Here is a 228,300-nt window from a genome sequence, read left to right as displayed (position 1 = left end):
CGAAGCCCTGGGTCATCAACCAGCCCGTCTTTAACGAGACTAGCCCCTTCGGTCGCGCTCTCAGCTCTTTCTGAACCTTGGCACGGAATTCCATCGGTTGAGCTTTTTCTTATCTCGCCAGCAGTTCCCGGTGAGGTCAGGCCATCCGGTCATGTCGAACGTCAGCTTCGCCAGGTTCTTTTTGGTGTCGCTAATGCCGTCCTTTTCATGCCGACCATTTCGATAAGCAGCCAACGCTCCGAGGGTACAGTCGAGCAGCTGCAACATGGGCTCACGCTCTGAAGACCTTGGTTGTACCAGCTTCACGATATCCCGAACCCCACACTTCCTCCTCCCGACGAAATTCAAAGCGCCAATCTGGTTTACTAGCTCGCTCGTGCAGTCACCATCATCAGGGTGGATGTGAAGGTCAGCCTCGGCACCGTAAAACGCGACCGGGCGGTGAAGCAGAAGCATGAAGAACGCTTTGCTTACGGTGTCGATCTTACGCCTAGGCCCCGAGAGCTTATGGTCGTATTCATCCATTCGACTGAAGCGAATATGGAAATGGAGCCGACCTTCATCTACTAATGCGAACAGAAGCCTGATATAGGCCTCATGGACGACACCTGAGCGGCTCTTCGCGTTCTTCCATTTGACTTCGCCCTGTTTCCCAAATTTCTCTCGGATTTCCGTCATCTGGCTCACGATCACGGGGATTGCCTCTTTCGCCACGGCAATGCCTGCCACGGCCATGAACGTGTCACCGTCCTGGCTGCTCTCGTCACAGAAATACAGGATTTGTTTTCGCGGCTTGTCGTCTGCGGCGGGCTCAACGGCCGTGGGATTTGGCGAGGGCAGGAAAATGGACATGAACTCCGATTCATCGAAGCCCTGATAATATCACGGGTTGTGGCGCGTTTGTCGGCCCCTCCACAGGTGATTCAGAGGTTTCTTACAAATTTGTTCATCTAACGTTCTTGCGGCCTGCCGATTTTCGTCAATGCCTATCTCGCGTTCACGGACCACTGTCGAAAAACGATACCATGAGCATGCCTGAGAGCCCGCCACCGGCATGCACGCGCTGAACGCTGAAATTCTTCGGAGTGGCGAAGCCAAGCAACTCAGCGCGGTACGCCGTGATGGTCGAGTTTCCCTGCTGTTGATCAGCAATCTTCCGGACTGGGTATTTGGTCTGGATAAAGGTCTGGACTGCATCGGCAGCTTCATCGCCAGCCTCCGTGGCGACCGAGCAACTGGCGCTTGAGTAGCCATCAACCGTCTTGCGCGCGAATGCGATGACGAATGATTGCTTTTGATCTGAAATTGCCCACCCAGACGTTGCATCCGGATTGACTGTCGCGAGCATGTCCGGCGTCAGCTTGGTGACGTTCATTTTGAAAAATTCGGCGGTCTGCTGGACATATGGCTCCAAGAGGTTTTCGTCGAGCCTACCACCAATACAGACGTTTTCGAGCAGTCCCTCTGCTGTAGGTGCCGCACCTTCTTGCGCCATCAACGCCGTCCCACTCAGCATGCACACAGTCGTCGCGACGATTACTGCTATATTCTTCACACAAATCCCCTGTCGCACCTGCGGCCTAGCAGGATTCTGCGTTGCCAACCATTCAGGTTGTAGCATCATGCACTCAACGATGAGGAGCATTATTATGGATGTCATCGACAGTCCTTGGACACGTCTACTGAAGCAGATTCTGACGCCGCAAGAACAGGCAGACGGGGCATATGAAAATCCTGATGTCACGCCAGGGGGCGGGAAATGGTCAGAGCCAGGGGTGCCTCACAGGGGGTGGCATGTCGTCGACTATTACAAGTCGGGTGAGCAAGACCATGTCTGTGAGATGTGCGAGAAGCAGCGCGTCATGTTCGTCCACGTCATGCGACACGAGGATTATCCGGACGACCTCAAGGTAGGCTGCGTTTGTGCCGGTCACATGGAAGAGGACCTGGACCGGGCTCGTCAGCGTGAAGTGCGATATCGGAACAAGGCCAAAAGGCGCGATAAATGGCTTTCCAGACGGTGGCGGTCGTCCTTTACCTATGGCGGAGAATATCTCCGAACGGATGGCCTTTCGATCAGCGTCTATCCCAATGACTCCTTTTGGAGTGCAACGATCAGGCATAGAGCGACGGAATATAAAAGGGATTCCGAGCGTCGGTATAAGACGTCCGATGAGGCCAAATATGCAGCTTTCGAAGTCATGATGGACTGGCTGGAAAAGAAGCCGTGGGAGAAAAACAGGAGAAGTCGGACAAGGTAGCCGGTTAAACCTTATCGCAACTCCGACCGCGATGTAGGGCGTGTCCTGATTTTCCTTCAAATCCTCCATATATCCGCCGTCAAACGTGATCTGGATGCGGTTCATTTGAAGGTTGACGCGATACGTGGTGCCGAAGTAGTTGCATTCCAGTCGCCCTTCGATCACCGGCACCTCATCACTGAACGTGGCGCTGGGATAGTTGCTCACACAGTTCTGTGCGTTGCCTGTCGATCCAAAATCTTTGAAAGCCACGGAATATTCGCCGAATTCAGAGTAGATTTTCGAGCTGCTTATTTTGTCGGTGTTGGTGATTTTCATCAGCAACGAGCTGTCTCGGACATCGAAGATCACACCATTCCAGGTCTGCAATTCCTTATTCAGCCGCAGCCCAGCACTCGCGGTCAGCTTGCACAGGTAGCTTCCGCTCTAGTCCTGCAGCTTCGTCTGTGCCGAAGCCACACTCGCGCATGCTACAATCATGCACCCTGTGGTCAGTATCGTATTCATGCTGGCTCCGAATTCGAGCAGCTCTCAATCTGTTCGACGCGGTTAAATGCCAAGCCCAGGGCAGCCCTCAGCCATCGCCAGGGTCGCCGTCGTAAAGCCTTCTGACATGACAGCTTTAAATCCCTTATCGTCGCCCAGCTCTGGATGTACGACAGCTACATCGAGACGATAACCTCGACCGATGGAGTCCGCTATTGCCGCCGATTGCTCTGGCGTCAGATTAGCGCGGATGGAAAGCGCCCCTCCTGCTGAGACGACAGGTTCGGCATCGACACCCAATTCCTTCTGTCGACCTTTGACCTTGTAACCGAAAAGTATCTTGGTTCCTTCGAAGTAGGTCAGCTCGTCCGGTTTAGCGTTCATCACGGTCAGAACCTCGATATCGAGACGGTTGCCATTGCACGTTAGATAAATGGCTGTGCTGGTCGCGTCGGGATTGGTGGCAACACCTGTGACCACCAGCTTCCCCGCGCTGTCGAGCCGCGCAAACCAGGCGGCCGAGGTCTCTGACGAAATCAAAGTGGTGATGATGGTAGCTGCTAAAGCGATGCGTCGCATCCGTGTTTCTCCGGTTGTTTGGCAACTTCTAGCCGTAAATGGTTAGAGGTCCCTTGTGATAGACAAGCCACCTTACCCCCCGGTTACGGTTTGAGCCGATTCCAACTTTTTCTCGACCAGATCAACTTTTCAGAGTAAAATCTTAGTATTCGGAAACTAGGAGATGTGTATGAAATACAAAGCGAAATGCGTGACGTTTAACCCTGAGACAGATGTAAAACATCCATCTAATTTTACAGTTGAAGCACCGACCGATAGCGTGATGGTCTGCGGCCAGTGCGGAGCCGAAATCATCAAAGGCATCAGCCAAAAGTCCGCGCAAATCTATTTTTATGGGCAGGACAACAAGAATGTCGTTTGTGACTGCCATAAATGCGGTGCCACAAACATGCTGTCCGAAGCCGCTGCGCGGGATGTTCCGCAAAACTGAGTTACAAGTCAACTATTTAAAGTGTCGGTCGAGCACAGGCCGCCGACAATCTGTCGGCCAATCATGGGTATTGAAACGCGTTTAGGAGACGCGGTATGACCAATGCAGAAGCGCTCCTCGCTCATTTCTGCCAAGACCTCACCGACAAGCTCGATGACGTCGGATATCTCCCTTACAACGGCACAATTGAAGGCAATGCGCATCTGGTGGAATTCATCAACGCCTTTACTGCAACATGTATCGGGTGTTAGCGCCAGGCTCTATCAGGGCTGCAACAAGTTGCCGAGGCCCGCAACGTTAACCGGCGAAGGACGATCCGTCCGCTGTGCGGTGGCAGAGATAGCAAGTGGATAAACGGACGAGCAGCCGATGGCAATGAGGGCGTAGCCAACAAGCGCGATAATTGGGTGGGCGGCGTATCGCCACCGTTAAGAGCCCAAAGGAGGCAATCCCAGGAAGCGCGACAGCGAGAGGTCGTTGGCGCATACCCAGTTGGTCAGCGTGCCAACACACAGATCGCCGCGCCCTCACCCGAGATGTTATCCAGGATTTCGGGTCTGCCTGTTCCGATACCGACCCAGTTCACAGTTCGTCGGGGCCGCTTACGACGGCTTGGCAGTAATGTGGACCATGACCATCTTTCAGTGAATTATAGGCCATGGGACACGACAAAGTCGCAGCCACTTTGAAAGGCTCCAGATGCGGTTACAGGACAGTACCCTTGGAGAGTTGCTCGCGGATATCGGCCGAAACTCCCACGCATAAGCGGCAGTACCGCTGCTCTGGTGGCAGCACAGCTTGGAGCGGCGATGGCTAAAAGTTGGAATTTTGGTACTGTGCCCGCCCAGTTGCATTACCGTCTACGAAAAAACCCGGCTGTTTGGCCGGGTTTTTCTGGTCGATGCGCAGTGGCTTTAGTGCGTCGCCCGACTGATGAGAGCATCGATCAATTCTATCTGCGAGCGATTGCCGCGCTTGTATTCGCTGATCAATATTTTGGCTTCCGCCGTTGCGTCACGGCGTAATATGCGTTGCTGCCTGCACCAAGCATCCAGAACCGTCTGCAGCATGGTTAGGTCTTTTGGCGGTATTGCGGTATCGGAAATATGCATCATTTTCCTCCCAAGGAACTGACACTCTTGGCGAAACGCCGCCTCCTCGCGACCTCCGCAAAAGCATTCTCAGCGAAAACTAACAGCCGCACAAGACGGATTCGTGACGGATTTCGTGAGGTACGTACCCGATTTTCGCGGGCACGAGACCGGCAAGTAATGGCCTGTTTGAAGGGCATTGTCGCATGCTGGAACTAACCACATCGCCTCCGAGTTCTGAGCGAAATGGAGGATTTCCCATGATGAAAACACCAAACAAAAATCCGAAAGATGACAATTTGGAATGTCAGGAGGCGCTGGAGCCGTCGTTTCTGGCCATGATTGACGAGGCCATGGAAGCCGGGTGGTCCCGCCAGCAGGTGATCGAGTCTCTCGGTGACCTGGTCGACAATCTCTGGTTCGAAGACCAAGCGTTCCCCGATGATCTCGGCGTACAGAAAAAGGCGGAGTTACCGGCTGGGGATCATTCAATTAAGCCCTTCCCTCGCAAGGCGGCTCGTCATCCTGAACATCATGTCCGTCGTCGGGCGGTTCAGCGCTACCGGTCTCGCTCAACGTTTTTAAGCCCTCAACATACTTCGCCGGGTCGAGCCCAGTCGCCTCGGCTTGGCCAAGGTTGTCCTTCAGATCGGCTTCCTTCACGGGTCTAGCAAGACGATTTGACCCCGCGCGGCGCACAAATGCTTGATCACTCTCGCCCTCGCGCTTCGTGAGGGCGTCGACAGCCGAGACGATTACGTCAGAGAAACCCTCCGCCTTGAGTCGCTCAATCGACCAATCGTCGGTTTTTTCCACGGCATCATGCAAATAGGCTACCGTCTTCTCAGCAATTGTGGAAACCGCCGCTGCTACGCGGTTGCAATGGAGATAATAGGGCTCTCCTGTTTTATCGGTCTGCCCCGCATGCGCCTCCATTGCGATTTCAATGGCCCGGTCGAGTTCGTGCATCATAGCCTTTCCCGTTCTTCTGCGTTGGCTAGAAGAATATCAGCCAGATGGGGTTTGCCTTCAAGACTGAGGCGATTTGCCGGGTGTCTTGACACGATATCGGAATGGCAGTCTCATTTAAATAAGATCACCGAAATAGACCAAACATGACCGAAGTCGAAATTGACCTGATCCAGCATTTGACGGAATTTGTGCATGGCCTTGCCGAGGCTGAGAGGGTATTTGGTCCCAGCCAAGCACTCCGGCGGCTCGGTATCAATTTCCTGTCGGCTGACGTTGCGCAACCTGGACTAAGATTCGGGCAGGCCAAAAATTGTTACGCAAATGCAACTGCCTACGCTCTGACCAATAGCGATCTGATGTATGCAGAAGGCTACGCAATTGAGCCTGAGCTTCCAATTCCCATCCAGCACGCTTGGCTTGTAGACCGTTCTGGCACAGTCATCGATCCGACATGGCGTGACGCCAACCACCACGTTTATTTTGGTATCGCATTTAAAACCGAGTTTTTGGCGGAGATGCTGGAGAAAACCGATGGCGACTGTGGAATTCTGGTGAATTTCCCCCTGATCAGACGGCACTTCACCCTCGCAGCATTACAGCGCGGGGCTGCAAACCCCAGCATCCTAGGAGTGCTGCCGACGGAAGTATTGAGCGTGCGCCGCAAGAGTCTTTGTATCCGGCCAACGATATAGCTGGTCCTTTGCCGGAACGCGACCAAGTGAATGCACCACATTATGGTCGAGTCCCCGACAATTCGCAAAAAGGGCCGTCTTCGGCGGCTGAAGACGGCCCAATAGCGGATCAGCGATCCGCGCGGCTCGGCGCAGGGGAAACGCCGAGTTCATCGCAGTTGCCCGGGAGGAGATCGTGGGCAACGAGACCAACTTAATGGCGCTGGCTCTGGAAGATAGGTGCACTTAAGTATGCTAACGCCGCCGGATGCTCTGAGATATCGTCCATTTCAGTATAGCTCCGGGATTAGAAGATGTTTCAGGTTAGTTGTTTTCAGAGATTGCTGACCATCCTAAGTAGAGCGCGTACCGATCTCCAGTGTTTCAATACCAACGAAAATTTCGAAGAAGATTATGCTCGACGGGAACAATTTTCCGCACGCGCGTTCGACGGTATTACCGTAAGTGATACCAGCGCACCGAATGCAGAGGAGCAGTCCAAGCTTATTTGGTGTGCACTCCAGGCAGTCGCTGAAGAATTCTCTCTTGCCGCTGCCAAACTTGGCTTGCCAGAAGACGTCGTTCAAAACTGGTCATATAATGATTTGGAATTGGCGTCGTCCCCGACAGGCGACTTCCTGGTTTTGCGACCAAGCTACTACCGGCATGCGCAGTCAATTGATGATCTGACGATTTCTCAGGCCCTCGGGGACCCCCTGATCCGGTTATTAAATAGCGCAGATGGCATTGAGACTTCCAGCTTTGCAAACCTTCTTGAGACCGCGTCAAATGCGCTGGCAGATCGGGATAATCCGCACGCCAATCGAAGCGGCAAGGACCAAATTGTCCAACCGGCGGCACTGCAACGCGCAGAGCACGCGAAGTCTTCGATTTTGGAGGCACCATCATGCCGATAACCGCTTACAATGATTACATCCAACAACTTCAGACGACTATTCGCTGCAAACGACGTGATCGAGAAGCAAAAGCGCGCATCCAAATCGCTATCTGTCGGAATGGCTATGGTTATCGAAGCGTCGGATTTTTTGGCGACCCACCTTCAGAAAAGGCCTGGAGCGGTCCTATATCGTCGACCGACTGGCAGCCGGACACCGACGACCGGGTGACAAAGGAAGTTGACCGGTTCTTCGGCCTTCCTCAGATATTCGCTTACTCAGAACGAGCACTCGGTCGCGGTCGCAACCCAGCTTTGATTGCACACTGGGATGCTACGGTCGCGATGTTTGAGATATCCTTCCTGAGCGGGTCTGACATATTTGAGCAGCGCATGATGTTCGCGGGCTTCGAAGACCCAGTCCATGCAGAATTCTCGGTTGAAGTCGATGGCGATATATTAGTCCACGATCACGGAACTGGAAGCCATTTTTATGAATGGCGGAAAATTCCGTCACGCACGGAATCTGCCGTTGAACCTGCGATGGTCACGGACTGACTTTAGTCTGGGATTGCCGCTCCAACTTCCCACGCACCTTGCCGTAAAGACGCCGCGCTGATTTCGAGCGTCGAAACGAACAATACCGGAGGATGGAATGCACATGGCTCGGGATCATATTTCAACTTTTTCTCAATCCCTCGAAAAAGAGGCGATCAATTTATTGAGTGCCCTGAATCCAGAAGTCCAATTTTGGCCAGGACCTACCATCACGATATCGGTGCTGCTTTTCGCGTCCGTCATCTGTTGCGCCCTGGTACTTGGAGGGGTCGTTATCAACACGATCAGCGTACGCAAAGCACGAATACAGCACGAACGTTACGAGAAACGGCTTTCCCTCGCCCATGAGGTCATCAGCCAATACGAAGAGGCGCTCAATCACAGGGAAAAGGGTAGGAGGAACTTAAAATCGGCCAAAATCCTTCCATTTAAATGAAAGTGGAAAAGGGGCTTCATTGTAATGCGGCGGCTTGTAGGAATGTCGCTGACTCATCAATGCAGTAGCCATTCAATGCCGAAGCCGCGTCTCAGTCTGTTGAGTACGTCGTCCAGGGGAAACGCCGAAAACGCGTTTGAAAGCGGCACCGAAGGCTGCCTCAGAGCTATATCCGACTTGGTCCGCGACCCTTGATATTGATGCATTAGGAACTTGCAATGCGTGTCTCGCCAAGTTCATCCTCCACCGGAGCAGATAGTCGAGGGGCGACAGGCCAACCGCGCGTTTGAACCTTGCCGAGAATTGTGACCGCGAGAGATGGCATTTCAGAGCGAGTTCCTCAAGTCGCCATTGTTTTTTTGCGTCTGAGTGTATCATGTGAAGCGCAGGTCCAATTCTCGGATCGCTTAATGCCTTGAGCCATCCTGTACCGCGGTTGTCTTGCGCAATGCATATCCTGATCATCTCTACGAAAATCATATGCATGATTTGTTCGCACATGACCTGCTTCCCTGGAGCGTCCTCGTTGACTTCGCTCTCCAACTGCTTGAGCAACCAATGAACAGTCGACGCGCCTTTGTTGCCTGACTTCAGCACCAAAAAATTCGGCAATGAGGTTGTGAGTAAATCCATCCCTTCGACGGAGTTCATTCTTCCGCCGATGAACGTCACTCTCGGCATACCGCCATTGTCCAGAACGGCAAAACCATCGGTCGTATCGGCGAATACGTCGGCCGCAGGAATGACGCTGCTATCAAGATCGTTTGTCAAAACGAAACTGAGCGGCCCCCTGATCAAAAAGCAATCGCCCTTTTCCAGGACCATAGGCGGCGCATCCCCTATGAGGATCAAACACTGCCCCTCACTGACTGCGTTGAATTTGAGATCGTCGGCCACTTCGACGGATATTGCCCACCTCCCCGACGCCCTTAGACCCGTTGACATAACGCCTCGCGCCCTGGTGAGGACCAGAACGTCAGACAGGGGATCAGCGTGGGTCATAGGACTATCTCTATAAAAATTCGGCCAATTGAACATAGATGTTCTTATCCTAGACGGTAATATTTGGAATATCAAATTAAGGAGTTTAGAGTCATGACGCACGATCAAATTCCCCTTGAAACGGGTTGGGGGCCGGAAACGACAGCATCGGATGTTGCTAAGAACATCGATTTGACTGGGAAATCGGTGGTTGTCACGGGTGGGGCATCCGGATTGGGGCTTGAGACCACGAGGGTCCTTTCTTCAATCGGTGCCAACGTAATCGTAGCAACCCGCGACGTAGACAGTGCTCGTACGGCAGTAGCAAATATTCCACGAGTCGAATTGTTCGAACTTGATCTCATCAACCCGGACTCCATCGACCGGTTTGCAACGGAGTTTATGGGGTCTGGACGATCACTTTCAGCCCTGATCCTGAACGCGGGCGTCATGGCCACCCCCTTGTTTCGTGACGGAGAAGGGAACGAGGGGCAATTTGCAACAAATCACCTTGGCCACTTTCGACTAACAATCCGGCTCTGGCCCGCGCTGGTTGCTGCCGAGCAATCACGCATTGTAGTTCTGTCTTCGCGAGGTCACATGATCCCAGGTTTCGACCTTCAAGACCTTTCGTTTTTATCTCGAACGTACGACAAGTGGGTTGCATACGGGCAGGCGAAAACGGCGAACGCTTTATTCGCTGTAGCAGCGGATCGCCGAGGAAAAAACCTGGGAATACGGGCATATTCGGTTCATCCCGGATCAATAGTGGGCCCGCTCGCCCGACATCTTTCCGCAGAGGAGATTGCGAGTTTTAAAGCCCTTGACGCGGATGGAAACCCTATCATTGATCCTGTGTCTGATCGGAAAAACTTCGCTCAGGGAGCAGCGACAACAGTCTGGTGCGCTACCAGTCCCCTGCTGGCGAGCTTGGGAGGAGTGTACTGCGAAAATTGCAACATCGCTTCGGTTGAGGAAGAAAACTCATTCGGCGTCCGACCCTATGCGATGGACATTGAAACCTCTGAAGCGCTTTGGGCAGAGAGCCTTCGTTTAACTCGTTTGACCGAGGTCTAGTTACAGCGCTGCGGTTCAGTTCACGAGACAGGATCGCAGCACACCTTTGTATAGTTTATGTACCAGTCACAAAAGGTTAGGCTTTCTTCGCTGCGCAAGAAGCTGCTGACCAATCTTGCCGCACGTTCAACATTTGAATAGGTACGGCACGACTTTGTGGGGGGTATTATGACATCGTCATTATCGAATGCAAAATGCACCGGAATGGAAATTACGCTCCCCCGGATGCCAAAAGCCGGACCCGAGTTTTTCGCCACCAATTCGGTGTCTCAATTGAATGCTTGGCCCCAGACCTCTCTCTCAGAGCTTGGGGTTTTACCATTTCCAATGCAGTATGACCAAACAACCGACCGCTATACCGTTTCAGGGTGGAGTGCAGTCCTAGCGGAAGTGGCGCACGCCCTTTTAGAGGCGGATGAAGTCGTGATTACCGGCAATCACGAATTCGCCGAGGAGCTAGACTCGTTACAGATCATCCTGTCGAACTGTATAAGAGCCTCTGTAAAGCTTCATACACCCACACCAATCGCCGATCCCCTGGTCACGGAGACCAGGGCACGAAGAGTATCAATAGTTATCGGTGTCAGCTTACCGGTTCCCGCCACGACAAGCCTCAGTGGTTATGAGCTGGTGGTATGCATGTGTGACACCCCTTCCGTTGCGATGTTCAGCTCGCCGAGCCAAGCAATCGCGCTACCCGTCACATCCGATGGCTGGAGATTGTCTCATGTCGCGTTCCACCGGCTGCTCGACATCGAGTCAGAGCAGAGTGCCTCATATCATTACGAAGAGCTTTTCGAGGATACATCCCTGTTGTCGCGCCCACTGTGTTCGGTTATCGCCCGTCTTCTGCGACAAGTGAAAATCCAAAGGGAATCAAACTCGCTGCGAGCCCTGACACGTTGACATCGCTCGTGCTTTCGCCGGTTCTGACAAGAGGTTGACCTGCCCCCAATCGATCATGGTGGCAGAGCAGTGCAAACTTTTCGATTGTTTGTGCAAGGGATGCCGCAACCCCGTCAGCAGCGGCAAAGGCATAATGTGTGCGTCTTTAATCACCAACAAAACAGACGCTATACCCCCAAGATGGCTCAGCATCGCAAATTCCCGAGGGCGTCCTTCCATCTGAAAGTCCGCCAAGATGCAATCGACCTAAGCTAGCCGCCAGTTTGGAAAAATTCGTCCCTGATACGGAGCCGCTCGCCCCTATCGTAAATGGCCACAGGCCGATACGGATCAACGAGTTGCTGCCGTGGGCATCTAAAAAGGACCGTCAAGCAAGCCGCTTGACGGGTTCAGCTCCATTGGCATATTCGTCGTCGTGATACAGAAGCTGGACGTGCTAAATGATCGAAGACGACGAACCCAATCTGGTGACCTCTGGCAAAAGTAAGAGGATCGTCGTTGATGGCTTTCCCTTCTCCATCGACATCTTCCGACTGGAAACCGATACGACATGGACGCTTGAGGTGGTCGACCACAACAACACAAGTCACGTCTGGGATGAGCAATTCCAATCCGACGCAGAGGCGCGGGACGTAGCGGTGAAAGCCATTGAGGCAGAGGGTGCCCTTGCATTTATGCGGGGCAACAACGTGATTCCATTCCGTCACGCGTAAACCGACATGCTCTCAAACGGCGCTTAAGCTGATATTTAGGCCTGAGCCTCAAAGTTGGCGGTCTCTCTTTGGCTTCAACGGCGGTCGGCGACGGTTCATCTGCGCCGACCAAAAATCAGTCAAAATTGTCTCAGACACCACCGAGGTTGCGGGCTAGGTGGTGACTCCAACCCCCGACGCGCTCAAAAAATCATATTTACGGACAATATCAACAATCGATGTAGCCTGCATTTTTCGCATCATTCGGCCTCGGTGAAGCTTCACCATGATCTCGCTAATACTCATCTCATGTGCGATCTGCTTGTTCATGAGACCCTGGCTAACGTACTTGAGCACCTCGGTCTCCCGGGGAGTGAGTTTATCGCTGCAATCTTGAATCTTCTGACGAAAAGCACCTTTAACTCGATTTTTTTCGTCATACTCAATGGCCTTGTCTGTAGCCTGAATTACCGCGTTGCTGCTGAAGGGCTTGAGAAGGAAATCAAATGCGCCAGCCTTCATCGCTGTCACGCTAACTGAAACATTGCCGTTTCCTGTCATGAAGATAATAGGGAGCTGGCTACCAATTTCGGCAAGCCTCTCCTGCATTTCTAACCCTGTCATGCCGGGCATCTGGACATCAAGTAGGATACAGCCTCGATCACGAGCATCAACGTTTGCTAAAAAGTCTGCTGCGCTTTTAAAGGTCACTGCTTTACGCTGCATCGATTCAAACAAATTGACCAGAGATGAGCCTAAATGCTCCTCATCATCAACAATATAGATTGTGGGCGCTCGCTCCAAAGATTGGCTGGAATTTGGCATGATAACCTCCAAGATTGTCTGCTGGCAAAGCTCGCCCGCGTATTGGCCCCAAGGGCTCAGGATCAGGCGGCACGGCAAGATAACGGCAGAACTATTGAGTACCAGGTGATGGGTTCAGTTTGAATTCGGTTCAAGATGCCACCATGTGCGGCGACGATGGCATCACAGGACTGAAGACAGGCTTTCTCTTCGAGCTGCTGTCCAGTGCCGAACAGTTCTACCTTTGGGTCTCCCGTTCCGTAGATTGACTGCCTACGCGGATTTCTCGCTGCGACGGTGATAAAGACATGGCCGTCCCTGCGGCAAGTTTCGATTCTAAGTTCACACGGGTGCAGTGTGGACGTGTTTAGTTTTCTTATGACAACAACTAACAGCGTCACCAAAAGCTGTTGGAGCAACGCCCTGTCCCCAAATACCAGCAATCCAGGCTCGCTAGACGAGAACGAGACCTTCACTCCGTTGGAAATGCTTTCGCAGCCCACAACTTGAATGGAGGTTGCTATAACTTCGTTGATATCTTGATCAGCCGGAAAAGGTGTCCTTTGGGGATCAGATTGGTCGATCTTGGAGACCACCTCGTTTGCCCAGTGGACGCATTCTAATATTCGGTCGAGCAGAAGCCGAATCTTCGGTGCGTCTGCATGAGGCTGAGCGAGCAGATGACGGCCAGTTGCACAGTCTGTCGCGATAACTGCAAGCGGTTGACGAAGATCAAGGGTAATGGATGAGGCTATCTGGCTCAGCGTTACGAGGCTCGCCGTCCGCGTTGTCTCTCTTTTAAGCGTCGCCAACGCAGAGATTATATTGGTTTTTTGCCGCTTAACATAGCCTGTCGCGTCCATCACCCTCTCCATGATAACCACTAAGCCGACTTAAGAACGGTCGAACTTCGATTTTTCGTAAAGAGATTACAGCCTTCACTCGGAGCGTCTAGCTGGCTCGGAGAACAGTCTACCTGTGCTTTGGTCTAGTCGTTTGCTTCTGTGTAGAGACGAAGGCCTCCAACCGAAACCGGTCGAAGGCCCAGAGTTTTACCGTATAGGCTTGCTGAAGTGACCCACAGATACGCTCACAACAGAGGAGAACCCTTCTTTAAATTCCTCCTTGGAGAGACGGCCTTTTCCCTCCTTGTCAAATTCGCTCCATCTCCGCTCCACGTCCGCCTGGTCCGGCACGTAACCGTCTGAGCGCGGCTTCAAACTGTTGTCGATGTACTCCTGCTTATCAACAAAGCCATCACCATTAGAATCATTACGGTCGAAGGCACTTTGCGCCAACTTAGCCTGTAACGCGGCTGCGATTGAATTATCGGAAGCGCTGCCACCGATGCCTCGGATAGAAGGCCCAGATGGCCGCTGCCCACCCCCATCAGGTAGGTTGTCGTTCTTCGTTCGTGGCAGAAAGAGTTGATATACTGAGTCAGAGCCAGACCCGATCCTCATGGAACACTCCAATGTTAACGGAAATAATTGCAACCCACGAATGCATCCTTAGGCTTGCGTCAAGCTGTCCTAGAATCTGGATGATTGGAACCTATTCGCCCGGACCATTTACCCGTTGGGTCTGTCACCCAGTGAAACACCTGACCCGCAAGAATACGGTAAAAACCCACGAATGGAGCCAAATTCCCGTGGCATAGTCTTCAAACCGGAGAGGATTTATTGTACTATTTTTCGATTACGGGTTCTCAAGGAAAGGCAGTCGTCGGATCAATGGGGGGACACATGACTCTCATGGGAGAGATGAAGGTCAAAAATCCAATTGCGATATTGGTCGATGATGACGTTGCTGTATGCGAGTCACTTGGAAACCTTTTGAATTCTGTCGGCATCGATGCCGTTACGTATTCTTCGGGGCACGCATTTCTCAGCGAACCACTTCCGGATCGGCCAGCATGCCTCATTCTTGACGTGAGGATGCCAGGGCTTAGCGGCCTCGATTTGCAGACCCATTTAGCGCGAAATGGTGTCTCCACCCCTATCGTGTTTTTGACTGCCCATGGCGACATCGCAATGAGCGTTCAAGCGATGAAAGCTGGCGCGCAAGATTTTTTGACTAAACCAGTTCGAGAACAAACTTTTCTGGACGCTGTATCGAAGGCAATCGCCATCGACATTAGTCAGCGCGAGCTGGCCAACACATTCAACAAGTATGTTGCGTTGTTTGAAACCCTGTCGTCCCGAGAGCGGGAAGTCCTCCGAATGGTGGTAGCAGGGGAATTGAATAAGCAGATTTCTCACGCTCTGAAGATACAAGAAGTCACGGTCAAGCTTCATAGAAGTAATGGCATGAAAAAAATGCAAGTTACCTCGTTTGCTCAGCTCTTTAGTGCCTGGCAGTCGCTGCCGTCAGAACTTCGCGGTCAGTTGTAGCACCTTCCGCCTTTTAGCCTCCCTCCCCTCTAAGTCGCCTATCTATCCTTTGGGATAGTCGATTTTGTGCGATCTTAATGTAAACTCGGAAAAAATGTTCGGGACATTTGAGTGGGGACTACCGTGGCCGTTTCCTGGGCTTTCAACCACATCGCAACGTCGAAAGGTCGGCGCTGTTTAGTATACGTTATCGGGTTCTCAGGAACCGTTTTGACATTCGTGCTGTCTGATCCGACTGCAATGTTGGTCACGGTCGCTGCGACGTGCTTGCTAGCGAAATGTCGCCACGCGATCCCTACCCTCTTGGCAATTTTCTTTGCGACGGCGTGCTTTTTAAATTCTCCGTTTTATGACGGCGTGGAGCCGACCGAGCGCCTTTTTGGGTTTGGTGCCAGCGCCATTTGCCTGGCAATGCTAATGAAGCTTGCGAACGCGAAGACTCTGTTCGACCGGGTCTATGAAACGGTTCAGCCGAATATCGAGGACATACCTGGCTTTGGATGGTCGGCCTACGCTGACGGTCGCCTTAGGTTTCTAAATCCAAAGGCTCTAAACTATGTCGGCGTCACCGCCGCCGAAATGAGTGCGATATCCAAGATAGACAATCACTCTTGGTGGAGCAAATTTGTGCATCCCGAGGATCGCGACGGTTGCATAGACCGCTGGGATCACAGCCTACGCACTGGCGAACCAATCTTCGAGGAACAGCGCGTCAGACGACATGACGGCACTTACCGCTGGATGCGAGACGCCGCGATAGCATCTCGCGATGAAAATGGGCACATTGTGGCTTGGTTCGGAACAACGGTTGATATCGATGATCAACGCAAAGCTGAAGCGGCGTTGCTGGACAGCCAAACTCAGCTTCAACAGATGATCGACACGGTTCCAGCGTTGATTTGGTGCGCAACTGCAGAAGGGCAACCTTCCTATATAAACACTCCCCTCAGAATCTGGACTGGTATTCCACTAGAGTCGACGAAACCAGGCGACTCGGCCCAGTTTGCTAAGGCAATAATGGCAACGATACATCCTGAGGATCGCGCCATCTGGAAGCAATCCCTTGAGCAGGCGCTGAATAGTGGGCAAGCGTTCGCTCTTCGATACCGTCAACGTCGCCATGATGGTGTTTACCGCTGGATCGATGGGAAGGCGGAGGCTCTCCGTGGTCACGATGGTAGCATCATCCAGTGGTATGGTGTCTGCCTCGATATAAATGATCAAGTCGAAGCAACGGAAGCCGTTCGCAAGAGCGAAAACGAGCTTCGGTTGCTAATTGACACCGTTCCCTCGTTAATCTGGCTTATGACGCCCGAGGGAATGCCGTACTACTTCAACAAGCGGTTTGTGGATTGGTCAGGGCTGTCGGTCGCCTCCGCTCTTCTGGACGGCGATAAGCTGAAAATGGTCGAATTTATACATCCCGAAGATCGAGTTGCAGTCGATAGTGCGATCAAGCAGACGATTGCTGCGGGAAAACCCTTTAGTCACAAGGGACGACTGCGCCGGAAAGACGGCCAATACAGGTGGATGCAGTCCCGAATAGAACCACTCCTCAACGAAGATGGCGAAATAATAAGATGGTACGGAGTGAACCTGGACATTGACGACGAGGTCCGTGCCCAGGAAGCACTCCGACGGTCCGATGAACGTTTGGCACGCGCCCTCAGAGCGGCGAGCCTTTCGGAACTATCGGTCTCAATTGCGCATGAACTAAATCAACCGCTGCAAGCATTAGTCGCGAACTCTCATGCCTTTAAACGTTGGCTCGACGCTGTTCCACCCAATCTCGACAGAGCGAACAGGACCGCTGAATGGATCGTTCGAGATGCCGATGCAGCTGCGCAAGTCGTCAGCCGTATAAGAGCCCTCTTTGGAAAGGCCGTGTTCCCCAAGCACAAAGTAGACGTAAACGCACTGATCACCGACTTGAGAGATTTAATTACTGACAGACTTATTGCTCAAGCCGTGAAGATTGAAATCGACTTGGACCCGCACGTACCAGCCACAAGCGCGGATCGCGTCCAGCTTGAACAGGTTTTGCTCAACCTTATCAGGAACGCATCTGAAGCCATGCAGGAAAAAACAATTGAGAGACAACTGGTCACGATCTCCTCCCGTGTAAGAGGCGAAATGATTGAGATTGAAGTTCGTGATCGTGGCACGGGTATCATCGACCCAGACAAAATCTTCGAACCGTTCTTCACTACGAAGCAAGATGGGATGGGAATGGGTCTAGCTATTTGCCATTCGATTATTGAGGCTCATCAAGGACAACTGCGAGCAGAAACGCTTCCCGGTGGCGGCGCAGCGGTGACCTTCAGCCTGCCGATCAGGCCGATTGAGGCAAACGATTCCGGCAATCCGGACCCTTGGCCCGAACGGGTCGCTGCATCGGCCTGACTAGACTTAAGTTCGATTCTAACGATGACTCACGCCATTGGCTTGGTGTCGTCCCGCTGAACCTCTTGAAAAGACGGCTCAGGTGAGCGTGATCCGATAGGCCACAAGCTAGAGCGACCTCAACTATCTCCATATCCAGCGTGAGCAATAGTTCGCGCGCACGCTCTACTCGCTGCTGCATCACGAATGCGTGCGGCGACATACCAGTTCTAATGGAGAAAGCACGCGTGAAATGCCTAGGGCTAAGCCTCACACTGGTTGCCATATCAGCAACACGTATTGGCCCATGCAAATTGTTGTTTACCAGAGCGGCGACCCGCTCCAGCTGCCATTCGCACAAACCCGATCTCATCGCCCTGTCTTCGGTCGGCGGCAATGGCTGCAATACCTGTCCGTCTGTCTTACCGAGCGTTAACTGGTTCAACCCGCTACGCGGTGTTTGAAAGCTGCACCCCATATCTTAAGCCTTCTTGCTCCCCATCATAACGACACCATCTGCGACGTTGATGCCCAAAATCTAGTGGGCGCAAGAATAGGTAGGCTATGCTTGAGGATAGGTGCTCAAAGCTCGATCCGAGGATCGGCCCACGTTTGGAGGACCTCCGTAAGCAGGCTTACTGCGAGATAGAAGATTCCCAGAACTATCGTTACCCCCAGAACCGCCGGGCTGTCGGCCGTCGCTAAAGACTGAACCATGTAGAAACCGAGGCCCGGCCAACCAAAAACCAGTTCCACGACTAGCAAATTTCCAAATAGTAGTCTGAATTGTAGTGCGATCATGGCCAGAACGACGGGCGACGAGTTCCTCACAGCGTGGCGAAGAACGACGCGACTTTCGCTAAGCCCCTTCCCTCTCGCAGTTCCAATGTAAGGTTGCCGCATTACGTCAACCAAGGAGCTGCTCATTGTTCGTCCCACTGCGATTGCAATCGGTAGTGCTAAGGCCAACGCCGGAAGTAAAATGTGAGCCAATGCGTCAAGGCTTGCGGCTGGTTCCCCTTTGAGAAGCCCATCCAATATGTTCAAACCCGTTGGGCCAGAAAAATATCGGTCACCCATTCTCCCTGATCCTGGGAGCCAGCCCAATTGGAACCAGAATGTATAGGCCAGTAGCAGAGCAGTTGCGAAGATAGGAATTGAAGCGGCAACTGTCAGCAAATACTGAAGTGGCCGTGCGTTTTCAAAAATCAGTGGGAGAATTCCGGCCAACGTGGCGAACCCCAAACCGAGTGCGAACGCGGCTCCCGACAGCTCAAGCGAGGCCGGAAGCCTTTCTCGAATATCCGCAATGACCGGTTGACGGGTTCGAATCGACGTACCAAGATCACCGTGAACGAGACGAGCCAGAAATCGGCCATACTGCTTGGCAATCGAGTCGTTCAAACCAAGCTCCTGACGCAGTTCGTCCACTCTGGAAAGCGGTGCCATAGGTCCAGCCAACGAGCGCGCAGGGTCTGAGGGAAGAACATTTTGCAGAAAAAAGACAGAAAAGGTCATCGCAACTAACACGAGGGTTAGTCCCAACAAACGTCGCAAGAGATAAGCGAACATCCGTTATCGTCCCTGCATTATGGCTCGCAAACCGTCCCCGGACAAATTCGAAAGCAAGCAGATCATGAAAATGGCCACTGCTGGCAGGACCGGAAGCCACCAGAAAACCGTCAGACTGTCGAGAGCGCGGGATGTCATGGCACCGAGTTCAGGAGCTGGTGCGGGCTGCCCCAACCCAAGAAATGAGATCAGTGACAATGTCATGATGACGTTCGACACATCCAGCGTGGCTGCAACGATTAACGCAGGAATTGCTCCAGGAAGAACGTATCGGAACGTCAGGCGGGCGCGACCCACACCGGCAACGCGCGCAGCTTCAATATAGGGTCGAGCATTAACCCGGCGGAATTCGTCGCGGGAAATTCGGGCATACCAAGGCCACCAGGCTACGCTCATCGCGATCATTGTATTGATTAATCCTGGGCCAATCGTTGCTATCACGGCGAGTGCGACAAGCGTCGAAGGAAGAACGAGGAAGAAATCGACAATGCGCTGAATGACTGTGTCGAGGCTTCTGCTAACGAGACTTGGAAGCAGACCTATCAACGTTCCGAAAATGAGACAAATGATGACAAAGGCGACCGATGGAAGCCAAGTGTATTGCAAGCCCAGCAGCACGCGGGAAAACAAGTCGCGTCCAATCTCGTCTGTACCGAACCAATGCTCATCTGAAGGGGAAAGATAGGCAGCCGCAACGCGTGCCTGCGGGTCGAACGGCGTCAGTTGACCAGCAAACAGTGCCGTGGCCGTAACCAATATAATTCCAATCAAACCCACCTGTTCTGGGTAACCAACCGATCTGAATCTCTTGGTAATCGTTCGAAGGCCCAACGCTCTTCCGCAAGACAGCTTCGCCATATCTACCTTCCATACCATGACATGTGTCACTCACCGACGTTAGAGGCTGGTCGGAGGGTCGCACTTTTGGTCAAAGACGATGCCGGATGGTCGATCTCCGCAGTCAATTCACCGTCCCGCAAGGTAATCACACGATCAGAGACACTGTGCGCAATAACCATATCATGCGTGACAAAAAGTACCGCCATCCCGAGACGGGCACGAAGTTCAGCGATGATGTTGAGGGTAGCTACGACATGGGTGGTATCCAACGCGCTCGTCGGCTCATCGCAGAGGAGTAGTTCTGGGGGGACGATTACAGCTCTTGCCAAGGAGACGCGCTGGCACTGTCCCACCGACAGTTCCGACGGGATTGAAGCGAGGACCGTCCGATCAAGACCCACTGACTCCATCGCTGCATCCAGGAAAAAATTACGCCGGTCGGGATCAAGGCGAAGCGGACGAAGGCGCTCTGAAATCTGCTCCCCTACAGTTAGCCACGGAGTCAGAGAGGTAACAGGGTCTTGAAATACGACTTGCGGGTTTCGACCGTCGTGACGAATTACCTGACCAGCCGTAGGAGCGAGGAGACCTGCGGCCAATCGCACGAGAGTTGTCTTACCCGATCCGCTGCCCCCAACAAGAGCGACGCTTTCGCCCTTGTCTATGGTCAAATTGATGGAACGCAAGACAGAAGTCTCTTTATAGGTATTGCGCGTCAGTAGCCCTTTCGCAAATGTGAACCAGACGTGCTCGATCTGAAGCACAGCGAACGGAGCAGGTGTCCGCCGCGCTCTCACTGTGGTCAAACCTCCAACGTTAATCGCAGATTGCGCCGCTACCAACTGTTTCGTATGGGGATGTTGAGGGTCTAGCAGTACGTCGTTGCAGTTGCCGATTTCCACGATCTTCCCTCCGCAGAGGACGAGGAGTCGGTCAGCTATCTTCGCTGCCGCACCTAAATTATGAGTAATGAACAGAACTGCGGTGTTACAGTTTTTCGCCAGCTGCCGAATGAGGTCTAAAATTTGAACCTGAAGCGGCGAGTCTAAAGCCGTAGTCGGCTCGTCTGCGATGAGGAGTTTCGGGTGCGCCATCATCGCCATAGCGATACAGGTTCGTTGCCGCTGCCCCCCCGATAGGCGGTGAGGAAGCCTTGCTGCAATGTCCTCCACGTCTCCCAAGCCAACCGCGCGAAGCCACTCAGCGACAAATGTGTCGTCGCATACGACTGACTCTTTAAGTTGCCGTCCTATAGGCATGGTTGGATTTAACGCGCTCAAGGGGTCTTGCGAGATCGAACGGACGATACTTCGGCGGGCTGTTCGAAGATGAGAGGTTTTTGCACCGACAACTTCCAGTCCGTCCAGTCTGGCAGAACCGCTAATTTTGGGATTGGCCGCGAATGGGATAAGTCCCTGAATGGTAGCTCCAAGTGTTGATTTCCCGGAACCGCTCTCGCCTACAATCGCTAATATCTCGCCTGGCATCACGTCAAAAGTCAGATTGTCGAGGACACGTCTGGAAAATCCGTCCCGGCTCAACGAGACAGATAGGTTTCTCACGGAGAGTATCGGTTCGGCAATCACGTCGGTGTTACCCGCTTTTCAGCCATTGTGACCGTCATCTTCGCACGGTGGCGAAATCAATGGTTCCCCTAGGGAAAACAGCCCTTAACCCCAGGTCCTTTAACCCCTTCGCGTGAACTATGACATCATCAACGTCGACCAATGGGATCACAACTCCCTGGTCGAAGTATAACTGACCTGCTCGCTCGAAGAGCTGGTTTCGCTCTGCGACGTTGGTCACGGCACTAGCTTTGTCCACAATAGCATCTGCTCCAGGTACAATCCTCCCGTAGAGGTTGAGAGGAGCATCTTTTGTGAAAAACGCCTTTGCTTGGCTTTCTAAATTGGCTGCATCAGGTGAGGCAATGATAAGCAACATGTCTGGAGCTGCATCGTTGCCTTTCATAGCATAGGCAGCACCAGGTGGCATAATGCTTGATGTTGCCTGAATGCCAATCGTGGCTAACTGCGCGATTAATAGATCAGCAATTCGACCGTAGCTTGGATTTGCACTGAAGAGACCGATTGTCAGGGAGGTTGGAGTTTTCCCAACCGATGCTTTGGCAACATGGATGTCGGTCGGAAACACAATTGGATGCTGCGGAACGAACAGCGCTTTGGGATAAATAGACGTCGATACGCTGGCGTGATCGCCAAATGCGTCCTTAGCCCACAGGCTTGGGTTAATGACGGTAAGTACGGCGCTGCGGAAACTGGCGTCATCTAGAAGGGACCCGGGTTTCAGGAATGCGTCGAACTGTGTCATGCTCGGGGCCGTTGATACCTCAAGCGAATCCGGAAGACTGTTCAACTGAGCGAACGGGTAGTTCGTGGGAACAGCGTCAATTTTACCGGCTTTCAGCATCAGAATCTGTTGCCCTAGGTCTGGTACCACCGGCAGCTCGATCACGGAAAAGAATGCCCTCTTACCCCAGTAGTCGTCATTTCTCCGGAGTGTGTAGAGTTCGCCGCGCTTAAATTCTTCCAGTTTGAATGGTCCGGTTCCAACTGCATGATTAGTAAGCCATCCCGTCGCGGCATCGTCGGAATCATGTTCCTTCAACGCCTCCGGACTCAAGATTTTCGGGCCCCATGGACTGGCAAGGCTGTCGAGAAAAGACGGCTGAGGCTTATAAAGTTTGATGCGGACCATCGACCCGCTGACCGCATCCAGGGATTCGACATTTGCGAGTGTATAATTTTGGACGAGTTTTCCGGTTCGACGCCTATCCAAAGACGTCACGACCGCTGCCGCGTTAAGAGCGTTGCCGTCGTGGAACTTCACTCCGCCCCTTATTTTAAAGGTGTATGTCAGGCCGTCATTGGAGACTTCCCAGCGGTCTGCCAACTGCCCCACTATGGCCGTCGAACCGGGCTCGTACTCCACAAGCCCCTCATAGATACTGTTGAGTGCGGCCAATCCGGCGACCTCGAATCCATTGTCGGGATCGAGGGTACTTATATCCGCAGAAAGCGGAACTCTCAGCACTTCCTCAGCGCTGGCAACAGTAGACGGGAGCAGCAAAACTAGCGCCAGGATCAGTCCGGCAAGCCTAAGGGGAACCGACTTGCGGTAAGCACATGGAAAAATTCCGAACTGCAGCATTCTAAAATCTATGGCCCCGATGTGTCTATCGTCGGTCCTTATAGCCAAGATTTACTAGTCAGCACTTGAAGATTTCGGCCCAAATCAGTCGGTTGCAGCGGAAACCAACTGATCCCGTTCCGTAGTAAACCTCCGTATACGGCGTACAGCCCCGAGCTTTTGCTAAGATAGGTCCACAGAACACTTAAAGGGGGCAACACATGAGCGATGAACAGCCACAGTGGGTAAACGACCGGGCATACGCAATATGGGACGCGATGGGTCGGCCACATGGTCAAGACGAAGCGCATTGGTTCCAGGCCTCTTCAGAATACGAGGTGATGATAAATTCTACCGCCCCGGAAAGTGGCACCGAAGATAGAAAGCTGGATTGCACCACCGTTGCCAATGCACCCCGCCGCAAGAAGCGCTAATCAGACTAATCTTCTTGAGCACTGTCGAAACAAGGATCGGCGCATCGGCCTATCCGTTGGGCAGACGCAATGATCTGCCCCCCATTTTCTTTTCATTCTGTTCAAGGCAAATGTCGGTCGCTGCTTTAATGCGTGTATGGGCAGGTGGACAATTGCTGAGCGGTACCTGTCTCGCGGATCGATTGTTGGGCAAGAGTACGCAGCAAGGCGAAGCCGAGCTGCGTATGAGGGTGACCATGAATATGACCATCTGCGGTTCGAACCTGGTGCTGCGTTAGCGAATAGTTGTTGCAAGAACGGCAATTCGCCCACGCTGAAAAGCGACTCTGTCGATAAAAAAAGCGGACCCGTAGGCCCGCATCCTAGATCGAAACTTGGTCCAACATGTCACCAGGTCAGGATTTGATGAAGTCCAGCAAGTCAGCGTTGATGACGTCGGCATGTGTCGTGCACATTCCGTGGGGGAAACCGTCGTAGACCTTCAGCGAGCCGTTCTTCAAAAGCTTTACGGAAAGCTTGGCCGAATCCTCGATGGGCACCACCTGGTCATCCGAGCCGTGCATCACCAGCGTAGGCACCTCAATCATTTTCAGGTCTTCGGTGAAATCAGTTTCTGAAAACGCCTTAACGCCGTCGTAGTGTGCCTTAGCGCTACCGGCCATACCCTGCCGCCACCAATTATCGATGCTTCCTTGGGAGATTTTGGCGTTGGGGCGATTAAACCCATAGAATGGGCCTGTCGGGATGTCGATGTAAAACTGAGCACGGTTCGCCGCAATGCCGTTTCTAAAAACGTCGAAGACTTCCATCGGCAGCCCCCCAGGGTTGCTGGCTGTTTTGAGCATGATTGGTGGTACTGCGCCGATTAGAACAAGCTTAGCCGTGCGCTTTTTGCCGTGACGGGCGACGTACCGAGTAGCTTCTCCGCCACCTGTGGAGTGGCCAATATGGACGGCGTCAGATAGGTCAAGATGTTCCACTACCGCAGCGGCATCTGCGGCGTAGTGATCCATATCATGACCTTCAGAGACCTGCGCAGAGCGGCCGTGCCCTCGGCGGTCATGCGCGACAACACGGAACCCTTTCTCAACGAAGAAGATCATCTGAGCGTCCCAATCATCACTGCTCAAGGGCCAGCCGTGGTGAAAAACAATTGGCTGGCCCGTGCCCCAGTCCTTATAAAATATTTCAACGCCATCTTTGGTCTTCACTGTTCCCATGTTCAAATTCCCTTTTTGGCTTGTGGGCTGCTTTGAAGCAGCGAGTGCGTGAAGTGGTAGGGCGGTCGCAGCCGTGGCCCCGACCCCAAGAGCCAGCACGTCTCGTCGCAACAATCCTGGCCTGTTAAAGGCATTGTTCTCTGACATTGATTTTCTCCTTGGCCACGCCGGAGGCGTCTTGGTCGTCACCCGAGAAGCCGGGTTGTCTACGTGGACCCTGATCGGGCACGGGGAGATTGAGACAAAAAAACAAGAGATTTCAGATATACATTAGTATATTGCAGTGCACCCTAATGGAGACCGAATAGTGTTTTGATCCGGGCTGAAAAGGAGACTGGCAGGGTGATGGAGAACCCGCTAACTGCTTGCAGCAGGTCTTTTTCAATTTCAATCCGATGCGCAAGGACAGAGCCGACCTCTTCAGCAATGATCGGGCGGTCTCTTAATAACCCAGCAAATCGGTCTTTTGGAATTTCAAAGCATTTCACCGCAGTTAGGGCAGTGATGTCGCCAGGCTCAACGACGCCCATCAATACTCCACGCTCCCCAAAGAACTCTCCAGGCGATAGCCGAGTTATCTCAGTTCGGTGCCCTTCGTTAATATGCTCGACCACGATCACGCCCTTCTGAATGAGGATCAGCGAAGTCAAAGATGTGCCTTGCCTTGCAATCATCCTCCCTTTTGCGAACTCCAATGGGATCATTGATTGTGACAAAGCTGATTTCTCCTCCAGGCTTAACCCTTGGAAGAGCGAAACTGAAAGAAGGCATTTAAGAGGATCATTGGTCTGTGGACTGCTGAACGGCTCGGCCGCTGTCGCGCCACGTGTGACGGATGGGCTCATGAGCAAACCATATGATCGGGCATGCCGGTAGATTAAGTCGTAAATTTCGTTTCTGGCTTCGGCAATCTTCGAGACGCTTCTGACGCGACATGTCAACTCCACGCCAATGCCGTCGCTGTCCATCCCTGTTACTGATACAGACGGGGACAAGGGCCGCATGATTTTGGTGCAACCCAGCAAGACAACTTTCATAGCTTCGACGACTAATTCAGGTCGCTCGGTTGGCAGAAAACGGACCGCCACCGACATTCCGTGGCTCTCATCAGGACTGCTAAAATTCGTAAGTCTCGATTTGGCGAGGGTAGAGTTTGGAACGATAACCACGTCGTTCGTCGAGTTTAACAAATGTGTAGAACGCCAATTTGTCTCTATCACCTTGCCTTGGACGTTATCATCCAACACGATCCAGTCCCCAACGAGATAGGGGCGTCCCAAATTCAGCGCGATGCCCGAGAACACATCATTCAAGGTACTCTGCAACGCCAAACCGATTACAATTGCAAAAACACCTGATGTGGCGATCAAGGTGCCCACCGGCACATTGAAGACGTAGGCGATCAAAGATAGTGCGGTTCCTATGTATACAACGCCTGAGAGCAGGTCTCGGACGAGGCGTCCTTCCCTTGGTCTGTGTTCGAAAACAACAAAATGTCGGATGATATTAACCAGAAGCAGTGCGAGACTGATCCACCAGGCTGCCTTTGCTGCGCCAAGCGAAATACCCTGGAAGAGCCCTCCACGGTAACCTGCCGCAAATGGCTCAATCCCGCGAGAAATAAACATCGCTGAAAGCATAGCAAATACGAAAACATCGAGCCCAAGCTTAACACGCGTGTGGTGTCGCACTGCAAATCTTAGCGGTATCGTACCCGCTAAAAGCAAGCCAACTTGAACGACAAACAGATCGAGCGTCGATGATCCCATGAGGGGCAACGTACCCAGCACGAACCCTCGGCAACACTATACGCATGTTTACTAACCTGAGCGAGGGCCCGCGTGTGCACTACGCAAGCCCCCGTCCACCGGTCACTTGTCGGGCGACGCGCCATGCTGGTCGCGAGACTGCTGTCCATGGGCAGGTTCGGTTTTTCCATGTGGATGTTCGGGATCAAAGGAGTGCGTTGTCTTCGATCCCTCGTCGACCCTGACTTCACCATCATAGCCGTAGAAGGCAACATGCAGCCCCCAGTAACTTGTGCAAAAAACAATTAACGCGGCTGAGAGGCCCACAGGTATGGCTGAGACCCGACGTTTGAATACTGTCATAAGATCGACACCACTGCGTTGGTCTGCTGCAACAGCTAGAAGAATGGCCATGATTAGGCCGTGTCCAATCAGATCAACACGCCCAAAGGGCCAAACGGCGGCTGTGAAAATTGCCAAAAGTGCTATCGCAGACAGGCGTCTGATCAACGGTGTCCACAAGAGTCCAAAACCCAGTGTAAACTCAGTTACACCAGCCATTGGGATAAAGACGTCACGTGGCATTCCAAACGTGAGAAATGGCTTCTCTATCACAAGGGGATAGAACCAACTTGGAAAGGCAAACTTCTCAAGGCTTGACCACATTAATGCGATTGCAAGTCCCCATCGCAGAGCCTCAAAACGACGGTCGCGCACGGTCTCATTCTTTGACGGTTCAAGAAGTAGGTAAGCAGCGACACCTAACCCAAGAGCCAGATAATCGAAGAGGTGGAAGAGGTCATAGTCGCGCAATGCCAAAAGCCAAAGTGCGACTATGCCAATACCCGCTAAAGGCATAGTTCGCCGTGAGAAAATACAACACGCAATTACCAGCTGTATCCAGGAAACCCACTCCGCCGGTGTTTTTAGATCGGGGGTTAAGTACACACCCCCTACGGCAAAAATGGCTACGAAAAATGCCGCGATAATCGCGCGAATGTACTCGTCCTGTCTCCGCCACAGCGGCGACGTCACCGTGTTGAGGCCCTCAATTACTGTTTGCCCATACCGACTTTTCTCGATCATTCGCGTCGCAACGAAGAAAATCAGGACAAGTGCGATACCGGTCCAGAACCATTGGTTCACTAATGTTTCGACAACTGGCTCAGGGCGGGCACCCACAATATAAGGAGCAAACCACTTGACGTGCGCGAAGGCCGATCCAGGTGTAAAAGCGATTGCTGTTGCGAATAAGGTTATTGGTCCGCAAAATCTTTGAAGCGTGCTCATGTTTTTACTTCGCTAGGTTAAATGCATGGGGAATGACCCCTGACGGGTTCAGGCTGCAATCAGTTCATCTGCAGGTCCAAAAAACTCATAATGGATACGGTCGCTGGGAACGCCAGCGCGAGTCAGCCCGCTTACGAGCGACCTGAGAAAAGGTTTGGGCCCGCAAAGATAGAACTCGGAGGTCTGCAAAGACGTCTTTTGGCTGAGCCAATCGACGGTGATATATCCATCTTGGTCATGGGAGAGCCCAACAGCATCGCTCACTGAGGGAGCGCTGTAGAACGTCGTGACTGAAACACGCCCGTGCGCTGAGGCAATGGACCTCACGTGCCGATCCATCGCATGGGTGGAGCTATTCAGAGCACCATGGACGAAGTGTGCTTCCAGCTCGGGATAATCGCTGCCAATTGCTTCAAGCATACTCAGCATTGGGGTGAACCCGACACCTCCAGACAGAAGGACAACAGGCCGAGATGGCTCGTCAGGGAGGAAAAAATCGCCAGCGGGTGGAGTAACCTCCAAAATCGTACCAATCTCGGCGTCATCGTGGAGATATCTTGAGCCCCCCTGCCCGTCTTCTTCCCGCTTTACCGAAATGCGATAATATTCGTCGTTAGGCCCGCATGATATTGAATAATTCCGTTTCACCTCGTGACCATCGAGAACGAGCCTAAATGTCAAATACTGACCGGGGCGATGTCGGAGAACACGGCCTCCATCAGCTGGTCGCAGAACGAAAGAAGTGACGACATCACTTTCTGGAACCTTGTCGCTGATGACAAATTTCCGCCATCCAGTCCAACCGCCACTTTTGTTCTCGATGGCTTGGCGCAGCTCTTGCTCACGCTCCGTCAAAATATCTGCAAGAAACCAGTAAGCTTCTCCCCATGCTTCGAGCAACTGGGGTGTGGCGGCTTCTCCCAATACATCGCTGATGGCTGCCAATAATGCGCGCGCAACGAATGGGTAGTGTTCCGGAAGGATGTGATAGCCGATGTGCTTGTGAGCAATACGCTCAACGACTGGCGCAAGGACAGAAAGGTTGTCTATGTTTCGAGCGTAGCCAAGGATTGCCGCTGCGAGAGCGTGTACCTGCGAACCACCCTCGCCCTGGTTGGCGTGGTTAAACAAGCTTTTGATATGATCATCTTCAAATAGCTTGGCGTACATGCGTTTGGTAATTTCAGCGCCGTGAACCGCTAAAGCGGGGACGCTTTGCTTTACCAATTCGATTGTTTGTGGAGTTAACGGACGGGGCATAACAATTCCTCACTGATTGGCGTTTAGGGTTGGGAGGGCGTCGTAAAATTCGATCCTGAATTTGACAGGCCCCGACAGTTCAAGGTGATGTGGTACATTTGGTTGGATGACCTGCGCTATCTCAGGAGATAAGATGGTTTTCACGCTGTCCTCGAAGTAGTGCACACAGCCCTCCTCCACGCGGACGACCCCCCATGTGCCAGGCTTCAAAGAATGCGAATGAAGCAAGCCAAGCGGTACAGTGTGCTCATCGAAGTATCTGCTCACCTTGTATGGGCGGGGATTGTCTGGTTTCACGACAACTGCGACAGGCGAAACCTCGCCAAACAATGATTGGACAAATCGTGAGGCTATCCTGGTCGCCTTAGCCTGCATCTGCTCGGCAGTTTGAGGCTCCAAAAGTTCGTTCGTGGTGAGCTTCCAAAGCTCTAGCCAGCGTTGAAACATCTCTGGTCGAATGAGATCAGAGTGGATAGCGTGCATGGAAAGTGGGTTACCCTTATACCGGCCCGTCCTCAGCATGAGTGACGACCAAAAATCGGACAACCGCTCCATGTGCTCATCCCAGTCCTCGACGACCGAGAACGGAACTGACAGCGACGGGTCGGCTCTTACCCTTGCGTAGAAAGCGACCAGGATTTCTTTGATTTTGTCTTCATTCAGCTCGGTGCTCATAACCGCCTCATAAATATGTATATGAGATGCATCTATTCCGTTTTGTGTAAACATGCTACTGTAATACATGTTATCCGATTGAGCATTTTGACGCAGGCTAACCATGAGATTGACACGCTACACCGACTACGCAGTCCGAGTATTGATATACCTTGGTTCACGCGATGCGGGTTTAGGCTCGATACGGGAGGTTGCGAAGGCCTTCGATATATCGCAAAACCATTTGATGAAGGTCGTCCAAGACCTAGCCGCAGCGGGCTTTATCCAGTCTGTCAGAGGCCGAAATGGCGGTATTCGCCTTGCTGTAGAAGCAAGTGATATCAATCTGGGAAAAGTGCTTCGTCATACAGAAGGTCTCGATGACCTTCTCGATTGCTCGGTTTGCCTCATTGCTCCTGCGTGCGGGTTACCGCCCATATTGTCGGAGGCGACACAAGCGTTCGTGGCAGTGTTTGATAAATATACGGTAGCTGACCTGGTGCGCCAGCGTACTCTCATTCGTACGCTTCTGGAGAGAGCATAAATTTTGGGTGGACCGCAGCTCAAGAGCCTCCGATAGAAGCGCGGACCCTTTAGCGCGTGAAGACTGGGCTTGGGCGTCCCGGCGAAAACCCTTATTGCAGCTAAGAACATGAAATCACCGCTCGGCCAGGCTCCACCCAATGCATGGCACCGCCTTCACAAGCAGTTCAGCTTCGTCGAGGAGATTTTCAGCTGCCGAACCAGAATGCGTGGGAAAACCCTCCAGCACTCTCACCTTCTTCAGTGATCCGAAATCACCGGCGCAAGCCTTGAGGCCCCGAACATCGCAAAGCGCAGCATTATCGCCACAGGAGACGCTAAACCTTCGTATACTTAAAATACATTAGAATTCTCTTTAAACATATATCCTGTTTTAATCGGATCAAAAACAATGCATAAAGAAAAATATCATCAGCTACACTCCGATTCTCAATGGCAAATTTTCTTTATTATTATAGTGTCAATTATGATCATTTCATCATACCTTTTTATATATGTACCGGTGACAAAACCTCACAAAGCCATTCAGGTTATTATTCCCGATCAGAATTCTTTTCGAATTCAAATCAACGCTAAGACATAGTCGTAACAACACAAATACCGCCCGCCGGTCTCACCAAGACGCGTCACGTAGTTATGTCTTGAGACCTTCGGGCCATGTGTGTGCAGACAACGCATCAACCGCGCCAAGTCCACTTTGACTGAACTTGACGCGGCAGATGGACTAGTCGGTAATTGGCCCCCTGCTTCATCAGCAGCAGACGTGCCCCCAATTTCACGTTGCCCGACCTCACGTCGGGATTTTCACCCACTCACTTAAACTCGTCGCTCCCTTATGATATTCACCAACAGGAACTAGAGAAGTCGGTTCAAGCTTTGCTCCAAAATATTCAGCCTCCGGATCGCCCACGACGTTCCGTGCATCGCCTTTAGACGATAGAAAGGCTCTAATGATAACATCCGTTTGATCACGTTCCGGGCCTGCGATCTCGACAATTCCATTTTTTGGAGCACTCAATGCGGTCGTGGCGATAAATGTCGATACGTCATCGCTTGCAACGGGCTGGAGGAAAGCCGTTGAGACACGCACGACATCCTCAGCGCCCGGCGTATATGCGATGGCACTAAGAAACTCGAAAAACTGCGTCGCTCGAACGATGGTGTACGGAACCGTCGAATTTTTGACGATCTCTTCCTGGGCAACCTTTGCGCGGAAATATGCGTTGGTATGCAGATCATCCACCCCGACAATAGACAGGGCAATGTAGTGCCCGACACCCGCATTTTTTGCGCAGCGCGTGGCGTTCGACGACGACTTCGTGAAGAACTCAAAGACATCCTTTTCTTCAAACGATGGCGAATTTGAAACGTCGATCACGACGTCCGCATCTTTCATCGCTTCCGCTACGCCCGTGCCGGTTACTGCGTCGATGCCACTTCGTCTGGAAGCGGCGACGACTTTGTGGCCTGCATCTTTCAAAAATTTGGCAACCTTTGATCCGATGAAGCCACTTCCACCGATAATTACGGCTTTCATTTGCTTTTCCTTATCTTCTTAGTCGTGTTGATGGGGACTTGTGCATTGGTCTCACCCGCCGAGGCCAGGATAGTAGTTCGCTGTTGAAGCGCTAGTATACTCGCGGGCCGGGATCACCTTCATAAGTGCATTCGCTTCAGAGCGCTTGAGTAGGAAACAGGCAGCTATGATTGTGAAACCGCGCTGTATGCGGCAGCGACGCCAAGGCCAGAGAACGCTAATATAATTCCTGGTATGATTGCCTGCTTACGTAGGCCCGCCCTCAAAAGCGTACCAGTTGCCGCCACCATTACGCAGGATGCCAGCGCCGCACCAAAAATCCTTGTGCTAGGTACGATGAGAAGGATGGCAGCGATAAATTCTAGGGCTGCTGTCACGTAGTGAAATCCGTCAGGATACCCCCAGTTGCGGTAGGTCTCGCGGAGGTTGCCGCGAGCCAGGAAGTTGTTAAGGGCTCCATAAAGGAAAAAAATGGCGAGAGCCCAGAAGAGCACTTCAGAAACTATGTACATCGAGATACCTTTCTACTGAGATTGACTAAATCTTCAGTCATGGTCACGCCAGGCTAGGGTAATCAGTGTAACCGCGTGCGCTGCCACCAAAGAAGGTTGCCTTGTCCACCTCATTCAAAGGTGCCTTAGTCTGTGTGCGGCGCGCGAAGTCTGGATTGGCCAGTGTCATCGAGCCATAGGATTCGATGTCGGCTAGACCGGCGGCTACGTCAGCGCCAATCAGTTCGCGCGGACGACCAGGACGGTTCAGGATCAACGTCTGGTGCCAGAGATTGCGTATATCTTTGAGTAGCTCCTCGTTGCCCCAATGCATTACATCAAGGAAGGCAAGCCCAAGTTTGTCTAATTCGCCTACGAGGTAGCGATAAAGGGCTGGGCCTTCGCTGCCCTCGTCGAGATCGCCCAATGGACCACCGGGAGAGACGCGGAAGCCTGTGCGCTCCGCGCCGATTTCCTCAACAACCGCACTTACCACCTCGATAGCAAAGCGCGCACGATTCGGTATTGAGCCCCCATATTCGTCGGTGCGTACGTTCGCATTGGGAGCAAGGAATTGCTGAATGAGGTAGCCGTTCGCGCCGTGGACCTCGACACCATCTGCACCGGCTTCGATGGCAGATCGAGCCGCATGGCGGAAATCTGCGACAGTTTGCTTAATGTCCTGCAGAGTCATTTCTCGCGGTACTGGCACTTCCTTCATTCCGGACGGGGTGTGGAGCTGTAAGTTAGGTGCGAGAGCGGACGGCGCGACAGCTTGCAGGTTACCGACTACATTTTCGGGGTGCGACATGCGGCCAACGTGCATAATCTGGATGAACACACGACCACCCTTGGCGTGGATCGCCGACGTGACCTGCTCCCAGCCCTTCACGTGCGCTGCTGTGTAGATGCCGGGGGTATTTACATTGCCTTGCCCTATGTCTGAGGGTTGGGTGGCTTCTGTCAAAATCAGGCCCAGGCTGGCGCGCTGGGCGTAATACTCGGCCATCAGTGGCGTAGGCGTCCCGTCGGTGTTGGCTCGACTGCGGGTCATCGGAGCCATCGCCAGACGGTTTGCCAGAGAGTAAGGTCCTACTCGGACGGAAGTGAATAGGTCAGACATTTCGAATAAATCCTCGGTTGTCGGGTCAGAATGTTGGGACTGTTGCGACATCGATAATCTTGACGTCGAGATAAATATGTTGTCGCATTATCTCTATGTCAAGATGTTCGACGTCAAAATAAATGGCCTCTTTTATCTTGACGTCAAGACGTATTAGGTTTATCGGGGTACCATGGATCAAGTAGATAAAGTCATTGAGCAGTGGCGCGTGGCACGTCCCGATCTGGATGTGACCACAATGGGGCCGATAGGACGCTTATCGCGAGCAACCAAGCATATGCATACCGTGGCGGAGCAGACATTCGCGTCTCACGGGTTGAACATGGCCGGGTTCGATGTGTTGTCCGCTCTGCGAAGGTCTGGACCGCCCTACTCTCTCTCTGCTGGCGATCTTTTGGCATCAATGATGATCACGTCCGGCACCATGACGAACCGGATCGATCAGTTAGAAAAATCGGGGCTCGTCCTAAGAACAGCCGACCCGGATGACGCTCGCAAAGCTATTGTGTGCCTGACAACCGAAGGCCTGGAGCGTATTGAACAAGCAATCGTTGATCACGTTGTCACGCAACGTGAGCTTCTGACCGGGCTGACCGCACGCGAGATTGTTCAGTTAGACGGACTGCTTCGCAAACTAACTCAGTCACTGGGCGTTTAAAACAAATCACGCCATCTTGTCGCGGCGGGCTCAACGCCCTCGCTTGATACCCTGTAATCTCGGATTTCCAAGGCGATATCCGCCTTGGTTGATCCTCGATGAAGCCCGCTATCGTTCGCAGTCGTGTCCTGCGGTCTCTCCACCGATTTCGGGCAGCAATCAGAGGGCCCGGTCGTTTACCCCAATGTCAAGGATCAGGGGTTGTGAGTTCTGTTTCAGTCGTATCGACGACGAAAACAGCGAGAATTTTCGCAGGCTTTGTGGTGCTCGCGTTGGCACTCACTTGATGGTGGTCACCGGGCACCTCGATCCAGTTTTCCCCGGTCTTGAATACCTTTTCGTCCCCGCCATTTACCTTGCTTTTAACTTCACCTTCAATGACAGTAGCCGATATGAAGGCGCTTTTCGCATGAGTGTGGGAAGGATTGTAGCCGCCTGGTCCGTATTCGACCAAGACGCCTCGCAAGCTTTTTCCCGGAAGATCAGGCAGCTTGTGGTCGAAGATCACCGAAATTTTTGCCTTATGCGCTTTTTGCGCTGCCCATGTCGGCGTCGTCAAAGTGGCGATCATTAAAGTCGTGGCTGTGAGTAGTTTTAACATCGTTATCAGCTCCGTTGAGTACCTTTATGCAGCGGCACAGACCGAACTTACGGTCGAATGCCACAGAAGATGAGATATACGATGGTTTGCTTTCGGCATTTTAGTTGGCCAATTTTTTTTAAAGGGAAGCCACTTCGATCACGGCGTCGATGAACGCGGCGGGTGCCTCCTGTGGAAGATTGTGCCCGACACCAGGAATAACTCGGTGTACTCTCTTGCCACCAAACTTAGCAGCGGTGGCCGTACCGTCAGTGGCTGAAACCACACCATCGGCAGCTCCATCCAGGGTCACGGAAGGAACTTGAATGACTGGCTGTATAGCGAGTTTCTCTTCAATCTCGATGTAATCCGGGTAACCCTTCGCGCCACCAAGACGGTGGCGGTATGAGTGGACTACAACGTCCACGTAGTCCGGGTTCTCAAATGATCGAGCACTGCGTTCGAAGGTTTCGTTGTCAAAGCGCCATGTCGGGGAATTTTCGTGCCACATGATCCTCGCTATTTCCGTCCGGTTTCGAGCGAGACCTTTTCTCCCTCTCTCGGTTTGGAAATAGAACTGATACCAAAATCCGCGCTCGACATGAGCGGGAGCAGGCTGGTTCGATTTAGCAATATCTTGAATAAGATAACTGTTGACCGAAACCAAACCGTTGCACCTTTCTGGCCAAAGTGCCGCGCCAACGCACGCTGCGCGACCGCCCCAGTCGTACCCTGCGAAGATCGCGTTTTCGATCTCCAGGGCATCTAACAATTCAATTAAGTCTCGGCCGATTGCCGCCTGTTGACCGGATCGCGGGGTTTTCGGATCAAGGAAGTTGGTTGTCCCGTGGCCTCTTAGGTATGGGACGATTACCCTGTAACCCTTTTTTACGAGGCTCGGCCCAACCTCGACAAAGCTCAGCACGTCGTATGGAAAGCCGTGTAATAACACGACTACTGGGGCACCCTTAAGACCAGCTTCAAAGTACCCCACGCTCAACACACCTGCATTAATTTGCTTTACCGTCGTGAACAAACCCGCCTCCTCTTTCAGGTTCGCGCGCTCAGCGCGTGGCTCGGTGATCGTGCCGATTAAAACTGCTGTTGCTGTCCCGAAGAGAAGGGTTCGTCGTTGCACGCAAAAACTCCTGATATTTACCCTCAGGCATTAGAACAAGGCGATCAATCCAGCACCAGCTATACGGTAGTTGGTAACCAGGACCAGGACGATGCAATTTCACCACCTATTGCTGCCTTGAAGGGTTGGACATAAAGAGTTGCGCCACGAGGTGCTGGCACGACTGCCAAGTATGAAGCGTAAGGAGCAATAGTTCACTGACGAGCTAGAAAGCGGCTTGCTATCACAGTCGCCCTTATTGAAATGTTCAAATGCTCGCCGCTGGTGTCTCATCGCGTTAGGCATTTGACAAAATTTTTCCAGTATCGCGCAACCTGGCTATCGCCTGTTCGAGCCACGCGACTTTCGGGTGCACTCCTTCAGTCTGCAGTTGATGTCATCCGCAGTTTCGATATTGCGTACGGAGATTCCAAAATCACTGTCGCATTTGAATTCAGAACGGACATACCGAGTGTAAAGGGTCAGGCCAGGCACATTCTTAGAAGGGAACCTCAAGATTACGGCACCATCTCGCGCGATGATGCCTTGAACCTGCTGGCAGCTAGCACGTGCCGCGTACATACGCTCAATGGCTCCGGCCGGAAGTGTAAAAAGTATAAGCCATACAATGGTGAAAGAAATCTTTGACATGTTTTCATCCTAGCAATGTGATTGCTCGGAGAATCGACGGAATGTCGTCATTTGAAAAGTATACAAAGATATAGCCACGGGCTCGACCTCAGTTTAAGTGGAGCCGTTCATAGAGACTGCCACTGCCCGAAGCTCGCCGATGATCGGAAGCCAACAAATGCGTGGCGGCCATTACTAGCCGCCACAAGCCGAAGCCTAGTCTTGATCAATCAAGCTTGGGCATCATTCGGCTGCGCATAAAGGTCATATACTCCGATTCTGAGCTTCCGCGCCTTTTCTCGATGAGCGGCTTGATATCCTCAGTCGCGATATAACGTAGCTGATCGGTTCCGTCGGTTGCAGCGCTGAAAATGACTTCAGCTACCTCTTCGCTAGTTGCCAAACCGCGCGACTTGCGCAAACCCTCGAAGATCGCGCCAGCTCCAGCGACGAATTCATCGTAGTCTGCAGGTGTTGAGGTCGAGGTAAATTCTTGACCGCTGCGCTCACCGAACTTGGTTTCGAGAACGCCCCCTGGTTCGACAATTTTGACACCGATCCCGAGCGCACTCAGCTCATAGGACAGCGATTCCGAGAAGCCTTCTAAGGCAAACTTGGACGCGTTATACAGCGAGATCATCGGCAGCCCGAAAACACCGGCTCCCGAACTCACGTTAATGAAGAGACCAGAACGATGTGCACGGAAATGGGGAAGCGTTTCGCGAACCACGTCCATCACGCCAAAAACGTTGACCTCAAACTGGTCCAAAACTTTCTCTCGGGGTGTACCCTCAAAAACACCAGACAGTCCGTACCCAGCGTTGTTAATTACAACGTCAATCCGACCGAATTTTTCGATCCCGGCATCCAATGCGCTCCGGATCGAAGCCCGATCTTGCACATCAAGCTTGGTTACAAAAACGTTTGGCAGTGTTTCGCAGAGATCACTGGGATTGCGCATCGTTGCGACAACATTCCACCCCCTCTCTGCAAAGAGGCATGCACTCGCTTCGCCAAAGCCTGACGAGCAGCCGGTAATCAGAACTGTTTTTGTCATAGTTTCACTCCTTGATACCCACCCTATCTAGCAACGCTTGATCCACTATATAACCGGGACAATGCTGGACGCCTCGTTGAAGGAAATTGGACAATGTCGGGAATGACGCTTGCGGACCTGCGGGCAATTGCTACAGTTGAAGCTGCTGGAAGCTTCCGTGGAGCCGCGAGGGAGCTGGAGGTTTCAGTATCGTCGCTCAGCCATCAGGTTGCGACTGTGGAGAAGCGTTTAGGAATTCGATTGTTCAATCGAACCACCAGAAGTGTTTCCATCACTGAGGCTGGCGAGGCGCTACTGAAACGGGTTCGTCCAGCGCTAAACGATATCGATGCCGCACTTGCTGCGGTCGACCATCTGCGCAGCACTCCGTCGGGGACGTTAAGGCTGAACACGTCAGAAGGTGGAGCTGAAAGAATACTCCCACTCGTCATCGACTTCTTGGCGAACCATCCAGACATGAAAGTTGACCTCGTTACAGAAGGGCGACTAGTCGACATCGTTGCCCAGGGATTTGATGCCGGTATCCGGCTTCAAGACGTGATACCAAAGGACATGATTTCGGTCTCGCTCGGCCAAACAGAGTCTTTTGTCATAGTTGCCTCGCCTGTTTATCTTGAGCGGAAAAACATTCCAACGTCGCCGGGAGACCTACTGCAGCATGAGTGCATAAGGGCGCGGTTGCCAAGCGGCAGTCTGGTGAATTGGGAGCTTGAGCGCAACGGTGACACGATATCGGTCGATGTTCGAGGGCGACTAGTCGCGGGCAGCACCGAACTTAGTGTTTTGGCGGCACGTCAACATGCAGGCATCGCTTATGTGGCCCTTCGTGCGGTGGAACACGATATTTCCAGCGGAAAACTTGTCCAGCTTCTGCCGGAGTGGACGCCCCCATACCCTGGTGTCTGCCTCTATTATCCAAGCAGACGGCTTCCCTCTGCTGGGCTGCGAGCGTTCATAGATCACGCTTTTGAATGGCGGCGACAAAATTTAAGGGGTGCTACTTAAGCTTCCAACTCGGCCACTTTAACTGACCTTGATGGCCGCGACCACAGCTATAGCACAAACGCGATCCCACTGTTGGACAACGCTCTGACCTATAAAACGACCGGTTACGCCAGGTAGACGGCATACATCCGTATAGCTTGCCTGATTCCCGACTTGAGTTGACCCTATCGGAAGGAAAATAGGGAAGCGAAAAATGAAATATGTTGTAGTAGGCGGAACAGGGTTCATCGGCACGAAGGTCGTCGCCAGATTAAGGTCGGCTGGTCATGAAGTAATTGCTGCAGCGCCGGAGACCGGTGTGAACAGCATCACTGGTGAAGGCCTGGAACAGGCCATGGCTAACGCTCACGCGGTCCTGGACGTAACCAACTCGCCAACGTTCGACCAGCAAGGCATACTGGATTTTTTCGGGGTTTCTACATCAAATCTCATCAATGCCGAAAAGAAGGCAAACGTTCGTCACCACGTTCTGTTGTCCATTGTTGGCACCGACCGACTCCCCGACAATGCTTATTTCCAAGGAAAAATTCTCCAAGAGAAGTTGGTGAAAGATTCCGGCGTGCCGTTCACAATTGTGCATTCAACACAATTTATGGAATTCCTGGGGGCGATTGCAGACCTTGGCGGGACCAACGAGGAAACGCGCATCTCGACTGGTCATGTCCAAGTGATCGCGGCGAACGATCTAGCCGATGCCCTTAGCGATGTCCTAATGGGAGACCCAACTGGAGGCATCGTCGAAGTGGCTGGGCCAAACCGTGAGCCAATGAGTGATGCGGTGAGTCGTTATTTGACGGCGAAAGGCGACGCTCGCCGTGTGGTAGCCGACCCTGACGCGTTGTACTTTGGTGCCCGACTTGAGCCTGATACACTTGTGCCCGTAGGAGAAGCGCGTATCGGCAAAACAAACTTCAGCCAGTGGCTGACTTCTTTGGCCCAGTGAACCAAAGTACGGGCAGATCGCCTCACTCGCTGCGGAAACTGTGCCCCAAGCGCTATGTAGCTGATACATCGCACACACGGGACTAACAAAGATGGCCCGCGACGGAAGCCGCGTCGACCTTGTCGCGGGCCAACGCTCATTTAGAAGCCGCAGCTTCTTCAACTAGCTCGGCGACCTTGTCCGCATTCGATACCATTACAACATGTGAAGCGCCTTTTACGACGACAGTCTTCTTTGACTTCGCACGCTCAGCCATCCAGCCGAGTGCAGCTTCCGGAATATTTTTGTCAGCGTCGCCATAGATGAACCAAGACGGAATGTCTTTCCAGGCCGCTTTTGTGGCGGTTTCAGCTAGTGCAGACGCCGCGATTGGGCGTTGAGTTGCAGCCATCAACTCACCAGCCTGTGCAGGAACGTCTGCAGCAAACTGATCGTGAAACTTGGCTTGCTGTATATACAAATCGCTACCGCCACCGGGAATACCGACCGGATTTTGAAGTGCATCGCCGAGCGTACCGCCAGGAAACTTTCCGGAAAGTCCCGCAGCATTTTCACCAACCTCCGGTGCAAAAGCAGCCACGTATACGAGCGCCTTGACGTTTGACGGCTGTGCGGCCTCGCTGATCACGGAGCCCCCGTAGGAATGGCCAACTAGAACAACCGACGTTTTCAAGCTTGCAACGAAGCTGCGGACATATTCAGCGTCAGATTTAACGCGCGAAGTGGGTTAGCGATTGCTGTTACGCTGTAGCCGTCCTTTTCGAGCCTTTCGATAACGCCGTTCCAACTCGAAGAATCAGCGAATGCCCCATGAACCAAAACTATTGGAGGCTTATCGCTAGCGAATGCTGCCAGAGCAGGCGTTGCGATAACTGCTGTCACCAGCGCGAGTTTCAAAAAGCTATACATGAGAGTTCCTTTCGTTTTCCCGCAAATTAATTAGCGCACAATTTAATTGCGCACAATGTTAATTTTGACGGACTTGTTCACTCATTCGTGAGTGTGCTCCTGGGGGCGAGCGAAGAGGTTTTCAGTTAGTTGGTAGTTAGGTCGTGGAATCCGGTTACATGCTTATCCCATCGCTACAAGCCGATGGAGATTGGTTGAAGACCGTCTTGAATCTAAATCGTCAAGAATTAGTATTCATACGCTGAAGAGAGAATGCTACACGGGCTCCTTCGCCAGTGTTCTCAGCCCAGATCGTTCCGCCGTGTAAACTAATCATTGATCTGCTGATAGCGAGACCGACGCCCATTCCGCTGTCTTTTGTGGTGTAGAAGGGCTCGAAAATCTTTGTAAGTTCAGAGATGCCAGTTCCCCGGTCTTCAACGGAAACCAATACTTGCTGCCCTCTTGTGGAGGTCTGGACATCTATCGAACGTGCTCTGTCGTCGTTGAGCGCCGTTGCCTCTGATGCGTTCCTCAGCAGGTTCATCAAAACCTGTCGGATTTGCAAGGGATCGACCACGACAAGCGGCTCTTCGGCATCTAGACGTTTCGAAACCACAACGCCTCGGGCTCCTTCCCCGTGCGAAAAAATAGAGCAAACATCACTGACAATCGTGTTTATTGAGCATGTTTGCTTGTGCCCCTCGCCCAGCTGAAACATAGCCCGGACTCGGCTTACAATCTCAGCCGCCAACTCGGTATCACGATGGACACCCGCTGCGCTCAGTCTTGCTTTTTGAATATTTGGAGGTTCAGCAGACAGCCACCTGACACAGGCATCCGCGCCAACCGCTGCGGAAGCTAGGGGCTGGCTTATTTCATGAGCAATCGAAGCAGACAATTCGGCCAAGCTTGCTATCTGGGTCACCCTCTCAAGGTCTTCTTGCGCAAGTCGATATTGCTCTCTAGCTCGCACTTCGTCCTCAACGTCGATTCCAATGCCATACCAACGAACTAGATTGCCTTTGTCGTCTAACAACGGTGTCGTGCGACCTTCAAGCCAGCGGTATCCGCTGTCTGACCGTCGGCGGTATCTCGCCTGCCACCCGTCTCCAGTCTGATAACTCCTCTCCATCGCCTCTTGCAGTTGCGCTTGATCATCAGGGTGGATCACAGACCTCATTGCGGTAAAAAGCGCTTCTTTCGGATCGCCTGTCGCCGGTAACACAATGTCCGGAAAGTCACCTGGTCGACGGTTGAAGAAAGTTGTTTTACCGTTAGGCTCGGTCTCCCAGACTACGGCGGGAATCGTGCCAACGACGAGACGAAGCTGTTCCTCCCGGTCTTTTAGGGCCTTTTGAGAGGCGGCAGTTTCATCAATGCCTTTCGCATAGCTGCTATAGCCCCCCACCTGCTCCGCCTTAAGAGCGCTGTCAATTTCCAAGGCAGTGCCAATCCAGAACGAGGCGGGCAAATCGGTGCGCGACAAAAGCTTGCCGCTAAACCGGAAGCTAATGCTGGCGAACCTCGTCCGGTGGATCGCGTCGAATTGCTCCCCACTCTTAATGGACGTCAACCATTTACGGGCGAAGACAGCGACATTGTCGGGGTCCAAATGTCTTAGGATGGAAGAAGGTATCATCAGTTGGTGATGCGGCAACCCCAGTTGGGCCGCCATAGATTGGCTGAGCACAATTTGGCTGCCATCGACCAGACACGCCCACCCATTGCCTGGGACCAATTCTACCTGGTCGGCAAGATAAATTAGAAAGTTCTTGTCACTCAGCGCCAACGTATTCACCAGCCGAAGCATTTTTCACCGCACCCATCACAATAAAAGCGTAAACCTTTCACTTTGGGCAAGGGGCGAGATTGAGCTTAGGCAACGTTTCATGCTTTTCACACGCATACCGTCTGCCCAATGGCAGATGCACCGGTTGAAACTCCGTCAAACAATGCCGGGACAGACCACGGCCAGAGCCTACGCTGATATCGGGCCCCCTGCTAGCTAGAACCGTGACAGAAAGCGAAAGATCAGCATCCGTCGCGCCGCGCGCTCCAGCCTATCAAGGTATACGATCAGATGACTATTTTCCCGAACCATTATGGGCTTTGATCCTCACATTGGCCGTGTGGAGACAAGCGATCTCATTGCGGCAGACCGGATTTAGCGAGGATCGACCAGATGGGCACCGTCAGCACTGCTAGCAACCGAGATATGGCCGCAAACTACACCGCGCTTGCTGCCCTGGTGGGCCGCCTTCTTATCAGCCCGATATTCATAACGTCCGGAATTGGGAAGATCACCAACTCCGAATCATATCTGGGTTACATCGCGGCATCCGGGCTTCCGTTTCCGGTAATAGCGCTGGTCGGAGCGATTGTGCTGGAAATTGGCGGGGGTGCGGCCATTGCCTTGGGATATCAAACTCGTTTCGTGGGCTTGATCCTTGCACTTTTCAGCCTTTTAACAGCCTTGGTGTTCCACAGTGACTTTTCGGACCAAAACCAATTTCTCCACTTTTGGAAAAATGCGGCGATGGCAGGCGGCCTGCTCCAACTAGCTGCATTTGGAGCCGGTGTTGCCAGCTTGGACGGTCGTCGTTCCAGACAGAGGTGGATGGTTTCCTAACGCGTCGAGCACCGGAAATCAGGGACCTAAATCAGTGAACCATTAACATCGTGACTGCGTTTGAAGGCCAAGCTATCCTAGGTGAAGGAAGCCCCTAGGAAGCGTTAATGCCGACACATATTCTACTGACCGTAATTTGCGCCGTTATTGTCGGATTCGCATCTGGGTATGTCTGGCGGGTTTGGTCTACCCGCCATGAGCGCCTCGTAGACAAGTATGCTCGCGCGATAGTTGAAGGCATGCCAGGCCACGGGTGGTCCAACGACCCTGATGGCCGGTTCACTTATGTAAGCCCCCCTGCGCTTAGATATTACGGCTTGGATGACAGTTTTATCAAGATGAACGGGTTTAAGCGCGGACAATTCCATGAAGCTTACGCAAATATGCTGGCCCAAATTATTCACCCGGAGGACCTGCAGGGGACGTTGGACCATTGGGCAAAGACCTTGAAATCAGGGGAACCTGCAACCTATGAATACAGGTTGCGACGCTGGGATGGTGTTTACCTCTGGCACCGGCTGGCGGTGCACCCTGCCCGTGATGACGCGGGATCAATAACCGCATGGTATGGCACCCAAATCGACATCGAAGTCGAAAAGGTTGCCGAGCTTGCCTTGCGAAAGAGAGAACAGGAACTGCAGAGGCTGATAGACGCTTTGCCTGTAAGTATATGGTGCTGCGACCTCGATGGCTACGTTACGCATTTTAGCAAGCGTTTGCAGACGTTTTTCGGCTGTGAACTTGATGATATCCCGCATAGCCAACGACGGGTGAGCCGCTCAAACCCTGGCCTGATTCATCCTGACGATGCAGGCCTCGCAGAAGACTTGCTAAAACACAGCCTGGAAACGGGAGAGCCTTTATCGGCTCGTTACCGGATGAGGCGGGCCGATGGGATTTATCGTTGGACCGAACAGCGAGGTGAATTGTTGCGGGACGCTGATGGGAAACCCCTGCAATGGTACGGGGTCGCAATCGATATTGACGCACTGAAGCGAGAAGAAGATGCACTCCGCTACCGCGAACAGGAGCTTCGACAACTTATCGATGTCATCCCGATGATGATTTGGACTGTCGGTGACGAACGAGGTAACACGTATTTTAACAAGCCCCTGCTTACTTTCACAGGGATTACACCTGAAGACGATACGGGGACAGACGGCCTCGATGCAGGTCGTGCGATGGCAGAACTGGTCCACCCTGATGATCTGCCAGCACTAGTCACACTTTACAATAGCAATCCTGGAGACAACGCTGTCGTCACGATGCGTTACCGTTTGCGTCGGGCCGACGGGGTATATCGTTGGGTGGAAGGACGATATGCAGGCCTCAGAGACGCCTCTTCGGGCAAACTGCGGCAATACGGCTTCCTAATCGACGTCGAAGAAGAGGTTCAGTCGCAGGCCGCACTGCGAAGCATGCAGGAGAAACTAGGGGATGCTGCAAGGGCTGCCAGCCTGGCAGAACTGGCCGCCTCAATCGCGCACGAAGTCAACCAGCCATTAACGGCGATTATCTCGAACGCAGAAGCGTGCCACCGATGGCTCACCCTCGCCTCACCCAACGTGGATCGCGCGATTGCGTCTGCGGAAGCCATGATAAACAATGCCACAGACGCGGCGGAGATTGTCAGCAGTATTCGCTCGCTCTTTCGCCGAAGCTCTCGGGCCCGGGTCATTGAAAACGTCAACACAGTCATCCAAGAGGTCACGCGGATTATTGGCGTCAGCGATATCGGTGTGAAAGTTGGAATACGCACCGAACTCGCTTCAAATATCCCTACCGTCATGATGGATCGCGTACAAATCCAACAAATCCTCGTGAACCTAATTCGCAACGGACTAGAGGCGTTAGATGGAAGCGAAGGAACTGTTTCACCCATCATCGTGCGAAGTCGTTACGACGAGACGCACGTCATCGTAGAGGTCATCGATGATGGCGTCGGCTTGCCGACAGAGGCAGGTATCGGGCAAGCGTTTTTCACGACAAAAGACGATGGAATGGGGATGGGCTTAGTAATATGCCGGTCCATCGTAGAAGCGCACAATGGCGATCTATGGCACACAAAAAATTCACCGCAAGGAACAATCTTCGCGTTTTCCCTGCCGATTTCAGGGACAGAGGAAGACGGTGCTCAACCTAGTCATGACGACGCTGCCGATATCTCGAAATTTGCTTCTTAAACCTGCTATGGGCTGTCAAAGAGCACTGCAGCCATGACACTTTCACTGAAGGAAACAAGGTAGATGTCTGACAAGCGTCAACTCATCGCTATAGTTGATGACGACAACCGCGTTAGGCAAGCATTACGGGAATTGTTGGAGTCGGCAGAATATGATGCCCTTTCCTTCGATGGTGCTGAAACACTTTTGGCCAGCCTAGACCTTGCCCGTATTACTTGTGTCGTAACTGATATTGGCATGCCTGGACTGGATGGGTTCCGGCTCCGAGAAATCCTTCACCGGGACCATCCGCAACTCCCCGTCATATTGATTACGGGTCGCTACGAGTTGGTTGAAAAACTCTCAGCCGAAGACGCCTCCTCAGTTTTAAGGAAGCCCTTCAGCGGTAAAGCTTTTCTATCAGTGATCAGTCAGAGGCTAGGCCTACAGTAGAATCTAAAGAGCGAAGCCGTCGGGCTCCGGTATACCCGGTTCAAAAAGCTTAGCTGAGGCATTTAGATCGACATTAGGTCGTGGGCACTGCCATCCGATGATCCGGTGGCATAGTCCCTCGACCTCACGATTCATGCAAGCAACAGGAGATTAGTTATTGGCTGCCCCGTACAGGCCAATTTCATCAGGCGCTAGGGATGATGGGGGCAAAGCGTCGCGTTCCTTTTCCGCCTTCTCGGCTTCTTCCTTGTTTTTCGCGCCCTCTCGCTCTTTCAGAGCCTGCGTCACAGCGTCATCGAGATCGGGGTTTCGTGCGCTGGAGACAACGTCCAGCAAGGAGATGCCGAGTTTGTCGAGGCCGAGTTCCTTCTCGATTTCGGCGATCTTCTGATCGGCCCCGGAAGCATGCATGGTTATGACCTGCTTCCTCATCTGGCGAGCGAAATCGGCCTCGCTGTCAAAATCGCTTTTATCAAAACCGAGTTTCTGACCGGCACGTTCGATCAGTTCCAGCTTCATCTTGTTGATGTTGACGTTGTCTACGCTAAACATCGCCTCGGAAATTCGGGACTGCGCCTGTCCTGGCTGTGCAGACATTCCGATCTTTTCACCGACGCCATTGGCGACGGCTACCAAATTATCTGAGGCAGATTTGTCGTCCTTTATCGAACTTGTGGAATTGGTCTGTTGCAATATGAGAAGTGCAGCGGAGTTCACGCCTGAAATAGCTGACATAGTAAGTCCTCAATCCGCCTACCATCCATCATAGCGGCAGGGAGGAAGTGCTAAGGCTTCATGCGATAGCTAAAATCGTGTGGTTGCATTCGTAATCAGAAATGGTTGTAAAAGCAATAATGATTGATCACGGTGTGTGCGCTCAGTCACCAAGACTGGTTGCGCTTCTGCGCGCTGCGTTGCACCTTATAGACGGTGTGAAATTCGGAGGAAGTCGATGACTTTGGGAACCGTCAAATTTTACAATGCTGACAAGGGCTTTGGCTTCATTACGCCTGACGACGGCGGCAAGGACATTTTTATCCACATTTCCGCCCTGCAAGCCTCGGGCATTCAATCTTTGCGCGATGGCCAGAAAATATCGTTCGATGCCGAGCCAGATCGTACTGGCAAAGGCCCCAAAGCCGTAAATATTCACCTCCAATCAGCGTGACCAGTAGGCTTACCACGCTTGCGATGTCGGGGCGCTGTCCCAGGCATGGTCTATATTCAACTAACACTATTGTCGTCGGACCGCGTCAATCATCGCCTGCGTCACGTCCTGTGGGTAGCAGATCGGCGCGTAACCGCCCGGCTTCGAATAGGCGCTCCTTTTCCCACAGCGCCGACCACCACGGTCGGTGTTATAGGGACACGCGCAAGAGCTGGGATAGCTCGCGAGAGACTCAGCGATGATGCGCTGAACTATCGTCGAGTCCGGAATTGTCGGAATCGACTTCTCGCGCTCTGGCTGCTTTGACGCCTTCTTCGAGGGCTTTTCCCCATACGGCGTTTGCTTTTCGGTCAGAAATCGTGAGGCGACCCAACCATCGCGCTGGGTCAGTTGGTCTCTTACCCGAGACCATTCGCCGGACTGCTTCATCAGAAGGATTTGCCGTCCGCTGTCCAGGCGATCAATGAGTTCATCCCCAGTGGATGGCCCCTTTCGAAACGCTACGCGTTTGCCGGTGACAAACCGAGCCGGAAAACTCTCAGCTTGTTCCTCTGGATCAAAATTTCGCGCGTCTGCATCCGTTGCTTCGGACAGGGCGGTCTCGGAAGACGATTTCGATGTTTCGGTGCTGACCGAGGGGCGGCGTTTTAGCTGTTCAGAAGCAGAGGGAACGTTCGCGACACCGGCATCGTCCCCACCGGGGTCACTACTCGTCAGGCGACTGACGGCATAAATAACAATCGCTCCTACCAGCCAATATCGCTTCCGCATTGCCAAGTTCCCCCCGGGAACGAAATTTGGCCCACAATACGCGCCCAGACAAGTATAAGGTGTAATAATAAGGCGTTTCCCGTTGCTATCACGCTTTCCAGCGATCAGAATCGCAGATGAAATCAACAAGCTGACCCCGGTACAAGTCTGGACTTCTGACGCAGGCCAAGTCGACGCGCGTTCTTCGAACGGATGCGAATTCGCCACAATCCAACGCGGCAAAACATTTACTTTCAGATTGACTTTTAACGCGGACTTATGTAGGTGGCGTTATAGTTTTAACGCGGATGAAAACAGGTGGCGTTTGACCCAGGAAGACGTAGACGCGATTGGCGACCTTGGTCGGGCCTTGGCAGACAGCGAAGGCTCGGGCCACCGCAAAGGCGTCAGCTTGTTCGGAGTCTCAATTGAGTACGGGCTACATACCCTTCTTTGGCTTGTCGCCGAACATCCTAAACGCGCCAGCAGCCGCGACCTGGCGGAGATGCAGGGCCTACCGGCGGCGATGGTGGCAAAGATCATGCCGAAGCTGGAAAAAGCGGGCATCGTCAACTCCGCCGACGGGATCAGTGGCGGCTATGAGTTGGCTAAATCCCCTGCGGACGTGTCGGTTCGGGATGTTGTCGACGCCATCGAAGGTGATCGTAAGCTGTTTGACTGCAAGGAAGTGCGTCGCGGTTGTGTGTTGTTCGGTGGCACTCCGCCCCCTTGGTCGATAAACGGTGTCTGTCGTATCCATGCGGTGATGCTCAGGGCTGAAAAACGCATGCGCTCGGAGTTGGCAAGGACAAGCTTGGCCGATCTGGCTCAAGGGGGGCGGCCTGAAGCCTTCGAGAGCTTGGTTGCCGACTGGTTTCGCGACCGCACGGCGGCACGTGAGACCGCACGCGTGACGGCGCTGAAGGCAGCGCGCCCGCCCCGGTAAGTGAAGAATAATTCGAGAATACCTAACGCCGACACTGCGTGTCGGCGGCGGGAAAACTGCAACCATCAGAAATTGAAAGGATCAATTCGATGACACGCATGAACTGGTACGAAGTCGCCCCGGACGGCGCAAAAGCTCTGCTCGGAGTCCACAATTATGTGATGAAGAACACCAATCTGCCTGAAGAGCTAATCCACCTCGTCTTTCTCAGGGTCTCCCAGATCAACGGTTGCGCCCACTGCATTGACATGCACGGTCGTGATCTCCGCAAGACCATGTCAGTTGACAAAGTCGCGCTGGTACCGGTCTGGGACGAGGTGCCTCACATTTTCACCGACCAACAACGTGCGGCTCTCGCTTGGGCCGAAGAAGTGACGCGGGTAAGCGAAACACACGCATCGGATGAAGCTTATGCGGCTGCTTCCTCGGCATTCGAACCGAAGGACCTGGTCGATCTCACGATCACCATCGCCGCCATGAATGCCTTCAATAGATTGGGTGCGCCTTTCCGGCTTCCGGTGTCGGTTAAAGCCGCCTGATATTTGTGTAAGTTCGCGGGGCGGTGATACCGCCCTGCAGTCACCTGATGAGCGAAAGCGTCAAGCGGCTCGCCAAGCAGTGTGCAAAGATGCCGAGCATCGAAAGCGCCTTCATATGTATTTTCGGAAATCCATTAGGCGAGTTTCTGGGATGTAGAAGTGAAAAGACGAGCCTGGCCTGGCTGAGAAGTTTAACATCTTGAGACTTCTTCAGCCAGGTTAGGGAAACCGATTGATGACCGAACTTCATCCGAGCACATCGCCAAATGTTAAGAGCATTATAATGAGCCCCATAATCTGGGCCGCGAACTCTTGTCGTTGCAAATAAGTTTGATCGCTGAACAGTTGTATAGCTGTATAGGTTCGGCAGATAGCGCGCCATCGATTCACGACTGAGAGCGACCAACCGCTCAAACAGCCCGTCTATCTTGATGCCGCCGTTGACCGACTCAGTGGACGCTCCGCCTTGGCTCTCGCCAACAAGGCCGCTTTGTCGGACACAACTTGCAATTCCTCCCATCCCGGCGAGCAGTATCTTTGCTTCCGCCATCGCATCCTTACCAAACATGCGCTGCTGTGTGCACCAAGAAGCCAACTCCTTGCAACCTCAAGCACATGCATCACCGGTTCCGGCCACTGTATTGTTCCCCCGCTCCCGACTTGCTGCCCTTGTACCATTTAAACCAGTTGGTGCCATTTCCCCTTTCCCTAGGGTCGAACCATTCCCCGCCAAACTGCATCATGAAGGCTGCAGCATCGTCGCGGATCGAAAAACAGTGGACGATGTAGCCGACATCTTCAAATCGGACACTATGACCCCGCACACACCGAGATAGGCACCTGCAGAATTCATCATGCGCCGCACTTTGTTTGCCAGTGCAAAGGTGAGCAGCGAGCGCGACTTGATGAGGCCAACCTCGGTCTATCCCCGCTGCAGTGAGTTCACCCTTACGGCTCGACATAGGAATATCCTCCAAAAACGAAAGGCATATGTTCCTATTTTGTTCACGGATGTCAAGGCTTGGTTTCAAACCAATGGCCGATTTTCACACAGACAAAGAGCGATTTTGTTCTTATTTTGTTCCGTAGCAGTGGCTCTCATGTCGTTCGGGTTTGCAAAAAATGACAGCTTGTTTGCCTGGCACCGGACTTGTTCCGTTCTTAAAGCCATGGGTAGTATCGCAGCAACTCTGTGTTGATCGAGTCGGGGGCAATCGGTGGGCGGTTACTGGGATAAAAGGCAAGGTGCGGCAGAAAATCTGCGCCTTCTTACACGGGAGGGACAATGGCTGGCCTGGCATGATCAGGAAGCTAATCCTGAAGACCCAGGCAGTAGGAGGATCGCAGGGGCCAAGGCGCGGGTTGAGGAGGCGCTTCTCCAATCGCTCCACTCTACGAATGTGCTGTCTCTCCTTGGGTCGGGAGCATCGTTCTGCGCAAACAACCCAGACGAAGCCAAAGGCCAAGCGCCTGGCATGAGCGATCTTTGGCATGCCGCTCGGGCAAAGGTCAGCGAACTCGACCTCGACTACGAAACGTTCGATAATATGGTCATCGAATTAGTCGGTGCCATCCCCCTAGACGACAAGGGAAAGCCCAGGGCTGGGGACATCGAGACCCTACTCAGCCTTTGCAAAATGAAACTGGAACTGACCGAAATCCGTGCGACGACAGCCGAAAAGATTGACCCAAAGGGCGAAGTTCAAAGACTGCGAACTTTCATCGCTGCGGCTGAGAGTGCTATTCTCACCAAGGTAAACTTCGTCGACCAGGACACTGATTTGCCTGCACATAAAGCCTTCGTGCAAAAGCTCGCGAAGCGTACCGTCGACAAGCCACGGGTGAAGGTATTCACGACAAATTACGACCTTTGCATTGAGGAATCGGCCTCACGATTAGGTGTCGTCCTTGTCGATGGCTTCTCTCACAGCGCAGAGCAGCGGTTCAATCGCGATTATTTCCAGCACGATATCGTGCGGCGGCAAACGTCGGGCACCAAGGCTGACTACATCGAAGCCGTTTTCCACCTGTACAAACTGCATGGATCGGTCGACTGGCGGAGAAAATCTGACGGCGTGGTCGTCAGATCGATGGCGGTCAACCAGCCGGGCCATGAGCCGGTTCTAATCTATCCGCGCTCGACCAAGTACCAGCAGGCGTTCGAGGTTCCCTACTTGGATGCGTTCGCGGCATTTCAAGCAGCGCTCCGGGAGCCTGATACTGCGCTTTTCGTCGCGGGTTTTGGTTTCGCAGATGACCATATCAGCGCACCAATCTGGTCAGCATTGGAGTCGAACCTCTCACTCCGGCTGGTGCTCGTTGATCCCTCTTTCATAAACCCGATAAAGCTCGACGGATATCAGCCGGATCACCTGCTTGATCTGGAGATTGATAAGCAGAAAAAATTCCAGAAGAAGATAATGCGTCTCGTCCAGGAGGGTGATCCTCGGATCACCGTGTTAAACGGTAGGTTTGAGGATTTGGTCGATGCCATCCCTGCAATCGCTGGCGAAACAGACCGGCAGCGTTTGCAAATGCGGCTCGATCAGATCAGGGATTTCCCCCAATGAACCAACCCTCATCCGCCCTCGTCGATTCAGATAAACGGGTGGGAACCGTCACGCGGGTCGGTGCCTCCTACATCGAACTTACCATCCCCAAAGCACTGGCGGCCAGCGGCCAACGGGGTTTGGCCAGGGGAACAACGGGTGATTTTATTTTCGTCGACTGCGATCAAGAGTGCATTCTGGGCCGGATAACCGACGTAGCGGTGCCAGAGCGGCAACGCTCGGGCCTTGAGAGGCAAATGGAGGCCGACGCTTCAGCCGAACCACAAGGCCGCGCCCAACTGCTTGCGACAATCAGTAAGGCAACTCACAAGGTAACACGCGGCATCAACGTCAAACCGCGTGTTGGCGATGGAATTTACCTGGCGGATGGTAACGCTCTAGCATCTGCCATTCGCGAGGCGCTCCAAGGCGAAGTTGGAGAGGGAAAAGACGAGCGACTACTTGTGAACCTTGGTCGATTATCTGGAATTGCTGGTGCGGACATCGCCATGCCGCCAGAGAAGCTCTTTGGGCGACACTGCGGGATTTTCGGTGCGACCGGCGGCGGTAAGAGCTGGACCCTTTCTAAGCTGCTCAACGAGATCGTTCGCCTTGGTGGAAAGTGTATCCTGTTCGATCCCACTGGAGAGTTTGCCGGAAAAATCGCCGGGGCGAAGGAGTTTTCCTTTTCGAAAGGCACTGAGCAACAGCCCCTAGCCCGGTTTCCATACGGCGAAATGTCTGAAATCGATCTTTATGCGTTACTTACGCCGTCTGCGCAGATGCAGGGACCGAATCTGCGAAATGCGATTAAAAGTCTTCGCCTCGCAGGAGCGTTGCGAGGGAACGAGCACGCTTTCCATCGCGCTGTCGAAGAAGGCGAAACCGAGATTTACACGCTCGGAAATCGAAAAGGTTTCATTGAGGTGAGTAAACGTGGCACAGTTAGGAAGCGTGAAAACAGCCGTACCGCCCATGCACTTGCTCTCATCGACTTGGCATCTCAGCTCGAATCGCACGTTTGCGACTTCGACATCAGTCTACTTCCAGATCAGATCAAGGAAGAGTGCGTAAAACAGTATACGAAGAACAACCTTGGCCAATTTGGCGATTGGGATGACTTTGCCCTCAGCGCCTGTAACTCTTTGATCGTCCGCGTTGAAACCTATCTGTCTTCGTCAGAAATGCGTTGCTTGTTCTCCCACGAAGGCGTCGATATTTGCAAGGAAATCCAGGATTTCATCAACGACCCAAGCCAGAACGCTCTGGTGCTCTCATTCGAGCACGTGAGTTTCAAATACCACACCAGAGAGTTGCTTCTGAATACGTTGGGCCGTCATCTACTCGGCCTTGCTCGAAAAAACGTATTTCAACAAGTGCCGTTGGTTTGCTTCCTTGATGAAGCTCATCAATTCATCGGCCGCTCAATCGGCGACGAAACCAATCACGTCACCCTGGACGCATTTGGCCTGATTGCCAAGGAAGGGCGCAAGTACGGATTGACAACGGGAATTGCGACCCAACGCCCTCGGGACGTACCAACCGACGTGTTGAGCCAGTTGGGTACGCTGTTCGTTCATCGCCTCACAAATGAGCGGGACCGCGAAACAATCGAGCGCGCTTGCGGCGATCTCGACCGTGACGCTGCGGCCTTCATCCCATCGCTTGGTCAAGGGGAAGCAATTATTGTCGGTCCAGAGCTGCCCGCCCCCTTGCCCATTCTTATCGACCGCCCAGAGAAGGGGCAGCAACCGCAATCTCATGGGCCACGATACCAAACCTATTGGGGTTGGAGCAAAGCTCCTGAGGACAACGAGTAAGCAGACGATTAGGTTCGTCGCGAAAGGCTGCAACCCTCAGCCCGGTCCAGATGGTCATTGGGGCATCTGCTTCACGGTACTCTTATCTAATTCTCACCTTTGGAAAGCCGCGCAATAGCATCATGGACCTGTTTACGCCCCTTGTTACTCCGAACCGCCAGCACCCAAATTTCAAGCGACTGATGTCAGAAAGCGACTGGGACGTCCGTGAAGTCTTGGCGGACTGGGCCAAGGGCTTCATTGACCGAGACAACAAGTTCGTTCGAGAATTTCAGACGACCTTCAACAGCTGTTGGTGGGAGCTTTACCTCTATGCGGTCTTCAAAAGCTTGGACATCAACGTCGATTTTTCGTTCGACGCCCCAGATTTTGTGGCTCGCGACCTCCCAATGGTCGTCGAAGCAGTAATCTCCAGCCACGCTGAAAACGCGACCCCGGAGTGGAAGAAATCCATCAGCGACCTCACCGGGGGCAGACATATTGAACAACGCTATACGGAAACCCTGGCGCGGCTATACAACAGTCTCGACGCGAAACGTCGTCTCTATGATCGCCGGTACTCTGGCCTGCCCCATGTCCAGGGCAAATCCTTTGTTATCGCTTTGCACAACTTTGGGACGCCCGACAGCTTCCAACTGGGCGATGTCGCGATGCAGCGGCTGTTGTACGACCTTGAAGAGCGAAAGAAGTTTTCAAAAAATGAGAACATCTCCCTCCCGCTTGGAATTTTCAACCATCCGGAGTTCGCGTGTGTCAGTGCCGTGATCTACAGCAGCGTTGCGACTTACGGCAAAGTGCGAGCCCTCGGCCGAAGCACCGAGCAATTTGTTTTTCAGGCGACCCGGATACGAAACAATTCGGAGCTGATTTCCATCGCTGCGAATAAAGGCGATTATATCGAGAGCCTCCGGGACGGCTTGCGCGTTTTTCACAACCCCAATGCCAAGATACCGCTCCCGTTCGAACTCTTTGACCCGCTGGATGTCCGAGAATTTCGGATGATTAATGGAGAGATGCTTACCACCTGCCATCCCGATGGCGATTTGTGCATGCGGCAGGTCATGCGCCTATCGCAGCACGACTGACAACCCCTGGACACGAAGCACAGCGGCGGTCCTTGAGGAAATAGACTGATAGGGTAACACGATGACCATTGTCCCTCGCATTGAGATCGCGACGGGCGCAGTCGTAGCGAGCGCTGTCCTCTGGAATAATCCTGTTGACGACGCCCGACTGCAACTCTACCGATCCCTGAGCGATTGTGGGAGAGAACGCGCCAGCCAGGAAGCCTGCAAGAATCGCACACCTTGACCCGCAGGACTTCTATGTCTGTTGAACACGTCACTAAAGCCATCGAAACATTCCTGTCTACCGATAGGCCCGAAGTCCTATGCATTCGTGGGCGCTGGGGCACCGGGAAGACCTATAATTGGCACCAGCAAACAAAGAGGCTTCGGGGAAAGCAAGACGCAATCGCACTCGGCCAGTATGCTTACGTTTCCCTATTCGGGATCAATTCGGTTGCCGAGATCAAGACCGCTATTTTGCAGGCGACTTCGCCACGGAACGAAATCGGTGACTACATATCGAATGAAAAGCTGAGGACGCGGCTGAACGATGGGGAAAAAATTCTCCGAAAGGTAGCTGCGTCCTTTATGCCTGCGATTTTTGGCGAGGGCTTCGGACAGGCTGTTGTTTCCGCTCTCTCCATGATGATCGGCAAGCAGATCGTGTGCTTTGACGACCTGGAACGCAAAGGGGCAGGCCTCGATATCGGTGACGTGCTTGGTTACATATCCCACTTGAAAGAGGACCGGCTCTGCAAGGTCGTCATCTTACTGAACGAGGAAGCGTTCCAGAGCAACGACGACAAGCAGTTCCGTAGCTACCTTGAAAAGGTCGTCGATAGGAGCTTGCTCTTCGAGCCGACACCGGAAGAGTGTGCGGCGATTGCGATCACTGACAAGACCGAGGCGGCCAACTATGTACGCGAACGCGTCACGAAGCTCGGCGTAGATAACGTCCGGGTCATAAGGAAAATATACGACCTTGTGAAAGCGATTGAGCCGCTGCTTTCGAGGTTCGCGCCTTCGGTGTTCATGAATACCGCGAGCAGCATCGCGCTTCTGGCCTGGTCACACTTGCAGCCTGACATCGCTCCATCGTGGGAGTACCTGCGGAAGCGTTCGGAATGGTCTGGCATAAACCAGAAGGACGAACCTACGGAGCAAGAGAATGCTTGGGATCAGCAACTGACCGAGTACGGCTTTACCACCACCAGCATATTCGATTCGGCGGTGATGAGTAGCATCCAGGCTGGATATTTTGACCCGAAAATCATTGATGAACACGCTGGATTGCTTCACGCGCAAGCCGTCCAGCTCGCGGCTGCGGCGCAATTGCGAGAAGCTTGGGACCAACACATCTTTTCGTTCTCTACCGAAGAAGAGGAGGTTATTGAACGGCTTGTAAGATGCTTCATCAAGCACGTGACTCACCACGAGCTAGCCGACCTGAACGCTCTTGCGAACCTACTGAAAGAATTTGGCAAAGAGGACCAGTTCAAGGCCATTACGGCGGCGTACGTGACAGCAAAGAAAGGCACCCCCCGATCTTTCGATGTGACTGAAGCTTACCTGCGCGAAGAAGTACATCCCGATCTGGCCGCGATCTTGGAAGCTGAACTCAAAGGCCATCAGACAACGACAACTTTTGAAGAGGCACTGGACGAACTTTACAATTCGAGCATGAGTCCGCGCCTAATTGGCATCCTCGCCAAGGCGACTGTCGATGACTACTTCAAGGCGTTTAAGACCCTTCAGGGACCGAGACTACAGAATGCTCTCTCCGGGCTCCGGGAGATTATGAAGATCACCAACCCAACACCAGACGGCGTGACGGCGTTAAACCTTGCGGGGACGGCAATGGAAAAAATCGGAGCCGAGTCTGAATATAACAGAGGCCGCGTGCGCGGGTGGGGCTTTGTAGAAAGGATGGAGAAGCTGACGAGCGAGGCTGCGAAACCTTCCGTGGCAGTGGGCGAAGAAGCTCTATAATCGTGACTCGACTCGGACTTGTCAGGGAGAGTTCAACGGCGATGAGGCTCATCGTCACAACTGGTCCTTCGCCCTGTCAGCTGGTGTCCGATAATGATGATTATTGGACACCAGACATGGGGAATGGCGCATATGAGGCGCTGGAACCGAAGGCAAGTTAAGTTCCTTTGAAACGGCAAAGGCCACTATTTTCGGGGCGATCAACGGAGCTTGAATAGGCTGACGATTATTGAGTTTGCGATTAGTCAGGCGATTGAAGACGCGTTCTGCTCGGCCATCCAGACGGCCAACAACAACGCCGCCGCCGCCAAGGAAATCGAGGCCGCCTATAAGATTCAGATCGGCGCACTGGAAGTTTTTGTTGTAGAAACCGCTGCTTCAGAAGCCCTATCGAGGCAGTCGCCGACGACATAGCCACGGTCGAAGAAATCGAAATTCCGGATGCGCTGGCGAAGCCGTTTATCAGGAGATTCGGACGTAGCCCTGAGAGACGTTTTCGGAAGAGCTGTGACGGTGGTTTCGTTTGTCATTTTCGTAACGATCCTGGCTGGCTGTCAACACCAGGAGCCGAGGATCATCACGCAGGTCCAGCTCCAGAAGATCGAGGTGCCGAGGAGCCTGCTGACGTGCTCGGCCGAACCGGTCTATGGAAACATAACTGTGACGGTGAAGGAAGGCAAAGGCCGGTGCCGATTGCCGGTCAAAACTGGATGCTGTTAAAAGGATTATAGAGGCACAATAACGGCAAAAGCCCGGGTCTTACTCCGGGCTTTTGAGGGGTAATCAAACATTGATCAGGCCGCTTCGACTTCTACTTCTTTAAGTTTGGCGGCCCTAATCTCTCCGGCAATCGTCAAAGCCAAGCCGTTACACGTCCATTCATGATCATTTGCAACGGATTCTGCGTTGAACGCGGCGTATTCAAGGTCCTCGTCAGTGCTTTCGGCAGTAATCCTGTCATTAAAATCTTCCCATACGATTTCAATGACCGACGACCTAGACAGAGGTGCATATTTTCCGGGCTTGTACACGGCCGCAATATTGACGGATGGGTCTCTGCCGTCGTGATCTATCTCGCGGACATCGCCCCACAAAGCAAAAATTTTTGCTTCCGCTTCTTCAAGCGTCGCAGCCACGCCATCCGCCGAGGTGCTCCATCCGTTGTATTCACCGGCCCAGCCATCCAAGATGTCTGCGCCCATGCCATTTATCTTGACCGGGCTCTTGAGGACTTGGATTTCCGTTGAGTCAACGTAGCGATCATCGTCCTGATTTGGTCCGACGTATTCAACCGATGCTAAGTAAAACATATTTCTCTTCCTTCTTTCAGTGTTTCCCGGCCTGATTTTTTTGCTTACCGGTCACCAGCGCCTTGGTGATAATTAAATTCTTGGCCATCGGCGAAAACTACACAAGCAATAAAACGTTGATAAAACAAATGCTTAGGAAAACGCTCACACTGTCAACGAATTATTTTGAAAATTACACAAACGTTTCCGCCGATGGGATTTTGTCGGCCGCTACTTGTCGCGGACGAGAGCCTTGCGCGCCGGGCGGCTAGCTACGATTGACGCAGCTAGGCCGCTCAGGACTGGACTCAAACGCTGTTCGATTTCTCTGAACATCGCTTGCCGGGCGGCGTGTGCCTGAGCTGGGGTGAGCTTTTTGGCCTTCGTCTTGGTCGGGGTCGGGGTCGGGGTCGTCTTACTCATGTTACACCGTTGTACGCGTTACTAACTCACATTACGTAGCGGTCCGCCCGAGCATTACAAATCGCGGGCTGATTTTTTTGCATTTTTCGCACGACCATTGAAAAAGGCCCCGTTTCCGGGACCTTTTGGTTACGTTCTAAATGCGGATGGCCGCTTGAATGCTGGTCTTGGCGGTGGCGCTCGTCGCGGTTCGGGACCTCTTATAACCGGTACTGGTTTCGGCTCGGGTGCAGGTTTAGGCTGCTGATACCCAGTCGGCGACGCGCCCATTCGACCGTCGTACATCTGTTGGAAAAGGGCCCTTGTACGAGGATGCGAGTGCGTCTGCGCAACTTTTAGGATTTGACGATAGAGCGGCGCAAGGGGCCCATCCGGCCTGAGATCGGCGGCGAGATTGGATGATGAGCCCGTAAGCGGGATTGCTTTTTTCATGCGGCATACTCCCCTGACTGACCCCAAACGTAGCCCTCCAGGATTTCGATGCCGGTCCGATCCGGCATCCTCCCAAATCTCGCGCGTCTGAGTTCGGACTGCATGTCGATAAGCGCATATTCATCGCAGCCGAGTGTTCGGCAAATCTGACGCTTTTCGATTTCGCCTGACGTCACAATTTTTCGGAGTCGTGACCTCAGGATTTGCTCTTCCGACATGATGAGTTCCGGCGTCGCCCAGCCGCCTCCTCGCGGTCTCATAGCGATCCTTCTGCAATGTGTATCGGCCAAAAATGACGCGTCCGCCGCACGATTGGTGCTGCCGATCAGGTCGTCACAGTCGTCGTAAATGTCGATGATTTTAGAATAATTGATGACGTACAGCTCGCGAAAGTGCGCCTCGATCACGAGCTGCATCAGCTTGTCGGCTGGGATCACGCGGGGGTCTGACGGAGCGCACCATGCATCAATCGATCTCAGCGACACCCCCAAAATGCGAGCTGCAATAGCACGTCGGCCGCTGCGCTCTCCGAGGCTGTCAACATAGTATACCGTTCGCTGTTCAATTTCTTTTTTGGACAATGTCAACAATTTCTCCATGTTTATCTCCGGTCTGGCGTGAACATGAGAGAAGTCTTTGGCGAGATTTTTATGGGCGCAAGTGAATTGTGTTATTGCAAATTAGGTCAGCCTTGATGAAAGCTAGGATTGTCAACGAAATATATTTTTAGTGTTGTGTGATTGTATGATTTGTGTTTGTCGAATGCTTGGCTCCGGCGAACGATGTCCTCAGTTACTCATTGAAATAGGGAGATAAAGAAAATGAGAGCATTTTTCATGGCAATTTTGATGGCGATGGCAAACCTCGCTAAGGGCGGGCTGACCGCAATGGATTGGTGCTGGCGGCAATTCTGCGGATTGCTTCCTGGAGGAGGTGGCGGCGGAAGCGCGACGCCGGGACCGCTCGATCTACCGAGCAAAGACCTTTACGAGATTGACCGTAGCATTGAAGAAGGCCACCAGAGAGCGGCCGATACACTGTCCAACGCGAGCGCAGCCATGCAGATAAAGCTGTTTGCTGCAGCAAAGCCGGACGAACGTTTTTCGATTGACCTATCGCAGCTGGAACCGTCGCACCAGGAATGGCTGTCGGGTCTTTCAACGAATGACAAAGCGATGCGATCTCTGTCTGAGGCTCCACAGAGCAAGATTTCGATGCTTTTGAGCGGTCACGATGGAATCATACCCGGTCTTGAAGCGCCCAAAAATGAAAAGGCCAGGGAGACTATCCCCGGCCTGGTCACTCGCATGGATGGTTTCCGCCTTAGATTAGCGGCTCGGGAAAGCGACCACGTTCTCGCGGCCTGAACGACCCTTGCGACGAGCATTAAACTGCGCTGCCGCCTTCATTTCCAGGCGGCGGCGATTTTCCGTGATGGCTTTCAAAATGTCCGGCAGCCGCTCAGGGTCCTCTCGCAAGATATCTCCGTACGAGTCATATGCCTGAGCCAGGATATCTTCCGCTTCACGCTCTGCCGGTGTCATCAACTTGTCCTCCTGCGCCATTCGCTCGTTTTCGATCATCTCAACATGCGCGTCAGCGAGCTGCGCCGCCGAACGCAGGCCTGTCAGGCGAAAGACATCCACTTCCGAAATCTCCCGACGACGCCATTTTCCGAGCGCGATATCTACGCTCATTTCAAGATCATCCGTCATCAGGCAGCCTTCTTTGCTAAGCGCTGCGCCAACTCGAAATTTTGCTTAGCGACCTTAGTCAAACGAAAGTTTTCAGCCTTCAGGCGCTCGATCTCAATAGCCTGGGCACGAGCCAGATCAGCCCAGTCATGAGCCGCAACAGAAGCTTCGTGGGCTTGATGTGCCAGGATGTGGCAGTTGTGATCTTCGCGAGCTTGGCGTGCTGCCGCGACGCCGGACATATGAGCATTGACGGCACCTGCAGCGAGCACCGAAAAAATCGCGCCCGTCTGAACTGCAACAGCCTGGGCTGGGCAAGGGACGCTGCGATGCTGAGCCATGTCATTTCTCCTGGTTCGAAATTCGTGAAGACAACTTCCGGTACGAGTTCCTAACAAGCACTTTCTGTCAACACTCAAAATTTAACGACGTGCGAAAAAAGGTACCGTTTCAATGAGTTGTGTAACTATTCAGGGGCAAATTTCCGATTTTGCCCCTGATTTGTTACAATCTAGCGATGTGGCTTGCCCAGAATCCAACGATTGCTGCCTTTTGCACCGCACTTCCGGCATCTCAGCAGCGGTGCCAGGTTGATGATAATGGCATTTGGAAATTTTCCTTCAAGCCAATCGCGGTCAATCCAGCCTTCGCTTTCGCACCAAGCGCACCGGCCACCAATCAGAGCCCATCCGGACAAGTCTTGAAAGCGATTGGCGACGTCGTACAGGTCGCCGACCTCCTGTAGTCGCTCAACATGAGGCGGGTCCGGCTGGCGTGTAAGATCGACGCCTCGGCGATGGCGCATAGTTCTTGTTTTGTTCTTATAGGCAGGTAGAGTCAAGATCGGATCAGCCGCATCACTCGCTCGATTTCGAAATCCTCAGAAATCAGATGCTCGGTAGTGATCGGACATTTCTCGGGCCCATTGACATCCACCGCTCGCCTCGCGAGCCGCCACACCCTGTCGAGATCGATATGCCGCCAGACGCCCCCATCAGCACTAATAATCACGTCCGCCTGTGCCGAATAGATATCCTCTAGACTGATCGAGTCGGGATCGATTGACCGACGGACGAGACCTTCCAAGACCTGCCTGATCGCCGACGACAGATCAGCAATGGCAGACCGGCCGAGACCTTCGATTTCCTCGACTAGGTGCTCGATATCGAGGCCATGATCGGGCATCGAGCGCAGCAGAGTGGCCTGTTGCCGAGTCCAGGCGACGAAATCGTCGTCGTACCGTGTCATGTCCGCATCATCGCCCTGAAGGTCTCGATCTCTCGCTGGATTTGCTCATCCGACGGCATTGGCATCGGCAAATCGGCATCGCCGAGGAGCACGAGCAGCGTGGCATAATCAAGGATTTGCAGCTTTTCGATTGCGACTTGGCGGCTGATCTGGCCGCGTGAATACAGAACAAGCGGATGCGCGTCAGGCAGGGATGTCATTTGTAGCGCTCCGGATGTGCGGCGACCTTGGCCTCCGTGATGGAGCCCGGATCGCGGTCGGCTGGGTCCTTGTAAAGAGCCTGTGCGGTCACAAGGCTGATCAAAACCTCCGCCCGCTCATTAAAACTGATTTCTAGTTCATGAGCCTGTTCGGCGTCCGACATCGCGATGAAAGCTTCAGCTTCGGCAATTGCCTCGGGCGTCGGATCGAAGGGTAAATATTTTAGCTTGAGCCTGTCGCGAAGGCCCTGATTGTCCGGCATGTCAACACTAACTCCGGCTTGGTTTCACCCGCTTAAGTCAACGATTTCGGGAGTCTAGCGCAACCTAAAATGATTTGAAATAGGTTACTGGGAAGGCATCATAGGTTGCGTTAATTTATGTCTTATATGTCATATTTGTTGCTGGATATGTCTCAAAAGTCATATTTCGGCGGCGGTTTCGTGCCGATGGCGATTGATGAATTATAGCCAGGTACATTAGCTTCGACGGGACAGCCAGCGACCGGGGCTCGAAATGGTCGAACCTGCCCAAGAGGCGCGCTTGTCCAGGTTTGAAAACGGCAAGCAACTTTGGTGTGCCAGCGTTAGCTCAGTGGCAGAGCGGTCTCTGAAAAGAGAAAGGTCAAGGAATCGTTTGACGTACGCTGGCACATCACAATCATCCTCCTTCGACTTGAAACTCATCTCCACCGGCCTCTATATAATGAGGCGGTCCAACAAAATGGAGATGACCGCATGTCCTTAGAGTCAATGCCCGACCTGTCCGACGACACCATTCAAAACTTGTTTGCATTACATCTTGCACTCAATGACGCTCATCGACGGGCATTCGACGGAGCGCTTGGCGAGGTAAACATTGGTGGATCAGCAGCTGATTTGTCCGATGAAAACGTTTCAAAAGTGCGACAAGCGATCAGAGACACTGAAAATTTTGACGATGATATTCACGGCAGAGGGCACGTGTTTGTCGATGATCGTCAGTATCGTTGGGTCATCACTCGGTATACGAGCAAAGCGAAAGTAAAGCGGTGTGATGGCCGGTTGCTGGGATACCGCGAGTTGATGATCGCGTATCCGGAAGACTTCATTTTGCCAATGGACTGATCGTCAAGATGTTCGGTGGTAGAGCGATGGTAATGCGAGCCCGCGTGTGCGGCGCGGCAGCAGGGGAGGATTTTTTATGCAATGGTTTCCGGTACTTTCAAAATTTGAATTCCGGACCTTCATACGCGAGACGGACGAAGCGTCGTCGGGCAAGTGGATGGTGCCGATCCCGGTGCCAGATATCGGAAAATTTTGGGAAGAGCTTGAAGACGCGGCCGTAGACGGCAGGGTGGCCGCAGTCAAAAAGTCAACGATCCAGCTCCGCCAGAAAATCGGCCATGACCTGGTATGCGTCTATTGCGCGACATCTGATCGAGAGACCGTTGCCGAGACCCTCCAGACGATTCGTGAAATCGGCGTCGAGGGTGAACTGCGGTATAAATCAGACTTGGCGACAACAGAACGGCGTGACGAATATCTTTACCGCTCGTCCGATTTCGAGGGTCCGATATTCAAGCCGTCTTGAAATCGTTCGTAAGTCTGGTCACCCACAGACCTGTTATCGAGCCATAGCTGCGGATAGCACTGGATTATCCACAGTTTTCAGGCCTCCGTAGGCGGAGGTAAAAAGCTTAAACAAACAATCTAAAAACGACGTCTTTTTAAGGCGTGATATGACTGTGATACATGGCGGCTGTCGTGGTATATAATCTAAGTTAAAGATTAGCCGTAATTGCTTGATCTCAAAGGAGAAAATGGTGGGTGATGTAGGGTTCGAACCTACGACCCGCTGATTAAGAGTCAGCTGCTCTACCAACTGAGCTAATCACCCGCCAGAACCGCTTCGTTTGCGGCCTCTAGAACCACATTGCTGTGGTGTGATGCGGCGTATAATGGGGTTCGCCGGGCTTGTCTAGTTCCTCCGGTGATTTTCTTTCGGATTTCTTCAAAAAATCTGTATGGGCTGTTTAGAGGCTGTTTTTCAAAGATAAAGTTCACCGGCCGCGATCTTCACCGCCTGTCCGCCGATCCGGGCCGTGCTGATTTCGCCGCCGGAGACGTCGATATGAAGGTGCAGCAGCGACGGGCGCCCCATCTCCACGCCCTGCTCCACCAGGAACGGATGATGGCCGTCGATCAGCCGGTCGAAACTGTGGATGGCGCCGGAAAAGGCGGCAAGCGCGGAGCCCGTCGCCGGGTCCTCTGAAATGCCCATGGCGGGAGAAAACATCCGCGTATGGAAGCGGGCGGCATGGTTGACGCCGCCGCGGCAATAGAGATAGGCGGCGGCGAGCCGGCCCTCGGCGATCGGGGTGATCTGCTCCCACTGTGCTGCGTCGAACTCCACGGCAGCGGCCGCGCTCACATCGTGAACCGGGATCGTCACGAAAGGGACCCCGGCGCTCCAGAACGAGGGCACATGGTTTTCAAAGCCGATCTGCGTCGCCTTCAGGCTGAAGGCATCGGCGATCGCCTGCCGGTCGAATTTGGCATCGAGCCGCACCGATTTGCGCGGCACGTCGAATTCGGCAAAGGTCGCCTCGCCTGAGCGGCCGCGCACGGCGCAGCGCACGGGGCCGACATTTTCCTCCAGCATCTGCACGAGGTCATAGTCTTTATCGTCAAACGAGCGCCCATCTTCCGCTAACGCAACAGCGGCGCCCACCGTCGGGTGGCCGGCAAACGGCAGTTCATAGGCAGGCGTGAAAATCCGCAGTTTTGCGGCATGCCCGGTTTTTTGCGGCGGCTGCAGAAACACCGTTTCCGACAGGTTGAACTCGCCGGCAATCGCCTGCATCGCAGCATCGCTGAGGCCATCGCCGTCAAAGACAACGGCGAGCGGATTTCCCTCCAGCCTGTTGGCGGTGAAAACGTCGTAGATTGCATAGCGACGCGCCACGATGGTCTCCCTTTGCTGTTTTCAGGTATCAGACCTTGCATGGCAGGTCGCTCCCGGCAAGCGCAAAAGCGTCACTTTACGGTGCCGAAAACCCATTGCAGAACCGGCGGCATGAAGGGCGGATACGGATGCTGCCCGGGATCGGCGGTGCGGATGGCAAGGGCGGCGTCGATTTCCGGCTCCGGATCGGCAGCGATATGAGCGAGAATCCTGTCGATCAACTCGGCCGCAGTCTCTTCAAAATGATAGGCACGAAACAGGGTCACGGCGTCCTGATGGCGCAGACCATGGAAACCGGAGACGCTTTTGGCGTCCGATAGCGCAAGACCCGTTTCCTCCATCACCTCGCGCGCCATGTTGCCGTCGATATCGCAATATCCGCCGCTGATGTCACCCGGATCGAGCGAGCCCGCAGCGCAATAGACACGGCCCGGATTGGCGGTGTGCTGGCCCATGCGAATGGCGATCACCGCACCGTCCGAAGATACGATCACCGGCAGGCCGAACAGATGCAGCGCTGCCCCGGCCGGGCGGGTCTTGCGCCAGAGCAGAAACGCCGAGAAGGGAACGATATGGCAGGTTCCAGACAAGGCGCCGCCGCCAAGCTCCAGTGCCCGCATCAACAGCATGCGGCCGTCAAACAAGGCAGGATTGGCCGCCACCTCCCGGTCCCAGTTGGCAGTGATTTCCGCCTCATGCGCAAGGCAGAAGGGATGCGGCGCGTCCGACACTTCGACTTGGATGCGATCGACCGGAAAGATCAGCCGGTCGCCGGGCCATGTGGATAACGTGCTTGTCATGGGTTCACAAAATCCGCTCTGAAAGGTTCATATGTCCAGCGAAATGACCACCGGGCAGTGATCGGAGGCTTTCGGCCGGTCCCATCCGGTTCTCGGATAGCGTTCGACCTCCTGCCCCTTCGGAAAGATCGTCCGGTAGGGCTGGCCGCCGCGGATGATCTCGGGCACGCTCGCGGGATTGCGCTCGGCAAGCGCCCTGGAGAGCCAGATATAGTCGAGCTGGCAAAGATGCCGCTCCTGCGGCCCGCGGCTGTGAAACAGCGTCCAGCGGTCGAGTTCCGGGCGCCGGCGCATGACGTTTTCCACAAAGCCGTCATGGCTGAACACATCCAGCGCGCTTTCGGTCTCCTGGCGCGGCTCGAAACGATAGCCGGTGCGCCGGTCGCCGAGCACATCGACACGCTCTTGATAATCGTTCATGTCGCCGCAGATCGCGAACATCTTGCCGTTCAGATGATCGGCGCCAAACCTGTTTTCGACGATGCGGCGGACCGCAGCCACCTCGGCAGCGCGCACCGGCATGGTGGCCGTGCGTCCATCCAGCCCGTCGCGCGCCGGGCCCATCGACTTGAAATGCACGACAAACAGCGTGAACGGCCGGCCGCCGATGCGAAAATCCAGCTCCAGGCAATCGCGCTTGAAAATGCGGTCGCCGGGCACATTGGTGAGTGCCAGGGCATCGTTGAACAGGTTGAAATCGGCGTAAGTGACACCGGCATGCGATTTGACATCGACGCATTCGATCTTCTGGCCGTCGCGGGTCTCCTCGCGCACGAGAACCGCGACATCGATCCCCCGGCTGTCATTGCCCTCGATCAGATATTTCTGGCGGTAGCCATTGCCGACCATGCGGAAGAGATAGCCGTATTCGAAAGCCTGCAACGCCGCCATATTGTCGGCTTCCTGCAGGCAGAGGATATCGGCGTCGCAATCGGCAATGGCGAGCGCCGACATCTGCCGCGTGTCATCGGTATAAGCGATGGTGCGGGCTTCCTCCAGCCGCTGGTATTCCGCCTCGTTCTTGACGTCGAAGAGCCTGAGAACGCGATCCTGCTTGAGGTTGTTGCGAAAGCCGGAAAAATCGAACCGGCTCATCAGGTTCTCGATATTGAAGGTGGCAAGGCGAAGGGTCATCAGCAGTTTCCGGATGCAATCGCGGCGACTTTAGCCAATCAACCGCAAAAGGCGAAGGCCTTTCTCCGTCTGCCAATCCGGCCGGATGATGGGCTGCACCGGGGCCATTTTTGGGGTGATCCGCAGGGAGCGAATAATTGATCCTGACAGGCCGTTTCCCACTTGCAAGATGGGCCGGCGGGATGCACGGCCCCATGAGAGGAATGGACATGTCAAACTGGAAACGCACGGCCACGGCGGTGATATCGGCCCTGGCCTTCCTTGGCCTTGGCGCGGCAACGGCCCACGCCGACAGTTTCGGCGCGATCTCGCTTTCGCCGAAAACAGGCGCAACCGGCTGGTCGTATGACTATTCCTCGCGCTTGGAGGCCGAAGAGGTGGCGCAGTCGCATTGCGACCGGAATGCCCGCGATTGCCGGGTTGCGATCTGGTTCAAGAATGGCTGCGGAGCGGTGGCGCGCGGGGCAGACGGTGGCTGGGGTTCCGACTGGGCGCCGGGAAGCCGGCGGGCGCAACGCGCAGCACTTGCCGCCTGCTCCAATCATTCCGACAGCTGCCGGGTGATCCGCTGGCAATGTTCCGGCGCCAACTGATTGATCACAAAAGCCATGCCTGCCGGATCACGAATGGCTGCAGGACGCCGCAATCCATCGGATGCGTGGCATAGGCCCTGAGGCCCTGCCCGCCGGCCGTGCGAAGCGACAGGGCAAAGCGCTCGCCCTCGAAGACGCAGGCTATCACCTGCAGCAAAATCCCGGCCGGGTCCGCTACCACATGTTCGGGGCGCACCAGCACGGCGCGGCCTGGGGCCGACGTCTGGCGGAAAGCTGTTTCGATCGTTGGCCATGACAGGAGACGCGGGCCGTGCTCCGGCAGTGCGAGATCCAGAATGGCACCCTGCCCGACCAGCCCGCCGACCACCCGGCCTTCCGGCCGGGCATAGATCTCCTGCGGCGAGGCAACTTGTATCAACCGCCCTTCGGACATGATGGCAATGTCGGTCGCCAGCGCCATCGCCTCGCCCTGGTCGTGGGTCACGTAGATCATCGTCGCGCCGGACCGGGCATGGAACTCGCGAAAGGTTTCTTCCATTGCAGCCTTCAGGTGGCGGTCGAGATTGGCCAGTGGTTCGTCGAGCAGCACCACGTCCGGCGCGGTAACAAGGCAGCGGGCAAGCGCCACGCGCTGTCTTTGACCGCCGGACAGATCGGCCGGACGCCGCCCGGCGAAATCCTCCAGCCGCACAACCGACAGTGCCTCCTTGACGCGCGCCTGCCATGCGGCGCCGGTGATGCCACGCACTTTCAGCGGATAACCGACATTCTCAGCCACGGTCATATGCGGCCACAGCGCATAGGATTGAAACACCATCGCCATGTTGCGTTTTTCCGGCGGCAGCGCGCCGCTGGCATCGGCCAGGGTCCGCTCGCCCAGCACGATCGACCCGTCGCTCGGCTGTTCGAAACCGGCGATCATGCGCAGCACCGTCGTCTTGCCGCAACCGGAAGGGCCAAGCAGAGCCAGAAAGCCGCCTTCGCGCACGGTGAGCGACACATCGGAGACCGCAGCCCGGCCGGTGCCGAAATCCTTGCTGAGGTGATTGAGGATCAGTTGCGCCATGGCAGTACGCCTCTTGGAAGGTGTTTCGCCAGCATTTCCAGAGCGAGCATCAGGATGACCACCATGATGACGACGAGAACGGAGAGCGCCGAGGCCAGATCGGAACTGCCGCTGTCGTCGAGATTAAAGATCGCCACGCCGAGCGTTTGCGTCCCCGCCGACCAGAGCAGCGCCGACACCGTCAACTCGCTGCAGGCAATAAGAAAGACGAGAATGACGGAAGCGCCCGCCGCAGGGGCAATGAGCGGAACGAGAATGTCGCGCATGCGCCGGCCAAAGCCTGCGCCGGAAAGCCGGGCGGCCTCTTCGAGTGACGGATCGAGCTGCAGGAAGGCGCTGGCCACGGGCTTGAGGCTGACGGCAAAGAAGCTGGAGAAATAAGCAATCAGGATGATCCAGATCGTGCCGTAGATCGAGACGTTGACGAGCGGCAACGGCGCAGCAAACATCAGGATGAACGCCACGGCCAGCACGATGCCGGGAAGCGCATAGGGAATTTCGATCAGGCCGGTCATAAGATCGGCCAGTTTTCCGGGGCGGCGGGCAAGCAGATAGGCGGTGAGCACCGTGACCAGCAACAGCCCGCAGGCCGTGGTCCCGGCCAGAAACAGCGAATTGGCAAACGCCGTCAGCGTCACGGACTGGCGAAACAGGATCTCGCTATAGGCATGCAGCGACATGGTCTGGATATTGAGCGGCACGCCATAGGCGGGGACCAGCGAGCTGGCGACGAGAGCGGCGAGCGGTGCGGCAAGGACGAAGAACAGCACCAGTGAAAACCCAGCCTCCGCGATTGAACGCAACGGACCGAGCGCGAAGGCCGCACTCTGGCCCGACAGTCCGATGATTCGGTAATCCCTGCCCCGCAAGGCCCGCTGCTGGATCACCAGACCGAGCGCGGCAATGACGGCGATCACCATCGAAAGCTGCGCCATCTCGGCAAATGTGCCCGCGCCAAAACTCGAAAGGCGGCTGTAGACCAGCGTCGGGAGTACGAAGATCGATGCAGGAATTCCAAGGATCGCGGGAATGCCGAAATTGCCGACGCACGATACGAAGGCAATCGCCGCCCCGGCGATCAGGCCGGGCACGGCCAGCGGAAAGATGATGTCGCGAAATACCCGCATCGGCGCGGCACCGGAAAGACGCGCAGCCTCGACACCGTCGCGCGGCAAGGCTGCAAGCCCTGCCTTGAGCGCCAGAAACACCAGTGGCGCATGCTGCACGCCCAGGAGCAGCATGATCCCGCCCAGCGAATAGAGCGGCTGTGGACTGCCCAGCGGCGGCGCAATGCCGAGCGTCTTCAACAGCGGGCTGGCCGGCCCGGACATCTGCACCCAGGCCAGCGCCGTCACCTGCGGCGGGATCATCATCGGCAGCACGAAGGCGAAGCTGAAAAAGCCTTTTGCGCGGATATCGGTGAGTGTCACGACGAAGGCAAAACTCGCGCCGAGCACAACGGAAATCACCATGCCGCCAGTCGCAGTCATCAGCGTGTTGCGGATGGCAAACCAAGCGGAGGGTTCCGAAAACAGGCCGGTGGCTTTCCCCTCAAGGGAGAAACGCAATCCGGCATAGAGCAGCCGTGCCAGCGGCAGTCCGCTCAGCAGGCACACGGTGATAACAACGAAAGGAAGCAGCCAGGAGGGCTGGCTGCTTCGATTGGCAGATCGTCTGGGCATGGGAACCGATCAGTTGGTGCCGAAGATGCCGGAGAAGGTCTTCAGGTCGCCTTCCGAGTTCTTCACGGCTGCGGCGGCATCGATTGGCAGAACCTTGATACTGTCGCGCGCCGGAAAGCCTTCCGGAAGAGCGGCGCCATTGCGGGCCGGAATATAGCCGAGCTTGACGGAAACCTGCTGGCCCGGTTCGGACAGGAGGAAATCGACGAACTTCTTGGCCGTATCGACATTCCTGGCGGTCTTGAGGATTGCCACCGGCTCGGTCACGGCACTGACGCCTTCCGCCGGAAACACGAACTCGACCGGTGCGCCCTTGGCTTTTTCGCGGACCGCCATGAAATCGACCACCATGCCATAGGCCTTCTCGCCGGTGGCAACAGCCTTCAGCACGCCGCCATTGCCGCCTGCGGCCGTGGCGCCGTTTTCGGCCAGTGCCTTGTAGTAGTCCCAGCCAAAACCGTCGATGCCGGTCAGCGTCTGGGCATGGATCAGCGCAGCGCCAGAGGTCAGCGGGCTCGGCATCGTCACCAGACCCTTGGCTTCCGGCTCGGTCAGATCCTTCCAGCCGGCCGGCTTCAGCGATGCCGCCGTATTGTAGATGATGCCGGTGGTGATCATCTTGGTCGAGTAATAGGCGCCATCAACATCATAGAGCGCCGCATCGTAGTTGGCAGCCTCCGGCGACGTGTAGTTCAGGAGCTGGCCTGCTTCCTTCATCCGCTGCAGCGTCACGGTATCGGCAATCAAAAGCACGTCGGCAACCGGGTTCCCCGCCTCGATCTCGGCCATCAGCTTGGCCATGATCTTGGTCGTGCCATCGCGTACCCACTCAACATCCACGCCCGGATTGGCGGCCTTGAAGGCATCGACGGTGGCCTGCGCGTCCTCGTTAGGCTGGCTGGTGTAGAGCACCAGGTTTTCGGCATGCGCCGAAACGGCGATCAGGCTGGCGGCAACAAGTGCGGTGAACGCACCAAGCAACGTCTTCATCGGTCTTCATCCCAAGTGAACAGATGGAGTGATGGATAGTGGCGGCACTTGACAGGCATGTGACACTGCCTGCGCAACCGGCGGCGAATAAACAGCCCGCCACAAGCGTCTTATGGATAGATAGCCGGATAATCCGATGAACATTACTGGGTGGATTGCCGCTCAGCCGCCTAAACCTGTTGAATATATTAGAAATATCTGCAATCCGGTCCGGGCGCATGTGGCGGGGCCAAGGGGACATCGATGAGCAAGACAACGTCATGGGGCGCGCGGCTGCGCTATGAGTTCGACAAGAGCATGGCGGCGGGATCGATCGCGCTGATCGGCTGGCTGGCGATCATCTCGCTGATCGTCATCATCATCGCCGGCGCGTTCCTGGCACTGACCCAGATCGCCCCGGAGGGCGGCCAGCCGGTGAGCTTCATCGAAGGCGCCTGGGAATCGCTGATGCGCACCATGGATGCCGGAACGATGGGCGGCGATCTCGGCTGGAGCTTTCGCGGCGTTTCGCTATTCGTCACGATTGCCGGCATCTTCGTCTTCTCGGCCCTGATCGGCGTCTTGAGCTCAGGCCTTGAAAACAAGCTGGACGAGTTGCGCAAGGGCCGTTCGCAGGTCTTGGAAAACGACCACACGATCATTCTCAACTGGTCGCCCTCGATCTTCGACGTGATTTCGGAACTGGTGATCGCCAATAGCAGCCGCAAGAAGCCGCGCATCGTCATCATGGCGAGCAAGGACAAGGTGGAGATGGAGGACGAGATCGCCACCAAGGTGGCTGACCTCAAGAATACCAGGATCATCTGCCGCAGCGGCGATCCGACCGACCTCTACGACCTCAATATCGTCAATCCGGAAACCTCGCGCTCCGTCATCGTTCTGTCGCCCGAAGGCGACGATCCGGATTCGCAGGTGATCAAGAGCGTGCTGGCACTGGTCAACGCCCCCGGCCGCCGCGCCAAGCCCTACCAGATCGCCGCAGAAATCCGAAACAGCAAGAACGCCGAAGTGGCCCGCATCGTCGGCGGCAACGAGCTTCAGCTCATTTTGGCCGACGACCTGATTTCCCGCATCGTCGTGCATTCCAGCCGCCAGTCCGGCTTGAGCGCCGTCTATTCCGAGCTGCTCGATTTCGACGGCTGCGAAATCTATACGTTGGAACAGCCCTACATCACCGGCAAGAGCTTTGCCGCCGCCGTCATGGCCTATGAGACATCGACGCTGATCGGCCTCTGCGATGCGGACGGCAAGGTTCATCTCAACCCGCCGCCCGGCCGCATCTTCAAGCCGGGCGAACGCGCCGTCATCATCGCCGAGGACGATGCCGCCATCAATTCCGGCGGCAGCGACATCCATATCGAGAAAGACGCCATCCTGGCACCGGAAGCACGAAAGCAAGGGCCGGAGCGCACTCTCCTGCTCGGCTGGAACCGGCGCGGGCCGATCATCACCTTCGAACTGTCGCGATACGTCGCACCGGGCTCCCTGCTGACGATTGCAGCCGATACGCCCGAACTCGAAGACGATATCGCGGCCCTGAAGGTCGCCAACGGCAATATGGCTGTCGATTACCGCATCGTCGATACCAGCAACCGCGCCGAACTCAATGCGCTGGATATCCCCAGCTACGACCACGTCCTGGTGCTGGGCTATAGCGACCATATGACCCCGCAGCCGGCCGACACCCGAACGCTGGTCACCCTCCTGCAGCTGCGCAAGATCGCAGAACATGCCGGCCGCCACATCAGCGTCGTCAGCGAGATGACGGATGTGCGCAACCGCGAGCTGGCCGAGGTCACCCGCGCCGACGATTTCGTCGTCAGCAACAAGCTGGTCAGCCTGATGCTGGCGCAGGCGTCGGAAAACGAGCGCATGGCCGCGATCTTCGACGAGTTGCTCGATGAGGACGGATCGGAAATCTACATGCGTCCGGTCAGCGATTACGTCACGATCAGCGAACCCGTCACCTTCTACACGATCTGCCTCGCAGCCCTGCGGCGCGGCGAAGTGGCGATCGGCTACCGCCGCCAGCGGGACGAGGACGCCGACCAGCGCCGCCTCGGCGGCGTCACGGTCAATCCGGCAAAGTCGGCAAAGCTGCAATACAACGCCGCCGACCGCGTGATCGTGCTGGCGAAGGACTGAACAGCGACGGGGAAATCAGGGGGTGGTCAACAGCCCACCTCTTCCATTTCGCAGGACTGCGACTAGCTTAGCCTGGGCTTTGCATGTCAAACAGATCGGGACATCATCATGGACTATCGTCTTCTCGGCCGCTCCGGCCTCAAGGTTTCGGCACTGACCGTCGGCACCATGACCTTTGGCGGCAAGGGCTGGGCCAAGACCGTCGGCGACCTCGGCGTTGCGGAAGCCCGCAAGCTCGTCGATATGTCTCTGGATGCCGGAGTCAACCTGATCGATACGGCGGATGTCTATTCGCAGGGTGTCTCCGAAGAGATCGTCGGTGAGATCATCGGCAAGCGCCGTGATGGCGTGCTGCTTGCAACCAAGGCCCGTTTCCCGATGGGCGAAGGGCCAAACGATGCCGGATCGTCGCGCCATCATCTGGTGCGCGCCTGCGAGGCGAGCCTGAAGCGGCTGAAGACCGATGTCATCGACCTTTACCAGTTGCACGAATGGGATGGTCTCACACCGCTGGAAGAAACCATGGAAGCGCTTGATATGCTCGTGCGCCAGGGCAAGGTGCGCTATATCGGCTGCTCCAATTTTTCCGGCTGGCATATCATGAAGGCGCTCGGCGTCAGCGCGGCTGACCATCGCCAGCGTTTCGTCAGCCAGCAGATCCATTACACGCTCGAAGCCCGAGAAGCCGAATACGAGCTTTTGCCGGTCTCCATCGATCAGGGGCTCGGTGTGCTCGTGTGGAGCCCGCTTGCCGGCGGCCTGCTCTCCGGCAAGCACCGCCGCAACAAGACGGCGGAAGGCTCGCGGCAGCTGGCCGGATGGGACGAACCGCCGATCCGCGACGAGGACCGGTTGTGGAATATCGTCGATGTCCTCGTCGAGATCGCCGAAAGCCGCAATGTTTCCGGCGCGCAGGTTGCGCTCGCCTGGCTGATCGGCCGCAAGGCCGTCACCTCCGTCATCATCGGCGGCCGTACGGAAGCCCAGTTCCAGGACAATCTCGCCAGCGCCGAGCTGATCCTCACCGAAGACGAACGCCAGCGCCTCGACGATGTCAGCGCCCCGCCGATCCTCTACCCCTACTGGCACCAGGTCCGCACGGCCAAGGACCGGCTTGGAGAGGCTGATCTGTCCCTGCTTGGACCGCATGTATAGGCACAGGCCTTCTCAAATCGTTGTCAGCAACAGGCTGGTCTCCGATTTGGAGACCCCGTCCAGAGCCCGGACATGACGCAGGACACGGTCGAATTCGGACAGATTTTCGGTTTCGATTTCGGCCACCAGATCCCAGGCGCCGTTGGTCGTGTGCAGCGCCCGGATTTCCGGGATGCCGCGCAGCACCTTGACCACCGATATGGTTTTCTGACCGGTAATCTCGATCAGCATGACGGCGCGGACGGCGTGCGGGTCTTCGGCCGCTGCAATGCGCACGGTAAAGCCGGCAATGACCCCATCGGCGGTGAGCCGGTCGATCCGGTTTTGCACCGTACCGCGCGATATTTTCAACAGTTCCGCCAGTTTCGAGATCGAGGCGCGGCCATCGGTTCTCAAGATTGCCAGCAGGCGGCGGTCGGTATTGTCCATGACGTCATGCCTTAGATTGTACGCCTCGTGTCATTATGCCAGCATACCCTGTCATTTCGCCAAAAATATCAAGCATATTTCCATAAAATTGCCATTTCGCTTCAAGAAGCCGCTCGGTAGAGTTCATAGGCCTGATCCCATGAGGCCATTCGAAAAGTTAGAGGATAGACCGAAATGCCGTCTGCCGACCGACCATCCCTTCGCAACTCCCTGTCCCGTGCCGGCGCGCTTTCGATTGAAATGACGCGCTGGCCGAGTGTCACGGAAAGCGATGGCGAAGCCGCATTTTCAAGCTGCCTGATGGACCTGCTCGGCGCTAGACCCTATTTCCAGAAGCATCCGGAAAACCTTCTGGCCATCGACAGCCACGGAACGCCGGCCCGGCAGAATGTGCTGGCGCTGGTGCGCGGCAAGGGCCGCCGGTGTCTGGTTCTCGCCGGGCATTTCGACACGGTGTCGATTGCCAATTACAGCTCCCTGGTCTCGCTTGCCTGCGAACCGGAAGCCCTCACCGCAGCCCTGATCGACGAGCTCACGGCGAAGACCCGCAATCCGGCCGAAGACAAGGCGCTGGCCGATTTGCTGACCGGCAATTTCCTGGCCGGCCGGGGCCTGCTCGATATGAAGAGCGGCCTGGCCGCCGGCATTGCTGCCTTGGAGCGCTTTGCCGGGCTGGACGAACCGCCCGGCAATCTGCTGTTCGTCGCAACGCCGGATGAGGAAAACCGGTCGCGCGGCATGCGGTCCCTGCGCGACGCCCTGCCCGCGATTGCGCAAAAATTCGATCTCGACATCATCGGCGGCATCAATCTCGACGCCAGCGGCGATGATGGCGACGGCGAAGAAGGCCGCGCCGTCTATCTCGGATCGGTCGGCAAGTTTTCGCCGTTTGCCTTCGTCGCCGGCCGTCCCACCCATGCCGGCTATGCCTTCGACGGCGTCAGCGCTCATCTGATCGGTGCCGAAATCATGCGAGCGATGGAGACGAACAGCGCCCTCTGCGACGAAGCCCATGGCGAGATCTCCCCCGCCCCGGTCTGCCTCGAAGCCAAAGACGTCCGCCACGGCTACGAGGTGACGACCCCAGCGCATGTCTGGCTGTCGTTCAACTGGCTGACGCATCAGCGCACGCCGGACGATGTTCTGACCGCGTTCCACGCCCTTGCCACCGCAGCCTTGCGCACGGCGCTCGACGCGCAGGCACGCAACGCAAAAGCCTTCTTCGAGCGCCAGGGCTCGGGCCGCGCAGAATCCCATGAGGGACAGGTCCTCACCTATGCCGAGCTCTACCAACTTGCCCTATCGCATGGCGGAGAGGCGGCAGTTGCCCGCCTGAAGGCGCTCGATCAATCCCTGGCAAACGGCGAAGACCCGCTATCGATCACCCGCCAGATCGTTGCGGCAACGCTCGCCGAAGCCGGCCTCGAAGGCCCGCTGGTGATCATCGGTTTCTCGACGCTGCACTATCCGCGCGTGCATCTGGACAGCGCCGCAGAACACGGCAGAACATTCGAAAACGCCATCATGGGGGCCGCCACGGCATGCGCGAAACGGCACAAGACAAGCATCAAGCCCAAACAGTTCTTCGCCGGCATTTCCGACATGAGCTTCTTCGGACATAGGCCAGCCGCCGGACAGACACAGCTTCTTTCAGACAACACCCCCTGCTCGGCCTTCGTCGACCAGGCACCGGACGGACTTCTGTCCTATCCCGTTGTCAATATCGGCCCTTGGGGCCGCGACTACCACCAGAAATGGGAGCGCCTCCACATGCCCTACACATTCGAAATCCTGCCCGACATCATCTACGAGGCTGCTCTCGCCTGCCTTTCAGAGGAAGATTAAGCGGCTGGCTGACTTTACCGGCGGCTTGCGCTGCCACGGCAACAATTCACTTGCATCAGACCAATGGAACCGCAGGGACATTCGATTGAGTTTTTTCAATGCGTTTCGTGAAAGCAATCGTCCCGGTTGAGATTTCAACCTGCCGTTAGTACTTCATCCGTAAATTCCCGCAACACTATCACTACGATAGATTGCGGAAAACTACAAAATGTGGAAATTTTGGAAGGCCGACCGGTCGGAACCGACACGTCCTTATTGGATGATCTGGGCGGCGATATTCACAATCGCGGTCCTTAACATTGCCGTGAAAACAATGGACGAGGACAAAAAACTGATCCTTTATGGATTTCCGCTTCTGTTCCTCATCCTGATCGCCGCCGGTTTTGGCAGGAAGCTGTCCAACGGACGCCCAACCAGCGGCTGGTGGCTTCCTTTGATCCCGCTATCGATGCTGATGATCTGGTATGTCTTCGTGCGGATTTTCGGCTATTTCTCCCTTGCTCCGATCCTGTTCCATTTTCAATACGACATGGAATCAAACGGTGTTGTGAGTTCTGTGGCGTTTCAGATAGCGCTGGAATTGCTGCCGTTCATCTTGGTGTTTGTATGCTGGCGGCAGGCCGCGCGTGGTCATCACAGGATGCAGACCCTCGGCAGTTGGCTGACCGTTCCTTGCCTCTTGCTTAATCCGTTTACGCTCGGAATTGGCGATCATGTCATGCGCGCCAATGCTTCCGATCAAGCCAACCTCATGGACCATTTCAGCGATGCTTCCTTGGCAACAACGCCGCAAGGCCAGCAACCCAATCTGATCCAAATCTATCTCGAAAGCACAGAGCGGACCCTTTGGGACGAAAGCCTGTTTGGAAAAGCGGCATCGCCTTTGAAACGTCTGGAAAACCGGGGTTTCTCGGCAACCGGCATCGCCGAATCGGAAATGACCAATTGGACACTCGCGGGCCACGTTGCCAGCAACTGCGGAACACCATTGCTGGGCTTGGGCGCGATCGACCGCAATGACTTTGGCAACGTCGATGCCCTGCTTCCAAAAGCAGTGTGCCTCAGCGATATTCTGGTCCGTGACGGCTATAATCTGACGTTTATGAAAGGCGCAAAGCTGGAATTTGCCGGAACTGACGGATTCGTAAGCGCGCATAGCTATCAAAAGGGAATTGGCTACGAACAGATCGGTGCAAACTACCCTACACGTGTCAACGCACTGGGAGTGCCCATCAATCCGTGGGGTATCGACGACGAGGATCTGTTCGATGCCGCCTTCAAGGAAATCACCGCCCTGTCCGGCTTGAAAAAACCCTTTGGTGTGACGATGACCACCATTGGCGGACATAGCCCTGCGGGTTACATCTCGCGCAGCTGTCTTGCCGATCCCGATGTCATGGCGCTGCCAAACAAAACGTTGCAAGCCTACTATTGCACCAACAAACTTGCTGAGGCCTTCATCGACAAATTGGGCAAGACAGGTCTTCTGAAGAACACAGTCGTCGTTGTTCAGAGTGATCATCTCGCCATGCGCAACGAAATCTACCGGCAATTGAAAAGCAAAGACCGGAAAAACACATTCATCCTCCTGAAGGATGGGCTTGCGCCCCAGCTCAACGCAACCGCAGCAACCATGGTCGATACCTATCCAACGCTGCTGGAGGCGCTCGGCTACACCCTTCCTGGCCGAAAAGCGGCCCTTGGCGTTTCTCTTTTGTCCGGTCAAACGACACTGGCCGGGCAAATGGGGCTGAACCTGCTGAATGATGCAATTTTGTCCGATTATGCGGTGCGCGACCGACTGTGGGGGATCGAACCCAGCATGTAGAAGCGAGCCGCTTCCAGAAGCAGCTCAAATACCAAATATTGGGGCAACGTGCTCAGCGATGCCCCAATATCAACGCTCTGATTGAGCGGGACTATGCAGCAATCGCTGCCGCCTCTTCGCCGATCAGGCGGCCGAGGCGGGAGATGCCCTCTTCGATCATGGCCTCGTCGGCGCAGGAAAAGCTGACGCGCAGCGTGTTGGCGCCGGAGCCGTCGGCGAAGAAGGCCTTGCCGGGAACGAAGGCGACCTTGGCCGTGACCAGCGATTTGGCGAGAAGGTCGGCGCCGTCCATGCCCGCCGGTAGGGTCAGCCAGACGAACATGCCGCCTTCGGGCACCGTCCAGCTGACGCCATTCGGCATGTATTTTCCGAGTGCGGCCAGCATGGCGTCGCGCCGCTTGCTGTAGACGGCGCGGATCTTGTTGACCTGCGCGTCAAAACCACGCTCGGCCACATGGCAGATGGCCATCTGGTTGATGGTCGAGGAATGCAGGTCGGCCGCCTGCTTCATCAGCACCAGCTTGCGGATGATCGGCATGGCCGCAACCACGAAACCGACGCGAAGCCCTGGTGCCAGAGTCTTGGAGAAACTGCCGCAATAGATCGTCCTTGTGTCGTTGATCGACCCCTTGCGGGCGATCTCAAGCGCCAGCATCGGTGGAACGGCCTCGCCGTCGTAGCGCAGCGACTGATAGGCGGCATCCTCGATCACGGCGATATCGAGTTCCTCGGCAAGATCGAGGACCTTTTCGCGCGCGGCCAGATCCAGCGTTTCGCCGGTCGGATTGGCAAACTCGGCCGACATATAGGCAAATTTCACCCGCCCGCCGGCTTCCGCTGCCACATCGCGATAGGTCTGCGGCGTGCGGTTGCCGCCAGGCGACAGCTGATCATAGGACGGCTCATAGGCATTGAAGGCCTGCAGCGCGCCAAGATAGGTCGGCCAGGTGACCAGTGCCGTGTCGTTGGGCGAGAGGAACAGCTTGCCAAGATAATCGAGTGCCTGCTGCGATCCGGATGTGATCAGGATGTTCTCCGGCTCGCACGGGATGCCGATCGCGGCCATCCGGCCGGCCAGCCATTGGCGCAGCGGCAGATAGCCTTCGCTGACCGAATATTGCAGCGCGGCGCTCACCGTCGGTCCACCGAAAACATCGGCATAGGCAGTCTTGAACTCTTCGTCCGGAAACAGCGCCGGATCCGGAATGCCGCCGGCAAACGAGATGATGTCGGGACGGTCCAACAGTTTCAGCAATTCGCGGATTTCCGAGGCGCGCATCCGTGAAGACCGCGTCGCGAAGATATTTTCCCAATCGAGCATGGAAGTTTCCTCAGATTATGCTTTTTGCGGAGCACATCACGCCGCGCCTATTAAGTCAATAATGCTGACCTATGCTGAGGCGTGAAGATGCATTTTCTGCGATCAGCCGGCCACCGGCAGCGCCTTCAGGCGCTCGACAGCGGCGGTGCCCAGACTATTCTGCGTGTAGCATGTCAGCAACTGCTTGCCCTGCGACAGGCTGATATCCTCTTCCGAATGTCCGCGCCGCAGCCATATGCCATCCAGCATGGCGGCAAAACCGAGCACGAACGGATCGATTGCAGCCCGCTCCACCGCAGGCACCAGCGCAGATGCCAGATTGGAATGAAGCCGCCGGTAAAACAGCCTTTGCAGCCGGGCATAGCGCGCATTATGCCCAGCTGCCGCGTAAAACGAAACCCAGGCATTGGCCGTGGTGCGCTCGAACCGGCTTTCCGGAAAATTACCGTCGATCACCGCAATGATCCGGTCCCAGCGGGTAACTGCACCGCGCAGCCGCACGACCACATCGTCCATCAGGATGCGGTTTGCATGGCGGACCATCTCGAACAGGACCTCGTCCTTGTCCTTGAAATAATAGGTCAGAATCCCCTGCGACATGCCAGCCTCCTGGCATATGCGCGTGGTCGTCAGTCCTTTAAGCCCATCCTTGATAAAAATCCGGTAGGCCGCCTCGATCAGCTCGATGCGGCGGATTTCCTCGATGCGTTTCTTCTGCTTTTTCGGTTGTGCGCTCATGCGTTTTCAATATCTGAAAGATTTTTTGTACGCTCTAACAAATTTTTATTTTGACAAAAAATATTGTTGACCTATCGTTTCGAGCAATAGCTAAAAAAAGGGGAATGGATATGAACGCATGCAAGCTTGCTCTCGCCGCGCTCGGCGCAACCCTGTTGCCGCTTTCGGCCCATGCCGCAGAGGCGGAATCCTGCCGCGCCGTGCGCATGTCGGATCTGGGCTGGACGGATATCTCGCTGACCAACACCACAGCGGCCGTCATGCTGACGGCGCTCGGCTACCAGCCCACCCAGACGCTTCTTGGCCTCAACGTGACCTATGAAATGCTCAAGGGCAAGCAGCTCGATATTTTCCTCGGCAATTGGCGGCCGGTCCAGGACGAGCAGTTCAAGGCCTATTTCGACGACAAGTCGGTGGAGCCGCTGGCCACCAATCTCGAAGGCGCCAAATTCACCCTTGCGGTCCCGACCTATGTCGCTGCGGCCGGCGTCAAATCCTATGACGATCTCGCCGCCCATGCCGATAAGTTCAACCGGAAAATCTATGGGATCGAACCGGGATCGAACCAGCCGCTGCTCGACATGATCACCGCCGGAAACCACCAGCTCGCCGGTTGGGAAGTGGTCGAATCCAGCGAAGCGGCCATGCTGATGCAAGTTGCCAAGACGGCAAAGACCAAGGATTGGGTCGTGTTCCTCGGCTGGGAACCCCACCCGATGAACCTGATGTATGACCTCACCTACCTCTCCGGCGGCGACAAGGAATATGGTCCGAATTTCGGCGGCGCGACGGTGCGCACCATTGCCCGTGGCGGTTATGCGGCGGAATGCCCGAATGCGGCCAAGCTGTTTGCCAATCTGGTGTTCGACCTCACTTATGAAAATGTCGGCATGGACCTGATTTCGAACAAGGGTTTGTCTGCCGAAGACGCTGCCAAGCAGATGATCAAGGACCATCCGGAGAAGCTTAACGGCTGGCTTGCCGGCGTCACCACCTTCGACGGCGCGCCCGCCCTTGCCGCAGTGCAGGCTGCTCTGGGGCTTCAGCCGTGAGCGTTATCCAGGATTTCATGAACGCGGCGGTGCTTGAAGCTTATGACGCGCCGCTGCAGCAGCGCAAAGTCCCCGTCCCGAGACCCGGCCCCGGCCAGATCCTCGTCAAGCTGAAGGCCTGCGGCGTCTGCCACTCGGATGTGCATATCTGGAAAGGGCATGTCCGCCCGCCATCCGATCCCGTTCCCTTCATCCTCGGCCATGAGGGTGTCGGCACCGTCCTTGCCACCGGGCCGGGCGTCGCCGGCTGGCAGATCGGCGCCAGCGCCGGCGTGCCCTGGCTGCATGATACCTGCTGCCATTGCGACGAATGCGCGGATGGCATGGAATCCTTTTGCCAGAACCAGCGGGCGCATGGCCTGAATGTGCCGGGCGCCTTTGCCGAATATGTGATCGCCGATGCCGCCTATGCGGTCCCGCTGCCGGATGGCCTCGATCCGGTGGCGCTGGCACCGATCATGTGCGCCGGGGTGACCGCCTATGGCGCGGTGAAACGCTCAGGCCTTCGCTCTGGCGAAACCTGTGCCATCTTTGGCTGCGGCGGCCTTGGCCTCTACGCGGTTCAGATTGCTGCCAGGCTTGGCGCACGCGTCATCGCCATCGACCGGGATCCGGCCAAGCTTGAGCTTGCAAGCCGCTACGGTGCAGCCCTCACCCTGCTCGCCGACGCTGCGCTGACGGAAACGCTGGGTACGCCACAGTATAAAAGCCATGTCTGCATCAACTTCGCCCCCACCGCCGCAACCTGGGCGCCGATGATAGCAGCGATCCGGCCACGCGGCCGTATCGTCGCGGCAGCATTGGTGCCGGACCCTGTCCCGGTCAGCCAGGAATGGCTGACGGCAACCGGCGTCGTCATCACGGGAACGAGCGTGGGAACACGCGAAGAGATGCGCGCGGTCGTCGACCTTCACGCTGCGAAACCGCTGGAGAATGACATCGTGCCGATCGCTCTCGACGGCGTTTCACGCGCGCTGAGCGAACTCGACCAAGGCAAGGCCGCCGGCCGCTTCGTCATCACCTATTAGGACCGTCCCTTAGAGACGGACAAAGGCGATAAGGTTTTCAGGCTTCGTGATGCCCGACCATGCTCAATCCGATCAGGAGCACGATGGCACCCACGATGAAAGCGTCGAACATGGCGAAATGATAGAAGAACGTTGTCATAGCAGTATCCTCCTGGCGAATAGAATACTCCTAAACTGGCAATTTTCCAAATATTACTTGTAAAAACGAAAGAGGCCGGGAGATAGCCCCGGCCTCTTCAGTATTACGCAAGTGCAATACACTAATTTTGCTTTGCAGCAATATTAGTTCTTGGCCTTGTCGACCAGCTGGTTCTTGGCGATCCACGGCATCATGCCGCGCAGCTTGGCGCCGACTTCTTCGATCTGGTGGTTGTCGTTCATGCGGCGGATACCCTTGAAGCGGGCTGCACCCGAACGGTATTCCTGCATCCAGTCGGAGGTGAACTTGCCGGTCTGGATGTCGGTGAGAACGCGCTTCATTTCAGCCTTCGTTTCCGCCGTGATGATGCGCGGGCCTGAGACATATTCGCCCCACTCTGCCGTGTTGGAGATCGAGTAGTTCATGTTGGCGATGCCGCCTTCATAGATCAGATCGACGATCAGCTTGACTTCGTGCAGGCACTCGAAATAGGCCATTTCCGGCGCATAACCGCCTTCGACCAGCGTTTCGAAACCGGCGCGGATCAGCTCGACGAGACCGCCGCACAGAACGACCTGTTCACCGAAGAGGTCGGTTTCGCACTCTTCCTTGAAGTTGGTTTCGATGATGCCCGAACGGCCGCCGCCGACGCCGCAGGCGTAGGAGAGAGCGAGATCAAGCGCGTTGCCCGAAGCGTTCTTTTCGACGGCAACGAGGCAGGGAACGCCGCCGCCCTTCTGGTATTCGCCGCGAACCGTGTGGCCGGGGCCCTTCGGTGCGATCATGACGACGTCGAGCGTGTCCTTCGGCTCGATGAGGCCGAAATGAACGTTGAGGCCGTGAGCAAAGGCGATGGCAGCACCATCACGGATGTTGCCGGCGATGTCGGCCTTGTAGATGTCGGCCTGGAGTTCGTCCGGGGTCGCCATCATCAACAGGTCGCCCCACTTGGCGGCTTCGGCAACGGTCATGACCTTGAAGCCATCGGCTTCGGCCTTCTTGATGGTGGCCGAACCGGCCTTGAGCGCGATGACCACGTTGGTCGCGCCCGAATCCTTCAGGTTCAGCGCGTGTGCGCGGCCCTGGCTGCCGTAACCGACGATAACGACGTTCTTGGACTTGATGAGGTTGAGATCAGCATCACGATCGTAATAGACGCGCATTGTAATTTCCTTCCCTTTGCTTGTCTCTTTTAAACTCTTCCGGCCGCCCTCAGGACTGTGCCGAACTTTTTTCACTGCCGTAGAGGCGCAGAAAGGCGGATACCGCCTTTTGCGCCCTGCGGCCGAAATCCTTGGCCAAGCGGCCGCTATCCTCACCGAGCAGCATGCGCAGATGCAGGTCGGAAACGATCAGGCCGTAGAGCGTATCATAGGCGTCGTCCCGATCGCCGAACACCAGCAGTCCGGCGTCGCGTCCCGCTTCGAGCAGCGCCCCTGCCCGTTTGCCGATCTGCCGGCGGCCGCGCTCCTGCAGCATGGATCCAAGCTTGGAACCATCGCGGCTCGCCTGCCCGATCGCCAGCCGGTTGAGCGCCAGCGAGACATCGCCGGCCAAAACCTCCAACAGGTCGCGCGCAAACAGCACCAGATGCTCCTGCAAGGTCACTGATGTCAGCGTTTCGGCGGTATCGTCGAAGGTCCGGACCTTGCTGGCCTGAAAGCCGATCATCGCCGACAGGAGACCGTCGCGATCGCCGAACCATTTATACAGGCTTTCCTTCGAGCAGTTGGCCGCCCGCGCCACGCTCGCCGTCGTCAGAGCCTTCTCGCCGCCATCGACCAGCAGACGCAGCGCGCTGTCCAGAACATCGTTCTGGCGCGGCGAATAGTCCGGCTGGTGCGGGTGGGCGGCAAGCTGCAAGAAATCGTCCTCATTTACAGTACCGTACGGTACGGTTCGCCGCTTATGCCGCAAAGAACTGGACCGGTCAACCCCGTTTACAAGGGAATTTGAGGAAGCAGAGAAAGCGCAAACAAACCCTCCACACCGCAAACAGAAGCAACCCCCTCAAGGTCGAAAGAATAATCACCGCCAGCCCCAAAAATGGACACCTCAGCGCCATCAGGTCCCGTTCCGTTTCGGGGTATGCTCGGCTAGTGTGCGGCCTCAGACACACCATAGCCCGGAGTTTTCATGCCCCGCCTGCCCATATCAGCCCTGCTCCTGTCGGCGACGCTTGCCTTCTTCCCCGTAGCCGCCACCGCTCAATCCGATGAGGAGGTCTATAACCGAATCGAATCCCTGCATGGCAATGCCGGAGATCTCAGCGAACCGCTGCTGAGCCTCGTGGAAGCGATGGGCAATGATGATGCGGCAACGATCGCCGGGCTTGCCGAATATCCGCTGCGGGTGGCGGCCAATGGCGAAAGCTACGAGATCCAGAACGCCGATGATTTCATCGAGAATTTCGACTCGCTGGTGACGCAGGATACCCGCGATGCGGTCGCCGGCCAGAGCTTCGCCCAACTCTTCGTCAACAGCGACGGCGTGATGCTGGCCGATGGTGCCGTGTGGATGAGCAATGTCTGCGACACCGGTGATTGCAGTTCGTCCCACTGGGCCGTGATCAGCATCAACAATTGAACGCTTGGGGGAAAACCATGCGCCTTGATATGATCGCGTCGATAGCCGTCATTGCCCTTGCCACCACGACGCCGGTGCTTGCCGCCGGAGACGCGCCCTATGCCGGACGCTGGGATTGCGGCGTCGCGACCTTCAGCTTCACGGCGGATAGCTACGATGCCGGCGAAGGGCCGATGCCGATCCGCAAGGTCGAAAAGCAGGACGGCAACTATATCCTCTCCTTCGACGGCAACTACCAGATCGGCCTTTCAAGCGTCACGCCAACGTCGATGCAATGGCTGTCGATGGCCAGCGGCGACATGTTCGACTGCAAACGCCTGAAGCCTTGATGAGCAGGGCGACCTCATCCAACCCGGCAGCGTTCGGCTAGGAAATCGAGAAACACCCGCACCCGCGCCGGCATATGGCCGCCCTGCCCGAGAAAGATCGCGTGCACCTCTTCGCTGTCTGATGCCGTAAACACCTGCAGAACAGGGACCAGCCGGCCTTCCGCGAAATCGCGCCGCACCTGAAAATCCGCAAGCCGCGCTAACCCGGCGCCCGACAGCGCCAATTCCCGCAACGCCTCGCCATCGCTCGCCTGGATGCTGCCCACCGGCTTGATCACCCGGTCCACGCCATCGATGCAGAATGGCCAGCCGCCGCTTGCGCGGACATAGTTCGGACCGAGCAGATTGTGATCAGCCAGATCGCCGGGATGCCGGGGCATGCCCTTGCGTTCGAGATAGGCGGGTGCGGCAGTGATATGCATCTTCACGGCACCAAGCCTGCGCGCCATCAGCGCCGAACTCTTAAGCGGCCCCGCCCGCACGGCGACATCAGTGCGATCGTCAAGTAGATCGACGACGTGATCGGTGAGCGACAGGTCGAGCGAGACCTCGGGAAACTGCGCCAGGAATTCGGGAAGCACCGGCAAAAGCATGTGGCGGGCAAATGGCACATTGGTGCTGACGCGAATGCGGCCGCTCGGGCTGTCGGGGGTAGCAGCCGCCCGCTCCGCCTCATCGAGATTGGCCAGAACCTGCACGCCATGTTCGTAGTAGCGGCAGCCTTCCGGCGTCAGCTGCAGCTTGCGCGTCGAGCGGTTGACCAGGCGCGCGTTCAGCCGGGTTTCCAGCCGCGTCACCAGTTTGCTGACCGCAGACGGCGTCATGGCAAAATCACGGGCGGCGGCCGAGAAGCCGCCGAGATCGACCACCCGCACGAACACTTCCATCTCGCCGGAACGATTGATATCCAGCCGCGCCATTGTGCCGTCACCTCACAAATCCTATGCCTTACCGTTGTCTAGTTCTCAAATCGGCGCGCGTCCATATCTGATCCATCGACACATAGGAGACTGTCATGGACCTGCACAAAACCGCCCTCATCGTCGGCGCCAACGGCGTCATCGGCGGCAATCTCGCCCGGCATCTCGAAACATTGGACGATTGGTCGGTAATCGGCCTGTCGCGGCGCGGCGGGCAATCGACCGGGAAGATCCGGCATATTTCCGTCGATCTGCTCGATCCCACAGATTGCTTGAACAAACTCGCCGATCTCATGGGCGTGACTCATGTTTTCTACACTGCCTACCAGGAGCGCCCGACCTTCGCGGCGCTGGTCGCGCCCAATCTCGCCATGCTGGTCAATGCCGTCACCGCCATCGAACAGGTGGCGTCGAACCTCGCCCATGTCAGCCTGATGCAGGGTTACAAGGTCTACGGCGCCCATCTCGGCCCCTTCAAGACGCCGGCCCGCGAAGACGAAGACAATCACATGCCCCCGGAATTCAACATGGACCAGCAGGCGTTTTTGCAAAAGCAGCAACAGGGCAAGTCCTGGACCTGGTCGGCGCTGCGCCCCTCCGTCGTCATCGGCACCGCCACCGGCAATCCAATGAACCTGGCGATGGTGATCGGGCTCTATGCGGCGATGTCAAAGGAGCTCGGCCTGCCCCTGCGCTTCCCCGGCAAGCCCGGCGCCTACGATACGCTGCTCGAAATGACCGATGCCGGCCTTCTGGCGAGGGCAACCGTCTGGGCCGCCACCCATCCACAATGCGCCAACCAGGCCTTCAACATCACCAATGGCGACCTGTTCCGCTGGAACGAGATGTGGCCGAAGATCGCCCGCTTCTTCGACATGGAAACGGCGGCACCGCTGCCGATGTCGCTCCATGGGGTGATGGCGGACAAAGCCGCACTCTGGCAGGCAATGAAGGAAAAATACCGGCTTGCCGATCACCCCTATGAAGCCGTCTCGTCCTGGGGTTTCGGCGATGCGGTGTTCAGCTGGAACTACGATTTCTTTGCCGATGGCAGCAAGGCACGGCGGCTGGGCTTTCACGACTACGTGCAGACCGACGAGATGTTCCTGTCGGTATTTCGCGAGATGCGTGCCCAGCGGATCATTCCGTAATCCAACGATGCTTCGGCCATCCGGCATCCGGATGGCCGCAACCCGCAATATCTCATCTGTGTCGCGGCTATCTGCCCTGATCATTCCCGGCTGGCGGCGCCGGCAGCGTTTCCTTCTGCGTGATCAGCCGGGCGGTATGCTGGCCGCTGAGATAGATCCACAGCCAGCTCCACGCGACGACGAAGCGGCTGCGGGTGCCAATCAGGAAGTAGATATGGGCAAGGCCCCAGATCCACCAGGCGAGCGCGCCCTTCAGCTTGAACCGGCCGAAATCGATGATCGCCGAGCGCCGCCCGATCGTTGCAAGACTGCCCTGATGGCGGTAGCGGAAGGGGGGGAAATTGGGCTTCCCCGCCAGCCGCGCCTTGATGACCCCGGCCACATAGGCGCCCTGCTGCTTGGCGGCCGGCGCAATCCCCGGCACCGGCTTGCCGTCGTCTTGAATGACGGAGGCGGTATCGCCGACCACAAAAACATCGGCAAGACCAGGTGCGCCAAGGTTCTTTTCGACGATGACGCGGCCCGCCTTGTCGGCCGCAACATTGAGCCACTTGGCTGCAGGTGAAGCCTGGACGCCGGCTGCCCAGACGATCGTCCGGCTGCCGAGGAACCGCTCGCCGATCATCACGCCCTGCGCGCTGCAGTCCGTCACCCGCTCGCCGGTATGCACCTCGACACCGAGCTTTTCGAGCGCACCCTGCGCGTAAACGGACAATTCCTCGGCAAAGCTCGCCAGGACCCTCGGCCCCGCCTCGACAAGGATCACCCGCGTCTTGCGCGTATCGATATTGCGGAACTCCTGCGGCAGGGTGACGTGCGCAAGCTCTGCAATAATCCCCGCAAGCTCGACGCCGGTTGGCCCGGCACCGACAATGGTGAAGGTCAGGAGCGCGGCCTGCGCCTCGGCATCTGTCTCCAGCTCGGCCTGCTCGAAGGCAAGCAGCAGACGGCGACGGATGGTGGTCGCATCCTCAAGCGTCTTCAAACCCGGCGCCACGGGCTCCCATTCGTCATGGCCGAAATAGGCATGCGTCGCCCCTGTCGCCAGAACAAGCGTGTCGTAAGCGATGGTCTCGCCGCCATCCAGTGCCAGGGTCCTGGCCACCGGATCGACGCTTTCCACCGCAGCCAGAAGCGTCGTCACCTCCGGCCTGTCGCGGAACAGCCGCCGGATCGGCCAGGCGATCTCGGATGTGGCCAGCAGCGTCGTCGCGACCTGATAGAGCAGCGGCTGGAAAAGGTGATGATTGCGCCGGTCGATCAGGGTGATCCTGACGGGCGCACCCTTGAGATCCTTGACCAGCTGCAATCCGCCGAACCCGCCACCGATGACGACGACATGGTGAAGACTATCCTGCGGCATGATCCGATCTCCTGTTTTTTCAGTCTAATCTCTAAGCTTGCACGGGAGATATACAACTGCACTTTCGGCATGACACCCCTGCTCCGTCCGGCCGGGTAACTCTATCGGCATCTATCGCGCATATTCGACCGGCACCGACATGCCACTCTTGAGGATTTCCATCGAAATCGAGGCCGAGACATCGAACAGTTCGACCTTGCGGACGATCTGCTTGTAGATGACATCGTAATGTTCGACGCGCGGCAGGACGACCTTGAGGATATAATCGTAATTGCCGGTCAGCCGGTGCGCTTCGACGATCTCGGGAATATCGGCGATCACCTTGCGAAAGATGTCGATCCAGTCGTCGGAATGGTGCGCGGTCTTGATGAGCGCAAATACCGTGGTTGGGACACCCATCCGGTCGCGATCGAGAACCGCGATCCGGCGGGCGACATAACCGGTCTCCTCCAGCCGCTGGATGCGGCGGGAACAGGCGGAGATCGACAGGCTGACCCTGTCGGCGAGGTCGCCAACCGACAGGCTCGCATCCTCCTGCAGCAATGACAGAATCTTCCGGTCTCTTTCGTCCAGCACGCCCTGCTCTCCCCGGCATGTCCGCGCATGCAAGAATTATTTGCGCCACGAATTAAAATCGCGCAAAAAATACGCGCAAACGCCGCCGATGTCACGCAACAAAGCGAACTCTTTCCGTCTGGTATCAGTGACAATCTGCGCATAAACAAACACAGCGGAACAGGAACAGCATCATGCGCAAGATCGGCCTCATCGGTGGAATGAGCTTTGAAAGCTCGGCAGTCTATTACCGGATGATCAACGAGGCCGTGCGCGAACGGCTGGGTGCCTTGCATTCCGCCGAAGTCATGCTGCATTCCGTCGATTTCCAGACCATCGTCGAGATGCAGAAGGCCGGGCGCTGGGATGACGCCGCCCGGCGTTTGTCCGAGGTCGCACAAGGATTGGAAGCCGCCGGCGCCTCCTGCGTCCTGATCTGCACCAACACGATGCACCTGATCGCCGACGAGGTTCAGGCCGCAATCGCCGTGCCACTGATCAACATCATCGATGAAACGGCCGCCTCGATGAAGGCCGCCGGTATCAAGCGTCCGCTGCTTTTGGCCACGCGCTACACGATGGAGCATGGCTTCTACACCAACCGCATGGCTGCCGACGGCGTCGATGTCATGGTGCCGAATGCCGAGGACCGCACCCTCGTGCACGACATCATTTTCAGCGAACTCTGCGCCGGCATCATCCGCGACAGTTCCCGCCAGGCTTTGATGGCAGTCATCGAGCGGGCGAAAAATCAGGGCGCCGACGCCATCATTCTCGGCTGCACCGAGATCTGCCTGATTCTGGACCCGAAAAACCTGCCATTGCCCGGCTTTGATTCCACCGCCATCCACGCGGATGCCGCAGTCGCCTTCGCGCTTGAAGGCGTGTCGCAGGGCGGCAAAAAAGCGGCTTGAAGCCAGCACCATAATACTTGACTCAGTCAAATAAATTGCGATCATGGCGTTCGAAGGAGAATGCCATGCCGCAACACAGCCAGCCCGCTGCGTCCCATCAGGCCTTTACTGACATTAGCGACGACGAGGTCGAAGCGATCCGCGCCTTCAACCGGTTCTACACCAACCGGATCGGCGTGCTCGACCGCGCCTTCATGGACACCCCCTATACGCTGACCGAAGCGCGCGTGATCTATGAGCTTGCAGCTAAGGGCACCACCTCGGCGTCCCGGCTGACGGAGGAGCTGTCGCTCGACCCCGCCTATCTCAGCCGCATGCTCAAATCCTTCAGCGATGCCGGTCTTCTCGAAACCACCAAGGACCCGGCCGACGGCCGTGGCCGCCTGCTGCGTCTGACGCTGCGCGGCTGCGGGGTCGCAACCGACCTTGCGCAACGGTCGCGCCAACGCATCGTTGCGCTTTTGCAGCCGATCGCAGAAGAAGGCCGCCGCGATCTCGCTGCCGCCATGGCTTTGGTGCAAACATTGCTTTCCGGCGCCAGCAGCACCGAGGCTCCCATCACCATCCGGCCGCACCGGATCGGCGATATGGGCATGGTGATTTCCAGCCAGGCGAAGGCGTATACCGAGACCTATGGCTGGAACGGCGAATATGAGGCGCTGGTCGCGGAGATCTGCGCTGCCTTCATCCGCAATTTCGATCCCGCCTGCGAACGTTGCTGGATCGCGGAACGCAACGGCGCATTTCTCGGCAGCATTTTCCTGGTCAAGGGCGCCAGCGAAGGGATGGCCAAGCTGCGCCTTCTCAGCGTCGAAGCCGCTGCGCGCGGCCAAGGTCTCGGCACGAGACTGGTCGATGAATGCATCGCCTTTGCCAGGGACGCCGGCTACCGGCGGCTGGAACTGTGGACCAATGATATTCTCGTGTCCGCACGAAAAATCTATGTCGCCGCCGGGTTCACGCTGGGGCGGCAAGAGCCGCACCATTCCTTCGGCAAGGACCTCAACGGTCAGATCTGGGCGCTGGACCTGACGGCCCCAGATTCCGGCACAGCTCCATCCGCCTGATAGGACGTCGAAAGCCAGTCATGCTCCGTCAGCCCGGCGGATTTGAACGGTTCGATCACGGTGCCGGCCACGATTGCGGCCAAGAGGCCCGGCATGGGCGGCACCTTGGCAATGGTCGAGACCAGCCGGTCGCGTATCCATGCAATCGCAGTGGAATCCGACTGGTAGAACGGCGTGAAGGCGAGCGACAACAGCTGGAACAGCCGCACATGATTGCGCCGGGCCCGGGCATAGGCAGCCAGCGCCGAGGGGATATCGCCGGACATTTCAAGCGCATGGCTAAGCGCTGCTGCATCAAGCAGCGCCATATTGGCGCCCTGCCCCAACTGCGGGCTGGTCGAATGGGCGCTGTCGCCGATGAAAACCAGATTGCCGCTATAGGGCGGAAGCACAGTGCGATGCGCGTAGCGCGCCAGCGTCAGCTGCTCCCAATCGCCGATCTGATCGAGAAACGGCTCACAGTCCGGCCAGTAAGTGCGGATGACCGATTTCCACCGCGACAGACCGGCCGCCTTGACCGCTTCGACATCGGCAATCTTCAGGCTCCAGAAAAACGCCACCCTATCGCGATCACCGGGGCTGGCGCGGCCGGCCGGCAACAGGCCGATCATCACCTTGGCCTTGTCATAGCGCTGCGACAGCGCGGTTGGATCATAGCGCGCACCCGCACCGTCCAGCGTCGCCCAGAAGGCGCCATAGGCCAGGTCGCGAATGCGCGGCGCACGCTCCGATCCCGCCGCCAGTAGCGAGCGCGCGCCGCTGGCATCGATGACCAGACCATAATCACCAACCACCCGTGCCGCCTGATCCCGCAATTCGGCGCGCCCTCCATGCTGCACAGTCGAAGCCAGATTGAGCCCGGTACGGATCGGAATGCCGTCCGCAACCGCGGCATCGTGCAGGGCGTTGAACAGTGCCGCGCGCTGCACCGCCAGCCCGTAGCGCCCGCCGGGTGCCGCGTCGTAGCGCACGTCGAGAACCGTGCGGCCGCTGACGGCGTCGGCGCCGTGCAGCCGGTCGATGCGATTGCCGAGCGCGTGGATCGTGTCGAACAGACCAAGGGCTGCCAGCACCGTCAGACCGGTCGGCTGCATCAACAGGCCTGAGCCAACCGGCGCCGGGGTCTCGAACCGTTCGAGGATTTCAACGCGGTGACCGGCCCGCGACAGAAAAAGCGCAACCGCCAGTCCCGCAGGCCCCGCCCCCACCACGCCAATATCGATCTGTTTCATCCATGCCTATCCGGATAGCGCCCCGGCCGCATCTCTAACAGCCGGCGCAACGCACCGTCCAGCCGGGAAAGACACATGCTTTCACGCAGCGGCATCATATTCGGTGCGGGCCGAACGGATCGCCTGATGATGCTCCACCGACCAATCGACCAGCCCCTTCACCAGCACGAGAAAGGACTGGCCAAGCGGGGTCAGGCTATATTCGACGCTGGGCGGCTGCGTCGGAAAGACCTGACGGCCGATATAGCCGTCGCGCTGCAGGTCGCGCAGCGTCTGGGTCAGCATGCGCTGGGAAATATCCGGAATGAGACGGCGCAGTGCGGAAAACCGCATGGGGCCGTCAGCCAAAGCCAGGATCATCAGCGTATTCCACTTGCCGCCGATATTGTCGATGACGTCACGGACCGGGCATTGCTCGCGGGAAAACGCCATGCCCATGACGACGATCACGCGCTCGCCTTCGGTCTTTCCGGTCATCTTGTTCATGGGGCTCGGTATCCTTCACGTAACCACCGTAGAAAAAACTGCCTCCTTTACATCCGCCGGCAGATGACGAAATAAGAGAAGGTCTCATTTCGGAACCATATCTCAAACGGGATGCTTCGGCAACAAGCCGACGTCACTTGACACACAAAGGAACCATCATGTCCGAAACTCTCCTCGTCACCGGCGCCACCGGCAAGCTTGGCCGGCTCGTCCTCGATGAACTTCTGGCCGCAGGCAAGGTCGCCCCTGCCGATATCATCGCCACCAGCCGCGACACCGAAAAACTGGCCGATTACGCGGCAAAGGGCGTCCAGACCCGCGCCGCCGATTTCGATGATGCCGCGTCGCTGGATGCCGCCTTCAAGGGCGCCGACCGCATCCTGATCATCTCCACCGACGCATTGGACGAACCCGGTAAGCGCCTGCGCCAGCATCTGTCAGCGGTCGCGGCAGCCAAGAAGGCCGGCGCCAAGCACATCCTTTATACCTCGATGCCGAACCCGGAAACCTCGGTCATTCCCTTCGCGCCGGATCATCTCGGCACCGAAAATGCGATCAAGGCAACCGGCATCGCCTACACGATCCTGCGCAATGGCTGGTACATGGAAAACCTGTTCATGGCCCTGCCGAACGCGCTGTCAGAGGGAAAATGGTATAGCGCCTCCGGTCAGGGCAAGCTCGCCCATATCGCCCGCGCCGACATCGCCAAGGCGACCGCAAACGCGCTCGCATCCGGCGCAACCGAAAGCACAATCTATACGCTGACCGGCGAGACGAAGCGCACCACCGGCGAAGTCGCAGCCCTTGTGTCGAAAGTAACCGGCAAGTCGCTCGACGTCATCGATGTCACCGACGAGCAGCTGGCAGGCGGACTGAAAGGAGCCGGCATGCCGGACTTCATCATTCCCGTCATCGTATCCTTCGATACCAACACGCGCGAAGGCCATATCGACCTCGTCACCCCTGATGCCGGCAAGCTCTCGGGCGCACCACTGACCACGCTGGAAGATTTTCTGGCTGCCAGCAAAGCGGTGCTGCTCGGCTAAATGACAAAGGGCTCCGTTTATGCGGAGCCCTTCTACCTTGTAATCAAGCAACATCCTGTCCGCAGGCCCGGCAGAAGCGGCGCACCGTCTCCGCCATGCCATATTCCAACGCGTCGGCAGTCAGCCCGTGGCCGATCGAAACTTCGGCGAGATTGGAGAGCCGCGCCGCCAGTGCCGGCAGGTTGGCAACCGTCAGGTCGTGGCCGGCATTGACCCCCAACCCCAGGGTCGCGGCGAGATCGGCGGTCTTGCCCAGTTCGTCAAGCAGCACCGCGCCGCGCTCGGGATCGTCGAAACAGCCGCCATAGGGGCCGGTATAGAGCTCGATCCGGTCGGCGCCGGTTTCCCTGGCGATCGTCAATGCCTCAAGGTCCGGATCGCCATCGGCAAACAGCGATACGCGAAAACCGCCCTTCTTCAACCGGCCGACGACATTCCCCAGCAGATTATGGTTCTTGCGGAAATCCCAGCCGTGATCCGAGGTCGCCTGGGCGGGATCGTCAGGCACCAGCGTGACCTGTTCTGGCTGGTGGCGTTCGACCAGAAGCAGGAATTCCTCGTTCGGGAATCCCTCCATGTTGAACTCGGTCTCAGGATACAGATCGTCGATCAGCGCGCGGATCGGTGCCAGATCGGAAAAGCGGACATGCCGCTGATCGGGGCGTGGATGCACGGTGAGCCCGCTTGCACCGGCCGCAAGCGCAATCTGCCCAAGCGCGGTAATGGACGGCCAGGGAAGATCGCGCCGGTTGCGCAGCATCGCGATCGCATTCAGGTTTACCGAGAGTTTCGCAGCCATTTCAGCACCTTCCAGGGATACCGCCGTCGTAGCGCCCCTTCTAGCGGTTCGCGATATCGCCCGCAACACGGGCGCACCTGAGAAAGCGTCTCCGTGACAATATTCGTCTGCATCCCGCCCGACGCCTTTATTTCAGACAAAACTCACGTTAAATGAATGCGGTACCTGACAAACTGACAAAACTTCGATTTAATAGAGACTCACAAGTACAGGCCATACACTCCCGAACGGTGAGCGGCGGTACTTCAAATCCACAGAATCATCCAAGCCGGAACCGATGAGCCCTCGTTTTTGCCCAGACGCCATCCCATCGCCACCAGCTTCCATGAGGGAAGCGCTGATCTCGATGGTTTATTCGGGGAGAGCACGATAATGGCGCAGCATGAGAGACCCGACGACCAGGCCATCCGTCAATCGCTTGACGGCGTGCTGTCGAGCGCTCTTTTTTCCCGCTCCGAGCGGCTGCGCGCCTTTTTGAATTATGTCGTCGACAAGGAGATGGAAGGCACAGGCCACCAGCTGAAGGGCTATACGATCGGCATCGACGTGTTCGACCGGCCGCAGGCTTTCAATGCCGACAGCGATCCCCTCGTGCGCGTCCATGCCGGCAAGCTGCGAAAGCTGCTGGCCGCCTATTATGCCGGCGAAGGCGCCGGCGATCTCTGGCGCATCGATATCCCGAAGGGCACCTATGTGCCCGAGTACCGGCGCCAGCGGGCTTTGCCGGTTGCAGCCCCCGAGGCGGGCCGCACGGCAACGCCGCCGCGCCGGGCCGCAAACAGACGTTTTTCATGGCTGCCTGCTCCGCTGTCGTCCCCTATCGCGGTGCTGTCGGTGCTGCCGCTACTGATTTTCGTGCCCTTGTCGTCACCGGCCCTGAGCGTCAACATAGCGGCGCAATCGAGCCTGCACGGCGCTGTGCTGGAACGCAAATTCGGCGATGATCTGCCGAAGATAACGGTGCGTTCGCAATGGCCGCGCAGCGGCGCGGCCGGTCGTTTCGCCGATGCGTTCCGCACAGCCGCCTCCCATTACCGCACCATCGCCGCAGTTCCCGGCGCCGTCTTGTGGCAGCGGCCGGAACGCGAAGTGTCCGATCCGCTGGCCTTCACCGTTTCCGTGCTGCCGGAAAGCGCGCCGGCCGGACTTCGCGTTCTGATCAAGAACGATGTCTCGTCCGATATCGTCTACGACCAGTTCATCGATGCCGCGCATCTGTCCAGCGAAGCCGATATTCTCTACGAGAGCCTGGCACTGGCCGCCAAGGTGCTGGCTTCGGACGGCAATATCTTCCTCTATGCGCGTGAAAAGCAGACCGGCAGCCCGTTGATGGAATGCATGGCGCTGACCGACGTCTATCGCCATCAGCAGACCCGCGAGGCCTTCCAGGAAGCCAAGTCCTGCCAGGAAAAGCTGTCGGTCAACCATCAGCGCAAGCTGAAATTCGTGATCCATGCCGGCGCCCTGCCTTTGACATTGATCCGCTGATCTGCGCAGCTGTTTCCTGCCGGATGCGCAAAACTGTGAAAAATCCTGCTGAGAAATAGTATTTTTCAGGAGGAGACCACGGAAACCACTGAAAAACCTCAGATTTCATCCCTAAAGTTACTAGGTATTCATAGACGCGCGTGACGTGTATTCTGTCTGTGCAAGTGGGAGAAAGCCGGGTCGCTCATCAAGCAGGCACGATGGTTGCGAGTTTCCTTCCCGTCGGGATGGCGTGCATGGCATCAGGGAGCAACTCAAGGACGACAGTTGGACTGCTGTCTCCAGGGTAATTTTCCCGCAGGTCAACCAGCGGGGTTCGATCAGAGCATGCCAGAACACGGAAAGACCCATCCTTCCCACGCAGGCAGCCGTCAACCGTCCAGTTTTCTTCCGCATCTCCCGTTGCCGGGAACGATCGCGGACAATCATGTCGGCATAGCCGATATGGCGGATGCCTTCGGCGTCACCCACCGCACCCTGCATTTCTACGAGGAAAAAGGCCTGCTCTCAGCCGATCGAATGGGGCCGATGCGCGTCTACGGGCTGGACGATATCCGCCGCATGGCCGTCATCAATGCCTGCCGCGAGATCGATATGCCGATTTCAGCCATTCAGGAACTGATGGCAGACCTGGACGCCGCATCCAGCCAAACGCATGCGGCAGAGATATTCGACCATGCCCTGAATGGGCGAAAGCGCGAACTTGCAGCCCAGCAATCCATCCTGCGGCGTCAGATGCAGCGGATCAGCGAACTCTTGGAATCGGCTGGCGACGGCGACAATCCGGAGCGCGTTGCCGTCCCGCCCATCCATCTTTCACCGATCGAGACCAAGTGCCTCGCCTTCATGGCCGAGGGCTACCCGGCAAACCGGATCGCCGTGATGATGGATATGGACATGACCGCTGTGCTGACGCTGGAATCCGGCATCATCCGCAAGTTCAACGGCCATAACCGCTTCCAGGCCGTGGCCAAGGCCGTACTGATGGGATTTGTGTCCGCCGACTAAAACCCCGTCCGAGGCTCTAGCGTACGATCGTCAGCGTTTCGGCTGCACGGGTGATCGCGGTGTAAAGCCAGCGCTCGCGGGTATCGCGGAATGCCCAGCTCTCATCGAACAGAACGACGTCGTTCCACTGCGAGCCCTGGGCTTTGTGCACCGTCAGTGCATAGCCATAGTCGAACTCGTCATAGCGTTTGCGCGTCGACCAGGGAATTTCGCCCTCGACATCTTCAAAAGCGGTTTTCAGAAGCTTGATCTTGGCGGCACCCCGGTCCATGTCGTCGTCTTCCGGACGGATCATCAGATTGATGCCGGGTTTGACCGTTTCCTTGGACGAGGTCATCACCTGCCAGAGCGAGCCGTTGAGCAGGCCCTTGGCCGGATCGTTGCGCAGGCAAACCAGCTTGTCGCCCGACTGCGGATATTCGGTGGTAAAGCCCTTCAGTTCGCGCAGGCGCGTATTGTAGCGGCGGCGCGTCTTGTTGGTGCCGACCAGCACCTGGTCGGCATCCAGGACCAGGCTCTGCGTCACCTCGTTCTTGGAAATCACCCGGGCGGTCGAACCATAGTCGCCGTGCATGATCTCCTTGCCCTCGCGCACATGCATGGCCAGCTGGATAATCGGATTGTCGCGCGCCTGCCGGTGAATGTCGGTCAGCAGGTAGTCCGGTTCCTCATTGGTGAAGTATCCCCCGCCCGAGACCGGCGGCAGCTGGCCGGGATCACCCAGCACCAGGATCGGCGTGCCGAAACTCATCAGGTCGCGGCCGAGCGCCTCATCGACCATCGAGCACTCGTCGATGATGATCAGCGCTGCCTTGGCGACGGGCGACTGCCGGTTGATCGAGAACATCGGCGAGATCGACGTCTTGCCGGTCTCCTCGTCGGAAACCTCCTCCTCGCCACGCGGCCGGTAGATCAGCGAATGGATGGTGCGGGCGTTCTTGGCGCCCTTGGAGCGCAGGACCTGCGCAGCCTTGCCGGTGAAGGCGGCAAACAGCACGTCGCCCTCGACATGCTCGGCAAAATGCCGGGCAAGCGTCGTTTTTCCGGTACCGGCATAGCCAAACAGCCGGAACAGCGGCGAACGCCCTTCCTTCAACCAGCGCGAAACGGCCTTGAGGGCCTCATCCTGTTGCGGTGCGAATTCCATGTTTGTTCTATTGCCCGATTCGGGGCTGCCTGTCGCGTCTGCAGCATCGATCGGCGGCGCGCGGCCGCACCGTCCGCATCACATTTTCGCTCAAGAGTGCAAGATACCGCAAGAAAGCGCCACACCGCGCGCATATCCCAATGCCACACCGCATGGTAAGACTGGTCCCAAGCCCGCCTCCCAAGCGCCGCCCCTCGACGATTTGAAAGTGCCCCACGTGACGCCTGAACCTTCCGAAGACCCGTCCGCTCCCGTGGCATCGGGCATCGGCCGCTGGTCCGTTCCCATGCAATGGGGGTTTCTGCTCCTCATCTCCGCAGTTCTTGCCGGCGCGCTGGAACTGACCGGCATTCCGGCTGCCCTTTTGATGGGGCCGATGGTGGCGGGGGCCGTCGTCGGCATGAATGGCGGCACCATCCGCCTGCCGCGGCCGGCTTTCCTCTGCGCCCAGGCTCTCATCGGCACGATGATTGCCGAAACCATCCGTCCCGGCATTCTGACCACCTTTTTTTCAAACTGGCCGCTATTCCTCGCCATCGTCCTGTCTGTCATTGCCATGAGCACGCTCAGCGGTTTCGTGATCAGCAAGCTCAACATCCTGCCCGGCACGACAGCGATCTGGGGTTCCTCTGCCGGGGCCGCCACCTCGATGCTGGTGATGGCCGATGCCTATGGCGCCGATGTCCGGCTGGTTGCCTTCATGCAATATCTGCGCGTCGTTTTCGTCGCCGCTGCCGCCTCGCTCGTTGCGCGCTACTGGGCGGGGATCGACGGACCGGGACCGGAGATTGTCTGGTTCGGGCCGATCCACCTCGTACCCTTCCTTGAAACCCTGGCGCTTGCGCTTGTGGGTGGCTGTCTCGGCAAATGGCTGCGCATCCCGGCTGGCGTCTTTCTGGTGCCGTTCCTGCTCGGCTCGGCGCTCAGTGTCAGCGGTCTTTTGGTCATCGAGATCCCCGAATGGCTGCTGGCGCTGAGCTACGCCATGCTCGGCTGGAATATCGGGCTGGGCTTTACCCGGCCGATCCTTGCACATGCCCGGCGCGCGCTGGTTCCGACCGTCATCTCCATTCTCGTCCTGATCGGCTTTTCCGGGATGCTCGCCTATATCCTGGTCCATGCCGCCGGCATTGATCCGCTGACGGCCTATCTTGCCACCAGCCCCGGCGGCATGGATTCGATCGCCATCATCGCGGCCTCCAGCAATGTCGATGTGCCCTTCGTCATGGCGCTGCAGACGGCCCGTTTGCTGATGATCATGGCGATTGGACCGTCGCTTGCCCGCTTCGTCGCCGCAAAAGCCCTGCCGCCACGATAAGTTTTGCTGAAGAGGGAATAACAAGCCTCTCTGATGTGTCTTACGTTCGAACCGGCTGAAGAAGCGGTTTAAACGAGAAACTCCAGAGAGGACACATCCCATGCGATTCCTGCCGCTCGTCACAGCATTCTCCCTCATATCCGCCGCCTGCGCCTTCGCCGCCCCTGCCGTCCAGACGGTGGAAACCGGAAAGGGCAAGGTCATTGCCGCAGACAACGGAATGACGCTCTACACCTACAAGATGGATGAAAAGGGCGAATCCTACTGCTATGATAAATGCGCCACCAACTGGCCGCCTTACCTTGCGGAAGGCTCCGCTGCAGCCGACGGCGACTATACGCTGGTCGAGCGCAAGGAAGGCAAGAAGCAATGGGCTCTCAAGGGTATGCCGCTCTACTTCTTCGTCAAGGACACGAAAACGGGCGACGCCACCGGCGACGGTGTCGGAAAGGTCTGGGATGCCGCACGCCCCTGATCAAGATGCCGGTGCGAAGGGGGCAAGTCCCCCTTCCGCCGATACGTTCGAAAACCAGATCCTGTCCCTGGTGCCGTCGCTCCGGCGCTATTCCCGCAGCCTCGCCAAATCCGACAGCGACGGCGAAGACCTGCTGCAGGATTGCGTCGAGAAGGTGCTGGTGCGCCGTTCCCAGTGGCGCGGCGTCAACCTGCGCGCCTGGGCCTTTACCATCATGACCAATCTTTACCGCGACCGGCACCGCCGCGTCGCCCAGCATCCCTCGGTCGAGTTCAACGAGACGCTGGGGCTGACCGCAGACGACGTCTCAGGCGACCCGCTGGAAAAGACGCGGCTGCAGAATGCGCTGAACGCGCTGACCGCAGATCACCGCTCCGTCCTGATGCTGGTCGTCATCGAAGGCTATGGCTATCAGGATGTCGCGGACATGCTGGCGATCCCGATCGGCACTGTCATGTCCCGCCTCTCGCGCGCCCGCCGGCAAATGATGGCGCATCTGGCCGACAACAACATCGTTACCCTGCGGAGACCGAAATGACAGACGATCAAAAACCGGTCACCGAGGCAGATCTGCACGCCTATGTCGATGGCTTTCTCGACGCGGAACGCCGGCAGGTGGTGGAACGCTGGCTGAGCGACCATCCGCAGGAAGCAGCCGAGGTGCGCCAGTGGCAGGCACAGGCGGCGAACTTGCAAGCCGCATTCTCAGGCTATGCGCGGCCGGACGACAACGACAGCCGCTTGTTGAGCAGGGTGAGAACAGCACCACCGCCCTCGACGGTCTGGCGCCGGAGCGCACTCATCGCCGCATCGCTGCTGCTGTTCATGTCGGGTGCTGCGGCCGGTATCTATGGCGAGCGGTTCATCAATGAGCCCGGCTCCATCCAAACCACAGCGGACAGCCTGCCCGGCCAGTCGAAGACCGCATTTCTTGTCTATGCCAGCGAAAAGCGCCATCCCGTCGAAGTCGGTGCCGATCAGCAAGAGCATCTTGTCACCTGGCTCGGCAAGCGCCTGGATTACAAGCTGGTGGCGCCGGACCTCACATCGCTCGGGTTTTCGCTGGTCGGCGGCAGGCTCCTGCCCGTCAACGGCAAGGCTGGCGCGATGCTGATGTATCAGGATACCGCCGGTCAGCGCCTGACTGTGCTTCTCGGAAAAAACCCGGAAAACGCCGAAACCAGTTTCCGCTTTCAATCCGCAGGAACGCTCGAAACCTTCTACTGGATCGACGGTTCCATCGGCTATGCCGTGACCGGCGAGGTCAGCCGCGCCAAGCTGCAGGAAATCGCCGAGGAATGTTACCGGCAATTCGAGACGTGATGCTCAGCCTCAAACGGGACACACTCAGCGCTGCGGATCGTTCTCCAGCAGAATGGGCTCACCATGCGGCGTTGCCTCGGCCGCCCGCTGCCAGCTGTGCGTGAGATGGTCGAGCTGGTCCGTTGACACGATCGACAGTTCGGTGACGAGGCGCGACAGGGCCGCCACCCAGCAATCGAAATAGTCGCTTGCATCGGCGCGCCGGCCGGGCTTGTACAATTCGTGCGACAGCGCCTCGGCCCATTCGCTCCAGGAAAACACCCCTTTTTCATGCAGCCGCACGGTCATGGCAAAGGCCTCCGCCTGCCAGGGCTCGGCAAAGACCGGATCGCCTTCTTGCGATTTCGGCAGGCCGGGCGATCCGCTCAGCGATGGTTCAAACGCGTTCAAGGTAACTCTCCCAGGCATCGATGGAGACGGTGAGCGTCGGATCAGCTCCCTCGCCCCATATTTCACCACCGTCGAAAACCACGGTATAGACCCATTGCGGATTTTCGCCCTTGCCATGGGCGTTGTCGTCCGGAAACACGAACGCCCCCTGTACGGCCTCGACGATACCCTGCTTGGCACGGGCATATCGCGGCAGCCTTGTATGGGTTTCAGGGTTGAAGTTCTTCGTGCGCACCCGGTCGCCGGCGGCAAAGCGCGGCGCATCCGGCGCCGGCCTGTCGCACGGGCCACCCTTGGCAAGCACGCCAGGCACCATTTCCGCTGTCAGGATGCGCTTGGGGTCGCGGCCCTTTTCCAGCATCTGCCCGGCAGCCAGTTCGGCTGGTGAGACGAACCCGTGCCGCTGCAACAGCGTCTCCAGACCGCGCATCCAGATTTCGTAATAGCTGGCCGAAAGATAGGTGGCGGGAGCCAGGCTTTCGCGGGCATGGCGGCTCTCATCGATCGTCCAGGCGCCAAACGCCCCGCAGGAGAGCGTCAGGCCAAGCGCCCGCTTTTCCCATTCCGCATGGAAATAAGGCTCGTCCTTTTCGGGCGCCACCGGCCCCATGCCATGCTGGCCACCCAGATCCTGCGCCCCGTTCATCGTGCCTCTCCCGCCGGTATCGCGAGGCCCGTGCCGATCATCGAATCGCGCGTGACGAGATCGGCAAGCGCCTCCTGATCGAGACCTCCGGTGCCCGCAGGGCGTTCGGGAATGACGATATAGCGGAGCTCCGCCGTCGAATCCCAGACACGGATTTTCTTGGCATCGGAAAGTCTTACGCCGAACTCCTCAAGCACGCCGCGCGGATCGATCACCGCGCGCGCGCGGTAGGGCGGCGCCTTGTACCAGACGGGCGGCAGACCCAGCACAGACCAGGGGTAGCAGGAACACAAAGTGCAGACGACGAGGTTATGCGTGTCCGCCGTATTGAATACGGCCCGCATATGCTCGCCCTGGCGTCCAGTATAACCAAGACTGGCAATCGCCGCCGTCGCATCGCGGCGCAGCCAGTCGGCAAACTCCGGCTCGCTCCAGGCCTTGGCAACGACACGGGCGCCATTGCGCGGGCCGATCTTCGTTTCATAGGTCTCGACGATAACATCGATCGCCGCCGGATCGATCAGCCCTTTCTGCGTCAAAACGGTCTCGAGCGCCTTCACCCGGGCCTGGATGCCGGAGAAATGGTTGTCGTGGTGATCGTGATCGTGATCGTCGTGATCGTGCATGGCGCCCTCGAAGTGTACGGATCCGGTGTTCAGTTTGTTGCTGCCGGCGGCAGGCCGTTGCCCATGTCGCCGCGCAACAGATTTTGGAAGGCGACGGGGTCCAGTCCTCCCGGTTGCCCGAACGGGTTGGAAAAAGCGAAAATGAAGAAAAGTACGACGCCGGAATAGGCGCCGAAAATCGACAGCAGAAACAGATGCGTCCGGTTTGGACGATAGACATAGAACGGGATGGACAAAAGGCAGAGCCCGATCACCGCCGGTGCCCAGAACATGCCCTCAAAGCCGCCCGCCGCCGTTTGCTCACGGATCTCGCGAAAGCGTGCAATCGACGCTGCCCGGTCGCGCATTCGATTGCTGAGATAACGCTGCCGGTCGGTTTGCGGCTCCAGGTCGAGCAGATGCTCATACACGTCGTTCCACAGCGCCCACGCTTTCGGCGACAGGCCCTGACGCCGGCCCAGCATGTCCCATTCCTCCCCAACGACGGTGACAACATAGCTTGACAGCCCCTTCTGGACGGGAGCGACCACTGGGCCGCCATACCGTCCGGCATCGTTGAACACATCCGATATCGCCACGGCTTCCTCCATCAGATTGTTGCGGATGCCCTTGTAGTCGCCGAGTGCCTGCGCATAGACCAGCGCCAGGATCAAACCGTGTAAAGCGGCGATCCGCACGGCGATGGTCGCTGCCGCGTCATGGGTCCGGTCGCTTTCCAATCCGGGATTGAGACAGGCGCGCGCCGCAAAATAAGACCCGAACACGATCACTAGAGCGCCGGCGACGAATGCAAGCCCGTCGAGGATCAAGACAATCAGGTCCGGCATGCTCTCCTCCCATCGCCCGTAACCGGCCGCGTTAACGCAGCATCGGCCAAAGACTGAGAACGAGCAAGACCGCCATGGTGATGTTGAACCATTTCAGCCGCACCGGCTTTGACAACCATTGCCGCAAAGCGGAACCAAATCCGGCCCAGGTCGAAACGCTGGGCACATTGACGATCGCAAAGATGGCACCGACGATGAACACGCTCGTTATGTAGCTCTGCTCGCTCGTATAGGTCGCCATCGCCGTCACTGCCATGACCCAGGCCTTGGGATTGATCCACTGGAACGCCGCCGCCTGCAGGAAGGTCATCGGCACCGCTCCTGCCTTGCCGTCCGCCAGCGTCCGCGACGTCCCGATCTTCCAGGCGATCCACACGAGATAGGCACCGCCTGCAAATTTCAGTCCCGTATAGAGCATCGGCACGGAATGCAGCAGCGCACCCAGCCCAAGGCCGACGGCAATCAGCAAAGTCAAAAACCCGGCGCCGATGCCGAACATGTGCGGAATGGTGCGCGCAAAGCCGAAATTGACGCCGGAGGCGAACAGCATCATGTTGTTCGGACCCGGCGTGATCGATGTGGTGAACGCAAAAAGAAACAACGCCAGAAGCGTCTCGGCCTGCATGAAGTCCTCCCGATATTTAGGTCAGGTTAATTGACCCATTTGGACAGACCACCCGAAACTTGTCAGGGTGACAAGAAGCGCTCATTGCGCATGTGGTGGGACGTCGAGTTCGAGCAATCGGCCGACATAGCTGCGAACGATCGTGACGAAATCGGCTGGAGCGGTTTCAATGTACCGCAGCAGCCTTTCGGTTTTGTCCACGGTACGGATTTGGTCGGTCAGAACCATGCCGGAGGTTTTCAAGCCGGCCGGCAACGCCACCTTCGTCGTCCACACCTGCATATTGCTCGTGATCGGGCAAACGATCACTCGCTGCGATCGTTGATGCATAAGGCTGGACGAAATGATCAGGACGGGCCGAATGCCGGATTGCTCGCTTCCTTTTGTCGGGTCGAGATTAGCAAGGTAAATATCGCCTGCGGCCGGGATTCTGTCAGTCATGGTCTGAAATGCGCTCAGACCCTACATCAGGACCCCAATCGACGGTGCTGGGCTCATTCTCCCAACCGAGGCGATCCATTTCAGCGATCATTTCCGTCAAGGGTGGAGCGAGTTGCAGCCGTTTCTTTTCAAGAATAGCCTGACCGTTGCGTACCGTCAGATCTATCGTGTCGCCATCCACGAGGCCGAGTTCGTCCATGGCCGCCTTCGGCAGCCTGATGGCGGAACTGTTTCCCCATTTAGAGATTGTAATCTTGGTCATGCCCGCGCCTCAATGATATACTGTGTATATCACGACGCAGACATGCGAACAATATGATGATCATCGCTCTGTAAGAGGTCTTGCATGCAACGCCCCGTTCCCACCACATCCCTTCCCTCAGGCAAGGCCGTCCCCGTCATCGGCCAGGGGACCTGGCATATGGGCGAACGCAAGGCGAGCGCCGCTGACGAAGCCAAGTGCCTGCGCCATGGCCTTGATCTCGGCATGACGCTGATCGACACTGCCGAGATGTATGCCGATGGTGGCGCCGAACGGATTGTTGGTGAAGCCATCAAGGGCCGCAGAAACGATGCCTTCCTCGTCAGCAAGGTCCTGCCCACCAATGCCAGCCTGAACGGCACGATCAAGGCCTGCGAAGCTAGCCTGAAGAGGCTCGGCACCGATCATATCGATCTCTACCTTCTGCATTGGCGCGGCCGCTACAGGCTCGCAGAAACCGTCGAAGCCTTCGAGACCCTGCGCCAGTCCGGCAAGATCGGCGCCTGGGGTGTTTCCAATTTCGATGCCGATGATATGGACGAATTGCTCGCCGTCCCCGAGGGCGGCAATGCCGCAGCCAACCAGGTGCTCTATAATCTCGCCCGCCGTGGCATCGAATATGATCTGTTGAAGGACAGTAGGGCTCGTGGAATTCCGGTGATGGCCTATTCACCGCTCGACGAGGGTCGGCTGTTGCGCCATCCCGATCTCATTCATATCGCCAAGGCCCATCAGGCAACGGTGGCGCAGGTCGCGCTTGCCTTCCTGATCCGCAATCCCGGCGTCATCGTGATCCCGAAGACCGCCATGCCGGAACGTGTGCGCGAAAACCGGGCAGCCGTTGAGGTCCAGCTGACGGCCGAGGACCTGGCCACCCTCGACAAAGCCTTCCCGCCCCCCGGCAGAAAGATGCCGCTGGAGATGATCTGAGCCTCTTATTTCAGGCCATGAAAAAGGGCGCTCGCGGCGCCCTTTCATCATTCGATCTGCAGCTTGCAACTCACATCCCCTGCGGGCCACGGTTCATCGCCGCGATCCCGGTGCGGCAGACTTCAAGCACGCCGAGCGGCTTCATGATCGCCACGAACTGGTCGATCTTGGAGGACTTGCCGGTGATTTCGAGGATGAAATGCTCCAGCGTCGCATCGATCACCTTGGCATGGAAGGCATCGGCCAGACGCAGGGTTTCGGCACGGCTTTCGCCCTGGCCGCTGACCTTGACCAGCGCCACTTCACGCTCGATCGGCCGGTCGTGGCCAAGTTCGGCAGCGCGCACGGTCAAATCGACGACGCGGTGGACCGGAACGATGCGTTCCAGCTGTGCCTTGATCTGTTCCAGCACATGCGGCGTGCCGCGCGTAACGATGGTGATGCGCGACAGATGCGACTGGTGCTCGGTCTCCGACACCGTCAGGCTTTCGATATTGTAGCCACGGCCGGAAAACAGGCCGATGACGCGGGCAAGGACGCCCGGTTCATTGTCGACGAGAACCGATAGCGTGTGGTTTTCCGCCTTTTCGGTTTCCTTGGCGATGAAATAGGCGGAGCCGGTCGGCTGAAGATGTGCGTTCATGATCGTGTCCTTTTCCTATTCCATCAAACCAGTGCGCGGCCCTTGGCGTCGATCGCATTTGCGACCGCTTCGTCCGTGGCTTCGTCCGGCAGCAACATCTCGTTATGCGCCTTGCCCGACGGGATCATCGGGAAGCAGTTGGCGAGATTGGCGACGCGGCAATCGAAGATCACCGGCGCCGGGCTGTCGATCATCTGCTTTATGGCAGCATCGAGATCGGCCGGCTTGTCGCAGCGGATGCCGACGCCGCCATAGGCCTCGGCCAGCTTGACGAAGTCGGGCATGGCTTCGGTGTAGGAATTGGACAGGCGGTTGCCATGCAGCAACTGCTGCCACTGGCGCACCATGCCCATATACTGGTTATTCAGGACGAAGATCTTGACCGGCAGATTATGCTGCACGGCGCAGGACATTTCCTGGATGCACATCTGGATCGAGGCGTCGCCCGCAATATCGATGACGAGCGCATCGGGATGCGCAACCTGAACGCCGATCGCCGCCGGGAAGCCGTAGCCCATCGTGCCGAGGCCGCCCGAGGTCATCCAGCGGTTGGGCTCCTCGAAGCCGAAAAACTGGGCCGCCCACATCTGGTGCTGGCCAACCTCGGTGGTGATGTAGGTGTCGCGATGCTTGGTCAGCTCATACAGGCGCTGAATGGCATATTGCGGCATGATGACATCATCGTTCATCTTGTAGGCGAGCGAATTGCGGCCGCGCCAGCGGGCGATGCCGTCCCACCATTCTTTCAGACGCGTCTTGTCGGCATCCTTGGCCGAGGCGCGCCAGACGCGCACCATGTCGTCCAGAACATTGCCGATATCGCCGATGATCGGAACATCGACGCGAACCGTCTTGTTGATCGAGGACGGGTCGATATCGATATGGATCTTCTTGGAATTCGGCGAAAACGCATTGAGGCGGCCGGTGATGCGGTCGTCGAAGCGGGCACCGATACAGACCATGACGTCGCAGTCGTGCATCGCCATATTGGCCTCGAACGTGCCGTGCATGCCCAGCATGCCCAGCCAGTTCTCGCCCGATGCCGGATAGGCGCCCAGGCCCATCAGCGTCGACGTGATCGGGAAATTGGTCAGTTCGACCAGTTCGCGCAACAGCTTGGAGGCTTCCGGGCCGGAATTGATAACACCGCCGCCGGAATAGATGACTGGACGGCGCGCGCCCTTCATCATCTCGACCGCCTGCTCGATCTGGCGCATGTCGCCCTGCAGCTTCGGCTGGTAGCTCTTCTGGACCTTCGCAGCCGATGGCGGCGTATAGGTGCCGGTGGCGAACTGAACATCCTTCGGAATATCGACGACGACCGGACCCGGACGGCCGGACTGGGCGATACGGAAGGCCTCGTGGATGATGCTGGCCAGCTCGTTGACGTCCTTGACCAGCCAATTGTGCTTGGTGCAGGGCCGCGTGATGCCGACAGTGTCGCATTCCTGGAAAGCATCCGAGCCGATCAGCGATGTCGGAACCTGGCCGGTCAGGCAAACCAGCGGAATTGAGTCCATCAGCGCATCCTGCAGCGGCGTGACCGCATTGGTCGCACCCGGACCGGACGTCACCAGCATGACGCCGACCTTGCCGGTCGAGCGGGCATACCCTTCGGCCATGTGGCCGGCACCCTGCTCGTGGCGGACGAGAATGTGCTGGATATCGTCCTGCTGGAAGATTTCATCATAGATCGGCAGGACGGCACCGCCCGGATAACCGAAAATATGCTCCACACCATTGTCCCTCAATGCCTGAAGAACAATTTCCGCCCCTGTCATCTGGTTTGCATCCGTCTGGTTGTCTGTACCGCTCATTGGCCTGTTTCCGTCCATGTTCGCGTTTTGGCTGTGAGTATCGTGTTTGAAGGCATAAAAAAAGGCCCCTTGAAGGGCCTCGTGTTTTGCGCATGGGTGGCTATCGCCGGATGGTTACACCATCCTGCCCATGCGCCGTCCCACCACAAGAATGTTTGCGATCTTGATCATGGGCGGGATTGATAAACAGAAATGTGCCTTCCGTCAACGTCTTTCCCAAGGACAACCATAGCGCGCCAAAATCTACAAAAACACGCTCAAGTACGTGAAACTACTTATTAAATCCCCTCTGGTAATGTGGCGTATTCGTGAGCAGGGGTATCCTATTGCTGAACAATGAGCTGCATTCTTCGATCAGCGCCGGAGAGCAGGAGCGACGCGACACCCTGAAACGGGGCAACCGTTTCCTTGGGCGTGTCGTTGCGTGCAGCGGCTCGCGGGCAACGATTGCAGCGATTGCCGAAAACGGCGAAACCTCGCTCACCGAATTATGGTCCGTCGGCCGGCTGATCTCCATCACCGTCGGCGAAAACCGCGTCGTGGCGCTGGTCTATTCCATGCAGACAGCCACCAGCGACTGGGGCGAGGAACTCGACAACATCTTCCGTATCGAAGTGGAACTGATGGGCGAGGTTCACATGAGCCCGAACGGCCGAGAGGAATTTTCCGCCGGCATCACCCAATATCCCTATCTCGGCGCCATCGCCCACCGCATCCGCTCCGCCGACCTCGCCCGCATTTACGATACCGGCAAGGATGATACCTGCGTCATCGGCAAGCTGACCCAGGACGAAAGCCTCGACGCTGCCATCCATGTGCCCTCGATGCTGTCAAAGCACTTCGCCATCGTCGGCACCACCGGCGTCGGCAAATCGACCGCCGTCAGCCTGCTTCTGCACAAGGCGATTGCGTCCGATCCCAAGCTGCGCGTGCTGATCCTCGATCCGCATAACGAATTCGCCGCCGCCTTTCCGGACATCGCTGTTGTCATCGACACCGACAATCTCGACCTTCCCTTCTGGCTGATGAAGCTCGAGGAATTCGCCGAGGTGATTTTTCGCGGCCGGCCGCCGGTTCCGGAAGAACTCGATATCCTGCGCGACGTGGTTCCCGAGGCTAAGCGCGCCTTCAAGGGCTCGGCGGATTCTGGGCTTGCGCGCCGCACCAGTGAAAAAAGCTCGATCACCGCCGACACGCCGGTGCCCTACCGCATGGCCGATCTCCTGGCGATGATCGACGAGCGCATCGGTCGCCTGGAAGGCCGTAACGACAAGCCGCATCTGCGCTCGCTGAAGGTCAAGGTGATCGGCGCGATCAACGATCCGCGCTACAATTTCATGTTCTCATCGAACACGATCACCGATACCATCCTGGAAACGATCGCAAAGATTTTCCGCATCCCCGGAGATGGCAGGCCGATCACGACGTTCCAGCTCGCCGGCATTCCCTCCGAGGTCGTTAATTCCGTCGCGTCCGTGCTCTGCCGCATGGCGTTCGAGATCGCGCTGTGGAGCAATGGCGGCGTTCACATGCTGGTCGTCTGCGAGGAAGCGCACCGCTATGTTCCGGCCGATGTCAGTCTCGGCTTCGTGCCGACCCGCCAGGCCATCGCCCGCATCGCCAAGGAAGGCCGGAAATACGGCGTTTCGCTGGGGATCATCACCCAGCGCCCCGGCGAGCTCGATCCGACCATCCTGTCGCAATGTTCCACGGTCTTTGCCATGCGGCTTTCCAACGACCGCGACCAGGAAATCATCCGTTCCGCCATCCCCAATTCGTCGATTTCGACCACAAGCTTCATCTCCTCGATCGGCAATGGCGAAGCGATCGCCTTTGGTGAAGCCGTGGCGGTGCCGATGCGCATGCGCTTTACCCGCGTCGAGGAAAAGAGCCTGCCCAAAGCCAATGGCGTCGGCGTGAAGGTCACCGACGAAACGCCTGATACCGTCGATCTGCGCAATGTCGTCTCGCGCATGCGGGCCATGAACGGGCCGGATATTTCAAGCTTCCAGAACGCCTACACGGCCAGTATCGAGGTGCCCGGCAACGCGCCGACGGCAGATGATTTCAACGACGCAAGCACATTTGGCCGGACGGGTTTTGAGCCTGCCGGCGAAATCCCAGAGCCTGTCGTCGAGCCCTACAACCCCACCATGCTGCCGCGCATGGAGCCGGCCAATCCACAGCTTGAACGGTTCAATCAAATCCGCAGCCAGCTTCTGTCCGATGAACCTGTGGCCGGACCCCGGCCCGATCCATACCGGACGCCGCCGCGCACCGCGCCGAGCTTTGCCCAGCCCAATGCGGACCAGCCCCGGCCTTCGCTTCGTGAGAGCCTGTTGAAAAAGCCGCTGAGCAGCATCATCCGCAAGTAACGCGGCAGACCGCCGGTCTCAGGCTTCAGCAGGGTCGAAGCGCAACCAGCTGTCGTCCAGCTGATTGCGAAACCAGGTCATCTGCCGCTTGGCATATTGCCGGGTCGCCGCCGAAGACGTTTCGATCACCTCGGCCTTGCTCATCCCACCAGATAACATCGCGGCAATCTGCGGCACGCCGATGGCTTTCATCGCGGGCATTTCCGGCTTCAGGTCCAACGCCATCAGCGCCTCCACCTCCTCCACCGCGCCGCTCTCCAGCATTCCGGCAAAACGCCGGTCGATCCGCTGGCGCAAGAGCGCCCGCTCCGGCAGCACGACGATCTTCATGGCGCGGCCGGGATCGATGGCGACAGGCCCCTGGCGTTCTTGAAACACGCGGATGGACTGCCCGGTCGCCTCATATATCTCCAGGGCACGCGCTATGCGCTGGCCGTCGCCTGGCCGCAGGATCGCGGCGGTTTCCGGGTCTTTCTGCACGAGGACCGCATGCAGCGCCTCGGCACCGTGCGCCAGAAGGCGGCTGCGCACATCCTCGCGTATGGCTGAGGGTACCGCCGGCATATCCGACAGGCCGCCGGTCAGCGCCTTGAAATAAAGCCCGGTACCGCCAACGACAATAGGAACCTTGCCCTCGCTGCGTATCCCCTCGAGCACGGTGGCGGCGGCGCGAAACCATTCCCCCGTCGAATAATGCTGCGATGCCGGCACATGCCCATAGAGATGATGCGCAACGCCCTGCATATCCGCCTCGAACGGGCGCGCGGTCAGCACATGCAAGGTGTCAAAGACCTGCATGCTGTCGGCATTGACGACAACGCCATTATGCTGTTTCGCCAGGGCGACGGCGAGAGCGGACTTGCCGCTGGCAGTCGGCCCGGTTATCAGGATGGCATCCTGTCCAATCTCAAGGTTTTTCATCATGGCCTTCGTTGCCACGCTTGTTGCCAATCCGTCAAATCCCGTCCTCACCCCAGCGCTTGCCGAAGAGGCCGCAGCCGCCGTCGATGCATCCGGCCTCTACTGGCTGGCCGACGGCGTCGCCTGCGATATCGCCCTGAAGGACGGCGCCAATCCGGACTGGCAGGAAGCGCTGCTGCGCGGCGTCATCGGCGACGCCCCGATCGATGTCGTCGTCCAGAACGCCGAGACGCGCCGCAAGAAACTTTTGATCGCCGATATGGATTCCACCATGATCGGCCAGGAATGCATCGACGAACTCGCAGCGGAAGCGGGCCTGAAGGACAAGGTCGCGGCGATCACTGCGCGCGCCATGAACGGCGAGATCGCGTTCGAACCGGCGCTGATCGAGCGCGTTTTACTGCTCAAGGGCCTGCCGCTCAGCGTCGTCGGCGACGTCATCGAAAAGCGCATCACCCTGACCCCCGGCGGTCTCGAACTGATCGCGACCATGAAGGCCAAGGGCTATTACACGGCGCTGGTGTCCGGCGGCTTCACCGTCTTTACCGGGCCAATCGCAGCCACGCTCGGCTTCCATGAAAACCGCGCCAACATCCTCATCGAAAAGGACGGCCATCTCACCGGCGCGGTGGCAGAGCCGATCCTCGGCAAGCAGGCCAAGGTCGATGCGCTCGTCGATATCGCCACCAAACTCGGCATCTCGACCGCCGACGCCCTTGCCGTCGGCGACGGCGCCAACGATCTCGGCATGCTGCATCTGGCCGGCGCCGGTGTTGCGCTGCATGCCAAGCCGGTCGTCTCCGCGCAGGTGAAGATCCGGATCGACCACGCCGACCTTACGGCGCTCCTCTACATCCAGGGCTACCGCAAGACGGATTTCGTCCGGTGATCATTCTGGAAACCGAGCGGCTGCGCGTCCGCAACTGGGTGGAGAGCGACCGGCCTTTGTTTGCCGAGATCAATGCCGATCCCAAAGTCATGGAGTTCTTCCCGCGCCGCCGACCGCGCGATGAATCCGATTCGCTGATGGATGAGGTGCGCACCCGGATCGACGCAACCGGACTTGGCTTCTTCGCACTGACCCTGAAGGAGACAGATGAACCCATCGGTTTTCTCGGCCTTGCCCGCACCGGGCTTGAGCCCTTCCTGAAGGATGGCACGGTGGAGATCGGCTGGCGGCTGGCCGTCCGTTTCTGGCGTCAGGGTTTTGTGACGGAGGCCGCCACAGCCATGCTACGCCATGGTTTCGAAACGCACGGCCTTGACGAAATCGTCTCCTTCGCGGTGAAGACCAATACGCGCTCGACAGCCGTGATGACCCGCATCGGCCTGCGCCACGACCCGGCCCGCGATTTCACGCATCCACGCGTGCCCGACACTACGCCGCATCTCAAGCATCACGTCGTCTATGCGCTCAGCCGCGCGGAATGGCTGACACGATAAAGGCGGACCTTTCGGCCCGCCAAACTGCTGAGAAACCCGAAATTTGATTGTTTGACGAACGCGTAACCACACTCCCGTCATCCTCGCCCTTGTGGCGGGGATCCAGTGACCCGACGTCCGTCGGGTCAAAAGACTCTTTCAGCTCAAGGACTTGAGCTGGCTGAATTCCTGTGACAAGCACAGGAATGACGGAGAGTTTGCGAACTGCATATGTCCAAAATGACCTGCAAAAAGCCGAAAAAAATGACGTCGTCAGCAACCTGGCGGACCTTGCGGCCCGCCCTCAATTCCGTCGCCGTCTTCCGTAAACCCTATTCCATCCGTACGGTGACAAACCGTAATTCGCCGGTCTTGTTGGCGATCATCAGCAGCGCATTGCGCCGCCCATCCGCCTTCAACTCCTCGATCCGCGCCGAAACGTCTTCCGGCGTCTTCATCGCTTCCTGGCCGATCTCGACGATCACGTCGCCGGAGGCAATGCGCCGTTCGGCGGCGACCGATTGCGGCTGGACGTCGGCAATGACGACACCCTCGACATCCTCGGAAATACCATAGGTCTTGCGGCTATCGGCATCGAGCAGAGCAAGCTTCATGCCGAGCACCACGTCGGACGCCGGAAGCTCGGCGGCCGGCGGTTCGGCCTGGTCCGTGCCTTCGTCGGATTGCGCGGGCTTGGCTGTTTCCGCCTCGGCCAGGTTCTCGCCATCTTCCAGACGGCCGAGCGTCACCTTGACGGTCATCTCCTTGCCATCACGCACGATCACCACATCGACCGCCTTGCCCACCGGGCTTTCGGCAACGGCGCGCGGCAGATCGCGCATCTCGACGACATCGCGGCCATCGAATTTCAGGATCACATCGCCCGACTTGATCTCGCCATTGGCGACGGGGCCGCCCTGGATGATCCCGGCCACAAGCGCGCCCTTTGGCGTTTCCATCTTCAGGCTTTCAGCAATATCGGCCGTGACCGGCTGGATGCGGACGCCAAGCCAGCCGCGATGGGTTTCGCCGAACTCGCGCAACTGGGAAATGACATTGCTGGCAAGTTCGGTCGGAACCGAAAATCCGATCCCGATCGAGCCGCCGGTCGGCGAAATGATCGCCGTGTTGATGCCGATGACCTCACCCTTCATATTGAAGAGCGGACCGCCGGAATTGCCCTTGTTGATCGCCGCATCGGTCTGAATAAAATTGTCATACGGGCCGGCATTGATGTTACGCCCGCGCGCCGAGATGATGCCGACCGTCACCGTGCCGCCCAGCCCAAACGGATTGCCGATCGCCATCACCCAGTCGCCGATCCGCATCTGCTTGGAATCCCCGATCGGAACCGCCGTCAAAGGCCTCACGGGCTCAACCTTCAAGACGGCAAGGTCGGTCTTGGTGTCGGTGCCGATCAGCTTGGCCTTGAGCTTGGAGCCATTGGCGAAATTGACCTCGATATCGTCGGCGCCCTCGATCACGTGATTGTTGGTGACGATGATGCCGGAGGGATCGATGACGAAGCCGGAGCCGAGCGAATCGACGGTGCGCTGCCGGCCACCGCCCTCGCCGCCCTGGCCCTTGAAGAACTCATCGAAGAAATCCTGGAACGGCGATCCCTCGGGAACCTGCGGCATCGGCGCCTGGTCGTCATTCTTCACCTTCTGCGAGGTGGAGATATTGACGACCGCATCGAGCAGGCCGGCAGCGAGATCGGCGACCGATTCTGGCCCCTGCGCTGTCGGTACCGGCGCCTTGGTCTGCGCATGCGCCACGGACAGGACGGGCACGGAATTCATCAGCAGGGCAGCACTGGCGGCGAGCGTGACGGACCGGAAGAAGGAAGCGCGGATGGACAAGCCCATGGGGTCCTCTCGATTTGGGAAGGCAGGCAAAAAGTCTCCCTAGAAACGATCACACCTTCAGGTTGTCTTTAAACCCTCTCGATGCCGTTCATAGGTGGCGTATAATCTGTGCGAAGATAAGGCGGATTTGGGACGCGTCCAGTCATCTTTTCGTTAGCGCCATCAGGCTTGCGTCACACGGCCGTCAATTCATCAATTCGTGACCATAGGCTTCCAATGCCGCAACGGCCTTGTCGAGGTCGGAACCGATAATGAAGATATAATCGGTGCTGAAAGTGGAGTTGGCAAAGATGCCGACACCGGCCTCGGAAAGAGGATTGAGCACCGAGGCCAGAATGCCGGGAACATCGAAGGTAAAATGCTGCTCGATGCGGAAACAGCGCCAGCCGCCAGAGGACTGGACGCTGGAGGGAATGCGGGCTGCACGGCAGACCAGCGTCATCTCCTCGCGCGAACTGGAGACGGCCCAGAAGCCGGCGCCCGGCAGCCAGTCCGGCAGCGGCGTTCCGATATTGAGCCTTGTGATCGCATATTCCGCGTCCACCAGTCGAATGAGCAGCTTTTGTGTCATGTCTTATCCTCGCACCATCCAGACAAGTGCGACGCCGATACCGACGGAAACGAGCCCGAACAGCCGTAACTGTTGCTCTGGTATATGGGGCAAACGCTTCGCCATTTCCACCAAAACCAAAGGGGCCAGTGCGTACACTAGAGTGCTTCATCTTTAAACGGAAGCAATTCTGTTGGCTCAAAACGGCCGTTCCACACGAAGGATGGCGCAGAGCGATGCCGATCCATCGGGCCAGCCATCCGACACAGTGGACGGCCGTTTTCAGCCAACCCGGAGGGCCGGATGAATTTCGGCCATCACCGGCGGCGGCCGTCTCGACCGCAGCTTCTGCTGCGCTCTTCGCCAACCGCCTTGGTCCTGGCCGAAATTCCTTCCGGCAGAATGCTTCCGTTTAAAGATGAAGCACTCTAGCCCCTCAACAATCAGGAAAAAAGCAATTCCTGTTAGAAAGTCACTCATTTCACTGATCAGTTTCCTGCAGCAGGCTGAGCGGCCGACGGTGTGGGCACACCGCTGGAGTTGTTGAAATAACGGAAGAATTCCGAGTCCGGCGACAGGACAAGCGTCGTGTCCGGGCTGCCGATCGCCTGATCATAGGCGGTCATCGAGCGGTAGAACTCGAAGAACTGCGGATCACGCGAAAACGCATCGGCAAACACGGCGGTCCGTTCGGCTTCGCCCTCACCGCGCAGGATTTCCGAATCACGCTGCGCTTCGGCAACGAACTCGACAACCTGACGGTCGGCCACGGCGCGGCGGGTCTGGCCCTTTTCGTTACCACGGGCGCGGATCAGTTCGGCTTCCGCCAGACGTTCTGCCTTCATCCGCTCGTAAGTCTGCTGCGAGACTTCCTGCGTCAGGTCCGTGCGCTGAATGCGGACGTCCTCGATGTTGAGGCCGAGCGATTCGGCGTCGGTCTTCAGATCGGCGCGGACTTCGCGCATCATCGATGCACGCTCTTCCGACAGGGCCGATTCAAAGCCGCGCAGACCGTAGACCCGGCGCAGCGAGGCGTCGAGACGGGTGCGAAGGCGCGATTCGGCCGAGGCGCGATCGCCCGAAACCGTTTCGCGGAAGCGGCGGGCATCGGCGATCTTGTAGATCACGAAGGCATCGACTTCATAGAACTTGCCGCCGGAAACCTGAACACGGATATTGTCGAGGTCGAAGCGCAGAGCCTGCTTTTCGACATACTGAACGCGGTCGGCGTCCATGAAGGCGAACGGCAGCTTGAAGTACAAGCCGGGCTCGGTCTTGACGTCCTTGATCTGACCGAAGCGCACGACGATGGCCTGCTGGCGCTGGTTGACGATGAACACGGAGGAATAAACCGCCATCAGCACCAATGCCAGGCCGATGAGAATATAGGGAAGACGATTGGTCATTACTGGGCCCCTCCCGACTGAACGGGCTTGCCGATTTCGGTGAGCGGCAGATAAGGCATGACACCCTGGCCGTTCTTGTCGTCGAGAATGACCTTCTTGGACTTGCCCAGAACGCCCTGCATGGTTTCGAGATAAAGCCGCTTGCGGGTCACGTCCGGCGCTTTCGAATAGGCGTCATAGACGGAGACGAAGCGCTGCGCCTCACCCTGTGCTTCCTTGACGACGCGGTCCTTGTAGGCGGCCGCTTCTTCGCGCAACTGTGCCGACTGACCACGCGCCCGGCCGAGAACCTGGTTGGCGTACTGGTTGGCTTCTTCAACGAAGCGGTCTTCATCCTGTTCGGCGCGCTGCACTTCGTCAAACGCATCAGCCACTTCACGCGGCGGTGCTGCGTCTTCGATGGCGACCGTATTGACGGAGACGCCGGCACCATAGGTGTCCATCGTCGCCTGGATCGTCGTCTTCACGTCGGCGGCAATCGCCTGACGGTTGTCGCGGAAGATGTCCTGTGCCGGACGGCGGCCGACGACTTCGCGCATGGCGCTTTCGGCGACCTGCATCAGCGTGTCGGACGGATCTTCGACGTTGAAGAGATAAGCCTTGGGATCGGTCACGGAAAACAGCACGGAGAACTGAACGTTGACGATGTTCTGGTCGCCCGAAAGCATCAGGCCGCTGCCGGCTTGGTCGCCCGCGCCTGCCCGGCTGCCGATATTCTGCTGCTGCTCGGTAATCTTGACCATCTCGACCGTTTCAAGCGGCCAGAAATGATAGTGCAGGCCCGGCATGGAAATCTCGTCCTTCGGCTTGCCGAACCGCATTTCGACGCCACGCTCGTCCGGCTGGACGGTGTAGATCGAATTCATCAGCACGAAACCGACAATCAAAAGGCCGATGATTGCGACGACACCGCCGTTAAACCCGCCCGGAACCACGCTTTTCAGCTGGTCCTGCCCCCGGCGGAAAATTTCCTCGAGATCCGGAGGGCCGCCATTGCCACGGCCACCGCCGCCGCCGCCACGCGGCCGGTTCGGCCCCTGGCCCCAGGGACCCTTGTTTCCACCGCCGCCGCCGCCCCAAGGACCACCGCCGCCGCCGTTCTGATTGCTCCAGGGCATTCATACCTCTTCTATAGAAAAAATTCCGTGATCAATGCTCCGCAAGACCTGCCGCGAGCCATGATGTGAACCCGTTATAGGTATGTCCAGAACGGCTTTCAACGCGATGCATCCAACTTCACCGTAAATCCGGCAAAATAGTTAGCATTGCTCAGCTTTTCCGCCTCCAGGTGGAGAAATGCATGGCATGACTGTCCTTTTCTCCCTGCGGCAGCGGTTCATCGACGATCTTTTCGAAAACAGAGGGGTCGATTGCCGGAAACCGGGTATCGCCTTCGACCTCGGCAGCGACAGTCGTGATATGCAGGATATCGGCAAGATCGATCGCCTGACGGTAGATTTCACCACCGCCGATCACGCAGACCTCATCGACGCCGAGATCAGCCGCACGTCTGCGCGCCTCGGCAAGCGCTGCTTCCAGCGACTGGACTGCAATGGCACCCTCCGCTGCAAAATCCGCGTCGCGGCTGATGACGATATTGGGGCGCCCCGGAAGCGGCCGTCCGATCGAGGCCCAGGTCTTGCGCCCCATGATCACCGGCCTGCCGAGCGTCAACGCCTTGAAACGCTTGAGATCGCTCGGCAGATGCCACGGCAGGCCGCCGTCGCGGCCGATCACGCCATTGGCGGACACCGCAACGACGATGCTGATAGTCGGTTCAGTCATGAAATCCATCCGGCTTGACGTCGATGGCACGTGCCCGGGCAAGCGCCGGGCGTGACGTCATCGACTGAATATACTCATCGACCACAGGACTATCCGGCAACAGCTTGCGCATCCATGTCAGCGCGCTGACGAGCAGGAGATCGACCGCGCTCGCCGTATTGCCGAGCAGAAAGGGCTGCTTCGTCAGCGTCTCGATCACATGCATGCACATGTCCTCGTAGACCTTCAAAAGCGGGGGATGTTTGGCTGCAACGCCGGACAGGAAGGCGCTGCCGCCCGGCTCGATCACGCCGGCATAATAGGCAAGCCATGACAGATAGGCGCCCCGTTCCGGATGACCCGGCGGACGGCCGAGTTCCGACTGCGGATAGAGCTCAGCCAGATATTGCACGACCGCCGTTGATTCGGTGATCAGAGCACCATTGTGCAAAAGCGCCGGCACCTGTTTGTGCGGATGCGGATTGTTCTCGTCCGGCCCGCCGGAACCATCCCAGCGACGGATGGAGACATAGCGGATCTCGTATTCCGCCCCCAGTTCCTCAAGCAGCCAGATGATGCGCGACGAACGCGATTGTGGTGCATGGATCAACGTCAGCATGGGGTCCTCCTCGACCGTTCAACCTCAGGTCATCCTGTGCCCGCACAGTGTCATCATTGCGGTTAGACCGCAACCGGCGCCTTGATATGTGAATCAGGCTGGTAGCCAACCAGCTCAAAGTCTTCAAAACGAAAGGAAAAAAGATCCTTCACATCCGGATTGATGACCATCTTCGGCAAGGCCTTGGGCGTGCGCGCCAGCTGCTCGCGCACCTGGTCGAAATGGTTGTGATAGATATGCGTATCGCCGAACGTATGCACGAAATCGCCGGGCTGAAGACCGCAGACCTGCGCCACCATCAGCGTCAAAAGCGCGTAGGAGGCGATGTTGAACGGCACGCCAAGGAACACGTCGCCGGACCGCTGATAGAGCTGGCAGGAGAGCTTGCCGTCCGACACGTAGAACTGGAACAGGCAGTGGCAGGGCGGCAGCGCCATCTCCGCAATCAGCGCCGGATTCCAGGCCGAAACGATATGACGGCGCGAATTCGGGTTTTTCTTCAGTCCTTCGATGAGGTCAACGATCTGGTCGAGGTGACGGCCATCATGGGTTGGCCAGGAGCGCCACTGATAGCCGTAGACAGGCCCGAGATCACCGTTGGCATCGGCCCATTCGTCCCAGATATGGACGCCGTTTTCTTTCAGATAAGCAATATTGGTATCGCCCTTCAGGAACCAGAGCAGCTCATGGATGATGGATTTGAGATGCAGCTTCTTGGTGGTCAGCACCGGGAAGCCGTCGGCCAGATCAAAACGCATCTGATAGCCGAAGACCGAGCGTGTCCCGGTGCCGGTGCGATCGCCACGGTCCGAGCCCGTCTCCATCACATGACGCAAGAGGTCGAGATACTGTTTCATGAGGGTCCGCCGCCGATTCGTTTCGCGGTAAAGTAGGCGCAAGGCGGCAGGGAACCAATCGGTAATTCCTCGGTTTCCCCAGTCCCCTTCCAAAGCGGCGCGGGTTTTGAGCGCCACTGGTTTCCCTCGCCTGATAGGCATGTACTGAGCCGCATGGCCCCGGCGCTTGGACAGGCGCGATTGTATTTTCGAAAAGGCCCTTTTCTTGTCGCAGTTTAAGACCTATATGACAGTTGCCGTCTTCGGGCGGCTATGGCGATAAACAGGCGATGAAATAAACCTATTGGACCCGGGGGCGGTACCCGGCGCCTCCACCAAAAACCGGTCTGGCATGAGAATGTCAGACACCAAAGACCGGCTTTTGATGGGGGCGAAATAGGATCGACAAGGGCGTAAAGATCGACTTTTTGCTCGGCATTGTACCACCGTTATCGGGCTAAAATTGTAGTTGCAAACGACAACTATGCGGAAGCTCGTCTCGCTGCTTAATCGCAGTGTGACACTTCAAATCAAGTCCTTCCGGTTCGCACCGTAAGGCGGGGTTCGGAGGTACCTGGCAACAGAAACCTCCACTTCTCTCCACTCTCCCCCCGCATCGTCCCGCCTTCTCGGTTGCCTTGAAATGGTCTATAGAAGATGCAAATGACTCGTATGGCAGGACTTTTCTGCGTACAGAGCAAATGGCATAAGTGTGACTGAGTTGAGTTACAAGAAAGACGGGGATCTTATGGGCCAAGACCATATCCGCTACGACATTCTGGCACAGGATGCGCTTCGCAGCGTCATTCGCAAGGTCCTGATCGAAGTCGCAGCCACCGGCGCCCTTCCCGGAGATCATCATTTCTTCATCACCTTCCTCACCGGCGCGCCCGGCGTGCGCATTTCCCAGCATCTGAAGGCAAAATATGCCGAGCAGATGACGATCGTCGTTCAGCATCAGTTCTGGGACCTGAAGGTCACCGAAACCCTGTTCGAGATCGGCCTGTCCTTCTCCGACACGCCGGAAAAGCTGGTCATCCCGTTCAACGCGATCCGCGGCTTCTACGATCCGTCCGTCAATTTCGAGCTTGAATTCGACGTTGCGGCCTTCGACGAGGAAGAAACCGCAGAGATTACCGCCTATCCGGTCGCTGCCGTGGAAAAATCGGCTGAGCAGGACAGCGAAGCCCTGACGGCTGACAATGGCAAGACCGGCGATGACGGCAAGAAGGAAGGCGGCTCCGTGGTGTCGCTGGACTCTTTCCGCAAGAAGAACTGAAAACCCGAATTCGGACAGGCTCATCATGACCGGCGACGTCGTCAATCTCCGTCAGTTCCGCAAGCAGAAGGCGCGGACGGAGAAGGACAGGACCGCCGATCAGAACCGGATTTCCTTCGGCCGGACGAAAGCCGAAAAACAGCTGACGCAGACGCTGAACGACAAGGCCAGCAAGACGCTCGACCAGGGAAAGCGCGAGCAACCCGTTGGACCGGACAAAGGCGATTGATTTTGCACCGTCGTCGGGCAAACGGTAATTCCTTTTAAAATCAACAGATAAGCGGAATTTCCGGACTCACTTCCAGACAAAGCTGAATCAATTTCTGAGGCATGGTGTGATCCGCAAGCATTCGGCGACCCTGCATGGCCACCGCACCAGTTTTTCGCTGGAAGAGCCGTTCTGGCAGGAATTGAAAGTGATCGCCGACGTGAGGCAGATCCCGCTTGCGCAACTCATTGCCGAGATCGACGACATGAGGCCCACAGACAGCAACCTCTCCTCGGCGCTGCGGCTGCATGTTCTGGCCTGGATCAAGGCTCAGCGGACTTGAGCCTTTAGCATCCATCGCTGGCGCCGCTTTGCTCGTGATCTTCCAAAACCCTATTGCGGCCGCACACCCGGCAAGGCTTCGAAATTCAGCCCCTGCTGCGGGGTCTGGATAGAAGGCGGCTGCCCGGCTGGCTGCTGTTGGGTGCCGCCCTGCGGCGCGGTGAATTCTTCGCCGCCAATTGCTCCGCCGCTTGGATCGAACGGCAAAAGGCTCCGGCTTTTCTGTTCCTCGGCTCTTTTTGCCGCGTCCTGGGCAGCTTTTGCGGCGGCCGCGTCTTCAGCGGCCTTCTTGTCGGCCTGCGCCTTGGCATCAGCCTCTGCCTTTTGCCGCGCAGCCTCACGCGCCGCCATCTCGCGCCGGCGCTGCTCCTCGACAGCGCGCAGGCGTGCGGCTTCGCGCTCGGTGGCATTGGCCTTGTAGAGCGCCACTTCGCGCCGCAGCCGCTGCTTTTCCAAAACATTTGCCTGCAGCGTCTCGACCCGGCGGCGCTCGCGCTCGAAGGCCCTGAGCGACAGGAAGTTCGACAGGTCGGTGGCATCGAATGTCAGGCCGGGCGAATGCAAGAGCCCGGCAAATTCAAGATTGACCTGCGCCTCGGCACCCGTCAGCGCATTTTCACCGGGCAGAAAATCGACCGTAAGATCGCCTGTCATCCGTTCGTCGGGAAAGCTGACCTCCAGATTTCCCGAGAAATTGGCAGCACTATCCCCCGAGGTAATGTTCTGAGCCCGCAACGTTCCGCCGGCAATGCTGAACGGCACCGTCACGGCTCCCAAGGGCGTCTGCCCGGAAAAGACGGAGCTCTCGGCCAATGGCGTCACGGAGGCAGGCGTAATATCGCCCTCGATGCCATCCGCAGCCGCCATGATGTCCGGCAGGGCAGCACTGTTCAGCCCATGCACAACGGTATCGCGCAAGGTGGCGGTCCCCGAGCCGCTGGCCGATTCCGCCATCGCCTTTGCCGTCTTTCCGGATGCCTCGATGGCGATCGTCAGGTCGAACTTGCCCTCTGCGACCGCCGCGCCACCGGTTTTCCACACCGCCGCCGCCAGATCGCCGTCCTTGAGGTTCAGCCGCGTCTGGAAGAAGCCGGAGCCATCGCCATTGCCGAGCAAAAGGCGCCCATCGATCTTTCCGCCCAGCCAATTGCCCGAGAGCGTATCGATCGAGACCTGGTCGCCTTTCCATAAAAGCTTGCCCGACATATCGGAAACGGCCCCGTAGACGCCGGGCCAGAAACGCTTGGCGGAGACATCAACGGCAATATCGAACCCGCTCCAGGCCGGCTGGACCACCGGCGAGGATGACAGATCACCGCTGGCTCCATCCTGCACGGTGCCGAGGATGCCCTCGCCCACCCATGCCAGATCGAGTGTGTCGAGTGCGATCTGGCCGGTCGCCTTGCCCGGCATTTTCCGGTCGATCGTAAAGCTGCCCGAAAAGGCGTTTCCATCAGCCCTTCCATCGATTGCCGAAAGGGTCACCGCATCCGGCGTCGTGACGACATCTGCCTTGAGCGCCAGCGGCAGGCCCGTGCCCATCTGCGGCAGGCCGATCCCCTGCAGGAGAAGGAACGGCTCGAAATCCTGGCTTTCCAGCGAAATCTTCGATTGACCGGACAGAAAATGATCCCGCGACAGATCGATATCGCCATTGGCCGAAAACGCCGTGCGCGCCGTCGTGAATGTCAGCCCGGCATTGGCCTTCTGGCCATCGGTGCCTTGCAGCTTGACCGACAGGATGGCGTTCTCGTCGGCATCGAACGGCAAGGGGTCGAAACCGACCTGGCCGAGCAGAACCGGCGCCGACGGATTTTCCATCGTCGCTTCCAGGAGAATGCCCTGCCCCGCAAGCGCCTGCGTAATATCAGGTGCCTGATAATTGGCAGCGATCTTGGTGCCGTTGGCCGAGCCGATAATGCCAAATGTCACCGGAGCCTTGCCGTCCTGGCTGCCGGACGACAGGGTCAGGTCCAGCGCCGCATTGCTGTAATAGGGGGCGCTTTTCACCAGCCGTTCCAGCGCCGGATGCGCTTCGGCATGACGCTCGATCATTTTGAGGAAAGGCGTGAGATCCGGCGATGCCAGCTTCATCTTGGCCGAGATGACGGGCGCGGTCATGTCGCCCCCCATGCGGCCGGACAGCGCCAGCTGCGTACCAGCGATATCGCCGATCGACACGCGCTCGGCCTGCAACTGGCCGTTCTTCAGCGTCGCCACCAGCTGAACATCGCTCGCATCCTCGCCAAACGCGGAAAACTTGTCCGCCGAAAGATCGGCCGCGATCGTGTGCGACAGAAGCGTCCCAGTGGAAGCGTCGCCGGCCACCAGGCCTGCCAGCGCCTGCAGCGCTTCCAGATCGATGCTGTTGCCATTCAGCTGCAAAGACAGGTTGGGCGGCGACCCCTCCAGCGCCTGCCGTTCGATGCGGCCTCGCAGCACGGCAGGACCGGCCGCCACTTCCAGCCGCTCGAACTGCTGCAAACTATCCGTGAGGTTGACCGTTGCCGAAAAGCCGGCGGTCTTCAATTTGCGGATGGCCGGATCGACGGAGCCTGCAAGCCAGGTGGCCAGTCCCGAAGGCTGGTTGGAGGCAACCAGCATCTCGCCGCGAAACGCGCGCAAACCCGTCAGCTGCAACCGCCCCTTGGCTTCAAATTGCGTGCGGCCGGGCAATTGTGCCACCGCGTTGTCCACCATCCATCCAACACCGTCGGGCCGCAGGTCCAGACGCACGTCGCGCACCGTCGTGTCGCCGATGACGATGGCCGGCAGTTTCAGGCTCGCCCGCCCCGGCACCTGCGGTATCGGAATATCGGCTGCGATCGCCATGATCGCCGCAAGCCGCTGGCGCACCGATATGGCGGGATCGCGGCCGGTCTTGCCGGCAGCCCCGGCATTGCCGATGCGGCTGACGTCGATCTGCTGGCCATCGGCCAGAAGCAGGAATTCCTGGTCCTTGCCGGTATCGAGCGTCGCCTCCCCCGTCACCAGATACGGATCGTCCTTGGGACCGATCTCGAGGCGGTAATCGGGAACACGAATGCGTTCATTGGTGAGCTCGAACCCGCCAGTCACCCGCAATGCGGCCGATTTGTCCTGCGGCTTCTGCGCTTCCGCCGGCCTGGTTTCCGTCAACGTGAACTTGCCCTGATAGACCGGTTTGAAATCGACGATCTTCAGGTCGCCATCGAGTTCGACGCCGAAGGGCCGCTTGTCGGGGGTTAGCCGCGAGCGTAGGCCGAGCGTGCCGGTCTCATCGGCTTCGCTGCTGGAAAAGGCAAAGCTACCGGCTTCGCCATCCAGCGCGGCACGGCCTTCCATCTTCCACGGACCGGCGAGCGAGCGCGCCGACAGATCGGCCTCAAGCCCGGTAACGCGCCGGGTGCGGCCCGTCTGCTCGTCGATAAAATCGATCTGGCCGCCGGTGATGGCGACATTTTCAAGGATGACAGTCTTTGCCGGGATGGAGGCCCTGCGGCCACGCGCCCAGTCGAGCGTCCCATCGGGCAAAAGCCGGATCTTCGCCTTGGGCTGCTCCAGCCGCATGTCGAAGATCAGGGCTTCGCCGGACAGGAAAGGTGCAAGCTCGGCATCCATCGAGAAATGCTCGACCTGGATCAGCGGCTCGCCGGTTTCGGAGTGGCCGACGCGCACATCGTTGAGCGTTACCGAGGGAAAGGGAATGAGCCGGGCATCGACGCTGCCATGGACGACCACGGGCTTGCCCATGATCCGGGTCGCCTCACGCTCGAAATCCTTGCGGAAATCGGTCCAATCCACGAACAGTGGCGCAATCAGCGCGGCAAACAGCGCCACGACCAGGAGACCACCGACAAAGACCAGAATTCGCGAAAGCACCAGTTGGAAATCCTATCCATTCGACGGAGGAAGACAGCACCTTACCGGCGCCTATCCCTCCTTAACACCCACCCGCCATTTTCACATGTCAAAAATCTTGCCGGGATTGAAGATATTGCCGGGATCGAGCGCGCGCTTGATCTGGCGCATCAGATCCAGCGTGTCCCCAAGCTCGGCCTGTAGAAACGGCATCTTGCCCTGGCCGATGCCATGCTCGCCGGTGCAGGTGCCATCCATGGCCAATGCCCGCGCATTCAGCCGCTCCACAAAGGCTTCCGCCGTCGCAATATCGGCATTGTTCTTGTCGTCGAACAATAGACCGACATGAAAATTTCCGTCGCCCGCATGGCCGACGATCGGGGCGATCAGGTTGTGCGCGGCGATGTCCTCATGCGTTTCCTCGACGCAATCGGCGAGCCGCGAAATCGGCACGCAGACATCGGTGGAGAGAATGGCCAGCCCCGGCGCCAGGCTCTTCTGTGCCCAATAGGCATCGTGCCGCGCCTTCCACAGCGCATTGCGCTCCTCGGTATTGGCCGTCCATTGGAATGGCGAACTGCCGAATTCCGCCGCGATCTCGGCGAATTGCCTGGACTGCAGGGCGACGCTCTCGGCATTGCCGTGAAACTCGACGAACAATGTCGGGGCTTCAGCGAAGGAAAGCCCCGAATAGGCATTGCTCGCCTTCATCTGCAAGGCATCGAGCAGCTCGATACGCGCCACCGGAATGCCAGACTGGATGGTCAGGATCACCGTATTGCAGGCATCGCCCACCGAGGGAAACGCGCAGACGCCGCCGGCGATCATCTCGGGAATGCCCTGCAGCTTCAACGTGACCGAGGTCAGGATGCCGAGCGTGCCCTCCGCCCCGACGAACAGGCGGGTCAGATCGTAACCGGCCGATGATTTCTTGGCGCGGTGCGCGGTGCGGATTTGCCTGCCGCCCGCCGTCACAGCGGTGACCGCGAGCACATTGTCCTTCATCGTGCCATAGCGCACGGCATTGGTGCCGGACGCGCGGGTGGAAGCCATGCCGCCGATCGAGGCATTGGCGCCAGGATCGATCGGAAAGAACAGGCCGGTATCGCGCAGATAGACGTTCAGCGCTTCGCGGGTGATACCCGGCTCCACCGTGCAATCGAAGTCGCTGGCATTGACCTCCAGCACCTTATCCATGCGGCTCATGTCAACGCTGATGCCGCCATGCGGTGCGTTGATATGACCTTCCAGCGACGAGCCGGTGCCAAAGGCGATCAGCGGAACACCGTGTTCGCTGGCAATCGCGACGATGGCCTCGACCTCCTGGGCACTATCTGGAAAAACCACGCCGTCCGGCAGTTGCGCCGGGATATAGGTGGTCGAATGCGCATGCTGGGCACGAATGGCCTCGCCGGTCTGGAATCGATCGCCGAACCGCGCATTCAACAGCTGCAATGCGGCTGTAATGCCGGTTTCGTTGCGGCTGCCCGCCTTGATCGCCTTCAGTGCCATGCCTCTCCCCCGAACTTCCGCCTCGTTCTGCGGAAATTCTTAGATTTCAACGCTCTACTGTGCAAATCGGAATCACTTTGTCCAGAACCTCATCTGGTAAGTGACGGGTTTAGCAAAGAATTGCGACAAAGTGAGACAGTCCGGACACAGGGGAGAAATAGCCTGTGCAGCGAAACGGGCGCAGAGCGGAAAAGGACGGCGAACCTCTGGTCCGCCGCACGCCCTATTCCGCAGCCTCCGCCAATTGCAGCGTCTCGGCATGCCGCATCTCGGTCTGCAGCCGCCGTTCCTCGTCCACATGCGGCTTGGTAAACCGGCCGATGACCAGATAGGCGACAGGGGTCAGGTAAAGCGTGACGATGGTGGCAAGGCCAAGACCGCCGACCAGCACCCAGCCGAGCGCGACGCGCGCTTCGGCACCCGCCCCGCTTGCCATGACAAGCGGCACCGCCCCGACAATGGTGGCGATCATCGTCATCATCACCGGGCGCAGGCGGATATTGGCCGCATTCTCGATCGCCGAGCGCAGGTCCTCGCCACGGTCGCGCAGCTGGTTGGCAAATTCGACGATCAGGATACCGTTCTTCGCCATGATGCCGACCAGCAGCACCAGTCCGATCTGGCTGTAGATGTTCAGCGTATTACCCGTCAGCAGCATGGCAAACACGGCGCAGGCAAGGCCGAGCGGCACGGTCGACATGATGATCAGGCCGCTGATCAGGCTTTCGAACTGCGCCGCCAGCACCAGGAAGATGATGACCAGCGCAAACCCGAAGGTGACAAACATGCCATTGGCATTTTCGTCGAGCGTCGCGGCTTCGGCCAGCGGCACTACGCGCGAGCCCGGCGGCAGGAGCGGTTCGGCCATCTGCTGGACCATGGCCAGGGCATCGCCGAGCGCAATGCCGGACGTGAGGCCTCCAGACAGCGACACCGACCGGAGCTGCTGCTCGCGCGACAATTGCGGCGCAACGGCTTTTTCCTCGACCGATGCGATGGTCGACATCGGCACGATCTTGCCGTCGCCGGTTTTCAGAAAGATGTTCTGCAGGTCCGTCGGGTCGTTGACCGGATTGGTGGTCGACAACAGCTTGACCGGATAGGATTCGCCCTCGACATACACATCGAGCACGCTATTGCCATCAAGCATCGCCTGAAGTGCGGCCGACAGGCCGACAATATCGATGCCCAGATCGGATGCGCGGTCGCGGTCGATCGTCACCGAGAGCTGCGCCTGGTTGGCCTCATAGTTCAGGCGGACATTTTCGAAACTGCCGCTGTCTTCCATCTGCCGCACCAGTTTGGCTGCGGCATCGCCGAGCTTGGCGTAATCATTGCCCACCAGCGCCACCTGCAGGCCGTTGCCCGCACCGCGAATGCCAAGGCTGTTCGGCTGGATCGGGAAGGCGCGGATCGAAGGGATATTCGAGGTGATCTTGGTAATATCCGCCGAAATCTGCTGCTGCGTGCGGTCGCGGTCGCTCCAGGGCGCCAGCGTCAGCACCATGAACCCCGTATTGACCGCGCCGCCCTGGCCGGACACGGAAAAGACATTGGCGATCTCGCCATTATCGACCAGCGGCTTCAGGCCATCCTCGACCCGGCGCATCTGCGCCTGGGTATATTCCAGCGACACGCCCTGCGGCGCCTGGATACGCACCATGATGCGCGACCGGTCCTCCGTCGGCGTCAGCTCCGATTTGAGCAGCGTGAACGCCCCGCCCCCGGCAGCCGTCACCATGATGGCAACCATGAAGACGATCAGCGGTGAATTGAGGCAGGCGCCCAGCGTTCGCCGGTAGAAAGCCGCCGCAAATGCACCGATCCGGCCCATGAAGCCGGTATGGCCATGGTTTTCGGCATGCGGCTTCAGCATGCGCGAGGCCAGCATCGGACACAGCGTCAAAGAAACGAAGGCGGAAAGCAGAATGGCAAAGGCCAGCACGAAGCCGAACTCGCGGAACAAGCCGCCGGTCTGCCCCGGCAGGAAGGACAAGGGCACGAAAACGGCGGCAAGCGTCGCGGTCGTCGCGATGACGGCGAAGAACACTTCGAGCGTGCCGAGCACCGCGGCAGCGCGCGGCCCCATGCCCTCGCCTCGCCGCCGCACGATGTTTTCCAGAACCACGATCGCATCGTCCACCACCAGTCCCGTTGCCAGAACGATAGCGAGAAGCGTCAAAATATTGATCGAGAAACCGGCCATGTAGATCGCCGCACAGGTGCCGATCAGCGCGATCGGCATGGTCAGCGTCGGAATGAGCGTTGCCCGCCAGTCGAGCAGGAACATGTAGATCACCAGGGTGACAATGATCACCGAGGCGATCAGCGCGATTTCGACCTCGTGGATGGCGCCCTCGATGAACACGGCGTCATCGCTGGTCACCTTGAGCTGTGTGCCCTTCGGCAGAATTTCGGCAATGGTGGTCACCGCCGTCTTCACGCCCTCGGAAATATCCAACGTATTGGACTGTGCCTGGCGGATGATGCCAAGGCCGATGCCTTGGCGTCCATCCGAGCGCAGCGAGGACGTGCCGATATCCGGACCGAGCGTCACCGTGGCGATATCGCCAAGCCGGACATTGTCGCCAAGCAGGAGGTTTTCAAACTGTTCCGGCGTCTGCAGATCGGCGGTGGCGCGCACCGAAATATCCTGGTTGACGCTGGTCAGCGAGCCCGCCGGCACGTCGAGCGAGGCGGTGGCAAGGCTTGTGCGCAGATTGGCAACCGTCAGGCCACGGCTGGCAAGCTTCGACTGGTTGATATCAATGCGGAAGATCTTTTCCTGGTCGCCGTTGATCTGCACATCGGCGACACCCTCGACGGCTGCCAGCCGGTCGGTGATCTCGTTTTCGGCCAGAAGCGTCAGGTCCTCCATCGACAGCGTGTCGGATGTCAGCGCCAGGCGCATGATCGGCTGACTGTCGGCATCGGCCTTGACGATGCGCGGCTCGTCGGCATCCTCCGGCAACTGGTTGCTGACGCGTCCGAGCGCATCGCGGATATCATTGGACGCCTGGCCGATATCGGTCGTATCGGAAAACTGCAGCGTGACGCGGCTCTGCGCATATTGCGAGGTCGAGGAAATGTCCTTGATGCCCTGCACGCGCGAAACGGCACCCTCGATCACCGAGGTCAGTTCGCGGTCCACCGTTTCGGGCGAAGCACCGTCGAACTGGGTATTGACCGACACCACCGGCTGATCCACCTGCGGCAATTCGCGGATTTCAATGCCGTTCAGTGCCGCAAGACCTGCAACGATGATCAGCGTATTGACGACAAGCGCAAAGATCGGCCTGCGAATGAACAGCGCCGTAAAGCCTGCGGTGCCAGCCCCTTTGTGCCCGGAACCGCCGCTCATTTCGGCGCCTCCGCCTCGGAAACCTTCTGTTCCTGATTGTCTGATGCCGGCTTCTGCTGCAGCGGCTCTCCGGCGATGCGAACCGCACCGCCATCGCGCAGCCGCTGCACGCCCTCGATCACCAGGGCATCGCCCTTGGCGAGCTTTGCGTCGACCAGCACCTTGTCGGAATTGCGCTGGATGATTTTCACGGGAACCCGCTGCGACTTCTCATCCTGAACCCGCCAGACGAACGAGCCATCGGCGCTCCACTGGATCGCCAGCGGGTTGACCGTCGGATAGGTGTCTCCGGGGAAACGCACGGAAACGGAAAACGACATGCCGGCCCGCAGCGTATCGTCGGGATTGTCGATCCGCGCCCGCACCCGCAACGTCCGGCTCGCCTGATCCACGCGGTTGTCGATGGCGTCGATGACGCCGGACAGTTCAGAGGTCGGCATCGCGATTGCGGTTGCCGAAACAGGCTGGCCGACGGAAACCATGGTCGAAAACCGCTCCGGCACCCAGAAATCGACAAGGATCTGCGAGCGGTCATCCACCACGGCGATCGACGTCGAGGTCGTGACATAATCTCCCGGATGCGCCGTGATAATGCCGACGATGCCGCCGGAAGGCGCTGCGATATCGCGCCGCTTCAAATCCAGCTCCGCCGTCTGCAGCGCCAGTTGCGCAGCCTGCATGGCAAATTCGGCTTCACGCAGGATGGCCACCGAGACGGCGTTGCCGAGCTTGCGGTTGCGCTCGACCTTTTCGCCGGCGCTATCGACGGCGACCTTGGCCTGCGCGGCTGCGATCTTCTGCTCGTCGCTGTCGAGCGTGGCAATCACCTGCCCCTTTTCGATACGGTCGCCGGATTTGACCAGGATGTCGGAAAGATTGCCGGTCGCAAGCGGCGTGACGCTGACCGACAGGATGGCCTCGCCGCTGCCGATCGCATTCAGCCTGTCATTGACAACAGCGGTATCGGCCGGCTGCGTCACGACAAGCGGCGTGCCGCCAGCCTGATTGCCGCCGCCCTGGTTCTGGCCGCCCTGCACCCGTGCGCCTCCCTGTTTGGCCGCATCCACCGGTTTTGCGGCATAGGCCAGCACTGTCTCGGGCACGCCAACCTTGGCAAGGATTGCCGCTGCACCCGGCACGAAGCGAACCCAGACGCCAAGGCCGACCACAAGAATGACCAGGCAGATCAAAAGCTGCTTCCAAAGCCGCATGCAAAACTCCAATTAAATCAAGCGTGTTTTGGCCATTGAGGCACAAAAACCGCAGTATTTGCGGCAACTATTCATGTTTGCCGTATACAGGCAACGCTAAAATGCCATCATTACACAATTGTAACAAAAGCTCTTTTTGGGTTCCACGATCTTTATCTCAGCCACTCGACACAAGATGCGCCGCGCCTTAGCCTCGATGGCAACGGAGGCCCACCATGAGCACGACAGCAAAACATCCTGATCCGGAATCCGATCCCCGTGTCAAAGCCGTCTTCGACGACATCAGGGCCACACGCAAATCCGATTTCATCAACAATATGTGGCACTATCTCGCGTTTGACAGCGGCCTGCTCGAAAAGACCTGGGCCGAGGTCAAAACCGTGATGGCGACGCCGTCGGCGCTTGATCCGCTGGTCAAGGAAATGCTCTATATCGCCGTGTCCGTCACCAATGGCTGCGGCTACTGCGCCCATTCGCACACGGCGGCCGCAAAGGCCAAGGGCATGACGGCCGCTGAGCATGCCGATCTCCTGCGCGTCATCACCCTTGCGGCCAAGACCAACCAGCTGGCGACAGCCCTGCAGCTTCCCGTCGATCCCGTCTTCGATGCCGATCATCTCCCCTGATCGCGGCCAAAAAGCGGTTGTCTCCACAGAGAAGCTGGACATTTTGGAATAAAAGCAGAACGGAATTCTGGCCTTTCGGCTCCGAATCACTACATTGAGCCGCATGAGCAATGGTTTTGACGATATCCCTTTCTTTGACGAGGAGCCGGCGCCGCGCCCGCAGCGAGGCGTGAGCCCGCAGGCGGCACCGCCGGCACCCGCAAGCGGCATCGCAGCCCGCGCCATGCAAACGCGCGATCAGCATCGTGTTCCAGACTATCTCTCCGGCCTCAATCCCGAGCAGCGCGAAGCGGTGGAAGCACTCGACGGCCCGGTTCTGGTGCTGGCCGGCGCCGGAACCGGCAAGACCCGCGTTCTCACCACCCGCATCGCTCATATCCTTGCCTCCGGCCGCGCCTTCCCCTCGCAAATCCTCGCCGTCACCTTCACCAACAAGGCGGCCCGCGAGATGAAGGAGCGCGTCGGCGTTCTCGTCGGCGGCGCCGTCGAAGGCATGCCGTGGATGGGTACGTTCCATTCGATCGGCGTGAAGCTTTTGCGCCGCCATGCCGAACTGGTGGGCCTGAAATCCTCTTTCACCATCCTGGATACCGACGATGTCGTGCGCCTGATCAAGCAGCTGATCCAGGCCGACGGCATCGACGACAAGCGCTGGCCGGCCAAGCAATTTGCCCAGATGATCGACGGCTGGAAAAACAAGGGCCTTTCGCCCGCCGACATTCCCGAAGGCGACGCCCGCTCGTTTGCCAATGGCAAGGGCCGCGAACTCTACGCCGCCTATCAGGCCCGGCTGATGACGCTGAACGCCTGCGATTTCGGCGATCTGTTGTTGCATCCGATCCGCATGTTCCGCACCAACCCGGATGTGCTTCGCGAATATCACGACAAGTTCCGCTTCATCCTCGTTGACGAGTATCAGGATACCAACACCGCCCAATATATGTGGCTGAGGCTGCTTGCGCAGCGGCCGAAGGGCGTGCCGCAGAACGTCTGCTGCGTCGGCGACGACGACCAATCGATCTACGGCTGGCGCGGTGCCGAGGTCGATAATATCCTGCGCTTCGAGAAGGATTTTCCGGGCGCCAAGGTCATCAAGCTCGAGCGCAACTACCGCTCCACCGAGCATATTCTCGGCGCCTCCGGCCATCTCATCGCTCATAATGAAGGCCGCCTCGGCAAGACGCTGTTTACCGACCGCGTCGATCCCAATGACGACAAGGTGCAGGTGCATGCCGCCTGGGATTCCGAGGAGGAAGCCCGCGCTGTCGGCGAGGAGATCGAGCAACTGCAGCGCACCGACCACCCGCTGAACAACATGGCCATCCTGGTGCGCGCCTCCTTCCAGATGCGCGAGTTCGAAGACCGTTTCGTCACGCTTGGCCTCAACTACCGCGTCATCGGCGGCCCGCGCTTTTACGAGCGCCTGGAGATCCGCGATGCGCTGGCCTATTTCCGCCTCGTCTGCCAGCCGGCCGATGACCTCGCCTTCGAGCGCATCGTCAATACGCCGAAACGCGGCCTTGGCGATACCACCGTGCGTGCCCTGCACGACTATGCCCGCAAGCGCGATATCCCGATGCTGGCAGCATCAGGCGATATCATCGAAACCGACGAGATGAAGCCGAAGCCGCGCAAGTCGCTCTATGACGTCGTGACGATGTTCCAGCGCTGGCAGGGCCTGCTCGAAAACACGCCGCATACCGAGCTTGCCGAGACCATTCTCGAAGAGTCCGGATATACGGATATGTGGAAGAACGACAAATCGGCGGAAGCGCCGGGCCGGCTGGAAAACCTGAAGGAACTGATCCGCTCGATGGAACAGTTCGAGAGCATGCGCGGCTTCCTCGAACACATAGCCCTGGTGATGGATGTCGAGCAGAATGCCGAGCTCGACGCCGTCTCGATCATGACGCTGCATTCCGCCAAGGGGCTGGAATTCGAGACCGTCTTCCTGCCCGGCTGGGAGGAAGGCCTGTTTCCGCACCAGCGCGCGCTGGACGAAGGCGGCCGCTCAGGCCTGGAGGAAGAGCGCCGCCTTGCCTATGTCGGCCTGACGCGGGCCAAGCGCCGCTGCCACATCTGGTTCGTCTCCAACCGCCGCATCCACGGCCTGTGGCAATCGACGCTTCCCTCGCGCTTCCTCGACGAACTGCCGACCGCCCATGTCGAAGTTTCGGAAGCCGAGCAATCCTATGGCGGCTATAATCGCGGCGGCTACGGCCAATCGCGCTTCGACAAGCAGGAACCCTTCGCCAACACCTATTCCACCCCCGGCTGGAAACGCGCCCAGGCCAACAAGACAGACGCCACCCGCGACAACTGGGGCAACCGCTCCGGCGTCTCGATCGAACGCATCGGCTACGGCGAAAGCGGCCCGAAAGCGCGCACCATCGACGGCGAACTGATCGCCAAGTCCAAGATCGACGAACCCTCGAAATTCACCGTCGGCGACCGGGTGTTCCATATCAAGTTCGGCAACGGGAATATCGCCGGCATCGAGGGCAACAAGCTGACGATCGATTTCGACCGGGCCGGACAGAAGCGGGTGCTGGATGGGTTTGTGGAGAAAGTTTAGGCGGGGGCGGCGGGGATCCTCGGGTCAAGCCCGAGGATGACGACTTTGGGGAATGACGACTTTTGGGGGGATGCCGTATGCCTTTCACAAAGAGTTTATGCTAGCCGGTGTCTCCAAGTACTGCATTATCCTTCGGCTCGATCAGAACCCGCTATGGCTAAAATGATGCTTCGGGTTGGATGCTCGAGTCTAGTGCGAGGATGACGGGAGGGGTACGTAGAGCCGCAAGGCAATTCGGACCTCCGCCAGAAAAGCCGCTCAACGTCCCCTCCGTCACACAAAGTCTTGATTTAATATCGGCGCCCAGGTCATCACCCAAGCCGTTGCCGGTCATCAACAGCAACCATCATTCTCGGCATCAATCGAAACTGCCATCTCAAGCATCAACCAATGCCGCAATCTCCAGCATCAACCGATGCAACGTCACGCCCCCAAGCCCGTCATCCTCGGGCTTGACCCGAGGATCCACGCCCAAACCTACCAAAGTTCTTGATACAGATCCCGCCAGTCCGGATTCATCGCCTCGATCAACTCGATCTTCCATTGCCGGTACCAGCGCTTGAGGGATTTTTCGCGCTGGATCGCCGTGCCGATCGACAGATGCTCTTCATACCAGACAAGTTGTTTGCAGCCATATTTAGCTGTGAAACCCGGCGTTAAAGCTTCGCGGTGCTCGAAAATACGGCGCTCGAGATCAGAGGTCACGCCGATATAGAGCGTTCCCCGTTTGTGATTGGTGACGATATAGACATAGCCCGCCATGGTTGTAATGATGCTTGGGAGTGGATCCTCGGGTCAAGCCCGAGGATGACGGATTTTTGGGGGATGCCGTATTCTTTTTCAAGAAGACGCAACAGCCGAGGTTTCCATTTTCTGCGTCACCCATAGACTCGAACAGTCGGCCATTCGCAGGCAAACTTGGTAACACCTGCACCGCGCAATTCTATTTACGCCAGCTCAAGACACCAACTCCGCAGGCTCAATTCCGACCGTCATCTCCCGCAAGCCCACCCCACTCCGTCATCCTCGGGCTTGACCCGAGGATCCACAGCCGCAGGGCTCGGGAAATATCTCCCACCCGTCCCAAAGACCACCGCCTCATGCCCGCTCACGCGCCCAGCTAAGCCTGATCCTGCAGACCGCCGAGGATGAGCTTTGCGGCCGAGACCGTCATGTTGCGGCCACCGGCCTTGGCATTCAAAAGGGCGGCATCCGCCCGCGTCAGCAAGGTCGGCACCGTACCTGCGGCGGGCGCCGATGCCACGCCGATGGACACCGCGACCGAACCGAGGATACGGCCGCGATGCGACAGCGGTGCGGTCGCGATCTTGGTGCGCAGCGCTTCGGCAAATTCGAACCCGGCCGCCTCGGTCATCCCCGGCAAAAGCACCGTGAACTCCTCGCCGCCGAAGCGGTAGGCCGTGCCGGCGCCGCCAACCATGTCGATGACGATCTGCGCCACATATTGCATGACGACATCGCCGGCATCATGGCCGAATTCGTCGTTGAAGCGCTTGAAATGATCGATGTCGATCATCAGGCACACCAACGGACTGACCGCTTCCTCGCGTGCATGACGGTTGAGGCTTTCATCAAGCCAGCGCCGGTTGAACAACCCCGTCAGCGCATCGCGCACGGCAAGATGGGTGAGTTTTTCGCGCAACTGAAGATTGGCAACCGCAAGGCCGATATTTTCGGCAATCAGTTCCAGATAAAGACGCGAGGTTTCGACATCGGTCACCACATCCGAACGTTCCTCGAAATAGAGAAGCCCGATCGTATCGCCCTGCGCCGTCAGCGGCACGCAAAGCCCTGTGACATTGCTTTCGTTCAGATGCTGGCAGGCGATGTCGCTCTGGCCGCGATTGCTCAGATGCGGCCGCCCGCGCCGCAGCCCCCAACAGGCGCTGGAGGCAAAGGATGCCGCCGATTGATGCGGATCGAGCCAGCTGCCGATCGTTGAAAGTAAGGTACGGCTTTCGTTGAGAACATAAAGATGCCCGGCAAGATTGGGGAAAATCTGCGGCGCAAACCGCGCCACGACATCGGCGAGCTCGGTCTGCGTCTGGCAGGCCTGCAGCCGGTGCATCATCTGCAGGATCAGATCCTTGGTCTGCTGGTCGAGCCGCCTCTCCGCATCCAGCCGGTCGCGCTCCAGGCCATTGGCGCGAAAAATATGGATGGCTTCGTTCATTTCGCCGATCTCGTCGCGCCGCTGATCGAGCGGCACCTCGACGGCATAATCCTGCTTGGCGAGCCGGGTGACGATACCGGTCATATGCGCGAGCGGCATAGCGATACGGCGGCGAAGAACGAAATAGAGAACGCCGAGAAAAAGCGCTGCCGTCAGCGCCAGCATGGTCTTGGCGACAAGGCCGAACCAGTCGCTTCTCAACCGCGCATCGTTCAGCGCATTGCCGGTGCGGGTATTGACCAGATCGCGAAAGCGCGCGACCGTTTCCAGCAAATCCGTCTGCAGGCGCTCGTGCTCGGGGCCAAACAGCATTTGCTGGGCTTTCGACTGCTCGCCATTGCCATAGGCGGTGATTGCCGCAACCTCGAGCCTGTCCAGCGCCTCGGCATCCTGCTCGACCTCTTCGAGCGCGGCCGTTTCTGCAGACGAGGCCCCGCGCGCCTTCAACGTCTTGATCGTCGCCTCGCGGCGGTGTTCCTCGTTTTCCCTGCCGTGAAACGCAATCAGATGACGCTCGTCGCCGCGCATCACATACAGGCGCGCTTCGTCACTTCGCTCCTCGGCGCCAAGGGCAAGGTCCTGCGCCAGGGCCTCGAAGGCAAGGTGCTCCTCGACCGCCAGCCGCTCCTGGTTGGCGCTATCGGCCGACAGAATGAATGCGCCACCGGAAAGCACGGTCAGGACGACGGTTACGCCATAGGCCCAGTTCGTAATTGCACTGATTCGCATGAACGCCGTCCCCTAAGATTGTAGAGGGGATTAGAGTACCGCGCAGGCGGTGGCAATTCCCCAATCCTCGCGATCAACGGCCCGCTGGCAGGGCTTAAACAGGCTAGCTGCCTGGCATAACGGGCAAAGGGCGCGAAGCCCTCAAGCTTTCGCGCCCTTTGTCCGTTATGGTTTGATACGGCTTACGCCCTTTCAAGAATATCCGTCATGCCCCCTTGGAAAACAGCGAGGCGAAGGTGCGCTTGGGCGCGGAGAAGCCCTTCATGCTCTTGACGATGACCATATGGGTGATCTCGCCACGCTTGAACGCTTTCAGGAAGCGCGGATATTCCTCGAAGGCAACGCAGCCATGGGAATCGCCGCGGTTTCTCAGGAGATAGCTGTGGGCGAGCAGGCCGTCGCGGCCATGCGGAGCCACGCCGTTCACCGGCGTCAGACGCACGGCGGCAACACCGTGGAAGAGCGATTCCCGCATCGTCACCTTGTAGGTGCCGGGCGGCGTCGGGCCCTTCATCTTGACGTGAACATAGTCCGGATTGTCGCGCATCTTGCCGATGCCGGAATGCGCCTCCAGCTTCTCGCCATTCGGCATGTAGACCACGCCGGCCGAGATATCGTAATAGGCGACCCCTCTTTTGCCCCTAAATGCCGGGCGAACCTCGTTGTCGTCATCCATGGGGAGATCAGGCTTGGCGTAAGCCAGTTCCTTGACGGCGGGCTTGGTGGCCTTGTCATCAACCTTGCGGGCCGCATCCGCAACACCGCGCGGTTTGGACAGGGGCAAAGGCCCCAGATCCGGCAACATGCCGTTCAGCGACGAAGCGGGCTCCGGCATGACCAGGTTGAACGGCTTGCCAAGTCCCTGCTCGCGCACCGATACCGTCTCCACCAGCGCGTTGGCTGTCACCGGCGTCGAGCCGGTTATGACGGCATCGCCTTTGGCAGCAGCCGCTTTTGCAAGCGCGGCAACCTGCGTCTTTTCGGCAAAATCCACGGCAGGCTTGACCATGGCGACTGCAGCCATGCTCTTTTGCGGCACAGCCGTTGCCACAAGGTTGATACGCGGCAAGACGGTAAGCCGCGAAAATTTGGCCAGGTGTACGACGCGCTGTTGCGGGGCCGCATGCGGGATCGGGTTGAGACCCAATGACGCCTCAAGGCGCGGACCTTTGCCGGACGGCAGCGACGACCCCATGTTCTGCATCGCCGCAAAGGTCGCGACCATCCAGACCGAGGCCGCGATGGCGATCCCGGCAACAGTGGCGCCGGCAAGCAACCGCGCCAACGGCTTGGATTGCCTTGAGCCTTTAGCCTTGGGGGCCTGGGGACCGCGATAGTGGCGCGCCTTGCCGGAAGCCGCGGAATGACTGCATTTTTCTGCTGCAAACGCCATGATGCTTGTTACCCGAAACGCATTACTCAATCGGAGAGCAACAAGACGCATTGCCGCCGAGGCCGGTCCAAAGCCCACGATGCGCTGAACTGCGCGCTTGCCGGGGCCTGCCGGTCGATCGGAAGAATGACAAATTATGGTAACCAATTCCTTTACACGGGCTCCAAGAAATCAGGGAGCAGGGTGAGCAGAGGAGAGCGGCACCTGCCGCAGGCAAAAAAGCAAAGAAGGTACCTTCCCCGCCCAGGACATCATGGCCGGGAGATCCGTTGACCCACTGCGCATTTCGCCGGCGGCCAACCTGAAGCTCGAAAAACTATATTTGCGTCCGGTCTCAAACCTCTATTTTTTGGCGAGAATAAGGAGACGCTGAGATGAGACATGTTTTTTCGCGGCATCACCCTGCGTCGCGATGGGTTTGCCGCACGCCTGGACCGCTCTCTGTTCCCGATCCATCTGCAGTCTGATCCGCCGGTCCTGTTGCAGTCAGATGGTAGCGAATCACCCTTGCGGCCGCCATCGAAGTCGCCTGCAAAGGTGTAACTCACCAACGCGTTCACCGGTCGCGCGCAAGTTTGATCCGGCACACCACCGCATACAAGTGGAAATTGCGAAACAGCTCCCGATCCATTAAAATTGAAGGCAATTTCGGCTGAAAAAATTAAATCGGCGATATTACGAATTTCGCCTTATCCGCATCGGCGGACCCTTCTTTTTTGAGCGCCACCCGGCAGGAATCCGCCCCTATGAGCTTTCTTTCCGCGATTGCAGTCATTTCGCTTTTGGTCATGTTTCCCGTGCTTTTATCGCTGCGCAAGACCGGCGTTCCCGGCATTGCAAGCTTCTGCGCCGCCTGCCTGACGACGGCGCTTGCCGCATCGCTGGCATTGACGGCCGGCATTGCCCCGCAGTGGTTTCACACGGTCATCGGCGACACGCTGATTGCGGCTTCCGGCCTCTTGCTGCTGAGAGGCTTCCGGCAGTTCCTCGCCCGCCCGCCGCTTAGCGCATGGCCAACGGTTGTACTTCTTGCAACGATCGCGACAGTGCTTTTGCTCTTCGGTGATGCCGCTGACAGCCATGCGGTGCACGTTCTGGCCGGCACGGGACTGCTGAGCCTGATCTGCTTCGTGATCGGTGCGACCATCCTGCGCCATTGGCCGAAAGAGCGGGCCATCGCCCCCTATATGCTGTTTTGCTGCGTCATGGCGTTCCTGGCCGCCATCCTTCATGCCGCTCAGGCCGTCACGGCCGCCACCGGTTTGCACGACGCCCTTGATCCGCCGATCTGGATGACGGCTTTCATGGCGACAGGCCTGATGATCATGCCGCTGTTCTTTCTGGGGGTGATCCTCATGCTGCATGGCTGGCTGATTGCCAATCTGCGCCATATGATCGCCCATGACGATCTGACCGGCGCCCTGTCACGCCGCGCGTTCATGTCCGCATTCGAGCAGATGTTCCAGAACGCCTCGGCTTCTGGCGAGCAGACGGCGTTCATGCTGCTGGACCTTGATCGTTTCAAGCAGATCAACGATCTGCATGGCCACGCCGGCGGCGATGCAGCACTTGTGCATTTCACCGCCACCGTGCGCGGAACGCTCGCAGGAAGAGGCATCCTTGGGCGGCTGGGTGGCGAGGAATTCGGCATAGCTCTTGCCGGAACCAGCCGGCTGGATGTGGCTGATATCGCCGACGCGATCTGCACCGCCGTCAGAACGACACCCGCACCGGCACACCAGGGCACGAAAATCGCCCTGACGGTGAGCATCGGCATTGCCATGGCCGATCCCGGCGGCACACTGGCCGACGCCATGGTCCAGGCCGACATGGCGCTCTACGAGGCGAAGGCTTTGGGCCGGGACAGACTGAGCGTCGCCGGCAGCCTTCACGCCGCATCCGTGGCCAGCGCCCGCGCCCGCGCCCTCGCCGGCGCCGCCGCCCAAATGCGCGCCGCCGTCGGCCCGGTGCAGTCCCTGCCCAGAGCGCTTCAGCGTTAAACATGAAAGGAATGTTGAATGCCGGCAGCCCTTCAAAGATGAGGCGCTCGGCCTTAGCGCTGGTCCTGGATGTGTGCATCCATCACGCTTGGCCTAGGTGGCATATTATCAAGCGATGCTCGCGACCGGCCCGGAATGCATAAGACATTGAGGTGCCTTAAGAAATAATAGGTCCGCTTGCCGTTCCTAAACTCCAATATTATTTTAAACCAAGCGACGTCCGGCGCGCAATTCTAACTTTCCAGGCCAACTGACTGATTTCACACGGCTCACAGTCCGGATAAAGACCCGACAATACAGCAAACAGATTATCCGCCGCTTCAGATACTCTGAGGTCGCCTGTCGTTCTCTCCAACTCTTCCAGTTCGGCCCATCCTTCCGGCATCTCTTGCTTCAGAAATGCAACAGCCTCTGCAACCTCATCCTCAGTCCAATCCCGAGATGTCGCCCGGCGCAAACCATATTCATTGATTTCGTATTTAATCCCAACGGATACTTTCTTGGCCATAGATATCTCCTGTTCTTTGCTTCGTGAATCCGGTTATTCATTAAGATGACAGTTCCGGACAAACCGCCATCATTGAGTGTGCCGCTAGAATTCAATGCCTAGCTCGGTCCAACGAGTTTGCCGGACTTTCCATCTCAATTGGCTGATTTCGCTCTGCTGACATTCTGGGTAGAAATTGGCCAACGCACCGAACTCGATATGCTTAGCCTCGGAGCCGCGCAGTTCGCCGGTCGTTAGCTCGATTTCCACCAAGTCAGCCCAAATTTTTGGCCGTTCCTGCTTTAAACGCAATGGCCTCGGCCATTTCATCCTCTGTCCAGTCGCGCCGTCTTGCATACTGATGACCCAACTTATCAAATCCGGGATCAACCCCAAAGGATACTTTCTTGGCCATCAATATCTTCTGTCTCGTTGTTGGCTGGCGGTTATTGAACTCAATTTTCTGCTGCAAATGGAAAACAGCGCTGTTTGATACTGTCAGAATTCAATGCCAAGCGCCGTCCGGCGCGCAATTCTAACTTTCCAGGCCAATTGACTGATTTCACACGGCTCACAGTCCGGATAAAGTTCCGATAAGGCAGCAAACAGGTTACCCGCTGCGTCAGATTCTCTGAGGTCGCCTGTCGTTCGCTCCAACTCTTCCAGTTCGGCCCATCCTTCAGGCATGTCTTGCTTCAGAAAGGCAACAGCGTCCGCAACCTCATCCTCAGTCCAATCCCGAGTTGTCGCCGGGCGCAAACCATATTCATCGATTTCGTATTTAATCCCAACGGATACTTTCTTGGCCATCAATATCTTCTGTCTCGTTGTTGGCTGGCTCGGTTATTGAACGCAATTTTCTGCTGTAAATTGAAAACAGCCGCTGTTTTGATGCTGTCAGAATTCAATGCCAAGTGCCGACCGGCGCGCAATTCTAACTTTCAAGGACAATTGACTGATTTCGCTCGGCTCACAGTCCGGATAAAGATCCGATAAGGCAGCAAACAGATTACCCGCAGCGTCAGATTCTCTAAGGTCGCCTGTCGTTCGCTCTAACTCTTCCAGTTCGGCCCATCCTTCGGGCATGTCTTGCTTCAGAAAGGCAACAGCCTCCGCAACCTCATCCTCAGTCCAATCCCGAGTTGTCGCCCGGCGATAACCATATTCATTGATTTCGTATTTAATCCCAACGGATACTTTCTTCGCCATAGCGATCTCCTGTCGATGCCGTCAAAATTCAGTGCCCAGTTCAGGACGCCAAACATCCCGTACTTTTCCCCAGCCCGCTGATCCCGTTTGGTTCGTACTCCGGATGGAGGTTTGATAAGAAACTGAGGCCAACGTGCTTCCGACTTTCTGAGTTCACCTGTTATCAACTCAGAGTTGATAGACTCGGTCCACCCTTCGAGCATACGCTGTTTGAGGAACGCAACGGCCGAGGCCGCCTCTTTCGGATATATTGTTCATAATCGGCAACCATTGGAACGTCTGAGCGTCCGCGCATTTTTTAAAGAAGGGGCCCTATAAGTTGTAGATTTTTACAATTCAAGCGAATTTTTTCACATTTTTGCAACCGCAGTGTTTGCCGTCGCCGAAACCCAAGCGCTTTGGAAATGATTGCAAGGCTGGGGCAGCGAGGCTGCTCGAAACTAAGCCCTTGTCGGGTCAAGCGGTTTTAATTTCCGCTGGAGACCACGACAGTATGGACGCTTGGGATTCTGAGCGGCGAAAAAAGTTCACTTTGGGCACGGGATAAACGCCGCGCCCGCCGCTTGCCCCGCCGCTTGCATTACCCGCCGCCGATCCTATGTCTGTGGCATTGCATCCGGAGAACCCACAATGCCGCTTCCCATCCGTTTTATCAGCGCCTGCGCGCTTCTTGCGACGAGCCTTGCCGGATTTTCCGCGCAGGCCGAAACCGTCGGCGAAGTCGGCGTGGACTGGCTTGGCAACGACATCACCATCGATGCCGTCAGCGATCCCAAGATTTCGGGCGTCACCTGCCATGTGACCTATTTCGACCGCAGCGTGGTTGACCGCTTGAAGAATGGCAACTGGTTCGAGGATCCGTCGAACAACTCCATCTCCTGCCGCCAGACCGGGCCGGTGACGATCGGCGATATCGAGCTTGATAAGGGCGGCGAGGAAGTGTTCCGCGAGGGGCTGTCGCTCGTCTGGAAGAAGCTGGTGGTCACCCGCATCTACGACAAGAAGAACAACACGCTGATCTATCTCGCCCATTCCCGCGAATTGACTGACGGTTCCGCCAAGATGTCGATCTCGACCATTCCGCTGTTCGAGCAGCCGGTCACCTGGGAGAAAGGCGCTCCGAAGTAGCGGCACCGTCCCTGGCTTCAGCAGTAACGGCGGCAGACGTGACGATTTCGGCGCCTGCAGCCGCCATTGCGGCCAGTGCCACCTCGACACCCTGCGGATCGATGCCCCGGCAGGCGTCGATGACGAGGCGCACGGAAATTCCGGGAATGAGCTGGATTGCGTCAAGGACCGAATCCCTGACGCAATAATCGGTTGCCAGACCGCAGACATCGAGATGATCGACGCCACGGTTTGCAAGATAGTCGGACAGCCCGGTCAGCGCCGCGTGGTCATTGTCGCGAAACGCCGAATAGCTGTCTATGGTCCGGTCCTCGCCCTTGCGCTGGAGATAATCGATACGGGTCTGGTCGAGCGCCGGGTGCAGTTCGGCGTCTGCTGTGCCCTGGACGCAATGATCCGGCCAGAGCATCTGCGGCTTGCCGTGCAGCGTCCCCATTTCGAAAGGGTGGCGGCCCGGATGCTGCGAGGCAAAGCTGCCGTGATCGGCCGGATGCCAGTCCAGCGACGCAACCACCAGATCATAGCCGCCTTCCGCCATCAGCCGGTTGGCGACGGCAACGACCGCCTCGCCGTCAGGCACGGCAAGATTGCCGCCAGAGCAGAACCCATTCTGGATATCGACGAGCAACAGGCATTTCACGGGCAATCTCCTCGGTCTGCTTTCCGGCAAAAGCTATGCGCAATTGTTGCGCCGCACAATCCAGCGAACGGAACTGCTCTTCAAACTCAACGCAAAAAACGCCACCCGGGTTACCGGATGGCGTCTGCATCGCGTTCAAGGCAATTGATGTAACTAAGCCGCCTGGGCCAGCTCGTCGGCGATGACGGTGTCGAGATTGAGGAAGCAGACCATGGTCTTTTCCAGCGCGACGATGCCGCGGCAGAAGGCGCGCTGTGCTTCCGGAATGATTTCCGGGGCTGGCTGCAGCGCTTCGCTCTTGATCGTCATCATGTCGGACACCTGTTCGACCAGAAGGCCGACCAGCTTGCCGGCGATATCGGTGACGATGATCGCCGAACGTTCCGACGGCTCCGTCATCTTCATGCCGAGGCGGCAGGCCATGTCGATGACCGGGATGACAGCGCCGCGCAGGTTGATCAGCCCCAGCACATAAGGCGGCGTGTGCGGCATCGGCGTCACGGGCGCCCAGCCACGGATTTCGCGGATCGCCATGATATCGATGCAGAATTCCTGATCGCCCAGATGAAACGATACGATTTCCAGATAGGCGCCGGACTGCTTGATGGCATTTGTCATGATCAGAATTCTTCCCAGTTTCCGGCGAAACCCGATGCCTCCGGCACTTGCCGGATCAGGGGCGCCCGCCAACACCCCTTGCGTTGTCAGACCATGGCAAACACACATTAAACTTTTGCTAAAATGCTTACCGGATTCTTGCGTGCGCACTCGTCCGCCTCTGCCCCGTGCAAACCCGTGCCCTGCAAAACGGCTTTCAAAGTAACGGCGGGCAGGATATCATCGCCGCATGAACAACGAGGCCGGAAAGCACAATCAGAACCTGGCGATCACCGCCCTTGGCGGTGTGTTCCTGCTCCTGTGCCTTGCCGCCTTTTTCGGATGGATCGTTCAGGGGCCGGAGATGCTGCTGACCATGGCTGAAAACGGCATGTCCTGGTGCTTTTGACGAACGCTGCCGCATTTTGACGCTGGCAGCGTGAATGTTTTGCAACATCCCGCCCAAACCGCTATCTCAGCTGCACTATTGGGCAGGTTTTGAGCGGACATCACATGAAAACACTTCGCATCGTTCTTTGGGCGGCCGTTGCCGTTGTCGCAGCCTCGCTGGGCTGGATCAGCTACCAGATGACCACGGGCAAGGAGGAGATCGCCGCCGGTCCGTTCGGCGTTCCCTTTGAGCTGGTATCGCAGACCGGCCAGCCGATCACGCAGGCCGCTTTCGTCGGCAAGCCCTCGGCCCTGTTCTTCGGCTTCACCCATTGCCCGGAAGTCTGCCCGACCACGCTGTTTGAGCTGAACGGCTGGCTGGAAAAGGTCGATCCCGACGGCACCAAGCTGCAGGCCTATTTCATCAGCGTCGATCCGGAACGCGATACCCCGGAAATCCTTGGTCAATACGTCTCCAACGTATCCAAGCGCATCACCGGCATTTCCGGTCCGCCGGACAAGGTCATGGAGATGGTCAAGGGCTTTAGGGTCTATGCCAAGAAGGTGCCGCTGGACGAAAAGAAACCTGACGGCGACTACACGATGGATCATACTGCATCGGTGTTCCTGCTGGATTCGCAAGGCAAGTTCACCGGTACGATCGCTTACGAGGAAAATCCGGAGACGGCAGTCAAGAAACTGGAAAACCTGACGAAAAGGTAATCCATTGTCGGGAGGGGCTGATGGGTGAAACCAGTGAAAAATCCATTCTGATTGCTGGCGCCGGACCGACCGGACTGGCACTGGCGCTTGAACTGGCGCGGCGGGGCATAAAAGCACGCCTCGTGGCAAAGGCGGCCGGACCCGCCCCCCTCCATGAAAGCCGGGCACTCGGCGTCAATGCCAGAACCCTGACGCTTTTGGAAGCATCCGGCGTCAGCGCCCTGATTCTTGCAAAAGCCCGGCGCCTGACGAAATTCAAGATCGCGTCCTCCGGCAAACCGCTGCTGACCATCGAGACGGAAAGCTTCCGCAGCCGCTATTGTCCGATCCAGATCCTGCCACAGGGTCAAACCGAACGGTTTTTGCTGCAGAGGCTCCTGCCCTTCGGCATCACCCCGGAATGGTCGGCCGAACTCATCCCGGCCTCAGGCGATGTGCAAAAGCCGGTGGTCACCCTCCAACACGCCGATGGCCGGACGGAAACGGTCGCGCCGGACCTGCTGATCGGCACGGACGGCGCCCATTCCGCCGTTCGCCAGGCCTTCGGGTTTACCTTCCCCGGCAATGCGCTGGAGAGCCGCTTTTTCCTCGCCGACTACCGCTATGCACAGCCGGTCGATACCGGTTTCATCGAGATGAATTTCCTCAATCCCGGCGTGCTGGGAAGGCTGCCGGTGAACGAGGATACGCTGCGCTATCTGTCCACCGATGCGGATTTCGAAACCCGCATCTATCATCCGGCCATGGTGCTGGAGCGCACATGGGCCTCGGATTTCCGCATCAGCTTCCGCCATGTCGAGACCATGAGCCGAGGCAAGGTGTATCTCGCCGGAGACGCCGCCCATGTGCATTCGCCGGCCGGCGCACGCGGCATGAATCTCGGCATCGAGGATGCCTGCTGGCTGGCTTGGCTGATAGCGGAGGGTCGGGAAAAGGACTATTCGGCTCTGAGATTACCCGCCGTCAGGACCGTGCTCAGGGACACCCGGCGCAACACGGCCTTCATCACCTTGAAAAACCCCATTCTGACACGGCTGCGATCGCTGCTCCTGCCGCTGGCAAACCATATTCCGGGCATCTCCAACGCCTTTCTGCGCAATGCCGCAGGCCAGGACACCCCGCCGCCACCCTGGATTCCCGGCGCGCAATAGGCGCTGCGCTTTACCTTGTATCGGACGGCGTGCTAGAGCCGCGCGGCAAGCATGTGCCGACAAGGACAAAGACATTGAGCGACCTGCGCCTCTTCATCACCACGACCGAAAAGCTCTCCGAAGTCCTTCTGGACCTGATGACAGATGCTTTCGAGGACGAAGGCTATGCCATCGCCACCATGGAAATGGACGAGAAGAAGGATATCTGGGAAGCCTCGCTCTATATCGACTTCGATGAGGAAGACGGAATGCGGGCGCGTTTCGCTGATGTTGTCGCCGCGCAGTTTCCAGATGCCGTGATCGAGCGCGAAATCATCCCGGATGTCGACTGGATCGCCAAGTCGCTGGAGGGCCTGTCTCCGGTGCGCGCCGGGCGTTTTCTCGTCCATGGCTCGCATGACCGCGACAAGGTGCGCCTCAACGATATCGCCATCGAGATTGACGCCGGCCAGGCCTTTGGCACCGGCCATCACGGCACGACGGCAGGCTGCCTGGAAGTCATCGAAACCGTCATGCGCGCCCGCAAGGTCCGCAATGCGCTGGATCTGGGCACAGGCAGCGGCGTGCTCGCCATCGCCGCACGCAAACTCAAGCCGGTTCCGGTTCTGGCAACCGATATCGACCCCATCGCCACCCGTGTTGCGGCAGAGAACGTCAAACGCAACGGCATCGCCACGGGCATTACAACGGTCACGGCGCCCGGCTTTCACTCGCCGGCCTTTGCCGCGCATGGCCCGTTCGACTTGATCATCGCCAATATTCTTGCCCGTCCGCTGATCAAGATGGCACCGCAGCTTGCAAGCCACCTGGCGCCCGGCGGTTCGGTGATTCTCTCCGGCATTCTGGCCTCGCAGCGCTGGAAGGTACTCTCGGCTTATAACGGCCAGCACCTGCGCCATGTCCGCACCATCTGGCGCAACGGCTGGGTGACGATCCATCTCGACCGCCCGTAAGCGGGAATTTTCAAAGCCCTGAAAAAGGAAAACCCGCCGGTCCATCATGGACAGGCGGGTTTTTCAATACAAAGGCGATGCCGAAGCATCGCCCGCTGACCGGCAAGCCGGTCATGTCCGCGAGCTTGAGGAGGAGGAGCGCTCAAGCGGACTCTTCACAGTCTGAAATTGGCCACCCGGAGGGAGGAGGAGAAGGATAACCAACCATGTTCAGACCGTGCAGCTCGTGCCAAACGGCATTCGCAGGAACAACAGATGTGCGTCCGTGTTCGTTGAGCGGGTTTATAGACTATTTTGAAATCCGGTCCAGCCGCAATGCAGCATGGGTGCCATGCGCATGATGCATACGTTCCACAACACGGGAAGATCGTTCAACAAACTAGAGGCCAGAAAGACGGGCTTTCGCAGCGCCGGCAGTTTCCGCTAGACTGTTTCCACTTTTGAGGAATCGATCCGCATCGCACAGCGCGATCCCGGTGCCGGTTCCTCCCCATCGCAGGAAAAATCCATGTTCCAGTCTTTTGCAGTCACCTCCACTCCGCAATTCGGCAAGGAGCGCGTCACCGCGCTGCGTGCGGCACTAACGGCCCTGAATGTCGATGGCTTCCTCGTCCCCAGAGCCGACGAGTTCCAGGGCGAATATGTCCCCGCCTCCGCCGAGCGCCTGTCCTGGCTGACAGGCTTTACCGGATCGGCCGGTATTGCACTCATCACGCAGGGTCAGGCGATTGTCTTTGTGGATGGCCGCTACGTCACCCAGTTGAAGGAACAGGTCGATGCCACAGTTTTCACCGGCGGCGATCTGGTCGGCGAACCCCCGCACCTGTGGCTGGAGCACAATGGAAAAAAGGGCTTTCGCCTCGGCATCGACCCGTGGCTGCATACCGGCGCCGAAGTGCGCAAGCTGGAAAAGGCGCTTGAAGCGCTCGGCGGCGCGCTGGTCTTTCTCGATCACAATCCGCTCGACCGCCAGTGGAAGGACCGCCCCGCCGCCCCGCTTGGCCGCGTCAAGATTCAGCCGCTCGATCATTCCGGCATCCTTGCCAAGGACAAGCTGACGGCAATGGCGGCAGAGATCGCCAAGGCCGGCGCCGATGCGGTGGTGCTCACCGATCCATCGTCGATCGCCTGGACCTTCAACATCCGCGGCAGCGATGTACCGCACACGCCGCATCCGCTTGCCCGCGCCATCGTCCATGCCGATGGCAGCGCGCAGTTGTTTCTCGACAAGCGCAAGGCCGGGATCGAGGAGGAAGCCTATCTTACACAGCTCGCAAGTATCGAGGCGCCAGCGTCTTTCGACGACAAGGTCGCAGCCCTTGCGGCAACCGGCAAGGCAATCATGATCGATCCCGATCACGCACCCTTTGCGCTTGCCGAGCGCATCCGTGTGAGCGGCGGTACCGTGATCGAGGCGATCGATCCCGCCCGCCTGCCCCGCGCCCGCAAGAATGCGGCGGAGATCGAAGGCTCGGCCCGGGCCCACCTTCAGGACGGCGCTGCCATGGTCGAGTTCCTGGCCTGGCTCGACCAGACACAGCCCGGCACGATCACCGAAATTGCCGCCGTTGAGAAGCTGGAAGCCTGCCGCGCCACAGTCGGCCAGCGCATGCAGAACCCGCTCAAGGACATTTCCTTCGACACCATCTCGGGCGCCGGCGCGCATGCCGCGATCATGCACTACCGCGTCACGACAGAAAGCGACCTCGCCATCGCCGATGGCACCATGTTCCTGATCGATTCCGGCGGCCAATATATCAACGGCACCACCGACATTACCCGCACGGTCGCGATCGGCACCGTCCCGGACGATCAGCGCCGCTTTTTCACCCTCGTCCTCAAGGGCATGATCGCCATCAGCACCGCACGCTTTCCAAAGGGCTCGCGCGGCGTCGATCTCGACCCGCTCGCCCGCATCGCGCTGTGGAAGGCGGGCGCCGATTTCGCCCATGGAACCGGCCACGGCGTTGGCTCCTATCTGTCGGTGCATGAAGGCCCGCAGCGCATCTCCCGCGCCTCCACGCAGGAACTGCTCTCCGGCATGATCCTGTCGAACGAACCGGGCTACTACCGCCCCGGCGCCTTCGGCATCCGCATCGAAAACCTTGTTCATGTGCTGGAAGCTGCGGAAATCGAGGGCGGCGATCTGCCGATGCTCGGCTTTCAAACGCTGACCTTCTGCCCGATCGATCGCCGCCTGATCGTCCCCGCCCTTCTGACTGACGAGGAACTGTCCTGGCTGAACGCCTATCACGCCGAGACAGAGGAAAAGCTGTCGCCGCTGATTTCGGACGAGGCGGTACTTTCCTGGCTGAAGGCAGCAGCGGCACCGATCAGCCGCTGAATGAAAAGGCCCGCTTCGCAAGGAGCGGGCCTTTTTCTACATCACGAGATGACGGATCGCCATGACCACAAGCCAGCCGGCCAAAAGCATCCAGAGCGATGAAAAGCGCAGGCCGATGGCGAGCGCGACGAGCATCGCGACAGCCACATCCCAGCCACCGGAAAGGAAGGCAGGGGCAACCAGCGTCGAGAGCACGGCGGCAGGCACCGCATTCAATGCCGCCTCCATGCGCGGCGGAATCCGCTTCATCTGCGTGATCATCACATAGCCGCCGATGCGGGTAAGGAACGTCGCGGCGGCGGCGGCTAGGATCACATAGATCAGGTGCATATGTTGTGCATTGTCCATGATCAGACCTCATGCTCCAGAGTGACCGGCTCTTCATGCTGTTTTGGCAGCGGCAGGCAGGCGGCAAGCAGGATGCCGGCGATGGCGCCGATGCTGACATGCCAGGGCGAGCCGACGAAATGCATTGCGGCAATCGATGCCAGCGAACTGACCGCCACCACCGGCAGCCAGTTGTCGCGCTTGCGAAAGCCCAGAACCAGCCCCATGAAATAGATCGGCAGCAGCACGTCGAGACCGATGGCCTTGGGATCTCCAATCATCTGCCCGAAGATTGCCCCCAAAAGCGTCATCAGCTGCCAGGGCAGATAGATGACCAGTCCAAATCCCAGATACCAGGCAAAGGTCACCGGCTCGCCGCGCTCGGCCCGCTTTTCCGTTTCCGCATATTGCGGATCGACCAGCAGGAAAAAGGCGAAGAACTTCTGCACGGGAGAGAAATGGCGGATGTGGCGGGCAATCGACGCCGAATAGAGGATGTGGCGGAAATTCACGGCAAAAATCGACAGGATGATCAGCCAGGGCTGGACGTTGTGGCCAAACAGCTCGAGACCCACCATCTGGCTGGCTCCGGCATAGACCGTGGCGCTCATGAACACCGCGTCGAAAACGGAGAACCCGTTATCGACGGCAAGTGCGCCAAACAGAGCGCCGAAGGGTGCTGCGGACACCATGACGGGAAATCCGCCCCGCGCGCCTTGCCAGAAATCGTCTTTTGTCATTGAAGGAAACTTTCCGGAGTGACGGGGCCATCGGCCAGGCCACAGATGCGGCGATGCGTTCGTTATGAAACGCACAGATAGGCCCGCCGGGCCTATCGGACAATTCAATAAGATTGATGCAGTGATCCAAAATTATGATCACATTGCGTATCGCTGAACAATCGGGCTTTAGCCCTTCGGCTTCACCTGAAACGTATGTTCGATGCCCGGAAAGGTGCGCGCCTTGACTTCATTGGCATAGGCCTCGAAAGCGGCGGATATCTGCGGCGCCAGTTCGGCGAAATGCTTGACGAAGCGCGGCTTGAAATCGCTGAAAATCCCGAGCATGTCATCGGAAACGAGGATCTGGCCGTCACAGGCCGGCGAGGCTCCGATACCGATGGTCGGTGCCCGCAGCGTCTCGGAAATTTCACGGGCCAACGGCTCGATCGTGCCTTCGACCACAATCGCGAACGCACCGGCATCATCGATTGCCTTGGCATCGCGGCGGATCTTGGCGGCTTCCTTGTCGCTGCGTCCCAGCGAGCGGTAACCGCCCATCGTGTTGACGAGCTGCGGCATCAGGCCGACATGACCCAGCACCGGAATGCCGCGCTGAGTGAGGAAATCGACGGTTTCCGCCATCTCCGCGCCACCTTCGAGCTTGACCGCGCTGCAGCCGGTTTCCTTGAGGATGCGCGCCGCACTGTTAAAGGCCTGCTCCTTGGATTCCTGATAGGAACCGAACGGCAGATCAACGACCACACACGCTTTTTCAGAACCGCGCATAACGGCCTGGCCATGGGCGATCATCATGTCGAGCGTCACGCCGACGGTCGAATCGAGACCGTAGAGCACCATGCCGAGGGAATCGCCGACCAGCATGAAATCCACATGCGGATCAAGCAGCCGGGCGATCGGCGTCGTATAGGCCGTCAGGCTGACGATCGGGCGCTCGCCCTTCAATGCCTCGATGCTGCCGGGGCTCAGGCGCCGCTTTACTGCCTGTACACTCATGCTCATGCCACCTTTGCAAATTTTGCAGTTTTCGGGCTGAAAACCCGGTTATCGAGCAGCTTCGTGCTCCCGAAGCGGATAAAAAGCAACAGAAGAACCGGTTTTTCGCCGATTTCCGTCAATTCCTGCAGGGTTTCGGGATCGCGCAGCGCGACCACTTCAGGCCTTGCCAGGGGCTCGGCGGCAATGAAATCCGTGACCGCTTTTTCAAGCTCGGCGACATCGGTCATACCACCGGCGATCAACCGTCCGGCCTCATCGAGCGCCTTCGGAACGATCGCCGCAGCCGACCGCTCGGCAGGGCTCAGATAGACATTGCGCGACGAGCAGGCGAGACCGTCGGCTTCGCGCACCGTTGCGACACCGACCACATCGACCGGCTGTGCCATGTCCTCCACCATGCGGCGGATGATCTGCAGCTGCTGGAAATCCTTCTCGCCGAAATAGGCGCGGTCCGGCTGGACGATGTTGAACAGCTTGGTAACGACGGTCGCCACCCCGGCGAAATGACCGGGCCGCACCGAGCCCTCGAGCTCGCTGCCGAGCGTTGGCACATCGACCACCGTTTCCATCGGCCGTGGATACATATCGTCAACGCCAGGCGCAAAGAGATATTCGGCACGGCCCTCGATCAGCATGGCCTGGTCGCGGGCCAGATCGCGCGGATATTTCGTCAGGTCCTCGTTGGCGCCGAACTGCAGAGGGTTTACGAACAGGCTGACGACGACGATATCGTTTGCCGCCCGCGCGCGGGCGACCAGTTCCATATGGCCGACATGCAGATAGCCCATGGTCGGAACGAGACCGATGGTCTTTCCGGCGCGGCGATGGGCGCTCAGCCGCGCGCGCAATAAGGCAATGGTGGTGATTGTTTCCATCTCGGGATCCTCCAATCCGCAAGCATGCCGCCCTGTCCACGGCGGCTGGCCTCGCCGGGCTTTCCTGCAAGCATCCGCCCGGCGCAGTGTCCTAACGTGTGCAGTGCAAAAAGACAATTCAAGAATTGAAGGCAGGAATTGTCCGTGTGAGAAACGGGTTCCGGGTTTCCCCACAACCCGGCCTCGTCACCTGCTGCGGGTTTCCACCGTCTGTTCGATCGCGCCAAAAACGGAATGTCCGGTGCCGTCGTTCAGCTCGACGCGAACCACGTCGCCCAAGGAAAGAGCCGTGGTCACCCGGCACGAACCGGTTGCAACGAGACTGCCGGCGACAAGCGAACGCTTGTCCGCAGCAGCAGCCACCGCTTTCGCGCTATCCACCGCAGCACCCTTGCCACCCTCAACCGGATTGCCGTTACGGCGAACAAGCAGAGAGAGGCCCGACAAACCATCCAGCTCGTCCGGCGTGACGGCGACCGGGGAAAAGGACGAAGCAAGACCGGCTCCGTCCGCAGATACGTCGTTGGCGAGGAGAACGAGAAGCACCGCGTCACTTGCCGCGTCGGCGCCTGGCTGCGCGTCGAGATCATCGGCGATCACAGCCAGTTGGGCCGTCGCTGTCACATCCGAAACATCGCCCGAAAGCGAGATGGGATCGCGGGGACCCGCAAAACCGCCGGAGCCGCCAGCCCAGAAAAAGGCGCGCGGCAGCGGCGACGCGGCATCATGCTCGTGAAATCGCATGGTCGGCTGCGAACCGGTCTCGACGCCGATGGCAACGCGGGCGAGACGCGGCCCGGCATGGGCCCAGTCGTCGAGTGCGGCCTGAAGCGTGCGGGCAATATGGCCGACTTCCGAGCAGCGGGTCAGATCCTTGGAGACGACGACGAGTTTGCCGTCGCGGGTACTGTCTTTCAGAGTAGCCAGTTTCATCGCTTGCGTGTTCCTCGGGTTCTGGTTGACACCGGCAGTTCTTTGACCGCCTGCCCCCATAGGATACTATTTGGCGGCAGGTGTCGCGCCGAATTTATCAGGGCGGCCGTGAAGCGCCGGCTGCATCAAAATCGGCCATATCCCGTTCTGCACGCTGCAAGCGTGGCCAATACTCGCTTCGTGTGCAATTGCCGGACGCCCCGCAGCCGATGAAGGTTGAAAGCCGCCAGCTGGCACCGTAGACGTGCACACGTAATAGTAATATCTAATAGATTTCACAGCTTTTCTTCAGCGCTTGATAACGGGTTGCAAATATTTTGAGGAAATCCTGGGTGGCAACATGACATTGTCTGCAAAGATACTGCGGCTACCCTTAAGGCCAGATCGGGATTTCGAATGAACACGCATACGGCTGAAGCGGATACGGACGGCGATACCGAAGGCAACCGTTTGCAGGCATTGGCGAACTTATGGATCTCCGGCACACCGCCGGAGCCTCGGTTCGACACGATCGTGCAGCTTGCCGCAGAGCTTTTTCACACCCCGATGGCCTTCGTCACGCTGGTTGAAAAGGACATGCAGGGCTTCAAGGCGATGCATGGTGCCGATTTCCCGGATATCCCCCGCTGCATGTCGGTCTGTACCCATACGATCGAAAGCGGCGATGTTCTGGTCATCGATGATATGCTGGGAGACCCGCGCTTTGCCGGCAATCCGCTGGTGACCGGAGCACCTTTCCTTCGCTTCTATGCCGGCACGCCCCTGACGACCGACGAGGGGTTCCGCATCGGAGCGCTGTGCATTCTGGACACCGTGCCGCGCCACGATTTTGGCGACGAGCAACGCAAGACGCTCGAACGCCTCGGCGCTCTGGTGATGGAACAGATGCGCTTGCGCCGGACGGAAATCATCCGCTCGACGGTGATGAACTTTTCCGACGCGACGGAGCTGGCTTTCTTCGCGATCGCTGCCAATGGGCGGATCGAATTCGTCAATCGCGCCGCATTGACCCTGTTCGGCTATCAACAGGACGAGATGATAGGCCAGCTGATCGACATCATCATTCCCGACCGGTTTCGCGGCGCCCATCATGCGGGCCTTGCGCGGGTTCTGGCAGGAGGCACGACGAGGCTGATCGGCAAGACCGTCGAAGTGGTCGCCCGCAAACGCGACCAGACCGAGGTACCGATCGAAATTTCGCTGTCCATCTGGAACGACGAGCGCGGGGTCGGCATGGGAGCGGTCATCCGCGACATTACCGAACGGCGCGAGCGCGATGCCCGGCTGCTGCGGATGGCAAACCAGGACACCCTGACGGGATTGAGCAACCGTCACCGCTTTGAAAACCTGCTGCAGGAGGAACTGTCGGAGAACAAGACAGCAACCGTCGCCCTCATCGACCTCGACGGTTTCAAGGATGTCAATGACAGTCTCGGACACGCCGTCGGGGATGCCCTACTGCAGGCCGTCGCCGTCCGGCTGCCCTCCGTGCTGTCGGCCGATGTCACGGTGGCCCGGTTCGGCGGCGATGAATTTGCCATCCTGTTGCCCGGTAACCTGCAGCCTGACGAAGCGATGACCGCCATAGGCGCGGTTCTGTCCGGCTTCGAGGCGCCATTCGATGTCGGCGGCCATGTTTTCCAGCTGGCGGCAACCATCGGTGTCGCGCTGGCGCCACTGCATGGCACCGATGCCGAGGAACTGCTCGCCAGCGCAGACTTTGCGCTCTACCGCGCCAAAAAGGCCGGCGGCAGTAAAATGCTGATGTTCGAGCCTGACATGCGCAACGATTCGCTGGCAAGGCGCGCCACCCAGGATGAGCTTCTGCGCGCTCTGAAGAATAGCGAACTGGTGCTCTACTATCAGCCGCAGGTCTCGCTCGACGACGGGCATATTCTGGGCGTGGAAGCGCTCATCCGCTGGCAGCATCCGCAGCACGGCCTGCTCTATCCCGGCGATTTCCTGCCGGCGCTGGAATCAAGTGCCCTCGCCCTGCCGGTCGGCTGGTGGGTGCTGCGCGAGGCCTGCCGGCAGGCGGCGCAATGGCGGGCAAGCGGCCTGCCGCCGATCAAGGTCAGCGTCAATCTCTTCGCCGCCCAGTATCGCGCCTCCACGCTCGTCCAGCATGTCACCAGCGCGCTTTCAGACCATAACCTGCCCCCGTCAGCACTTGGCCTTGAGGTGACGGAAACGATCGCGCTTCTCAACGACGACAACGCCTTCGAAGCCGTGCACCACCTGCGCGATCTCGGCGTCGGCATTGCTTTCGACGATTTCGGAACCGGCTTTGCCTCCTTGAGCTCGCTGCAACGATTTCCGCTGACGACACTGAAGATCGACCGGGCATTCATCTCCGAGATGACCGAAAACCCCCATGATGCGGCCATCACCAGGGCGATGTTGATGATGAGCAACGAACTCGGTCTGGAGACCATCGCCGAAGGCATCGAGACCGAGGAGCAGGAAATCAGCTTGCGGCGGCTGGGATGCCAGGCGGGCCAAGGTTATCGCTACGGCAAGGCGCTGCCGCCGGAGCAGACCGCCGTGCTCCTGGCGAGAGGCTTCGCCGGGCAGATCCCCATCCGGATGCATTGAGGCGCGGCAAAACCGTTTCGAGCAGTTCGCCGCGCTTCACGTTTTCAGAGCAGTCCCGCCGCGAAATAAAACAGAGCGGAGATCAGCGCTGCCGCCGGGAGCGTCACCACCCAGGCGATCAGGATATTGCCCGCCAGCCCCCAGCGCACGGCCGAGACCCGCCGTGCCGCGCCAACGCCGATAATCGCGCCGGTAATGGTGTGCGTGGTCGAGACAGGAATGCCGAGCCACGTCGCCGCAAACAGCGTGATCGCTCCGCCGGTTTCGGCACAGAAACCCTGCATCGGATTGAGCTTGGTGATCTTCGAGCCCATCGTGTGCACGATGCGCCAGCCGCCGAACAGGGTGCCGAGCGCCATGGCCGACTGGCAGGTGATGACCACCCAGAACGGCACATAGAACGTCTCCCCCAGATAGCCCTGGCTGAACAGGAGCACGGCGATGATGCCCATGGTCTTTTGCGCGTCATTGCCGCCATGACCGAGCGAATAGAGCGAGGCCGAGATGAACTGCAGGCCGCGAAAACTGCGATCGACGGCAAACGGCGTCTGGCGCAGGCAAACCCAGGAGACGATCAGCACGAGCAGCAGCGCCAGCATGAAACCGATCATCGGCGACATGAAGATCGCGGCCACGGTTCTCAAAAGGCCGCTCAGCACGATGGCGTCGCCGCCGGTCTTGGCAAGCCCTGCCCCGACCAGTCCGCCCACCAGCGCATGCGACGAACTTGACGGGATGCCGAAAATCCAGGTGACGATGTTCCAGATGATCGCTCCCATCAGGGCGGCGAAGATCACCTGTGGCGTGACGATGGAGGGATCGATAATGCCGGTCCCAAGCGTCTCGGCCACATGCAGGCCGAAGAACAGGAAGGCGATGAAATTGAAAAACGCCGCCCACATGACGGCATATTGCGGCCGCAGGACCCGCGTCGAGACGATCGTGGCGATCGAATTGGCGGCATCGTGCAGGCCGTTGAGAAAGTCGAAGAACAGCGCGACGCCGATAAGGGCGATAAGCAGCGGCAAAGCGAGTGTCGCGTCCATCAGACGTTCTCGATCAGGATGCCGCTGATTTCATTGACGACGTCCTCGAAACGGTCGACCACCTTTTCGAGTTCGCCATAGATCTCGCTGCCGATGATATAGGCCATCGGGTTCGAGTTGCCGTGGCGCAGGAACAGATCCTTGAGGCCCTCATCGTGCAACTGGTCGGAGCGCTCCTCCAGCCGGTTGACCGCTTCGGCAATCGCGGTCAGGCGCGGCACATTGGCGCCGATCCGGTCGAGCAACGGGATCGCTTCTGCCACCAGCTTGGCGGAATCGGCGATAAGAACGCCCATCTCGCGCATGCCGGGATCGAAACTCTTCTGCTCGAACAGACGGATCGTCTTGACCGTCTTGTGCATCATGTCGATGGCATCATCCATCGACTGGATCAGGTCCTTGATATCGCCGCGATCGAACGGCGTGATGAAGCTGAGGCGCACCGCCTGCAGCACATCGCGGGTAATCGCGTCGGCCTGGTATTCGAGTGCGACGATGCGGTCGCAATGTGCGTCGAGATCGCCCTCTGCGGCAAGCAGCGCCTTCAATTCATCGGCCGCACCGACGACCGTGCGCGAATGCGCCTCGAAAAGCTCAAAGAACTTGTCTTCGCGCGGCAAAAGCTTGCGAAACCAACCCAGCATTGTTCATCCACCTATCTTCGCGTTGTCACGAAACTGTCACAAATCTGGCAGCCGTCATAGAGAAGACAGGGGAACGGGGAAAGCTTTTAAGGCGAAGGAATAGCTCTTACCCACCGATTAGGACAAACCAGCCGTCCTCATCGGTGGTTTCGACGCCGAGTTCGCGGGCTTTTTCCAGTTTGGAGCCGGCACCGGGGCCCGCGACCAGAAGATCGGTCTTCTTCGACACCGAGCCCGCAACCTTCGCGCCCAGCCGCTCGGCCATGGCCTTGGCTTCGTCGCGCGTCATTCTTTCCAGCGAACCGGTGAAGACGACGGTCTTGCCGGCGACGGGGCTCGAGCTGGCGACAGGCGCTTGCGCATCCTGCGGCGTGACCTCGTCCAGGAGGCGCGAGACCACGTCCATGTTGCGCGGTTCCTTGAAGAACTCGACGATCGCGCGGGCCACCACATCGCCGATGCCGTCGATCGTGTTGAGGTCGCTCCAGGCTTCCGAGGTGATATCGCTGGCGGCCTTCATGGCTTCCGCAAAGGCGCTATAACTTCCGTAGGAGCGCGCCAGAAGCTTGGCCGTGGTTTCGCCGACATGGCGGATGCCGAGCGCGTAGATCAGCCGGTGCAGCGCGACTTGGCGCCGGTCGTTGATCGCATCGTAGAGCTTGCGGACGCTGACCTTGCCAAAACCGTCGATATTTTCGAGCTTGGTGAGCGTAGAGGCATTCTGCCGCTTTTCCAGCGTGAAAATATCGGGCGCCGTCTTGATCGACAGCGACGGGTCTTCGGCCTCGAAGAAGAAGTCGATCTGCTTGGACCCCAGCCCCTCGATGTCAAAGGCATTGCGCGAGACGAAGTGCTTGAGATGCTCGACCGCCTGCGCCCGGCAGACGAAGCCACCGGTGCAGCGGGTGACGGAATCGAGCTTGCCCGTCTTTTCGTTTCTTTCGCGCACCGCGTGGCTGCCGCAGACCGGGCATATTTTGGGGAACGGATAGCGCTCAGCCGTTGCCGAACGCTTCTCCATCACCACGTCCAGCACCTGCGGGATCACATCCCCTGCCCGCTGGACGATGACGGTATCGCCGATGCGGATATCGTGTTCTTCCTCGCGGATGCGCTCGCCGCCATTGCCGATGCCTTCGATATAATCGGCATTGTGCAGCGTCGCATTGGTCACCACGACACCTCCGACCGTGACCGGCGTCAGCCGCGCCACCGGCGTCAGCGCGCCAGTGCGGCCAACCTGGATGTCGATATTCTCGACTGTCGTGAATGCCTGCTCGGCTGGAAACTTGTGCGCGGTTGCCCAGCGCGGCGAACGCGAGCGAAAGCCCAGGCGCTGCTGCAGATCCAGCCGGTCCACCTTGTAGACCACGCCGTCAATATCGTAATCAAGATCGGGACGCTTGAGGCCGATTTTGTTGTAGTGCTCGAGGATCGCATCGATCGACGACAGCCGCTGCATCAGCGGATTGACCGGGAACCCCCAGCGCTTGAAGACCTCGACCATGCCGAACTGGGTATCGGCAGGCATTTGCGAAATCTCGCCCCAGGCATAGGCGAAGAATTTCAGCTTGCGGCTGGCCGTGATCGCCGCATCGAGCTGGCGCAGCGACCCGGCCGCCGTGTTGCGCGGATTGACATAGGTCTGCCTGCCCTCAGCGAGCATCTGCGCGTTCAGCGCCAAAAAGTCGCTCTTGGCCATATAGACCTCGCCACGCACCTCGACGACATCCGGGGCATCGGACGGCAAGGTCTGCGGGATTTCCTGGATCGTGCGGATATTGGCCGTGACGTTTTCGCCGGTCGTGCCGTCCCCGCGGGTCGCAGCGCTGACAAGCTTGCCGTTTTCATAGCGCAGCGACATCGACAGACCGTCGATCTTCGGCTCGGCCGTAAAGGCGATCGAATTGTCCGGCAACAGGCCGAGGAAGCGATAGACGCTGCCGATGAAGTCCTGCACGTCCGCGTCGGAAAATACGTTGTCGAGCGACAGCATCGGCCGGGCATGGGTGATCTGCTGGAAGATGCCGGAGGGTGCCGCACCGACCTTGCGCGAGGGACTGTCGGACCGCACGAGTTCCGGAAACCGGGCCTCGATCTCCTCGTTGCGCCGCTTCAGCGCATCATAGTCGGCATCCGAAATCTCCGGCTGATCCTTGCCGTGATAAAGCGCATCATGATGCGCCAGTTCGCCAGCCAGCCGTTCCAGCTCTAATGCAGCCTCATCCAGTGTGAGACTTTCAACAACGGTAGTCATAATCGACATGATGGAGACTCCTCGATTGCGGAGTCGTTTTAGAGCAAAATAGCTTTATGGGAAGGGGCTATAAAACCACCGGAGACAGTTCCATTAGATAGTGATTACTGCCGAAACAAAACACCGATTGCCATCCTGAATGTAATTTCATTACCCTAGTTCAACACCCATCTTCGGAATAGGAATAACATAGTGTCCTACGAACTTTGCCGCCTTACCGAAACTACACTTAAAAAATGCGATGATGTTCTCAGAACTGAATTTTGGAATGCGGAGCCATATTGGATTTCCGAAGCCGCATTTACATTATTGATCGTAAATCTCAAAGATGCACTGTCTGCACTGGATAAAATGAAATTACGAATAATTTTTACAGACGACATAAATAGCAAAGGCGACGTAACCGACTTAGTTAGAGAGATGCGAAACGCCGCTGCTCACAATGGCTCTGTGCTAAGATTAGTAGATCCAATACGTCAGAACGGTTTGAGCTTCGGAGTTTGCGTAGGTAGAGCTAATTTAGCGAAATTTGACGATATAGAACTTAAAAACGAATATGATGACGATATCGCATTCTTTCACGGGGCCTTGCGCATTTTGCTCGTAAGGCACATCGTTCGCGCCGTACGAGAAGCCAAGCAGAACTTAAGAACAGCTGCAGCTGCGCACGATTATTGGATTTTTACCTACTGATCCATCATCTACTCAGTGGAGAAATTGATCGCTCATACGTTTCCCGCCAGCAGACGCGCTGCAGCCGCCCTCGCCTCGTCGGTCACCGAGGCACCGGCGAGCATGCGGGCGATCTCTTCGGTGCGGGCCTTGTCGTCCATGCGGGCGACGCGGGTGGCGATCGTTTCGGATTTTTCCGCAGAAGGCCCCTTGGAAATCAACAGATGCGTTGCAGCGCGCGCTGCCACCTGCGGCGCGTGGGTGACGGACAGAACCTGGACAGTCTTTGACAACCGCTTGAGACGCTGGCCGATGGCATCGGCAACGGCGCCGCCGACCCCGGTGTCGATTTCGTCAAAAACCAGCGTCGGCGCCGAGCCGCGATCGGCAAGCGCCACCTTCAGCGCCAGAAGGAAGCGCGACAGCTCGCCCCCCGACGCCACCTTCATGATCGGGCCCGGCCGTGTGCCGGGATTGGTCTGGACATGGAATTCGACGATGTCGATACCTTCGGCAGCAGCGGCCTGCGCATCGGAGGTCACTTCGACCATGAACCGGGCACGTTCCAGCTTCAACGCCGGGAGTTCGGCCATGACCGCTTGCGAGAGTGCTGTTGCGGTATTGTGGCGCTTGGCCGAAAGCGCCACCGCCGCCGCATCGAAGGCGCCCTTGGTCAGGCCAAGCTGCGCTTCCAGCTGTTTCAGCTTTTCTTCGCCCGCATCCAGATCGGCAAGATCGGAGATCATCCGGACCGCCAGCGCCGGCAGCGTCGTCACCGGGACGGAATATTTGCGGGCGGCGGCACGCAGCGCAAACAGCCGCTCCTCCGTCCGTTCCAGCTCCTTCGGATCATATTCGGTTTTCCGCAAGGCCGCTTCAACCGCCATCTGTGCGTCGGACAGCTGGTTGAGCGCGGCGTCCAGCAGTTCCACGGTCTCTTCGAGAAGACCGGGCGCCTCATGGCTCTTGCGCTCCAGGCGCCGGACCATCGAGGCTATCAGGGGCACCGGCGAACCATTGCCGTTGAGGAACTCGCTTGCCTCGTTGATATCGACGGCGATGCGCTCCGCCTTCATCATCCGCGAACGGCGCTCGGCCAGATCGTCTTCCTCGCCGTCCTGCGGCGATAGAGCCTCCAGCTCCTCGACCGAGGCGCGCAGATAATCGGCCTCGCGGGCGGCGGCCTCGACCTTGTCGCGGTGCTTTTTCAGCGTCCGCTCGGCATCCTTCCAGATCCGGTAAAGGCCGGAGACAGACTGCGCCTCGTCGGCCAGACCACCGAAGGCATCAAGAAGGGTGCGGTGCGCATGGGTATCGACCAGCGCGCGGTCATCGTGCTGGCCATGGATCTCGACCAGGAGCTGGCCTGCCTGGCGCATCAGCTGAACGGAAACCGGCTGGTCGTTGACATAGGCCTTGGTGCGGCCATCGGCGGATTGAACCCGGCGGAAAATCAGATCGCCATCGTCGTCGATGCCGTTTTCGCGCACGAGAAGCCGCGCCGGATGGGCCATGCCGACATCGAAAACCGCCGTCACCTGCCCCTTGTCGCCACCGTGGCGCACCAGCGAACCGTCGCCCCGGCCACCCAGCGCCAGCGACAGACTGTCGAGCAGGATGGATTTTCCAGCACCCGTTTCCCCCGTGAGCACAGACAGGCCGGCATCAAAGGACAGATCAAGCCGTTCGATCAGGACGATATCGCGGATCGAAATCTGTGAAAGCATCCCGGTTCAAATCTCTTCGTCTTGGTCCTGATTCTAGGCGCCCAAAAGCTTCTTGCCGGCGCGCGAGATCCATGAGCCACCGTTCTCACGCGGCTCAAGACCACCGGTCTGCAGGAGCTTGTAGCTGTCGGCATACCACTGGCTGTCAGGATAGTTATGCCCGAGAACGGCGGCGGCCGTCTGCGCTTCCGAGGTGATGCCCATCGCGAAATAGGTCTCGACCAGACGTGCGAGCGCTTCTTCGACCTGGTTGGTGTTCGGATAGGTTTCGACCACAGAGCGGAAGCGTGTGATCGCGGCCAGATATTCCTTGCGCTCCAGATAGTAGCGGCCGACCTGCATCTCCTTGCCGGCGAGCTGGTCCTTGGCAAACCGCATCTTGGCCTGCGCATCCTCGACATATTCGGAATCGGGGTATTTGGAAATGACCGCCTGCATTGCCTCGATGGTCTTGAAGGCCGGCTTCTGGTCCTGCGTCACCGCCGGGATCTGCTTGGAATAGGCAAGACCGACAATGTATTGCGCATAGGCTGCGTCTTCGGATTCGGGATAGAGGTTGAGGTACCGGGTCGCGCCGTTGATGGCTTCCTGATACTGGCCGTTGCGGTAATTGACGAAGGAGCGCATCACCAGCGCCTTGCGGGCATATTCGGAGAACGGATGCTGCTGGTCGATCGCGTCGAACTTGCGCGCCGCTTCCGTGGTCTTGCCGGCGTTCAGATTGGCGAGACCCTGATTGTAGAGCACTTCCGGTGGATCGGTCTCAGCGCTCAGCTTGGTGATATCGATGTCGGGATCGTTCTGGCAGGCGGTTACCAGAACACTGGTCGCGGTAGCCACAAGCGTAATGGCAACAACACGTGCCATCTTCTTCAATTCAAACTGGCCTGCAATTACCATTCGTAAATCCCAACTCCCGCGCCGGTAAGAATACCGCCGCCTATGAACCGCGTTTTAGATCAAGATGCAACAAGACCGCAATGTCATGATGATTGATTAACGCAATTTTGTGGCAGTCTTATCATGAAAAAGCCGGTCAAAAGACCGGCTCTCATCAAACATCAGACCAGATTTTCCCTTTCAGGAACAAAAGGCTGCAGATCACGGCGCGTTGACGGCAATCATTTCGCGGGGTGCAGAGCGCTGGCGCTGCGGTGCACTTTCGACGATTTCATAGGCCGTCGGATCGCTCATCAGCGCCTTCAGCGCATTGGCGTTCATCTTGTGTCCGCCCCGGTAGGAACGGTAGCAGCCAATGAATGGCGCACCGGCCAGCGCCAGGTCACCCACGGCGTCCAGCGTCTTGTGGCGAACGAACTCGTCCTTGTAACGCAGGCCTTCCATGTTGATGACGGTATTGTCATCGGCAATGACGACCGAATTTTCCAGGGACGACCCGAGACCACGGCCAGCCGCCCACATGCGCTCGACATCGCGCATGAAGCCGAACGTCCGGGCACGCGACAATTCCGTCTTGAAAACCGAAGGCGTGATATCGCCCTTCCAGGACTGACGGCCGATCAGCGGGCTATCGAAATCAATCTCCACCTCGAAACGCATGCCGTCGTAAGGCGTAAATTCCGACCAGGAGGCGCCCGATTCGATCCGGACCGGCTTCAAGATACGGATAGAGCGGCGCTTGACGGACAGCGCCTTGATGCCGGTCTGCTCGATCGCCTCGATGAACGGTGCGGAGCTGCCGTCCATGATCGGCATTTCGGCGCCGTGCACTTCGATCAGGAGGTTGTCGAGGCCAAGCGCATAGATCGCTGCCATCACATGCTCGATCGTGGCGATCGAGGTGGCTGGCGAAAAACCGAGGATGGTGCAGAGATCGGTATTGCCGACCTGCGAGGAAACAGCCTTGAATTCGCTAATCGTCTGCTCGCCGACGACACGCTGAAAAACGATGCCGCTGTCTGCTTCCGCCGGATGAAAGGTGATCGCTACTTCGGCGCCAGAATGTACGCCCGTGCCGCTCAGAGTTACAGAATGTGCAATCGTTGTCTGAAACCCCAGCAGTCCAATTCCCAGTCCCATGCTTATCGCCTTCAAATGCTACGTGGCGTTTCCGCCGAATGTCGTTAGGGCCGAAGCCTCGCGCCTCTCAAAAGCCGCAGGCCGCACAGTCGGAGAGCAACGCTTGCCGTCGCCATCCGGTCCAATCTGCAAGGCTTTCGCGGTTAGAATCGCAATGCTGACCCATCAGTGTTGATGGTGAAGATAATTGCAGTGGGCCGTCATTCCAAATCACTGTTTCTTTCGCTTTGTTACGCACCGCACACAGGGTGCTTAGCCCTTGAAAGAATTCAGAAATTCATAAAAAATGCCCGGGCGCAAACCCGGGCATTTCGGCAAGGAGGAAGGTGGGCAAAAAAATCAGTTCGACTGACGGCGCAGGAACGCCGGGATTTCGAGCTGATCGTCTTCATGGGCACGCGGCTGCGAAGCAGCGCGGGCACGGTCATCGAGGGGAGCTGCCCGGCGCGGCGCGTAAACGCTCGCTTCGGGCGACAACGGACGGCGCTGCTGCGAGGATGCAGCCGGCGCACCGGCGGTCATGTCGGCAGCGACATCGTGGCTTTCTTCTTCGCGGCGGCCGAGCGAATTGGTGATTCGCTTGAGCAGGCCCATCGGGCCGCGCTCTTCGTGCTGGACCGGCTGTGCACGGTGCTCAGCTTCGGCCTTGACCATCGGCGGGAAGTCTTCGACGCGTGGCATGCGGACCTGTTCGGCCTGCTGACGGATCACCGGAGCGACGGGTTCCTGGCGAACCGGTGCCTGGGCGACCGGCTGCTGGTAGACCGGCGCCTCGACAGCGCGCTGAACCGGAGCCGCCTGAACGATCGGCTGCTGTTCGGCCGGTGCTGCACCTGCAAACAGCTTGCTCTGCGGACGGAAATCGTCCTGAGCCTGCTGAACCGGTGCCGGTGCACCACCGCGCGGCATCGACAGGAACAGTTCGCGTTCCAGTTCGGCGGCGCGGATGGCTTCGGCGATCGAATCGCTGGTCTGCTGGACCGGCTGGGCGGCCTGCGGCTGGACTACCGGCTGCTGGGCAACCGGAGCCGGCTGCTGAACGGCAACCGTCTGCTGTACCGGCGCTGCCGGGATGGCGATGGACGGACGAACGATCGGCTTGGCAGCTACCGGACGAAAGTCAGCATTGCGGCCGGCCACCTCCGCAGCTGTGCGATCGATACCCGTTGCCACGACCGAAACGCGGATGAGGCCTTCGAGTTCTTCGTCGAACGTTGCGCCGAGGATGATGTTGGCGTCCGGATCCACTTCCTCGCGGATACGGGTGGCAGCTTCGTCAACTTCGAACAGCGTCAGGTCACGGCCACCGGTGATCGAGATCAACAGGCCCTGCGCGCCCTTCATCGAGGTCTCGTCGAGCAGCGGGTTGGCGATCGCGGCTTCGGCTGCAGCCATTGCGCGGCCTTCGCCGGATGCTTCGCCGGTGCCCATCATGGCGCGGCCCATTTCGCGCATCACGGAGCGAACGTCCGCGAAGTCGAGATTGATCAGGCCTTCCTTGACCATCAGGTCGGTGATGCAGGCAACGCCGGAGTAGAGAACCTGGTCGGCCATCGCGAACGCATCGGCGAACGTGGTGCGGTCATTGGCGATCCGGAACAGGTTCTGGTTCGGAATGACGATCAGGGTATCGACGGACTTCTGCAGTTCCTGGATGCCCATGTCAGCGAGGCGCATGCGGCGCTGGCCTTCAAAATGGAACGGCTTGGTGACGACGCCGACCGTCAGGATGCCCTTGTTGCGGGCAGCCTGGGCAACGACGGGAGCAGCACCGGTACCGGTACCGCCGCCCATGCCGGCGGTGACGAAGCACATATGCGTGCCGTTGAGGTGATCGATGATTTCATCGATGCACTCTTCGGCGGCCGCACGCCCGACTTCCGGCTGCGAACCGGCGCCCAGGCCTTCGGTCACGGCAACACCCATCTGAATGATGCGCGACGCCTTGGTCATGGTCAGCGCCTGGGCATCGGTATTGGCGACGACGAAATCGACGCCTTCGAGGCCTGCGGTGATCATGTTGTTGACAGCATTGCCGCCGCCGCCGCCGACACCGAAGACGGTGATGCGGGGCTTCAGCTCGGTGATATCCGGCTTTTGCAAGTTGATCGTCATTGTACCCGTTCCTTCCTGGTTTCTGGCCGCCTTGCCGAGCCGGCCAAATCACTAAATCCCGTATTGCACCCGTTCAGCACGATGCCGAATGGCTCAAAAGCTTTCCTTCAGCCATTGACCCATGCGGGCGATACGGCTGTTGTTTCCTGCAAGCGACGAGAGCAGACCGCCCTGCGCCGCATGTGTTTCCATGTCCGCGACCTGCGGATAGATCATCAGGCCGACAGCCGTCGAAAAGGCCGGGCCCTTCGCTGCCGCCGGCAGTCCGGAGACGCCGAGCGGACGGCCGATGCGCACGTTGCGGGCCAGAATCCGGCGTGCCGATTCCGGCAGGCCGGTCAGCTGGGCCGCCCCACCCGTCAGAACGACGCGCTTGCCGACGATCGGCGAGAAGCCGGACCGCTGGATGCGGTCGCGGATCAATTCCAGTGTTTCCTCGATGCGGGCCCGCACGATGCGCGAAACAAGCGCGCGCGGCACATGCGTCGGCTGATCGCGGTCGTCCTCGCCGATCGGCGGAACGGACACAATATCGCGCTCGTCGGCGCTGTTGGGCAGTGCCGAGCCGTGAACGACCTTCAGGCGCTCCGCATCCTCGATGCGGGTCGAAAGACCACGCGCCAGATCCGTGGTGACATGATGGCCGCCGAGGCTGATCGCGTCGGCATGAACCAGCTTGCCCTCGGCAAAGACCGAGATCGTCGTGGTGCCACCGCCCATGTCGATGGCGGCGCAACCGAGTTCGACTTCGTCATCGACCAGCGCTGCAAGACCGCTTGCATACGGTGTCGCCACGATGCCTTCGACCGACAGATGAGCGCGGTTGATGCACAGTTCGAGGTTCTTCAGGGCAGCGCGTTCCGCCGTCAGCACATGCATATCAACGCCAAGCGCATCGCCGAACATCGCCAGCGGATCGCGGATGCCGCGCTCGCCGTCGAGCGAAAACCCCGTTGGCAGCGAATGCAGGATGACACGGTCCTGGCGCAGCGACTGCTGACCGGCAGCCGCCAGAACCTTCTTCAGATCGGCGGCATCGACTTCCTGGCCACCCAGATCGATCGAGGCCGTATAGATATCGCTCTGCAGACGGCCGGCGGAAATATTGACGATCAGGCTGTCGATGGTAAGCCCAGCCATACGCTCGGCGGCATCGACGGCGAGACGGACGACACTTTCGGCCGCATCGAGATCGGCGATCACGCCGTTCTTCATGCCGCGCGACTTGTGATGGCCGATGCCGATGATCTCGATCGAATGGGTACGGCCCGGCAGGATGGCGCTTTCGGCTTTCGGCGTCAGCCGGCCGATCATGCAGACAACCTTGGTAGAACCGATATCGAGCACGGAAACGACATGCGACCGCTTCGAAGAAAGCGGCTTCAGACGCGGCAGCCCAAAATTAGAGGAGCCGAAGATGCTCATGTACGGCCTTCCTTTTCCTGCTTCTTCAACATCTTCGTGCGGGCTTCCAGAACGGTCTGGCGGCGGGCCGCGGCTTCGGGGGTCAACTGGATCGTGGTGCGGTCCTCCAGCCTCAGATCGACCGCGGCAATATCGCGCTCGAGCAATTGCTGGCCCTCTTCCATCGTCGACAGCACCTGCATGGCACGGTCGAGATCGTGCTCGGGCAGCTTGATGTTGATGCCGTTGTCGAGGATCAGGTCCCAGCGGCGGCCGGCAACGCGGACATAGGCTTTGACCCGCTTGCTGATTTCCGGCCACTGCTCGAAGCGGGCATAGAAACCGGCAGCCGTAGTCTCGGCATCGCGGCCGACAAACAGCGGCAGCTCGGAGAATTTATTGTCGCGCAGCGGCGCAATCACGCTGCCGCTGGCTTCGATCAGCGACAGGTCGGAACCGTGCTGCCAGATGCCGAATGCCTTGCGCTCCTTGAGATTGACCTCGATCGTGCCCGGATAGACCTTGCGCACGGCAACGTCCTCGACCCAGGGCATTTCGCTGATCAGCTTGCGCGCCATGCCGATATCAAGCGCAACCAGCGAGGTCGCGCCGTCAAGGCCCAGCTGCTGCAGGATGTCGATTTCCGAGGTCTGGTCATTGCCGGACACCTTGACGTCCTCGATCGCAAATCCGACGGCCGACGTGGTGGTCTGGGCAAAATCCTGGCTATGGCCGCCGAGCGACATGCCATAGAAACCGGTCGCTGCAAAAAATGCCAGCGCGGACGCCGTGCCGGTATGGGGCACGAAGTGAATGCGGCCCGTTCCGAGGCTGACGAGGAAACGCACGACGCGGCGCAGCGGCCGCGGCAAAACGCGCTGACCATCAAGATCAGCCGCTTCCAGCGGAGCCCGTCCTCGACCTGCTTTCCTGCCCTTCAACGCAAACACGACGCGTCCTCCACGATCCACTTGAGGAATTCACCAAACGTATGGCCAGCATGAACAGCCATTTCAGGAACCAGAGAGGTAGGAGTCATGCCTGGCTGAGTATTGACCTCCAGCCAGATGAGCTCTCCTTCTGCAGAGAAACGGTCGTCGAAGCGGAAGTCGGAGCGGCTTACGCCGCGGCATCCAATCGCCTGATGCGCCATGACTGAGAGTGTTTGTATTTTTTGGTAAATATTCGGTAAAATATCCGCCGGGATGACGTGTTTTGAACCGCCTTTCACATACTTTGAATCGTAATCGTAAAAGGCGTGTCCCTGGGGTATCACTTCCGTGACGCCCAGCGCCGTGTCGCCCATCACGCCGCAGGTGAACTCGCGGCCATAGACGTAGCGTTCCACCATCACCCTGTCGCCATAGCGCCACTCGCTGGAGGTTACGATCTGCGGCGGATGCGACTGGTCTTCCTTGACCATCACGACGCCGAAGCTGGAGCCCTCACGAACCGGCTTGACCACATATGGCGGCTTCATCGGATGATCGGAGCCGAAATCATGGCGGTCCATGACGCGCGCCTCGGCCACCGGAATGCCGGCGGCACTGGCGACAAGCTTGGCCTGCGCCTTGTCCATGGCGAGCGCCGAGGCAAGCACGCCGGAATGGGTATAGGGAATTTGCAGATACTCGAGGATGCCCTGGATCGTGCCATCCTCGCCGAAAGGGCCATGCAGGGCATTGAAGGCGACATCCGGGCGCAGGGCCGAAAGAACGGATGCAACATCACGATCAACATCGATTCGGGTGACGCGGTAGCCTTCGGCCTCCAGCGCATCGGCGCACGCAGTCCCCGAAGACAGGCTGACCGGCCGCTCCGAAGAAAATCCGCCCATAAGGACAGCCACATGCTTGCTCATCAAAACCCCCGACATTACGCCAGCCTTACAAATCGCCGCTTGCGCCTAGCTTGTTTCCGGCGCGAGTCGCGTCCGTCAGGCACATCCCCACTAGAGCGTCATTATGGTTAATGAACCGTTTACTTTGGTTAACTCTATCCAAGAGATCGGTGAAATATTTTCGCACCGACTCAAAATTGCGCTTCGATTCATCTCTTAGAATCAGAGTGTTAATTGCGGCGCAAGAAAAAAGGCCGGTGACGTGGCCGATAAAATGGCAAAGGCCCCGCGCTGTCCGCGCAGGGCCTTCGAACGTAAAAGCCTGGCAAATGGCAGTGTCCTAGTCGTCTTCGCCGACCACTTTCCAGACGATCGCGCCAATGGCGGCACCGGCGATCGGGGCAAGCCAGAACAGCCACAACTGCTGCAGCGCCCAACCGCCAACAAACAGCGCCTGGCCGGTGGAGCGGGCCGGATTGACCGACGTATTGGTGACCGGGATCGAGATCAGGTGAATGAGCGTCAGGGTGAGACCGATGGCGATCGGCGCAAAACCGACGGGCACGCGGCCATGGGTGGCGCCCAGAATGACGAAGATGAAGAAGCCGGTCAGAAGCACTTCGATGACCAGAGCCGATGTCAGCGAATAGCCGCCCGGCGAATGCTCGCCGTAACCATTGGCGGCAAAACCGCCGAGCTGGAAATCAGCCTTGCCGCTTGCAACCAGATAGAGGGCTGCCGCCGCAGCGATGCCGCCCAACACCTGCGCAATGATATAACCCGGCAGCGAGCCGGCCGGAAACTTGCCGGCAACCGTCAATCCCACCGACACCGCCGGATTGAAATGGCCGCCCGAAATGCCGCCGACGGCATAGGCCATGGTCAGCACCGTCAGGCCAAAGGCAAACGAGACCCCGAGAAGGCCGATACCAACGTCCGGAAAAGCTGCCGCCAGCACCGCGCTGCCGCAACCGCCGAACACCAGCCAGAACGTTCCCAAAAATTCCGCAGAAAGCTTCTTGAACATGATTTCCCCTTCGCACGAAGCAAATGCCCCTAAAGTGCCTAATGCGCATGATCAGCGCCTCCCTCAGACCCCCTGAAGGAAACGCATGCGCATCCCAGCCTGTTTGCCGCACCCGGTCGCCGGATACACAACTCAAGATTTGCCACAATTTGAGTCCGGTCAAGGATTGCGCGAAAATTTACGCTTTTAAGTGGCATTTTTGGTCAATCTGCTGAAATGAAAGGCGATATCGCTGTTTTGGCGACAGTTTTGTGATCGAATCACCCCGAATACTTGCCGATAGTTGCGCATGAAGGGTTTTATTGCTGCGGCGTCTGCGTTAAAGCCGGGCCGCTGCCATCCAAGACGGCAACACCCATTCCAATACGGATACATGATAATGAGCGACACAGTTTCCACGTCGCCGACGGCAGCGCCGTTGAACAAGGGCCCGCTCAATTCGCCGGCCCGCGTTCTGCTTGCAAGCCTGGTCGGCACGACCATCGAATTCTTTGACTTCTACGTCTACGCCACCGCCGCGGTGCTGGTGTTCCCGGTGCTGTTCTTCCCGAACACCGATCCGACCACCGCACTTCTGGCCTCCTTTGCCACCTTCTCGATCGCCTTTTTCGCGCGCCCGCTCGGTGCCGTGGTGTTCGGCCATTTCGGCGACCGCATCGGCCGTAAGACCACGCTGGTCGCGGCTCTTTTGACCATGGGCGTCTCGACCGTCATCATCGGCCTGTTGCCAACCTATGAGCAGATCGGCGTCATCGCACCGCTGCTTCTGGCGCTGTGCCGGTTCGGCCAGGGTTTCGGTCTCGGCGGCGAATGGGGCGGCGCTGTCCTTCTGGCCACGGAAAATGCGCCGGAAGGCAAGCGCAGCTGGTACGGCATGTTCCCGCAGCTTGGCGCACCCGTCGGCCTTTTCCTGTCCTCGGGCGCCTTCTGGCTGCTTCTCCACCTGATGACCCAGGAGCAATTGCTCAGCTGGGGCTGGCGCATCCCCTTCGTTGCCTCGATCGTCCTCATTGCCGTCGGCCTTTGGGTGCGCCTGTCGATCACCGAAACACCGGCCTTCCAGAAGGCCATCGACAAGCATGAGCGCGTCGAGGTTCCGGTGATGGAACTGTTCCGCCATCACAAGCGCAGCCTCTTCCTCGGCACGTTCGTGGCGCTGGCAACCTTCGTGCTGTTCTATATCGGCTCGGCCTATCTTTTGTCCTACAACGTCAAGGTCCTGAACATCCCGTTCCTCGATGCGCTGGAAATCCAGATCGTCGGCTCGATCCTGTTCGGCATCTTCATCCCGATCGCCGGCAAGCTGGCCGAACGCTTCGGCCGCCGCGAGGTGCTGATTGCAACGACCGTCCTGATCGGCATCTTCTCGTTCTTCCTGAACGTCCTGATGACATCGGGCGAAGGTGCAATCTTCGTCTTTGCAATCATTGCCATGGCGCTGATGGGCATGACCTACGGCCTGATCGGCACGGCGCTCGCCGCCCCCTTCCCGACCAATGTGCGCTACACCGGCTCGTCGATCACCTTCAACCTCGCCGGCATTTTCGGAGCCTCGCTTGCGCCTTATGCAGCGACCTGGCTGCAGGTGAACTACGGCATGGCCTATGTCGGCTACTATCTCGGCGCCGCCGCCGTCATCACGCTGATCTGCATCCTGCTCTCGGGCAAGGACGAAGTCTAAGCTTCAGCAGGCCTCAAACACAAAAAGCCGCTGCGGATCGCTCCGCAGCGGCTTTGTTATATCAGAGCATTGACAGCTCATGCCGTCAGTTCACCCAGGAATTCCTTGACCTCGTAGCCCGGCATGAACGTGCCGATGCGCTTGATTTCCCATTCGAGCGAAATGCCCGAGGTCTCGAACACGCGCTGGCGCACGGTCTCGCCGAGATATTCGAGTTCGTAGCCGCTCGCCTGGCCGGTATTGATCATGAAATTGCAATGCATCGGCGACATCTGCGCGCCGCCGATCATCATGCCGCGGCAACCGGCCTCGTCGATGAGCTTCCAGGCGGAATGGCCGTCCGGGTTCTTGAAGGTCGAACCGCCGGTCTTTTCGCGGATCGGCTGCACGGTTTCGCGATGCTGGCGCACCGCATCCATGTCGGAGCGGATCTTGGCCTTGTCTTCGAGATAGCCCTCGAAAATGGCATGGGTGAAGATCAGGTCCTTCGGCGCCGAGGAATGGCGATAGCTGTACCCCATGTCCGCATTCGACAGCACATGCGTATTGCCCCTGCGATCGACCGCGTGGACCTCAACGACCCGCTCGCGCGTCTCGCCGCCATTGGCACCGGCGTTCATGCGCAGCGCGCCGCCGATCGTGCCGGGAATGCCGTAGTAAAACGCGAAACCGCCAATGCCGTGATCGAGCGTCATCGCCGCCAGATTCTTGTCCGGGCAGATCGCTCCGGCTTTCACACGCGTCTCAGAAATCAGTTCGACATCGCCAAAACCCTTGGCAGACAGCCGGATGACAACGCCCGGAATGCCGCCATCGCGCACCAGGAGGTTGGAGCCGACACCGGCGACCATGACGGGGACGTCTTCCGGCAGCAATTTCAGGAAGGCGACGAGATCGTCGGCGTCATGCGGCTGGAACATCAGCTCGGCCAGACCACCGGCACGAAACCAGGTCACCCGGTCCATCGGCGCATCCGGCGTCAGACGTCCGCGCAACTCCTTGACGCTGTCCCCGAGCGAGGCCAGTAGCTTTTCACCATTTACCTGTTTCATGCGGAATGTCCTGAAATGCCTGCGAGTTCCTTTGGAAGTGCGGCAGCCCAATAGGTGATGCTGCCAGCCCCCAAGAGAACCACAAAGTCACCCGGTTGTGCAATGGCTGATACAATCGGAGCGATTGCTTCCGGACCTTCAATGAACCGCGCGTCGCGATGGCCGCCGGCCTTGATGCGGGAAACGAGTTCCTGCGAATTGATGCCGTCGATCGGATCTTCGCCGGCCGAATAGACCGGCGCCAAAAGGATCGTATCGGCCTCGTTGAAGCAGGCAGAAAAATCCTCAAACAGGCTGTGCAGGCGTGAGAACCGGTGCGGCTGATGCACCGCGATGACGCGGCCCTGGCAGGCTTCGCGCGCCGCTTTCAGCACGGCCTTGATCTCGACGGGGTGATGTCCATAGTCGTCGTAGACGCGGACATTGTTCCATTCGCCGGTAAAGGTGAAGCGGCGCTTGACGCCGGCAAAGGCGGCCAGTCCCTTGGCGATATCCTCCGGCGAAATGCCCAGGCGCTGGGCAACGGCGATTGCGGCGGTCGCATTGGACACATTGTGGCGGCCCGGCATCGGCAGGCGCAGGTCCTTCATCTGGATTACCTTGCCGGTGCGGCGGCGGCGGATCTCCACATCGAACACGGAGGTAGCGCCATCCATGCGGATGTTGGAAAAGCGCACGTCGGCCTGCGGGTTTTCGCCGTAAGTGATGACCTTGCGGTCCTCGATCTTGGAGACCATCGTCTGGACTTCCGGATGATCGAGGCACATGACACCGAAACCGTAGAACGGCACATTTTCGACAAACTGGCGGAACGCGGCGCGCACGGCATCGAAATTGCCGTAGTGATCGAGATGTTCAGGATCGATATTGGTGACGACGGCGACGTCGGCCGGCAGTTTCAGGAAGGTGCCGTCGGATTCGTCGGCCTCCACCACCATCCACTCGCCCTCACCCATGCGGGCATTGGTGCCATAGGCATTGATGATGCCGCCATTGATGACGGTCGGATCGAGACCACCGGCTTCCAGAAGTGTGGCAACCATCGAGGTCGTCGTCGTCTTGCCGTGCGTGCCGCCAATGGCGATCGCATTGCGGAAGCGCATGAGTTCGGCGAGCATTTCGGCGCGGCGGACCACCGGCAGCAGCTTTTCGCGCGCCGCGATCAGTTCCGGATTGCTCTTCTTGATGGCAGTCGACACCACGACCACTTCGGCCTCGCCAATATTCTCCGCCTTGTGGCCGACAAAGACCTCGATGCCCTTGTCGCGCAGGCGCTGGACGTTGGCGCTATCGGCCTGGTCGGAACCCTGGACCTTATGACCGAGATTGTGCAGCACCTCGGCAATACCGCTCATGCCGATACCACCGATACCGATGAAATGAACCAGGCCGATCGTCTGCGGCATTTTCATGAGCGTGTTTCCTTGAACTGTGCAATCGTCGAACCGCTGGCAATAGCTTCAACCATGGCGGCAAGCAAGCGGGCCGCATCCGGTTTACCCGCCTGTTTGGCATTGGCCGCCATCGTGGCGAGCTTCTCCGGGTTGGTCATCGCGCCCGTGAGGATCTTGCTGAGTTTCTCCGCAGACAGTTCCGACTGGACGATCACCTTGGCGCCCCCGGTTGCCGCCAGCGCTGCGGCATTGGCCGCCTGATCATGATCGAGCGCATAGGGATAAGGCACCAGGACCGCCGGCCGCCCGATCACGGCGATTTCCGAAACCGTGGAGGCACCGGAACGGCAGATGACCAGATGGGCTCTCGCGATCCGCTCGGCCATATCAGTAAAGAACGGCGCGATATCGGCATTCATCTCAAGCCTGGCGACGCAGCCCTCGACCATCGGCATGTCTTCGGCGCGCGCCTGCTGCGTGATCTTCAGGCGCCGTCTCAAATTGTCGTCGAGAAGGCTGATCGCTGTTGGCACGGTCTTGGAGAAATATTGCGCGCCCTGGCTCCCGCCGAACACGACAAGGCGAAACTCCTCACCCTCGCCGGATGGCTGGTAGGGCACCTTTGCCGCCTCCAGAACCGCCGGCCGTACCGGATTGCCCGTCGTCACAGTCTTCGCCGCATAGGGGCCGTTGGTTTCCGGCAGGAACCCGCCGGCAATTGCCCGGACGCGATTGGCCAGCGCCTTGTTGGCGCGGCCCATAACGGCGTTCTGTTCATGGATCATCGAGGGAATGCCGGCGCGCACTGCCGCAAGCAACGGCGGAATGGTCGGATAACCGCCGAACCCAACCACGACCTTCGGCCGCACTTTTTTCATGAGACGGCCGGCCACGCGGATGCCGGACCAGAGCGTCCACAGCGACGACGCCACCTTCAGCGGGTTCTTCGAGCCGATCGTCGCTGAGGGCACGACATGGATTTCATCGGCCGGAAACTTGCCGGCAAAGCGCTCCGCCCGGCTGTCCGTCACCAGATGGATGGAATAGCCGAGCGCCTTCAACTCGTGCGCCAGCGCCTCCGCCGGAAACAGATGGCCGCCGGTACCACCGGCGGCGAGCATGATAATACCTTTGGTCATGTTCAGTCCTTAATCTCCCGCCTATTCGGCCGGAACGCCCATGCCGGAGCGAAACAGGCTGCGCTCGACAGCGCGCTTTTCCGGACGATGGCGGGTCAACGCCAGGATGAACCCCGCCGTCACGCAGATCGCCACCATGGACGAACCGCCGTAGGAGATCAACGGCAGGGTCATGCCCTTGGCCGGCAGCAACTGCAGATTGACGCCGATGTTGATCATCGACTGGATGCCGATCTGCAGGACAAGTCCAGCCACGGCAAAACGGTTGAAATCATTGCGCTCGCGAAAAGCGTGGCTGAGGCCGCGCATGACGAGGAACGCGAAGATCAGTACGATGACCATGCAAAAGACGATGCCGAATTCCTCGGCCGCAACCGAGAAGATGAAGTCGGTATGGCTGTCGGGAATGATCCGCTTGACGATGCCCTCGCCCGGCCCCTGGCCGAACCAGTCGCCCCGGATGATCGCCTGCAGCGCCGTATCCACCTGAAACGTATCGCCCTCGCCGGTCATGAACCGGTCGATACGGCCGGCCACGTGCGGCAACACCGTATAGGCAACGACCAGGCCGCCGACAGCCGAGCCGCCAAGCACCACGATCCACAGCCACGGCATGCCGGCCATGAAGAACATGCCGCCCCAGACGGCGGTGGTGAGGATCGTCTGGCCAAGGTCGGGCTGGGCGACCAGAAGTGCGGCGACAATGCCGAACAGCAGGATGGCAAACAGGTTGCCGGGAATTTCCGGTTGGCGGGCATGTTCGGAAAACAGCCAGGCACAGACGACGACGAAGGCCGGCTTCATGAATTCCGACGGCTGCACCGACAATCCGGCAAGCGAGATCCAGCGCCGCGATCCCTTGACCTCCGCTCCGAAAAACAGCGCCAGAACCATCATGGCGAGCGACGCCAGAAGCAGGATCATCGCGGTGCGGCGCACCTGGCGCGGCGACATGAAGGAAATGCCGATCATCACGGCGAGCGACGGCAAAAGGAAGGCCGCATGCCGCTTGACGAAATGGAAGCTGTCGAGATTGAGCCGCTCGGCCACAGCCGGGCTTGCCGCGAAGGACAACATGAAGCCGATGCCCATCAACAGAATGAAGGTCGCCAGGAAGAACCTGTCGATCGTCCAGAACCAGTCGGCCACGGGGCCACGTTCGGCACGGCTTACCATTTCTTCGTCCCCTTCAACGGCGCGTCCGGCGCCACTATCGCAAAGTCAGGGTCATCGCCCTCAAATCAGCATCGTCACGCCATCGATCGCAGCCACATGGCTCACGAACGCATCGCCGCGCACTTCAAAATTCTTATACTGGTCGAAGCTTGCGCAAGCCGGGGACAAAAGGACGGCCGATTGCGGCGCCTCGTCGCTGGCCGCGTCCGTTGCAGCATGGGCCACCGCCCGCTCCAGAGTCCCGGAAATTTCGAAGGGAACAGTTTCCCCAAGCGTGGCTGCAAAAGCCGGTGCGGCCTCGCCGATCAGGTAGGCCTTGGCGATCCTTGCAAAGAACGGCGAAAGCGACGCGATCCCGCCCTCCTTTGGCAAGCCGCCGGCAATCCAGTAGATGCGGTCGTAGCTCGACAAGGCGGGTGCCGCAGCATCGGCGTTGGTCGCCTTGCTGTCATTGACGAAGACGACATTGCCCTTGCGGCCAACCGGCTGCATCCGGTGTTTCAAACCCGGGAAAGACGACAGCCCAGCCAGAATTTCGCGTTCGGAAACGCCGACCGACAGGCAGGCCGCTATCGCGGCGGCCGCATTCTGGGCATTGTGATTGCCGCGCAAGGTCGCGATACCATCGAGATCGGCAACGACTGCCGCCAGGCCACCTTCGGCGCGCATGACGCGCGTGCCGTCGGCATAAAGTCCTTCGCCGAGGGCACGATGGCGGGCGATGCGGATGACGCGGTGCCCGGAAAGCGTCGCCCGGTCGGCGATGGCCTCGGTATAGACGTCATCGACACCAACGATCGCCGTATCGCTGCCTGCAATCAACCGTTCCTTGATGTCAGCATAATGCTCCATGCTGCCGTGCCGGTCGAGATGATCGGGCGTCAGGTTGAGCAGGATGCCGGCAGACGGGTTCAGCGTCGGGGCAAGGTCGATCTGGTAGGACGAGCACTCGACCACATAGAACCGGTCAGCCGCCGGCGGATCGAGCGTCAGAACCGCAGTGCCGATATTGCCGCCAAGCTGCGTGTCGCGGCCGCTGGATTTGAGGATATGTGCAATCAGCGCCGTGGTGGTCGATTTGCCGTTGGTGCCGGTGATGGCGATGAACGGGCAATCCGGCGCATGCGCCCGCCGCTCGCGCACGAACAGCTCGACATCGCCGATGATCTCGACACCGGCTGAATGGGCGAGATCGACGGTCCAATGCGGTTTCGGATGCGTCAGGGGAACGCCCGGCGACAGAACGAAGGCGGAGAAATCCGCCCAGTTCACCTGACGGAGATCGCCAGTGCCGATCCCGGCGGCAGATGCCTTGGCGACGCTGTCTGGATTGTCGTCCCAGGCCGTGACATCGGCGCCACCGGCAACCAACGCCTGCGCGGTCGCAAGGCCCGAACCGCCGAGCCCGAACAGGGCGACCTTTTTGCCGCTGAATGTGGTGACCGGTATCATCGTCTCTTACCGCAGCTTCAGGGTCGAAAGGCCGACCATGGCCAGAATAACCGCAATGATCCAGAACCGGATCACCACCTGGCTTTCGGTCCAGCCGAGCTTTTCGAAATGGTGATGGATCGGCGCCATCAGGAAGACGCGCTTTCCCGTGCGCTTGAACCAGAAGACCTGGATGATCACCGACAGGGTTTCCATCACGAACAGGCCGCCGATGATGACCATGACGATTTCATGCTTGGTGGCGACGGCCACCGCACCAATCAGGCCGCCGAGCGCCAGCGAACCGGTATCGCCCATGAAGATGGCGGCGGGCGGTGCGTTGAACCACAGGAAACCAAGCCCGGCCCCGATGACAGCCCCAAGAATCACGGCGAGCTCACCGGTCCCCGGCACGAAATGGATCTGCAGGTAGTTTGCAAACACCGCGTTACCGGCAAGATAGGCGATCACGCCGAAGGACGCGGCAGCGATCATCACCGGCACGATGGCAAGCCCGTCGAGACCGTCGGTCAGGTTGACGGCATTGCCGGCGCCGACAATCACGAAGCCGCCGAACAGGATGAAGAAATAGCCGAGGTTGAGCGTGAAATCCTTCAGGAACGGGAATGTCAGCGATGAGCCGAATGTCGAGCCCGAGACACCGGCCGAAAGCGCCGTGCGCATCATGAAGTACACGGCGATGCCCGCGACCAGGAATTCGATCCCGAGCCGCGCCTTGCCGGAAAAGCCCTTGTCGGACTGTTTCGTCACCTTCAGATAATCGTCGTAAAAGCCGATGGCGCCGAAACCGAGCGTCACCAGGAGCGTCGAGACGACGTAGACGCTGGAAAGATCGGCCCAGAGCAGCGAGCTGCCGACGATACCGGCAAGGATCATCAGGCCACCCATGGTCGGCGTGCCGGCCTTCTTGAAATGGGTCTGCGGGCCATCCGCGCGGATCGGCTGTCCGCGTCCCTGGCGCACGCGCAGCGACGAAATCATCCGCGGTCCGAACAGGAATACGATCAATGCCGAGGTGAACAGGGCGGCGCCGGTCCGGAACGTGATGTAGCGGAACAGGTTGAAGAATTGAAAATGGTCCGCCAGTTCGACAAGCCAGATGAGCATGAGGGACCTTTCCCCAAAGGTTCGTTGCAGATTCATCCATCAGAATCACCTGATGGAAGGATAACTGCGTCCTATCAAAAGTGTCAGCATAGAACAGCGGCGAAGAATGCCTTGTCCTGCCTTTATTCAGCGCGATCCGGACTTGCAGAGGCCGGATATGTCTCAAGAAGAGCCGAAACGATCCTGCCGCAGCCCGTGCCCTTCGACGATTTGATCATCACCACGTCCCCGGCGGCGATGGCGCCAAGCGCAAATTCCTTCAACTCATCGACCGCCTGGCGGTATTCGACCCGCATGCCTTCGGGCAAAGCATCGCGCAGATGCGCCATGTCTTCGCCGGCAAGCCAGATGTCGGTAATGCCGGCCTCGACCAGCGGCGCGGCAAGCCCGGCATGAACGGCGCTGGAAGAGGCGCCCATTTCCAGCATGTCGCCTAAAATGGCGATCCTGCGGCCACCGTCCGGCAGAGCCGCATCCTGCAGAAGCGAGATCGCAGCCCGCATCGATGCGGGATTGGCATTATAGCTTTCGTCGATCAGGACAAATGTCCCCTGCCCGATGGACAGGCGATGGCGGGCGCCGCGGCCTTTTTCAGGCTGAAGCGTTGTCAGCGCCGCAAGTGCTGCATTCATATCCGCGCCGACGAGGCTGACAGCCCCAAGCGCCGCCAGGGCATTTTCGGCGATATGGCGCCCGGGAGCCCCCATCTGGATTTCCAGCGTCCTGCCATCCAGCGCCGCCCACAACACGCCACCTTCGGAGCCGCCCGCATATTCGACCAGGCGGAAATCGGCTTTCGCGCTGCTGCCGAAGCTATGGACATGGGCAACGCCCAGCGCGTTGGCGGTTTTCTCAAGTGCTGCAAACTGATCGTTGTCGCGATTGAGGATCACATGGCCGTCATCGACGAGGCCTTCCATGATCTCAGCCTTGGCAGCGGCGATTTCCTCAAGGTCCTTGAAATTGCCGAGATGGGCGGCTGCGATCGTAGTGATGATGGCCACATGCGGACGCACCATCTTGACCAGCGGCCGGATTTCGTCGGCATGGTTCATGCCGATTTCGAAAATGCCGAAATCGGTATTTTCCGGCATGCGCGACAGGGTGAGCGGCACGCCCCAGTGATTGTTGAACGAGGCGACGGAGGCGTGAACCCGGCCGGAAGGCTGCAGCATGTGCCGCAGCATCTCCTTGGTCGTGGTCTTGCCGACCGATCCAGTGACGGCGATGATCTTGGCCGCACTGCGATCGCGCGCAGCACAGCCGAGCCGCACCATGGCATCCAGCACGTCATCGACGACGATCATCGGCGCGTTGAGCCGCCCGAGCGCAGGAAGCTTGGCTTCGCTGACAACCAGCAGCGTTGCACCATTGGCCATCGCGATACCCGCATAGTCATGACCATCGACCCGGTCGCCCTTGATGGCGAAAAAAGCCTCGCCCTTGCCGATGGACCGGCTGTCGATGGAAATGCCGGTGATGCCCGCAGGCAGATTGCCCATCGGACGGCCATGCATGGCCGCCATCAGATCGCTTGTGGTCCACAGAAAGTTCAAATCAATGACCTCCCAATGCCTTGCGCAGTTCGGCGTGATCGGAGAACGGCAAGGTGACGGAGCCGATGGTCTGCCCCTCCTCATGTCCCTTGCCCGCAACGATCAGCGTGTCGCCCGATTTCAGCATATCGACGGCAGCCTGGATGGCTTCGGCGCGGTCGGCGATCTCGGTGGCGCCCTTGGCCGCAGCCATGATTTCACTGCGAATGACGGATGGCACTTCCGAGCGCGGATTGTCGTCGGTCACGATCACGACGTCGGCCAGCCGCGTGGCGATCTCGCCCATGATCGGGCGCTTTCCCTTGTCCCGGTCGCCGCCACAGCCGAACACCACGATGACGCGGCCGGTGGTGAATGGGCGAACCGAGGTCAGGACGTTTTCCAGCGCGTCCGGCTTGTGGGCATAGTCCACATAGGCAAGCGCGCCCTCCTTGGTGTGCCCGACCAGTTCAAGGCGGCCGGACGCACCCTGCAGCTTTTCAAGCGCCGCCATGGTCGCCCTGGCGCTGACGCCGGTCGACATGGCAAGCCCGGCCGCAACCAAAGCATTCGAAATCTGGAAATCGCCGGCCAGCGGCACATGCACTTCGAAAATCTCGTCGCCGACATGGATCTCAGCAATCTGCTTGTGCCGGAAATGCTCGACGCGTTTCAGCGACAGGTAGTCGCCCTTGCGGCCGACGGTCAGCACCAGATGCCCGGCAGCCCGTGCCGCAGCAATTGCCTGCCCCGACCAGGCATCGTCGGAAAAGATGACGGCCGGCGAGCCCTTGGGCAGAACACCGTCGAACAGCCGCATCTTGGCAGCCATGTAGTCCTCGATGGTCGGATGGTAATCCATATGATCGCGGCCAAGATTGGTGAACCCAGCGGCGGCAAGCCGTACGCCATCGAGGCGGTTCTGGTCCAATCCATGGCTGGAGGCTTCCATCGCCGCATGGGTAACCCCTGAATCGGCAAGTTCGGCCAGAAGCTTGTGCAGGGAGATGGGATCGGGCGTCGTCAGCGAGCCATAATCGTTACGGCCCGGCGCGATCACGCCGGTGGTGCCTATCATCGCGGCTGCAAAACCCGCATGCGCCCAGATCTGCCGGGCAAAGGACGCAACCGAAGTCTTGCCCGCCGTACCGGTGACGGCGACCATCGTATCGGGCTGGTGGCTGTAAAAGTTGGCGGCGGCAATCGCGAGCACGCGGCGCGGCGTGAAGGCGGAGAGAACCGGAACCGGCGTGTCACCGGCAGACTTCACGCCTGTGACGACGGCTGCGGCGCCCCGGCTGATCGCCTCGTCGATAAAGCCCTTGCCGTCGGCCTTGCTGCCTGCAACAGCCACGAACAAAGACCCCGGCGCAACCTGCCGGCTGTCGGCGGTGATCGCGGCGATATCGATATCACCGGCCGCATTGTCCAGCTGTGCCGCAATTTCCGGGAAATCCTTCCCGATCAGGTCTTTGATCTTCATGGATGCACTTTTCAGTTATACCAACCCGCCGGGCGGCGAATCCTCAAGATTGTCATTCCATGGTCAATAAGACACAAGCAAGGCAGAACCGTCTTCGCCGAATTTCGGCTCGACGCCGAGAAGCGGCGCCGACCGGCTGATGATGTCATGCACCATCGGCGCTGCCGTATTGCCTGCCAGTGCCGCACCATTGCCTTTGTCGGTCTTCGGCTCGTCGATAAAGGTCAGTACCACATAGCGCGGCTTGTCGATCGGAAAGCCGGCGAGAAACGCGTTGAAGTTGGCATCGTTCGAATAGCGGCCGTTGACGACCTTGTCGGCCGTCCCGGTCTTGCCGCCGACATTGAAGCCGGGCACCCGGGCATTACGGCCCGAACCGTTGACGCCGTTCCAGCGGAACAGGAAGCGCATGTCGTCGCTGGTGGATTGCTTGATGACCTTGGTGGAGGCCGCCTGCGCCTGCTCGGGCGTGCGGGGCAGGAAGGTTGGCTCGATCAGATTGCCACCGTTCAGCAGCGCTGCCCCGGCCACCGCCGTCTGCAGCGGCGTGGTGGAGACGCCGTGGCCAAACGAGATGGTGATCGAATTGATCTTCTTCCATTCGCGCGGCTGGCTCGGCATCTTCACTTCCGGCAGTTCCGTCTGCATTCTGGTCAGCAGCCCGATACGGGTCAGGAATTCCTTGTGACCTTCGATGCCGACAAGGTCGGCCATCTTGGCGGTGCCGATATTGGAGGAATACTGGAAGATTTCCGGCACGGTCAGGACCCGGCGCTTGCCGTGAAAGTCCTTGATGGTGAAGCCGCCGATGCGGATCGGATTGGTCGCATCGAAGCTATCGGTCAGCTTTACCTTACCCGAATCAAGCGCCATCGCCGTCGTAAACGACTTGAACGTCGATCCCATCTCGAACGTGCCGTTCGACATGCGGTTCATCCAGCCTTCCTTGGCGCCATCGGCCGGCTTGTTCGGATCGTAATCGGGATAGGAAACCATGGCGAGAATTTCGCCGGTTGTCACATCCATCACCACGCCACCGGCGGCAATCGAGCGGAACTTGGTCATCGCATCGACGACGACATCGCGCAGGATGTTCTGGACGCGCAGGTCGATCGACAGCTTGACCGGCTCGAGCTTGGCATCGCTGGTCATGCCGATGGCGGCGAGATCGGCAAGCCCCTGGTTGTCGATCCAGCGCTCCATGCCGGCAATGCCGCGATTGTCGACATTGACATGGCCGACAATATGCGAGGCGGTGGCGCCGCCCGGATAGAAGCGGCGCTTTTCCGGCCGGAAGCCGATGCCGGGAATGCCGAGCGCCAGAATTTCGCTCTGCTGCTTCGGCGTCAACTGGCGGCGCAGCCACTGGAAGCGCGATGGGGATTTCAGCTTGTTGTAGATATCAGCGACATTGAGGCTCGGCAGAACAGTGGAAAGCTGCTCGACGGCCTCGTCGGCGTCGACGATCTTGTGCGGTTCCGCATAGAGCGACACGGTGCGGATGTCGGTCGCCAGGATCTCCCCGTTGCGATCGAGAATATCCGGGCGCGATGCCATCAGATTGTCGGCACGGCCAATGCTGGAAACCATCTCCGGCTGGGCCAGGCCATATTGCACGAGGCGGCCGCCGATGATGCAGTAGACGGCCGTGAAACTGGCGATGACGATGGCGACGCGGCTTTTCGCCTGGTTGCTGGTCCGCTTGCGCGTCCCTTCGAACGGCCGGCCGAGATCGCCCGGATGATTGTTGCCGCCAGCGGAGAAGTGGGCCTTGCTCTTGACGACCATGATGCGGGAGAGAAAGGACATCAGCGCTCCACCGAACCTGTTGCGATATCGTCGGTGTCAGCCACCGGCTTCTTCGATTTGGCATTGCCCTTGGTCTTGGCCTTTGCCAGCCCCATCGCCTCCAGAACATCGGCAGGCGGCGGCAGGTCCGCCCTCAGCATCGGCAATTCCTCGGGCCGGGAAAGCTGGGTCGGATCGGTGGGCGAAAGCTGCAGGTCCTGCTGGTAGACGCCGACCAGCTTTTCCAGCCGGTTCGGCTGCGTCAGCAGCGCCCAGTCGGCGCGCAGGAGATCGATCGTGTCTTCCTCAAGCTTGATGCCTGCTTCCAGCTTGCGCACTTCCTCAAGCTTGTTTTCGGCCTGATGCTTGATCGTATAGGTGACCGTGGCAGCGGCTGTCATGACGACGATCAGGACGATGTCAAAACTACGCAACATCTCTCAGCCCCCCATCTTTCCAAGGCTTGCAAGGTTCGGCAAATCGAAAATGGATAGGTCATCTGCCTCGGGCGGGGCCTCTGTGCGCGCACCGACCCGCATCTTGGCGGACCGGGCGCGCGGATTGCGCGACGCTTCTTCTTCGCTTGCCGCCACCATAGACTTGCCAACTGGTGCGAAGGTTGCCGCGCGTTCGTGGGCAATCGGCAGATGCCGCGAGCCCGACGCCTTGCCGGCGCGGTCTTGGAAGAATTTCTTGACGATCCGGTCTTCCAGCGAGTGGAACGTGACAACCGTCAGCCGTCCGCCGGGCTTCAGCGCACGTTCGGCCGCAAACAGCGCTCCGGCGAGTTCACCAAGTTCGTCGTTCACGAAGATGCGCAGCGCCTGGAAGACGCGCGTGGCCGGGTGAATCTTGTCCTTGGCCTTGCGCGGCGTGACCACTTCGATCAGCCCGGCAAGATCTCGGGTCGTGACGAACGGCTCTTCGAGACGCCGCTTTTCGATGGCGCGCGCGATGCGGCCCGACTGCGGCTCCTCGCCGAGAAAGCCGAAAATCCGGGTGAGATCGGTGACCTTGGCCCTGTTGACGACATCGGCGGCAGAGACACCGTGAGACGACATGCGCATGTCGAGCGGGCCCTTGCGCTGAAAGGAAAAGCCGCGATCCGCCTCGTCGATCTGCATCGAGGAAACGCCGATATCGAGCACGATGCCATCCAGGCCATCGGCCGGGGCGTGCTGCGCCAGATCGGAAAACTGCGACTGAACGAGCGTCAGGCGCCCGGCACTGGCTTCCACCAGCGGCTGACCGCCGAGAATGGCGGCCGGATCACGGTCAAGCGCGATCACATCGGCACCGGCAGCAAGGATCGCCGACGTATAGCCGCCGGCGCCAAACGTGCCATCAAGAATGATTTTGCCTGGAGCAATATCCAGACTGGCGAGAACCTCGGGGAGAAGAACCGGAATGTGACGGACCGGTCCGCCTTCGGCATCAGTAAAACCTGTGCCCTGATCCGTCATCATTCCGCCTCTCCACTCTAGCCCGAACGCAGACCTCGCAATCTGTGCTCTTCCCGTGCCGCTGCCTGCGTTTGCGCAAAAACATGCGGCGCCCACAGCTGAAAATGATCCGCCCGCCCCACGAAAGTGACTTCCGTGTCGATGCCGGTGAAATCGCGGATAAAATCCGTGACCATCAACCGGCCTTCCTGGTCGAGCTTCATGAAGACCCCGCCCCCATGAACCAGGAGCGACATCTGATTGGCCTGCGGCGAGAACGGATCCTCGCTGCTGATTTGCCTTTCGAACCGGCCCAGCAAATCCGGACCGCCGGCGCTGATAGCCGGAAAGACGAAATCCTGAAAGCAGTAAAGCTCCCGGATATCGAGCGCCGACAAGACGGAACGAAACATCGAGGGAACGGAAACCCGCCCCTTGGAATCGATCCGGTTTGTCGCATGCGAAAGGAAGCGGTTCATGACACGATACAGCCGTTCCCGGTGGGCACGCCAGCCCCAACAGCCCACACACACCATCAAAAGGACGCGCAACACCCCACAGCCGGGCGACATGCCCGTTCGAAAACCCCTTGCGGAGCACCTCCGAAACTTGCGGTGAGTAGGCTTGAATCAGCCCGTGTGCAGTGCATGACTGGGATAACATGGGACCATATGGGCGTCAATGGGATTTGGTCTATTTCGGCACGCGACGTCAGCAAATATTGATAGTCTGTTAAGTTTAACAAATGGTTACAAATGCACAGTCAAGACTTTGGATTCACCGGCGAATTCCGCTTCAGTGATTCCTTATATATTATTTAAGTAATTTATAATTGATATGGCTATTCAAGCAGATAAGCGATTTTGAAAACCGCCATCCGTAAACTTGAAAAATAAGGGAAATTGCCAGTTGGCCTGTAAGCCGGGTTCTGTATGGCTCCGGCCCGAAAGCCGGAACGTGGCAGCCATTCATCTGGGACAACGCTTGCGCGCTGCCTCCTGCAACCCACCCGGATGACTGACCCGGAAAAGGCCGGAACGCTTGCGCGAACCACGTCATCCCTATTCGGTTTTGCTCCCGGTGGGGTTTGCCTTGCCACCCATGTTGCCATGCGTGCGGTGGGCTCTTACCCCACCCTTTCACCCTTACCTGCCAAGGCAGGCGGTATTCTCTCTGTGGCACTTTCCCTGGGGTCGCCCCCGCCGGACGTTATCCGGCACCGTTTTTCCGTGGAGCCCGGACTTTCCTCCCCCCGCAACCTTTCGGTCCTAGCGGAGCGCGGCTGCCCGGCCAACTGGCACGCGGTGCATAGCCGAGGTGCCAGCCAATTGAAAGCGGCAAAAACAAAAAGCTGGCAACGGCGTCATCCTACCGGAAGCAGACGGCAAAATCGCTATCGTATTCGCTGGCGTCAAGCACGCCATTGAGAAGCAGCGACGCCCCGAGCCGGCCGATCTCGTCCGAACTCTTGGCCGCCGTCCCGTTGCCGCCGGTCAAAACGGCGATGCGATCCGTATCGGCAAAGCCGATATAGGGATAACCGTGGCGCGTGAACGTGGTGACGCAGGGGCTCCACTTCAGCGACGCCGGCACGAATGACGGCATGACGCGCGACAGCAAGGCAGCCATATGATCGGCTGCGGACCGGTTGGCCTCACCCCTGAACCAGGCGCGAACCTCAGGCTCGGAGCCGATATGGACGTCGCTGGGATCGCCACCGATCTTGATATAATGCTTGCCGTCGGGATAAAGGATCGGCGGCAGGAGATAATAGCTTTCGTCCTGCTCGAGCGCCGAGCCGATCAGCGACGGCATTGCCGCAAACCTCTGCAGATCGGCCTCCCCCACCTCGGCAAACAGCACGGTGCGCGCCTTGACGGTCAGATCCAGCGGCCGGGCGAGAAGCGGCCCGGAAATCGAAAATCCCCCTGCAGAGATGATCGCGCGGCCGCCCCTGAAGATGGCGCCATCCACCGTCCGCACATTGACGGCGCTGCCGACACGGGCAACGGCCGAAACCTCGGAGCGAACGACCGTCACACCGGCTTTTTCCGCCAGGATGACCTGCGCCTTGACCAGCGCGCGCGGATTGATGTGGCCGGCATTGCGCGGCTCGAACACGCCGCCATAGCCCGCCGGAAACCGGAACCAGGGAAACTGCCCTTCAAGATCCCGCTCGCTGACGAAGGGCGCCTCCACCCCGAGACGGTTGCGGGCGGCAATCACATGGTCGAGCGTATGTTCTGCACCGCCCGGCAAAGGCGCGGCAATCAGGCAGCCGGCCTCGCTGTAGAATGCGACACCGCTCTCTGCCGCGATCTCGGCGTAGCGTTCGATGGACCGCTGCGCCAAAAGCGCCCAGACCGGGTCCGGATCGATCGTGCGGGTGATGCGGCCATTGTCGTAGTGACTGCTGAAGACACCGCCATGGCTTGCCCAGTCTTCCGGCTCGTCCGGCCCGATCAACGCGATCTTGGCGCCGCTGCGTGCCAGGTGCCGGGCAGCCGCTGCCCCCATCATGCCCTTGCCAACAATGATGAAATCGAATGTGTCTGCCATATCGCACCCTTTGGAAAATGGTCCTTGCGCAATATCATGGCATCGGCCGGCTGGCATCTGCGAACTGGAAAAAATTCCGGCCTTGGACAGTTCAGTCGATGATCGCCTGCACCTTGCCGCAATAGCGGCGCGACACCGGGTTCATCTTCTTGGCACCGTGCCCGGCATTGTAGCGCAGGATCGTGCCGCAGGTGAAACCGCCGGACAGTTCATGCGCCATGGCGAGATATTTCATGCCGAACTTGATGTTGGTTTCGGGATCGAACAGGCCGCGCTTGCCGCCGGAATACCCCATCATCCGGGCCGTGGCGGGCTTGATCTGCATCAGGCCGACTTCTCCGGCGCTGCCGCGTGCCTTCGGATTGAAATTGCTCTCGACCTTGATCACCGCATGGGCGAGATCGACGGGCACGCCATATTGCTTGGCATATGTCTGGATCAGGCCGCTATAGACGGAGGTCTTGAGCGCGGTGACGCCCGGTGCGGGATAACCGGTCGTTCGGGTGACCGGCTTGATGGAGGATGTGATTGTCTTGTCGGTGCCCCCGGCATACGACGTTTCAACCCCGGAAAACAGCATGCAGAAGCATGCCGCAGCCGCAGCAAGATGCGATATTCTCATTTAGTTTGAAGTCTCCACTTTCAGGCGCTGCGGCTTTCAGGGCGCACCCCGCCCTGCCGTCTCGCATCCCGATTTTCGTCATCAACAGGAAGGGCTGGAGGCCAGAATTACCTGCGGTTCGGTACGGCCGCAAAAGACCCCGGCATCATGGTGATGATATGGCAGTGCACAAAATTAGTCTGGAGACAGCATGAAACGGAGAGCAAAAACACTGCCGGGAAGCGAGGGTCAGCGGCTGAAATCCGGCAGGCCGGACAGCAGTCTGTGCAACGTGTCGAGCGTCGAAATATCGGCGATGCCATCGACCTGGGAAGGGCGGAAATGGCGCTGGAATGCCGCCACAGCACCCTCGGTTTTCTCGCAGAAAACACCTGTCACTTCAATTCCGTAGCCGTAGAGCGACAGCATTGTCTGCACGGCCTCGACGGGCTGGCCCTGGTCGCCGCGCTGGAAAAATCTGCCGCCGCCGATCGGCGCCGGTGGAACCCAATGCCCGACACCGCCGGCATGCAGCCGTTCCCAGGGAAATTTTTCTCCCGGATCCACCTTGCGAATAGGGGCGATATCGCTGTGGGCCAGCACCCGTTCAGGGGCGATCGACCAGCGTTCGCCGCAGTTTCGACACAGTTCGACGACCGCATCGATCTGCACGGACGGGAAATCCGGCAGCCCGCCGGGATGGCCGGCATTGGCGATTTCGATGCCGATCGAGTGCGAATTGATGTCGGTCTCGCCCTTCCAGATGCTCTTTCCCGCATGCCAGGCGCGGCGGTCCTCAGGGACGAGCTGATCGACGCGTCCGTCCTCGTGAACGAAATAGTGGCTGGAGACCTGGCTTTCATCGCGGCAGAGCCAGTCAAGCGCTGCTGCCGCTGTCGGCATGCCGGTATAGTGCAGGATGATCATGTCGGGCTTCAGCCCGCCTGCCCTTTCGCCATGATTGGGCGACGGCACGAAGCGCGCGGCGGGATAGTCACAGACGAAGTCCGTCATGCGGCGCGGCGTTCTTTCTCGATCGCCTCATAGGCGGCATTCAATTCTGCCATGCGATCGTTGGCGATCGCCTGCAATTCCTGGGGAACGCCCCGGGCGACCAAGACGTCGGGGTGGTTCTCCGATACCAGCACGCGGTACCGCTTGCGGATGATCGAGAAATCGTCCTTCGGCGAAACGCCGAGGATCTTGTAGGGATCGGCACCGGCGCTGTGGACGTGGCGGGCCATGATCTCCTGGAAACGCTCTTCCTTGATGTGGAAAATCTCGGCAACCCGCGTGAGGAAGTTCAATTCCTTCTCATGCACAGCGCCGTCGGACTTGGCGATATGGAAGAGCCCGTCGATAATATCTTCGAGCACCGGGCAATTCTGATCGCAGGACACGCAAAGCGACGCCAGCTTCTCGGCATAGGCCTCATAGCCCGCAACGTCCTGACGGGCGAGATTGTAAAGTCGGGCGACGTTCTGCGCCTGGTCATCGGGAAACTTGAAAATATCGCGGAACGCCGACACTTCAGCCTCGGTGACGATGCCGTCGGCTTTTGCCATCTTGGCGGACAGCGCGATCATGGCGACGGAAAAAGCCACCTTGCGGCGGGTTTCCGGATCACCTTCAAACAGCGTCCGCACAGCTTCGATGACACCGGCGAGCGCATTGCCCGTCGCGGTGACGATGCTGAGGATGCTATCCCAGAATGACATAGGCACGTTCTTTCCCATTGTTGGCTGATCCACGTCGTTGCGGTGGTATGGCACGGGCAGCGCGTCCATGCGCAAATGCAGGGTGGCTCGCACGGCTGTGCCGCCACGGTATTCGTGCAGCTCACCAAACAGCATGACCAGATGTTGCGGCATATTGCAAGGCGGCAAACCCGCGCATTTGGCCGAAATGACGAATTTGTGATGGCACCTCATTATTGTAGCAGGCGCTGCCGTGACCGTCCATTCCCGTTGACACATTTTACGCCGAACCGGCCCTATCATGGCTGGGTGAAAGACTTTTTCCGCTGCAGTCCCCGGTTCGTTTTTTGCCCAAAGGCAGTCGCCCGGCCCTGATCTGCCGGCTTGGCTGCACCATCCACCGCGATACCTGCAGCATGTCATTTAACTTCCATGGGAATTGCGCTAGAGAAACCGCGAACGATCGTGCCGCAATCTCCAAGGAGGACTCCATGGCCAAACAGAAAGTTGCAATGCTGACCGCAGGCGGGCTCGCGCCATGTCTGTCCTCCGCCGTGGGTGGCCTGATCGAGCGCTATACCGACATCGCGCCGGATATCGAACTGGTTGCCTACCGTTCCGGCTATCAGGGCCTGCTGCTGGCCGACCGCATCGAAATCACCCGCGACATGCGCGAAAAGGCGCATATCCTACACCGCCATGGCGGCTCGCCGATCGGCAACAGCCGGGTGAAGCTGACAAACACCGCCGATTGCATCAAGCGTGGCCTGGTCAAGGAAGGCCAGAACCCGTTGCGCGTCGCGGCCGAACGGCTGGCCGCCGACGGCATCACTATCCTGCACACGATCGGCGGCGACGACACCAACACGACTGCCGCAGACCTTGCCGCCTATCTCGGCGCCAACGGGTACGACCTCACCGTCGTCGGCCTGCCCAAGACCGTCGATAACGACGTCGTGCCGATCCGCCAGTCGCTCGGCGCCTGGACGGCAGCCGAATACGGCGCCAAGTTCTTCGACAATGTCAGCAACGAACAGAGTGCTGCACCGCGCACGCTCGTCGTGCACGAAGTCATGGGCCGCCATTGCGGCTGGCTGACTGCGGCCACCGCCCGCTCCTATATCCAGCACATCGACGACCGCGAATTTGTCGATGGCTTCATGATGAACCGGCAGATGAAGAATATCGACGGCCTCTACCTGCCCGAGACCGCGTTCAATCTGGAAGCCGAATCCCAGCGTCTGCGCGCCATCATGGACAAGACGGGCTTCGTCACGCTGTTCGTTTCGGAAGGCGCCTGCCTCGATGCCGTCGTTGCCGAGCGCGAAGCAGCCGGTGAATCCGTCAAGCGCGACGCCTTCGGCCATGTGAAGATCGACACGATCAATGTCGGCGGCTGGTTCTCCAAGCAGTTCGCAGCGCTCCTGGGTGCCGAACGCTCGATGGTGCAGAAGTCCGGCTACTATGCCCGTTCGGCACCGGCAAATGCCGACGACCTGCGCCTCATTCAGGGCATGGTCGATCTTGCGGTCGAAAGCGCGTTGAACAAGGTCTCCGGCGTCACCGGTCACGACGAGGACCAGGGCGGCAAGCTGCGCACGATCGAATTCCCGCGCATCCGCGGCGGCAAGCACTTCGACACCTCCGTCAAATGGTTCGGCGAGGTCATGGACGTGATCGGACAGAAATGGTCGCCGGCGAACTGATATCCGGCTCATAAACGCCTATTGACGGCTTCGTTTGCGCATGGCTTCCTCGATCGGACGCCACACCCAAACGGAGCCGTTTTCATGTCGATCGAACACTGGCTGGCCTTCGTTGCCGCCTCCGCCATCCTGCTTGCCATTCCCGGCCCGACGATCCTGCTCGTCATTTCCTATGCGCTCGGTCACGGCCGCAAGGTGGCGACCGCCACGGTCGCCGGCGTAGCCCTCGGCGATTTCACCGCAATGACCGCATCGATGCTCGGCCTTGGCGCGCTGCTCGCCACATCGGCTGCGGTTTTCACCGTCCTGAAATGGGTGGGTGCCGCCTATTTGATCTGGCTCGGCATCAAGCTCTGGCGCGCGCCGATCGCAACCGAGGCTGCCGATGGCACGATGTCGGTCCCGGCAGAGCGCCCCTTGCGCATCTTCCTGCACACCTACGTGGTCACGGCGCTCAACCCGAAAAGCATCGTGTTTTTCGTGGCCTTCCTGCCGCAGTTCCTCGATCTCAGCCGCCCCCTGTTCAACCAGATGATGATCTTCGAAACCACGTTCCTGGTGCTCGCGACCCTGAATGCGACGCTCTACGCATTGATGGCTTCGGCGGCGCGCCAGACGATTCGAAAGCTCAAAGTTCAGGCCATCGTCAACCGCACGGGCGGGTCGCTTTTGATCGGCGCGGGCCTTCTGACGGCCGGTTTGCGGCGCGCCGGCACCTGAAAAAGCGTCCCACGCTTGCGGTGCAGCGTCTCATAGGTTAATGACATCCAGCGCATGGTGGCCTCTGGCTGCTGATTTGCATAGGGCTGTGGGGCCTGACAGCACGAAAGTGACAGCATGGCGAATTTCCGTTTTTCCGTTTCAAAACCGGCTGTTACAGCCTGCGCCCTGATCTCGGTATCGCTTGTTACCGGTTGTTCGAGCGTCGAGCGAACGCCGATGGAACAGCTGATGGCAGTGCAGACGGTCACCCCGCTGCCAAAGCCCGGAACGGAAATGACGGCCTACGCTTTGCCGGCCCCGGACGGCGCAGCATCGGCCACAGCGGCAGCCCTTGCAGCTGAAACAGCGATGATGAAGCCCGGCGAGACAGCACCGGCACAGACCGCCTCTGCCAACCCGGCTGCGGTTCCTGCGGTGGCCGCCAATGCACTGGTGGCGCCCCAGACATCCGCAGCCGCGCAGGCCGCTTCGGCTGCCATTGTGCCGGAAACCGAGAACGCACAAGCATCGGCAAAATCCGATCGCGTGCCGCAGATTCCCGAAGGCATGATGATGGCCGCGATGGAATCGGATTTCGATACCGGCGAACCCATGGGCCTGGAAACATTGGTCGCCAAGCGCATGATCGTTCCCGTTGCCAAGCCGTCGATCGGTGCCAGCGCCTATGCCATGGCCAAATCGATCCCCGCGTCCCTCGGCATCACGCAAAAGCCGACCAGCTCGCGCCCGGAACTCGATCGTCTCATCACCTATTACGCCAAGCTCAACAATATCCCGGAAGACCTGGTTCACCGCGTCGTCAAGCGCGAAAGCACCTACAATCCGCGCGCCTATCACTCCGGCAATTACGGCCTGATGCAGATCCGCTACAACACGGCCAAGGGTCTTGGTTATGAAGGCCCGGCTGAAGGCCTGTTCGATGCCGAAACCAATCTGAAATATGCCACGAAATATCTGGCCGGCGCCTGGATGGTGGCCGACAACCAGAACGACGGCGCAGTCAAGCTCTATGCCAGCGGCTACTATTACCACGCCAAGCGCAAGGGCCTGCTCGATACTCTCGGCATGCGGTAAGGCTGCAAAGCCTTCGGCTTTTGAATTTCAATTTGAAATTTTAACTTCAGGGGCGGTCAGTTGACCGCCTCTATTATTTTGGCCTGCAACTGGCGCACGTCATAGCCGCTGCGGGACGGCGTCAATCCGAGACGTACGACCGCAAGACCATGCGAGGGTACCAGCATGACGCTTTGGCCGTCATGCCCCTGCATCCAATAGGCATCGCCTGGCAAGGGCGGGCCGCCCTCATTTCCGAACTTGGTCCAGACCTGCCCTGCCCCATAGCGGCCGCCGGAGGCCTGGGTCGGCGTGCGCATATAGCTGACGAAATCCTGCGGCAGCAATTGCTCGCCGTTCCAGCTGCCATTCTGAAGCAGGAAGAGGCCGAAGCGCGCCCAGTCACGCGCCGTCGCATACATATAGGAGGAACCGACGAAGGTTCCGTGCGCGTCCGGCTCCAACACCGCGCTGTTCATGCCAAGCGGCCTGAAGAGCGCGGCGCGCGGAAAGGTCAGGGCCTCGCGCACGCTGCCGAACGTGTCCATCCAGAGCCGCGACAGGATGGTGGTCGTGCCGCTGGAATAGCTGAAGCGTTCGCCCGGCTTTGCCTCCAGCGGCTTGGACGCCGAGAAACTGGCCATGTCGCCTTCCAGAAAGAGCATGCGCGTGACGTCGGCGACGTCGCCATAGCCCTCGTTGAATTGAAGCCCGCTCTGCATGGCCATCAGATCGGCCAGCTTGATCTGGCTGCGCGGATCGTTTCGCCATTGCGGCAGAAGCTCGGTGCGATCGAGCGCCATCTGGCCGTCGCGGATTCGAAGGCCAATCAGTGCAGCCGTCACCGACTTGGTCATCGACCAGCCAAGCAAAGGCGTCGCGCTGTTGAAGCCTTCGCCGTAATTTTCCGCAACGATCCTGCCATCCTTGACGACGACGACGGCGCGCATGCCGGGGCCGACCAGCTGCGGATCGGTCAGAAGCGTCTGGACTGCCGGGTTGATCGCCGTGCCGCTTCCATCCGGCCAGGGCTTGCCCTCATCCGATTGCGGCGGCCGGCGGCGCAGCTGCCTGTTGCCCGGAAAGGCGGCAAATTCGCCCTCGGTCACATTGGTGCAGCCAAGCCCCTCGCGATAGATCGCCCGGCCGGGCGCTGCAAAACCGAACAGGCGCGCCGTCACGGTCTTTCGGGTGTCATCGACGGAAATCCGCACCAGCCGCAAAAGCGGATGTCCCGGCGCCTGGACATCATCGGCAAGAACGGCATTGGCGTCCCTGTCTGCGATGAAAACGTTCGAACACACAATCTTGGCCGCATAGCCGTCACCGATCCGCAGAAGGTCCGGCGGGGCGACGACAAGCCAGCCCGCAACGGCAGCCAACGCTGCCGAGACCGAGCCCGCAAGCCAGAACCACCTTTTTTTCCGCATGCGCATCGCCCCTGCTTCGCTATTTTTACACAAACAGGATTTCACGCATTTAGGAAGGCTTTGTGGCAATCACATTGACGCTAAACATGTTTCTGAAGCCTCATACAGGAAATGAGGCCCTAACCGATGGATCGTGCCGCCAGTTGCTCCGGTTCGCGCTTCAGGATGGCCATCGCCCCCTCCGCCGACACCGGGCGCGAAATCAGGTAACCCTGCGCTTCCGAAGCACCGAGCGCGCGCACGAATTCCATCTGCCCCTCGGTTTCGATACCCTCAATGGTGGTGGAGACCTGGAACGTGTTTCCCAGCTGCAGGATGATATCGACGATTTCGGCATCCCGCTGATTGCCAAGCATCGCCTGGGTAAACGAGCGATCGACCTTGAGCTGGTCGAGCGGAAAGCGCCTGAGATTGTTGATCGACGAAAAGCCGATGCCGAAATCGTCAAGCGCGATGCGCACGCCGTGCGCGCGAAGCTCCGTCAGGCTGTCGCTGATGATGGCCGCATCGACGTAAAAGATCGATTCGGTGACCTCGATGGTCAGGCGGCCGGGCGCAAGTCCCGCCTCAGCGAGGCATGCCTTCACATGCGGAACGAAAGCCCGGTCCTTGAACTGGTCGCCGGCGACATTGACAGCGATGCCGGTCGGGGCCGGCCACCGCGCCGCCTCCAGGCAGGCGGTCCGCAAAACCCAGTTGCCGATCGGCAAGATAAGCCCGGTCTTTTCGGCAGAAGCGATGAAATGATCGGGCGGAATGATGCCCTTGTCGGGGTGGCGCCAGCGAATCAGTGCTTCAAAGGCGCGGATAGCCCGGCTTTCGATCCCGACGATCGGCTGATACTCCAGGTAGAATTCACCGGCCGCCAGAGCGCGGGACAGGTCGTACTCGATCTCGCCCTTGCGCGTTGCCTCTTCAGCCATATCGGGCGCGTAGACCACGTGGCTGTTGCCGGCAATTTCCTTGGCCTTGTAAAGCGCGAGATCGGCGCGTTTGAGCACTGCGGAAATCGACGGGTCGTCCGGTTCCACATAGGCAACCCCGATGCTGCCGCCGGTCCAGAACTGCGCGGACGCAAGCTGGAACGGTTCGGCAAACAGCCCCTTGATGGTCACGCAGATATCGTCGAGCTTGCCGTCGGACGGAGACCCGGCAACGACGATGACGAACTCGTCGCCCCCCATCCGGTAGACCGAAGCAATCCCCGACATCGCCTGGATCAACCGCCTGCCGAGCGCCACGAGCAAGGCATCTCCGGCATCATGCCCCATGGAATCATTGACGAATTTGAAACGGTCGAGGTCCAGCATCAAAAGAGCGGTACGGCCCGCAGGCACCGGCCCGGTGGCAAGAATGTCGCGAAGATCGCGCTCCAGCGCCACCCGGTTGGCCATGCCGGTCAGCTGATCGGTGTGGACGATATGCGACAGGTTTTCTTCCGTCTTGCGGCGCAGCTCAAGCTCGTCCAACAGCCGGCTTTGCGTGCGCCCGCGCTGGTAAAAGAACAGACCGCAGACAAGCGGCATCAGGACGAGTGAAACATGCGATGCGGCCAGCGTGCCGCTGCCCAAAAATCCGTGAGCATTGCCGCTCATGCTATCATAAATAATACCAACTGCCGGAAACAATGCCCCGATCGCCGCGCCCATCACAGCATACCGCTGCTCGGACTTCGGCAGAAAAGCCTTTAACATCATGTTAGCGCCCCGAAAAACTTATTCTACCTAACATAGACAGGTTTAATCAATTCTTACGGGTAAGAAATCATAGAAATTTGCCGTCATCAAAATGTAGCGGACTCGTCTTAGAAGCTCCATCCAACGTCAACGGATGGCAGGCAGACATGACCGATCTCGCACCCGATGCAGGCTACGGCAAACGGAACCGCAAGCTGAAAACCGCGCTGATCCAGCACAAGGCGCTGAGTTTGGAAGGCCTGTCGGAACGTCTGTTCGGCCTGCTCTTCACCGGCCTCGTCTACCCGCAGATCTGGGAGGATCCGGCCGTCGATATGGCAGCGATGCAGCTGCGCCCGGAACATCATATCGTCACCATCGGATCGGGCGGCTGCAACATGCTCGCCTATCTCTCGGCAGCACCCGAGCGCATCGATGTGGTCGATCTCAACCGGCATCACGTGGCGCTGAACCGCTTGAAGCTCGCCGCGTTCCGCCATCTTCCGGGCCATGCGGATATCGTCCGCTTCCTCGCCCGGCATGATAATGCCAGCAACGTCCAGGCCTATGATCTCTTCATTGCGCCCAAGCTCGACAATGCAACCCGCCAATACTGGAATGCCCGCAGCCTGACCGGCCAGCGCCGCATCACTGTCTTTGGCAAAAACATCTACCGCACCGGCCTGCTCGGCCGCTTCATCGGCCTTGGTCATCTCCTGGCACGCCTGCACGGCGTCGATCCGAGCGAACTTGCCAATGCCCGCTCGATGCGCGAGCAGCGCCAGTTCTTCGACGAACGGCTTTCTCCGCTGTTCGACCGCCCGGTCATCCGCTGGATCACCAGCCGCAAGAGCTCGCTGTTCGGCCTTGGCATTCCGCCGCAGCAGTTCGACGAACTGGCAAGCCTCAGCGCGGAAAAATCACTCGCCGGCGTCCTGCGCCACCGGCTGGAAAAGCTCTGCTGCCATTTTCCGCTGAAGGAAAACTACTTTGCCTGGCAGGCCTTTGCCCGCCGCTATCCCCTGCCGCATGAAGGCGACCTGCCGGACTATCTGCACGCTAGCCGCCACGAGACCATCCGCAACAATGCCGGGCGCGTGCATGTCCATCACGAAAGCTTCACCGAACTCCTGGCCAGGAAAGCCGCCGGCTCCGTCGATCGCTACGTGCTGCTCGATGCGCAGGACTGGATGAACGACCGGCAGCTGAACGACCTGTGGAGCGAAATCACCCGCACATCGGCGGAGGGCGCCATGGTCATCTTCCGCACGGCCGCAGAAGCCAGCATTCTGGAGGGCCGCGTGTCCGAAAACGTGCTTGGCCAATGGCAGTATGATCGCGAGCAGTCGCAGGCGCTCAATTTGAAGGACCGCTCGGCCATCTATGGCGGCTTCCACATCTACAGGAAGATCGCATGACGGCGATCGAGACCGGTGCAGGCGGCAGCCATGCCGACCGCATGGACCGGATGTATCGCACCCAGCGGCATTTCTACGACCTGACCCGCAAATATTATCTGTTCGGCCGCGACACGCTGATCCGCGAGCTGGATGTTCCAGCGGGCGCCAGCGTTCTGGAAGTCGGCTGCGGCACCGGCCGCAATCTGGCGCTGATCGGCAATCGTTTCCCGCATGCGCGGCTGTTCGGGTTGGATATCTCCGCAGAAATGCTGGTGTCCGCCGAAGCGAAACTGAGCAGACCCGGCCGTACCGGAACGGTGCTGCGCGTCGCCGACGCCACCGATTTTAAGGCAGCCGAATTTGGAGAAGCCGGCTTCGACCGGATCGTCATATCCTATGCCCTGTCGATGATCCCGGACTGGGAAAAGGCGATCGGCGCAGCCATTGCAGCACTCAATCCCGGCGGATCGCTGCATATCGCCGATTTCGGCCAGCAGGAACGCCTGCCAGTGTTCTTCAAACGCGGATTGCAGGCCTGGCTGCGCCGGTTCCACGTCACGCCGCGCCCGTCGATGGAGAGCGTGCTTAGAGGCGTTGCTGCAGACCGCAGCGGCACTTTGGATTTCCGCCCCATCGGACGCGGCTACGCCTGGCTATTCACATACCGGCGTGCCGGCAGCTGACCCGGCACAAGCCCCGCGACATCATCATGCTTCATGATTTGTCACCGGCAAACAGGCCGTGTTAACGGTTAGCCGGGCCGCTTTCGCAATTGCCGCTTGAAACTAACTCAATTTTTACGATGATATGGTGAAAATGAGGTTCATGCCTCCTGGGGGATTCACATCAGCGGATATCATCGCGTGAGGCAGCAACGTCGATCGTTTCAGAACGGAAACCTCATGCGCCGGCTATTCCTGGCTCTTCTGCCTATTGTCTCGCTTCTTTCCGCCTGCACATCGACAGATTACGATCTCGTCTCCACGGCATCGATCCCGCCGAAGTTCCAGGACAAGGACCCGCAGGATTTTGGCGCAAAGACGCCGCAGCATCACACGGTCCACGGCATCGACGTCTCGAAATGGCAGGGCGATATCGACTGGGCCAAGGTGAAGGCCTCCGGCGTCTCCTTCGCCTTCATCAAGGCGACGGAAGGTAAGGACCGGATCGACGCCAAGTTCAACGAATACTGGCAGGAGGCGCGCGCCGCCGGCCTGCCCTATGCGCCCTATCATTTCTACTACTTCTGCTCGACAGCCGACCAGCAGGCCGACTGGTTCATCGCCAATGTTCCCAAGAGCGCCGTCTATCTGCCTCCGGTTCTCGATGTCGAATGGAACGGCGAATCCAAGACCTGCCGCTACCGGCCCTCGGCCCTGACGGTTCAGAGCGAAATGAAGCGCTTCATGGACCGGCTGGAAGCCTATTACGGCAAGCGCCCGATCATCTATACCTCGGTCGATTTCCACCGCGACAATCTCGTCGGCCAGTTCAAAGACTATCATTTCTGGGTCCGCTCGGTCGCAGCCCACCCGACGGAAATCTACACCGAGCGCCGCTGGGCCTTCTGGCAATATACCAGCACCGGCGTCATTCCCGGCATCAGCGGCAATACCGATATCAATGTTTTTGCAGGCTCGCACAAGAACTGGAAGAGCTGGGTGGCGGCCGTTTCCAAGCCCAAGGCAATGGCGCAAAACTGATAGAAACGCAGCGTCATTTCTTCTTTCCGCCCCATTGCCGTGCGAAAGACGCTGCCATATTTTCCGCCAGATACGAGCAGCCGTATTTACGCTGCTTTCAGCCGGTTTCCGGCCTTACAACAAGGACTTGCGATGACACGCAGCACACTGCGCTCCGTTCTTTCGATCGGTTTCCTCACCCTTTTGACCTCAACGGCGCTTGCGCAGCAGGCGGCGGCACCAGCCACACCGGCAGCAGCCTGCGGCGGCGATCTCGCCACCTTCCTGCAGGGCGTCAAGGCTGAGGCTGTCGCCAAGGGCATTCCGGCCGATGTGGCGGATCGCGCCCTTGCCGGTGCTGCGATTTCCGAAAAAGTGCTCAGCCGCGACCGCGCCCAGGGTGTCTTCAAGCAGAGTTTTACCGAATTCTCGCAGCGCACCGTCAGCAAGGCGCGGCTGGACATCGGCGCAAAGAAGATGAAGGAATATGCCGCGATCTTTGATCGGGCCGAAAAGGAATTCGGCGTTCCAGCACCGGTGATCACCGCCTTCTGGGCGATGGAAACCGATTTTGGCGCCGTTCAGGGCGATTTCAACACCCGCAACGCCCTGGTGACGCTGGCGCATGATTGCCGCCGCCCGGAAATGTTCCGCCCGCAGCTGATCTCGGCCATCGAGATGGTCCAGCATGGCGACCTCGATCCGGAAACCACCACCGGTGCATGGGCCGGCGAAATCGGCCAGGTGCAGATGCTGCCGGAAGACATCATCGCGCAGGGCATGGACGGCGATGGCGACGGTCACGTCAACCTGAAGCAGAGCGCGCCGGATGCCATCCTGACAGCCGCTAAATTCATCAAGAGCCTCGGCTTCACTGCGGGCCAGCCCTGGATCCAGGAAGTCAACCTGCCGGAAAACCTGCCCTGGGAAAAGACCGGCTTGCAGACCGGCATGACCGCAGGCGACTGGTTCAAGCTCGGCGTCAAGCCGCGCGACGGCAATACGGCGTTCCCGCAGCTTGCCTCCTCGCTGGTCATCCCGCAGGGCCGCCACGGCGTCGCCTTCCTGACCTATCCGAACTTCAACGTCTATCTCGAATGGAACCAGTCGTTCATCTACACGACCTCGGCCGCCTATTTCGCAACGCGGCTTGCCGGCGCCCCCACCTATGACAACCACACGCCGGAACCGGGCCTGAACGACGAAGAGATGAAGGCGCTGCAGACGAAGCTGCAGACGCTCGGTCATGACGTCGGCAAGATCGACGGGATCCTTGGCTCCGGCACCCGTGCAGCGCTGCAGAAGGAGCAGCTGCGCCTCGGCATGCCGGCCGATGGCTGGGCCACACCGGCTGTCCTCAACGCTCTGTAATATCCGCTTCACGCTTTTTCGGCGCTCTTGCCCGCCGCCGGTGGTGGCGGGCAAGTCGCAAGGCACGGTAGCGCAGCTTCAACGACCAACGGGCGCCCGCAAGCGCCGCTCCCCGTTTCGACACTTCGTTCAGCTCGCGCGCATAGGCGACGGCAAAGGCCTTGCGGTAGGTGAGCAGATGTTCGGACGCGATGTTTTCCAGCCGGTGCATCATGCTGACCCAGAGCGGCGAGACGAGCAGGGAAACCGCAGTCACGGCGATCGCCACCTTGTAAGTATCGAACTGCAGGACACCGGCCCCCAGGCCGGCGGCGGCCAGCACGAACGAGAACTCGCCGATCTGCGCCATCGACAGGCCCGCCACGAGCGCAATCTGCGGCGATGAGCCGGTCTTGCGCAACAGGAAGATGTTCAAAAGCGTCTTTGCCGCAATCACGATCAGCGCAGCACTCAGCACCGGCCAGAAATTCTCACCGATGAAAGTGAGGTCGATCAACAGGCCGATCGACAGGAAGAACACCACCAGCAACACGCTCTGGATCGGCTCGATCACAGGAATGACGCGGCTGCGCAGCGTCGAATTGCCGATGACGATGCCCGACAGAAACGCCCCATAGGCCGGCGACATGCCGGCAAGGCCCGAAATCGCGGCGGCCCCGAAGCAGACGGCGAGCGCGCCGAGCGCCAATATCTCCACCTTGTCCTCGACCGCCTCGCTATAGGGAACCCGCAACTTGCCGTGGCGGCCAAACCACCAGAGCAGTGCCGCGAGAATGGCAATTGCGATCACCATTTTGACCGCGATGATGCCGATATGCAGTTCCTCGCCACCGAGACTCGAGACCAGAATGAGCATCGGCACCACGGCGATATCCTGCGCAATCAGCACGCCGACGGCGATCCGCCCGGTTTCGCTGCGCAACTCCCCCATATCCTCCAGCATTTTCATGGCAACGACCGTGGACGACATTGCGATGACGAAACCGAGGATCAGCCCCTCGGCCATGCTCGCGCCCGTAATCAGCGCAATCAGCCCTGCGGCAGCGATTGCCGCGATCACCTGTCCGCCCGCCACCAGCAAAGCCTGCCGCAGGCTGAGCACGAAGGCCTTGATCGACAATTCCATGCCGATGAAGAACAGGAGGACGACGACGCCCATTTCGGCCAAAAGCGTGACATTGGCACTGTTGGAGATAAAGCCGAACCCGGTCGGCCCCAGGGCCACGCCCGCCAGGATGAAACCGACCAGCGGCGGCTGGCGCAGGCGCAGGAACCCCAGTCCGAGAATGGCTGCGACGGCCACGACGATCGCAATGGAGACAAGCCCCTGGCCGTCATGTGCGGCGGCGATGGATTGTGTCGTCAAAGGCTCCAGCAGATCGTCCTTCATATCTGTGACGTCGGTCAAGAATCGGGTGGATAGATCCCACCTTACGCCTTAGAGGCTTGTAGGATAAGTAAACTATAACGCGGGCTATGTTTCGAGCGAAGCAGGGGACAGTCAGATGGATACAACAACGACGGGCCTGCAGAGCCGCATGACGATGGCCACCTGGGGGCTGCTGGTCCTGCTCGGGCTGATCTGGGGCGGTTCGTTCTTTTTCGCCCGCATCGCCATCCAGCATGTTCCGGCGTTCACGCTGGTCCTGCTGCGCGTGGCGCTGGCGGCCATCGCGCTGCACATCTATATCTTTGGACGCTATGACATCTACCGCGAGCTGACGGCCCGCTGGCCGCAGTTCCTGCTTTTGGGCCTGATCAACAATGCCATCCCGCACACCTTCATCTTTCTTGGCCAGACGCAGATCGGCGCCGGCCTCGCTGCCATCCTCAATGCCACCACGCCAGTCTTCACGGTGCTGATTGCCAATGCGTTGACGCAGGACGAAAAGCTGAGCCTTGCCAAGATCGCCGGCTGCCTGCTGGGCCTGACCGGCACGGCGGTGCTGATCGGTCCGAGCGCCCTGCCCGGCCTCACCCATGCAAACAGCAACATTCCGCTCTGGGCGCTGCTCTTTCCGGTCGCAGCCGCGATCAGCTATGGGTTTGCGGCAACCTATGGCAAGCGCTTCCGCGGGCTTGCCGCCCCCGTCACGGCGGCGGGACAGCTGACCGCATCGACGCTGATTATGCTGCCGCTATCGCTGATGATCGACCAGCCCTGGCAGCTGGCCTTTCCGCCACTGACATCGGTGCTCGCGATCCTTGCCTTGGCGCTCGTATCGACCGCCTATGGCTACATCCTGTTCTTCCGCATCATGGGCCTGGCCGGCGCGACCAATACCTCGCTGGTCACCCTGCTCGTCCCGCCGAGCGCCATTCTGCTCGGCATCCTTTTCCTTGGCGAAACGCTGGAGACAACAGATATTGCCGGCATGCTGCTGATTGCGGCAGGCCTCGTGGTGCTTGATGGCCGCCTTTTGCCCCGCCGCCGGACCTGACCGGCAGAGCGGAATCAAGCAGGGAAAGGATGTGTCCAATTGGCCACTCACAGCGCATTTCACGCCGTTACATTAACCAAAGTAAAGACATTGTGAAAAAATTGTGGCGGGCGGCAAAAGTGCATTCAATCATGTGCTTAGCCCTGTGAATAAGCCTCTGCGGCACCTCCGATGCCGCAACGCAGCATAACTTTTCCTTTCACGCGTGACATTTTCCCCCTATCTTTCGGCTGTCAACGCAAGGAGGGCCGGTTATGGGAATAACACATTCGTTGAATGTCCTCATGATAAGTGCAGCGTTCGTATTCGTTGCAACCATGCTTTTTATCTAAAGCATCCGCAAATAGTCCGGTCGATCATCAAGGACTTTAAGAACCGCAATCCATTGCATCAGGATCCAGCCAGGTAACGCGCTCCGACGAGGACCCCGGACCTGAGACTGAAACACTCAAAAGCCCTTGAAACCATCGGTCTCAAGGGCTTTTCCATGTCCGGTTTGCCTGGTTCGCCGCTGTCGTAATCTGTCTTCAGGCGGCAGCACCGGCCGAGCGCGGCTGGACCACAGCCGATGGCACCCGCTCAAAGCCAACGAGATCGCAGACGGCCGCCACCAGCGGCGAGCGGTTCATCGTATAGAGATGGAAATCGCGAAGCCCGCGCCGCGCCAGATCGACGATCTGCTCGGCAGCGATGTGGGTGGCTTCCTTGAAGCGTTCCTCCGGGCTCTCATCCAGATGCACCAGCCGGGTGACGATCGCTTCGGGCACCTTTGCCCCACAGAGCCCGGCAAATTTGGTGATGCCAGCCAGATTGTTGATCGGCATGATGCCGGGAACGACCGGAATCTGGATGCCGGCGCGCCGCACACGCTCAAGATACCGCTCGAAATCATTGTTATCAAAGAAGAACTGGGTGAGCGCACGCGTTGCGCCATTGTCGACCTTGCGCTTCAGCATGTCGATATCGGCAGCCACATCCGGGCTTTCCGGGTGTTTCTCCGGATAGGCGGACACGGAAATCTCGAAATCACCCTTCGCCCGGATGGCCGCCACCAGGGCCGCAGCATTCTCGTAGCCATCCGCAAATGGCTCGTAGCGCGCCCCGACGCCCCCTTGCGGATCGCCGCGCAGAACCACGAAATGCCGCACGCCGCTGCCGATGAATTCGGCAACGACGGCATCGACCTCCGCCTTCGTCGCCCCAACGCAGGTCAGGTGCGCTGCCGTATTGGCAAAGCCCTCGTCATCGATCATCCGCCGCACGGCCGTGAGCGAGCGCTCCTTGGTAGAGCCGCCGGCACCATAGGTCATCGTCACGAAAGCCGGATCGAACGCCGACAGATCTCCAGCGGTCTGGAACAGCTGGGTTTCCATATCGTCATTTTTCGGCGGAAAATATTCGAAGGACAGGCGCAGATTGCCGCGTTCGGCCGGGTAAAGGGTGTGTATCGGCATGTCATGTCCTCCCGGCATAGGCGAGAGCGCGCTTGCCCTCGGGTGTATCGATAGTCGCGGCCTGCCGCTTGTCGCGCGCAAGCCAGATGGTCACCGTCAGCAGCCGGTCCCGGTCGGTGCCGGGGCTGAGATCCACCGTCTCCTCGACGCTCAGCCCGGCCTTTTCCAGCCAGTCGGCCATCGTCTGGCGCGAAAAGCCAAGGCGCATATGCGCATGCTCGTCCCGCAGATATTCCAGCGTATGTGGCGCCAGATCGATGATTGCCAGCCGGCCTCCGGGCACCAGCATGCGGGCTGCCTCGGCAATCGCCGCCTGCGGCTGCGGCAGGAAGTGCAGCACCTGGTGGATGGTGACGAGATCGAACTGCCGGCCGTCGAGCGGCAGGTTGAAGATATCGCCGTGCCGGATCGACGCCTTGGTGATCCCGGCGCGGTCGAGATTGGCGCGGGCAACCGCCAGCATGTCGCGGCTGGCATCGACGCCGACACCGCGGCGGTACAGGCCTTCGAGAAGCTGCAGGATACGCCCGGTTCCGGTTCCAAGATCAAGCAGACCATCGACCGGATCCGTCCCGATCACCTTTTTCAAGGCCGCCTCGACATCGGCTTCGCTGACATGCAGGCGGCGAAGCTCGTCCCATTCGGCCGCATTGCGGCTGAAATAGGCTTGGGCTTTTTCGGAGCGCGCCTGTTTCAGCGCCACTAGGCGCTCGCCATCGCGGGTCAACACGGCGTCTGCGCTATCGGAGGCCGAGAGCAGGTCGCGTACCAGCGCCACGCCTGCCCCCTCGCCGCGCAGACGAAAATAGGCCCAGGCGCCCTCCTGATAACGATCAATCAGAGCGACTTCGGCGAGCAACTTCAGATGCCGGGAAATCCGGGGCTGCGATTGTCCGAGAATTTCGGTAAGATCGGTGACGGTCAGGTCGCCGGCGGCCAGAAGCGCCAGAAGACGCATGCGCGTCGGCTCGCCCGCTGCCTTCAGCACATCGACCAGTTCGTCCAGTCCCAGCCCGTGTTCTCGCGCCATCATAAACCTCATCAACACATAAAGATATGTTTATGTGATTTTCGAGTTTTCCGCAAGTTGAAATGTGGCTTTCACCACAGGCGTCCGGACAGCCAAAAGGCGGCCCGAAAGGACCGCCTTCGACAATTTCACACAGCACGATGACACGAATGCACCGCAACGGACGCAGGCGCAGACCGCCTGATCCCGCTTAGCGCGTCAGGCGCTTGTAGCTGACGCGGCTTGGGTTGACCGATTCCGGGCCAAGGCGGCGGATCTTGTCCTTCTCGTAGTCCTCGAAGTTGCCTTCGAACCACTCCACATGGCTATCGCCTTCGAAGGCGAGGATATGCGTCGCCAACCGGTCGAGGAACATGCGATCATGGCTGATGATGACAGCGCAGCCGGCGAAGTTTTCAAGCGCGATTTCTAGCGCCGCCAGCGTTTCCGTATCGAGGTCGTTGGTCGGTTCGTCGAGCAGCAGCACGTTGCCGCCGGCCTTCAGCATCTTGGCAAGGTGAACGCGGTTGCGCTGACCGCCGGAGAGATTGCCGACCTTCTGCTGCTGGTCGGTGCCCTTGAAGTTGAACGCACCGCAATAGGCACGCGAGTTCATCTCCAGCTTGCCGAGCTTGATGACTTCGGCACCGCCGGAAATCTCTTCCCAGACGGTCTTGGCGCCATCGAGCGCATCGCGGCTCTGGTCGACATAACCGAGCTTGACGGAATCGCCGACGCGGAACGTGCCGCTATCGGGCTTTTCCTGGCCGGTGATCATGCGAAACAGCGTGGTCTTGCCAGCGCCGTTCGGGCCGATGACACCGACGATGCCGCCCGGCGGCAGCTTGATGGACAGGTCTTCGATCAGCACGCGGTCGCCGTAACCCTTGGTGATGTTCTCGGCTTCGATAACCACCTGGCCGAGACGCTCGCCGATCGGAATGATGATCTGCGCATCGCCAAGACGCATCTTGTCGGCTGCTTCCACCAACTCGTCATAGGCCTTGATACGGGCTTTCGACTTCGACTGGCGGGCCTTCGGGCTGGAGGCGATCCATTCCTGTTCGCGGCTGATCGCCTTCTGGCGGGACGCGTCCTCGCGGTTTTCCTGCTGCATGCGCTTGGCCTTGGCGAGCAGGTAAGCCGAATAGTTGCCCTCGTAGGGAATGCTGCGGCCACGGTCGAGTTCGAGGATCCAGCCGGTGACGTTGTCGAGGAAGTAGCGATCGTGGGTGATCATCATCACGGCGCCGGGATATTGGCGCAGATGGTTTTCCAGCCAGCCGATGGTTTCGGCATCGAGATGGTTGGTCGGTTCGTCGAGCAGGAGCAGGTCGGGCTTGGAGAGCAAAAGCTTGCACAAAGCCAGACGGCGGCGTTCACCACCCGACAGGCTGGTCACATCCGCATCGCCGGGCGGGCAGCGCAGCGCTTCCATGGCCATTTCGACCTGGCTTTCGAGATCCCACAGGTTCTGGCCGTCGATAATGTCCTGGAGCTTGGAGCCCTCTTCCGCCGTCTCGTCGGAATAGTTCATCATCAGTTCGTTGTAGCGCTCGAGGATGGCGGTCTTGTCCGCCACGCCTTCCATGACGTTTTCCATCGCCGTCTTGGTCGGATCGAGCTGCGGCTCCTGCGCGAGATAGCCGACGGTCGCACCCTGAGCGACCCAGGCTTCGCCGGTATATTCCTTGTCGAGGCCGGCCATGATGCGCAGCACGGTCGATTTACCGGCACCGTTCGGGCCGAGGATACCGATCTTGGCGTCCGGATAGAACGACAGATTGACATTCTCCAGCACCTTCTTGGTGCCGTAGGACTTGTTCAGTCCGGACATATGATAAATGAATTGACGTGCCATAGAGAAACTGCTCCGACGGAATGGGATTTTGCCCGCTATGTAGGCGAATTATCCCGGCGGAGCAATGAAGAAACCGGTTTTAGAGCGCTTCATTCACTGAATGCCGGCCGGATCGACCGCCCCTTTCGCGCATTTGAAATCGGTACTGCCGGCCGCAAGGATCAGATCCGAAAGTTCGGCATTAGCCGAAACGTCACCCGAAAGGCCGATCGTCAGCCCTGTGACGACACTCCGTGCACGTACCTGTTCGCACCGCATCCGGACGCGGTCGCCGGCACCCTTGCCGAAACTGGCGGCAAAGGCCTGCTTGACTTCGCCTTCGGTCACATCCTTCCCGATGCGCCCCGCAAACAGGGTGCGCACCGCCGAGCCATTGATTTCATCCAGAAAACGAAGCTGCGTGGCAAAATAATCCTGTGCCGTGCCGCCATGGCAGGTGCCGCTGCGCAGCCATTGGTGCCGCTCAAGCCCCGATTGCGTTCCAGGCATCGCCACCATCAGCTTGGCTGCCGTCTCCTGCACGATTGCCAGCTGCGGCAGTTCCAGCCAATTGCCGGTCCGGTCGCGCGCCTTGATATCGTCAGCGACGCCGCAATAGCTCTTCTTCACCGGCCAGAGCCCATGTAGGGAAAAATTCGTCGCGTCATATCGCCCGGCGTCTTGCCCGGCACATTCCTTGCGGTCCGGCCGCGTCTCGCAAAATCCCGGCTGCCAGCTGACGGCCAGAATATACTCGGTCCTGCCGGTTTCCCGCACGCCCATCTCCTGCGCCAGCGCCCCTGAGGCAGAGATCACGATCAGCGCAAACACGTGCAGGCAAAACAATAGCAATACAACAATGGCCCTCACATTCCCCTGCATGCCCATCTCCATCGAAAAAAGGAACAAAACAAGATCATTTAGCGATTAAAACGGGAAAATTGCAACCTGGAATCGACATAGACGCGAATCTTTTCTGACCTGATACCAAACAAGCACCAAGCGCCGGTTGCCTTTGGCTGTTAAATCAAGTTGATAGCGGTGAGTGCCAGAACTGCGCCTGGGAGGATCTAAGGGGTGTTCGCCAAGGTCGAAACGTTGCAAAGCCCAAGCGGAGCTGCCCTCGCCTGGCGCCATTGGCCAGCGGGTGGAGAGCCCGTGGGTGTGCTGATCATCTGCCATGGACTGGCCGAACATTCCGCCCGTTACGCCCGCTTCGCCGAAGTCATGGCCAATAGCGGCTTCGACGTCTATGCACATGATCATCGCGGCCACGGCCTCACCAAAGCCGCCGACGCCCCCCTTGGCCGGTATGCCCAGTCGCAAGGGGCAGCCAAGGTCATTGCCGACGTCAGGGCGATGCGGGGCATGGCGGCCAGCCGCCATGCCGGCCTTCCCGTCATCCTGTTCGGCCATTCCATGGGCGGCCTGATCGCGCTCAACGCAGCAGAAACCGATCCCGGCCTTTACGATGCACTGGCCGTCTGGAACTCGAATTTTAATCCGGGCCTGGCCGGGCGTGCCGCACAAATCGTGCTTTCCATCGAAAAAGCACTGAAAGGCTCCGACGTGCCGAGCGGACTGCTGTCGCAGCTCACCTTCGGCGCCTGGGCCAAGTCGATCCCCAACCACAAGACGGACTATGACTGGCTGTCGCATGACCCGGTGGAGGTCGCAAAATATATCGACGACCCGCTTTGCGGTTTCGATGCCAGCGTTTCGCTCTGGATCGACCTGTTCCGCCTGACCTTCGATGGTGCCAGGCCGGAGCGGCTTCGCCGTCTGCCTAAAAACCTGCCGATCCACCTCACCGGCGGCGGGCAGGACCCGGCCACCAATGGCGGCCGCGAAATCTCGTGGCTGGCGCAGCAGATGCAAAAGGCCGGGCTGGAGCAGGTGACGGCGGTGATCCATCCCAGCATGCGCCACGAAACCCTGAACGAAATCGAGCGCGACCGCGCCATGCAGGATTTTGCCGCATGGTGCCGTGCCGCAGTCACGCAGCGGACGTGAGCAAAGACCTGGCATGACTGAAATGTCCATAAAACCGGCCATCCGCAGCAACGACATTTCCTTCGGTCTGGGCCTGATGGTGATTGCGGTGCTGATCTCGCCGCTGATCGATATTTTTGCAAAACTGGCCATCACCACCATTCCATCGGCAGAGATCACCGCCGTGCGCTTCGTGCTGCAGATGATCTTCATTCTGCCGGTCGTCCTCGTCCGTGGCACGCTGTTTGATCTGACCTGGAAAAAGACCGGGCTGCATATGCTGCGCGGCGGCCTGCTCGTCGTCACCATGCTGTCCTTCATCACCACGCTGAAGGCGATGGAAGTGGCCGATGCCATCGCAATCTTCTTCGTCGAGCCGATCATCCTCACCATTCTCGGCAGCATTTTCCTCAAGGAAACCATCGGCTGGCGGCGCTATACGGCCTGCGCCGTCGGCTTTTCCGGCGCGCTGCTGGTCATCCAGCCAAGCATGCAGGAAGTCGGCTGGATCGCGCTTTTGCCCGTCGTCTCCGCCTTTGGCCTTGCAGTGTTCCTTCTGGTCACGCGTTTGGTCGCGCAGAACGAGGATCCCTGGTCGATGCAGTTTCATGCGGGCGTCTGGGGCGCGCTGTTCTGCGGTATCCTGCTGTATTTCGGCGATGGCACGGGGTCGGAGATTTTCGATCCGGTCGTGCCGGATATGACCGCCGGTCTGTACTTGATCGGCGTCGGCGTCACCGCCACGATTTCCGGCGTTCTCGGCGTCTATGCCTATCGTGCGGCACCCGCCTCGGTGCTGGCGCCACTGCAATATCTGGAAATCGTTTCGGCGACGATCTTCGGCTGGCTGGTGTTCGGCCATCTGCCGGATGCGCTGAAATGGCTTGGCATCGCCATCATCATCAGCTCGGGCCTCTACATCATCTGGCGCGAGCGCCGGGTGAACAAGACAGCCAGTATCGCGCCGGTATCGCCGGCCATCTGACAAGCTTTAAGTGACGTGCTTTGGGAGGAGCAGACATGAAAACAGGCGGAGAATTGATCGTTGAGGCGCTGAAGGCAAACGGCGTCAGGCGGGTGTCCTGCGTGCCGGGAGAAAGCTATCTCGCCGTGCTCGATGCGCTCTACGATACCGATATCGATGTCGTGGTCTGCCGCCAGGAAGGCGGCGCCGCGATGATGGCCGATGCCTGGGGCCGGCTCACCGGCGAACCCGGCATCTGCATGGTGACGCGCGGTCCGGGCGCGATGAACGCATCCGCCGGCCTGCATATCGCCCGCCAGGATTCGATCCCGATGATCCTGTTCATCGGCCAGGTGCAGCGCGATGCGCGTGAGCGCGAAGCCTTCCAGGAAATTGAATACCGCCGCGCCTTCACCGAAATCGCCAAATGGGTGGGCGAGATCGACGATCCCGCCCGCATCCCGGAATTCGTCACCCGCGCCTTTGCGGTCGCGACATCCGGCCGCCCCGGCCCGGTGGTCCTGACCCTGCCGGAAGACATGCTGACGCAAAAGGCGGAGGCGGTTCCGGCAAGGCCCTATCAGCCGGTGGAAAGCCATCCGGGTCCCGGGCAGTTGAAACAGCTGGAAGCCCTGCTTGCCAAGGCGAAGCGGCCGATCGCCATTCTCGGCGGCACGCGCTGGAGCCAAGAGACCGTCGCGCAGTTCCAGGCTTTCGCCGAACGCTTCGACCTGCCCACCGGCTGCTCCTTCCGCCGCCAGATGCTGTTCGACCATCTTCATCCCAATTATGCCGGCGATGTCGGCATCGGCATCAACCCGGCGCTTGCCAAGGAGATCCGCGAGGCAGACCTGGTGCTGTTGATCGGCGGCCGCTTCTCCGAAATGCCGTCCTCGGGCTATACCCTGCTGAGCGTGCCCTACCCGCAGCAGACGCTGGTGCATGTCTATCCCGATCCCGGCGAACTCGGCCGCGTCTACCGCCCGGATCTCGCCATCGCCGCCTCGCCCGCCGATTTTGCCAATGCCCTGGCAGAGCTGGAGCCGGCCCAACCGCGCGATCGGTCCGAGCGGACGGCACGCATGCATGAGGCCTATCTCACCTGGTCGACGCCGCCCGAAACCGGGCCGGGCGATGTGCAGATGGGGCCGATCATGCGCCATATCGAGGCGAATACGGCGCCCGATACCATTTTCACCAATGGCGCCGGCAACTATGCCACCTGGTTGCATCGCTTTCACCGGTTCCAGCGCTTCAACACGCAGGCAGCGCCGACATCCGGCTCCATGGGCTATGGCCTGCCGGCTGCCGTTGCGGCGAAACATCTTCATCCCGACCGCGAAGTGATCTGCTTTGCCGGCGATGGCTGTTTCATGATGCACGGCCAGGAATTTGCCACCGCCGTCCGCTATGATCTGCCGATCATCACGCTGGTGATCAACAACGGTATCTACGGGACGATCCGCATGCACCAGGAGCGGGAATATCCCGGCCGGGTCAGCGGCACGGACCTGACCAATCCGGATTTTGCTGCCTTTGCCCGTGCCTATGGCGGCCATGGCGAATGCGTCGAAAAGACCGAGGATTTTGCCGCAGCCTTCGAGCGCGCCCGTCAAAGCGGCAAGCCGTCGATCATCGAGATCAGGCTCGATCCGGAGGCGATTACGCCAACGCGAACGTTGAGCCAAATCAGAAATGCTAATTAAGCAATACTAACCAGACGGTTGCGCCGGAGCAAAGCTGTCATCTTTGGGTGGACAAACCGCTTCCGCCTTCTATGTCTATGTGACAACACTGTGACATCCACAGCCGCCGGCATGGTTTTCCGTGCGGGTGTGAATGTACCGGCTTGCGGTAGCGATCGGGAGGATCGCTACCGGAATGGTTTGAAAGACCATCTGTTCCGTTTGTCACCACCAGGGAGGAATAACCATGACACGCTCATTTTCCACATCGACCGCACTCGTTGCGCTGACGCTGACGCTTCCCGTCAGTGCGCATGCGGCAACGGACCTGCAATGGTGGCACGCCATGACGGGCGCCAATAACGAGGTCGTCAACCAGCTTGCCAAGGAATTCAACGAGAGCCAGAAAGAGTACACGATCACCCCGGTCTTCAAGGGCACCTATCCCGAAACGCTGAATGCCGGTATCGCCGCCTTCCGTTCGCAGCAGCCTCCCGCCATCATTCAGGTTTTTGATGCCGGCAGCGGCGTGATGATGGGCGCAGAAGGTGCCATCGTTCCGGCAGCCGATGTCCTGCAGAAGGGTGGCTACACATTCGACAAGTCGCAATATCTCGCAGGCATAGCGGCCTATTATTCGAAGCCGGACGGCACGATGCTGTCCTTCCCCTATAATTCATCCTCGCCGATACTGTATTACAACAAGGATATTTTCGAAAAGGCCGGTCTCGACACCGAAAACCCGCCGAAGACCTGGCCGGAAGTGTTCGACGCTGCTAAGAAGATCAAAACGAGCGGCGCGGCTTCCTGCGGCTTTACCTCGACATGGCTGACCTGGATCCAGACCGAAAATCTCGCCGCCTGGAACAATGTCGCCTACGGCACCCTGGAAAACGGCCTTGGCGGCAATGATGTCAAGCTCGAGTTCAATTCTCCCCTTTTCGTCCAGCATTTCCAGTCGATCGCCGATCTCGCCAAGGACGGCACCTTCCGCTATGGCGGCCGCACCTCCGAGGCCAAGCAGCTGTTCATGTCCGGTGAATGCGCGATCCTGACCGAATCCTCTGGCGGCCTTGGCGACATCATCAAGTCCGGCGTGAAATACGGCATCGGCCAGCTCCCCTATTATGAAGGACACGGGCCGCAGAACACCATTCCGGGCGGCGCAAGCCTCTGGGTGTTCGGCGGAAAGAGCGACGAGGAATACAAGGGCGTCGCCCAGTTCTTCAATTTCCTGTCACAGACCGAAATCCAGGCCCGCCTGCATCAGGTCTCCGGCTATATGCCGGTGACCAACGCGGCCTACGAGGAAACCAAGAAATCCGGCTTCTATGACAAGAATCCCGGCCGCGAAACGCCGATTCTGCAGATGATGGGCAAGGCGCCGACCGAAAATTCCAAGGGTGTGCGCCTCGTCAACCTGCCGCAGGTTCGCGACATCATGAATGAGGAGTTCGAGGCCATGCTGGCGGGCCAGCAGGATGCCAAGACCGCCCTCGACAAGGCTGTCGAACGCGGTAATGCAGCGATCACCGAGGCTGTCGGCAACTAACCCGTAAGGCCAGACGCCGCCCGCATGATCTTGCGGGCGGCGCAATCGCCCTGTTGCCGCCTGTTTCCATGCCCGAGGAGAACCCGTGCACAACGTTGCGTTTCCCAACAAGATCCTGCCCTATCTGCTGGTCGCGCCGCAGATCATCCTGACGATCATTTTCTTTTTCTGGCCAGCCAGCCAGGCGCTCTATCAATCCATGGTCAGGCAGGATCCGTTCGGCCTGAAAAGCGGTTTCGTCGGCCTTGCGAACTTCAAGGCGGTCCTGTCCGATCCCAATTATATTCACGCCCTGCAGGTCACGGTCGTCTTCAGTCTTTTGACCGCTATCGTCTCCATGGGCGTCGCTCTGCTTTTAGCGACGGCGGCAGACAAGGTGGTGCGCGGACAGTCCTTCTATCGCACCTTGATGATCTGGCCCTACGCCGTCGCACCGGCGGTGGCCGGCATGCTGTGGCTGTTCATGTTCAACCCGGCAATGGGCACGCTGGCCTACCTTCTGCGCCGCAACGGTTTTGCTTGGGATCCGCTTTTGAACGGCAATCAGGCGATGGCGCTGGTGGTGGTCGCCGCCGCCTGGAAGCAGATCAGCTACAACTTCCTGTTCTTCGTGGCGGGCCTGCAGGCCATTCCGAAATCGCTGATCGAGGCTGCCGCCATCGACGGCGCGCGCGGCAGCAGGCGCTTTTGGACGATCGTCTTTCCGCTTCTGGCGCCCACCACCTTCTTTCTCCTGGTCGTCAACACTGTCTATGCCTTCTTCGACACGTTCGGCATCATTCACTCGGTGACCGGCGGCGGCCCGGCCAAGGCGACGGAAACGCTGGTCTACAAGGTCTACAATGACGGCTTCGTCAATTTGAACCTCGGCTCGTCCGCTGCCCAATCCGTTATTCTAATGGTGATCGTCATCGGGCTCACCGCCTTCCAATTCCGCTTCGTCGAGAAACGGGTGCATTATGGCTGAGGGCTGGAAATGATTGAAAAACGTCCTGTCGCCAATCTGGTCGGCCACCTGATATTGATCCTCGGGATCATCATCGTCGCCTTCCCGATCTACTATACGTTCATCGCCTCGACGACGACTTCGGAAGCGATCATCCGGCCGCCCATGTCGCTGCTGCCTGGCCTGCATTTGGTGGAAAACTATACCGAAGCCATGTCCGGCGGTGTTGAGCGGGTCGTCGGCGTCAGCCTGGAACGATTGCTGTTCAACTCCTTCGTGGTGGCCATCGCCATTGCCGTCGGCAAGATCGTCATTTCGTTTCTGTCCGCTTTTGCCATCGTCTTCTTCCGCTTTCCCTTCCGTATGGCATTCTTCTGGATGATCTTCGTCACGCTGATGCTGCCGGTGGAGGTGCGCATCCTGCCGACTTACAAGGTCATCGTCGATCTCGGCATGATCGACACCTATGCCGGGCTGACGCTGCCGCTGATGGCCTCCGCCACCGCGACATTCCTGTTTCGCCAGTTCTTCCTGACGATCCCCGGCGAACTGGTGGAGGCGGCCCGCATCGACAATGCCGGACCGTTCCGCTTCATGCGCGATATCCTGTTGCCGCTGTCGAGCACCAATATCGCCGCGCTCTTCGTCATTCTCTTCATCTATGGCTGGACACAATATCTCTGGCCATTGCTCGTCACCAACGATGCCAAGATGAACACGATCATTATCGGCCTGCGGCGCATGGTCGATTTCACCGACGCTTCGACACCCTGGAACTACGTCATGGTGACCGCGATCCTCGCCATCATACCGCCCATTCTCGTCGTGGTTTTGATGCAGCGCTGGTTCGTCAAAGGTCTCGTGGATACGGAGAAATAATGGCCAACATCATCCTAAACGACGTCCGCAAGAAATATGGCCCGGTCGATGCGATCCAGGGCGTTTCCCTCGATATCGCCGATGGCGAACTGGTCGTGCTGGTCGGCCCGTCCGGCTGCGGAAAATCCACGCTGCTGCGCATGATTGCCGGGCTTGAAAGCATTACCGGCGGCACGATCTCGATTGGCGGCCGCATTGTGAACGAACTTGAGCCGTCCGAGCGCGACATCGCCATGGTCTTCCAGAATTATGCGCTCTATCCGCATATGACGGTGCGCCAGAACCTTGCCTACGGCCTGAAGAACCGCAACACGCCGCAGGACGAGATCGACCGGCGCATCGCCGGTGCTGCCAAGGCGCTGGAAATCGAACCCTTTCTCGATCGCAAGCCACGGCAATTGTCAGGCGGCCAGCGGCAGCGCGTCGCCATGGGCCGCGCCATCGTGCGCGAACCGGCCGCCTTCCTCTTCGACGAGCCCCTCTCCAATCTCGATGCCAAGCTGCGTGTCCAGATGCGTGTCGAGATCAAGCGCCTGCAGCGCGCGCTCGCGACAACAAGCGTCTACGTGACACATGATCAGATGGAAGCGATGACGCTGGCCGACAGGCTTGTGGTCCTCAATGCCGGACGGATCGAGCAGGTCGGAACCCCGATCGAGCTTTACGAAAAACCGCAGACGACCTTTGTCGCAACCTTTATCGGCTCGCCCTCGATGAACCTCCTGCAAAAAACCACGTCGAAAGATTGGCGCCTCGGCAATGGCGCCGCTCTTCCGGCAGGCACCGCGACGCTGGGTGTGCGCCCCGAAGACTTGCATCTGTCATCCGCGAACGAAACGGACAACGGCTTGACGATCGATGTGAAAGTGGCGGCGGTGGAACTGGTCGGCGCGGAAAGCTATGTCCACGGCGAATTGCCGGACCGCCAGCCGATCGTGTTTCGCGTGCCCGGCCGCTCAAAGATCGTGCTGGATGATCTCGCGACGGTGCATGCGGCCTTGGACAGCCTGCACTTTTTCGATGAAAGCGGTCAGCGGCTGCGATGATCTTTTAATCTAGGCCCGGCGCGCCATCGCTCACATGCGCGCCGGTGATAGGCTTCAGCCGCGAATGTGCTGGGTCTGCTGGTAGACATTGGTCGAGCGCGCGCCGGAGCGGCAATAGCCGAGCATCGGACGCTCGAAAGTATCAAGCGCATCGACCATCTCGCGCACGGCATCGGCGGTCACGCCCATCGGGCCGACCGGGATATGGGTGATATCGAGGCCCAGCTCCTTGGCGCGGGCGGCAATGGTTTCGAACTGCGGCTGGTCGGGCTGTTCGAAATCCGGGCGATGGCAAACGATGGACTTGAAACCCAGCGCCTTGATCGTATCGAGGTCCTCGACCGAAATCTGTCCAGTGACCGAATATTCATCGTTGATCTGGCGAATGTCCATGGCTGTGCCTTCCTCAAAATAATGCCCGGACTGATGTAAGACCGGCAGTGCCACGCGTCAATTGCAAAGCGGGTCAGCGGATCCGGAACGCCAGCGCATAATCCACCGTCCGGCCTGAGGCCAGCAGCGGCATTTCGCCGGCGGCGGCAAGCTCGGCCCGCTTGGCGAGCCGGTGCGACACCGGTTCGATGCCGATGACATCAGCGCCGCCGCTCTGGCACCGCCACATCTGCAGAAATGGCAATGTGTGCGTGGAAAACCGCACGGCAAGCGACCGGCCGTTCAAAGCCTCGAACGGTCCCAGCACGACCTCGGCCCAGCCGTCTTTCGCACCGGCCGTTGCCGGCACGCACAACAGCCCACGATCGCCCTCGCCGAATCGCCAGCCGAACCGTTCCTCTCCGAACATCGTCCCGCCGATCTGCGTGTCAGCCCCGGCAAGCCGGCCGCCAATATTCATGTGATACATCAGCATCGGCGAAAACGGGCGATCACCGATATTGGTGACTTGGTCGTTGAGCGTGACCTCGCGATTATCCGGACTGACAGCCCACCGCCGGGAGATGCGGGCCTGTCCTCCATTGGCAAGCAGGACCTCGGTGCGCGCGTTGGAGCCCGGCGGCTCGTCCGGCTGCGACATCCAGGTTTCGCCGGCAGGCGTGCCGCAGAGCGATCCGTGCAGCGGATATTTCTGTCCGTCCTCGCGGCCTTCGATCGGCTCGGGATGGCGGCTGTGATCGGGACCACAGGTGAAGAAGAACCCCTGCAGCGCATGGTCAATGCGCGGGTCGCCATCGGATGGAATGGCCGTGCCCGGCGAAAGATCGACACCATCAACGACAAAGGCACTGATATCGAGAGCGGACTGGCGATCGAGAAGAATCTGGAAATCCGGTCCACCGGTAGAGATTCGCATCGGCATCGATTATTTTCCCCTCGCGTCCGCCCGGCTCGATCCGTTAATCCCGGAAAAACTAACGCAAGGAAACGGCATCATCACGCCTATAAATCGGCAACCCACCGAAATCGAAGGATTTTAGGGAACCGTTCATAATGAATTCAGTTTATTCATATTACCGTCCCAATTGATTTGTACGCCCCGAGTTCAACTGCCAGATAACAGGTTTCACCGTGACGTTCGTTTCCAGAACCAGCCTTGCCCTTATTTCCGCCGTCAGCGTGCTCGCGTTTGCCACTGCCGCCGAGGCGCAGGACAGCTTTGGCCGTCTGCCGCCCAATTCGGTTCTGGTGACGCCACAGGGCGAAATTCTCGATTACATCCCCGAAAACGGCGACGTGCAGATGATGCGCGACCGCCGCGGCCGCACCGTTCTGGTCGATAGCTGGGGCAATGTCGTCGCAACCGTGATGGGATCGGGCCGCGAGCGCAACGACACGCGCCACCGCGAACGCAGCCGCGACGTCTATACCAATCCTGACTACGGTTATTCCGACCCCGCGTTCACCGACCAGGGCTATACGCGCCAAGGCGAAATCACCGGTTCGGTTCCGGATTACCGCGATGTCTCGCCCGGCAATGTCGATCGCCAGGAATTGCCCACAAGCCTGCCGATGCAGGACGAAAACGATATGGCGGCCCTGCCGCCGGAGGACAACGCTCCCAACCGCCAGGCCCTGCCCTCGGCTGCCCGGATCTCCAAGAAGTCGAGCGCCGAGATCACCGCGCTGCAGGTGTTCCTCGATCGCGAGGGCTTTTCACCCGGCGTGATCGACGGCAAGACCGGTTCCAATGTCACCAAGGCGATCGAAGCCTGGCAGCAGGCAACCGGCGAAACGCTGGACCCGAACAATACCGACGATATCCTGGAGCGCCTGCGCTTCACCGGCGGCCTGCCGATCACCACCTACACGATCACGGCGGCCGACGCCGCCGGTCCCTATGTCGCTTCCATCCCGGAAGATTACGCGCATAAAGCCGTTCTGCCGCACCTGTCCTTCACCTCGACAGTCGAAATGCTGGGCGAGAAATTCCACATGGACGAGGCTTACCTGCGCGAGTTGAACCCCGGCATCGACTTCACCATTCCCGGCACCATCATCAAGGTGATCAATCCGGGCGAGCCGAAGTCGGGCAAGGTGACGCGCATCGTCGCCGACAAATACCGCAAGCAGGTCTTTGCCTATGACGAGGCCGGCACCCTGATTGCAGCATATCCGGCCACGATCGGCTCGTCCGACACGCCTTCGCCCTCAGGAACCGTGCAGGTCGATCGCATCGCGCTGAACCCCGGCTATACCTACAATCCGAAGATCAACTTCAAGCAGGGTGAAAACGACAAGGTGCTGACGCTTCAGCCCGGTCCGAACGGTCCGGTCGGGACCGTCTGGATCGCTTTGTCGAAGCCGACCTATGGCATTCACGGCACCCCGGAACCATCCAAGATCGGCAAGACCCAAAGCCATGGCTGCGTGCGCCTGACCAATTGGGACGCCACCGAGCTTGCCAAGATGGTCAGCGTCGGCACGACTGTGGAATTCCTCGATTAAAGGCATGTATTTACCAGAACCTCCCCTATTTGGGGGGTGACGGCTCGCCGACATGGGTCAAGATGGTTGCGTCAAGGATTTGATCAAATGCAGCCTTGACGCGCATGACCCGTCACCGTGCCGGCTTGCCGGTACGCACACGCGATATGATAGGGCACAGTTTCGCGCAGGCGGAGATCGGGGGTCGTGGCGTTTAGCTTGGTAACGCCGCGACCTCACCCGAACGCGTCCTCGAATGTCTTCACGCCCGATATCCCCCAAGCTTAATATCCCCAGCCTGATGTCAAAGCCTTACATAAAAGCCCTCATAACCTCATCAGATATTGTCATGAAAACAGATTGCAGCGATGCTTTATCTGTCGGAATACCGAACCATCAATTCCGACAGACAAGGAATGCCGTAATGGCCGCCGAACGTACTCTTCCCAACCTCTGGCATGCCACGGCACCCGCTCCTCCCAAAACCGGGCCGCTCACAAACGATATCACCGTTAATGTCGCCGTCATCGGCGGCGGCTTCACCGGTCTTTCAGCCGCCCTGCATCTTGCCGAAAAAGGCGTCAGCGTCGCCATCGCCGAGGCGAAGATGATCGGCTTTGGCGGCTCCGGCCGCAATGTCGGCCTCGTCAATGCCGGCATGTGGACAAAGCCCGAAGACCTCATCGCAACGCTCGGCGTCGAGACCGGGACACGGCTGCTGACCGAACTGGGCGATGGTCCGTCGCTGGTTTATGAGCTGGTCGAAAAACATGCGATCGCTTGTGAGGCGGTGCGCAACGGCACGCTGCATCTGGCCGTCGGCCCCGAGGGCTTGAAGGATATTCAGGACCGCGAGCGCCAGTGGAAGACCTTTGGTGCGCCCGTCGAGGTGGTCGATGCCGATCGCGCCACGGTGCTGACAGGCGCGGAAGGCTTTGCCGGCGCCCTGCTCGACCGGCGCGCGGGGACGATCCAGCCATTGGCCTATGCCCGCGGCCTTGCGAGCGCGGCCCTTGCCGCCGGCGCGCAGATCTACACCGAAACGCCGCTGCGCTCCGCCGAACGCGTGGGCGATCTGTGGAAGCTGACGACCGGAAACGGCACCATCACCGCCAAATCGGTCATCGTCGCGACCAACGCCTATGGCGACATGCTGAGCCAGACGCCCTGGACGTCCTATACCCAGGAACTGACGATCCTGCCCTATTTCCAGTTCGCCACGAACCCGCTCTCCGACAATATCGCCCGCACCATCCTACCGGAACGCCAGGGCTGCTGGGACACGGGGCTGGTCATGACTTCGTTCCGGATGGACCAGCAGAACCGCCTGATCTTCGGCAGCGTCGGCCGCCTGGATGCGCTCGCAGAAGGCACGCACCGCGCCTTTGCCGCGCGCTCGCTGCGCAAGCTGTTTCCCGCACTTGGCGATTTCCGCTTCGAATACTGGTGGGACGGCCGCATCGGCATGACCACCAACAACCTGCCGCAGATGCACGCGATGGCCGACAATGTCGTCTCGGTCAGCGGCTATAATGGCCGCGGCATTGCCCCCGGCACGGTCTTCGGCCGCGCGCTCGCAAACCACGTCATGGGTCACCCAAACGCGCTTCCGCTTGCCGAGAGCCCCATTACCCCAGACCCCCTGCGCAGCCTCAAATCGGCCTTCTATCACGCCGGCGCGCAAGCCAAGCATTTCATCGATCGCCGGTTTTGATCTGGGATAATGAAAAGCCCGGAAAACCATGGTTTTCCGGACTCAGGCTGCGGATACCCGTGAACAAGATTTTTTGGCGAGGGCGATACCCATTCTCCGTCATCCTCGCCCCTGTGGCGGGGATCCAGTGACCCGACGTCCGTCGGGTCAAAAGACTCTTTCAGCTCAAGGACTTGAGCTGGCCGGATTCCTGTGACGGGCACAGGAATGACGGAGAGTTTGGCAATCGCATAATGTCAAATTACCGGCGCAATGCCGGATATCAACACAGCCGAAAGTGAACCTCAGATACTGTCGCGGAACAGCAGCTTGGCGGCCTCGAGCGTCAGCTCCACCGGATTGCCACCGGCGGTCGGATCGACGATCGCCATTGCGGCCATTTCGTCGATACGGTCCGTGCCGACGCCCAGCGCCGAAAGCTTGTCGGGAACGCCGAGTTCTTCGCGAAGCTGCAGCACATAGTCGTAGAAGCCGTCAAAGCCGCCGGAAATGCCGAGATAGGCGGCGGCCAGAGCGATCTTCTGCTCGATCGCCGGCCGGTTGAAGCGCAGCACCGGCGGCATGACGACGGCATTGGTCATGCCGTGATGGGTGTTGTAGATGGCGCCGACCGGATGCGACAGCGAGTGGATGGCGCCAAGCCCCTTCTGGAAGGCAACCGCGCCCATGGCCGCAGCCGACATCATGTTTGCCCGCGCTTCGATATCCGTGCCGTCCTTGTAGGCGCGCGGCAGGTAGTCCTTGACGAGACGCAAGCCTTCGAGCGCGATACCGGCCGACATCGGATGGTAGAACGGCGAAGAATAGGCTTCCAGGCAATGGGCAAAGGCATCCATGCCGGTTCCGGCCGTGATGATCTTCGGCATGCCCACCGTCAGCTCCGGATCGCAGATGGTCACCGCAGGCAGGAATTTCGGATGGAAGATCACCTTTTTGGTATGGGTCTGCGAATTGGTGATGACTGAGGCGCGGCCGACTTCCGAACCGGTGCCGGCGGTGGTCGGAACAGCGATGATCGGCGCGATGCCCTCGACGCTCGCGCGGGTCCACCAGTCGCCGACATCCTCGAAATCCCAGACCGGGCGGCTCTGCCCGGCCATGAAGGCGACGCACTTGCCCAGATCAAGGCCCGAGCCGCCGCCGAAAGCGATGACGCCATCATGGCCGCCTGCCTTGAAGGCTTTCACGCCGGCATCGAGATTGACGTCGGTCGGATTGCTGTCGACATCGGCAAACAGCGCGCGGCCAAGACCGGCCGCCTCCAGAATATCGAGCGCATTCTGCGTGATCGGCATGGGCGCAAGGCCCCGGTCAGTGATCAAAAGCGGCTTCTTGATGCCGAGCGCCTTGCAATGATCGGCAAGCTCCTTGATCCGGCCTGCGCCGAACTTGATGGATGTCGGGTAGCTCCAGTTGGCAGTGATGGTCATCGTATCAGGCTTTCTTCAGATGGTAGGATTTCGGGCGGGTCAGGTTCTGGAAACCGATGACCGAGAGCGAGCCGCCGCGGCCGGTTTCCTTGACGCCGGTCCAGCACAAAGCCGGATCGAGATAGTCGGCGCGGTTCATGAACACGGTGCCGGTTTCGAGATCATTGCCGATACGGGCGGCGCGCTCGGCGTCCCTGGTCCAGAGCGATGTGGTGAGGCCGTATTTGCAATCATTCATCAAGGCCAGCGCTTCCGCATCGTTCTTCACCTTCATGATGCCGACGACCGGGCCAAAGCTCTCTTCCGTCATCACCTTCATCGAGTGATCGACATCGACCAGAACCTGCGGCGCAAGATAGGCGCCGCCGTCATCCTGCGGGAACAGCTTCGGATCGACCAGCGCCTTGGCGCCCTTGGCGACCGCTTCAGCGGTTTGTGCCCGCACTTCGGCGGCAAACCGCTTGTGCGCCATCGGCCCCAGCGAGGTTTCCTGTTCCAGCGGGTTGCCGAGCTTGTAGGCCGATGCGAACGCGACGGCTTTCTCGACGAAATCGTCATAGAGGTTTTCGTTGACATAGATGCGCTCGATGCCGCAGCAGCACTGCCCGGAATTGAACATCGCGCCGTCCATCAGCGTCTCGACGGCCGCATCCAGATCGGCATCTTCCATGACGTAGCCCGGATCCTTGCCGCCGAGTTCGAGGCCAAGACCGGTGAAGGTTCCGGCGGCCGCCCGCTCGATCGACCGGCCGCCTTCGACCGAACCGGTGAAATTGACGAAATCGAAGCTCTTGGCCGCGATGAGTTGCGATGTCGTCGCGTGGTCGAGGAAGATGTTCTGGAACACGTCTTCGGGAATGCCCGCCTCGACAAACGCACGCACCATGCGCTCCCCGACCAGGATGGTCTGGCTCGCATGCTTGATGATCACGGTATTCCCCGCCATCAGTGCGGGGGCGACCGTGTTGATCGCCGTCATGTAGGGATAGTTCCAGGGCGCGATGACGAAGACGACGCCATGGGCGACGCGCTCGATCCGGCGCTCGAAACTGGCGCTGTCCTCGACAATGATCGGCGCCAGCGCGTCGGCCGCAATCGCCGCCACATAGTTGGAGCGCTCGTTGAAGCCACGGAACTCGCCGCCGTAGCGGATCGGACGCCCCATCTGCCAGGCAAGCTCCGGCACGACCTCGTCCACCATCTCGTTGAGCCGCGCAACGCCCGCAAGCACCAGCTTGACGCGGTCCTCGATGGGCCGCCTGGCCCAGCTCTTCTGCGCCGCACGCGCACGCGCAACCGCCGCCGAAGCAACAGCGGCATCCACCACCGGGCGCTCGGCATAAACCTCCCCGTTCACCGGGGAAATGCATTGGATCATGGTCATGAATTCAAACTCCAAAGGCTCAACAAGCGAGCGTCCTGACGTGTCCGGCCGCACCATAGTCCAGAATGGGACGGTCGCGTGTAATGATGGTCAGATCGTGTTCCCGTGCTGTCGCAATGAGAATTCGATCCATGGGGTCCCGGTGTAACGGTTCGGGAAGATAAGCGGCGGCGATCAAGACAGCGGGTGTGGCCGCATGAACGACCAGGTTGCCGGAGGTCACGAAATCTTCGAACCACGGCAACGCATCCTTGGAGGCCGACAGTCTGCCGCGCGATATCAACATTCCTATCTCCCAGGCAGACATGGCAGAAACACACAGCACACCGCCATTGGTCGACAAGGTCTCGAAGGCTTCCATTGCCGCCTGCGACATCTGTCTGCGCGTTGCCATCCAGATCATCGCGCAGGTATCAAGAAGAAGCCTGTCATTCATTATAAAGCTTGTCGCTCCACTCGACATCGATCGGCGCGGTCAAATCCAGATCGTCCGGTATGGTCATAGTTCCCGCCATGCACCCGAAAGCAGGATGAAGCTCCAATAATCGCCCGTCTGGCGCTTCCATCCAACGTTTGCCATCCTTGTAGATGACATCCGCTTGCGTAAACATTTTCATGGCCGGCTCATCTTTGCGTGCAGCATCCGCCGCCAGATACGGCTCCTGTTTCGTTTCGGAGAACCCGGGAGCCTCACCCCGGCGGCGCGCGGCAACCTCTTCGATACTCACACCAAAGAAAGCCGCCACGTTATCCTGCTCCTCAGCGCTCATCTTGCGTTCGCCTTTCAACATGCGCGAAACAGCACTTGGATCGACCCTCAGAAACCGGGCTAGTCCGCGTACCGACTGGTTGCGAATATCGAGTTGACGGTGAAACCACGCAGTATCTATTGGGGTCATTTTAAGCCCTCCGGAAAGGGTATGACCATCTCATACTGTCGCAACGCGGTCAATATTCGCAACATGTTGCGATAATCTCACGCCCGCTCGAACCCCCTCGCCACCTCCCAGTCCGTCACGCGGCGGTCGTACTCTTCCTGCTCCCATTCAGCAGCCCGCGTAT

At 58.6% G+C, this 228,300-nt stretch carries 216 protein-coding genes, 1 tRNA gene, 2 other RNA genes and 3 pseudogenes (1 of these 222 cut by a window edge); 86 read left to right on the top strand and 136 right to left on the bottom strand.

Going from position 1 to position 228,300, the window contains the following annotated elements:
- Positions 1-60 precede the first annotated feature (60 nt).
- The 4 genes from PYR65_RS10995 to PYR65_RS10980 form a co-directional block, all read right to left on the bottom strand.
- A complete protein-coding gene (locus tag PYR65_RS10995) occupies positions 61-852 on the bottom strand; it encodes a DUF3800 domain-containing protein (protein ID WP_276118001.1) in 792 nt (263 codons plus the stop codon).
- Between the two features lie 145 nt (positions 853-997).
- Positions 998-1,555 carry a hypothetical protein gene (locus PYR65_RS10990; protein ID WP_276118000.1) on the bottom strand — a complete coding sequence of 186 codons (558 nt, stop codon included), beginning with the start codon at positions 1,553-1,555 and terminating at the stop codon, positions 998-1,000.
- A gap of 208 nt (positions 1,556-1,763) precedes the next feature.
- Positions 1,764-2,630, bottom strand: coding sequence for a hypothetical protein (locus PYR65_RS10985; protein ID WP_276117999.1), 867 nt, complete (start codon positions 2,628-2,630; stop codon positions 1,764-1,766).
- A gap of 180 nt (positions 2,631-2,810) precedes the next feature.
- Entirely contained in the window at positions 2,811-3,326 is a 516-nt protein-coding gene (locus PYR65_RS10980; protein ID WP_276117998.1) for a hypothetical protein, read from the bottom strand.
- 169 nt (positions 3,327-3,495) lie between these two features.
- On the opposite strand from PYR65_RS10980, the gene PYR65_RS10975 reads away from it, so the two are divergent.
- Positions 3,496-3,756, top strand: coding sequence for a hypothetical protein (locus tag PYR65_RS10975; protein ID WP_276117997.1), 261 nt, complete (start codon positions 3,496-3,498; stop codon positions 3,754-3,756).
- 95 nt (positions 3,757-3,851) lie between these two features.
- Positions 3,852-4,007, top strand: coding sequence for a hypothetical protein (locus tag PYR65_RS10970; protein WP_276117996.1), 156 nt, complete (start codon positions 3,852-3,854; stop codon positions 4,005-4,007).
- Between the two features lie 30 nt (positions 4,008-4,037).
- Here PYR65_RS10970 and PYR65_RS10965 read toward each other — a convergent pair.
- From PYR65_RS10965 to PYR65_RS10955, 3 genes and pseudogenes are all read right to left on the bottom strand, one after another.
- Positions 4,038-4,233, bottom strand: a pseudogene (locus PYR65_RS10965) (MFS transporter); the annotation flags it as partial.
- A 437-nt stretch (positions 4,234-4,670) separates the two neighbouring features.
- Positions 4,671-4,871, bottom strand: a complete 201-nt coding sequence (locus PYR65_RS10960; protein WP_276117995.1) for a hypothetical protein — start codon at positions 4,869-4,871, stop codon at positions 4,671-4,673.
- A 468-nt stretch (positions 4,872-5,339) separates the two neighbouring features.
- Positions 5,340-5,819 (bottom strand): HD domain-containing protein, encoded by a 480-nt coding sequence (locus PYR65_RS10955; protein WP_407951230.1) that lies wholly within the window; start codon positions 5,817-5,819, stop codon positions 5,340-5,342.
- Between the two features lie 143 nt (positions 5,820-5,962).
- Here PYR65_RS10955 and PYR65_RS10950 point away from each other — a divergent pair, with 143 nt between their 5' ends.
- The 4 genes from PYR65_RS10950 (at position 5,963) to PYR65_RS10935 (ending at position 8,379) form a co-directional block, all read left to right on the top strand.
- A complete protein-coding gene (locus tag PYR65_RS10950) occupies positions 5,963-6,511 on the top strand; it encodes a hypothetical protein (protein ID WP_276117994.1) in 549 nt (182 codons plus the stop codon).
- A gap of 293 nt (positions 6,512-6,804) precedes the next feature.
- Positions 6,805-7,407 (top strand): hypothetical protein, encoded by a 603-nt coding sequence (locus PYR65_RS10945; RefSeq protein ID WP_276117993.1) that lies wholly within the window; start codon positions 6,805-6,807, stop codon positions 7,405-7,407.
- Entirely contained in the window at positions 7,398-7,943 is a 546-nt protein-coding gene (locus PYR65_RS10940; protein ID WP_276117992.1) for a hypothetical protein, read from the top strand. Before PYR65_RS10945 ends, PYR65_RS10940 begins: the two co-directional genes overlap by 10 nt.
- Positions 7,944-8,046: 103 nt before the next feature.
- Positions 8,047-8,379 carry a hypothetical protein gene (locus PYR65_RS10935; protein ID WP_156397573.1) on the top strand — a complete coding sequence of 111 codons (333 nt, stop codon included), beginning with the start codon at positions 8,047-8,049 and terminating at the stop codon, positions 8,377-8,379.
- Positions 8,380-8,451: 72 nt separating this feature from the next.
- On the opposite strand, the gene PYR65_RS10930 is transcribed toward PYR65_RS10935, so the two are convergent.
- Entirely contained in the window at positions 8,452-9,324 is an 873-nt protein-coding gene (locus PYR65_RS10930; protein WP_276121033.1) for an AraC family transcriptional regulator, read from the bottom strand.
- 150 nt (positions 9,325-9,474) lie between these two features.
- Between PYR65_RS10930 and PYR65_RS10925 the strand changes: the two genes are divergently transcribed.
- The 3 genes from PYR65_RS10925 to PYR65_RS10915 all read left to right on the top strand — a co-directional run bounded on the left by PYR65_RS10925 (position 9,475) and on the right by PYR65_RS10915 (position 12,056).
- Positions 9,475-10,437, top strand: a complete 963-nt coding sequence (locus tag PYR65_RS10925) for an SDR family NAD(P)-dependent oxidoreductase (protein ID WP_276117991.1) — start codon at positions 9,475-9,477, stop codon at positions 10,435-10,437.
- Positions 10,438-10,605: 168 nt separating this feature from the next.
- On the top strand, positions 10,606-11,343 hold the full coding sequence (locus PYR65_RS10920) for a hypothetical protein (RefSeq protein WP_276117990.1): 738 nt from the start codon (positions 10,606-10,608) through the stop codon (positions 11,341-11,343).
- A 440-nt stretch (positions 11,344-11,783) separates the two neighbouring features.
- Positions 11,784-12,056: a hypothetical protein gene (locus PYR65_RS10915; RefSeq protein ID WP_060504261.1), complete on the top strand. Its 273-nt coding sequence runs from the start codon at positions 11,784-11,786 to the stop codon at positions 12,054-12,056.
- 153 nt (positions 12,057-12,209) lie between these two features.
- On the opposite strand, the gene PYR65_RS10910 is transcribed toward PYR65_RS10915, so the two are convergent.
- The 3 genes from PYR65_RS10910 to PYR65_RS10900 form a co-directional block, all read right to left on the bottom strand.
- Positions 12,210-12,860: a response regulator transcription factor gene (locus PYR65_RS10910; protein WP_276117989.1), complete on the bottom strand. Its 651-nt coding sequence runs from the start codon at positions 12,858-12,860 to the stop codon at positions 12,210-12,212.
- Positions 12,861-12,922: 62 nt separating this feature from the next.
- Positions 12,923-13,702, bottom strand: a complete 780-nt coding sequence (locus tag PYR65_RS30700; RefSeq protein ID WP_276117988.1) for a sensor histidine kinase — start codon at positions 13,700-13,702, stop codon at positions 12,923-12,925.
- A 189-nt stretch (positions 13,703-13,891) separates the two neighbouring features.
- Entirely contained in the window at positions 13,892-14,302 is a 411-nt protein-coding gene (locus PYR65_RS10900; protein ID WP_276117987.1) for an EF-hand domain-containing protein, read from the bottom strand.
- 282 nt (positions 14,303-14,584) lie between these two features.
- On the opposite strand from PYR65_RS10900, the gene PYR65_RS10895 reads away from it, so the two are divergent.
- The gene (locus PYR65_RS10895; protein ID WP_276117986.1) at positions 14,585-15,232 is read left to right on the top strand and encodes a response regulator transcription factor; all 648 of its coding nucleotides are present in this window, start codon (positions 14,585-14,587) and stop codon (positions 15,230-15,232) included.
- Positions 15,233-15,451: 219 nt separating this feature from the next.
- On the top strand, positions 15,452-17,635 hold the full coding sequence (locus PYR65_RS10890; RefSeq protein WP_276121032.1) for a PAS domain-containing protein: 2,184 nt from the start codon (positions 15,452-15,454) through the stop codon (positions 17,633-17,635).
- On the opposite strand, the gene PYR65_RS30580 is transcribed toward PYR65_RS10890, so the two are convergent.
- The 5 genes from PYR65_RS30580 to PYR65_RS10870 all read right to left on the bottom strand — a co-directional run bounded on the left by PYR65_RS30580 (position 17,565) and on the right by PYR65_RS10870 (position 23,197).
- Positions 17,565-17,900, bottom strand: coding sequence for a helix-turn-helix domain-containing protein (locus PYR65_RS30580; protein ID WP_407951323.1), 336 nt, complete (start codon positions 17,898-17,900; stop codon positions 17,565-17,567). The genes PYR65_RS10890 and PYR65_RS30580 overlap by 71 nt on opposite strands.
- Positions 17,901-18,196: 296 nt before the next feature.
- Complete coding sequence (locus PYR65_RS10885) at positions 18,197-19,186, bottom strand: ABC transporter permease (protein WP_276117985.1); 990 nt, start codon at positions 19,184-19,186, stop codon at positions 18,197-18,199.
- A 3-nt stretch (positions 19,187-19,189) separates the two neighbouring features.
- Positions 19,190-20,044, bottom strand: coding sequence for an ABC transporter permease (locus PYR65_RS10880; protein ID WP_276117984.1), 855 nt, complete (start codon positions 20,042-20,044; stop codon positions 19,190-19,192).
- Positions 20,045-20,070: 26 nt separating this feature from the next.
- A complete protein-coding gene (locus PYR65_RS10875) occupies positions 20,071-21,612 on the bottom strand; it encodes an ATP-binding cassette domain-containing protein (RefSeq protein ID WP_276117983.1) in 1,542 nt (513 codons plus the stop codon).
- 34 nt (positions 21,613-21,646) lie between these two features.
- Positions 21,647-23,197: an ABC transporter substrate-binding protein gene (locus PYR65_RS10870; RefSeq protein ID WP_276117982.1), complete on the bottom strand. Its 1,551-nt coding sequence runs from the start codon at positions 23,195-23,197 to the stop codon at positions 21,647-21,649.
- A 200-nt stretch (positions 23,198-23,397) separates the two neighbouring features.
- Here PYR65_RS10870 and PYR65_RS10865 point away from each other — a divergent pair, with 200 nt between their 5' ends.
- Positions 23,398-23,610 carry a DUF2934 domain-containing protein gene (locus PYR65_RS10865; RefSeq protein ID WP_276117981.1) on the top strand — a complete coding sequence of 71 codons (213 nt, stop codon included), beginning with the start codon at positions 23,398-23,400 and terminating at the stop codon, positions 23,608-23,610.
- Between the two features lie 395 nt (positions 23,611-24,005).
- Here the strand turns inward: PYR65_RS10865 and PYR65_RS10860 are convergent, their stop codons facing one another.
- The 5 genes from PYR65_RS10860 to PYR65_RS10840 form a co-directional block, all read right to left on the bottom strand.
- On the bottom strand, positions 24,006-24,977 hold the full coding sequence (locus tag PYR65_RS10860) for an alpha/beta fold hydrolase (protein ID WP_276117980.1): 972 nt from the start codon (positions 24,975-24,977) through the stop codon (positions 24,006-24,008).
- A gap of 143 nt (positions 24,978-25,120) precedes the next feature.
- Positions 25,121-26,599, bottom strand: a complete 1,479-nt coding sequence (locus PYR65_RS10855; protein ID WP_276117979.1) for a mechanosensitive ion channel family protein — start codon at positions 26,597-26,599, stop codon at positions 25,121-25,123.
- A 102-nt stretch (positions 26,600-26,701) separates the two neighbouring features.
- On the bottom strand, positions 26,702-27,868 hold the full coding sequence (locus PYR65_RS10850) for a hypothetical protein (protein ID WP_276117978.1): 1,167 nt from the start codon (positions 27,866-27,868) through the stop codon (positions 26,702-26,704).
- 48 nt (positions 27,869-27,916) lie between these two features.
- Complete coding sequence (hmpA, locus tag PYR65_RS10845; protein ID WP_276117977.1) at positions 27,917-29,128, bottom strand: NO-inducible flavohemoprotein; 1,212 nt, start codon at positions 29,126-29,128, stop codon at positions 27,917-27,919.
- Positions 29,129-29,137: 9 nt separating this feature from the next.
- Entirely contained in the window at positions 29,138-29,803 is a 666-nt protein-coding gene (locus PYR65_RS10840; RefSeq protein WP_276117976.1) for a DUF1971 domain-containing protein, read from the bottom strand.
- Between the two features lie 103 nt (positions 29,804-29,906).
- Here PYR65_RS10840 and PYR65_RS10835 point away from each other — a divergent pair, with 103 nt between their 5' ends.
- Complete coding sequence (locus PYR65_RS10835) at positions 29,907-30,326, top strand: Rrf2 family transcriptional regulator (protein ID WP_276117975.1); 420 nt, start codon at positions 29,907-29,909, stop codon at positions 30,324-30,326.
- 789 nt (positions 30,327-31,115) lie between these two features.
- Here PYR65_RS10835 and PYR65_RS10830 read toward each other — a convergent pair.
- From PYR65_RS10830 to PYR65_RS10820, 3 genes are all read right to left on the bottom strand, one after another.
- Positions 31,116-31,862 (bottom strand): SDR family oxidoreductase, encoded by a 747-nt coding sequence (locus PYR65_RS10830; RefSeq protein ID WP_276117974.1) that lies wholly within the window; start codon positions 31,860-31,862, stop codon positions 31,116-31,118.
- Positions 31,863-32,026: 164 nt separating this feature from the next.
- Positions 32,027-32,374 (bottom strand): DoxX family protein, encoded by a 348-nt coding sequence (locus PYR65_RS10825; protein ID WP_276117973.1) that lies wholly within the window; start codon positions 32,372-32,374, stop codon positions 32,027-32,029.
- A gap of 43 nt (positions 32,375-32,417) precedes the next feature.
- Positions 32,418-33,476, bottom strand: a complete 1,059-nt coding sequence (locus tag PYR65_RS10820) for an alkene reductase (RefSeq protein ID WP_060504279.1) — start codon at positions 33,474-33,476, stop codon at positions 32,418-32,420.
- A 172-nt stretch (positions 33,477-33,648) separates the two neighbouring features.
- Between PYR65_RS10820 and PYR65_RS10815 the strand changes: the two genes are divergently transcribed.
- Positions 33,649-34,134, top strand: coding sequence for a MarR family winged helix-turn-helix transcriptional regulator (locus PYR65_RS10815; RefSeq protein WP_276117972.1), 486 nt, complete (start codon positions 33,649-33,651; stop codon positions 34,132-34,134).
- Positions 34,135-34,321: 187 nt separating this feature from the next.
- Here PYR65_RS10815 and PYR65_RS10810 read toward each other — a convergent pair whose 3' ends face one another.
- The 3 genes from PYR65_RS10810 to PYR65_RS10800 form a co-directional block, all read right to left on the bottom strand.
- A complete protein-coding gene (locus PYR65_RS10810) occupies positions 34,322-34,735 on the bottom strand; it encodes a cupin domain-containing protein (protein WP_060504248.1) in 414 nt (137 codons plus the stop codon).
- A 118-nt stretch (positions 34,736-34,853) separates the two neighbouring features.
- Positions 34,854-35,852, bottom strand: a complete 999-nt coding sequence (locus PYR65_RS10805) for an alpha/beta fold hydrolase (RefSeq protein ID WP_328518487.1) — start codon at positions 35,850-35,852, stop codon at positions 34,854-34,856.
- Between the two features lie 835 nt (positions 35,853-36,687).
- Complete coding sequence (locus PYR65_RS10800) at positions 36,688-37,518, bottom strand: SDR family oxidoreductase (RefSeq protein WP_276117971.1); 831 nt, start codon at positions 37,516-37,518, stop codon at positions 36,688-36,690.
- Between the two features lie 93 nt (positions 37,519-37,611).
- Between PYR65_RS10800 and PYR65_RS10795 the strand changes: the two genes are divergently transcribed.
- Positions 37,612-38,523 (top strand): LysR family transcriptional regulator, encoded by a 912-nt coding sequence (locus tag PYR65_RS10795; RefSeq protein WP_276117970.1) that lies wholly within the window; start codon positions 37,612-37,614, stop codon positions 38,521-38,523.
- Positions 38,524-38,716: 193 nt separating this feature from the next.
- The gene (locus PYR65_RS10790; RefSeq protein ID WP_276117969.1) at positions 38,717-39,466 is read left to right on the top strand and encodes an SDR family oxidoreductase; all 750 of its coding nucleotides are present in this window, start codon (positions 38,717-38,719) and stop codon (positions 39,464-39,466) included.
- 136 nt (positions 39,467-39,602) lie between these two features.
- On the opposite strand, the pseudogene PYR65_RS10785 reads toward PYR65_RS10790, so the two are convergent.
- Positions 39,603-40,375, bottom strand: a pseudogene (locus tag PYR65_RS10785) (alpha/beta fold hydrolase).
- Positions 40,376-40,595: 220 nt separating this feature from the next.
- Entirely contained in the window at positions 40,596-42,146 is a 1,551-nt protein-coding gene (locus PYR65_RS10780) for a sensor histidine kinase (protein WP_276117968.1), read from the bottom strand.
- A gap of 393 nt (positions 42,147-42,539) precedes the next feature.
- On the opposite strand from PYR65_RS10780, the gene PYR65_RS10775 reads away from it, so the two are divergent.
- From PYR65_RS10775 to PYR65_RS10765, 3 genes are all read left to right on the top strand, one after another.
- A complete protein-coding gene (locus PYR65_RS10775) occupies positions 42,540-42,986 on the top strand; it encodes a DoxX family protein (protein WP_276117967.1) in 447 nt (148 codons plus the stop codon).
- Between the two features lie 107 nt (positions 42,987-43,093).
- Positions 43,094-45,169, top strand: a complete 2,076-nt coding sequence (locus PYR65_RS10770) for a PAS domain-containing protein (RefSeq protein WP_328518486.1) — start codon at positions 43,094-43,096, stop codon at positions 45,167-45,169.
- A 63-nt stretch (positions 45,170-45,232) separates the two neighbouring features.
- The gene (locus PYR65_RS10765; protein WP_276117966.1) at positions 45,233-45,601 is read left to right on the top strand and encodes a response regulator transcription factor; all 369 of its coding nucleotides are present in this window, start codon (positions 45,233-45,235) and stop codon (positions 45,599-45,601) included.
- Positions 45,602-45,751: 150 nt separating this feature from the next.
- Here PYR65_RS10765 and PYR65_RS10760 read toward each other — a convergent pair whose 3' ends face one another.
- Positions 45,752-46,336 carry a hypothetical protein gene (locus PYR65_RS10760; protein ID WP_276117965.1) on the bottom strand — a complete coding sequence of 195 codons (585 nt, stop codon included), beginning with the start codon at positions 46,334-46,336 and terminating at the stop codon, positions 45,752-45,754.
- 217 nt (positions 46,337-46,553) lie between these two features.
- Here PYR65_RS10760 and PYR65_RS10755 point away from each other — a divergent pair, with 217 nt between their 5' ends.
- Positions 46,554-46,769 (top strand): cold-shock protein, encoded by a 216-nt coding sequence (locus PYR65_RS10755; protein WP_276117964.1) that lies wholly within the window; start codon positions 46,554-46,556, stop codon positions 46,767-46,769.
- 66 nt (positions 46,770-46,835) lie between these two features.
- On the opposite strand, the gene PYR65_RS10750 is transcribed toward PYR65_RS10755, so the two are convergent.
- On the bottom strand, positions 46,836-47,540 hold the full coding sequence (locus tag PYR65_RS10750) for an SH3 domain-containing protein (RefSeq protein ID WP_156397558.1): 705 nt from the start codon (positions 47,538-47,540) through the stop codon (positions 46,836-46,838).
- Positions 47,541-47,844: 304 nt separating this feature from the next.
- Between PYR65_RS10750 and PYR65_RS10745 the strand changes: the two genes are divergently transcribed.
- Together PYR65_RS10745 and PYR65_RS10740 are read left to right on the top strand one after the other, a co-directional pair.
- On the top strand, positions 47,845-48,465 hold the full coding sequence (locus PYR65_RS10745) for an RrF2 family transcriptional regulator (protein ID WP_276117963.1): 621 nt from the start codon (positions 47,845-47,847) through the stop codon (positions 48,463-48,465).
- A gap of 89 nt (positions 48,466-48,554) precedes the next feature.
- On the top strand, positions 48,555-49,004 hold the full coding sequence (locus PYR65_RS10740) for a carboxymuconolactone decarboxylase family protein (RefSeq protein ID WP_060504236.1): 450 nt from the start codon (positions 48,555-48,557) through the stop codon (positions 49,002-49,004).
- A gap of 40 nt (positions 49,005-49,044) precedes the next feature.
- Here the strand turns inward: PYR65_RS10740 and PYR65_RS10735 are convergent, their stop codons facing one another.
- On the bottom strand, positions 49,045-49,554 hold the full coding sequence (locus tag PYR65_RS10735) for a hypothetical protein (protein ID WP_276117962.1): 510 nt from the start codon (positions 49,552-49,554) through the stop codon (positions 49,045-49,047).
- Between the two features lie 667 nt (positions 49,555-50,221).
- Here PYR65_RS10735 and PYR65_RS10730 point away from each other — a divergent pair.
- From PYR65_RS10730 to PYR65_RS10710, 5 genes are all read left to right on the top strand, one after another.
- A complete protein-coding gene (locus tag PYR65_RS10730) occupies positions 50,222-51,574 on the top strand; it encodes an SIR2 family protein (RefSeq protein WP_276117961.1) in 1,353 nt (450 codons plus the stop codon).
- Positions 51,571-53,373 (top strand): ATP-binding protein, encoded by a 1,803-nt coding sequence (locus PYR65_RS10725; RefSeq protein ID WP_276117960.1) that lies wholly within the window; start codon positions 51,571-51,573, stop codon positions 53,371-53,373. The genes PYR65_RS10730 and PYR65_RS10725 overlap by 4 nt, the downstream gene beginning before the upstream one ends.
- A 122-nt stretch (positions 53,374-53,495) precedes the next feature.
- Positions 53,496-54,458, top strand: coding sequence for a hypothetical protein (locus tag PYR65_RS10720; RefSeq protein ID WP_276117959.1), 963 nt, complete (start codon positions 53,496-53,498; stop codon positions 54,456-54,458).
- A gap of 240 nt (positions 54,459-54,698) precedes the next feature.
- Positions 54,699-56,429, top strand: coding sequence for a hypothetical protein (locus PYR65_RS10715; protein WP_276117958.1), 1,731 nt, complete (start codon positions 54,699-54,701; stop codon positions 56,427-56,429).
- A gap of 210 nt (positions 56,430-56,639) precedes the next feature.
- On the top strand, positions 56,640-56,843 hold the full coding sequence (locus PYR65_RS10710) for a hypothetical protein (RefSeq protein ID WP_276117957.1): 204 nt from the start codon (positions 56,640-56,642) through the stop codon (positions 56,841-56,843).
- Between the two features lie 380 nt (positions 56,844-57,223).
- Here the strand turns inward: PYR65_RS10710 and PYR65_RS10705 are convergent, their stop codons facing one another.
- Positions 57,224-57,739, bottom strand: a complete 516-nt coding sequence (locus PYR65_RS10705; protein WP_276117956.1) for a Rossmann-fold NAD(P)-binding domain-containing protein — start codon at positions 57,737-57,739, stop codon at positions 57,224-57,226.
- 830 nt (positions 57,740-58,569) lie between these two features.
- Entirely contained in the window at positions 58,570-59,172 is a 603-nt protein-coding gene (locus tag PYR65_RS10700; protein ID WP_276117955.1) for a hypothetical protein, read from the bottom strand.
- Positions 59,173-59,394: 222 nt separating this feature from the next.
- On the opposite strand from PYR65_RS10700, the gene PYR65_RS10695 reads away from it, so the two are divergent.
- Entirely contained in the window at positions 59,395-59,940 is a 546-nt protein-coding gene (locus PYR65_RS10695; RefSeq protein ID WP_276117954.1) for a hypothetical protein, read from the top strand.
- Here the strand turns inward: PYR65_RS10695 and PYR65_RS10690 are convergent.
- The 5 genes from PYR65_RS10690 to PYR65_RS10670 form a co-directional block, all read right to left on the bottom strand.
- Positions 59,902-60,288, bottom strand: coding sequence for a hypothetical protein (locus PYR65_RS10690; protein WP_276117953.1), 387 nt, complete (start codon positions 60,286-60,288; stop codon positions 59,902-59,904). The two genes, PYR65_RS10695 and PYR65_RS10690, sit on opposite strands and share 39 nt — an antisense overlap.
- Positions 60,288-60,608 carry a hypothetical protein gene (locus PYR65_RS10685; RefSeq protein ID WP_276117952.1) on the bottom strand — a complete coding sequence of 107 codons (321 nt, stop codon included), beginning with the start codon at positions 60,606-60,608 and terminating at the stop codon, positions 60,288-60,290. The genes PYR65_RS10690 and PYR65_RS10685 overlap by 1 nt, the downstream gene beginning before the upstream one ends.
- Before the next feature lie 496 nt (positions 60,609-61,104).
- Entirely contained in the window at positions 61,105-61,515 is a 411-nt protein-coding gene (locus tag PYR65_RS10680) for a DUF29 family protein (protein WP_276117951.1), read from the bottom strand.
- Positions 61,512-61,715, bottom strand: a complete 204-nt coding sequence (locus PYR65_RS10675; protein ID WP_276117950.1) for a hypothetical protein — start codon at positions 61,713-61,715, stop codon at positions 61,512-61,514. The genes PYR65_RS10680 and PYR65_RS10675 overlap by 4 nt, the downstream gene beginning before the upstream one ends.
- Entirely contained in the window at positions 61,712-61,978 is a 267-nt protein-coding gene (locus PYR65_RS10670) for a hypothetical protein (RefSeq protein ID WP_276117949.1), read from the bottom strand. The genes PYR65_RS10675 and PYR65_RS10670 overlap by 4 nt, the downstream gene beginning before the upstream one ends.
- A gap of 474 nt (positions 61,979-62,452) precedes the next feature.
- Here PYR65_RS10670 and PYR65_RS10665 point away from each other — a divergent pair, with 474 nt between their 5' ends.
- Positions 62,453-62,821, top strand: a complete 369-nt coding sequence (locus PYR65_RS10665) for a hypothetical protein (RefSeq protein ID WP_276117948.1) — start codon at positions 62,453-62,455, stop codon at positions 62,819-62,821.
- 76 nt (positions 62,822-62,897) lie between these two features.
- Entirely contained in the window at positions 62,898-63,287 is a 390-nt protein-coding gene (locus PYR65_RS10660) for a putative phosphothreonine lyase domain-containing protein (protein ID WP_276117947.1), read from the top strand.
- A 230-nt stretch (positions 63,288-63,517) separates the two neighbouring features.
- Here PYR65_RS10660 and PYR65_RS10655 read toward each other — a convergent pair.
- The 4 genes from PYR65_RS10655 to PYR65_RS10640 all read right to left on the bottom strand — a co-directional run bounded on the left by PYR65_RS10655 (position 63,518) and on the right by PYR65_RS10640 (position 66,595).
- Positions 63,518-63,593, bottom strand: a tRNA-Lys gene (locus PYR65_RS10655).
- A 150-nt stretch (positions 63,594-63,743) separates the two neighbouring features.
- Positions 63,744-64,661, bottom strand: coding sequence for a PhzF family phenazine biosynthesis protein (locus PYR65_RS10650; protein ID WP_276117946.1), 918 nt, complete (start codon positions 64,659-64,661; stop codon positions 63,744-63,746).
- A gap of 71 nt (positions 64,662-64,732) precedes the next feature.
- The gene (locus tag PYR65_RS10645; protein WP_276117945.1) at positions 64,733-65,461 is read right to left on the bottom strand and encodes an NUDIX hydrolase; all 729 of its coding nucleotides are present in this window, start codon (positions 65,459-65,461) and stop codon (positions 64,733-64,735) included.
- Positions 65,462-65,488: 27 nt separating this feature from the next.
- Entirely contained in the window at positions 65,489-66,595 is a 1,107-nt protein-coding gene (locus tag PYR65_RS10640; RefSeq protein ID WP_276117944.1) for an endonuclease/exonuclease/phosphatase family protein, read from the bottom strand.
- Between the two features lie 209 nt (positions 66,596-66,804).
- Between PYR65_RS10640 and PYR65_RS10635 the strand changes: the two genes are divergently transcribed.
- Entirely contained in the window at positions 66,805-67,188 is a 384-nt protein-coding gene (locus PYR65_RS10635; RefSeq protein WP_276117943.1) for a DUF4189 domain-containing protein, read from the top strand.
- Between the two features lie 4 nt (positions 67,189-67,192).
- Here PYR65_RS10635 and PYR65_RS10630 read toward each other — a convergent pair whose 3' ends face one another.
- From PYR65_RS10630 to PYR65_RS10620, 3 genes are read right to left on the bottom strand one after another with little or no spacing between them, the layout of a single operon-like run.
- Complete coding sequence (locus tag PYR65_RS10630; RefSeq protein WP_276117941.1) at positions 67,193-68,215, bottom strand: ABC transporter ATP-binding protein; 1,023 nt, start codon at positions 68,213-68,215, stop codon at positions 67,193-67,195.
- Positions 68,203-69,897: an ABC transporter permease gene (locus PYR65_RS10625; protein WP_276117940.1), complete on the bottom strand. Its 1,695-nt coding sequence runs from the start codon at positions 69,895-69,897 to the stop codon at positions 68,203-68,205. Before PYR65_RS10625 ends, PYR65_RS10630 begins: the two co-directional genes overlap by 13 nt.
- Before the next feature lie 9 nt (positions 69,898-69,906).
- Complete coding sequence (locus PYR65_RS10620; RefSeq protein WP_276117939.1) at positions 69,907-70,887, bottom strand: ABC transporter substrate-binding protein; 981 nt, start codon at positions 70,885-70,887, stop codon at positions 69,907-69,909.
- 243 nt (positions 70,888-71,130) lie between these two features.
- Here PYR65_RS10620 and PYR65_RS10615 point away from each other — a divergent pair, with 243 nt between their 5' ends.
- Both PYR65_RS10615 and PYR65_RS10610 read left to right on the top strand, forming a co-directional pair.
- Positions 71,131-73,032: a CASTOR/POLLUX-related putative ion channel gene (locus tag PYR65_RS10615; RefSeq protein ID WP_276117938.1), complete on the top strand. Its 1,902-nt coding sequence runs from the start codon at positions 71,131-71,133 to the stop codon at positions 73,030-73,032.
- 108 nt (positions 73,033-73,140) lie between these two features.
- A complete protein-coding gene (locus tag PYR65_RS10610) occupies positions 73,141-74,187 on the top strand; it encodes an aldo/keto reductase (RefSeq protein WP_276117937.1) in 1,047 nt (348 codons plus the stop codon).
- A gap of 12 nt (positions 74,188-74,199) precedes the next feature.
- On the opposite strand, the gene PYR65_RS10605 is transcribed toward PYR65_RS10610, so the two are convergent.
- Positions 74,200-74,616: an Lrp/AsnC family transcriptional regulator gene (locus PYR65_RS10605; RefSeq protein ID WP_060640489.1), complete on the bottom strand. Its 417-nt coding sequence runs from the start codon at positions 74,614-74,616 to the stop codon at positions 74,200-74,202.
- Between the two features lie 174 nt (positions 74,617-74,790).
- On the opposite strand from PYR65_RS10605, the gene PYR65_RS10600 reads away from it, so the two are divergent.
- The gene (locus PYR65_RS10600) at positions 74,791-76,461 is read left to right on the top strand and encodes a M20/M25/M40 family metallo-hydrolase (RefSeq protein WP_276117936.1); all 1,671 of its coding nucleotides are present in this window, start codon (positions 74,791-74,793) and stop codon (positions 76,459-76,461) included.
- Between the two features lie 208 nt (positions 76,462-76,669).
- Positions 76,670-78,289, top strand: a complete 1,620-nt coding sequence (locus PYR65_RS10595) for a sulfatase-like hydrolase/transferase (RefSeq protein ID WP_276117935.1) — start codon at positions 76,670-76,672, stop codon at positions 78,287-78,289.
- Between the two features lie 91 nt (positions 78,290-78,380).
- On the opposite strand, the gene PYR65_RS10590 is transcribed toward PYR65_RS10595, so the two are convergent.
- Together PYR65_RS10590 and betI are read right to left on the bottom strand one after the other, a co-directional pair.
- Positions 78,381-79,610: an aminotransferase-like domain-containing protein gene (locus tag PYR65_RS10590; protein WP_276117934.1), complete on the bottom strand. Its 1,230-nt coding sequence runs from the start codon at positions 79,608-79,610 to the stop codon at positions 78,381-78,383.
- Between the two features lie 102 nt (positions 79,611-79,712).
- A complete protein-coding gene (betI, locus tag PYR65_RS10585; protein ID WP_276117933.1) occupies positions 79,713-80,348 on the bottom strand; it encodes a transcriptional regulator BetI in 636 nt (211 codons plus the stop codon).
- 110 nt (positions 80,349-80,458) lie between these two features.
- Here betI and choX point away from each other — a divergent pair, with 110 nt between their 5' ends.
- Positions 80,459-81,400 (top strand): choline ABC transporter substrate-binding protein, encoded by a 942-nt coding sequence (gene choX / locus PYR65_RS10580; RefSeq protein WP_276117932.1) that lies wholly within the window; start codon positions 80,459-80,461, stop codon positions 81,398-81,400.
- Positions 81,397-82,428: an alcohol dehydrogenase catalytic domain-containing protein gene (locus PYR65_RS10575; protein WP_276117931.1), complete on the top strand. Its 1,032-nt coding sequence runs from the start codon at positions 81,397-81,399 to the stop codon at positions 82,426-82,428. The genes choX and PYR65_RS10575 overlap by 4 nt, the downstream gene beginning before the upstream one ends.
- A 282-nt stretch (positions 82,429-82,710) precedes the next feature.
- On the opposite strand, the gene ilvC is transcribed toward PYR65_RS10575, so the two are convergent.
- Together ilvC and PYR65_RS10565 are read right to left on the bottom strand one after the other, a co-directional pair.
- Positions 82,711-83,730 carry a ketol-acid reductoisomerase gene (gene ilvC / locus PYR65_RS10570; protein WP_060640495.1) on the bottom strand — a complete coding sequence of 340 codons (1,020 nt, stop codon included), beginning with the start codon at positions 83,728-83,730 and terminating at the stop codon, positions 82,711-82,713.
- A gap of 49 nt (positions 83,731-83,779) precedes the next feature.
- A complete protein-coding gene (locus PYR65_RS10565; RefSeq protein ID WP_276117930.1) occupies positions 83,780-84,430 on the bottom strand; it encodes a TetR/AcrR family transcriptional regulator in 651 nt (216 codons plus the stop codon).
- Positions 84,431-84,703: 273 nt separating this feature from the next.
- On the opposite strand from PYR65_RS10565, the gene PYR65_RS10560 reads away from it, so the two are divergent.
- Both PYR65_RS10560 and PYR65_RS10555 read left to right on the top strand, forming a co-directional pair.
- Positions 84,704-85,153: a hypothetical protein gene (locus PYR65_RS10560; RefSeq protein ID WP_276117929.1), complete on the top strand. Its 450-nt coding sequence runs from the start codon at positions 84,704-84,706 to the stop codon at positions 85,151-85,153.
- A gap of 17 nt (positions 85,154-85,170) precedes the next feature.
- On the top strand, positions 85,171-85,482 hold the full coding sequence (locus PYR65_RS10555; protein ID WP_276117928.1) for a hypothetical protein: 312 nt from the start codon (positions 85,171-85,173) through the stop codon (positions 85,480-85,482).
- Between the two features lie 14 nt (positions 85,483-85,496).
- On the opposite strand, the gene PYR65_RS10550 is transcribed toward PYR65_RS10555, so the two are convergent.
- Entirely contained in the window at positions 85,497-86,402 is a 906-nt protein-coding gene (locus PYR65_RS10550; protein ID WP_276117927.1) for a LysR family transcriptional regulator, read from the bottom strand.
- A 95-nt stretch (positions 86,403-86,497) separates the two neighbouring features.
- Here PYR65_RS10550 and PYR65_RS10545 point away from each other — a divergent pair, with 95 nt between their 5' ends.
- The gene (locus PYR65_RS10545; RefSeq protein ID WP_276117926.1) at positions 86,498-87,553 is read left to right on the top strand and encodes an SDR family oxidoreductase; all 1,056 of its coding nucleotides are present in this window, start codon (positions 86,498-86,500) and stop codon (positions 87,551-87,553) included.
- 67 nt (positions 87,554-87,620) lie between these two features.
- On the opposite strand, the gene PYR65_RS10540 is transcribed toward PYR65_RS10545, so the two are convergent.
- Positions 87,621-88,916, bottom strand: a complete 1,296-nt coding sequence (locus PYR65_RS10540; protein ID WP_276117925.1) for an NAD(P)/FAD-dependent oxidoreductase — start codon at positions 88,914-88,916, stop codon at positions 87,621-87,623.
- 111 nt (positions 88,917-89,027) lie between these two features.
- Positions 89,028-89,492, bottom strand: coding sequence for an Lrp/AsnC family transcriptional regulator (locus PYR65_RS10535; protein WP_060640523.1), 465 nt, complete (start codon positions 89,490-89,492; stop codon positions 89,028-89,030).
- A gap of 173 nt (positions 89,493-89,665) precedes the next feature.
- Here PYR65_RS10535 and PYR65_RS10530 point away from each other — a divergent pair, with 173 nt between their 5' ends.
- Positions 89,666-90,385, top strand: a complete 720-nt coding sequence (locus PYR65_RS10530) for an aspartate/glutamate racemase family protein (protein ID WP_276117924.1) — start codon at positions 89,666-89,668, stop codon at positions 90,383-90,385.
- A gap of 65 nt (positions 90,386-90,450) precedes the next feature.
- A complete protein-coding gene (locus PYR65_RS10525; protein WP_276117923.1) occupies positions 90,451-91,452 on the top strand; it encodes a bifunctional helix-turn-helix transcriptional regulator/GNAT family N-acetyltransferase in 1,002 nt (333 codons plus the stop codon).
- On the opposite strand, the gene PYR65_RS10520 is transcribed toward PYR65_RS10525, so the two are convergent.
- Together PYR65_RS10520 and PYR65_RS10515 are read right to left on the bottom strand one after the other, a co-directional pair.
- Positions 91,395-92,684 (bottom strand): FAD-dependent oxidoreductase, encoded by a 1,290-nt coding sequence (locus PYR65_RS10520; RefSeq protein ID WP_276117922.1) that lies wholly within the window; start codon positions 92,682-92,684, stop codon positions 91,395-91,397. The two genes, PYR65_RS10525 and PYR65_RS10520, sit on opposite strands and share 58 nt — an antisense overlap.
- Before the next feature lie 81 nt (positions 92,685-92,765).
- On the bottom strand, positions 92,766-93,170 hold the full coding sequence (locus PYR65_RS10515) for a winged helix-turn-helix transcriptional regulator (protein ID WP_060640505.1): 405 nt from the start codon (positions 93,168-93,170) through the stop codon (positions 92,766-92,768).
- Between the two features lie 158 nt (positions 93,171-93,328).
- On the opposite strand from PYR65_RS10515, the gene PYR65_RS10510 reads away from it, so the two are divergent.
- Positions 93,329-94,216, top strand: coding sequence for an SDR family oxidoreductase (locus PYR65_RS10510; RefSeq protein WP_276117921.1), 888 nt, complete (start codon positions 93,329-93,331; stop codon positions 94,214-94,216).
- Positions 94,217-94,259: 43 nt separating this feature from the next.
- Here the strand turns inward: PYR65_RS10510 and PYR65_RS10505 are convergent, their stop codons facing one another.
- On the bottom strand, positions 94,260-95,015 hold the full coding sequence (locus tag PYR65_RS10505) for a pyridoxine 5'-phosphate synthase (protein ID WP_276117920.1): 756 nt from the start codon (positions 95,013-95,015) through the stop codon (positions 94,260-94,262).
- 372 nt (positions 95,016-95,387) lie between these two features.
- Here PYR65_RS10505 and PYR65_RS10500 point away from each other — a divergent pair, with 372 nt between their 5' ends.
- Both PYR65_RS10500 and PYR65_RS10495 read left to right on the top strand, forming a co-directional pair.
- A complete protein-coding gene (locus PYR65_RS10500) occupies positions 95,388-96,503 on the top strand; it encodes a hypothetical protein (protein WP_276117919.1) in 1,116 nt (371 codons plus the stop codon).
- A gap of 327 nt (positions 96,504-96,830) precedes the next feature.
- On the top strand, positions 96,831-97,511 hold the full coding sequence (locus tag PYR65_RS10495; protein WP_407951229.1) for a MerR family transcriptional regulator: 681 nt from the start codon (positions 96,831-96,833) through the stop codon (positions 97,509-97,511).
- Between the two features lie 16 nt (positions 97,512-97,527).
- Here PYR65_RS10495 and PYR65_RS10490 read toward each other — a convergent pair whose 3' ends face one another.
- Positions 97,528-98,658, bottom strand: coding sequence for an ATP-dependent DNA helicase (locus PYR65_RS10490; RefSeq protein ID WP_276117917.1), 1,131 nt, complete (start codon positions 98,656-98,658; stop codon positions 97,528-97,530).
- Between the two features lie 217 nt (positions 98,659-98,875).
- Here PYR65_RS10490 and PYR65_RS10485 point away from each other — a divergent pair, with 217 nt between their 5' ends.
- From PYR65_RS10485 to PYR65_RS10470, 4 genes are all read left to right on the top strand, one after another.
- Positions 98,876-99,976 carry an AbrB family transcriptional regulator gene (locus PYR65_RS10485; RefSeq protein ID WP_060638906.1) on the top strand — a complete coding sequence of 367 codons (1,101 nt, stop codon included), beginning with the start codon at positions 98,876-98,878 and terminating at the stop codon, positions 99,974-99,976.
- A gap of 100 nt (positions 99,977-100,076) precedes the next feature.
- Entirely contained in the window at positions 100,077-100,451 is a 375-nt protein-coding gene (locus tag PYR65_RS10480) for a COG4315 family predicted lipoprotein (protein WP_276117916.1), read from the top strand.
- Positions 100,435-100,989 (top strand): RNA polymerase sigma factor, encoded by a 555-nt coding sequence (locus PYR65_RS10475; protein ID WP_276117915.1) that lies wholly within the window; start codon positions 100,435-100,437, stop codon positions 100,987-100,989. Before PYR65_RS10480 ends, PYR65_RS10475 begins: the two co-directional genes overlap by 17 nt.
- Positions 100,986-101,774, top strand: coding sequence for an anti-sigma factor family protein (locus PYR65_RS10470; RefSeq protein WP_276117914.1), 789 nt, complete (start codon positions 100,986-100,988; stop codon positions 101,772-101,774). The genes PYR65_RS10475 and PYR65_RS10470 overlap by 4 nt, the downstream gene beginning before the upstream one ends.
- A 24-nt stretch (positions 101,775-101,798) precedes the next feature.
- Here PYR65_RS10470 and PYR65_RS10465 read toward each other — a convergent pair whose 3' ends face one another.
- From PYR65_RS10465 to PYR65_RS10435, 7 genes are all read right to left on the bottom strand, one after another.
- Complete coding sequence (locus tag PYR65_RS10465; protein ID WP_407951228.1) at positions 101,799-102,164, bottom strand: nitrile hydratase accessory protein; 366 nt, start codon at positions 102,162-102,164, stop codon at positions 101,799-101,801.
- On the bottom strand, positions 102,151-102,810 hold the full coding sequence (gene nthB / locus PYR65_RS10460; protein WP_060638875.1) for a nitrile hydratase subunit beta: 660 nt from the start codon (positions 102,808-102,810) through the stop codon (positions 102,151-102,153). Before nthB ends, PYR65_RS10465 begins: the two co-directional genes overlap by 14 nt.
- A complete protein-coding gene (gene nthA, locus PYR65_RS10455) occupies positions 102,807-103,436 on the bottom strand; it encodes a nitrile hydratase subunit alpha (RefSeq protein WP_276117912.1) in 630 nt (209 codons plus the stop codon). Before nthA ends, nthB begins: the two co-directional genes overlap by 4 nt.
- 29 nt (positions 103,437-103,465) lie before the next feature.
- Entirely contained in the window at positions 103,466-104,263 is a 798-nt protein-coding gene (locus PYR65_RS10450; RefSeq protein WP_060638873.1) for a bestrophin-like domain, read from the bottom strand.
- A gap of 31 nt (positions 104,264-104,294) precedes the next feature.
- Entirely contained in the window at positions 104,295-104,888 is a 594-nt protein-coding gene (locus tag PYR65_RS10445; RefSeq protein WP_276117911.1) for a LysE family translocator, read from the bottom strand.
- Positions 104,889-104,969: 81 nt separating this feature from the next.
- Entirely contained in the window at positions 104,970-105,329 is a 360-nt protein-coding gene (locus PYR65_RS10440) for a type II toxin-antitoxin system PemK/MazF family toxin (RefSeq protein ID WP_276117910.1), read from the bottom strand.
- A complete protein-coding gene (locus PYR65_RS10435; protein ID WP_276117909.1) occupies positions 105,322-105,591 on the bottom strand; it encodes an AbrB/MazE/SpoVT family DNA-binding domain-containing protein in 270 nt (89 codons plus the stop codon). Before PYR65_RS10435 ends, PYR65_RS10440 begins: the two co-directional genes overlap by 8 nt.
- 84 nt (positions 105,592-105,675) lie before the next feature.
- Here PYR65_RS10435 and PYR65_RS10430 point away from each other — a divergent pair, with 84 nt between their 5' ends.
- A complete protein-coding gene (locus tag PYR65_RS10430; protein WP_060638869.1) occupies positions 105,676-106,521 on the top strand; it encodes an aldo/keto reductase in 846 nt (281 codons plus the stop codon).
- A 70-nt stretch (positions 106,522-106,591) separates the two neighbouring features.
- On the opposite strand, the gene ilvN is transcribed toward PYR65_RS10430, so the two are convergent.
- Positions 106,592-107,164 (bottom strand): acetolactate synthase small subunit, encoded by a 573-nt coding sequence (gene ilvN / locus PYR65_RS10425; protein WP_060638868.1) that lies wholly within the window; start codon positions 107,162-107,164, stop codon positions 106,592-106,594.
- A gap of 23 nt (positions 107,165-107,187) precedes the next feature.
- Positions 107,188-108,981, bottom strand: coding sequence for an acetolactate synthase 3 large subunit (locus PYR65_RS10420; RefSeq protein WP_276120920.1), 1,794 nt, complete (start codon positions 108,979-108,981; stop codon positions 107,188-107,190).
- Positions 108,982-109,307: 326 nt separating this feature from the next.
- On the opposite strand from PYR65_RS10420, the gene PYR65_RS10415 reads away from it, so the two are divergent.
- Positions 109,308-111,356: an ATP-binding protein gene (locus PYR65_RS10415; protein WP_276120919.1), complete on the top strand. Its 2,049-nt coding sequence runs from the start codon at positions 109,308-109,310 to the stop codon at positions 111,354-111,356.
- Between the two features lie 18 nt (positions 111,357-111,374).
- Here the strand turns inward: PYR65_RS10415 and miaA are convergent, their stop codons facing one another.
- Positions 111,375-112,280 (bottom strand): tRNA (adenosine(37)-N6)-dimethylallyltransferase MiaA, encoded by a 906-nt coding sequence (miaA, locus tag PYR65_RS10410; RefSeq protein ID WP_276120918.1) that lies wholly within the window; start codon positions 112,278-112,280, stop codon positions 111,375-111,377.
- Between miaA and serB the strand changes: the two genes are divergently transcribed.
- Positions 112,279-113,166, top strand: coding sequence for a phosphoserine phosphatase SerB (gene serB, locus PYR65_RS10405; RefSeq protein ID WP_276120917.1), 888 nt, complete (start codon positions 112,279-112,281; stop codon positions 113,164-113,166). The two genes, miaA and serB, sit on opposite strands and share 2 nt — an antisense overlap.
- The gene (locus tag PYR65_RS10400; RefSeq protein ID WP_276120916.1) at positions 113,163-113,720 is read left to right on the top strand and encodes a GNAT family N-acetyltransferase; all 558 of its coding nucleotides are present in this window, start codon (positions 113,163-113,165) and stop codon (positions 113,718-113,720) included. The genes serB and PYR65_RS10400 overlap by 4 nt, the downstream gene beginning before the upstream one ends.
- 311 nt (positions 113,721-114,031) lie before the next feature.
- Here PYR65_RS10400 and PYR65_RS10395 read toward each other — a convergent pair whose 3' ends face one another.
- The 8 genes and pseudogenes from PYR65_RS10395 to PYR65_RS10360 all read right to left on the bottom strand — a co-directional run bounded on the left by PYR65_RS10395 (position 114,032) and on the right by PYR65_RS10360 (position 120,763).
- Positions 114,032-115,561 carry a DegQ family serine endoprotease gene (locus PYR65_RS10395; RefSeq protein ID WP_276121029.1) on the bottom strand — a complete coding sequence of 510 codons (1,530 nt, stop codon included), beginning with the start codon at positions 115,559-115,561 and terminating at the stop codon, positions 114,032-114,034.
- Between the two features lie 190 nt (positions 115,562-115,751).
- Entirely contained in the window at positions 115,752-116,138 is a 387-nt protein-coding gene (locus PYR65_RS10390; RefSeq protein ID WP_060638855.1) for an ACT domain-containing protein, read from the bottom strand.
- Positions 116,139-116,141: 3 nt separating this feature from the next.
- Positions 116,142-116,279: pseudogene (locus PYR65_RS10385) on the bottom strand (DUF2065 domain-containing protein); the annotation flags it as partial.
- A 326-nt stretch (positions 116,280-116,605) separates the two neighbouring features.
- A complete protein-coding gene (gene hflC, locus PYR65_RS10380) occupies positions 116,606-117,523 on the bottom strand; it encodes a protease modulator HflC (protein WP_060638853.1) in 918 nt (305 codons plus the stop codon).
- Positions 117,523-118,641, bottom strand: a complete 1,119-nt coding sequence (gene hflK / locus PYR65_RS10375) for an FtsH protease activity modulator HflK (RefSeq protein WP_060638852.1) — start codon at positions 118,639-118,641, stop codon at positions 117,523-117,525. Before hflK ends, hflC begins: the two co-directional genes overlap by 1 nt.
- Before the next feature lie 151 nt (positions 118,642-118,792).
- Complete coding sequence (locus tag PYR65_RS10370; RefSeq protein WP_276120915.1) at positions 118,793-119,308, bottom strand: dihydrofolate reductase; 516 nt, start codon at positions 119,306-119,308, stop codon at positions 118,793-118,795.
- Positions 119,301-119,906, bottom strand: coding sequence for a glutathione S-transferase family protein (locus PYR65_RS10365; RefSeq protein ID WP_276120914.1), 606 nt, complete (start codon positions 119,904-119,906; stop codon positions 119,301-119,303). The genes PYR65_RS10370 and PYR65_RS10365 overlap by 8 nt, the downstream gene beginning before the upstream one ends.
- A 62-nt stretch (positions 119,907-119,968) precedes the next feature.
- Entirely contained in the window at positions 119,969-120,763 is a 795-nt protein-coding gene (locus PYR65_RS10360) for a thymidylate synthase (RefSeq protein ID WP_276120913.1), read from the bottom strand.
- A 196-nt stretch (positions 120,764-120,959) separates the two neighbouring features.
- Here PYR65_RS10360 and ssrA point away from each other — a divergent pair.
- From ssrA to PYR65_RS10340, 4 genes are all read left to right on the top strand, one after another.
- Positions 120,960-121,337: a transfer-messenger RNA gene (ssrA, locus tag PYR65_RS10355) on the top strand.
- Between the two features lie 153 nt (positions 121,338-121,490).
- On the top strand, positions 121,491-122,021 hold the full coding sequence (locus tag PYR65_RS10350; protein WP_276120912.1) for an SspB family protein: 531 nt from the start codon (positions 121,491-121,493) through the stop codon (positions 122,019-122,021).
- Between the two features lie 25 nt (positions 122,022-122,046).
- Positions 122,047-122,250: a DUF4169 family protein gene (locus PYR65_RS10345; protein WP_276120911.1), complete on the top strand. Its 204-nt coding sequence runs from the start codon at positions 122,047-122,049 to the stop codon at positions 122,248-122,250.
- Between the two features lie 106 nt (positions 122,251-122,356).
- The gene (locus tag PYR65_RS10340) at positions 122,357-122,572 is read left to right on the top strand and encodes a ribbon-helix-helix domain-containing protein (protein ID WP_276120910.1); all 216 of its coding nucleotides are present in this window, start codon (positions 122,357-122,359) and stop codon (positions 122,570-122,572) included.
- A 50-nt stretch (positions 122,573-122,622) separates the two neighbouring features.
- On the opposite strand, the gene PYR65_RS10335 is transcribed toward PYR65_RS10340, so the two are convergent.
- The 4 genes from PYR65_RS10335 to PYR65_RS10320 all read right to left on the bottom strand — a co-directional run bounded on the left by PYR65_RS10335 (position 122,623) and on the right by PYR65_RS10320 (position 132,495).
- Positions 122,623-126,432, bottom strand: a complete 3,810-nt coding sequence (locus tag PYR65_RS10335; RefSeq protein ID WP_276120909.1) for an AsmA family protein — start codon at positions 126,430-126,432, stop codon at positions 122,623-122,625.
- An 81-nt stretch (positions 126,433-126,513) separates the two neighbouring features.
- Positions 126,514-127,923, bottom strand: coding sequence for an FAD-binding oxidoreductase (locus tag PYR65_RS10330; protein ID WP_276120908.1), 1,410 nt, complete (start codon positions 127,921-127,923; stop codon positions 126,514-126,516).
- A gap of 223 nt (positions 127,924-128,146) precedes the next feature.
- Positions 128,147-131,284: an efflux RND transporter permease subunit gene (locus tag PYR65_RS10325; RefSeq protein WP_276120907.1), complete on the bottom strand. Its 3,138-nt coding sequence runs from the start codon at positions 131,282-131,284 to the stop codon at positions 128,147-128,149.
- On the bottom strand, positions 131,281-132,495 hold the full coding sequence (locus PYR65_RS10320; protein WP_276120906.1) for an efflux RND transporter periplasmic adaptor subunit: 1,215 nt from the start codon (positions 132,493-132,495) through the stop codon (positions 131,281-131,283). Before PYR65_RS10320 ends, PYR65_RS10325 begins: the two co-directional genes overlap by 4 nt.
- 215 nt (positions 132,496-132,710) lie before the next feature.
- Here PYR65_RS10320 and PYR65_RS10315 point away from each other — a divergent pair, with 215 nt between their 5' ends.
- Both PYR65_RS10315 and PYR65_RS10310 read left to right on the top strand, forming a co-directional pair.
- Positions 132,711-133,121, top strand: coding sequence for a carboxymuconolactone decarboxylase family protein (locus PYR65_RS10315; protein WP_276120905.1), 411 nt, complete (start codon positions 132,711-132,713; stop codon positions 133,119-133,121).
- Between the two features lie 103 nt (positions 133,122-133,224).
- Positions 133,225-135,696 carry an ATP-dependent helicase gene (locus PYR65_RS10310; protein ID WP_276120904.1) on the top strand — a complete coding sequence of 824 codons (2,472 nt, stop codon included), beginning with the start codon at positions 133,225-133,227 and terminating at the stop codon, positions 135,694-135,696.
- A 477-nt stretch (positions 135,697-136,173) separates the two neighbouring features.
- Here the strand turns inward: PYR65_RS10310 and PYR65_RS10305 are convergent, their stop codons facing one another.
- From PYR65_RS10305 to PYR65_RS10295, 3 genes are all read right to left on the bottom strand, one after another.
- Positions 136,174-136,458, bottom strand: coding sequence for a GIY-YIG nuclease family protein (locus PYR65_RS10305; protein WP_276120903.1), 285 nt, complete (start codon positions 136,456-136,458; stop codon positions 136,174-136,176).
- Positions 136,459-136,816: 358 nt separating this feature from the next.
- Positions 136,817-138,619 (bottom strand): sensor domain-containing diguanylate cyclase, encoded by a 1,803-nt coding sequence (locus PYR65_RS10300; RefSeq protein WP_276120902.1) that lies wholly within the window; start codon positions 138,617-138,619, stop codon positions 136,817-136,819.
- 205 nt (positions 138,620-138,824) lie between these two features.
- Positions 138,825-140,012 (bottom strand): DUF2778 domain-containing protein, encoded by a 1,188-nt coding sequence (locus PYR65_RS10295; RefSeq protein WP_276120901.1) that lies wholly within the window; start codon positions 140,010-140,012, stop codon positions 138,825-138,827.
- A 746-nt stretch (positions 140,013-140,758) separates the two neighbouring features.
- Here PYR65_RS10295 and PYR65_RS10290 point away from each other — a divergent pair.
- Positions 140,759-142,012 carry a GGDEF domain-containing protein gene (locus PYR65_RS10290; protein ID WP_276120900.1) on the top strand — a complete coding sequence of 418 codons (1,254 nt, stop codon included), beginning with the start codon at positions 140,759-140,761 and terminating at the stop codon, positions 142,010-142,012.
- A gap of 199 nt (positions 142,013-142,211) precedes the next feature.
- On the opposite strand, the gene PYR65_RS10285 is transcribed toward PYR65_RS10290, so the two are convergent.
- From PYR65_RS10285 to PYR65_RS10270, 4 genes are all read right to left on the bottom strand, one after another.
- On the bottom strand, positions 142,212-142,520 hold the full coding sequence (locus PYR65_RS10285; protein WP_276120899.1) for a hypothetical protein: 309 nt from the start codon (positions 142,518-142,520) through the stop codon (positions 142,212-142,214).
- A gap of 253 nt (positions 142,521-142,773) precedes the next feature.
- On the bottom strand, positions 142,774-142,914 hold the full coding sequence (locus tag PYR65_RS10280; protein WP_276120898.1) for a hypothetical protein: 141 nt from the start codon (positions 142,912-142,914) through the stop codon (positions 142,774-142,776).
- A gap of 83 nt (positions 142,915-142,997) precedes the next feature.
- Complete coding sequence (locus tag PYR65_RS10275) at positions 142,998-143,309, bottom strand: hypothetical protein (protein ID WP_276120897.1); 312 nt, start codon at positions 143,307-143,309, stop codon at positions 142,998-143,000.
- Positions 143,310-143,396: 87 nt separating this feature from the next.
- The gene (locus tag PYR65_RS10270) at positions 143,397-143,708 is read right to left on the bottom strand and encodes a hypothetical protein (protein ID WP_276120896.1); all 312 of its coding nucleotides are present in this window, start codon (positions 143,706-143,708) and stop codon (positions 143,397-143,399) included.
- A 630-nt stretch (positions 143,709-144,338) separates the two neighbouring features.
- Between PYR65_RS10270 and PYR65_RS10265 the strand changes: the two genes are divergently transcribed.
- Positions 144,339-144,836, top strand: coding sequence for a CreA family protein (locus PYR65_RS10265; RefSeq protein WP_060638838.1), 498 nt, complete (start codon positions 144,339-144,341; stop codon positions 144,834-144,836).
- Here PYR65_RS10265 and pncA read toward each other — a convergent pair.
- Together pncA and PYR65_RS10255 are read right to left on the bottom strand one after the other, a co-directional pair.
- Complete coding sequence (gene pncA, locus PYR65_RS10260; RefSeq protein ID WP_276120895.1) at positions 144,808-145,476, bottom strand: bifunctional nicotinamidase/pyrazinamidase; 669 nt, start codon at positions 145,474-145,476, stop codon at positions 144,808-144,810. The two genes, PYR65_RS10265 and pncA, sit on opposite strands and share 29 nt — an antisense overlap.
- Positions 145,477-145,629: 153 nt before the next feature.
- On the bottom strand, positions 145,630-146,094 hold the full coding sequence (locus PYR65_RS10255) for a chemotaxis protein CheW (RefSeq protein WP_060638836.1): 465 nt from the start codon (positions 146,092-146,094) through the stop codon (positions 145,630-145,632).
- Positions 146,095-146,323: 229 nt separating this feature from the next.
- Between PYR65_RS10255 and PYR65_RS10250 the strand changes: the two genes are divergently transcribed.
- The 5 genes from PYR65_RS10250 to PYR65_RS10230 all read left to right on the top strand — a co-directional run bounded on the left by PYR65_RS10250 (position 146,324) and on the right by PYR65_RS10230 (position 151,634).
- Positions 146,324-146,482: a hypothetical protein gene (locus PYR65_RS10250; protein ID WP_200953603.1), complete on the top strand. Its 159-nt coding sequence runs from the start codon at positions 146,324-146,326 to the stop codon at positions 146,480-146,482.
- Between the two features lie 104 nt (positions 146,483-146,586).
- Positions 146,587-147,186, top strand: coding sequence for an SCO family protein (locus PYR65_RS10245; protein ID WP_060638835.1), 600 nt, complete (start codon positions 146,587-146,589; stop codon positions 147,184-147,186).
- A 20-nt stretch (positions 147,187-147,206) separates the two neighbouring features.
- Positions 147,207-148,337 carry an FAD-dependent oxidoreductase gene (locus tag PYR65_RS10240; RefSeq protein ID WP_276120894.1) on the top strand — a complete coding sequence of 377 codons (1,131 nt, stop codon included), beginning with the start codon at positions 147,207-147,209 and terminating at the stop codon, positions 148,335-148,337.
- A gap of 74 nt (positions 148,338-148,411) precedes the next feature.
- The gene (locus PYR65_RS10235) at positions 148,412-149,290 is read left to right on the top strand and encodes a 50S ribosomal protein L11 methyltransferase (RefSeq protein WP_276120893.1); all 879 of its coding nucleotides are present in this window, start codon (positions 148,412-148,414) and stop codon (positions 149,288-149,290) included.
- 508 nt (positions 149,291-149,798) lie between these two features.
- Positions 149,799-151,634: an aminopeptidase P family protein gene (locus PYR65_RS10230; protein ID WP_276120892.1), complete on the top strand. Its 1,836-nt coding sequence runs from the start codon at positions 149,799-149,801 to the stop codon at positions 151,632-151,634.
- Positions 151,635-151,670: 36 nt separating this feature from the next.
- Here the strand turns inward: PYR65_RS10230 and PYR65_RS10225 are convergent, their stop codons facing one another.
- The 5 genes from PYR65_RS10225 to PYR65_RS10205 form a co-directional block, all read right to left on the bottom strand.
- Complete coding sequence (locus PYR65_RS10225) at positions 151,671-151,982, bottom strand: AzlD family protein (protein WP_060638831.1); 312 nt, start codon at positions 151,980-151,982, stop codon at positions 151,671-151,673.
- A 2-nt stretch (positions 151,983-151,984) separates the two neighbouring features.
- Positions 151,985-152,701, bottom strand: a complete 717-nt coding sequence (locus tag PYR65_RS10220) for an AzlC family ABC transporter permease (protein WP_060638830.1) — start codon at positions 152,699-152,701, stop codon at positions 151,985-151,987.
- Between the two features lie 168 nt (positions 152,702-152,869).
- Positions 152,870-153,697, bottom strand: coding sequence for a 3-methyl-2-oxobutanoate hydroxymethyltransferase (panB, locus tag PYR65_RS10215; protein WP_276120891.1), 828 nt, complete (start codon positions 153,695-153,697; stop codon positions 152,870-152,872).
- 2 nt (positions 153,698-153,699) lie between these two features.
- Positions 153,700-154,575 (bottom strand): pantoate--beta-alanine ligase, encoded by an 876-nt coding sequence (panC, locus tag PYR65_RS10210; RefSeq protein ID WP_276120890.1) that lies wholly within the window; start codon positions 154,573-154,575, stop codon positions 153,700-153,702.
- Between the two features lie 186 nt (positions 154,576-154,761).
- Positions 154,762-155,508, bottom strand: a complete 747-nt coding sequence (locus tag PYR65_RS10205; RefSeq protein WP_276120889.1) for a fumarylacetoacetate hydrolase family protein — start codon at positions 155,506-155,508, stop codon at positions 154,762-154,764.
- A gap of 396 nt (positions 155,509-155,904) precedes the next feature.
- On the opposite strand from PYR65_RS10205, the gene PYR65_RS10200 reads away from it, so the two are divergent.
- The gene (locus PYR65_RS10200; protein ID WP_276120888.1) at positions 155,905-158,103 is read left to right on the top strand and encodes a putative bifunctional diguanylate cyclase/phosphodiesterase; all 2,199 of its coding nucleotides are present in this window, start codon (positions 155,905-155,907) and stop codon (positions 158,101-158,103) included.
- 44 nt (positions 158,104-158,147) lie between these two features.
- On the opposite strand, the gene PYR65_RS10195 is transcribed toward PYR65_RS10200, so the two are convergent.
- The 3 genes from PYR65_RS10195 to ligA all read right to left on the bottom strand — a co-directional run bounded on the left by PYR65_RS10195 (position 158,148) and on the right by ligA (position 162,059).
- Positions 158,148-159,149, bottom strand: coding sequence for an inorganic phosphate transporter (locus PYR65_RS10195; protein ID WP_276120887.1), 1,002 nt, complete (start codon positions 159,147-159,149; stop codon positions 158,148-158,150).
- Complete coding sequence (locus PYR65_RS10190; RefSeq protein ID WP_276120886.1) at positions 159,149-159,793, bottom strand: DUF47 family protein; 645 nt, start codon at positions 159,791-159,793, stop codon at positions 159,149-159,151. Before PYR65_RS10190 ends, PYR65_RS10195 begins: the two co-directional genes overlap by 1 nt.
- 106 nt (positions 159,794-159,899) lie before the next feature.
- Positions 159,900-162,059 carry an NAD-dependent DNA ligase LigA gene (ligA, locus tag PYR65_RS10185; RefSeq protein ID WP_276120885.1) on the bottom strand — a complete coding sequence of 720 codons (2,160 nt, stop codon included), beginning with the start codon at positions 162,057-162,059 and terminating at the stop codon, positions 159,900-159,902.
- A 183-nt stretch (positions 162,060-162,242) separates the two neighbouring features.
- On the opposite strand from ligA, the gene PYR65_RS10180 reads away from it, so the two are divergent.
- Entirely contained in the window at positions 162,243-162,743 is a 501-nt protein-coding gene (locus tag PYR65_RS10180) for a hypothetical protein (RefSeq protein WP_276120884.1), read from the top strand.
- 32 nt (positions 162,744-162,775) lie between these two features.
- On the opposite strand, the gene recN is transcribed toward PYR65_RS10180, so the two are convergent.
- The 8 genes from recN to aqpZ form a co-directional block, all read right to left on the bottom strand.
- Entirely contained in the window at positions 162,776-164,449 is a 1,674-nt protein-coding gene (gene recN / locus PYR65_RS10175; RefSeq protein ID WP_276120883.1) for a DNA repair protein RecN, read from the bottom strand.
- A gap of 33 nt (positions 164,450-164,482) precedes the next feature.
- Positions 164,483-165,316: an outer membrane protein assembly factor BamD gene (locus PYR65_RS10170; protein WP_407951322.1), complete on the bottom strand. Its 834-nt coding sequence runs from the start codon at positions 165,314-165,316 to the stop codon at positions 164,483-164,485.
- Between the two features lie 234 nt (positions 165,317-165,550).
- Entirely contained in the window at positions 165,551-166,483 is a 933-nt protein-coding gene (lpxC, locus tag PYR65_RS10165) for a UDP-3-O-acyl-N-acetylglucosamine deacetylase (protein ID WP_060638900.1), read from the bottom strand.
- 345 nt (positions 166,484-166,828) lie between these two features.
- Positions 166,829-168,604, bottom strand: a complete 1,776-nt coding sequence (gene ftsZ, locus PYR65_RS10160) for a cell division protein FtsZ (RefSeq protein ID WP_060638820.1) — start codon at positions 168,602-168,604, stop codon at positions 166,829-166,831.
- Positions 168,605-168,697: 93 nt separating this feature from the next.
- A complete protein-coding gene (gene ftsA, locus PYR65_RS10155; protein ID WP_060638819.1) occupies positions 168,698-170,029 on the bottom strand; it encodes a cell division protein FtsA in 1,332 nt (443 codons plus the stop codon).
- Positions 170,026-170,958, bottom strand: coding sequence for a cell division protein FtsQ/DivIB (locus PYR65_RS10150; RefSeq protein ID WP_060638818.1), 933 nt, complete (start codon positions 170,956-170,958; stop codon positions 170,026-170,028). Before PYR65_RS10150 ends, ftsA begins: the two co-directional genes overlap by 4 nt.
- The gene (locus PYR65_RS10145; RefSeq protein WP_156383194.1) at positions 170,946-171,872 is read right to left on the bottom strand and encodes a D-alanine--D-alanine ligase; all 927 of its coding nucleotides are present in this window, start codon (positions 171,870-171,872) and stop codon (positions 170,946-170,948) included. Before PYR65_RS10145 ends, PYR65_RS10150 begins: the two co-directional genes overlap by 13 nt.
- A gap of 316 nt (positions 171,873-172,188) precedes the next feature.
- Positions 172,189-172,875 (bottom strand): aquaporin Z, encoded by a 687-nt coding sequence (aqpZ, locus tag PYR65_RS10140; RefSeq protein ID WP_276120882.1) that lies wholly within the window; start codon positions 172,873-172,875, stop codon positions 172,189-172,191.
- A gap of 379 nt (positions 172,876-173,254) precedes the next feature.
- On the opposite strand from aqpZ, the gene PYR65_RS10135 reads away from it, so the two are divergent.
- A complete protein-coding gene (locus PYR65_RS10135; protein WP_276120881.1) occupies positions 173,255-174,556 on the top strand; it encodes an MFS transporter in 1,302 nt (433 codons plus the stop codon).
- A gap of 77 nt (positions 174,557-174,633) precedes the next feature.
- Here PYR65_RS10135 and murB read toward each other — a convergent pair whose 3' ends face one another.
- The 17 genes from murB to PYR65_RS10050 all read right to left on the bottom strand — a co-directional run bounded on the left by murB (position 174,634) and on the right by PYR65_RS10050 (position 193,002).
- Entirely contained in the window at positions 174,634-175,608 is a 975-nt protein-coding gene (gene murB, locus PYR65_RS10130) for a UDP-N-acetylmuramate dehydrogenase (protein ID WP_276120880.1), read from the bottom strand.
- Positions 175,605-177,020: a UDP-N-acetylmuramate--L-alanine ligase gene (gene murC, locus PYR65_RS10125; protein ID WP_276120879.1), complete on the bottom strand. Its 1,416-nt coding sequence runs from the start codon at positions 177,018-177,020 to the stop codon at positions 175,605-175,607. The genes murB and murC overlap by 4 nt, the downstream gene beginning before the upstream one ends.
- On the bottom strand, positions 177,017-178,141 hold the full coding sequence (gene murG / locus PYR65_RS10120) for an undecaprenyldiphospho-muramoylpentapeptide beta-N-acetylglucosaminyltransferase (protein WP_276120878.1): 1,125 nt from the start codon (positions 178,139-178,141) through the stop codon (positions 177,017-177,019). The genes murC and murG overlap by 4 nt, the downstream gene beginning before the upstream one ends.
- Positions 178,142-178,162: 21 nt before the next feature.
- The gene (gene ftsW / locus PYR65_RS10115) at positions 178,163-179,317 is read right to left on the bottom strand and encodes a putative lipid II flippase FtsW (RefSeq protein ID WP_060638812.1); all 1,155 of its coding nucleotides are present in this window, start codon (positions 179,315-179,317) and stop codon (positions 178,163-178,165) included.
- 60 nt (positions 179,318-179,377) lie between these two features.
- Positions 179,378-180,769 (bottom strand): UDP-N-acetylmuramoyl-L-alanine--D-glutamate ligase, encoded by a 1,392-nt coding sequence (gene murD / locus PYR65_RS10110; protein WP_276120877.1) that lies wholly within the window; start codon positions 180,767-180,769, stop codon positions 179,378-179,380.
- Between the two features lie 6 nt (positions 180,770-180,775).
- Positions 180,776-181,876: a phospho-N-acetylmuramoyl-pentapeptide-transferase gene (gene mraY, locus PYR65_RS10105; RefSeq protein ID WP_060638810.1), complete on the bottom strand. Its 1,101-nt coding sequence runs from the start codon at positions 181,874-181,876 to the stop codon at positions 180,776-180,778.
- 122 nt (positions 181,877-181,998) lie between these two features.
- Positions 181,999-183,432, bottom strand: a complete 1,434-nt coding sequence (locus PYR65_RS10100; protein ID WP_276120876.1) for a UDP-N-acetylmuramoylalanyl-D-glutamyl-2,6-diaminopimelate--D-alanyl-D-alanine ligase — start codon at positions 183,430-183,432, stop codon at positions 181,999-182,001.
- A gap of 1 nt (position 183,433) precedes the next feature.
- Positions 183,434-184,894 carry a UDP-N-acetylmuramoyl-L-alanyl-D-glutamate--2,6-diaminopimelate ligase gene (locus tag PYR65_RS10095; RefSeq protein ID WP_276120875.1) on the bottom strand — a complete coding sequence of 487 codons (1,461 nt, stop codon included), beginning with the start codon at positions 184,892-184,894 and terminating at the stop codon, positions 183,434-183,436.
- Between the two features lie 63 nt (positions 184,895-184,957).
- Positions 184,958-186,703, bottom strand: coding sequence for a peptidoglycan D,D-transpeptidase FtsI family protein (locus tag PYR65_RS10090; protein ID WP_060638807.1), 1,746 nt, complete (start codon positions 186,701-186,703; stop codon positions 184,958-184,960).
- Entirely contained in the window at positions 186,703-187,119 is a 417-nt protein-coding gene (gene ftsL, locus PYR65_RS10085; protein WP_060638806.1) for a cell division protein FtsL, read from the bottom strand. The genes PYR65_RS10090 and ftsL overlap by 1 nt, the downstream gene beginning before the upstream one ends.
- Positions 187,120-187,122: 3 nt before the next feature.
- Positions 187,123-188,148, bottom strand: coding sequence for a 16S rRNA (cytosine(1402)-N(4))-methyltransferase RsmH (gene rsmH, locus PYR65_RS10080; protein ID WP_276120874.1), 1,026 nt, complete (start codon positions 188,146-188,148; stop codon positions 187,123-187,125).
- A 14-nt stretch (positions 188,149-188,162) separates the two neighbouring features.
- A complete protein-coding gene (gene mraZ, locus PYR65_RS10075) occupies positions 188,163-188,603 on the bottom strand; it encodes a division/cell wall cluster transcriptional repressor MraZ (RefSeq protein ID WP_276120873.1) in 441 nt (146 codons plus the stop codon).
- Positions 188,604-189,025: 422 nt separating this feature from the next.
- Positions 189,026-189,422, bottom strand: an RNA gene (gene rnpB / locus PYR65_RS10070) — RNase P RNA component class A.
- A 70-nt stretch (positions 189,423-189,492) separates the two neighbouring features.
- Positions 189,493-190,683: an NAD(P)/FAD-dependent oxidoreductase gene (locus tag PYR65_RS10065; RefSeq protein ID WP_276120872.1), complete on the bottom strand. Its 1,191-nt coding sequence runs from the start codon at positions 190,681-190,683 to the stop codon at positions 189,493-189,495.
- A gap of 91 nt (positions 190,684-190,774) precedes the next feature.
- Positions 190,775-191,305 (bottom strand): lytic transglycosylase domain-containing protein, encoded by a 531-nt coding sequence (locus PYR65_RS10060; protein WP_276120871.1) that lies wholly within the window; start codon positions 191,303-191,305, stop codon positions 190,775-190,777.
- Between the two features lie 228 nt (positions 191,306-191,533).
- Positions 191,534-192,298, bottom strand: a complete 765-nt coding sequence (locus PYR65_RS10055; protein ID WP_276120870.1) for an N-acetylmuramoyl-L-alanine amidase — start codon at positions 192,296-192,298, stop codon at positions 191,534-191,536.
- A complete protein-coding gene (locus tag PYR65_RS10050) occupies positions 192,295-193,002 on the bottom strand; it encodes a J domain-containing protein (protein WP_060638898.1) in 708 nt (235 codons plus the stop codon). The genes PYR65_RS10055 and PYR65_RS10050 overlap by 4 nt, the downstream gene beginning before the upstream one ends.
- A gap of 470 nt (positions 193,003-193,472) precedes the next feature.
- Here PYR65_RS10050 and PYR65_RS10045 point away from each other — a divergent pair, with 470 nt between their 5' ends.
- From PYR65_RS10045 to PYR65_RS10035, 3 genes are all read left to right on the top strand, one after another.
- Positions 193,473-194,687: a pyrophosphate--fructose-6-phosphate 1-phosphotransferase gene (locus PYR65_RS10045; RefSeq protein ID WP_276120869.1), complete on the top strand. Its 1,215-nt coding sequence runs from the start codon at positions 193,473-193,475 to the stop codon at positions 194,685-194,687.
- An 84-nt stretch (positions 194,688-194,771) separates the two neighbouring features.
- Positions 194,772-195,407, top strand: coding sequence for a LysE family translocator (locus PYR65_RS10040; protein ID WP_276120868.1), 636 nt, complete (start codon positions 194,772-194,774; stop codon positions 195,405-195,407).
- Positions 195,408-195,524: 117 nt separating this feature from the next.
- Complete coding sequence (locus tag PYR65_RS10035) at positions 195,525-196,484, top strand: lytic transglycosylase domain-containing protein (RefSeq protein ID WP_276120867.1); 960 nt, start codon at positions 195,525-195,527, stop codon at positions 196,482-196,484.
- A gap of 56 nt (positions 196,485-196,540) precedes the next feature.
- On the opposite strand, the gene PYR65_RS10030 is transcribed toward PYR65_RS10035, so the two are convergent.
- Together PYR65_RS10030 and PYR65_RS10025 are read right to left on the bottom strand one after the other, a co-directional pair.
- Positions 196,541-197,899, bottom strand: a complete 1,359-nt coding sequence (locus PYR65_RS10030) for a serine hydrolase domain-containing protein (protein ID WP_407951294.1) — start codon at positions 197,897-197,899, stop codon at positions 196,541-196,543.
- A 113-nt stretch (positions 197,900-198,012) separates the two neighbouring features.
- The gene (locus PYR65_RS10025) at positions 198,013-199,488 is read right to left on the bottom strand and encodes a putative bifunctional diguanylate cyclase/phosphodiesterase (RefSeq protein WP_162252670.1); all 1,476 of its coding nucleotides are present in this window, start codon (positions 199,486-199,488) and stop codon (positions 198,013-198,015) included.
- A gap of 248 nt (positions 199,489-199,736) precedes the next feature.
- Between PYR65_RS10025 and PYR65_RS10020 the strand changes: the two genes are divergently transcribed.
- The 4 genes from PYR65_RS10020 (at position 199,737) to PYR65_RS10005 (ending at position 204,022) form a co-directional block, all read left to right on the top strand.
- Positions 199,737-200,987 (top strand): DUF3419 family protein, encoded by a 1,251-nt coding sequence (locus PYR65_RS10020; RefSeq protein ID WP_276120865.1) that lies wholly within the window; start codon positions 199,737-199,739, stop codon positions 200,985-200,987.
- Complete coding sequence (locus PYR65_RS10015; RefSeq protein ID WP_276120864.1) at positions 200,984-201,652, top strand: class I SAM-dependent methyltransferase; 669 nt, start codon at positions 200,984-200,986, stop codon at positions 201,650-201,652. The genes PYR65_RS10020 and PYR65_RS10015 overlap by 4 nt, the downstream gene beginning before the upstream one ends.
- A gap of 219 nt (positions 201,653-201,871) precedes the next feature.
- Positions 201,872-202,672 (top strand): glycoside hydrolase family 25 protein, encoded by an 801-nt coding sequence (locus PYR65_RS10010; protein WP_276120863.1) that lies wholly within the window; start codon positions 201,872-201,874, stop codon positions 202,670-202,672.
- A 132-nt stretch (positions 202,673-202,804) separates the two neighbouring features.
- On the top strand, positions 202,805-204,022 hold the full coding sequence (locus PYR65_RS10005) for a lytic murein transglycosylase (RefSeq protein ID WP_276120862.1): 1,218 nt from the start codon (positions 202,805-202,807) through the stop codon (positions 204,020-204,022).
- Here the strand turns inward: PYR65_RS10005 and PYR65_RS10000 are convergent.
- Complete coding sequence (locus tag PYR65_RS10000; protein ID WP_328518501.1) at positions 204,009-205,430, bottom strand: cation:proton antiporter; 1,422 nt, start codon at positions 205,428-205,430, stop codon at positions 204,009-204,011. The genes PYR65_RS10005 and PYR65_RS10000 overlap by 14 nt on opposite strands.
- A gap of 97 nt (positions 205,431-205,527) precedes the next feature.
- Here PYR65_RS10000 and PYR65_RS09995 point away from each other — a divergent pair, with 97 nt between their 5' ends.
- Complete coding sequence (locus PYR65_RS09995) at positions 205,528-206,463, top strand: DMT family transporter (protein WP_276120861.1); 936 nt, start codon at positions 205,528-205,530, stop codon at positions 206,461-206,463.
- A 527-nt stretch (positions 206,464-206,990) separates the two neighbouring features.
- Here PYR65_RS09995 and metF read toward each other — a convergent pair.
- The 4 genes from metF to PYR65_RS09975 all read right to left on the bottom strand — a co-directional run bounded on the left by metF (position 206,991) and on the right by PYR65_RS09975 (position 211,648).
- Entirely contained in the window at positions 206,991-207,917 is a 927-nt protein-coding gene (metF, locus tag PYR65_RS09990) for a methylenetetrahydrofolate reductase [NAD(P)H] (RefSeq protein ID WP_276120860.1), read from the bottom strand.
- Between the two features lies 1 nt (position 207,918).
- Positions 207,919-208,947: an ArsR/SmtB family transcription factor gene (locus PYR65_RS09985; RefSeq protein WP_060638896.1), complete on the bottom strand. Its 1,029-nt coding sequence runs from the start codon at positions 208,945-208,947 to the stop codon at positions 207,919-207,921.
- 190 nt (positions 208,948-209,137) lie between these two features.
- The gene (gene ettA, locus PYR65_RS09980) at positions 209,138-210,787 is read right to left on the bottom strand and encodes an energy-dependent translational throttle protein EttA (RefSeq protein WP_276120859.1); all 1,650 of its coding nucleotides are present in this window, start codon (positions 210,785-210,787) and stop codon (positions 209,138-209,140) included.
- A 93-nt stretch (positions 210,788-210,880) separates the two neighbouring features.
- Positions 210,881-211,648, bottom strand: a complete 768-nt coding sequence (locus PYR65_RS09975; RefSeq protein ID WP_276120858.1) for a ribonuclease T2 — start codon at positions 211,646-211,648, stop codon at positions 210,881-210,883.
- 195 nt (positions 211,649-211,843) lie between these two features.
- On the opposite strand from PYR65_RS09975, the gene PYR65_RS09970 reads away from it, so the two are divergent.
- The 7 genes from PYR65_RS09970 (at position 211,844) to PYR65_RS09940 (ending at position 219,830) form a co-directional block, all read left to right on the top strand.
- Entirely contained in the window at positions 211,844-212,779 is a 936-nt protein-coding gene (locus tag PYR65_RS09970) for an alpha/beta fold hydrolase (RefSeq protein ID WP_276120857.1), read from the top strand.
- Positions 212,780-212,792: 13 nt separating this feature from the next.
- Positions 212,793-213,743, top strand: a complete 951-nt coding sequence (locus tag PYR65_RS09965; protein WP_276120856.1) for a DMT family transporter — start codon at positions 212,793-212,795, stop codon at positions 213,741-213,743.
- 35 nt (positions 213,744-213,778) lie between these two features.
- The gene (locus PYR65_RS09960; RefSeq protein ID WP_276120855.1) at positions 213,779-215,428 is read left to right on the top strand and encodes a thiamine pyrophosphate-binding protein; all 1,650 of its coding nucleotides are present in this window, start codon (positions 213,779-213,781) and stop codon (positions 215,426-215,428) included.
- A 226-nt stretch (positions 215,429-215,654) separates the two neighbouring features.
- Positions 215,655-216,959, top strand: coding sequence for a sn-glycerol-3-phosphate ABC transporter substrate-binding protein UgpB (gene ugpB / locus PYR65_RS09955; RefSeq protein ID WP_276120854.1), 1,305 nt, complete (start codon positions 215,655-215,657; stop codon positions 216,957-216,959).
- Between the two features lie 85 nt (positions 216,960-217,044).
- Positions 217,045-217,926 carry a sn-glycerol-3-phosphate ABC transporter permease UgpA gene (gene ugpA, locus PYR65_RS09950; protein ID WP_060638784.1) on the top strand — a complete coding sequence of 294 codons (882 nt, stop codon included), beginning with the start codon at positions 217,045-217,047 and terminating at the stop codon, positions 217,924-217,926.
- A gap of 9 nt (positions 217,927-217,935) precedes the next feature.
- Positions 217,936-218,784 carry a sn-glycerol-3-phosphate ABC transporter permease UgpE gene (gene ugpE, locus PYR65_RS09945; protein ID WP_276120853.1) on the top strand — a complete coding sequence of 283 codons (849 nt, stop codon included), beginning with the start codon at positions 217,936-217,938 and terminating at the stop codon, positions 218,782-218,784.
- A complete protein-coding gene (locus PYR65_RS09940) occupies positions 218,784-219,830 on the top strand; it encodes a sn-glycerol-3-phosphate import ATP-binding protein UgpC (RefSeq protein ID WP_276120852.1) in 1,047 nt (348 codons plus the stop codon). The genes ugpE and PYR65_RS09940 overlap by 1 nt, the downstream gene beginning before the upstream one ends.
- A gap of 54 nt (positions 219,831-219,884) precedes the next feature.
- Here PYR65_RS09940 and PYR65_RS09935 read toward each other — a convergent pair whose 3' ends face one another.
- Positions 219,885-220,223, bottom strand: a complete 339-nt coding sequence (locus tag PYR65_RS09935) for a TIGR01244 family sulfur transferase (protein ID WP_276120851.1) — start codon at positions 220,221-220,223, stop codon at positions 219,885-219,887.
- Positions 220,224-220,296: 73 nt separating this feature from the next.
- Positions 220,297-221,145: a DUF4432 family protein gene (locus PYR65_RS09930; RefSeq protein WP_276120850.1), complete on the bottom strand. Its 849-nt coding sequence runs from the start codon at positions 221,143-221,145 to the stop codon at positions 220,297-220,299.
- A 209-nt stretch (positions 221,146-221,354) separates the two neighbouring features.
- Between PYR65_RS09930 and PYR65_RS09925 the strand changes: the two genes are divergently transcribed.
- Both PYR65_RS09925 and PYR65_RS09920 read left to right on the top strand, forming a co-directional pair.
- Positions 221,355-222,731: a L,D-transpeptidase family protein gene (locus PYR65_RS09925; protein ID WP_276120849.1), complete on the top strand. Its 1,377-nt coding sequence runs from the start codon at positions 221,355-221,357 to the stop codon at positions 222,729-222,731.
- Positions 222,732-223,134: 403 nt separating this feature from the next.
- A complete protein-coding gene (locus PYR65_RS09920; RefSeq protein WP_276120848.1) occupies positions 223,135-224,424 on the top strand; it encodes an NAD(P)/FAD-dependent oxidoreductase in 1,290 nt (429 codons plus the stop codon).
- Between the two features lie 284 nt (positions 224,425-224,708).
- Here the strand turns inward: PYR65_RS09920 and PYR65_RS09915 are convergent, their stop codons facing one another.
- The 5 genes from PYR65_RS09915 to PYR65_RS09895 all read right to left on the bottom strand — a co-directional run.
- Positions 224,709-225,854, bottom strand: coding sequence for an iron-containing alcohol dehydrogenase (locus PYR65_RS09915; RefSeq protein WP_276120847.1), 1,146 nt, complete (start codon positions 225,852-225,854; stop codon positions 224,709-224,711).
- A gap of 4 nt (positions 225,855-225,858) precedes the next feature.
- Positions 225,859-227,238 (bottom strand): aldehyde dehydrogenase family protein, encoded by a 1,380-nt coding sequence (locus PYR65_RS09910; RefSeq protein ID WP_276120846.1) that lies wholly within the window; start codon positions 227,236-227,238, stop codon positions 225,859-225,861.
- A 19-nt stretch (positions 227,239-227,257) separates the two neighbouring features.
- Positions 227,258-227,674 carry a type II toxin-antitoxin system VapC family toxin gene (locus tag PYR65_RS09905; RefSeq protein WP_276120845.1) on the bottom strand — a complete coding sequence of 139 codons (417 nt, stop codon included), beginning with the start codon at positions 227,672-227,674 and terminating at the stop codon, positions 227,258-227,260.
- Complete coding sequence (locus tag PYR65_RS09900) at positions 227,667-228,137, bottom strand: helix-turn-helix domain-containing protein (RefSeq protein WP_276120844.1); 471 nt, start codon at positions 228,135-228,137, stop codon at positions 227,667-227,669. The genes PYR65_RS09905 and PYR65_RS09900 overlap by 8 nt, the downstream gene beginning before the upstream one ends.
- A gap of 77 nt (positions 228,138-228,214) precedes the next feature.
- Positions 228,215-228,300 carry the 3' portion of a glutamine synthetase family protein gene (locus tag PYR65_RS09895; RefSeq protein ID WP_276120843.1) on the bottom strand. 1,285 nt of this gene lie beyond the right edge of the window, so only the last 86 of its 1,371 coding nucleotides appear in the window; the start codon falls outside the window, past its right edge — the gene reads right to left on this strand; its stop codon occupies positions 228,215-228,217.

Origin of the sequence: Pararhizobium qamdonense (assembly GCF_029277445.1) — a bacterium.
Lineage (GTDB): Bacteria > Pseudomonadota > Alphaproteobacteria > Rhizobiales > Rhizobiaceae > Pararhizobium > Pararhizobium qamdonense.
The sequence above is the reverse complement of the archived record's forward strand: the minus strand, read 5'-3'. Positions and strand labels throughout refer to the sequence as shown.

What these genes read in the sequence shown, in the direction of transcription:
- PYR65_RS09935 (WP_276120851.1), bottom strand. Translation starts at nt 220,223, where the DNA reads ATGGACATTCGCCAGATCAACGATGAATATTCGGTCACTGGACAGATT.
- PYR65_RS10975 (WP_276117997.1), top strand. Translation starts at nt 3,496, where the DNA reads ATGAAATACAAAGCGAAATGCGTGACGTTTAACCCTGAGACAGATGTA.
- PYR65_RS10880 (WP_276117984.1), bottom strand. Translation starts at nt 20,044, where the DNA reads ATGGCGAAGCTGTCTTGCGGAAGAGCGTTGGGCCTTCGAACGATTACC.
- PYR65_RS10630 (WP_276117941.1), bottom strand. Translation starts at nt 68,215, where the DNA reads ATGGCGCAACTGATCCTCAATCACCTCAGCAAGGATTTCGGCACCGGC.
- mraZ (WP_276120873.1), bottom strand. Translation starts at nt 188,603, where the DNA reads ATGAACCGCTTCCTTTCGCATGCGACAAACCGGATCGATTCCAAGGGG.
- PYR65_RS10765 (WP_276117966.1), top strand. Translation starts at nt 45,233, where the DNA reads ATGTCTGACAAGCGTCAACTCATCGCTATAGTTGATGACGACAACCGC.
- PYR65_RS10330 (WP_276120908.1), bottom strand. Translation starts at nt 127,923, where the DNA reads ATGGCACTGAAGGCGATCAAGGCGGGCAGCCGCAACGAAACCGGCATT.
- PYR65_RS10670 (WP_276117949.1), bottom strand. Translation starts at nt 61,978, where the DNA reads ATGCCGGACAATCAGGGCCTTCGCGACAGGCTCAAGCTAAAATATTTA.
- mraY (WP_060638810.1), bottom strand. Translation starts at nt 181,876, where the DNA reads ATGCTCATCTGGCTTGTCGAACTGGCGGACCATTTTCAATTCTTCAAC.
- PYR65_RS10480 (WP_276117916.1), top strand. Translation starts at nt 100,077, where the DNA reads ATGCGATTCCTGCCGCTCGTCACAGCATTCTCCCTCATATCCGCCGCC.
- PYR65_RS10230 (WP_276120892.1), top strand. Translation starts at nt 149,799, where the DNA reads ATGTTCCAGTCTTTTGCAGTCACCTCCACTCCGCAATTCGGCAAGGAG.
- PYR65_RS10605 (WP_060640489.1), bottom strand. Translation starts at nt 74,616, where the DNA reads ATGGACAATACCGACCGCCGCCTGCTGGCAATCTTGAGAACCGATGGC.
- ftsZ (WP_060638820.1), bottom strand. Translation starts at nt 168,604, where the DNA reads ATGACGATCAACTTGCAAAAGCCGGATATCACCGAGCTGAAGCCCCGC.
- PYR65_RS10935 (WP_156397573.1), top strand. Translation starts at nt 8,047, where the DNA reads ATGGCTCGGGATCATATTTCAACTTTTTCTCAATCCCTCGAAAAAGAG.
- PYR65_RS09910 (WP_276120846.1), bottom strand. Translation starts at nt 227,238, where the DNA reads ATGACCATGATCCAATGCATTTCCCCGGTGAACGGGGAGGTTTATGCC.
- PYR65_RS10445 (WP_276117911.1), bottom strand. Translation starts at nt 104,888, where the DNA reads ATGCAGGCCGAGACGCTTCTGGCGTTGTTTCTTTTTGCGTTCACCACA.
- PYR65_RS10640 (WP_276117944.1), bottom strand. Translation starts at nt 66,595, where the DNA reads ATGACCCTTCGCCTTGCCACCTTCAATATCGAGAACCTGATGAGCCGG.
- PYR65_RS10705 (WP_276117956.1), bottom strand. Translation starts at nt 57,739, where the DNA reads ATGTTTTACTTAGCATCGGTTGAATACGTCGGACCAAATCAGGACGAT.
- PYR65_RS10825 (WP_276117973.1), bottom strand. Translation starts at nt 32,374, where the DNA reads ATGTACATAGTTTCTGAAGTGCTCTTCTGGGCTCTCGCCATTTTTTTC.
- aqpZ (WP_276120882.1), bottom strand. Translation starts at nt 172,875, where the DNA reads ATGTTCAAGAAGCTTTCTGCGGAATTTTTGGGAACGTTCTGGCTGGTG.
- ilvN (WP_060638868.1), bottom strand. Translation starts at nt 107,164, where the DNA reads ATGAACGCACATCTTCAGCCGACCGGCTCCGCCTATTTCATCGCCAAG.
- metF (WP_276120860.1), bottom strand. Translation starts at nt 207,917, where the DNA reads ATGCCGATACACACCCTTTACCCGGCCGAACGCGGCAATCTGCGCCTG.
- murG (WP_276120878.1), bottom strand. Translation starts at nt 178,141, where the DNA reads ATGACCAAAGGTATTATCATGCTCGCCGCCGGTGGTACCGGCGGCCAT.
- PYR65_RS10350 (WP_276120912.1), top strand. Translation starts at nt 121,491, where the DNA reads ATGGGCCAAGACCATATCCGCTACGACATTCTGGCACAGGATGCGCTT.
- PYR65_RS10300 (WP_276120902.1), bottom strand. Translation starts at nt 138,619, where the DNA reads ATGCGAATCAGTGCAATTACGAACTGGGCCTATGGCGTAACCGTCGTC.
- PYR65_RS10635 (WP_276117943.1), top strand. Translation starts at nt 66,805, where the DNA reads ATGTCAAACTGGAAACGCACGGCCACGGCGGTGATATCGGCCCTGGCC.
- PYR65_RS10945 (WP_276117993.1), top strand. Translation starts at nt 6,805, where the DNA reads ATGTTTCAGGTTAGTTGTTTTCAGAGATTGCTGACCATCCTAAGTAGA.
- PYR65_RS10690 (WP_276117953.1), bottom strand. Translation starts at nt 60,288, where the DNA reads ATGACGGATGATCTTGAAATGAGCGTAGATATCGCGCTCGGAAAATGG.
- ugpE (WP_276120853.1), top strand. Translation starts at nt 217,936, where the DNA reads ATGATTGAAAAACGTCCTGTCGCCAATCTGGTCGGCCACCTGATATTG.
- PYR65_RS10250 (WP_200953603.1), top strand. Translation starts at nt 146,324, where the DNA reads ATGAACAACGAGGCCGGAAAGCACAATCAGAACCTGGCGATCACCGCC.
- PYR65_RS10790 (WP_276117969.1), top strand. Translation starts at nt 38,717, where the DNA reads ATGAAATATGTTGTAGTAGGCGGAACAGGGTTCATCGGCACGAAGGTC.
- ligA (WP_276120885.1), bottom strand. Translation starts at nt 162,059, where the DNA reads ATGTCGATTATGACTACCGTTGTTGAAAGTCTCACACTGGATGAGGCT.
- PYR65_RS10545 (WP_276117926.1), top strand. Translation starts at nt 86,498, where the DNA reads ATGGACCTGCACAAAACCGCCCTCATCGTCGGCGCCAACGGCGTCATC.
- PYR65_RS10050 (WP_060638898.1), bottom strand. Translation starts at nt 193,002, where the DNA reads ATGTCATTCTGGGATAGCATCCTCAGCATCGTCACCGCGACGGGCAAT.
- PYR65_RS10720 (WP_276117959.1), top strand. Translation starts at nt 53,496, where the DNA reads ATGGACCTGTTTACGCCCCTTGTTACTCCGAACCGCCAGCACCCAAAT.
- PYR65_RS10715 (WP_276117958.1), top strand. Translation starts at nt 54,699, where the DNA reads ATGTCTGTTGAACACGTCACTAAAGCCATCGAAACATTCCTGTCTACC.
- PYR65_RS10840 (WP_276117976.1), bottom strand. Translation starts at nt 29,803, where the DNA reads ATGAGCACCGAGCTGAATGAAGACAAAATCAAAGAAATCCTGGTCGCT.
- PYR65_RS10295 (WP_276120901.1), bottom strand. Translation starts at nt 140,012, where the DNA reads ATGGCGTTTGCAGCAGAAAAATGCAGTCATTCCGCGGCTTCCGGCAAG.
- PYR65_RS10595 (WP_276117935.1), top strand. Translation starts at nt 76,670, where the DNA reads ATGTGGAAATTTTGGAAGGCCGACCGGTCGGAACCGACACGTCCTTAT.
- PYR65_RS10660 (WP_276117947.1), top strand. Translation starts at nt 62,898, where the DNA reads ATGCAATGGTTTCCGGTACTTTCAAAATTTGAATTCCGGACCTTCATA.
- miaA (WP_276120918.1), bottom strand. Translation starts at nt 112,280, where the DNA reads ATGATGAAAAACCTTGAGATTGGACAGGATGCCATCCTGATAACCGGG.
- PYR65_RS10265 (WP_060638838.1), top strand. Translation starts at nt 144,339, where the DNA reads ATGCCGCTTCCCATCCGTTTTATCAGCGCCTGCGCGCTTCTTGCGACG.
- recN (WP_276120883.1), bottom strand. Translation starts at nt 164,449, where the DNA reads ATGCTTTCACAGATTTCGATCCGCGATATCGTCCTGATCGAACGGCTT.
- PYR65_RS10095 (WP_276120875.1), bottom strand. Translation starts at nt 184,894, where the DNA reads ATGAAGATCAAAGACCTGATCGGGAAGGATTTCCCGGAAATTGCGGCA.
- PYR65_RS10830 (WP_276117974.1), bottom strand. Translation starts at nt 31,862, where the DNA reads ATGAAAGCCGTAATTATCGGTGGAAGTGGCTTCATCGGATCAAAGGTT.
- PYR65_RS10520 (WP_276117922.1), bottom strand. Translation starts at nt 92,684, where the DNA reads ATGAAACAGATCGATATTGGCGTGGTGGGGGCGGGGCCTGCGGGACTG.
- PYR65_RS10240 (WP_276120894.1), top strand. Translation starts at nt 147,207, where the DNA reads ATGGGTGAAACCAGTGAAAAATCCATTCTGATTGCTGGCGCCGGACCG.
- murC (WP_276120879.1), bottom strand. Translation starts at nt 177,020, where the DNA reads ATGAAAATGCCGCAGACGATCGGCCTGGTTCATTTCATCGGTATCGGT.
- PYR65_RS10475 (WP_276117915.1), top strand. Translation starts at nt 100,435, where the DNA reads ATGCCGCACGCCCCTGATCAAGATGCCGGTGCGAAGGGGGCAAGTCCC.
- PYR65_RS09900 (WP_276120844.1), bottom strand. Translation starts at nt 228,137, where the DNA reads ATGACCCCAATAGATACTGCGTGGTTTCACCGTCAACTCGATATTCGC.
- PYR65_RS10770 (WP_328518486.1), top strand. Translation starts at nt 43,094, where the DNA reads ATGCCGACACATATTCTACTGACCGTAATTTGCGCCGTTATTGTCGGA.
- PYR65_RS10920 (WP_276117990.1), top strand. Translation starts at nt 10,606, where the DNA reads ATGACATCGTCATTATCGAATGCAAAATGCACCGGAATGGAAATTACG.
- PYR65_RS10610 (WP_276117937.1), top strand. Translation starts at nt 73,141, where the DNA reads ATGGACTATCGTCTTCTCGGCCGCTCCGGCCTCAAGGTTTCGGCACTG.
- PYR65_RS10810 (WP_060504248.1), bottom strand. Translation starts at nt 34,735, where the DNA reads ATGTTAAAACTACTCACAGCCACGACTTTAATGATCGCCACTTTGACG.
- PYR65_RS10365 (WP_276120914.1), bottom strand. Translation starts at nt 119,906, where the DNA reads ATGCTGACGTTGATCCATGCACCACAATCGCGTTCGTCGCGCATCATC.
- PYR65_RS10925 (WP_276117991.1), top strand. Translation starts at nt 9,475, where the DNA reads ATGACGCACGATCAAATTCCCCTTGAAACGGGTTGGGGGCCGGAAACG.
- ilvC (WP_060640495.1), bottom strand. Translation starts at nt 83,730, where the DNA reads ATGCGCGTCTATTACGATCGTGATGCTGATCTCAACCTCATCAAGTCC.
- PYR65_RS10430 (WP_060638869.1), top strand. Translation starts at nt 105,676, where the DNA reads ATGCAACGCCCCGTTCCCACCACATCCCTTCCCTCAGGCAAGGCCGTC.
- panC (WP_276120890.1), bottom strand. Translation starts at nt 154,575, where the DNA reads ATGGAAACAATCACCACCATTGCCTTATTGCGCGCGCGGCTGAGCGCC.
- PYR65_RS10795 (WP_276117970.1), top strand. Translation starts at nt 37,612, where the DNA reads ATGTCGGGAATGACGCTTGCGGACCTGCGGGCAATTGCTACAGTTGAA.
- PYR65_RS10275 (WP_276120897.1), bottom strand. Translation starts at nt 143,309, where the DNA reads ATGGCCAAGAAAGTATCCGTTGGGATTAAATACGAAATCGATGAATAT.
- PYR65_RS10555 (WP_276117928.1), top strand. Translation starts at nt 85,171, where the DNA reads ATGCGCCTTGATATGATCGCGTCGATAGCCGTCATTGCCCTTGCCACC.
- PYR65_RS10955 (WP_407951230.1), bottom strand. Translation starts at nt 5,819, where the DNA reads ATGATGCACGAACTCGACCGGGCCATTGAAATCGCAATGGAGGCGCAT.
- PYR65_RS10760 (WP_276117965.1), bottom strand. Translation starts at nt 46,336, where the DNA reads ATGTCAGCTATTTCAGGCGTGAACTCCGCTGCACTTCTCATATTGCAA.
- PYR65_RS10170 (WP_407951322.1), bottom strand. Translation starts at nt 165,316, where the DNA reads ATGGCACGTGTTGTTGCCATTACGCTTGTGGCTACCGCGACCAGTGTT.
- PYR65_RS10685 (WP_276117952.1), bottom strand. Translation starts at nt 60,608, where the DNA reads ATGGCTCAGCATCGCAGCGTCCCTTGCCCAGCCCAGGCTGTTGCAGTT.
- PYR65_RS10695 (WP_276117954.1), top strand. Translation starts at nt 59,395, where the DNA reads ATGAGAGCATTTTTCATGGCAATTTTGATGGCGATGGCAAACCTCGCT.
- PYR65_RS10885 (WP_276117985.1), bottom strand. Translation starts at nt 19,186, where the DNA reads ATGTTCGCTTATCTCTTGCGACGTTTGTTGGGACTAACCCTCGTGTTA.
- PYR65_RS09940 (WP_276120852.1), top strand. Translation starts at nt 218,784, where the DNA reads ATGGCCAACATCATCCTAAACGACGTCCGCAAGAAATATGGCCCGGTC.
- PYR65_RS10725 (WP_276117960.1), top strand. Translation starts at nt 51,571, where the DNA reads ATGAACCAACCCTCATCCGCCCTCGTCGATTCAGATAAACGGGTGGGA.
- PYR65_RS10525 (WP_276117923.1), top strand. Translation starts at nt 90,451, where the DNA reads ATGCCGCAACACAGCCAGCCCGCTGCGTCCCATCAGGCCTTTACTGAC.
- PYR65_RS09905 (WP_276120845.1), bottom strand. Translation starts at nt 227,674, where the DNA reads ATGAATGACAGGCTTCTTCTTGATACCTGCGCGATGATCTGGATGGCA.
- PYR65_RS10550 (WP_276117927.1), bottom strand. Translation starts at nt 86,402, where the DNA reads ATGGCGCGGCTGGATATCAATCGTTCCGGCGAGATGGAAGTGTTCGTG.
- betI (WP_276117933.1), bottom strand. Translation starts at nt 80,348, where the DNA reads ATGAGCGCACAACCGAAAAAGCAGAAGAAACGCATCGAGGAAATCCGC.
- PYR65_RS10860 (WP_276117980.1), bottom strand. Translation starts at nt 24,977, where the DNA reads ATGTCAGAGAACAATGCCTTTAACAGGCCAGGATTGTTGCGACGAGAC.
- PYR65_RS10870 (WP_276117982.1), bottom strand. Translation starts at nt 23,197, where the DNA reads ATGCTGCAGTTCGGAATTTTTCCATGTGCTTACCGCAAGTCGGTTCCC.
- PYR65_RS09995 (WP_276120861.1), top strand. Translation starts at nt 205,528, where the DNA reads ATGGATACAACAACGACGGGCCTGCAGAGCCGCATGACGATGGCCACC.
- choX (WP_276117932.1), top strand. Translation starts at nt 80,459, where the DNA reads ATGAACGCATGCAAGCTTGCTCTCGCCGCGCTCGGCGCAACCCTGTTG.
- rsmH (WP_276120874.1), bottom strand. Translation starts at nt 188,148, where the DNA reads ATGATGACGGATCAGGGCACAGGTTTTACTGATGCCGAAGGCGGACCG.
- PYR65_RS10645 (WP_276117945.1), bottom strand. Translation starts at nt 65,461, where the DNA reads ATGACAAGCACGTTATCCACATGGCCCGGCGACCGGCTGATCTTTCCG.
- PYR65_RS10820 (WP_060504279.1), bottom strand. Translation starts at nt 33,476, where the DNA reads ATGTCTGACCTATTCACTTCCGTCCGAGTAGGACCTTACTCTCTGGCA.
- PYR65_RS10325 (WP_276120907.1), bottom strand. Translation starts at nt 131,284, where the DNA reads ATGAGCGGCGGTTCCGGGCACAAAGGGGCTGGCACCGCAGGCTTTACG.
- PYR65_RS10280 (WP_276120898.1), bottom strand. Translation starts at nt 142,914, where the DNA reads ATGGCCAAGAAAGTATCCTTTGGGGTTGATCCCGGATTTGATAAGTTG.
- PYR65_RS10030 (WP_407951294.1), bottom strand. Translation starts at nt 197,899, where the DNA reads ATGCGCATGCGGAAAAAAAGGTGGTTCTGGCTTGCGGGCTCGGTCTCG.
- PYR65_RS10675 (WP_276117950.1), bottom strand. Translation starts at nt 61,715, where the DNA reads ATGACATCCCTGCCTGACGCGCATCCGCTTGTTCTGTATTCACGCGGC.
- PYR65_RS10620 (WP_276117939.1), bottom strand. Translation starts at nt 70,887, where the DNA reads ATGAAGACGTTGCTTGGTGCGTTCACCGCACTTGTTGCCGCCAGCCTG.
- PYR65_RS10755 (WP_276117964.1), top strand. Translation starts at nt 46,554, where the DNA reads ATGACTTTGGGAACCGTCAAATTTTACAATGCTGACAAGGGCTTTGGC.
- PYR65_RS10560 (WP_276117929.1), top strand. Translation starts at nt 84,704, where the DNA reads ATGCCCCGCCTGCCCATATCAGCCCTGCTCCTGTCGGCGACGCTTGCC.
- PYR65_RS10135 (WP_276120881.1), top strand. Translation starts at nt 173,255, where the DNA reads ATGAGCGACACAGTTTCCACGTCGCCGACGGCAGCGCCGTTGAACAAG.
- PYR65_RS10815 (WP_276117972.1), top strand. Translation starts at nt 33,649, where the DNA reads ATGGATCAAGTAGATAAAGTCATTGAGCAGTGGCGCGTGGCACGTCCC.
- ugpB (WP_276120854.1), top strand. Translation starts at nt 215,655, where the DNA reads ATGACACGCTCATTTTCCACATCGACCGCACTCGTTGCGCTGACGCTG.
- PYR65_RS10915 (WP_060504261.1), top strand. Translation starts at nt 11,784, where the DNA reads ATGATCGAAGACGACGAACCCAATCTGGTGACCTCTGGCAAAAGTAAG.
- PYR65_RS09915 (WP_276120847.1), bottom strand. Translation starts at nt 225,854, where the DNA reads ATGACCATCACTGCCAACTGGAGCTACCCGACATCCATCAAGTTCGGC.
- PYR65_RS10750 (WP_156397558.1), bottom strand. Translation starts at nt 47,540, where the DNA reads ATGCGGAAGCGATATTGGCTGGTAGGAGCGATTGTTATTTATGCCGTC.
- PYR65_RS10220 (WP_060638830.1), bottom strand. Translation starts at nt 152,701, where the DNA reads ATGACAAAAGACGATTTCTGGCAAGGCGCGCGGGGCGGATTTCCCGTC.
- PYR65_RS10665 (WP_276117948.1), top strand. Translation starts at nt 62,453, where the DNA reads ATGTCCTTAGAGTCAATGCCCGACCTGTCCGACGACACCATTCAAAAC.
- PYR65_RS09920 (WP_276120848.1), top strand. Translation starts at nt 223,135, where the DNA reads ATGGCCGCCGAACGTACTCTTCCCAACCTCTGGCATGCCACGGCACCC.
- nthA (WP_276117912.1), bottom strand. Translation starts at nt 103,436, where the DNA reads ATGCACGATCACGACGATCACGATCACGATCACCACGACAACCATTTC.
- PYR65_RS10850 (WP_276117978.1), bottom strand. Translation starts at nt 27,868, where the DNA reads ATGAGCACGCTTCAAAGATTTTGCGGACCAATAACCTTATTCGCAACA.
- PYR65_RS10055 (WP_276120870.1), bottom strand. Translation starts at nt 192,298, where the DNA reads ATGACGGACTTCGTCTGTGACTATCCCGCCGCGCGCTTCGTGCCGTCG.
- PYR65_RS10435 (WP_276117909.1), bottom strand. Translation starts at nt 105,591, where the DNA reads ATGACCAAGATTACAATCTCTAAATGGGGAAACAGTTCCGCCATCAGG.
- PYR65_RS10190 (WP_276120886.1), bottom strand. Translation starts at nt 159,793, where the DNA reads ATGCTGGGTTGGTTTCGCAAGCTTTTGCCGCGCGAAGACAAGTTCTTT.
- ftsL (WP_060638806.1), bottom strand. Translation starts at nt 187,119, where the DNA reads ATGTTGCGTAGTTTTGACATCGTCCTGATCGTCGTCATGACAGCCGCT.
- PYR65_RS10625 (WP_276117940.1), bottom strand. Translation starts at nt 69,897, where the DNA reads ATGCCCAGACGATCTGCCAATCGAAGCAGCCAGCCCTCCTGGCTGCTT.
- PYR65_RS10775 (WP_276117967.1), top strand. Translation starts at nt 42,540, where the DNA reads ATGGGCACCGTCAGCACTGCTAGCAACCGAGATATGGCCGCAAACTAC.
- PYR65_RS10735 (WP_276117962.1), bottom strand. Translation starts at nt 49,554, where the DNA reads ATGGCGGAAGCAAAGATACTGCTCGCCGGGATGGGAGGAATTGCAAGT.
- PYR65_RS10865 (WP_276117981.1), top strand. Translation starts at nt 23,398, where the DNA reads ATGAGCGATGAACAGCCACAGTGGGTAAACGACCGGGCATACGCAATA.
- PYR65_RS10040 (WP_276120868.1), top strand. Translation starts at nt 194,772, where the DNA reads ATGTCGATCGAACACTGGCTGGCCTTCGTTGCCGCCTCCGCCATCCTG.
- PYR65_RS10060 (WP_276120871.1), bottom strand. Translation starts at nt 191,305, where the DNA reads ATGAGAATATCGCATCTTGCTGCGGCTGCGGCATGCTTCTGCATGCTG.
- PYR65_RS10420 (WP_276120920.1), bottom strand. Translation starts at nt 108,981, where the DNA reads ATGAGCGGTACAGACAACCAGACGGATGCAAACCAGATGACAGGGGCG.
- hflC (WP_060638853.1), bottom strand. Translation starts at nt 117,523, where the DNA reads ATGACCAATCGTCTTCCCTATATTCTCATCGGCCTGGCATTGGTGCTG.
- panB (WP_276120891.1), bottom strand. Translation starts at nt 153,697, where the DNA reads ATGAGTGTACAGGCAGTAAAGCGGCGCCTGAGCCCCGGCAGCATCGAG.
- PYR65_RS09985 (WP_060638896.1), bottom strand. Translation starts at nt 208,947, where the DNA reads ATGGCGCGAGAACACGGGCTGGGACTGGACGAACTGGTCGATGTGCTG.
- PYR65_RS10390 (WP_060638855.1), bottom strand. Translation starts at nt 116,138, where the DNA reads ATGACACAAAAGCTGCTCATTCGACTGGTGGACGCGGAATATGCGATC.
- PYR65_RS10065 (WP_276120872.1), bottom strand. Translation starts at nt 190,683, where the DNA reads ATGGCAGACACATTCGATTTCATCATTGTTGGCAAGGGCATGATGGGG.
- PYR65_RS10680 (WP_276117951.1), bottom strand. Translation starts at nt 61,515, where the DNA reads ATGACACGGTACGACGACGATTTCGTCGCCTGGACTCGGCAACAGGCC.
- PYR65_RS10450 (WP_060638873.1), bottom strand. Translation starts at nt 104,263, where the DNA reads ATGCCGGACCTGATTGTCTTGATCCTCGACGGGCTTGCATTCGTCGCC.
- PYR65_RS10895 (WP_276117986.1), top strand. Translation starts at nt 14,585, where the DNA reads ATGACTCTCATGGGAGAGATGAAGGTCAAAAATCCAATTGCGATATTG.
- hmpA (WP_276117977.1), bottom strand. Translation starts at nt 29,128, where the DNA reads ATGCCCCGTCCGTTAACTCCACAAACAATCGAATTGGTAAAGCAAAGC.
- PYR65_RS10510 (WP_276117921.1), top strand. Translation starts at nt 93,329, where the DNA reads ATGTCCGAAACTCTCCTCGTCACCGGCGCCACCGGCAAGCTTGGCCGG.
- PYR65_RS10470 (WP_276117914.1), top strand. Translation starts at nt 100,986, where the DNA reads ATGACAGACGATCAAAAACCGGTCACCGAGGCAGATCTGCACGCCTAT.
- PYR65_RS10490 (WP_276117917.1), bottom strand. Translation starts at nt 98,658, where the DNA reads ATGGAATTCGCACCGCAACAGGATGAGGCCCTCAAGGCCGTTTCGCGC.
- PYR65_RS10900 (WP_276117987.1), bottom strand. Translation starts at nt 14,302, where the DNA reads ATGAGGATCGGGTCTGGCTCTGACTCAGTATATCAACTCTTTCTGCCA.
- PYR65_RS10010 (WP_276120863.1), top strand. Translation starts at nt 201,872, where the DNA reads ATGCGCCGGCTATTCCTGGCTCTTCTGCCTATTGTCTCGCTTCTTTCC.
- PYR65_RS10225 (WP_060638831.1), bottom strand. Translation starts at nt 151,982, where the DNA reads ATGGACAATGCACAACATATGCACCTGATCTATGTGATCCTAGCCGCC.
- PYR65_RS10700 (WP_276117955.1), bottom strand. Translation starts at nt 59,172, where the DNA reads ATGGAGAAATTGTTGACATTGTCCAAAAAAGAAATTGAACAGCGAACG.
- PYR65_RS10360 (WP_276120913.1), bottom strand. Translation starts at nt 120,763, where the DNA reads ATGAAACAGTATCTCGACCTCTTGCGTCATGTGATGGAGACGGGCTCG.
- PYR65_RS10310 (WP_276120904.1), top strand. Translation starts at nt 133,225, where the DNA reads ATGAGCAATGGTTTTGACGATATCCCTTTCTTTGACGAGGAGCCGGCG.
- PYR65_RS10590 (WP_276117934.1), bottom strand. Translation starts at nt 79,610, where the DNA reads ATGCTCGATTGGGAAAATATCTTCGCGACGCGGTCTTCACGGATGCGC.
- PYR65_RS10995 (WP_276118001.1), bottom strand. Translation starts at nt 852, where the DNA reads ATGTCCATTTTCCTGCCCTCGCCAAATCCCACGGCCGTTGAGCCCGCC.
- PYR65_RS10245 (WP_060638835.1), top strand. Translation starts at nt 146,587, where the DNA reads ATGAAAACACTTCGCATCGTTCTTTGGGCGGCCGTTGCCGTTGTCGCA.
- PYR65_RS10200 (WP_276120888.1), top strand. Translation starts at nt 155,905, where the DNA reads ATGAACACGCATACGGCTGAAGCGGATACGGACGGCGATACCGAAGGC.
- PYR65_RS10290 (WP_276120900.1), top strand. Translation starts at nt 140,759, where the DNA reads ATGAGCTTTCTTTCCGCGATTGCAGTCATTTCGCTTTTGGTCATGTTT.
- PYR65_RS09960 (WP_276120855.1), top strand. Translation starts at nt 213,779, where the DNA reads ATGAAAACAGGCGGAGAATTGATCGTTGAGGCGCTGAAGGCAAACGGC.
- PYR65_RS09975 (WP_276120858.1), bottom strand. Translation starts at nt 211,648, where the DNA reads ATGCAGGGGAATGTGAGGGCCATTGTTGTATTGCTATTGTTTTGCCTG.
- PYR65_RS30580 (WP_407951323.1), bottom strand. Translation starts at nt 17,900, where the DNA reads ATGGCAACCAGTGTGAGGCTTAGCCCTAGGCATTTCACGCGTGCTTTC.
- ftsW (WP_060638812.1), bottom strand. Translation starts at nt 179,317, where the DNA reads ATGGTAAGCCGTGCCGAACGTGGCCCCGTGGCCGACTGGTTCTGGACG.
- PYR65_RS10020 (WP_276120865.1), top strand. Translation starts at nt 199,737, where the DNA reads ATGACCGATCTCGCACCCGATGCAGGCTACGGCAAACGGAACCGCAAG.
- PYR65_RS10940 (WP_276117992.1), top strand. Translation starts at nt 7,398, where the DNA reads ATGCCGATAACCGCTTACAATGATTACATCCAACAACTTCAGACGACT.
- PYR65_RS09930 (WP_276120850.1), bottom strand. Translation starts at nt 221,145, where the DNA reads ATGCCGATGCGAATCTCTACCGGTGGACCGGATTTCCAGATTCTTCTC.
- PYR65_RS10370 (WP_276120915.1), bottom strand. Translation starts at nt 119,308, where the DNA reads ATGACTGAACCGACTATCAGCATCGTCGTTGCGGTGTCCGCCAATGGC.
- PYR65_RS10960 (WP_276117995.1), bottom strand. Translation starts at nt 4,871, where the DNA reads ATGATGCATATTTCCGATACCGCAATACCGCCAAAAGACCTAACCATG.
- PYR65_RS10615 (WP_276117938.1), top strand. Translation starts at nt 71,131, where the DNA reads ATGAGCAAGACAACGTCATGGGGCGCGCGGCTGCGCTATGAGTTCGAC.
- PYR65_RS10005 (WP_276120862.1), top strand. Translation starts at nt 202,805, where the DNA reads ATGACACGCAGCACACTGCGCTCCGTTCTTTCGATCGGTTTCCTCACC.
- PYR65_RS10910 (WP_276117989.1), bottom strand. Translation starts at nt 12,860, where the DNA reads ATGCCAAATTCCAGCCAATCTTTGGAGCGAGCGCCCACAATCTATATT.
- PYR65_RS10045 (WP_276120869.1), top strand. Translation starts at nt 193,473, where the DNA reads ATGGCCAAACAGAAAGTTGCAATGCTGACCGCAGGCGGGCTCGCGCCA.
- PYR65_RS10980 (WP_276117998.1), bottom strand. Translation starts at nt 3,326, where the DNA reads ATGCGACGCATCGCTTTAGCAGCTACCATCATCACCACTTTGATTTCG.
- PYR65_RS10305 (WP_276120903.1), bottom strand. Translation starts at nt 136,458, where the DNA reads ATGGCGGGCTATGTCTATATCGTCACCAATCACAAACGGGGAACGCTC.
- PYR65_RS10970 (WP_276117996.1), top strand. Translation starts at nt 3,852, where the DNA reads ATGACCAATGCAGAAGCGCTCCTCGCTCATTTCTGCCAAGACCTCACC.
- nthB (WP_060638875.1), bottom strand. Translation starts at nt 102,810, where the DNA reads ATGAACGGGGCGCAGGATCTGGGTGGCCAGCATGGCATGGGGCCGGTG.
- PYR65_RS10285 (WP_276120899.1), bottom strand. Translation starts at nt 142,520, where the DNA reads ATGGCCAAGAAAGTATCCGTTGGGATTAAATACGAAATCAATGAATAT.
- PYR65_RS10540 (WP_276117925.1), bottom strand. Translation starts at nt 88,916, where the DNA reads ATGCCGCAGGATAGTCTTCACCATGTCGTCGTCATCGGTGGCGGGTTC.
- PYR65_RS10950 (WP_276117994.1), top strand. Translation starts at nt 5,963, where the DNA reads ATGACCGAAGTCGAAATTGACCTGATCCAGCATTTGACGGAATTTGTG.
- PYR65_RS10600 (WP_276117936.1), top strand. Translation starts at nt 74,791, where the DNA reads ATGCCGTCTGCCGACCGACCATCCCTTCGCAACTCCCTGTCCCGTGCC.
- ettA (WP_276120859.1), bottom strand. Translation starts at nt 210,787, where the DNA reads ATGGCACGTCAATTCATTTATCATATGTCCGGACTGAACAAGTCCTAC.
- PYR65_RS10090 (WP_060638807.1), bottom strand. Translation starts at nt 186,703, where the DNA reads ATGTCCTTTCTCTCCCGCATCATGGTCGTCAAGAGCAAGGCCCACTTC.
- PYR65_RS10800 (WP_276117971.1), bottom strand. Translation starts at nt 37,518, where the DNA reads ATGACAAAAACAGTTCTGATTACCGGCTGCTCGTCAGGCTTTGGCGAA.
- PYR65_RS10835 (WP_276117975.1), top strand. Translation starts at nt 29,907, where the DNA reads ATGAGATTGACACGCTACACCGACTACGCAGTCCGAGTATTGATATAC.
- PYR65_RS10530 (WP_276117924.1), top strand. Translation starts at nt 89,666, where the DNA reads ATGCGCAAGATCGGCCTCATCGGTGGAATGAGCTTTGAAAGCTCGGCA.
- PYR65_RS10740 (WP_060504236.1), top strand. Translation starts at nt 48,555, where the DNA reads ATGACACGCATGAACTGGTACGAAGTCGCCCCGGACGGCGCAAAAGCT.
- ftsA (WP_060638819.1), bottom strand. Translation starts at nt 170,029, where the DNA reads ATGAGCATCTTCGGCTCCTCTAATTTTGGGCTGCCGCGTCTGAAGCCG.
- PYR65_RS10440 (WP_276117910.1), bottom strand. Translation starts at nt 105,329, where the DNA reads ATGACTGACAGAATCCCGGCCGCAGGCGATATTTACCTTGCTAATCTC.
- PYR65_RS10495 (WP_407951229.1), top strand. Translation starts at nt 96,831, where the DNA reads ATGCCAGAACACGGAAAGACCCATCCTTCCCACGCAGGCAGCCGTCAA.
- murD (WP_276120877.1), bottom strand. Translation starts at nt 180,769, where the DNA reads ATGATACCGGTCACCACATTCAGCGGCAAAAAGGTCGCCCTGTTCGGG.
- PYR65_RS10505 (WP_276117920.1), bottom strand. Translation starts at nt 95,015, where the DNA reads ATGGCTGCGAAACTCTCGGTAAACCTGAATGCGATCGCGATGCTGCGC.
- PYR65_RS09965 (WP_276120856.1), top strand. Translation starts at nt 212,793, where the DNA reads ATGACTGAAATGTCCATAAAACCGGCCATCCGCAGCAACGACATTTCC.
- PYR65_RS10035 (WP_276120867.1), top strand. Translation starts at nt 195,525, where the DNA reads ATGGCGAATTTCCGTTTTTCCGTTTCAAAACCGGCTGTTACAGCCTGC.
- PYR65_RS30700 (WP_276117988.1), bottom strand. Translation starts at nt 13,702, where the DNA reads ATGGACGCGACAGGCTATGTTAAGCGGCAAAAAACCAATATAATCTCT.
- PYR65_RS10515 (WP_060640505.1), bottom strand. Translation starts at nt 93,170, where the DNA reads ATGAACAAGATGACCGGAAAGACCGAAGGCGAGCGCGTGATCGTCGTC.
- PYR65_RS10315 (WP_276120905.1), top strand. Translation starts at nt 132,711, where the DNA reads ATGAGCACGACAGCAAAACATCCTGATCCGGAATCCGATCCCCGTGTC.
- PYR65_RS10855 (WP_276117979.1), bottom strand. Translation starts at nt 26,599, where the DNA reads ATGGGATCATCGACGCTCGATCTGTTTGTCGTTCAAGTTGGCTTGCTT.
- PYR65_RS10195 (WP_276120887.1), bottom strand. Translation starts at nt 159,149, where the DNA reads ATGGACGCGACACTCGCTTTGCCGCTGCTTATCGCCCTTATCGGCGTC.
- serB (WP_276120917.1), top strand. Translation starts at nt 112,279, where the DNA reads ATGGCCTTCGTTGCCACGCTTGTTGCCAATCCGTCAAATCCCGTCCTC.
- PYR65_RS10205 (WP_276120889.1), bottom strand. Translation starts at nt 155,508, where the DNA reads ATGAAACTGGCTACTCTGAAAGACAGTACCCGCGACGGCAAACTCGTC.
- PYR65_RS10320 (WP_276120906.1), bottom strand. Translation starts at nt 132,495, where the DNA reads ATGCGGCTTTGGAAGCAGCTTTTGATCTGCCTGGTCATTCTTGTGGTC.
- PYR65_RS10500 (WP_276117919.1), top strand. Translation starts at nt 95,388, where the DNA reads ATGGCGCAGCATGAGAGACCCGACGACCAGGCCATCCGTCAATCGCTT.
- PYR65_RS10930 (WP_276121033.1), bottom strand. Translation starts at nt 9,324, where the DNA reads ATGTCAACGGGTCTAAGGGCGTCGGGGAGGTGGGCAATATCCGTCGAA.
- PYR65_RS10345 (WP_276120911.1), top strand. Translation starts at nt 122,047, where the DNA reads ATGACCGGCGACGTCGTCAATCTCCGTCAGTTCCGCAAGCAGAAGGCG.
- murB (WP_276120880.1), bottom strand. Translation starts at nt 175,608, where the DNA reads ATGAAACAGGTAAATGGTGAAAAGCTACTGGCCTCGCTCGGGGACAGC.
- hflK (WP_060638852.1), bottom strand. Translation starts at nt 118,641, where the DNA reads ATGCCCTGGAGCAATCAGAACGGCGGCGGCGGTGGTCCTTGGGGCGGC.
- PYR65_RS10255 (WP_060638836.1), bottom strand. Translation starts at nt 146,094, where the DNA reads ATGACAAATGCCATCAAGCAGTCCGGCGCCTATCTGGAAATCGTATCG.
- PYR65_RS10015 (WP_276120864.1), top strand. Translation starts at nt 200,984, where the DNA reads ATGACGGCGATCGAGACCGGTGCAGGCGGCAGCCATGCCGACCGCATG.
- PYR65_RS10025 (WP_162252670.1), bottom strand. Translation starts at nt 199,488, where the DNA reads ATGAGCGGCAATGCTCACGGATTTTTGGGCAGCGGCACGCTGGCCGCA.
- PYR65_RS10270 (WP_276120896.1), bottom strand. Translation starts at nt 143,708, where the DNA reads ATGGCGAAGAAAGTATCCGTTGGGATTAAATACGAAATCAATGAATAT.